Source organism: uncultured Solobacterium sp. (genome assembly GCF_963550625.1).
In the GTDB taxonomy this organism is placed as follows: Bacteria; Bacillota_I; Bacilli_A; order Erysipelotrichales; family Erysipelotrichaceae; genus Bulleidia.
Genome location: NZ_CAUVCV010000001.1, coordinates 57672 through 288357, shown reverse-complemented (window position 1 = coordinate 288357; position 230686 = coordinate 57672). Strand labels below are relative to the sequence as shown.

Below are 230686 nucleotides of genomic sequence, written 5' to 3'. Positions count from 1 at the left end.
GTTAAAGTCTTACCTTCACCTGTCTTCATTTCAGCAATATCGCCACCTTGCATAACAGCAGCACCCATGAGCTGTACAGGATATGGGAATTCTCCAATAACTCTTCGGCAAGCTTCACGTGCTGTCGCAAATGCCTCTACAAAAATATCATCTAGAGTAGCACCAGCAGCAAGCTTTTCTCTTAGGTACGGTGTCATTGCCTTGAGTTCATCATCGCTCTTGGCTTTATATTCTTCCTCCAGTTCTAAAACTGGTTTGATCTTTTTTTGAATCTGTTTTAACTTACGGGCGTCTTCGTTGAATAATCGACTTAAAAAATTTGCCATAATGCCTCCATATTTTTTATACTAAATAACTATTTTATTATATATTTTCGGCATGTAAAAGGCAATGAGACAAGCCTAGCCAATCCCTTAGGAATCTCTTTATTTTCCGAATATTTTACGCTTTTTCAGCCAAAGACGATTCACACTCACCACGTAAATTACAATCTTGCAGTCATAATCCTTTAAACAACGCAATGCCCCTAACATAGAAGCACCTGTCGTAATCGTATCATCCACCAACAAAATCTTCTTTGGCACAACGCAGTTTTTCTTTAGGACAATATTGTCTGACATCTTCATGCGCTCTTCTACACTACGATTTTTCTGATCAAAATCACTAGCTTTTTCAAAAATATCTAACTGTCGTAAAGGTAAGAGAGAAAACATCTTTTCAAGATGATGAAACCCACGTTTTGCGATTTTTTCTTTAGAACTTGGTAAGTAACAAACTGTATAACCAAAAAACCGTAATGTTAACCACCACCGAAAGGGATACAGAAATACTGATTTCAACGCTTCATCAAAACATTCCTTGTATTGAACTAGTAGCTTTGCAAAGGCATCATCGTAGAGATAACTAGTATATAGTTTATACCCATGAAACTGCATACGAAACTTAATCTTAGTTAGATGACTTCGACATGTATGGCACAAAGGATCATCATTCTCCAGTATATCGACGAAATCCCCCTCTCCTTTTTCCATTCCACACATTAAACAGCGCATATTTGATTCACCTGCTCTATCTTATTCTTACAAAGTTGCACTAGTTCTGTCTTTTCACTACACAAAAACAATACATCACCTTCTGGAGATGTAAAACTTCTTCCTGCTCTACCTGCCATTTGAATCAACCCAGCTTCATCAAAGACAGAATGATTCGCATGCCATACGCAGATATCTGCCTTAGGGATAGTCACACCTCTTTCTAGAACCGTTGTCGCTATTATCACACCCTTTGAGTTTTGTTTGAAATGATATATGATTTCATCCCTATCCTTGCTTTCACTTGTACAGACATAACATTTCATAAAAATATTGAGAACAAACCCAAATATCTTAGCTATTCTAATTGTTGGCACAAAGATAATTCTAGGATTGCATGCATGTTTGTTTATCCATCGTATGAGTATTAGGAATAATAGTATCGATGGATAAATAGATAATCTTGGAACTGGTAAATCGTGTCCATGTGGACGTTTGTTCAATTTGATATGATGCATCACCCCTTCTTTTACTTTACTTAACAGATACAAATCAGGTGTAGCAGTTAAGTATATTACATTTCCTATGCACGCATGTTTTGCAATACCATGTAACACTTCATCTCCACGATACGGAAAGGCATCCGGTTCATCTAAAATCAATAAAGAGAATTGACCTTGGTAACGATATAACTGATGTGTTGTACATATAATTAAATCACCATCAATATCATCTGTATGACCACCACATACCGCTACAATTTTCGCCTTTTTAAAATATGTCTTTAATCTTTCAGCCAGTTCTAATACAACCTGTCTTCTTGCAATCGCAAAACATACTTTACGCTTTTCATTTAATGCATCTGCTATACTAGCAAGCACCATTTCTGTTTTGCCAGCACCACATACACACTCCAACAATACATCTTTTGTACGAATGTATTGCTGGCACTCTTTGGATACTGCTTCTTGTAGTTTCGTTAGGGGATATTGCATGATATATTCACTACAATCATCGTGAATATCCTCAAGTTTAATATTTGTTTCCTCCTCTAATAACAACCTTCCAAAACCTATACATTTCCGACAATAATATCCATGACTCCCTTTATAAAAATATGATTTTTGTGTATTTCCACAACGTGGACATTTCATTTCTTCACCTCTAAACATGTATACGCAAAAGGTTATGAACTTCCATAAAAAAGGTTGATAGTTTAAACTATCAACCTAAAGTATTGCTTATTGTTTGTTAGACTTAAATCTCTTTACTACTGCAAATCCAAATCCTGCAAGAGCAGTAATCACTGCTCCAACATAGATTGGCAATTGAGAGTTATCACCTGTCTTTGGTGTAGCTGGATTCACAGTTTCAGGAGCAGCTAAGTACTTCAATGTAAATGTAATTTCATTGCTTGTTGGATTTGTTGAGTCAGCACCTGAAGGTAGCTGTTCAGCATCCCACTTCAATGCAAATGTTACTGCATTACCTGTTGCACCATCTGTAGCCTTCGCCATTAACAAGCCCGTCATGGAACCTGCTACTGTGTAGTTTGTATTTGGACGAGCTGTACTATTAAAGTGTACACCATCCACTACAACTTCCATTGTATCTTCCATTCCAAGTACTGCATCCTTAAGTTCAGCGAATGTAGTTACTGGAGCAGCAACTGTCATTTTGACTGCGATAGTATTACCATATATTGTTTGGGATACAATTCTATACTTACCATTGTCATGTAGTAAGGATACTGTTGGGTTTGTATCAAAATTCATTTCACTTGGAAGTGTCAACGAAGCTGTAAATGTTGCACTGTAATCTGTTAAAGCAATTGTAGTTGGATCTACATTAGCTCTATTAAATGCATTCTCAATTTCGCTCATCTTTGATTTAACAGAAGAAACATCTAAGGAACCTGTAAATGCAAGATTGGCATCTCTTGTTGTTTCGTACACTGCATTATGCTGTGTTTCATTTCCAACAAGAATATCACCAGGAAGTGTCATCACGTCTTCATAAATTCTTTCTAGTGGGGCAGCATAGTTTACAGTTAAAGCAATCGCACTAGGATTGTTTACACTTGCACCTGCAGTTGTCTGCTTGCCAACCCACTTCAAATCAAAGTTGATTGTACTTCCAGAAACGTTATTTGTAGCTGTAGCAGTTAAGTTACCATTTACAGTACCGATAACTTCATAGTTTCCTCCAGCCACAGATCTAGCATCAAATTTTGCGACTGGAACTTTAATCTTCATGTCATCAGCTACTGCATTTACTGCATTCTTTAAATCTGCAAAGTTTGTAATATTTGCTGCATTAACAAGTTCAAATGTTACCGTAGCACTCTGCATATTACCTGTCACATTGCTAATGACAAATGAACCATTTGCACCTTCTAAAGTTGTATTTGCTAATGAAGGTATATCTGCAAAACTCAAGCCAGTTGGCAATGTAATTGTTGCTGTGAAAGATGTATTTAAGTTTGCTAAGCTGATTTGATTTGCAGCTGCAGCGTAACTTGCTTCAATAGCAGCCATCTGATTTTTAATTGTCTTTGCGTGGAATACACCAACAAAGTTAAGGTCATCTGTCTTCTGCTTTGTTACTGCATTATTTGCAGTTTCGTTATCAATTAATAAGTCCGCATCAACATCTACTGTTACATTTGAGTTAGTATTTGTTGGCTGTTCAAATACATCACTAGTCGCAAAACTATCTGTTAATGAGATTGTAGCAGTATCAGCTTGGAATTCTGTTGGAATACGAATAAAACTACGACCTGTAATAAATCCAAAACTACCAGTACTAGTAATCTTTAAGTTTTGATCGATTGCGTTTGCAGCCAAGTATCCATTTGCGCTAATGCTATATGGAATTGTTAAAGTTACTTTTCTATTCTGTGTACCAGCATTCACGTCACTTTGATAAAGTGTATTGATACCAGCCCAGTTTTGTTGTGCTAGAGGTAAATCAAAAGTTACTACATTTCCTGAAATGGAATATGTAATTGTTGTTCCTGGGATAATTGCTGATGTACTAGCAGTCGTCGGAGTACCAAGTGTAACTTCCGCAGGGAATGTAACACTATATTTAATGCTAGCTACCTTGCCTGCTGTTCCATCGATATTCCATGGATAAGCAGCACCATACGTTGTCATAAATGGTGCTAATTCTGACATAACATCGGCAATTGGTACATCTGCCACCCATGTTCCGTTGTATGTACCGTCATTACTTCCAGTGACTCCACTTACAGTTCCAGAATTACTAATATATTGTGCAATTTGTAATGTGCTTGCCGCATTAACAACAGTTGCATTAGGTAATAATAAGCCAACTATAACCATTAATGTAGTAAGAAGTGTCATGATTTTAGTAAACCATTGGTTATGTGTTACGTTTCCTCTCATTTGCTATATACCTCCACTTTCTTTTGTTAAATAATATTTGTTATTAAACAAAATCTTACTTAGTCTACTTGAATAAATGCGTTAAATCAAGAACTTAACATACAGTTTTGTTGTTTTTTTATACATTAACTTAAATATGTCTGTTTTTTACATTTCGTAACTACTACAACTACCAATGATGATAAAACCATAATCATCGCATATAACAATACATTATTATTTTGATCACTTGTCTTTGGAGTTGAAACCTGTACTTTGTATACATTTGTAAATATCGCTTCATTTACAACTGTTCCATCAGCCTTTTCAACGCGTGTATTTGCTACAAGTTGTCCAGATACATCGCTTACTTCAAATGTAATTGTGTAATGAGTTGTATCATATGTGTAATTTGCAACACCATCATTAATCTCACTAATTACATACTGATATGTACCTGCCTGTGTAATTTCAAATGTGCCAAATTCTACTTCACCACTACCAATTACTTCAGTTTGTTTTACTCCATTCACACTTCCACTTGGCATTGGATCAGCTGGATTGACTGCTTTCATCTCAAAGTGGAATGTAGATGGACTACTTGGATTTCCTTCCACAACCTTTTTGACTGGTGGATCTACCAATACTGGTCTTGGTACATAAGTATTGATAATTTTTGTACCCTCATAATGTACTGTAAAGTCTCTGCCATCAATTGTAATTTTACTTCCTTCCTCTACAACATTACCATCGCCATCAAGTTCCTTCACCGTGTAAATGTTTGCGGCAGAAGTGATTGTGTCTGTCACGGCCAGGTTAGTAAATGTTGCAGTAAACTGATTGTTTTTATCAACAGTCACTTCTTGAACTTTAGTACCATTCTTATATAAAGCGATTGTTGTGGATAGTGTATCAATTTCGGGCTGTGTTAGATTAAACCACTCTTTTACAAATGTCTTTGTCGTTGTTGCTGGAATGAGTGGAGTTACTTCTAAAGACTTCTTGTTTGTGATTGTAAATCCTTGGTCTGCATCTCCAACTATAGTTGCAGTGTACCAAGCATTATCAATCTTTATCTTATTAGAACTATCTACACCTACTTCTTTCACAGTGTATTGATAGTTAGCACCAGTCGCCGGATTTACTATATCAATGTTTTCGAAGGATACTTCCCAGTTGTCTGCAGCTGTAATATTCTTCTTTTCAAAAACTGTTCCATCACGATATAACGCTACTTCTACTTCATTAACTGGAGCAGTCAGTACAGTACCATCATAGTTCTTCCACTCTTTTGTAACTTTAATGGAAGAAGTATGGTATGTCATTGCAGCAGGTTCAAGTGTCAATGTCGCACGGTTACCATTAATATCATAATCTAAGACAGGCGTAATCACATCCACCTTGTCGTTATATGACATTAATAGATTATTCTCTGCCTTATATGTCACTTCAATTCTTCCGCCATCCCCATCACTTACAGTTGTCTTTGCAACAAGCATAACCATATTAGCATCTGCAGGATCATTAACGATATCATAATCCGCAGGCTGTGGTGCGTGATTGAGTGCATAGGTCTTTCCTGGTTTTAACTTAATGTACTTCACTTCAAAGTTAGATGTTGCTTCTACTTTATCTAATTTGAGTGGTAATTGATTTGGCCCTTCTGGCATAAATGCCGGCCCAAAGTCTAAATTCTCATTCAGCAATGGAATAAATACATTTGCGTAATTGATTGGTTGTCCACTGTTATTTCTTAGTTTGATACGCATTGTTGTCGTATCACCCTTCTCTAACACAACTGTTGTATTTTCTTTTGTAGTTGCAGAAGTATTATCGTAAATAATCTCCCTACCTGTTTCTTGATCAATCAAGGAAGAATGTGCATTTACAGCTGCAGCCTGATTTACCTTTACACCCGTACGTTCGGATAAGGAAACCATTGTCTTGCCAGAGTTTACTGATGTGCCAAATACAGTTGTATATTTGTCAGTATTCCAATTGCTACGATCCCACTTCTCAGGTTTGATGACTGCTCCTATCGCATCAAAGTCTTTTGTCGTAATACCTAAGAAATCATTGATGTGGTAAGTTGCGACCTTAACTGTCTTATCCGCATGGACGTCGAACTTCACAGTCATATTCTTACTCGTAAAGTTTGGTTGATATTGACCTCTTGTTTCTTGACCAATATCGATAGAATACTTCCAAACCTTAATCTTTTCACCATCTTTTTCGAACTCACCCACATAAGTTGGAGCACTTAGTGTCCCCTCTGTAACTTGTAAATTCGAATATGTAAAGCCTTCCGGCATAATCACATATAACTCAGGTTCCTGTAATGGATTCCAATCCCAGTTCGCATCATCAATACGTCCTGAAATCGTAAAGGAATTGCCACCAAGAATTTGGGACTGGTTAATAGTACCAACACCATTTTTTACTTCAGGTACCTTTGGTTTACCTGTTAAGTGATACGTATCACCCACGGTAGGAGTCGTACCTGTTGTATAAAACTTTACAGTTGTCTTAACATCTTCATTTGTACCAACCTTCCAGCTTCCATATACACCATTTGGAATATAAGACCAACCGTAGAATTCACCATCAGAGATAAACTTATTATTTGGATTCCAAGTATCTAATAAGTCACGTTGTGGACGAATACCATCATACTGACCAGGAATTTGACCAATATCAACCTTGATAGATTTAATGGAATCATTAATATCTAGACCTAGTGCTGTATTTGTGATTAATGCAGATACATTTGATTTCTGTAAAATACTTGGATCAGCCACACCACTTGCGCCACTAGCAGATGTCCAATAGATATTTCCATATACCATATCCGTATGATATGGAATTGTAACACCACGAATAATAGCAGTATTTGTTTCATCAATTATCATCTCAATTGTCTTTGGTTTTGTTGGAGTGGATAGCTCATTCTTAATCAGCAATGAACCTAAACGTACGTTATAAGTATCATACTTTTTATATGCCCAGTTAACTGCTGTATCTGTTAAACCATGAGAAGTTACCTGTTCTGGATCAACACCTTCAATAATCTTTACTGTCATTGTAGATACATTACTTGAAGTACGATCTGCATTTGGCGTATCATCCCAAATTGTCTTTTTGAAATTCTTTAAAACAATATTGAATGTAGAACCACTTGCACGCGTAGAGTTTGCCGGAACCTTTACATGTGGCACAAATACTGGTGTGCCAGAATAAGAACCTGGTTCATCCCATTCTAATTTTGTAGTCTTAATACCACCACTTTCAGTCGTAGAAACAACTGTACCATTGCTATGATATAGCTGTGTTTCTTCAAGAGAAATAAACTCGATATCACTAGGATATTCAATTTCAATTGTTGTCTTACTATTAGCTTCTGTTAAGGACTTAGTACCTGTAATAGATGCCAATAATGTAGTAGTTGTATCACCTTTATTGACTATTTCTGATGATTGATCAGTCCAGAAATTATATCTAAGTTCATCTGTAGATTTCGCATTAAAAGAACGTGCATCTACCATTGGCGTATCATCTGTACTAAGACTAACACGAATTAGATTTGCAAGAATCTGGTTTGGATCTTGATTTAAGTACGCACTATCAATACTAAAACTTATTTCTCCAGCAGAAGCTACATTCGTCAAAGATGTCTTTGTCTTATATATGAGTTCACCATTTCTTGCCTGAGCAGAGCCAGCAGTTGGATACCCATATGGCGAAGTACCTGTACCAGTCGGAGTCTTTACCAGCTTTTCAAATCCAGTCGCAGTGATTGGACCTTCCGTAAATGTGGAACCAGGAAGTGTAGTGATATACGCTCCATTTCCAAGATTTAGATGAAAATAGGTATTTGAAAACTGCAAGGATGATGGAACAGAATACTCTACATCCAATGAGTAAATAACCCCTGTTTTAAGTTCAGGAATATCACCTGCCAACAAGTCAGCAACCTGTGCTCCAGTAGATGAGTCCTTTACAATAACTTTATTAAATTTAAAACCGGTTGTATCCTCAGCCTGAACAACTGCTTTTCCAGGAATAAAACCGGCGACTACAATTACAAGTGACAATAAAAATGTAAACACTCTCTGTAATCCCTTCATAAAATGATGATTGCTACACATAGATCTCTCCCTTTCATCAACTCCTGCAGCGTTTACTTTGGACGAATTCATTGCTAGGAATCGTGATGGCCACCGTCAACGCTACTTGGCAACGTGGGTACACTTGCTGTTTTTAACTGGTCTAACTTAGCAATTTTCGTATTCAAAGGATGTGTTTACAAACAAAACTAACTATTTTGTTGTTTATATCAATTTTAGTTTACATTGTCTAATAATCAAACAAAGAGTTGTTTAAATTTTCGGTAAACTTTTTGGCTTTTTCAATATTTGAAATCTCATACCTGAAATTATAAAAAGCAGGCACGTTGAAGTCTACCTTCTCAGAAACCTACCTTTTATGATTCTATCCCTTTCAATTATCAATTAGTCAATTACTGCACGGGCAGCTGCATCTTTATAATACTTAAATTCTGTAAATACTTCTCCCTTATATGGATTCTTCTTTGTCATCATACATTTACGGATAATATAGATAATTGCGATTAGGTTTACTATAAGTGCTAGTCCACTCACAATCGTCATCATTGTAGGATTTGCATTTGCACTTCCTCCTGCCACAATACCATTTAGTGTTCCGTCTGCGTATAAAGCTGGTAATGTAACCCATGGGAATGCCTTTGTACCATCTGCCAATGTCTCCTGGAACAGTGGAAATACCTGTGCAAACATGCACCAAATACATAAAGTATTTGCTCTATTTTGAATCCATCCACCCTTATTCCATAGTAATGCAGGAATTGTTGGTGATAATAGCAATGCTACACCACAGAACCATGTATGTGTTGGTAAGCAGTTATATGTATATGCAAAATTCCACACATCATAGATTAAGATATATACCCAAATCATATCTGGCCAAATCATATCTTTCTCATCCTTAGAAGAATATACAGCCCACCAACCTGTCATGCAGAAGATATTAATTAAACCCGCTAAACCATTAAATACATTATGCCATCCACCGTATAACCATACGCCTTCAGAAGACAACCACCATTTGTACCATCCGTTGATTGCGGACTCAAAATCACTCGCTACAGCAATCAAGATATTAATTGCGACAATTGCAAATGGGAATGCACGGAACCAACGTTGTTTTCCAATACCCCATTTGTACTTAATCATCATAAAACCAATACATCCAGTAAGTGATGCATAGAGTTTTGCATAATGGAACCAACCATTCATATATAGATATGTCTGGTTATGTAATGCCCACTCTGCGCCCATTCTAGCTGATACATAAATCGCGATAAAATAAACTGTCAAAATTAATGGTAAAACAAAAAACATCAAGATACCGCCAAACTTTGTTCTACGAGAAAACTCATTTAACAAAATCAAACTTGCAAGTACTCCTAGCATTGCGACCCATTGATATATGGCCGTATCTCCGCTAATGTGAAATAACATATTTTCCTCCCCTTTTTATGTTCCCACTTCATTCAATTATGCATGTATAAACATGTGATTAATTTCACTTATATTTTATAAAACATCAAAATGTTAGACAATGGCTAGATTAAAAATTCTTTTAGAATTTAGACAAATATAAAAAATTGGATAAATATAAACAAGAGTATCCTAGTCATTTCCAGTGTATGCATGTACCAAAAACAATATAAAAAGCGATTCTTTTAAACAATATCTCAGTTCAAAAGAGTCGCTCTATCATTTTTATTACACACAGTATTTTTTAATTACTGGTATATGATTTAGGACTGCAGATACACCCATTGATACACCAAACACAATAATTGATATTAACGGAACTGAAATCCATGCATTCATTGATAAGGTATCAAAGTGAAGAATAGCTGCCATACTTTCGATGATAAATGTATGAATTAAGTATGCACCAAATCCAAACTTCGATAATACTACCACTAATTGATTCATCTTTTCGTTCTGGAATGTATGATACTTAAAGAATGTATGAACCGCAATAACTTCTAATAAAACATTTACTTCAAAATTCCCATAATAATTAGAGTTCGCTACCTGTGTCTTAATAGACAACCCTGCGTCTGCAACAACAGTAAATATAAAACCTAATATACCTGCAACATAAATCATCACTCGCACATCTTTTTTAATCTCAATGCGATCTAAGTAATATCCTAGTATGAAATAGAAAGTATAACCCAACACCATACTCATACCCATATTCATTAGATTCGAATCAATAGTAGTAACCATCTTTTGAATCATACTATTATTAGACCCCACAAAATCATTTACAATTTTTAGCACCCATGGAATCAAAAACGCAAATATAAATGACAGTTTTAAGAAATACTTCATAACTGTTTCATCAGAAACGATCTTCTTCATAAACGGAATACACATATATAACCCAATAATCATTAGTACGAACCACATGTGATAATGTCCTGTCACTAATGTTCCTATATGTGATTTTAGACTATAGATTAATCCATGTTGGAATGTATCTGTTGTTAGTATTGCATAAAAAAGGCTCCAAGATACAAATGCAATTACCATACGAAGTACGTATTTTGAGTAAATATTCTTAATCGGAACATCTCTATTCAAGAAAAGTGCTCCACTAATCATCACAAAGATTGGAACTCCCCAGCGAACCAAGCTGTCATAAATATTAAAAACCTGCCACTGTATTCCATTTACATCTACATTTGACCAATTCGACGCTGCCACGTGTATAAACACTACGGCGAAGGTCGCAACCAAACGTAAATAGTCACAATATACTTTTCGTTTCATATGTTCTCCTTTACGGTGTTACACTATCTATTTTAATCTTTTTTATTATATCATATGTAACTAAATGCTTTTTCTTGAGCAGATATACTACCTCATATCTTCTGGAGTAGTAATTTTGTAGTTAGAATACTTCCCTTCAACTACAGCTACTCTTACATCAGAATACTTCTCTACCAAGGAAGTATCATCTGTTCCAATAAAGTTATCTTCTTTTGCTTTATGCATGCATGTAAGTAATAAATCTGTCTCAAATGCCTGTGGCGTCTGTGCACACTGTAATGTACTACGTTCATATGTCTCTACAACATATCCATCTTTCACATGCTTTACAGTATCCTTGCATGGAACACAAAGTAAAGCAGCCTTCTCTGTTTCCATCGTCTTTTTAAGTTTCTCTAATGACTCTTGATCTAAGAAAGGCCTAGCTCCATCATGCACGAAAACAATATCTGCTAATACTGCACGCAAGCCATTATAAACACTATCTTGACGTGTTGCACCACCACACGCAAATACGATTCTACCATCCTTTCTTCCTTGTTCTTTTTCAAAATGCTCTGCACAGTCTGTTACCAAAACAATTTGTATGCAATCACTATCATTTAGAAATACAGAAAGCGTCTTATCCAAAATAGTTGTTCCGTCTGACAGTTTAGCATAAACCTTATTAAATCCAAGCTTCATTCTTGTCCCACTACCTGCCGCAACAATTAGAGCACTGTATTGCATAACTTTCTCCCTCTTTTTTCATATATTAAAACACAATCAGATGTCATACGCATCAATAAAATGTATAATAATCAAAAAAAGGAGATAACATGCGCTATAACGGAATTATTTTTGATTTTAACGGTACATTATTCTTTGATACTGATTTACATATTCAAGCTTGGGATACCATTGCTATGAGAGTCATTGGTGAACATATGACAAAGGAAACACTTGTGCAAAAATATTGGGGTTTGGCAAATGTTGATCTAATTCAACGCATGACGAATAATACGCTACCTACAGATGAGTGTGAACGATTATCAGCCGAAAAAGAAGCTCTTTATCGACAATATGTCAAAAATGATCCTAGCGCAGCTCTAGCTCCGGGTGTCATTGAATTTTTTAACTACCTCAAACAAAACAACATTCCCTTTACAATTGCTTCTGCATCAATCAAAGAAAATATAGATTTCTATATATCTCAATTCCACTTAGACCAATGGATTGATCCAAGTACAATCGTCTACGATGATGGTACATACAACAGTAAATACGACATGTATATAGAAGCTATGAAGCGTCTTCACGTATCTGATCATGTTATCGTCTTTGAAGATTCTATCAACGGCGTTCTCGCCGCAAAAAAAGCTAATGCAAAAGTCATTGCGATTTCCAGTGATTCTCTTGAAGCCCATGATCTTCCATTCTTATCTGCGACAATCAAAGATTTTCAAGGTATTGTTGATCTACTTGAGAATCTTCCTGAATAATTTAGTATAGAAAAAAGTCTCATATTGAGACCTTATCCAAATACTGCACCTAATAATCCATAGGATACTAGTGTCATGATTACTGCAGCCATTGCAACTCCAATCAATATTGATAGAGTTGCTTTTTTTAAGTCCATTTCAAACAAAGCCGCAATCAAGCATCCAGTCCAAGCACCTGTACCAGGTAATGGGATTCCTACAAAAAGTGCCAATCCCCAGAAACCGTACTTATCAATTTTTGGTTTATTCTTGAGTGCTTTCTGTTCTAACCACTCCGCAATCTTTGATAAGTGATGTGTGGATAGCCAATGGATTAACTTTTTAATTCCAAATAAGATAAATGGAATTGGCAAAATATTACCAATAACACACCAGAATACCGCTTCCCACATAGGTACCCCTAGCATCTTGGCAAGTAACAAACCACCACGTTCTTCAATCAGTGGTAGTAAGCTAACTAAAAAGATTGATAATTTAGGTGATAAGAACTTCCCAACAGTTCCTGCCCACCAGATAATAAAACCTTCCATGCAAAACCTCCGCATATCCTTGCATACTTTACCATAGACCACTATCCATCGCAATTGCACTAACAGAAAATTATTTAAAACTGGCAAAAATTTTATCTGTACTAGTAGTTCCCCAGGTTTCCAAATTATTTTCCAAAAAATTGCAAAAATGTGTTGACACCATCTGGTGTGGTTGATATTATATTAAAGCATTCGATGAAGTTGGGCCTGTAGCTCAGGTGGCTAGAGCGCACCCCTGATAAGGGTGAGGTCGCTGGTTCAAGTCCATTCAGGCCCACCATTTTCGGAAAACTCATCGAATTGATATACATGGGGTTATAGCTCAGCTGGGAGAGCACCTGCTTTGCAAGCAGGGGGTCAGGAGTTCGATCCTCCTTAGCTCCACTCATCAAAATAATACCGTAAAATACGGTATTTTTTATTTACTGAGAAGAAATTGAGATTAATGAACTAAAAGCAGATTTCACGTGTGTGTATGAAATCTGCTAAATTTTTATTTCTCAGGTTTTGCAAGAACAAATAATGCGTTACGTTCATAGTCTTCATTTCCTTCTTCTGCGAAGAAATCATACATTGACCAGTTATAGTAGAAACGTTCAGCACCATATACAAAGTAGCCATCTTGATTATGATCAGTTGTATCATAAGGATCTGCCATAATCATAACGTCATCTTGTGTTGTCTCTGTTCCCATATCATCATAGCCAATTACTACTTGCCAGTGTCCGCCCCACTCAATCCAACAAACCATTACTGCATTGCCTGCTTGGATTTCTTCCTTAAAGCGTGACAGAGGGAAAACTTCGTGTGGATCTTCACCAATATGATCATAGTTAGATTCAATATTGAATCCACCAACACCTTTAAACATTTCTACTGCTTGTTTTACAGATGTAGGTCCAGGAGTTAAACCATTCGAACGTAGCTTCGCAATGTCTTCTTCACCTAGATTTCCTCTTTTTCCATAGAAATCCATAACCATTAAGGCAGAAGCCACACCGCAACTCCACTCACTAGATTGTTGAATTGTTTTAAACTTCGGCAAAATTGAAAGTGAGCCATTACTTGTCATATTGTAATAATCTAAAGATGTAAAATAAGGACTTCCTTTATGATCTCCTGCACGTTCAACGGAATCTGAACCAGTTTCTGGATCTAGATCTTCATTGTCCTCAATCTTCATTTCATCAGTGTAATTACCAGTATTGTTTGCGGCTGTTTCCTTTTCAGATACAGCTTTGGTTGTGCATGCTGTCATAAGCAATGCTAGTAAAATCAAATAAAACTTTTTCATTTTTCCCCTTCCCGGTCCCCAACAAAAAAGGCAGTATCAACCAATACCACCTGTATGTATTCTATTCGTCACACACTTATCTCTAAAAGACTACTACAGGCACAGAGTTGATTGCTCAATATGCGGGAAATCCCGATTAATCAGGCAGTCTTTCTGCCCTGCTGCATCCTCGATGCAGTCCCTGCTTCTTCAACAGGTCTTCGGCATTTGACCCGGCCGTCCGTGTAGCCTCAGCTTATAATAAGCGGTCAAGCGTGACATATTTATCACAGAAATAGTTTACAAAAAGGAATATATAAAAACAAGTACATTTTATGAAATTTTGTATCATGTATTAAAAAAGATTCACTACACTATTGTAGTAAATCTTTTCGTAATAACTTTTATAAAGCAGCCTTTACTTGTTCGTAAACGCCTTCGCCATCTAGCTTGTACTTAGCCATTAACTTATTAGCGTCTCCAGACTCAGCATAAGTATCTTGGATACCAATACGATGAATCTTCTTAGGGCACTTCTCTGCAGCAATTTCACAGATGAGTCCACCCAATCCACCGATTACGTTATGTTCTTCAGCAGTAAATACTACATCATATTTCGCTAGTAATTCAGCAATTTGTTCTTCATTGCATGGCTTGATAGCACATACGTCTACTACAGCTACTTCCTTACCTTCGGCACTTAATTTTTCAGCTGCCTTTAAAGCAGATTGAACCATCAAGCCACAAGCAAAGATAACAGCATCCTTACCTTCACGAACTACATGGACCTTACTAAAATCAAATACTGTATCTTCTGTATATACATCCTCAACAGAAGAACGACCAAGTCTTACATAACATGGTGTCTTTGTAGAAGCAACATGTCTAATAACTGCCTTTGTCTGTGCAGCATCACATGGTACATATACTTCCATACCTGGCACAACACGCATTAATGCGATATCTTCGATTGCTTGGTGAGATACACCATCTTCACCTACAGTAATACCTGCATGTGTACCACATACCTTAACGTTTAGGTGAGGATATGCAACACTATTACGAATCTGTTCCCAAGCTCTACCTGTGCAGAACATTGAGAAGGAAGATGCAAATGGAATAAATCCACTTGTCGCAAAACCAGCCGCATGACCAATCATATCGGATTCTGCAATACCCATATTGAAGAATCTTTCAGGTGCTACCTTTTTCGCATTTGCTGTCTTAGTACTTCCTGATAAGTCTGCATCTAACACTACAATCTTTTTATTTTCAGCGACTAATTCAGCTAACGCTTCGCCGTACGCTTCTCTTGTTGCCTTACCCATGACTACTCTGCCTCCAATTCTGCCATCGCTGCTTCAAATTGCTCTTGGTTAGGAGCCTTTCCATGCCATCCAGCATTGTTTTCCATAAAGGAAACACCCTTACCCTTAACAGTACGAGCGATAATCGCTGTTGGCTTGCCCTTTACTGTCTTTGCTTCAGCAAATGCAGCTTGTAATTCTTCCATATTATGTCCATCAACACAAATTACATGGAATCCAAATGCCGCAAACTTCTGATCTAATGGTTCAGGTCCAATAACATCAGATGTCTTACCATCGATCTGTAATCCATTTACGTCAACGATGGCACAAAGATTATCATTCTTATAATGAGCAGCAGCCATTGCAGCTTCCCAAATTTCTCCCTCTTCTGTTTCACCATCACCGATTAAGCAGTAGATACGATGATCATTGCCAGCTAATTTATTTGCCAATGCCATTCCATCAGCCACTGCAAAACCTTGACCTAATGAACCAGTAGACATATCGACTCCTGTCACATAGTTCATGTTTGGATGGCCCTGCAGTTTAGAGTCAATAGCACGGAAAGTCTTTAATTCTTCTTCTGCTAAAATACCCTTTTCAGCTAATACAGCATATAAGAGTGGTGATACATGTCCCTTCGATAATACGAAACGATCACGATCGATTCCACCAGCATTTTCCTTATTGATATCCATCACATCAAAATAAAGCACAGTAAGAATATCTGTAGCACCTAATGATCCTCCAGGGTGTCCAGATTGTGCAGTATACACTTGTCTTAAAATATTCTTACGAATATTCTTCGCGTGTAATTTTAAATCTTCAATTACCATTATACAGCCTCCTGTTTTATACTGTTTTTATATTAACATGTTCATAATAGATACAAAAGTTCTTTTCCCTAACATTTATCAAAAGGAAATGAAAGTATTCATTTATATGGAATATCGTTCATAAAATATTCCATTTCTCAATATTTTTTCTATACTATTTCTATGAAGGTGCTTATATGAAAAACAGTTTATTACAAGAAATCTCTATCCATGCATTCACAGAATTTAAACTAGGTAGTGCTGAATATCCAGAGTCAAATACTGGATGTACGGTTATCTTAAGTGAATCCGGATATCCTACCGGAATTGATATTCGTGGTGGTGCTCCTGCATCTAGAGAAAGTGGACTATTAAATCCACTCGCTTCTAATGATGGAGTGCATGCGATTATACTATCCGGAGGTAGTGCATTTGGTCTTGATACTGCTAGTGGCGTCATGAAGTTCTTAGCTGAGCGTAACATCGGATTTCCCACTGCTGCAGGTGTTGTACCTATTGTTTGTGCTTCCTGTTTGTTTGATTTAAACGGCAATCCAACACAGAAACACCCAGACGCAAACCTAGGCTATCAAGCATGTGAAAATGCATATCAAGGAATCTTTGAAGAAGGACGACATGGAGCCGGAACTGGTGCTACTATCGGAAAGATATATGGTCCAAAACAAGCCTCTCCTTCTGCTCTAGCAACTTATGCTGTACAACTAGGAGATTTAAAAGTAGGCGCTATCGTTGCAGTCAATGCAGTCGGCAATATCTATGATCCTACCTGCGGTAAGATACTCTCTGGTATTCGTAATCTGAAAGATGGTGGGTTTATTGATGCTGAAGAAGCACTATACACCGCAATCTTAGGTCGTGACCTATTTCATCAAAATACGACTATTGGTGCTATCATCACCAATGCAAAGCTGGATAAAACTGCACTTACAAAAATTACAGGCATGGCACACGATGGATATGCACGTGTCATCAAACCAGTACACACTACATTTGATGGAGATTCTATCTATGCAATGAGTTCTAGCACTATACCAGCAGACATCAATGTCGTAGGCACCATCGCTGCTTACGTTATGGAACAAGCAATTTTAAAAACTGTTAATTTTAGTGAATAGTCAGGAGCATATCACTCATGAATGAACGTTTACAAAAACAAATGGATTTCATCCTAGAGATCGATAAAGAAAAGAATATCTTCCGTCAGACTCATTTAACCAATCATGGACGAAATGAGAATGACGCAGAACATGCATGGCACATGGCTATCATGACCTATCTTTTAAAGGAACATGCAAATGAAAAGATTGATGTTGCTAAAACAATGATGATGTGTCTTATTCATGACATTGTTGAAATTGATGCAGGTGATACCTACGCATACGATACAGAAGGTCTAAAGACACAAAAGGCAAGAGAAGATCTCGCCAAAGAAAGAATCTATTCAATACTACCTGATGATCAAAAAGCAGAACTCATTGCTCTATTTGATGAGTTTGAAGCCAACGAAACTCCAGAAGCACGGTTTGCACATGCAATGGATAATTTCCAGCCCCTCTTACTAAACGACTCAAATAATGGTGGTGACTGGAAGGAACATCAGGTTACTGCAGAGAAGGTATATGGTCGTCAGTCTAAAACAAAACTTGGCTCAGAGGTCATCTACGAAGTGACAGATCAAATTCTTCAAAATCATATTAAAAAAGGTAATCTAAAATAACTTGCAAGCATGTAAAAAAGTCTCCTATACGAAGGCTTTTTTGCACATAATTTTTATTTGTTTCCAGTAATTTCTTTTTCAAGTTCCCTAGCAACTTCGAAGTCATCCTCATTATCAGTCTGTGTAAGTAAACTATCATAGTCAAAATTCATGTAATGATCATAGAGCTCTTTAAAGTAGTTTTTATAATTACTTTCGTTCAAGCGGCCAATATCTTTTTTCATTTGAGATAGCATCCAAGAATTTACCCATTCACCATAATGAGTATTATCTTTATAGTTATTTAGATTATCTGTAATATCAAAACGATTCCAACCAAATACATGGATATTTTTATGTTTAACTATTAGAGATAGCGCATACTCTTCAATTTCAATTTGTCGTTGAAGAATTCCATTCTCTTTCAGTTTCTTCCAGTAAAGTGCACTATATGGAGGTAGAAAATAATAGAACTGTGTATTTGGATATTGATCCGCAAGATTAGTAATATTTTGTTCAACTGTTCCACGAATCATCTCATCATCTATGACAGTGTAGTCAAACTCCCTCTCCTTAATCGATGTATTCAAAACAGCATCCCTACCAAATTTGTAAAAACTCATCCAATTTGAATAATCATCAAATGAAGTAATTCCAACTACACCTGTATTTTTTTTATCGTCATGCATTTTAAGAATTCGATTGTATAAAATATCCCTGTTAAGTAGATACTCAAAATCATTTAACGGATTATCATCATAAAGATACTCAGGATAATCACCCAAATCGTCACGCTTCTCATCTTTATCTACAAGGAAACCATATCTATCTAGCGAACGTATAACATATTTAATATTTGGATGTGTTTTTAAAGCAAGTTCAAGATTATCATTAACCTCTTTAAAGAAAGCTCCTGAAAAAGGCACCTTGATTGCATTACAATTAAAAATCTTATCCATCTCAGATGTTTTAAATGTCTCTGTCATAGAAGTTCCAGTAATAACTGCATCATACTCAAAATGCTTAATAATACCATTATTCTGACTGCGCTGGTTGTCTAGCACATAAAAGTATTTGTTTGTAAGAGGCTTATGGTAGTGCATATAAGGATCAACATAGATTGTCACAGAACTAATCGCAACAACACAAACAAGTACAACAACGGAAAATGTAAGTAACCACGTTTTATTTTTCATTGCGTATCACCTCCATTAGAAATTGAAATAAACAAATACAGACTCACTTCCAATGCAAGTCAAAGTGAAAACAAATAGAATTGCATAAAAGAAAGCCGTCACAATATTTTGCTTGTACTTTCTTCGATATGCGTTTTCAAATCCAAGGCATAAAATAAACCCTATCAAATAAAATATAAGCATCCAGAAACCTCTGATATTTCCTTCAAAGAAGTAAAGACGGAATACCTTGGTTATTATCTTTGTTTCGGGTACAACAAACACATTTAACAGCCCATCACTGATTGCTGTACTTTGGAATCTAAGCATTTGTGATAATGCATGTTTCCATTCTCCAATACTATTAGCCCGGAAGAGTAACCAAAGAACATTGATTGTAAAAAATGTAGCCAACCATTGTAATACCGGATGGATATTCTTTCTAAACTTTTCTACTAGACGGTCAAAAATACTAAAAACTCCATGTAGAATGCCCCATAGTATAAAAGTCCAGTTTGCACCATGCCAAATACCAGAAATTAGAAATACTATCATTGTATTTAAATATGTTCTAACTTCACCTTTTTTACTTCCGCCCAACGGAAAATAAATATATTCCGTCAAGAACTTTGTTAGTGAGATATGCCAGCGTTTCCAGAAGTCGCGAATAGAATAAGCTTTATATGGAGAATCAAAGTTTATTGGCAATTCAATATTTAACATTTTAGCAGAAGCTATCGCCATATCACTATATCCACTAAAGTCAAAATAGATTTGGAATGTATACGCAAGCATTACGAGGAATACATCCATTGATGTAATTTGCTTGAAGTCACCTACACTCCACGCCCATGCTACTGCCTTCGCAAATGTATCTGCTAAGATTACTTTCTTGAATAATCCAATGATAAACATTTGGATTCCATCAACCATATTTTGCGATGAAAAATTACGTTTGCTTTCATCATGAAATTGTGCGATTAGCGCACTTGGTGAAACAAGTGGTCCCATTAGAATCTTTGGAAAGAATGCGACATAATTTATGTAATCTAAAAACGAGTGTTCCTCCAATTTTCCACGATAGGAATCAACAATATATGCAATCTGCTGGAATGTAAAAAAACTAATACCAATTGGTAAGACCATCTTTGTCAGAGGAATATTCTTATGTAATAAATCATTTACTGTTAAAATTGCAAAGTTCGTATATTTAAAATAAAACAACAGTACAATATTAAAAACAATTCCCATCCAAAGTATCAGTTTGCTATGCATACGCTTCATCAACATCACTATGAGATAGTTAAATACAATACTGATTACAAGCCACTGAAATCCAGGTAATCCAGCGTATGCATAGAAGAATATAGATATAGCTGCTAAATATATCTTTGCAAAGAAATAACTGAATTTGTTAATTACAAAATATCCTAATATTGTAACTGGTAAAAACAGTAACATATATACATAAGTATTAAATTGCATATCCTTCTCCTCTTATGACGTACAACAGAATTTTCTAATAAATTGAAATAATGATGGCTCCAGTTAATATTAGACAAACACCAATAATCTTCTTAACTGTAATTGTTTCTTTTAAAATAAGGTAGGATAAAATCATTGTCCAGATATATGTTAGTGATGTCAGTGGTAAAATCACAGAGTAATCTAACACCTTTAATAACCATATATTTAATATCGCTGAAGATACATAAAGAAAACCACCTATATATAGATTGATATTCTTTATCATATCTATAAGACCTTTTGATGCCGATGCCTTTTTCAAGAATAATGATGCTACAGATCCAAACATCGTCATGATTAATAATACGATATAATATATCAGCATTATTCATCACCTCCTGCAATCATAATAACTCCACAGGTAATGATGATAACACCCATCACTTTATATATCGTTATTGCTTCATGAAGTACAAAAGCAGCTAATAAAATACTTAAAACATAATTTAAACTCAGCATTGGTTGTAATACAGATAGTTTTCCAAACTTATAGGCAATAATCATAATTAGTGCACCTGCACCATAAAATACAAAACCTGCTAGCATGAAAAGAAGGCCTTGCGTAGCAGATAATTTCCATAATAATTGTCCAACACATACACAGATAGAGGATACTAACATTAGTAGTATCCCTTTCTTATTCTTTTGAATCGATTCAATCATAATGTCACCTTATTGCGGGTTATACGCACCCTGCATGTTTTTAAATAAGATACGTAATAACTCTGAATTACCTTTAAAGAAACTAATCTTTGTAGGTGTCTTTCCTGTCTTTGGGTATGCCCGTGTAACAGGAATCTCACATGCCTTCATTCCTAACTGTGTTGCACGTACAGAAAGATACGCAAGTAATTCATATGTCATAAAGATATCACGTAAAGGTTGTACACGAATATCAGTCAAATATCTTCTTGAATACGCACGATATGCATTTGTTGTATCTGTAAACTTCTGTCGTGCGGTAAGAGAAATAACAGGTGCGTGAATGAAACGTACAGATACTGTACGAATAAATGGTGTATTGATTGCTTTACCACCTTCTATAAAACGTGACCCTTGTACCAAGTCATATCCTTCTTTTAATTTTTGAATAAAATTTGGAACGTCTTCAATACTATCTTTATTATTTCCATCAATGGTAATTACACCTTCATAACCTCTTTCAAGGGCCCATGAGATTCCCATACGTAATTGTGCACCCTGTTTTCCTTCATCACGCTTAATCAACAATGTATTTACATCAAGACTACGCAACGATACTTCATCAGTACATCCATCTGTTGAACCACCATCACAGATTACAATATCCGCATAATCAGAAATATGTTGTTCCTTTGCCCTAGTAAGTTCCTTTGTAATGCGGTCTCCTTCGTTAATAATTGGAATTAGCACTACATAATCTTTCGTTTTTTCAGCGTACTCAAAGCATTCATACTTTGGCACTCCAGGTCTTTTCTCAACAATCATAATTGCCATCCTTTCAAAAGAAACCGAATGAATTTTATCGTATTTGGATAAAATTTTCCATGTTATCATCCTCTTCGATAGTCTCTTCTACCGTAATGTAAACACCATCATCTTCAGGACTAATATTTGTAACGGTATATTCTTTGCCATGATAAATGACTTTCTTAGCATCGGCAGTATCATTTACATATCTAGCATACTTTTGAATAATAAATTGATTTTTCTCAACATTAGTAGAAAGAAGCGGGATATATCTCGATGATACGCCATAAATAGCATCACATTTTGCTTCATTCACGTTCAGAACCGTACTATGTGATGGTTGTGAGGTAATTGTAACTTCACCACGGCCATTTGAAATTTCAACCGGAATGTATTCCGCTGATATAGGTCGTAAATGATTATGATCATAGAATAGACCACCAACAGGGTAAAGTTTCCCAGTATTTTTCACTTCCAGCTCTCTTCGGAACATTACCTTAGAACTAAGATTACCTTTTTTTTCTACACGATAATCCACATATACATCTGCTATACCATTAACTGTAGAATCATTACATATCACTTCAATCTTTTGTGAAGTTGCACTTATTTCTGTCACTTTTAATGTAAAACCATCATGAATTGTAGTTGTTTCACCATCTGCATTTCTTTCCCAATAGGTCTCATAAGTATTTGCAAATACAGGATGCCAACTTTGATAAAGTTCGCGATAGAAGAACCAGTTTGCACGCTTCATCCAGAATGACCAGTCTGTATAATCATCGCGGATTGTTGCAGCATACTTGAATGTTCCATTCTTGAATGCATCTAAATACGCCTGACGTTGTTTATCACCTAATGCATGAATAATATAGTCTATTCCTGTTGGTTGGAACTTTCCTTCCATTAATTCCTGTGCAGTCGCGTATGTTGCAAAGAAGTCTTCACCATTCAAGAATGCATGAGCAGCATACAAGTCATTGTTTAGTGTTGTCATATAGCCACCCATCTGTGGTACATACAATCCACTTTGACCAAGAACTTTCATTGTCATAAGGTCTTTCATAGTAGAACTTACCCATGCAAGTGATAGTACTACAGACCCAACCACCAGATTACGTCGTAACCGTTGGCTTTCAAACAGTGAATTTAGAACATTAAACAATTCAACTGAAATTGTTAGAAGAAGTACAATAAAACTAACTTCATACAACTGACCATTACTAATCAATCTATACTCATTTACAACCGCAAAACACGACATATTGATAAAGGCTAAAATACCATATCGTTTACATGCTTCCGCTGTTCCTCTAGCATCAAATAATTTTTTCAAGTATAGCAGTACTAATAAGCCCTGAACTAACATGACAAAACTAAAATCTACGTCAAATAAATAATAGCTTCTATAATAATTGTTATTAAAGAACCAAGACTGATATCCTCCAGTACCAAATGTGAATGTTATCCATCCCTTAAAGTTACCAAAGGTAAGAATTTCCACAACCAGAAATAGGGATACAAATGAAACTAAGATGGATGATAATAACACCCCAATTGCAAAAGTAATTTTTCTTTCCCTCGATAGAGCAAGGAAAGCATTCATAAGGATTAAGCATAGCCAACTACCAATGCCATAATCATTACTCCAACAAAAGCTCATACCTGCTACAATTGCAATATAAAAATAAGGTAAATACTTTTTAAATTTAACTTCTTTTTTCTGAATCCACTTTGTATAGATTAAATATCCCAAATAAATTAATATACATGCATGTACTAAAATAGTACCTCTCATCATTCTTGCAGAATTACCTGGCAGTAATGAATAACGTAAAGCTTTTAAAAGACCATCACTATTTGCCAGAATATTTTCAAAGAAGATCGGTATAATTAAGATAATTGTTAAAACAGTAGTTGTGAGAATTACCGCCTTTTCTTTATTCCTTAAAACAGCCCAAGAAATAAGCATAATAAATAGTGCAAATCCAAAAAAAGTCAGAAACGTATAAGCATATAGCGAACTTTGATAAGTACCGCCAAAAAGAACTGTAAATAATGTTCCTAGGTAAAGATGCCCTAATCCAAGATAATCTGCATACTCTTTAAAAGGGACTTGCCCTGCAAGAAATCTTCTTACAGGATTATAATTCTGAAAAGTTCCATTAATCGGAACGAAATTTGCTAAACTAGCATCCTTAAAAGTATGAATTAGACAAATCAATAACATTAAAAGGGTCCCAAGAATAAACAGCTTATTTTCTAGAATCTTTTGCCAAATTATACCTTTCTTTTTCTTATCTGACTTTCTCATAAAACCTCCTGAAATAGTATCTAAACTGTCCTATTTCATATATTTATTTATCCTATTTTTCCTGAAACAATCTCGCAACATATTTCAATTTCTCATCTAAAATTGCAAGATTATCAACCTTTCCCATTTCAATGGATACATATCCCTGATACCCCTCTGAAAGAAGTACATTTCTTAAATCTATATGAAGTTTTCTTTCTTCAATTGGCTTTAAGTTTGGTTCACTGATATGAACATGATTAATATATTCAATATTTCCGATTAATTCACCAATAGACTCACCATTATAAATCATAGTTCCTACATCAAGATTCAACTTAAAACCTTCTGAGTTTACCTGCCGAATTAACTTTAGTGCAGATTCTGTATTATTAATAAAATTGGTGTTATAGATAGGTGGATTTGCTTCCATACCAATTACAGTATCCTTTGATAATGCATACTCACCCAATTCTCTAAAGAATTCTATTGCTATAGCCTGATCTTTATCTTCAGATAGCACTCTATTTCTTGGGCAGCCAAAAACTAGATTTTTACAACCAATTGCATGTGCAAAATCAATTGCTTTCTTCGTATAGTCTATTAATATTCGACGTTCTTCTTCTGTACCAAAGATTTTTTCTTGGCGACCATACCAAATTGACTGCATTGATGGAACAATGAATCCATATTCTCTGTGTAATTCTTTTGCCCAATCAATTGCTTCTTCTAATTTATCATATGGTAAAACAGGGAAAATCCTAGTTGGAGCTATCTCCAAACCTGAATATCCATACTTCTTCATCAGTTGATAAACTGCATTATCGTTATTTTCAGTCCATCCAATATTTGATATCGATAGCTTCATTACTCTTACCCCTCGCTCGATGATTGTTCACGACACTAGAAAATTGATCAAAAATAATATAAATACATACCTGAATAAAGCCAAAATACCACAGTACAAAATTTAGGAAAGTATGCACATAGGAATGTGACTTAGCAAGTACAATCCACGAAATGGAAGTAAGGAATGTGACAATATATAAAGCAACTTTAATTACATCCAATTTTCTATTGTGGAAGTCATATGCAAATATTCCTAATGGAATAATACAAATAACCTGAAATAGTTTGCCTGAAACTCCTACTACGATATCTGTGTCAAAATGAAAATATCGGCAAAGAACTTCCCAAATAGACGCATTCATAGAATCCCATAGGTTTGTAGAAAGTTGGTTCAAATCTGCACCCGAAGTTCTTCTTAATACATCACTTTTGAAAATGGTAATAATACCTTCAAGAAGATTTCCATTTCCTCTAAGAATTGCATGCATGCATATAGCAGTTGTAAAACCTAGTACTGCAACAATACCCATTACAAACGTTGTTCGGAAAATTAGAATGGATTTCTCTTTGTTTTTCGACAGCATTGCATTTACCAAGTCAACAAGCAGGAAAGTAATCAATCCCATCATCACAGTAGATATATATTCGTACCCACATAAGCACTTAATTAATATTGATACAAATGCAAGCATGTACGAAATACATCTTGCCTTGAAGTCATTTATATTTATTGAACAGTATAAACCAACTGCCATTGGTATAAACCAGGTAAATTCAACCCAATAAAGATTCTGCGCAAACATCGCTGTCCAAGGTGACAACCAGAAAGTGAGTAGAAAGCATCCTGCCAAGATTGCATTGTACTTTTTCTTGATTAATAGACTGATAACAATGAATACAAGAGCTGTCATCATACTACATGCAAGTTTTAGTAAATCTAGTGCAGTATCACCATTATGTAAAACTCTATAAACGAGTCTAAATACCTTCCCTTGTAAACCAAATTGTTGTTTATATGGGGAAAGGTATCCTCGAGGTAAATCACTTCCACTCGCATCGATGAACACCGCATAATCTAACGCACCTTGTTTAGCAACACTTAAGACAGGTCCATCTAAGTCAACACGATAATTATCGCCAATCTTTTTAATATCCTTAATGGCGTATGTATCTCCATTTTGAAATCTTATTTTTTTTGCAGTTTCGGATATTTTAATAATATAGGGACTATCATTTACTAAGATAGCTGACTCTGTATTTGAATAACCCTCCGTCCACTCATCATTATTTGTGTATGGATTTCTCATCCCATAATAGCTACCGTTAATACTTGAATAACGGCCTAGTCCATATTGATATGTATCATCGGCCACAAAGAAATCATTATATCTCTCTGCTTCTGCAATACCTGTATTCAAACTGTCATTATATGTTTGAAAAGATGTATTACTTGCAGTTTGACCATAAAGAGAACTGAATATGAAATTCCAGCTTAGTAAAGTAACAAGTATTCCAACGACACCTAGTAGTCGTATAGTTTTCTGCTTCTTTTCAGTGAATCGAGTAGATAGCAAGATAATCCAAAGAGAAATTATCATATTACATATCAAGATACGCGTTTCATGATTAAATGTTGCTTTCTTGTATGCAAAACTTAATAAAACTTCTCCTGATGGATTCTCTTCAGACATATATGATGTTGTAGCCTTCTGTAGAGTTATATTCCCATTTGTTCCAGTTGTAGAGATATGCAATGTATATTGACTTCCGATTTGATACTTTGCCTTTGTATAAAATTTATACCAAGTCTCTGACTTAACGTTGGCCACTTCTACTTCACTATGATCAATAATCTTGCCATTATTATCTTCAATTGTAAGTATGAGGCTTCCCTGTGTAGAATCTTGCTTTACTATATATACTTCCACACCTGTCATATGTTTTCTTGCAGGCACAAAAGTAGTCGTAAATTTGCCACCGTTAGTCAAATCATATTCACCGATTAAATCTTTACTTGCGATGGTATTAATATCCTCTTCATTTGCGAAATAGCCATGTTGAAAAGCGTTCAATGGTCCAATCATTACCAAGAGCGTTAATAAAAGCAATGACAACACTGCAAATACAATATTGTTTTTTGCTTGTTTCAACATTATCTAGCCTCCACAAACTGTTTGATATCAGCTAGTACAGTTTTCTTATCACAGATATATCCATTTTGACCATCATAAAGCGTGTCATGGATTGTCTTATAGTCATAGTTTGCAGGAGTTCCATTTAGTTCATTTACAAACTGTTCTCCTGTTAAGTATTCATATACTTCTCCTGCCGATACAGGTTCTGTTGCAGGATGCCACATATGAAGATTATTCTCTAATGCCACTTCAATATCACTCCATAATCTGCCAAGATTATAGAATTGATATACACTTCTACTATCTGTAAAGTTAAGTGCGGAGAATTGCAATGCCTTAAACTTACTCTTTAATCGTTCTCTATCTTCCTCATGACAATTTACTTTATAGAAACCATTGTCCTGCAATACATAATACTTCTCTAAAGAAGAATCTTTTTGAACCAACTCATCAAACTTCTCTTTCTTTAACATAAATGGAATTACGTTGATAAAGTCAAAGATAAAATTCTTCTTAATATTCTTTCCAAATAAACCAGGTAAACGAATAATCAACGCATCTGGATAATGCTCTTTCACCCAAATTTCTAGTTGATAGCGATTATACCCATATGCATGCAGGTTAACTGTATCAATTGTAGAATTTTCATCCACATTAACAGGCACCTTGAAAACATCAATTGTTGAAATGAGTACGAGTTTCTTAGGATTGATCTTTGTAATATTATCTTCTGCTTGAATAATTAGTGCCATATCTTGTTCTGGTGCACTATTTGCCAAATATTTTTCAGCGCGTAATCCAGCATATACTAATAAATCTGGATTAGTACCAAAAGCATCTTCAATATTTTTAGAATTATATACTGCATCGAAATCAGTAGCAGCGTAAATATTACTTCCAACAAAACCTGTATAACCAACGAGTGCCTTCTTCATAAAAATCTCCTACTTCGTTAACTTCTCAATATTTTCAAAACTATATTGTTTTCTCTTGAACACCAAATCAACTAATAACTGTAGATACTTGATGATAATAGTTAAAATTCCAAATAATCCAAAAAATGCGACGGATAAGAATAAAATGGTTGTTGTCCATCCAACAACTGGATTGGCTGTAAGATACACAACGACAGAATAAAGTACCATAAATACAGAAACAATCATCATAAATACTGTCATAAACTTCGCAAATCGATAACCAATCTCTGTAAATAATAGTAATGAGTTTGCCGCGAGATTTGAGCGATACTTCTTCTCACGCACATCCTCTTCTAACGCAACATTATTTACAACCTCATACTTGAGATTATCTGTCTTAAGACCGCAGTTTGCATATACAACCTTGCGATATGGGATTGTCTTATTCATTGAACTAACACGGTTAATGACACGTCTACTTAAAATTCTAAAACTTTCTGTTGTCATCTTATATGAATAGTCAGTAAATCGATCAAACACTTTATAGAATAAGCTTGATGTAAACTTTTCCTTACGATTTGGTGATGCACTAACAATATCGTATCCCTTCAAGGAACGATAATAGATTGTCATAATCATTTCTGGTTCAAAGTCTAATGTTGTATTATCAAATTCAAACACGAAGTCTCCAATAGACATATCAATACCTGCATCCATGGATAACTCTAAACCATGAAAGTAGCTCATATTGATTACAGATACACTAGTAGATTTTGCAATTTCACTTGTCTTCTTGATAATTTCTAACGACTTATCATCAGAAGCATCATTGACACAAATCACTTCAGAGTGTGCAAAGTTATCTTCCATTGTAGAAATAATAGTCTTCAAAAACTTCTCTAATCGATTTTCTGCGTTTCTTACGTAAACTACTGCTGACGCAAAATTCTTTTCCTTATTCTCCATCACTCAATACCTCATCTAAGTCATATACTGTATTAATTTTTCCTGAGAGTACCCCAACAAACGTTGGATTCTCAGAATATTTACGAATTACTGTAGGTCTAGAATCATCAATCTCCGAACTCATTAGAATTGGCTTCATGGAGAAGAGTGATCCTTTATACTCAAATCCATACTCGTCAAGCATGTATTTTCTGGCAAGATTTGCCATGTATGGGAAAGCTGTCTTAGGCTTTGCTGGACAGTCATTACAGTTACCTAAATGCGTTGGAGAACAGTAACCACCACTCTCCTTCTGACATTCAAATGTAGGTAAGCCATCATAACTTGTTGTATGCGGTGTAAATGTTACTGACGTAAGAGAATGCAGTCCTGTCTTACCAAATGGCATAATGGAGAAGAATGGTCCATCCATGACAGTAAAGCCAATATCTTTCAACTTCTCATTTACTTCACACAAGATAATTTCGCATAACTCATACTTGATACCAAACTTTTCAAATCCAACTTTTTCTAAAATTTGATTTGTACTAGCATAGGTCGCATTTAATACAAAGCCTGATTCATAGTCAATTCCTTCAGCCGTATGAATAATATAAGAATCGCTTGTCTTATCAATTGTCGTAATATTAACTCCATACTTAATGGTAACTTCAGTAGAGTATTTTTTAAGTTCTTCTAGAAAATAATCTAATAAAATCATTGCGTCATACGTGTATTCTCTTGTTCTAAATACACCATCACACATTCCTTGTTTGAAATAATTTTCTGGCACCAATTGTTCACATGGAATATCAGCTGCCTTACAGAAGTCTTTAAATTGTTTCCCATCAGACCAAGAATACTGGCTAGATGTAGCATAAATCTGATCAAACTCACGATTGATACAGAAATCATAGTCTTTATTAAAACGTTCAAAATAACCTGCAGACTTTAGTGCCGTGGAAATAGAGCGTGGATAATGATAACCTTGGTGAACTCTAGCTTGATTAATATATGTAGCTCTTCTAAATGGTGTAGGATCACATTCTAAGACAATAACTTTCTGACCTCTTTTCGCACAAAAGAGAGCTGAATATAGCCCATATAATCCAGCACCAATGATAATTTTGTCATATCTTTCCATACACCTTATCTCCATTTTTCACTCTTTCAAACATGAATTTTCGATATGAAGATGATACAAAATTCATGCATAAAAAACATAGAATCACACTATAAATAATATACCAACATTGTGTTTTCCTCAACCTGATTCAAACCGTTAATACGTTGATTAATATTGAAAAACATGCCTACCAAAGTTCTCTCTGCTTTCTTAATATAACAGCTTTTTATCACTATGATTTATGCATATATTTTTATTAGAAATGCACTTTCATTTTTAAATAAATCTATCGATTATAAAAATAGAATTAACCCATCTCAATTAAATCTATTTTGCTTTCTTTTTGAAATTGCAATTAAAAGACGATTTCATTTTATTAAATCTAAAATTAAACGATTATTAGTTCCTTTCTTTGCTGCAGGCTTTTTCTTCATGTTACCAATAAAGTTTCTTGGGGATTTCTATACTTTTAATGGAATGATTCAAGCTATTTTGTCCTATTGGCGAGGTGGTTTGGAGGCTGATGATGGACATTTATGGTTTCTTGCAGCTCTCTTTTGGTGCTTAATAATATTTGGAACTCTTATACAGTTACTAAAAAAAGTACATATTGAAAATGTATTTATACCGTTTATTATCTGTTTTATTATTGCTACACTTGCATCAAAATACCCTATTACTGATTTCATGGAAATCAATAATGGTCTAAAGTTCATTCATTGGTTAGTAGCTGGTTATGTATTTGAAAAATATCGTCGCTTTTACAAATTCTCATATATGCGCAGTTTTATAATTTGTATCATCTTCGTATGTTTTCATTTATGGAATCGTCAAGTACATTTCTATAACCACTATTTCCTAGTTATCTTTGGAATTATCTTTTCCATTGCATTTGCAAATGTATTGTCTCCTATTTTTAAATATTTAGATAAAAATTTCCACAAAGGATACCGAAAATTTATAGACAAACTTTTTGTTATCTATCTCTTCCATGATCCTCTTGAGTATTTAGTACTTAGAATCTTCTTTAATAGAAATTTATTATCTTCTAGTTTTGGTTGTTATGCGTATCTTTTTATGAGAACTGTTGGAGTTATTCTATTCAGTTTACTCATTAGTAGTATTATTGATTTTATCTTGGGACTATTAAAGTCAAGATTAGCAAAAGTAACTGTATAAATCTTTTTATCACTATAAGAAAGTAAAGAGTCAACTACAAACTCTGAACATAGAGTTTTGTAGTTGACTTCTTTTTAATCATATTTTGTTAAATTGTAGGTCTGTACTACTCTCATTGTATTTTGAACATATGTTGAACTTGTTGCATATCCCGCTTGTTTAATATATGTCAAATACTCTTCTGGAGTTGTAGCTGTCTTAATCTTCGCATAATTAGGGAACTTGGTGAATTCGAAATATCCACGTACACCTTCCTCTATGCTGTTATATGCTCTGAAGTTATCACGAATATTTGTGTAAGTTCCTGGAACATATTCTTCCTGTGTAGCCATATTAACAGACTTGCCCGTCCAATATGGTCCAGCCTTCAACCCAAAGTAGTTATGATACTTAGCAGATAGCGTTGATCTTCCCCAGTTACTTTCAAGAATAGCTTGAGCAAGAATTCCGCTATTCACCTTAATACCATACTGTGCTGAGTACTTACGAATGTAATATGCCATTACCTGAATGAACTCTTCATTTGTGTAATTTTCTCGCAATGTTTTTGGTGAAGCACTCTTTCCATATTCGAAGTATTCTTCTTCTCCATTTTCCATCTGTACCCAACCATTTGCAAAATATCCGTTAAGTGCATAAACGCCATTTACCCATCCGTTAGCATACTTGCCATCCTTATATACGCGCTGCTCTCCAGCATAAGTTTGTAAACCTTGCGCAAGTATTCCATTTAAATAAAGACGTTCATCACCGTTAGCATCAATTCCCTTACCAGTTAAACGTACACCGTCTTTATAGAATAAGTAGTATGTTCCATCTATTGGCTCTGCATGACGCACCCAGCCATTGGCAATATAACCACTTACATAATACTTACCATCTCTAAATCCTGTAACGAGATTTCCATCCTCATATAAGCGATATTCATCTTCATAATTTTGCATGCCTTGAGCTAAGATTCCGTTGATGAATAAATGTTCTCCATTTGCATCGGTTCCGATACCGGTTAAACGCACACCATCTTTATAGAATAGATAATATTTACCATCTATCGGCTTTTGATGGAACATCCAACCATTTGCCAGCACTCCATTGATATAGTACTTCTCATTATGCACATCGACCACATTACCATCCTTATAATACTGATATTGACCAGCATGATAATTATATCCCTGTGCTAATAAGCCATTGATAAACAAATGTTCTCCATTTGCATCTTTGCCAATGCCTGTTAAGCGTACACCATTTTCATAGAATAGATGATATGCACCATCTACTGGTTGTTGATGGAAGTACCATCCATTCATTACATCTCCATTAACAAAGAGACGTTTCTTACCATTGTATTCATACACACCTTGTGCAAGCAAACCATTAACGTAATAATGCTCTTCATTTTTAGCATCAATGCCCATGCCAGTTAGACGCTCACCATCTTTGTAGAAATAATAGTAATGGCCATCTACTGGTTTTTCATGGAACATCCAGCCATTGGCTTCATGCCCATTAACGTAGTATCTATTTCCAATAAGTCCTGTAAATCTATCACCATTCTTAAAATAAATCTGTTCTCCATCCTGGATATGTAGTCCTTCCGCAAGAAGACCATCTACATAATAGTGCTCTTCATTTTTAGCATCGATTCCTTTACCAGTGAGACGTACTCCATCTTTATAGAATAGATAATATTTACCATTAATTGGTTCTCTATGGAATACCCAGCCGTTTGCAATATAACCACTTACATAGTACTTGCCATTTCTATATCCTGTTACTGGATCACCTTTTTCATATAAAAGTTCCACTCCAGTAATATTTTGAAAACCTTCTGCAAGGACACCATTTACATAGTAGTGCTCTTCATTTTTAGCATCAATTCCCTTACCAGTTAAACGTACTCCATCTTTGTAGAATAGATAATGATAACCATCAATTGGCTCTTTATGATACATCCAACCATTAGCTATATAACCATTCACATAATATTTATCTGTAGCTTCACCAATAGGGTCACCATCTTTATACAAACGTGTTACGCCATCAAAAGTATTGTATCCTTGTGCAAGTAATCCATTATAGTAATAATGTTCCTCACCCTTCGCATCAATACCCTTACCAGTTAAACGTACTCCATCTTTGTAGAATAGATAATACTTGCCATCGATTGGCTCTTTGTGGAACATCCAGCCATTTGCGATATATCCACTTACATAGTACTTACCATTTCTAAATCCTGTTACTGGATCTCCCTTTTCATATAGAAGATCAGTACCTATTAAATTATGAATACCTTCTGCAAGGATACCATTTACATAATAGTGCTCTTCATTTTTAGCATCGATTCCCTTACCAGTTAAACGTACTCCATCTTTATAGAATAGATAATACTTACCATCAATTGGCTCTTTGTGGAACATCCAGCCATTAGCAATATAACCACTTACATAGTATTTGCCATTTCTAAATCCTGTTACTGGATCTCCCTTTTCATATAGAAGATCAGTACCTATTAAATTATGAATACCTTCTGCAAGGATACCATTTACATAATAGTGTTCTTCGTTTTTAGCATCGATTCCCTTACCAGTTAGACGTACTCCATCTTTATAGAACAGATAATACTTACCATCAATTGGCTGTTGGTGGAACATCCAGCCATTGGCAATATAACCACTTACATAGTATTTACCATTTCTAAATCCTGTTACTGGATTACCTTTCTCATAGAAAAGAATAACACCATTGATATTTTGTAAGCCTTCTGCTAGAACACCGTTTACGTAGTATTTACCAGAATCGATAGTAGTGATTGGGTCTCCATTTTTATAGAGACGAGTCACTCCATCAATAGTAACATTTCCTTCTGCAAGGATACCATTTACATAATAGTGCTCTTCGTTTTTAGCATCGATTCCCTTACCAGTTAAACGTACTCCATCTTTATAGAATAGATAATACTTACCATCAATTGGCTCTTTGTGGAACATCCAGCCATTAGCAATATAACCACTTACATAGTATTTGCCATTTCTAAATCCTGTTACTGGATCTCCCTTTTCATATAGAAGATCAGTACCTATTAAATTATGAATACCTTCTGCAAGGATACCATTTACATAATAGTGTTCTTCGTTTTTAGCATCGATTCCCTTACCAGTTAGACGTACTCCATCTTTATAGAACAGATAATACTTACCATCAATTGGCTGTTGGTGGAACATCCAGCCGTTAGCTATATAACCACTTACATAGTACTTGCCATTTCTAAATCCTGTGACTGGATTACCATTCTCATACAGAAGATCTATACCATTGTAACTCTGTATTCCTTGAGCAAGCACACCATTAATAAATAAATGTTCACCATCCGCATCGGTACCCATACCAGTTAAACGTACACCATCTTTATAGAATAAGTAGTAGTACCCATCTACTGGTTGTTCATGGAACACCCATCCATTAGCAAGAACATCACCAACATAGTATAGTGAACTTGTTTTTAATGCCCCTAATACTCCTTGCTGTCGGTTTGCATATTTTGCAACTTCAGATGCATGAACTTCATATAACTTTGCAGTTGATGAACAAAAAACTGATGCAATCATCAACTTAGCAAAAATACTCGCTGGTGTAGTCTTCCTCATTCTTTCTCTCCCTTACATTTAACGTATATATAGCACGCTTAGCGATAATGTGAACACATTGTATTATTAAAAAATCATAATTGTCAAATACTCTAAAATCATCACTACTCTTCTTTTTAGTTATTGATAGTTCCAATTTTATAAAAATATAGTTTTTAAGTAACCATGAAAAAAATCTAGAGTATAGAACATCTAGATTTTTGAGATATTGCCTTATTTAACTTATGCTTTGTAATAGGATTTAATTGCTTTTACAAAGAGATTATTATCTACTTCATCTCTAATTGCAACTCGTATAAATTGCTTATTTAGCCAGTTAATCTTTGGTGTTAAATCTTTAATAAATATATTCTTCTCAAGCATAGATATACACAATTCCTTTGAAGTACCTTCCAGAACTTCAATCGTTACATAGTTAGCTTCGCTAGGAATAACTCTAAATTCCTTTACGTCTTTAAGTTTATCAATAAATATCTTTCTTGCATGCTTAATATTTTTCAAAGCAACGGCATAATCTTTCTTATATTTTTCATAAATTTGGAGGTAAAACTCTCCAAATGAATTAATATTCCAAATTGAAACATCCTTTTTAATATGATTAATCAAATTAGTGTTGGAAGTGCATAACACTCCTAATCTCACACCAGGAACGCCATATGATTTTGAGATACTCTTTACAACAATAAACTTGTCATATAAATTCAAGTATTCCTCATTTATAAAGGATGAATCTTCTTCCTCAGCAAAATCCACAAAGCTTTCGTCAAGTATAAAAGTAATGTCTTTTTCTTTACACCAATTAAGTAGTTCAAGAACACTAGCTTTCTTTATGTAGTTTCCTGTTGGATTATCGGGATTAATTAATATCAATGACTTGATATCTTTATCTGAGTAGAACTGAATCAAATCATTTGCGTCATAACTAAAGTTATTGTTATTTGGAATATAAACGATTTCGTTCAATTTATCATATCTATTCGGATATTCTTCGAATGTTGGACGAATAAATCCAACATTTCCTTGAAGTGTTCCCATCACAGATTTGATGAGTTCAGCGGCACCATTACCAACAACAATCTTATCTACCGAAACACCAAATATTTTTGCACATAATGATGAATTCACTTTTAATCCTGAAGGGTATTGCTCCAAGAGAGTTTTAAAACTATATTGAAACTCATCAATCATCTTTTTAGGTGGGAAGTAAGGATTTACTAGATAACAAAAATCTAGTAGTTTTGGATATCTCCAGTACCCACCATATCTTTCTTGCATTTTAGCAAGTTTCTTCTCGCCTTCCGAAAAGATAGAACTTGCAATATCTAAATCTTGTTCATCATCAATCTCATACCATTTAACTGAATCCCCAATACATTTTGCTTGAATATGGTTCTTACCAAGTCCGATGATTATTTTTAAAACTGCTTCATAGTAATCATTCTTTCCATTGGTACTCATAAACGCTTCTAAAAATGGGAAATATGTATTCGTTGAAAAGTCCTTAGAGAACTTATAAATATTGATTGTTTTATAGTATTGATCAGCATCATGAAAGTTAAATTCTTTCCCTGATATAAAATCTAGAATTTCTTCTTTTTCATTAATTTTAAGACAAGTACCATCCATCCAAGGTTCATACTTTGCTACTAACGCAAGATTATCTCTAGTATCATTTAAAATTGTATCTATCATCTCGTCATTGAAGATAAGATCAGATTCTAATGTTATAGTATCTTCCTTTATCATTTCATCTTTAGCAAGATACATTGAGTAGATATTATTGGTTTTATCGTAAATATCATTATTGATAAATACAATTTCTGTAGATAGATTCAGACCATTTATATACTGGATAAAAAATTCACTTTTATATCCAGTAACCACAATGATTCTTGATAATTTTTTTGAATCTAAAATACGTAGCATTCTTTCAATTAAAGAAACACCATTTACTTCAACCATTGATTTAGTGTTGTTTTCAGTTAGTTTTTTTAATCTACTACCCATTCCAGCAGCTAATATTAATCCTTGCATATCATTATCCTTATCTATATTTATTAAAAATCAAAAATGATGGAAACTTTGGAACGAAACATGTTGACTTAGGAGGCAATATACATCCACTATCTGATAGTTCAGAAAATTCTTCTAAAGATAATGCTGTAACCTCTAATAGTACATCTTTACTATCTAAATTCTTTTTCTTATTCTCCAAATCATATTGCATCACATATTCGACATTAGAGAAATTTAAAATTCTAAATGCTGTTGAAATAATTTGTGTATTCAATCTATACACATCGTTATTCCAGAATAAATCTCCCTCTACAACTTTTAATTTTACTAAGAATGAATCATCTTGATATGTGATTCTAACATATCCTTTTGATAATTCTTCATCTGTTGAGATTCCTAGCATATTTACCATAAAATTCTTTGCTTTTTCAAAAGATGAAGCATCAACATTCTTAATTACTCTATTAATTGGCAGAATTTGAATTTCTGAAAATCCCAAAAAGCAAGTTAGAATATTTTTTTTGTTTCGTACCATTGATGTTGTATATAGTCTATGATGCCCATCAGCCACATACATTGTCTCAATATCATCATATTGTTCTAGAATCTTTTTTGCCTCATCACCAACAAACTCAAACAATGTGATGTTCTGATATTCATATTTATTTATATATTTCTCAGATGTAACAAACTTCTTTAAATCAATCTTTTTTTGATGTGTTACCAAAACAGGTGCAGTTTCAGAGTTATAAATATGAGAGTTAGCAATCATTCCCTGTACAGTATCAGGTAAAATTAGTTCATGACACTTAATTCTCTCATCAACATACTCTTGAATTGGAAGGGATGCAACCAAACCATAAGAACCGTTACACTCAAATATATAAATACATTCAAGGTTTTTCTTTATGGGTTGTTCATTCAACTTTTTCTTTTTACTTTCAGAAAGAAATAAAGTATTCTCATCAAAATTTATTTTTCCGTCTTTAATATTTGCTAAATTTATAAAATCTGAATCATAAATATTACCAGAGATATTTACATAACTTTCTTTTATTAAGTCTATTTTCATTTCTAATCTCCAAAAATTATTCGTTATGATTATACCATAAATGATTCTGTTTATTGAACTTCCAACAACTGATTTTATCAACACCAAACATGATGAGCTAAACCTAATTTTTCACAAATAGTATTATTGCAATTTAAAAGGGATGTCTGCGAATGTGTCTTCATTTATATGACATCCCGTATTACATTGTGTTTTGAATTAGCTATAGTTTTTTAAGTGTTTCTATTAAATGAATATATTACTTGCTCTTTTTCCACGTTCAGCAGATCCAAATTTGAGCTTTGTTGTCTCTAGAATTTTCTTCCATTCATGTATGACTTCCGGATTATCTAATACATACTTCAAAGCTTCATACAGGCTATTATCATCTAATTGACACACCATTCCACATTGACTATCATCAATGATTTCCTGAGCACCACTTACAGCTGTTGATATAACAGGTATACCTTGCAAAATGGCTTCTGCACACGCTGTACTATAACCCTCACTAAAAGAAGAGCATATAAATACATCGGCTTTAGAAGTGAATTTGTGTGGATTTGATTGAATCCCCAATAACTTAACAGTATCTTCTAATTGTTCGCTATTTACCTTATCTACTAGTTGTTGGTGTTCTACGCCATCACCAATAAGCCAAAGTGTAAAATTATAGCCATCTTTTTTTAATCGATTTGCAACATCAACAAGGCGTAGAAACCCCTTCTCGGGAGTTTGTCTACCCACTGCAACAAACACAGGTTTTCTTGAAGTAACCTCCGATATTTTTTCTTTAGATGCTTCCAAGATTTTACTTTCATCAATGATATTGTAGCAACATTCAACATTGACTGTACCATTCGATTCTTTACGTAACCGCTCTTCATTGAACTTAGATACGCAGAATACTTTATCAAACTTAGGATATTCATTTCTTAATGTTAGGCCTTCATCATAACCATGCATCCATGCATAATGTTTTGCATTGCGATTCGTTGAATTTGCTATCATTCTTGTCGCAAGTCCATATTGGAATGCAACTTCAATATCATAATTTCCACCTACTATTTTTTGATAAAGAAAGCGGATTGGCAATGCATTTACTATCTTATCTAGTCCCCTAAAATAAAATCCCAAAGTTTTCTGAATATGTATAGTAGGCTTTAAGAGTTTAATAAAATCTGGATCACATCGATAAATTGGAATAATCGTAATGTCAAATAAATTTTCATCCAAGAAATTACAGAGTTCAACTAATACCTTAGCTACTCCATCTGCGTATTGAAGATTATTTAATACAAAAACAATTCGCTTTTTCATTATTTACTCCGCATAGTCATATAAATATTCTGGTAGTTTTTTCGCAATTTCTTCAACTTCTTTTTGATATTCAGGATGACTAATCCATAATTTTGTATTCTTAATCGATTTCGCAGGATCAAATCCGGATTTCGGGGAAACATGTTGTTCCTTTGTTAAGCCCAGCCAATCCATAATTCTTGTTGTTGTCGCATCATACTTGTAAATCAAATCTTCAAATTGAACTAGAATTGCATACTTTGGATCATATACTTCTGTTTTTCTATGTTCACGAATATATGCAAACCATTTGCAAAATAAGTCTACACTCTCACATGGAACGACTGGATCTTTCCACATATATTTTGTAAGGATATATAAATCTCGTGGATCACGATCTACAACAATTACCTTAATATCATTAAAGTATCTAACAAATCTTTGAATATTTGATGGCGGTACAATTTGATCAACCATTAAATAAGGTTTGTGTTCCTTGTTTGCAATCGTCAATAACTCATCAATATATTCTTTTGTATAAGTTAAAAACTGTTCTTCCGTCGGATGCGAACAATAAGTAATTTCATTTGGTAGTGGGTTTGTAAATACAACGTCCTCTGGGCTACCATGTAACTTACTCATAATCTTTTCTGGAAAACGAGTCAGGTAATAATAGAATGTTCCCTTGTCATATAGGTCGTAAAACCAATATCCTTTAAATGTGAAATCTGTTAAACGATCAATATATTTGTAAGAAATTTTCTTATACTGATTATCAAAGAATGGTTCATATCTCTTATTAAACTTTGTACCTGCATTAAAGTCTGTCAATCGCTTAAATCTCTTTAATGCATGTCCAGAATTATGACGATTGTGATTTTCAACTAGATTATATTCTAAATCTGAAATTCCATCTGGATCTTGTACGAAACGAAATTCATAATTTGTCATTGAATAAACATTATCGAATTCGCTTAAAAAATCTGTAATAGCACTAGATCCCGTTCCATGGTAAGAAGCACAACTAATAACCTTCATATTTATTTTCTCCCTCTTCTCTTAATCATATTCACATATCCAACAAGTTCTTGTCTGGAATCAGGAATCATGTAGAGACATCCAAAATAAATCACAATACATAATACAATTGATATGTATACATTAATATATCCTGCTAAATAGTTACGACTGATAAACGCAAAGGCAACCATCACTACAGTAGATAAGATATAGTTTTTAAGTTCCAAGAAGATATCCTTAATGGAAATATAAGACATTCTTGAAGCGATAATTGTCTGCATGATAGGCAACTGTAAACGAACAATACAGCTAACGATTACCACTGCAGTAAATCCATACTGTGCCGCAAAATACAGCGAAGGTATTAAGATTGCCGCTTGCACCATATTGGAGAAGAAGATGAGCTTTGGTTGTCCCTTCGATAAAGTCACAACACCACTCATATCATTAAAGATTACACTTTCCGCAAGGACAAAGCCCCATAATGCGACTAAGAGATCTGCATCTGCCCACTTACTACCCAGTAAGATTCTACGCACAACATCTCCATACATTAAGATACCTGCACCAAGTGGAATCACTAAAATACCAATCATCTTCAAGAATTTGAAATACAAATTCTTGTATTCATCATAGTTATGTTGCACATGTGATAAACCAGCAAATAGTACACTGATAGTCGCACCAGAAATTAGTGAAGTAATCTGGGCCACCATAGTTGTACCTGTCTTATAAATACCTAAGTAGTACTGAGAGAACAATGTTCCAAGAACGAAAATACCAGAGTTTGTAACTAACCATGAAGAGATTGTTTCCATCAAACTCCACATACAGAAATGCAACATTTCCTTTAACTTATCAAAGCGATAAATCAAATGTGGTTTCCATGTTGAGAAATATGTTAGTAATAATGTATTACATAACTCACCTGCAATATTACCGATGATGAGTGCCCAATATGAGAACTTCATCAAGGCAAGAGGAACTGTTACAACTAATGGAATAAACTTTACAATAATACGGATAAAAGATAATTCCTTGTAGTTTAAGTTCTTTCTAAAAATAGCAGCCTGAATACTACTGAATGATGTCATCGGTAGGATTGCAGCACCGATGTAAATTACTCTACCAAGGCCAGGATTACCCACAGCTGTCGCAATCTGTTCTGCAAATAAGAATATAAACAACCACAATAATAACGAGATTGTAATATTTGTCCAGAATGCAACATTGATTGATAAATCTTCATCTTCTTTTGTTTTAAATTGATGCTGGACAACATATTTCTGAAAGCCTGCATCTGTAAAAATATCTGCAAACGAAACAATCATCGTTACCGTCGCAACAACGCCAAACTCTTCTGGCACTAAAATACGTGCCAAAATCATATTTGTGATTGGAGATATAATTTTTACAATAATTTCTGTGAAAATAGACCACTTTGCGGCACTACCAACACGTTCATTGATGTTACTCATAACCCTCCTTACTCAACTATCTTTGGTTTTCTATCTAGTTCTTGACTAATTTTCTTTAGTAACCAGAATACAAACACAAAGTAGAACAGGTAATTAAACATATCATATATACCTCTACGTGGCAGGGTAAACATTGCATATGTCATAGACATTTGTACATAATAGCGGAATGGTGATAATTTTTCTTTCGTACAGTTCAGGATATGTGCTGCTACAACTCCAATAATAAATATTGCAATTACACCAAACCATGCAAAGTTATGATATGCCTCTGCAGTCAAGCTATAACCAATACCGAAATTTGCCTTTACATACGCTGTTAACCATCCCTCAACAGACGCATTTGTAATCTCACGTAATAAACCACTTGGATCAATAAATGATGGTAAGAATCCAATGATAGATCCCAAATAGGAAAGTCCATACGTATATGGGATTGATTGTGGTGAGGCACCAACAACTACCATCATTGGGAAACAAGACCATCCAAGACTACCTATAAAGTTAACAAGTACATCAAGGATAGATTTTGAGCTAACTCCAACACCACCAGCCAAGCGAGCTTCAGCAAGGTAATTTGAAATACCCATTAAGCCCACTCCAAAAACAATAATGGCAAGAACCTTACTAAATTTTATCTTTTTTGCATTATTGAACTTCATTAACATCAATGTACCAGCAAGACCAATACTAAATGTACGTTGTCCAATAATTAGATACGCAAGCGTATGAATAATCATCAGTATCTCATAAATAACCTGCGTTTTTCTCTTATTGATATTTACAATCCAAAGCAGAATTAGTGATGGTATATAGAATATAGAGATACGATCAAAAATCCCTAATCTTGCTAGAAAAGCAGCAGTACTACCAACACGAAGTGCTTCATAACCATATCTTACAGTAACTAGTACTTGCACAGAGGTTATAATAAGCATTGCTGGAGCAGAAATCCAAAATAATAACTTTCCAACTCTCTTTAAATGATAGACATTCATTTCTTCAGTTAGAACAAACTGTTTTTCTTTTACGCCTACCATCACACCTGCAAGCATTAATGCTTGTATAGATAAAAGTGTAAACTGTGCTACTATTAACACTGCCTTTTCAGACGCAAACTTTGAATAAAACGGGTGTTGGAATACATAGTCATACTGTACACCTAACCCATACAAATAAAATTGACCAAATTGAAAGACACAAAAGGCCATAAAGAACAGTGAGAATGCCGTGAAGATTTTTTCATTAATCACAGCATATGTAATAAATAAAACAGTACTAACAAAAAGCCCATATGAACCCCAAAAACGAAGACTATCAATCTTCATTCCAAAGGTCATAAATAAGCTAATTGCGAGTAGTACGATGTTAAGATACACACCAACCACTCGGTACTTTGTTGTATGAATCTTAGGCATCATAGGTTCTTACCAAACTTTCTCTTATGATAGTAACGGATGAGTGCCTGTGGAACGAGTCCGTGAAGAATATGCTTGAATGCATAGTAGTTTTCACTGACAGGTAATCCTAATTTCTTTCTCCAATGAAGTGCTAGTTTACATGCGTCAACGCGGAATTGGAACTTACGCTTCTTCATTGAAGTTCTATTTTCACGATAGTTTAAAACAATCTCGTCTAGATTATACGCCTTCTTATTGGCATACATTAACTTGCACCAAAGATCATAATCCTCTGTACGACTTGTTAATGGTGAAACTGTATATCCACCCACTTCCACAAGATCTTTCTTGCGAATCATCACTGTTGGATGAACGATAGGATGATAGCGATAGATATTACGACTATTCAGTTCAACAGAACACTTTCTAATACCCCAGATACCATCTTCATCAAATAACTTGATATTGGCTGAAACAAGAGATACATCTGGATGAGCATCTAAATACGCAACTTCTTTTGCAAAACGTTCTGGTAATGAAACATCGTCATCGTCCATACGTGCAATATATTCACCACGTGTATATTCAATACAACGGTTTAAAGACGCAGCTAAACGCAAGTTCTTCTCATTATGAAGAACTTGGAATTTGTCTGGATACTTTTCTGCATATCCCTTTAGAATCTGATATGTGTTATCCGTTGAACAATCATCACAAACAACCAATTCCCAATCTTGGAATGTTTGGTCTAAAAGAGATTGAATCGCATCACTAATATATTTTTCGCCATTGTAACTGGCCATTATTACAGATACTTTATACTGACTCATTCAATCCTCCTTTACTTAATCTTTCTCGATTAATGAATAAATCTCCTTCATCTTCTCCATAACTGCTTCTAAAGAGAAGTTTTGAATAAATGTTTGATTGGACGCTTTGTAGCTAGCCCAATCGCCATCAAGTACCTTTTGAATTGCATGTAGGCAACTTTCTGTAGAGAATGGGTCAAACAATTCTCCACGACTTTCGTCGATTAAATCTGAATTTCCACGAATCTTACTAACAACACATGGTAGTCCCGTTGCCATCGCTTCCATTAAACTAACAGATAATCCCTCACGATAGGATGGGAATACAAAGATATCCGACATCGCATAGATTTCTGATACATCTCTACGATATCCCAGTATATGTACCCTATCTGCAACCTTTAACTCTTCTGCAAGTTTTTGGTTATAGCCATCTAAATGATCAATACCAACAATTGCATAATGTACATTCTTTGGAAGCTGTGTTAATGCATGGATAACACGTTGGTGATTCTTATTCTCATTGAGTTCACCAACGCTAAGTAGTAATGTACAATCCACAGGAATATTTAATTCTGCACGTTTCTTTTGTACATCGATTTCTGCTTTACCAAATTTATTTAAATCGATGCCTACACCAGGTATATACATCGTATGTTTTGCATGCATATGATTCTTTGCACGCATGTAATCTTCTTGATTGATTGTAATTAGGATATCCGTCATGAATGACGCATACCACTCTGCCGGATACAGTAATACCCAGTTTTTCTTTGGAGCACCTTTGAAGAAATGGAAACCATGTGCCGTATACATCACTTTTGTATGTGTACTACGTCCTACAAGTCTAGCGATTAAACTTGCAATTGGTGTGTGGCAGTGGATAAAGGAGAACTTCTCTTCTTTTACAATTTCCTTTAGCTGTTTATAGCACTGATAGTTTTTAGGATCTGTGATTCTACGTGAAAAAGGAATTTGGTAAAATACCACATTCTTTTCCGTTAGTTCCTTTTTAAAATCAGCAATCTCTTCATCAGAGATATTGTTTCCATCCACAAAATTACACGCAACCTGCACTTCATAGCCCATCTTTTGAAGTAAATCAATTAATGGCATACAGAAGTACTTAATCATTGATGCAATTGTAGTAACAATCAATACTTTTCTTTCCATTTAATCCTCAATTTATTTTGACTTATCTTTGAGAGTACCTGTACCACCCTCAACAACTCCATCATGTCTTGCGACACTAAAGATTGTCATAATAAAGCACTTACAGTCCATCATAAATCCCATTTTCTCAACATACTCACCATCGAGTTTTGCCTTAACGGGGATTTCTAATTCATCTCTACCATTTACCTGAGCCCAACCAGTTAGACCAGGAGTAATATCATTGGCACCATATTTATCACGTTCTTCAATCAAATCATATTGATTCCATAACGCTGGACGTGGTCCAATGATAGACATCTTACCAACGACAATCTGTAGAATCTGTGGTAGCTCATCTAAACTTGTTTGACGCAAGAATTTACCAATCTTTGTAATATACGCATCCGGTGAAGATAATAGATGCGTTGGCATATCCTTAGGAGCATCTGTACGCATTGTTCTAAACTTCCAGATATTAAAGTATGTCTTATTCTTACCAACACGCTTTTGTTTGAAGATAACTGGTCCTTTAGAATCTAGTTTTATCGCGATAATAATCGCAATTAATAATGGAGACAATACGATTAATCCGCATACAGACAGAACTAAATCTATCAATCTCTTTATTGGTAAATAACATTTCTGTTTGAATGTAAGTGTATGTTTTTGATTCATATTCCCTCCACTATCACTTATTCACTAATCTTTTGGTACGTATGTAGGCACTATATTTGAAACAATCTGTTTGATATTTGATGCTTCAGAATTGGCTGCCTTTTCTAGTTCTTCTAATTGTACCATGAACTCTTCATCGTCCATGGAGATTGGATGACCGATACTAATCATCTTATTTTCTGTTGTTTGCATACCTTCTTCATCCATCAAACGCTCTTCATAGAGTTTTTCACCTGGACGTAAACCTGTATACTTCACTTCAATATCAACATCTGGGATATAACCGGATAAACGAATGAGCTTTCTTGCCATATCGTCAATCTTCACAGGATCACCCATATCTAATACGAATACATCTCCATCATATTCTTGTGCGTAGTAAGCTGCTTGTAATACCAAGGCAACTGCTTCAGGAATTGTCATGAAATAACGGATAATATTCTTATCTGTAACTGTAACTGGACCACCAGCTTCAATCTGTTTCTTAAATAACGGAATAACAGATCCACTTGATCCAAGTACGTTACCAAATCGAACAGCAGAGAACTTCGTATACTGTGTTAAGCCCTTCTCTTGCGCTAGACGATGAGAACGACGGTTCATCATCTGAATAATCATTTCACATAGACGCTTAGAAGCACCCATGATATTTGTTGGGTTAACAGCCTTATCTGTACTAATCAATACAAACCACTTTACGTTATGACGGATTGCGGCATCCGCAACATTGTATGTACCCATAACGTTGTTTTTAATTGCTTCGTTAGGGCTATCTTCCATTAGTGGAACATGTTTATGAGCAGCCGCATGGAAGATAATGTCTGGCTTGTATTCATCCATGATGCTATCAAGACGAGACATGTTACGAACACTACCAATTAAAGTAATTAAGTTTAAGGAACTACCATACTTCTTCTTTAGCTCAAGTTGAATCCAATATGCATTTCCTTCAAAAATATCGAAGATAATCAAAGCTTTTGGCTGTTTCTCAGCAACCTGACGACATAACTCTGAACCGATACTTCCGCCACCACCAGTTACTAGTACAACCTTATCTTTGATAAAATTACCAATTTTAGATAAGTCTGTTTCAACTGTATCACGACCCAATAAGTCTTCTACATCAACATCTCTAAGATTCTTGATAGATACAGTACCATTTAATAATTGATATACACCAGGGATAGTCTGCACACGACAAGAAGTAGAAGAACATACCTCTAGGATTTCTTTCTGAACTTTCTTAGGAGCAGATGGAATCGCTAAAATAATCTTATTAATATCATATTTATTTGCTAAATCTGGGATATCTTCACGTGTTCCTTCAATTGGAACCCCGTTAATATACTTTTTAACCAAGCGTGCATCATCATCCACAACACAGAATACCTTAGCCTTCAAAGAAGTACTGTGCATGTATTCTTGAATAATTTCACGACCTGCAGCCCCGGCACCAACGACCATAACTCTTTCTACGATAGCATCATCAGATACACCATAGTCTTTGAATACACTAAGCGCACGATACATAAAGCGCACCATCGTAGTAAATCCAAAGGACATTAAACCACCGATGATATAGAAAGAAACAGGCATCTGAATACGAGTGATAAAATAAACAATTACTACACCAATCTGTGCAAATATCCATGCATACACAGAACGTAATAGTTCATACGCACCAGCAAACTTCCATACTGATTGGTATAGGTGAAACATATGTAGCATTATAACGTCAATGAGGATATACCAAATAATGACACTGGCATACCCTGTTGTGTAATAACGATCAATCCATGAATAATGGAAATCAAAGCGAATCATTAATGCGAAGAAATAACTCACCGCGATAATTGCCGCATCTAAAAGAGCCATCGCAATCGATACGTGTTGGATCTTATTTAGTATGCTTGATAGTAAACTATTTTTCTTCATACTATTCTTACGAGCCTCCTTAGTTATTCATCAGACTTTTTCTTTGGATACTGATGATCGAACAATGCTAAGGCAACTACGATTAAGAAAGATAATCCAAATCCTGCCATAAAGCCTTTTAGACCAAAACTCTTTAGTGAAACTGGTGTAACACGAACTTTACCAGGATGTGTAACAATCTTAACTGTTGCCTCCCCCTTCATTAATTGGGAAATTTTTTCAGGAGCTACCTTTGCGAGTTCTTTTATGACTCTTTCTGTAGTCTCTACATCAGGCATACTAATAACAACTTCAATAATTTGTGTTTGTGTTTTTACAGAAGGCTTCACACTGCTTCGTAAAGCTTGTGCTTCTTCGTCAGAAAGATTTGTATTCTGAATCACTTCATCTAAAATTTCGCCACTCTTAATTAATTCTCCAGCGGTATTTACTTTCAATAAAACGTCTGCGCTTTCATCCGGCATAATCTGATTTTCATCTTTTTCAGAAATTACATACATAGAGAAACCTGCTTCATATGTTGGTTTCTTCTTAATTTTTGCAAACGCGATACCAGCGACCATGCCTAAAATAGCAGCACCAATAATCCAGAATTTCTTCTTAAAAATATTGTGAATTAATGTGCGAAGATCTAGTTCCATATCCTCATCAAAGTCTAATATTGCCTTATTGTTCTGTTCCATAACACCCTCCGTACTGTTATTTTAGTTTTCTGTTTTCTCGATTGTTTCTTGGAAGTTATAGCAATCTACCAAATCAACTTGCTCATAAGTTAAATCACCGAACACCTTTGAAACAACACCTTTTTGTATATTCTTAATAAATATATTAAATAGTTTTGTAAACCAAATTTTTTTACCATGGATTCTCGCAATCGCTGCAACCATTTCTTTTGTATTTACATATTCCTTATTCTGTGGGAAGAAGATTCCTTCCATCTGGTTTGTGATAACCTGATGCACAAATTCAGATAAGTTATCTACAAATAACATACTTCTCTTATTTATATAGTTTGGGAAAATTGGTGATTTTAATGCAAACTTGCGTAAGCTCTGGTAATTTCCCTTGCAGCCCTTTCCATAGATCATAGGCGGTCTTAGAATTGCTACCTTGAAGTTTTCATCTACCAACTTAGCAATCAGATGATCAGCTTCTAACTTAGATTTGCCATATGCGTTCTGAGGATCTTCTTTTGTCTGTTTTGTAATATGACCAACTGTCTTACCATAAACTGACATTGTACTCAGCATAATGAATTGCTTTACACCTGCTGCTTTTGCACATTCTGCGATTTTAACTACTAAATCACGATTTACTACATAATAAAGCTGGCGATTTTCATCTGTCTCTTTAATATGTGCAATTCCAGCCACATTATATACAACATCATAACCTATAAAGTCTTCTTTTTTCGGTTCATAATTCTGTGTTGGAATTGTATCAATCTGATATCCATACTTTTCAGTTAGATAGGTCTTTGCCTTTTCACCGATGTAGGATCCAGCACCTGTAATTAAAATCCTAGTACTCATGTAATCCTCCGATTAATTGCTTGTAAATGTTAATAGTGTACCATTTTGGTCCGCAACCCATTGGTTGTCTTGAATGCAGTACCAAGTATATCCATCTGCTTGTTTCGTTTCTTTTACGTAGAACTTTTGTCCTCTTGCGGCAGTACCTACAACTGCACCATTAACACTTGGTGCACTTCTAATATTTAATGCATCTACCTTAATTGTAACTGTTCCAGTCGTAGTACCAGTTGTTTTGGAATCCGTAGTCGATTCTGTATTAGCTGGTGTATTCTCAGTTGGAATTGGTTGTCCACTCATCATGAGATTATATTGATACTGATATGCATTCTTCTCTGCTTGGTCTGGATAAACAACAGATAGCAGTTCATTTGGTGCAGAAGCTGTGTATTCCATACCATCTACACCACCAACATGTGCCGTAATAATCTCCCACTTAATTCCTTCATCAAGTGTTTGTGCAGCTAATTGATTAATCTTAGATACATCCACATTTGTTAAGAATGAACCAGCAAGTGAATCTAAGATACCTGCAAAATTTGGAATCATTGCTGGACTTGTTAGTTTTTCGATGATTGCTTTTAATACAATCTGTTGATGTGCATTACGTCCTAAATCACCATCTGGTAAGTTATATCTTTCACGCACATATTCGAGTGCCAATGTGGAATCCAATGTAATTTCACCCGCAGGGAAGTAATTACCTGTCCAATAGCCTGTAAATTCATTAGGGTTGTAAACCGTAACACCACCTAACTTATCAATAATATTCAAGAATGTTGAGAAGTTTACAATGAGATAATCTTCTGCGTTTGTACCATAGTAGTTATTAATTGTATCTACTGCGTTCTGTACACCCATAACACCCGCATGCGTTAACTTATCATAACCACCGAGTGCTACGTTAGGTACATATGAGTCACGTGCAAATGAACCAATTAAAATTTGACGTGTCTTTGGGTTAACAGTAACCATCATATTGACGTCGAAACGACCTTCTGGTAGTAACTCTCCATAATCATCGTTTCCACCAACAAACACCGTAAATGGAGCAGTATCAGCAGCCTTAGGCTTCTTTACGACTTCCGCTTCGATATCGATAGTCGCAAGAACTACTGTCTCATTTTCAAAATTACTGAACTTTTCATAATTCTTTAAAGCTGACTTATATGTTGTATTAATGAGGAGAGCTGAAACTTCATTATTATAAAGTGCCTCTACCGCATTAATGATTGTCTTTCTCTTATCAAATTTAAGTTTTGTTTCAAGGGTCTCATCAATCCAAGCAATCGCTCTTTCCTGATTCTTTTGATCAGAAGCAGATTGTGCTGCGATTGTTTTATCAAAGTAATCTTTAATTTTATCTGAAGTCGTTGTGTCCTGGAATACATCTTTGTGTTGTTCCTTATATTCCGATTTCAACGCAACAATTTCATAGTGTGTTGTATTAGAAGCGTTATTTGCATTTAAAACATTCATTAAACTACGGTTTGTATTGTAGATATAAACTGAAGAAATAGTAAATGCCACTGCTAAAATGGCATTAAGTGCCAATACAACATAATTCTTTCTGGATTTTTTCTTAACAATTCTTCCATCCTCTTTTTGAACCTTTCTATACTTAAAACGTAGTAAAGAAAGAATCAAAGCGAACATCGCAATCGCTAATGATCCAACAATAATCATCGCCCTCCAACGAAGTGGAAGGAATGCTAATCTAAAAACAACTGTATCAAAGAGAATACATCCAGCAAAGGCAATTAGCCAAGCAACCAAGGAAATATTCACTTTTTTCTTTTTCTTTTTATCTGACATATGTCTACTCCAGTTAAATTTTACCATAGTGATTATACAACACATCACTGTATAACAAAAATCACCTATTTATTTCACATTATCTCACAAATTTAAACTCTACATTCATTCAGTTAAGAGCCAGTATTTTGCTTAGGTTCATTTAGGTAGAATAGTGTTATCCATAATACCCAGAATAAGGCTTGACGATAGTTAACTAAAAACATGCTCTCCATCAATATTGTTATAAAGCAAACTAAACTTACCGCATTTAACCCCTTCAGTCTCTTCTTAAACCACCCCATCAATATTGCGAATGGTATAAGTCCGTAAGAGAAGAATAAGTTAATGAACGAGGAATGTATCTCATTAACTGGTTCCGGATAATAACGTTCATAATTCCCTTCTCCGGCACCATATATAAAGTATTCAGGGTAATTGATAATTTTCTCTGCTGCACGCTCACGTAATATATCTTTAATTCCATCTGCATAGATGATGTTATAGATTTTGTAGCGGATGCGATTTACAGTTGTATACTCAACATCTTCAATACGGAAATCTGAAGTTGGAATGAAATAATAAACAACCCCAGTTGTACTCAAAATTAACATCACACAAAGTATAACTTTATTAACCCGGAACTTTTCGCTAATAAATCGTAGTAAAGCTAGAGTATATAGAACTGCAAGCCCTAAGAAAGCAGCTAATGATTTACTCTGAATTATAAGAAATATACCCATTACACTTGTGATAGGAAACAAATACGTATCCACCTTCTCGTGCTTTGTCAAATATGCGAATAAAAGAACAATGAATATATAGAAACCAAATTGATTAGGGTCCGTAAAAGTTCCCATATATCTTGTGGCTCCTTCTTCCCAAAGTTCATAATATAGTCTACCTAGACCACTAGAATAAATCAGAAATTGAATCATTAAATTTCCATATAATATATATCGAATTTTATCTATTAATCCCTTATTAATCCCACTGTCATAGGAATAGACTACAACTCCCATATATACAAGATATAATGACGAGAATATAAACCTTGGATCCGGAACTACCTTATGGTAAAAACCATTTATCATTATTGCAAAGACCAAAAATATATAAAATAATTTATTCTTCTTTATGTTTGGTATTAAAACTTCTGTTTTGAAATCTCTATATGCTATGCAAAAAAAATAGAGCATGAGAAAACAATCTGCAGGCTGAACCTGCCCCGATGCCCTAATATAAAACGGACGTAGTAAAATAAATAAAAGTAATAGGATATTTGTCATAGTTCTCTCATTCTATCTTATAAATTTTAGACTATTCCTGATAAATGAGCAACCGTAAATCAACTAGACCAATCACCTTTTGAGCAATTCCATCTAGTAATCTTCAAGAAAATTTTTCTTCTTATAATTAATATACTAAACCAACACTTTATAACCAAAGAAAGCAATAAATATAGTATAACAAAACAGCCTTTTATATTATGTTTCCCTTTCAAAAATATGCCAATTTATAAAAAGCCTTTCATGCATGTAGAAAATGTAGTATATCTCAAATAACTATCGTTAGGTCCAACTCTCTAAAATTATTTAATAAACCAAAAAATTAGTAACTACTGTTCTTGAACAAGATACATAGTTTGATAGCTTATCCTATTTCATTTATCTTTCTAACAATTCAAAGAAAAAAAGATACAATCTTATTCCAAAGATGAAGCTAGAATAAGGTTGTATCTAATCAGTTATTTTTCTTTCTGCAAATATATTTTTTCAGTTGCCGATATAATTAGTGTTAACTTATCACCATCTAGTTCATAACTGATAGTTTGATCTCCACCGGTAATCTTTCCATCTTTCCATGTAAAAGGTAATCTATCATTTAACATCATAAATGTGCCTGTGCCATCTTCGTTGAAAATGATAAACCCTGTCACATCACTATTTTTAATTTCATCTTCTAGGATTGCGGTATTGTCTTTCTCTATTCTTGTTAAAATATAGCGACCAACTATATCTTTTCCCTTCGAATTATGATTACATCCTACAAGTAGTCCAACAAATAGGAACATTGATATAAGAATCTTTGTCATTTTATTTTTCATAAGACAATGTTAACCTATATAACTCAAGAATTCAAAAAACTATTTGAAAATTACAAGTTTACTTGCAATATAGTTGAATATAACCACAAACACATTTGAAATAAATTTTACAACCATTGCTGGGGAAAACAATATATCTACAAACACAAACATAATACCCAAATCAATTACTCCAGAAAGAAGTCTAGCTCCAAAAAATGTAGGAATCTCATGCGATAAAACTTGTTTATCAAAAGAACGACTTTCAAAGACCCATAACTTATTCGTAATATACGCAAATAATACAGATATCACCCAGGATAATATAGTAGAAACTACATTTGAAAGACTCAGAAAAGTATAAAATAGCCAATATGACGCAACATTAATTCCTGTTGTACATACGCCAAAAAATAAATACATTAAAACTGACTTATATTTTTCAAGTATACTTTTCATATTACCCTTTCTACTTAAATGCTTTATATTGAATTATTAGATTTCGGCCACTTCCACCTTAGGTTTATCTTTTTTAGGTATTAACTGATTCATAAAATGGCTTAAATCATACATTCCCATTGATCCAATCATAATAAATAACGGAACATAGGTGTAGAGATATCTGGCTCTAGCCTCAAACAACATCTCAAACAAGAATAGTCCTAACAAAGATAGATACAGAACACTATAGATATCATCTTCCTCATCACATTTTTTTATACGTATTGCCTTGATAACCATCAATATTAAACAGGATATCCATACAATTTGCTGAACTGTTTTTGTAATATGATAGTGATTACCCTCTTCAATTTCATAATCCCCATTGTATACAAAACTTCTCAAGAATAAGGAGAATGGATTATCCGTTGGAAATACCTCTCGATAGAAATTACCTTCAAATCCCCATGCAAATGTTCCATCATTGAATATACTGAGAGCCTTCTTGCGCATAATTTTAGCGACTCTCTTTGGACCATACTGGTGTATTCTTTCATTCAATCTAGTAATAATTGCTTCCTTTTTTTCTTCTACTCCGTAATACGAGAGTGTATATTTTACATCATAGACATAATACCCACCATTTTGGGCTTCATTAAATCCCATCATTAAGAAGTGATGCATTGGCATCTCTAAATTAGGGTTCAGTTTATACCCCATCCTTTCAGGTAGATTTTTGTATGTGGAAGAGGAAACAAATAATACTACTAGCACAAGTGAAAATACACCAAAATTATTCTTCACTTTCTTCCATTTCTCTGGTTTCAAGATAAAGTTAATACATGTAATCATTACAATCGCAATAAATACAATAAGAATCTGTGGTTTTATTCGATAGCCCCAGTAACCCAACAAAGCAATGGATGGCCAAACAATATATTTATTAAATTTATTTCTATTTTGATAAAACCATATAATCAATGTTGGAAAAATTAATCCCATTGCATCTGAATACACAATACCTGTCCAACCAGAGAAAATAATTAATACAACATACATCCCAAACCCAAACCACGCAGCAGTAAATGATTTTTTGAAATGATAGATAATACGGAATAGTAAATAAGCTGTTATTGTACATAAAATACTCTGAACAATTACCAGACCGAAAACTGCATCCGAATACTCTACAATACCCACAAACTTTTCCAACTTCATAACTGTTGCAAAAACATAAGTCAATAATATGTTATTTGGATATAGTGAATAGTAATACTGATTTAGTTGATCAATTTTCAAATCTCGTAGGAGATAGGAATCCGCCAAGATAATATTTGAATCCCATCCAGTCAAGAAAAACGTATTCTTAAGTAATATAATTTGAAATACAAAAAAAACAAAAAGTACTATTAAAAATAGTTTTTCATGATTCAAATGTATCACTGTTTTTCTGAATAATGCATGTGTTAAAGAAACGAGTATAATCAGTACAACAGTAGTCATAAGTACTGCTTTAGCTGATAAGTCAGTTGTTACTTTACAATAATACTCAAGATTACTGAAGAATGTATTATTAATGATAATAGATGCGAAAACAATGAGAAAGAATATAGCGATTAATCTTTTTAATATCTTCTCCATATTACTGATCGTTCTCCCATGTTCGTTCACTAATGATATAACGTGGTCTGTTTTTTACTTCTAAATATACTTTACCTACATATTCTCCAATCACACCTAAAGAAATAAGTTGTACTCCTCCTAAGAAGCACATAATCGCTAGTGTACTTGACCAACCGGGCATTGTTGTTCCTAAAAAACGAGATACAATTGCCCAAATAACACCTACAAAACTAATGAATGATACGATTAACCCAAAATATGTAATTAGACGGATTGGTTTGATACTCAAGCTAGTGATGCCGTCAAATGCCAAAGCAATCATCTTTGATAACGGATAATGTGATTCCCCTGCAATACGTGTGTGCCTTTCATAAAGAACAGATGTGCTCTTAAATCCAACAAGTGGAAACATACCGCGTAAGAATAAGTTTACTTCTTTAAAATTAGCAAACTCTTTTAAAACACGCGATGAAACCAATCTATAATCTGCATGATTATAAACAACGTCAGCACCCATATACCTTAAAAGTTTATAGAATGACTGTGCTGTAAATCGCTTGAAGAATGTATCTGTATCTCTTGAACTCCTAACACCATATACAATTTCACAGCCATCATGATACGCATCTACCATCTTTTCCATAGCTGTAATATCATCTTGTCCATCACAATCAATTGTGATTGTCATATCTGCTTTATCTTTCGCTTCCATTAACCCTGCTAATACAGCATTTTGATGTCCTCTATTTCTACTTTGTGAGATTCCAAGAAAATGCGGATCACTCTTTGATAAATTTTTAATAATCTGCCAAGTATTATCCTTACTTCCATCATTTACAAATAAAATTCGACTATCTTTGCTAATCTTATTCTTTTCAATTAATTTTAATAATTCTTCCAAAAATAATTTAGAAGTAATTGGTAATACTTCCTGCTCATTATAGCAAGGAATAATAATATATAATGTATCTTTCATCGTATTCTCTCAGCCCGTCCCTATCCCGTTATAAATAATAGCGTATACATTTAATTTCTTATTCTATTTTATAGGCTTTTTATCCTTTTGGAAAGCAACAATTCTAGTATTATAAAGTTTCATCTCTTCTATAAAGTTGTATTTATCAATATTATAAAAATGAAGGAAGTTTATACCTCCTTCATTTTATTTATGAAACTGTATCGACTACCATCTCTTCATACTGACGAGTATAAAGTTCATAGTAGTATCCCTTTTGTTTCATGAGTTCTGAATGTGTACCACGTTCAATAATCTTGCCATCACGAACAACTAAGATAACATCCGCATCTACAATTGTTGATAAACGGTGCGCAATCACAAAGGATGTTCTACCCTTAATCACTGTATCAATCGCATCTTGAATTGCCTTTTCCGTAAGCGTATCAATTGAAGCAGTCGCTTCATCTAACACTAAAATACGTGGGTCCGCTAAGATTGCACGTGCGAAGGATAAGAGTTGTTTTTCACCAGTGGATAACATTCCTCCACCTTCACCAACATCACTGTCTAAACCCTTCTCCATTTTCTCAATTACAAATGTAGCAGATACAAGCTCCAATGCACGCATGATTTCTTCATCTGTCGCATCTGGCTTACCATAACGCAAGTTATCTCTGACTGTTCCAGAGAATAAGTGTGGTGTTTGTAAAACATATCCAATATTGGAATGTAACCATAGTTGCGAACGCTCTCTCGCATCTCTTCCATCAATGAGAACTTGTCCCCTTGTTGGTTCAAAGAAACGACATACAAGGTTTACAAGTGTTGATTTTCCAGCACCTGTTTCTCCAACAATCGCAACGTTTGTTCCATGCGGCACTTTGAGATTAAAGTTTTCTAAGACCATCTCATCGCCATCTGGATACTTGAAATCAACATCTTTAAATTCAACGTCACCAATGAGTGGTTCCCAATTTTCCTTCTTTGGATTGAATGTATCTCCATATTTTGCAATTACTTCTGGTGAATCCGCAACATCTGATTCAGTATTTACTAGTCTATCAAAGCGTTCAATATTTACTTGAATTGATACAAGTGAAGATATTGTCGTAATGACGCTATGTAGTGGATCCATAATGCCTAGTGCATAGCTCATAAATACAGATAGTGTACCAATTAACATCATATTATTGACTGTTAAGTTACCACCCTGCCACATAACGATTGCTAGGGCGATAGAACTCATCATCGTAACTGTGGAATAGAAGAACGCCTGATAGCGTGCAGCTTGTACGGATACTTGGCGCATCTGTTCTGTATCCTTTTTAAATCCATCTCCAATAATGTTTTCGATTACCATTGTTTTGATGGATTTAGCCCCTGTAATACCTTCGTTAAAGTCACTCGTAATTTGGGAATTCAATTCACGCATATGGCGATTTAGTTTTACAAGTCTCTTCTGGAAGAATGCAATAATAAATATCGCAAATGGGACTAGCACAAATACCATGCTCGCAAGTCTCCAACTGATTCTTACCATGTTGATCATAACGAACAGGATATAAGAACCATTCCATACAACATCCATCATACGCCAAGACATGAGTTCGCCAATCTTACCACTATCACTCATAACTCTTGCATGAATATAACCAACATTGTTTTGGTTGAAGTACGCAAAGGATAATTCCTGTAAATGATTAAATGATGTATTTCTAAGATCACGATTTAAATCTAGTTCTGTCTTTGAAACCCAAAATACACTAATAAAGTTTAGTGTAACTTGAACTATTAATATCCCAATATAAAGCATGATAAATAGTCCAAGCGTATCTAAAGTTTTTTCACCAACATAGTGATTTAATGCATACTGGTTAAATAATGGATAACATGAATCCACTAAACTTGAAAATAATCCCATCAGAATCATCGCAATGATTCTCTTTTTATATTTCTTCGCAAATGGTAGAATCTTCGGAATGCCAAAGTATGGAAGTGATATATTTTTATTTTCTTCTTGCATACGCTACCTCCCTACTCACTCTGTTGTGATTGCATATCATAGATACGACGATAAATTCCCTGTTTCTCTAACAGTTCTTCATGTGTACCTTCTTCTACAACCTTACCCTTATCTAAAACAATAATATGATCGGCTGCCATTAGTGTTGTAATACGGTGTGAAATCAGGATGACAGTTGATTCAGAAATATTATCTTTAAGACCAGCTCTAATCTTTGCGTCTGTTTCCGCATCAACTGCAGAAAGAGAGTCATCAAAGATCATAATAGGCGGTTTACGAATTAACATTTGTGCAATCGCTGCACGCTGCTTTTGTCCACCAGAAAGTGTAACACCACGTTCTCCAACGTATGTGTTATATCCTTCTTTAAAGTGTGAGATAGCTTCATCTAATGATGCAATCTTTGCAGCTGTACGAATTTCCTTCATATCTGCAGACTGCTTTGCAATCTTGATATTCTCTGATAAGGAACGGGAGAAAAGATATGGTTCTTGTAATACCATACCAATATTCTCACGCACCCAATCCGCTTTCATATCTCTAATGTCTACACCACCAATTGTGATTTGACCATGGTCTTGTGGCAACTGATATAGACGGTCTAACAGATACATTAATGTAGACTTACCTGAACCTGTACCACCCAGAATTCCAAATGTTGTACCTGCCTTAATTTTAAAAGATACATTCTCTAATACTTCAGCTGTACCATTTTCATACTGATAAGATACATTCTTGAACTCGATATCTTGTAGTAAATCTGGTGTTACTGCATTTGGCTTATCCTCTTCCATTTCGGAATTCATAATGTAACGTAAACGGTCGATGGAAATACCAGCCTTTGACATATTCGCAATTGTTCTTCCTAAAGAACGTACAGGCCATAATAGTAATGAATTATATGCAATAAAGGCAATATAGTTACCTGCAGACATTCCACCATTTACGGTGATGATTGCACCGTATGAGATAACCACTAACATCTGTAAGTTAGAAATCATATCAGATGACATCCAGAACGCAGATAACAGTCTCATCAAATGCGTCCACATATTTGTGTAGTGTTCATTTTGTTTTTCGAAACGCTCACGTTCGTAAGCTTCACGTCCAAATGCACGTACAACACGTACACCTGTTAAGTTTTCCTGGGCAATCGAAGATAATTTACCTTCTTCTTCATCCGCTACTTCAAATGCATTTCCAATTTTTGCGTGGAAGAACAAACTATATCCCACAATAATTGGAATAAAAGCGGATGTAGCTAGTGCAAGATTTACATTAATAGAGAACATAAAGAACAACACCAACACAATCAAAATGACAATACGAACAAGATAAATTAACTGTTCAGACAAAAATCCTTTGATTGTATCTACATCTGATGTACATCTTTGGATGATATCACCAGTATGATTTTCACTATGCCACTTAAATGGTAAATGCATGATATGTGTAAATAAGTCATCACGCATTGTCTTTACCAATCTCTCAGAACCCATCGCTGTAAAGGATTGGAAGAAATAGCGACATGACACCGCAAGTAACGCAACAATCATGACGATGATTGCGATTACCCAAAGATTATGACGCAAAAATTCGATTCCACCAATCGCATCAATACAATTTTGAATTCCTTCTGGTAATACAACTTCTTTATGATCGATTACTGAGTCTACAGTAAACGCAATAATTCTTGGATTAATTAATTCTAATAACGAAACAAGACAGGCAAAGAGGATAGACAAACCAAAATATCCTTTGGAACCCCTTAAAAAATGCCATATCATGCTTAATTTCGATGGGAATTTCTCCTTCGACATATTCTTTCCCCCTTCTTCTGATAAATTCATATTTTATCAAATATAACATTAAATGGAAAGAAGGCTCGATCACCCTTTTTAGGAAACTAGAATAGAACCACCAATGAATTCACGAATAATAGAATTATTCGCAATCATACTATCGTCATCAATAGACACAAAGCAAGAAAGGAATTGTAACATCCTCTGCGCTTCTGCGTATTCTGCCTGATCTGGCTGTACTTTTTCTAATAGTGGTGTTGCGTATTTCTTTAATACTGCTAGTTCATAGACACATTGGCTATTAAAGAATACGTCAGCTTCCTTATTGAATGGGAAGATATATTTTTCTTCACCATGACGTACTGATGACCATGATGAAATCGTAACCGCGCCATCACGTCCACGAGTACGATTATCTCGAACCATTCTTCTTAACATGCGTGCATCTGTCGTTGGGATACGATGATGTGCATCAAGATTAATTTGTGTTAGAGGACTAATATAGATCTTAAATTTCTCACTATCATCAATCCCTTCAGTCAGTTGTGGATTGAGGCCATGAATACCCTCAATTACAATTGGTTGCGAAGCATCGATTGAAATAATTCTCTTACCAAATACCTTCTTACCAGTAATAAAATCAAATTCTGGTAAGTCCACTTTCTCTCCATGCAGTAACGCATTCATCTGTGTTTCAAATAGATTGAGGTCAACTGCTTCTAGTGCTTCAAAATCATATTTTCCATTTTCATCTGGAATCATTTCATCACGATTGACAAAGTAGTCATCTGTTCCAAGATACAATGGATTTAAGCCTATTACTTTTAATTGTATACATAAACGTTTCGCAAATGTGGTCTTTCCCGATGAGGATGGACCAGCAATTAAAATAATTCTCTTCTTTGCGCTTTGGATTTGTTCCGCAATCATCGCAATCTTCTTTTCATGTAAAGCCTCACTTAACATGATGAGATCCTTAGATTCTTTCTTTTCAATCATGCGATTTAAATCAGACGCAAAGCTTACCTTTAATAACTTCTCCCATTGTGTTTCCTCAGAGAAAGCATCATACAATAACTTCTGTTCCTCATATGGAGGAATTTGATCCGGGAAATTTGGATGTGGGAAGCGTAACAATAAACCATTACGATAACGACGTACTTCAAAGAAAGGTATATAACTTGTAGATGGTAATGCATGTACAAAAGTCATCATCTTTTCATCCGCAAGTGTAATTACATATACATTCTTTAAATCACTTGCGGTATTTAATAGGTCTACACTCTTCTTATCTTTTGCGTCCTTTAGAAGTTCGATAGCTGTATCATGGTCTACATATTCTTCTGTAATTTCTAGATTTTCTTCTACAAGTTCATGCATGCGTGTTTCAATTTCTTTCGCAAGATCATCCGTCACATTCCCAGCATGAATCACAGTAAATAATCCCTTGGATAATGAGTTAGCAATCGTAACTGTTACATTCTTGCCCATGACATCATGTATCGCCTTCAAATATAGAAGTGTCAATGTAGATTGATAACAAGTATTTCCATACGATGCACGTATATCTTGTAACTGTACAACATCCTGGTCATGTACACATTCACTAAAGTGAACATGCTTATGATTGATGAGTGCAGCGTAGATACGATGTTCTGTATTCACTTCTTGAAGTAATTCAGCAATCGTTGTATTTTTTGGCACTTCTAAAGTAAGTTCTTTTTCAGATGGAAGAATCACTTTAATTTGACATGGTTGTTGATTTAATTTCTTAACTTCTTCCATTTTAAAAGCAGTAATATGACAATACCCATTTGGATGCTTATCAAGATAATCCTGATGATATTCTTCCGCGGTATAAAAGTTCTTTAATGGCTCTAATTCTACAAAGAAACGGTCATATTTCATACGCTCATTTGTATATACCGGTTTAATATCATCCAAATCTTTTTCATCCACATAGTAAATACCAGCTTGGTATTGTGAACCTATATCATTTCCCTGACGATTGCGTTGTCGTGGATCAATGCATAAGAAAAATGCACGAATAATTATGGATAAGGAAACTACATTTGGTTGATAAACAACCTTTACTGCCTCCTTATAGCCTGTTTCATTACGGCAAACTTCTTCATATGTTGGATTGTCTGTGAAGCCGTTTGCGTATCCTACTGTTGTTTCCAAAACACCATCTAAAGCCTTGAATGCTTTCTCTACACCCCAAAAACATCCGCCCGCAAGGACAATCATCTTTTCATCTTGGTTAAATGTATCCTGTTCTAGTTGTTTTGGCTTATATGCATACACATATTCATCCTCTTCTTGTCCAAGTCTTTCATATCCATTGTGTTCTAAAACACGTATCGAATAGATATTATCCACATGACAATTCGCATGTATGCATGTTATGCCATAGTCTTCAATCAATTTTTTTGTCAGAAGATACACACTATTTTTAGCATATGTTTGATGGCGATATTTCTCGACAATCATATAGCCAATCGAAAGTTCTGATTCATGAATATCGTAAATCTCAATAATACCCTTTAATTGTTCGTCTTCCTTCCCAAAGATACCAAGAATGACTTCATCCTTATCATGATAAGACTTTTCATAATTCTCAATTGTCTTTTCTGCCTGACGTTTTGTCAGTCGTTCTTCATATACTTCCGAAAGATATTTTGCGTCTTCTTGTACAAATCGACGTAATACTATAAACCCATCTTCATACTGTGGGAATTGTTCAAATATTTTCATTTTAAACACCTCAATTCTGTATGTTTATTATACCCCTGAAAAGATAAAACAAAAATGGATATCACATTTCTGTTTTATCCATTTCTATGATTGTAATAATTGTTTTGTGACATAAGTCATTCCCTTTTCTGTTAGAAAATATAGCTGATGTATATCGTCACGCATAACATATGTCCGCTTAATTAATCTTTCGATACGTTCATCTGTTATTTTAGAAGCCCAATTTAAATGTTGATGAATGGTTTGATATCCAAGTTCAATTGTATTTCCTTGGTGACGATAGAGATGGACTAGTAATAAATCTTCACAGAACTTTTCATGATTCACAAAGGACTTTGCCCATTGTCTTAACATACCATGACGATGGAAAATAATGCCTAATAGTACTGTTACCATTCCTACCAAACTGCACATACCAGAAACCGATACATTCCACAAAATTGCGATATGATATCCCAGCCAAGAATTGATAATCGCAAAGAGAATGGATACTAGTATTGTTATCTTTAAATCTTTTGTAATCATGCATGCGGCAGCAGCTGGTGCTACAAAGTACGAAATAACTAGGATACCACCAACACTGTTAAATGCTACAACACAGGTAATCGATACCAGTATCATCAAAACACGATACATATACGTAACAGGAATACCTATTAATTGTGCATACTCAGGATCAAAGATTGCGACCTTTAGTTTCTGGTAATTGAATAATAAGAAGATCCCATTCATCGCAAGAATTACAAGCATTTCAAACATTGACTTCGGCATTCCAAATTGGCGAATAAATGGTGTAAAGAGCGGATTGCCCATTAATACCACTTCTACATCCAAATGGGTATTCCGAAAGAACTTTGTAATTAAGAGTACAGCTAATGAAAAGAATATCGGAAAGACAATTGCGAGTGCATCATCCCTCTCAACCAAACGATGACGAGATAATTCTTCAACCAGCCATACTGTAAATACACCAAAAATTGATGCACTGATAACTAGCCATATCGAACGTAAATCAGGCACAAAGAAGAAAGCTACTACAATACCTAATAATACCGAGTGAGATAAAGCATCTGCAGTCATCGCTAATTTTCTTAAAACTAAAATTGGTCCAAGGATTGCACATCCAATCGCTGTCACCATCATCGTTAACAACACTTCTGACATGATTTTGCATCCTTTCCAAGTCTTTTTTGTGCGACCAAACCATACTTACCAAATACCATGGATAACACTGTTAATATACCCATACAGATGATTACCATCGGACCTGTCGCAACACCACTATATGCAGTAGATAAAAAAGTACCTATAAAGGCAGATATACCAGCCATACTACCTGCAATAAATAATACTTGTTTCAGATTTCTAGAGTGTTGATTTGCGCATATACACGGCATCGTTAAAAATGATGAAATTAGAACTGCACCAATAGATTTTAGTCCAACAACAATAAACATCACCATCAGCAGTAATAACACCGTATTTACAATCGGCATTGAAATACCGATTGCACTTGCAAATTGTGGATCAAAAATACTAGCCACTAACTCTTTATAAAATAAAACCAATAATATTGTTGCGATGATTGCACATACCGCAATCATGATAATATCTTCTTTTACGATAAATGCTGCAGAGCCAAAGATATAGTTCTTTAAACCTGCTTGTGATGCACGCATGTATAAAGGGTTTCCTTGTAAATAACTCTTTAACACCATACCTAATCCAAAGAATCCAGTTAAAACAATTGCTAATGCCGCATCAAAATCAATCACACTATGCTTTCGTATCAATTGGATCGTTAGATATGCAAGAATACCAAATACCGCAGCTCCTAATGTCAATATGACGGAACTACGGATACTAAATAACATAAACGCAACCACAACTCCAGGATAGGACGCATGTCCTACAGCATCTGCCATCAAACTCTGCCCTTTATATACACTAAAACAACCTACAATCGCACTTGGAATCGCAAGTAAAACGGTACCTATCGCAACAACTAAGAAATCATAAGAGAACAGTATCTGTATTAGATTTTCCATCATGATACGTCTTTCTAATGTTTTCTTCTGTTAGTACATCTTCTGTTTTACCACTTGCCACAACATACTTGTTTATAAATACAACATGATCAAAATATTTTTTCAATGTATGTAAGTCATGGTGTACACAAACAATCGTCTTACCTGCCTTTTGCAATTCCTTTATTTTATCCATGATGATTTGTTCACTAGTTTGATCTACACCTGCTAGTGGTTCATCCATAATAATCAAATCCGCATCATGACATAATGCTCTTGCGATAAAAACACGTTGTTTTTGTCCTCCAGATAGTTGTGATATCTGTCGGTTTTCAAACTCTTCCATTCCCATCTCGCAAAGTGCTTGATGTGCTAATTCTTTATCCTTTTTACGTGGCCACTTTAGCCATCCTAGGCTTGCATATCGGCCCATTAGGACAACATCCTTTACACGGATAGGGAAATTCCAATTGACCGCAGAAACCTGCGGAATGTACGCTATTTCCTTTCGTACATCCGCAAGATCTTTGTCATGAATTTTTATTACTCCGGATATAGATTTTACAAATCCCAAAATACACTTTAGCAATGTTGACTTCCCTGCACCATTTGGCCCAACGATTGCAGTGATTGAGTTTTTCTCAATATCAACATCAACATCCCAGAGTACTGGACTTTCTCCATACGATACCGTCAAATCTTCGACGTGAATATAACTCATAAATACCTCCTTTATTTGAGGTTTGATACGATTAAATCAATATTATGTCGATACATATCAATATATGTATCACCTGCTTGTCCCTTAGGTGCTAGAGAGTCACTAAATAGTTCCTTTCCTTCACCAGCAACAACTGTCACATCAAACCCCTTCGCTTTACATGATTCCTTCAACTTTTCCATACGTGCAGGGTCTGTTGTTGTTTCCGCAAAGATAGCCTTTATCTGATGCTCAACAATATACGCTGCTGTTTCAGCCATATCACTATTTGATAATTCCGCATCTGTACTAACACCTTGTGGTGCTTTTACCGTAATATCATAGCGACGTGAGAAATAGTTAAACGCATCATGCGGTGTAATTAAGATTCTTCTATCTGCCGGAATCATATTGAGCTGTTCACGGTTATATGTATCTAGTTCATCAAGCTTCTTCAGATATGCTTGCAAGTTTTCTTCAATTTCATCTTTTAAATCAGGTAGTTTCTCTTGTAGAGCTTTTGCGGCTTCTTTTGTTGCTTGTTTATATAAATCAATATCAAACCAGAAGTGTGGATCGATGATTGTTTCTCCATCTTCTTCCATGCGACCTATCTTTGATTCATCAAAGTTCTGTGATACCGATACAGCATTAATCGCTTCTAATAATTCGATCATCTTACCTTCAAAATGTAGACCATGATATAACACTAAATCCGCATTCTGTAATTTGGTATTATCTTCTGGCTTCGCCTCATAAGTATGTGGATCTTCTCCAGCCGGGATAATGAGTTGTGTATCTACCTTATCACCTGCTAAAACATTTACCATATCCTCTAAAAATGAGGTTGTTACAACCACATTTAACTTCTTTGATTTTTCAGTTGGACCAGAAGTCATATTTCCAGCATTTCCTGCGCACGCAGTCATCATAGTGACAGCTATAATCATTAATAGTTTTCTAAACATAATTCCTCCATAAGTTAGTTCACGCTAACTAACTATATAACAGAATATACTGTTTGCTGGTTAGTGTCAACTAACTTGTTCATTTTATTTTTGAATTAAGAAAAGATGGATGTTCATTCACCCATCTTTCATTGCTTATTTTCCAAATCTTTCCTTAAGACGTGCTAATGCGTCGTCCATAGATACTTCTTTCTTCACTGGCTTGTTTTGTTTTGGTCTTTGATTGTTATGTTTCCCACTAGCAGCTTTACGATGACGATATGCCGCATCGCGCTGTTCTAATTGTTCTAGTGGTAGTAAGGATAACTGTACACGATTTCTAGCTTCATCGATTTGATATACCCAAACCTTCACAATATCGTTGACTGCCACACACTCAGATGGATGAGAAATTCTCTTCATCGACATATGAGATAAGTGAACTAAGCCATCTTCATGTAGACCGATATCCACGAAAGCACCAAAGTCTACAACATTTCTAACAGTACCAGATAATTGGTCACCTACATGTAAGTCAGAGATGTTCAGTACATCACTCTTGAGTAGTGCACCATCAAACTGGTCACGATAGTCACGTAGTGGTTGGCGAATTGCTTCTTCAATATCCTTGAGTGTGTATTCATCAATATCTAGCTCTGCTGTCTTTTCCTTAGGGAAAGAGATATCTGCTTCACCAAGCTTTGTAATGCCACATGCCTGCATGAGTTTACGAGCAGCTTCATAACTTTCTGGGTGGATAGAAGTCTGATCTAATGGTTCATCACCATCTGTGATACGCAAGAAACCTGCACACTGTGTAAATGCCTTTGGACCTAACTTCTTAACCTTCAGCAATTGTTTACGATTCGTAAAGCGTCCATTTTCATTACGATATTTTACGATTTCTTGTGCTGTACCACTATTTAAACCTGAGATATGTGTCAGTAACTCTAAGGAAGCTGTATTTAAATCTGCACCTGTACGGTTTACTGACTTCATTACAACTTCATCTAGTCTTTCTGTTAATGCCTTCTGTGGAAGGTCATGTTGATATTGACCTACACCGATTGATTGTGGATCAATCTTAATTAACTCTGCAAGTGGGTCAAGTAAACGTCTTCCAATTGATACTGCAGAACGTTCTTCAACTTCAATATCTGGGAATTCCTTACGTGCAGCTTCTTGTGCTGACCATACAGAAGCACCTGCTTCAGATACGATTGCGTAGGTAACATCTAACTTGTGCTCATGAATCAGTTCTGCAACTAACTTCTCACTTTCACGAGATGCTGTACCATTACCGATTGCGATAATCTGTACATGATACTTTTGAATGAGTGATAGTAACTTCTTCTTAGAAGTTTCAATATCTTCGCCCTTCTTTGAGAATGGGAAAATCTTACTTACTGTTAACATCTTACCAGTTTCATCGATGACTGCTAACTTACAACCATTGAAGAAACCAGGGTCAAATCCTAAGACAATTCTTCCCTTTAATGGAGCTTGCAAGAGTAACTTCTCTAAGTTCATTGAGAAGATTTCAATGGACTTGTTCTGTGCTCTTTCACTTAATTCAGAGCGAATTTCACGTTCGATAGATGGGAATAATAAACGGTCACAACCATCTACTACCGCTTCATACAAAGCATCTTCAACAATTGTTGTTTGGCCCTTGAGTAGTGTCTTTAATGCATTTTTCTTTAATTGTTCATCATCGAAGACAAAGGAAACTGTAATAACCTTTTCCTTTTCTGCACGGTCAATTGCCATGATACGGTGGTCAGCAAGCTGGGAAATCTTTTCACTACGGTCGTAGTACATCTCATAGACTTTATTTTCATCCACCGCATCCTTCTTTAACTTTGTCTGAAGAACACCTGCCTGCATGATTGTATCCTTAAATGCCCAACGCTGCTTTGCATTATCACTAACAACTTCAGCGATAATATCCTTTGCACCTTGAATCGCTTCCGCAACTGTTGGAACTGCCTCTGATAAGTACTTTTCTGCCTCTGCTTCTAAGGAACCTTCTGTAGGTAGAGCAAGCATCCAATCCGCAAGTGGTTGTAAACCATTCTTAATAGCAGTTGTCGCACGAGTCTTCTTCTTTTGTGCATATGGACGGTAGATATCTTCTACCTGAGATAACTTTGTACATTCGATAACAGACTGTTTGATTTCCTCTGTTAACTTACCCTGTTCTTCGATTAATTTTAGAACATTCTCTTTTCTCTCAGCCAATTTTTGTTGATATTCGTATTGTTTCTGGATATAGAAAATCTGTTCTTCATCTAAACCCTTTGTAGCTTCCTTACGGTAGCGGGCAATAAATGGAACTGTATTTCCTTCCGCTAATAAAGATAGTGTATTTTCGACCTGACTGAGTTGAACCTTCAACTCTGCCGCAATCGCCTGAATGATATTTTCGTTCATGATGTGACTCCCTTCATCCTTACTATTTTATCACTGATTCACTTTATTTTAAAACTCTAGTAGATAATCCCTTATCGTTCTAATACTTTTTAGATAAAAGTTATAAAATGTCTTGATAATATATTGACTTGTGGTCAAACTACGAGTACGATTATGTCATGGATAAAACGATTATCCGTCACCCATAAGGAGGGGATATTAAAATGGAACTCATTATTATTCCGGCTATTTTCTTTATTTTAGCAATCGCACTTGCAATATCATGTGCAAACATCGTTCCACAGGAAAACGCATATGTTATCGAACGTTTCGGTAGATATCGTACAACTTGGGATGCAGGTATTCACTTCAAAGTCCCATTTGTAGATCATGTTCGTCGTAGAGTTCTTCTAAAGGAACAGGTAGCTGACTTCGCACCACAGCCTGTTATTACAAAGGATAACGTAACAATGCAGATTGACTCCGTTGTATACTTCAAGGTTATGAACCCACATGATTATACATACGGTGTAGAAAATCCAATCATGGCGATGGAAAATCTAACTGCTACTACATTACGTAATATCATTGGTGATATGGAGTTAGACCAAACATTAACATCTCGTGAAGCAATCAACTCTCAAATGTTACAGACAGTCGACTTCGCAACAGACCCTTGGGGAATCAAAGTTACTCGTGTTGAGTTAAAGAACATCCAACCACCAACAGCGATTCGTGAATCCATGGAAAAGCAGATGAAGGCTGAACGTGAAAAGCGTGCTGCTATCTTAACTGCAGAAGGTCAAAAACAAGCAATGATCCTTGAAGCAGAAGGTAAGAAAGAATCTGCTGTGTTAAACGCTGAAGCTGAAAAGCAAGCTACAATCTTAGCTGCTGAAGCTGTTTGCGAAAAGGAAATTAAAGAAGCTGAAGGTCGTGCTGAAGCAATTCGCGCTATCCAAGAAGCTACTGCTGATGGTATCCGTGCTATCAAAGAAGCAGGTGCTGATGAAACAGTCATTCGCTTGAAGAGTTTAGAAGCTTTCGCTGCTGCTGCAGATGGTAAAGCAACAAAGATCATCATCCCTTCAGAAATTCAAAGTCTTGCGGGTCTTGCAAAAGGAATAACAGAAAGTATTAAAGAGTAACTACTATGTCAGATGGTTTCTTACCTTTAGCTCTTCTATTGACTGTTACATTCTCATTCTTAGCTATATTTTCCGCTAAGTTACAACAGGCAAACAACCAACAGAGAAAGACTTTCAACAATGACTATATTCCACCAAAGTCACCGCTAGATACACCTTTACGTACTACACCACGTCATATCCCAAGTATTATGGAGCCAAATCATACAGATGATATCAATGGTAAAAACATTATTCATCGTGAGGCACCAGAAAAAGGATATGTTGTTCTGAATGGTGTAAAACGTAGAATTCATGAGTGCAAGAATTTATAAAATATGAAAGCTAGTATGCATGCATACTAGCTTCTTTTATTGTAAAGATGGAATATATTTCTGAAGTGCCTTTGCAATACCATCATGATTATTATCATCAGTAATGTAATCTGCAACTGCTTTCACTTCTTCTTGTGCATTTGCCATTGCAACACCAACACCTGCAAACTGCAACATTGTAATATCATTACCTGCATCACCAAATGCTATACAGTCTTTTGCTTCAATGCCAAGTTTATCTAATGCACTCTTCAACGCTGCACCTTTATCAATTCCTTGCGAAGTCATCTCATAGAAGAAGTTTGCACTAAACATCATAGACAGTTTGCCTTCAAACGGAGCTGAGATTGCCTTACAATTCTCACGTAAATACTCAGGTTGTCCAACCACTAAAATTTTATTGAGCGGGAAATCTACATAACTTGCAAGATCACTTACCTCTTTGAGTAAATAATTGTTCATACGTGCTTCATACTGAAATCCATTAAATGTACGTCCTTTATCAGTAATTATGCAGTTATATACATCCTCAACCACCATATACTCATTTTCTACAATAATTGGATATACATTAAATTGTTTCAAATGTTGCAGTGTCTTCGTTACTAACTCCTGCTCCATCGTTGTATTTACTAGCACTTCCCCAGTTTGGCAATCAATTACCTTTGCACCATTGAAACAAAGGAATAAACCATGATGCTTATCCATTTCTAGCATCTTGCCATACTTTTCAATTCCCTTTGCAGGGCGGCCACTCGCTATCACCAAACGGATACCCTGTTCTTGCGCCTTCATTAAAATTCTTTTTGTCTCAGGCGTGATTTCCTTTTGATCATTTGTTAGTGTACCATCAATATCTAATAAAATAGCCTTCATCATTACCTCACTTAGCGTATTTCAGGGAATCCTTTTGTCACAAAATAAATCCAAACAAGCATCATAATAGGAACACCAATTTGGAATATTAAATGCTTTGTCTTATGACGGAAGATACGCATTCCTAAATATGCACCATAGGCACCACCAACTGCGGCTGCTCCTAGTAATGTCTTCTCAGGAATTCTCCACATGTTGTTCATTGCACGATATTTATCTAAGCCATATAGTCCAAATGTAATGACATTAATGACAACTAAATATGCTAAAACTGCTACTGACATCTTTATTACCTCACTTTTCGCATGGATATCATATAGTATCCTTTTATAAAATTGAAGTAAATTTTTTATTAACTTAGCTACATAGTGCTATGATTAACACAAGAATAGATTGGAGATTACAAATATGCCATGTACAACATTACTCGTCGGTAAAAAAGCTAGTTATGATGGTTCAACTTTAGTTGCACGAAACGAAGATTCAGGAGCTGGTGAATTTACTCCTAAAAAATTCATTGTTGTTCATCCTAGCGAACAACCAGAAGTATATAAATCTGTTTTATCTCACGTAGAAATCCCTCTGCCAAAGAATCCTATGCGTTATACCTGCATGCCAGATGCATTAAATGATAAAGGTATCTGGGGTGCCGCAGGTGTCAATGAATTAAATGTTTCTATGACAGCGACAGAGACAATCACTTCAAATGAACGTGTTCTTGCGGCAGACCCATTGGTAGAATACATCCCTGCACAAGGCAAAAAAGGTGATGAAGTTTATATCCCAGAAGTTGTTGGTGGTATTGGAGAAGAAGATATTGTTACACTAGTACTTCCTTATATCAAGAGTGCTCGTGAAGGTGTTCTTCGTCTTGGAGAAATCTTAGAGAAATATGGTACATACGAAATGAACGGTATTGCCTTCCAGGATGTTGATGAAATCTGGTGGCTAGAAACAATCGGTGGCCATCATTGGATTGCAAAGCGTGTCAAAGATGATGAATATGTTGTAATGCCTAACCAACAAGGTATTGATAGCTTTGATTTAAAGGATGCTTTCGGTAAGCAAAAAGAACACCTATGTTCTAGTGACTTAGTAGAATTTATCGAGAAGAATCATCTAAACCTTAACCAAGATAATAAGAAGTTTAATCCACGCTATGCCTTTGGTTCACATTCAGATGCAGACCATGTATACAACACACCACGCGCTTGGATTATTGGACGCTACTTTAACCCAACTTCCTATCGTTGGGATGGTCCTAAGGCAGATTATCGTCCTGATTCCGATAACATTCCTTGGAGCTTTGTGCCAGAACAGAAGATTTCAGTTGAGGATGTAAAGTACGTATTATCTCACCACTATCAAGGTACAGCATATGACCCATACGGAAAGCATGGTGATCCCTCACTACGTGGCTCCTTTAGACCGATTGGTATTAACCGCAATAACTTCCTAGCATGCGTGCAGATTCGTCCATACGCTCCTGAAGAAATTCGTTCTATCGAATGGATTGCCTATGGCTCTAATACATTCAATGCATTTGTACCATTCTATGTAAATATTGATGAAACACCTGTCTATACAGCAAATACAGATAAAACTGTTACAACAGATAACTTCTATTGGGCTAACCGTATTATCGGCGCTCTAGCGGATGCACATTACAGTGCTACAAGTTCTGCTATTGAGCGTTATCAAAATGCTGTACAAACAAAGGGTCATCAAATTATCAAGAAGTATGATTCTGCATTCAATCAGAATGTAGACCCTGTTATACTATGCCAAACAGCGAACCAAGAAATCGCAGATATGGCAAGACAACATACAAATGACCTATTAGATAAAGTACTCTACACTGCAAGCATGGGCATGAAGAATGGTTTCTCTAGATCAGATGCCTAATTTCTAAAAGATACGAGGCCTTTATCACCTACAACATATAAGTAAAAGGATGACGATTATTACCGTCATCCTTTTATTGTGTTTCTATTGAAACTTACTTTTCCTCTTCTTTCTTTCTGCGCTTCCAGAGGATAAAGAAGAATATTGCAAATCCAGAAAGAAGTGTAGCTAAAGTCCCAGCAAATACAGGTCTATTGTTTACAAAACGAACCCATAGATTTGTTGTAACGAAGAAGTTATCAATTTCTTCTTCAATTTTATTACCAGCTGCGTCAGTTAGAACAATCTTCACATTTCTAGCATAGTCGGCACTATCAATTTCTAATGCATAGTCTCCACCATTCTTGATGAGTTCTTCTATTTGTGCTTGATCTAAAGTCGCAACTAGTTTGCCATCTAGATAGATTTCAGCCTTAGAAAGAGCCAAGTTATCAGCTAACTTGATTTCTGCTTTATACTTTTCACCAACATATACCTTATTCTTGTCGATATTCTTGAATGTAACACTTGGTGTTGTCTTATCGACACCGAAACGTAGGTTCATCTTCTTTGTATCTAAAGTATTCTCAGATACATTACCAGCCTTGTCTTCAGAATAAAGTGTGATGGAATATACAGCGTCATCTGTAAATAGTGAACGATTAATTCTATATGTGTAGTGGTACCACTTTCCGTTTCCACCTTCAATTGTCACTTGATAATCCTTACCCTTTTCAAGAACAACTGTCTTATTATTCTTGAATAATGTAATCTTCACATTGTCTACTGGGTCAACATTTGTTTCATAGATGACAATATCACCAACTTCACGTACATACTTACCCGCAATTGCCTTTGTATTCTCATCAAATCCATATGTAGAACCAAAGCGGTTTACCGAGAATGTAATTTGCTTTTCTTCAGTATTGCCAGCCTTGTCAGTAATCTTCGCTGTTAATGTGTAAATATCATCTTCTTCTTTCACATTTGCGAAATCATAGTATGTATAAATTTGACCATTTTGAATTTCAGTATAGAAGCCCTTATTCTCAACACGACCTCTCATCGCACCTGTAAGTGTAATCTCAACAGTAGAAGGATCAAAGTTAGCGTCAGAATACTGAATTACAGGAGCAACTCTACCCTTATTTGCGGATTGATCCACAATATCTCTAATTTCTAATTGAGGTTTTGTTAAGTCGATGAAGAACTCATCTCTTGGATAGTCTGTAGCTGCGTTTCCAGCTCTATCTTGTACATCAATATCAAATTGATACTGTCCATCAGTAGAATATGTAATCGTAGCTGTATGAGAATCCCCATTATCAGTCCAAGCACTAAGAGCTGGTGCTCCATTTGTACCACTTACGTTTGCAATCGTTGCAGTTACTCTCTGTGGATCGAAGTTACGTTCAACAATAGTAATTGTCGCAGTTCTAGCTGCGTTATAGTAGTTGCCATTTCTAGCATTGTTGTTGTCATATGATACAGAAATTGTTGGACGTACTTGGTCAATTGTAAACTCTTCACTTGCGACTGTTCCATCAACATATGGATTGCCTTGGAATACATTACCTGCAGTATCTCTACCCTTGATAGAGAATGTATAATCATCATCTACAGTATAGTTGATGGTTGCTGTATGTTTAGCATCATCACCATTGCCTGTTCCTGCTGTATGTGTCCAATCAGAAATCTGGATTGCACTTCCAGCAAGAGCTTTCAGTTGCATCTCAATGTAATCCGCGTTAAAGTTACGCTCATATACAGTAACAGTAGCTGTACGTGGTGCATTGAAGTACTTACCATCACTAGCATTATTATTGTCATATGCAATACTGATAACTGGTGCAGTTGTATCAATCTGAATGGTTTGTTTCTTAACAGAAATATTCCCTGCATTATCTACAACTGTAACTTCAATTTCAACTTCGTTACTATTATTTAATTGGCTAGATACTACAAAATTAACATCCTTACTTGCAATCAAATCTCCAAGTTTCAATGTCTCTAATGTTTCAGCCTCAAATAATACACCATCATCTTGTCCTTGTGTTTGAGTTCCCATATTTCTTACAACATAACTAATCTTCTTTAAACCAGAATAAGAATTATTTGTAATAGGCTCAGATACATGTACATTTACTTTTACATCACCATTGTAAACTGTGTTTAGAGAAGCCTCCGGATTGATTGTGATAGAAGGAACTGTTGATTTAATTGAAGGTTTTTGTTCATCGACGATTAAACCAGATGAACTTACATAAGTTACGTTACCAGCCTTATCTACAGCCTTCACATATACAACGTATGTTCCTTCTTCTGTTAATTCAAAGGAATCACCTTCTTGCCAATCAGATACTCTTGCAAGTTCAGCCTCAGTTAAAATCTTTGAATTTGGTTCATCATTTGAATATTTTTTTGCATAGTAATAAATATTTGCAATAGCAGATGTTTCATCATTAGCACTTAGTTTGAAAGTTATATTTTTCTTTGCAAAATAACCTAAAGTCAACTCACTCTGTAATCCAGACCAACTCTCCTTTATGAAGGAACCATTATCTGCCTTAATATCAGAAGTGGCTTCAATTGTAGCAGTTGGCTTATTCTTATCTACTACGAAGGTAAATGCAGCCTTTTGTTCATCTGTGTTAATTGGCTCATTTTTATTACCTGCAGTATCTGTATATTCGAAATCAAATTTATAAACTGCATCACCTGTATATTTAATTTCAATTGTATGCTTATCTTCATCAGGTGTATCCCCTAGTGTTGTATTCCATTCACCAATTGTGTATTGTGGCTCAGTAATCACCTCACCCTTACCATCTACTTGACTAATTTGTATTTGATTTTTAGCGACATTCTTATTAAAGTGATCAGTACGCTCAGTTACAGTTAAAGTAGCTGTACGTTCCTTGTTGAAATACTTATCATTTTGTGCATTATTGTTGTCATATACAAGATTAACCTTTGGAGCTACAGTATCGATGTCGATATCCTTAGATACGATTGTGGACTTACCACTTAGGAATTCTGCTTTAACATATAGTTTTTTAGCCCCGTTATTTTTAACTGCATTTATAGTAAATGGGTAATCATTTGGTGCACTATTTTTTTCTTCATCCGTAAAACTTGTCGCATTTGTTTCAAATATAACATTTGCATCGCCATTTGGCTCTTCAGAATCAAACCAATAAGTAATACGCTTTAAACCTGACAGATCACCTTCCTTAGCATTATTAACTCTTGCAATTAGTTGGATATTTTCATTATAAGCCTTGTTACTATCAAGATTCCCTATATTTAAATCCGGTCTATTTCCTTCCTTCACAAGTTTAATTTGCTGACCAATATCGACCTTATACGCTATGCTATTCCTTTTTCTTGAACTCTTAGGCTCTAGATATAGTTTAATCTCTTTAATAGTTCCACCTTCAGTTAATTCAATGCTATTTGTGCCTTCAGAAGTATTATTATTCATATAATTATTATTCATATATATTACTTCAATGTATACATCCTTACCTTCTGGCAAATTTTGAATTTTATCTCTATTAACCTGGATTGTTACTGGCTGATTAGCAAAAATAATCTTATCTTCTTCAGTTGCGTAATCTTCCGGGGCAACAATTGTAATTGCGTTAAAAGGTAGTTTTGAAATAGGTGAAAACTCAGCATGAACTTCAATATTTCTATCAATATTTTCTATAGTCCATAAATAGACATTATTTGATAAGTCTTTAAAATTTGGATTATTATCTAAATCTAAATCATGTTTAGTGCCATCATCCTCTATATAGAAAATTTTATCTAGTTTATAATCTGAGTTCGGCTTGAACTTCACTGCCACTGAACTTTCATAATCAAAACTTGCATTCCCTTTTCCACCATTATCAAAGACAATCTTTCCGCCATCTGTCGGCTGTACTAAACTTACTGTATAATTATCTTTCTCATAAGTCACTTTCACTGTATATTGTTTATCAATATGTTCAATTAAGTATTCATTAGTAGCTGAAGGGGCCTGTGGAACATCATTGATAAGTACTTCTTTTATATGGTAGTGTGGGTTAGGTATAACTTTAAAAAGAACGTCTAAACCCAATGTAGTATGATATGTATATTTATGTGAATCACCAAAATCTAAATCTGTAGAATCAACCTGTATTTTACCATTCATACCACCATTGACCACAAAATCAACCGAAACATCACCTACTGGTGGTAACCCAATATTCGTTTCTTCTGCTGAAACTTGTATTGGAATCAATGTGATAAATAAAATTGCAGAAAATATTAAGCACTTTAATCTCTTAAAAAACATATTTCATTCCTCTTCCCTTTACTCAATAATGCCTTTTCCTTCAGAAAAGCCTATTTCGTACTCAACTCTAAACTCTTGTTTAATACTATTCTGTATATTGCTTTGGGTGTTATCTTGAATAACACTTTCTGTCAGTACTGTTGTTTCACTTCCAATATCATCTAGGGAACTTGTCTTCCCACTCTCTCTACTAGAAGAAGCTTCTGTTAAGACCGTCGTTTCTTCTGCATCGAGAGTTGGTATCATCTGAGTAACAATCTTTGCAGTCATATGCATACCAGAAGTATGCCTTCCCTCTTCACTATCACGTTGAATTCGTGCAATCTCTTTTCGAGAGTTAGCACCCGAAACCTCCGCAATTAAGAACGGAACTTTCCAGCGGATAAAGAGCAAGATAGCAATGAGTAGTAGAACGATACCAATAATGAACAAACTGACTGATATTGTACGTAAGAAATCAATATTCATCGTTCACCTCCACCGCTCTCATATGCTACTTTTACTGTTTGTCTAGTATCTTCAATCGACTGCATCGTTTGAATACGCATGTTCTCTGTTAATTCTGTAGTTGTTTTGATACTTGATACAAATTTCTGAATCAAATCTAAATCAGAATTTAGTTCTTTCTGTTCAATACCATCAACTTTTAATTTTGTTGCATACTGTTGAATTGTATTACGAACCATTTCAGCTAGTTCTAATCGAACAATTTCTGCTTCTGATTCATTTGGTACAACCTCTGTTAAAAGTGTATGCAAGCTTTCATAGAATGGCTTATATTTGCCAGTATCATTTGCTTCAGTAATCTGTGTAGCAATATCTCTATAGAACTCACCAATCTCGGCATATGTTTTTGCCATACCGATATTTTCATAATCCTCAGAAGCATGTTGAAGTACTTCTTTAAACCAAACAACCGCACTCTTTGCACGAGTTATCTGGTTATCTGCACCATTTCCGTAATCGAAGTAATACCAATAGAGTTTTCCTGCCTCAAAGCAGATATCTACATAGTTATCTGTCTTTTCAAGTTTTTCTCTATTCAAAGTAATCAACTTCTCAATTTCTTTTGCTTCCGCAACCGTAAATACCGAATCATTCATCTTATATGCTTGCATGATTTTGATATACGGTTCCTTTTTATCCTCATATCCGCTTACCTGTAAGGCAGATATGTAATCCTTAATCTTATCCGCATAGTCAGAACTTAAGTCTGCCTGGTTCATATATGATTGATAAACTGCTTCTGACTGTGACATTTCTAAGAATTTAGCAGCTCCTGCGGCAATAAACATCACAACTGCAAGTACTGCTGTTAGGATAAATACTCCTAACTTCTTTTTATATTGTTTATGTAAACCCTCATCTTGATCCTGATAGTGTTCAAGTGCATATGTCAACTCTGACGTGCTTTGATAACGTTTCGCAGGATCCTTTTCTGTACATTTGAGAATGATATCTTCCAATCCCTTTGATAGTTTTGGATTAATTTGTCTTATTGGAACCATCTCATATGGTGGTTCACTAGGATTTTTTCCAGTTATTACGTGATATAGTGTTGCGCCTAAGCAGTATATATCTGTTCTTGCATCAGTTTGCCCAATACCACCAAATTGCTCTGGTGCTGCATAGCCAACCGTACCAAGACAGGTTGTATCTGCTAAATTTTTTTCCTTGAACTCTCTTGCGGTACCAAAGTCAATTAGCGAAATCTTACCGTCTGGTTTTAACATAACGTTTGCCGGCTTCATATCACGGTAGATGATTGGAGGCTTACGTGTATGTAAATAACCCAATACATCACATAACTGTAGCGCCCAATTCACAACATTCTCTTGTGACTGAGCGCCAAATTCACTCAATATTTTGTCTAGATTATTGCCTTCAATATAATCCATTACAATAATCAAACTATCATCTGTATCAATTACATCGATGATGGATGGCAAACTCGGATGTTTTAAAACTTTTAAGATATCTGTCTCGCCAACTAGTCCCTGTCGTACAGCCTCAAAGTTGATAACACCATCCTTACGAACCTCTTTAATTGCCCATGTTTTATTGGCTCTTTCATTTAGCGCAAGCCAAACAACACTCATTCCACCTTGCCCGATTTTACGTAGGATACGATATTTCCCTTCGAGCAATTCATTCTCTTTTAACATACTAATCCCCTATCAAAATGTACGAATTGCCGCGCAAGTAATATTGTCCCTTTCCTGACGCTGCTTATTCAAATTGATTAACCCCTTAATATTTGCGGTCATATCTGCTGCATTAACCATCTTTGTTGGATTTAAAGCAGCGAAAATCTCATTTTCTTTTACAACATGACGGAAGCCGTCTGTACATAACATATAAACTGCATCTTTCACCACACTACCACTAAAGAACTGTGGATAAAGATGTGGTGTAACACCAATACCTTGCAAGAGCACTGCTCTTCTTGTATCAGCTTCTGCTTCTTCTTCCGTTATCTTTCCATCTCTAACTTCTTTTGCTACAAGTGTTTGATCATCTGTAAGTCTTACAATTTTATCAGTTAATTGATATGCACGTGTATCACCCACATTAACAATGTATAAACTATCCTGTGTCAATAACATCGCAGTTAGTGTGGTTCCAATTGCAAACCCTTGTTGCTTGCCAAATGCAGAAATCTTTTCATTTGATGCAATAATCAGATTCTCCCAATCCTCTCGAATTGTACGTTCACTGATCTTTTTTTCAGCAGTAATCATCGGTAATCTGTTGAATACCCATTGATTAAAATCATGTACGACGGTAGCACTTGCAAGCTCTCCCATGGAAAGTCCGCCCATACCATCACAAACAATTGCAAAGACCATCTTTCCCATAGGTGTAGAAATAACTTTAACGTTATAACTATCTTGATTTGTCTTTTTTACGTTACCGATATCCGTCGCTCCAGAAACGATAAAATCCATATTATCTTCCCTGGCCTATCTTGTCTTGAATGCAAACTTCTCATTCGCTAGACGAATAACATCTCCGTCTTTAATTTCAACTTTAATATTACTTGTAATCATTTCATCATTTACATATGTATGGTTTGTAGAATTCTTGTCCACAACATAGTAATGACCATTTTCTACGATAAAATCAGCATGACTTCTACTAATTGCAGTATTATCACCGATAAAGTAATCCACGTAGCTCTTCTCTTTTCCAAGACGTAAAGACTTCTTATCAAGACGGATAATATCGTTATTCTTGACACGAATCAAACGAGGATTAATCATCATTTCTTCCTGCATTGCTTGACTCAGTACTGTTGTTTCTCCGTTTGCTGCACCACCACCGATTGCATGCTGTAAGTCTACTGTTTCACCATGCATGTTTTGGTTAACAGCAACAGTATTAAAGGAAGGAACACCAGAAGCTACTTCAGTTTTTGCTACTGGAGCTACCGGTGTAGCAACTAGTTCTGCTGGTTTTTCATTTGGTGCCGCAAAACTTGTAGCATGTGAAGTGGCAGGTTTATCGATACCTGGAATATCAAATGCATAATTTTCTTTGGCAACTGGAGCTTCAGCCTTCTTTTCAGCTGGTGTAAAGAAATTGTTCTTTGTTTCTACTTCCTTTTTCTTAGGCTTGAAAATATCGAAGAAAGAACCCTTCTTTGCTGGCTTTTCTTGTTTCACTGCTTCAACTTCCTTCACTACAGGCTGAGCAACTGTATGTTGTACAGCAGGCTCTGTAATAGATGGTTGTTCATATAGATGATCTGCCTGTCCATTTGTATGTATATCAGATACCACCTTCTTATTGGAAACTTCTTGTTTACGTAGTGTATCAATTAACTCATCAAATGAACCTAAATTGAAATCAGCCTTTGCAAGATACTGCATAATTTCATAATAATATTGCTTATCTTCCTGCTCATCTAGTTGAACACGTAACATAATCTTCTGGAAGAAGTCATGTAAATTTGGCTTTTCATCATTTACGACTGGAAGATACATGAACTTAGCAGTACCTTCACTTACATCACAGAAGATATATTGTGTATTGAACACAAACTCATTTAATTCAAGCAAATATTCATTTGCAGATAATAATGTTTTTACCATGCATGAAAATATCGTCAATAATTTTTTACGGTAAATTGGACGTTCTAGCATGTCCTCTAAGGTTACCTGTGCTGAGATATTAAATACTAACTTACGGTCTAGATTAAACTGTGAGAAAGTAATTGGAACGATACCCTCAATATTGTTGTTTTGCAACATACCTAGACCAACACGATCCAGTTCCTCCTCCTTGAGCATTTTATAGTTCAAATAGGAAGCTGATGCATCATTTTCATAAGAAATTCTACTATCTAAGTTAAACATACTATCTACCCTCTCAATCATGATTTAGTCTAATCAACTGTAATAACTGCCAACGACCATTGTCGTTCTTTACAAAGCCGATTCCACTTTCGGAAATTAACCTTGCATCCGCGAAGGCACATGGAATGACAATTTTACCTGTCATATCAATATATCCCCATTTCCCATTTTTCTTAACTGCCGCAAGTCCACCGCTAAATGAACTTACTTCTTCAAAATCACCAAGATCAACTTCTTTTCCAGTAGGATCAATAAATATCCACTTCTTGCCCTTCTTAACAGCTGCAAGCGTTGTATCATTGAATCCCTTAGCATCTTCATAGACTTGATCTGATATTTGTTCGCCCTTCTTATTTACAAGGATGTAACGAAGATCCTTTTGAACAATTAGTGAATCATTTCTGCAAGGAACACCTCGCTCATCAACAACGATGGAATCAAACTTCTCATCAGTAATTGGATTTGCTTTACTATCTAACAGCGCCCAATAGCCACCATTTTTAGTTGCTCCACCAACACCATTTGTAATGATTGTTGCATCCTTATAGTTCTCACTAATCTTCTTATAAGATGTCGCATCGTAATATGCCCATTTTGATCCATCATATGCCAATATGACATTACCAATCTGCTCTTTAAATTGTGTAATTTTCTTCAAATCAGAATTAGCATCATATAAATATTCAGGAGTAAGAATTACATCACCCTTTGCATTGATGTACATTGGTTTATCATTTTTTACAACAGCTGCTATATCACTAAAGAACTCCTCAGCTTCTGTATACATGTTTGATATACCACTTGCATATCCGCTTTGATCAACATATGACCATGTTTCACCTTGCTTAACCGGTGCTAATTTCTGTTTATCAGAAAATGCCTTCACATCTTCAAAATTACCAATTAGTTTATACACATACTTAATCTCAGCCATGATTTTATCCACTGCTTCAGACTTTAAGTTTCTCTTTTGGAAAGACTCATACAAACTAAACGCGTCACCAAACTTCTTTTTCTCAATATATAGTTGTAAACCATATTCATACGCTTTTGGTTCTAATGGATAAGCAGAGATTACTTCTCTTTCGTACCATCTTTCGGCAGCACGCAAGTCATCATTTGCTTTATATGCATCGCAAATTTCCAACTGAATATCTAATGAAGGTTTGATATCCATGGCTTCTTTATATTCTTTTACAGCCTTCTTAATCGTACCGTTTTTACTAGCTTGTCTAGCAAGTGTTATATGTTGCTCATATTCTTGCTTAGTAGTTAAATTTGTATTCACTAGCGAGTAAATACTCGCAATAGAAATAAGTACGATTCCCAAAGGTATCAATATTTCTTTCTTCATTCTATACCCCCATTGAAATAGCGGAAATAATTAAACCAGCGAAAATAAACGGTGCTAAAGGTAACTCACTATCACGAGTTAACTTCTTTAAAAATAGTCCAATAACAGATACAAAGAAGATACATACCATACCTGTTATAACCATATGGAAACTATCATTTACACCTAAAACAATACCAATCACACTGAGTAACTTAACGTCACCCATTCCGATTGCATTCTTATTCATAAACCGACAAACTACGCCTATGAGCAAGAATGCCAATCCAGCAATCAACATATCTATAAGGAGAAACAGAGCAGATATTTCTTTTGCTGTAAAAATAGTTAATAGTACAACTATTACTTTAATACCAAGTAAAGTAATCAATGCTCGATTTGGAATAATGTGATACTTTAAATCGTAAAGAGTAATAACAAACAAAGCATTTACTAATACCATCGTATTTAAACTATCTAAAAATGTATTCTGGTAAAACAGTAATAACATGCATGCAATTACAATATCCAAGCAGAATTTCACAGATAATAGTTTAATATCAAATGAATCCGTGATTTTTGTAATAATCTGATTCATCTTATCTTCTACATACTTCTCGTTCTCATCATACTTTTCAGATTTTGATACATACAGAAATAGGAAACATAAACCTACTGACAAAATAATGAGGCCAATTACCTTAGTTATCATATCCATATTACTTACCCCCACACTTCTGTATAAGAAAAATTCACACAATCAATACCTTTTTTTATTTCTAGATTAAAGAACTTGAAAATTGGTAATTCAATTGTATATCTAACTACAATTAGAACTTTCCCACTATTACCTTCTTGATTACCATCGTTAATAATGCTAGACTTCGATGTATCCAAATTCTTAATATGATACATCTGCATGAATGTGTTCGCATCCATTTGATCTGTCTTCAAATTTAGTTTAATTAGTGCTGCAGACAATACATCTCCAAGATAATTTATTCCCGTTCCACTTATACTATCATGCTTTAAACTACCCAATAAGTCAGCAGCTTGTCCTGTCAACTTACCCAAAGTAGACTCATTTCCATTTAACGCTTTAGATATTTTTTTTAATCCATCCACAATAGTATCGTTTGATAAAAAGTTTGCTACCTTTGAAGAGCCACCGTCCTTACCACTAAACTTTCCTTCTATTCCTGTAGCATAGATAATGTGAGAATACTCAGAAATCTCTTTCGCGGAAATATCTGCAGCTATTGCGACTCTTTCTTGTGTATATGCTAAACGAATAACGGAAAGGATAGCATATATTGATAACATAAAAATCATAAGTGAAATACTTGCCTCAATAATCACCGTACCTCTTCTACTATCTTTTTTCATCATATTGCCATCCTTTCTGTAAATTAATAATTAAACCTAGTCATTTACTACTTTGAGTCCTAAACTATTCGCTACTTCTTCTGCCTTTGATCCCTTAGGTGTACGAATCTCGACATCTGGATTAGCACTTGCTGTAAAGTAAAATACATCCGTGATTTCTGTTACACTTGCAGGAATTTCTATATATTTAATTACTTTTGTATTTGCAAATACATTAATTCCAATTTCCTGCATTCCCTCTGGGAACTTAACGAATTCTAGGGAATTGCATCCGTTGAATGCATTATCACCTATACGTTCTAAAGAACTACCTAAATGGATAAATTTTAGATTTACATCAAGAGTAAATGCAGATTTAGAGATAACCCTAACTGTATCTGGTAATACGATTGCCTCGCAAGTTTGTTTATTTGCTAAGCCACGCTCTGCAATCGCAATGACTGGTTTTCCATTAATGGTTTTTGGTACATTGATAACTTTATCTTCTGAACTACAACCATAAATAGCATAACCTTCTTGCCATTCTTCATAAGTGAAGTACTTTTCATCTGTCTCTGGGAAATCTTTGAAATTCTTCTCAGTTACTTCAGAGTTGTTTGTTGTAGCTGTGTTATTTTCTGTTTCCTTTGTTTCGTTTGTGGACGTACTTGTTGTAGTGTCTTGTTTTGGTTCCTTAGGTCCACAACCTACTAAACCTACTAGCATTAGTCCAGCACATAATCCTGATAATAATTTCTTGTTCATAATATTTCTCCTTCTTATGAATAACCCTTTGTCTGCTTGATTTTAAATTTAGCCCATTCCGATGTTTTAATTACATCTTTTGCACTACGACCATTAGCATCAAAAGACTGAATTAGTGGTAGCGTTAACATTAATGGATCAACTTTAACTTCTCCCTCTAATTGGTAATATACTATACAATTATCAAGTTTCCAGTCTTTGCCTGTCTGCAATTTCATATTTCCTTCAACTAATTTACCTACTCTATTTAGCAGTGTTGTATAAGATGAATTTCCTAAAGCTTGTTTTACAAGGAAGGCGTACATATAGTCAGAATAATACAATCCATGTGGATCCTCTGGTTTATGGTCTTCTCCGTCATCTCCTTTAATGCTTCCGTTATCATTACCATTTAAATCAAGTGCAAACTTCCAACTATCGTATTTTAATTTATAGAATGTTACTGGTAATCCTTTTTTAATTACTTCCAAATCATTTGCACTTTCAATAGTTGCTAATGCTAATATCAAAATTGCTTTAGTAAGTGGTGCAGGAATAATACCCACAGTAGCTGCTTGTATTGCATCTGATATTGTTTCGATTGCAATTGCAGTTCCGTTTGCTTTATCTGTAATTCTCCAGAAATTAATAAAACCAGATAATGTATTACTTGCAAATCTTATTTTAAATATATCACCAAATGAAGCTTCTAAATTTTCTTTTAAAGTAGCCTTACCATACAGACAATATTCTACTTCTGCTAAGTATAATGCATTCTTCTCATTAGAAATCAATTGATTTGTTAGAGAAACATTATCTGTGTACTCAAATAGATTTAATTCCTTGAATGCACTTGAATATTTATCTTTTAATGCATCCCAATTATCTGCATGTAATAATGAACCATTGGCCTTTTCTTCGCGCTTATACCAAGCCTCATTACTATATGTTGCATGTGAGAACATATCCATAATATATTCTATTACAAATAACTTATCTCGAGCATCTGTAGCAACTTCAGTAATATCTCCATTAGCTACTTTCCCAATTAATTCAGCAAGTTCTTTTAACTGTGATAGCATACCTCCACTACTTCCAACAGCAGGAAGTGTTCCAGTTCCTGGATCAACTAAATAAGAGTCATATCTAAGAGCACTCTTCTTTTTTTCATCACCTTGTTTTGTAAATTCGTCATTCTGTTTCTTATATTGATCTACCTTTTGTTCTGTTGCTGTAGGATCACCGAAATGTTTTTTTAATGCAGCATAAAGTGGAGGGATATGATCAGTTGGATTGACATTGTCTAAATTTGGATCATTTCCATTTACCTTTCGACTAATATCTTTCTTCTTATATAATTCACCTTCGGAAGGTTTAACCAGCTGATCGTTATATGGATTTGCATATTCTTTACCAGATGAAATTGACATTGTTATCTTTTTGATATCATTAGCTACATATGATTTCGTCGTGCTAATTAACATTTCACCTGTAGAGACATCTGCTAGTTTTATATCACCAAACGTTTGTTTCTCTAATGCATTTTTTGCATTTTCAAGAAGAGAGCGTGTATTCTGCAATCTTTGCTTTAGCTCATTTAATGCTTCTATTGTAATACTCTTTTCAAGTGCAGCTATCTGTGCTTCCGGAGATTTTGGATCATTTTTTTCTTTATCTGCAATCCCTTCTATTTCTTTAACATCCTTTTGGCCATGTTCATTATTTGGAATTCCATGGGCTTTATTACTCCAATCATTCTTAGTGTTCACATATTTTTCAACTAGTTCTCTAAGTTTTTGAAGCTCTTTTAAATTCTTATATTTACCATCGATTGTTATATCTCCGCCATTGATTACAACAGTAAGATAATCAATCATTGTCGTTAGATTTGCAATTTCTTTAGAATAGCGTTCGCTAATCTCATGTGTAAATACATCTAATGTAACATCAGTACCCATGTATTCTGAAGTAAAGGTGTATAATCTTTTCTTTACTTTATTAACTGCATCTCGTCCACCTACAAGATTCATATATCTGGAAGTTAACGTTTGATATTCATCGTTGCCGTCAGTTAATGTCCGTAAGAACTGCTTTCCATTCTTTCTTCTCTTTTTAGCTTGCGTTTTCCAATCGCTTGGTAGAGTCTCACCTTCTTGTACTGTAAAATCTTGAATAACCTCCATTTTCTTCGTAACTTCAACCAAATCTTTAACCTGGGTTTCAAGATCTTCATCCAATGTTTTGCCACCAACTTGCAATGCTCTCTGAACTTCAATTGCATAGATAACTTCATTTACATCACTATCACTTGGCAACTGTTCATTAATTGGACGCATCTTATCACGAATTTGCTGAGCTGTTTGTGTAACTTTTTGATATGCTTCATCAAACTCTCTAATAAGATCATCGTAAATATCTTGGGTTAAATAATACTTCCCTTCTTCTTCCGACGCGATTGAATCCTTGACCTCTTTCTCCTCGTCAGTTTTCATTTCTAATTTTGTATTTGGTCTAAACTTTAACTCTTTAATATCATCTGCTGCAATATATCTTAATATTGCAAGTTCGTTTGCCTTCTTGTAGTCATTCCAGATTTTCTTAACATCAGACTCTAACGATTCAAAATGACTTGCAAGTTCATTCCCAGATATACCAAAGAAATTCTCATAATCCTTAACAACCTGCTGATATTTAAAGAGAACAAAATAAGTATTAAAGATTGCCTCCATTAACTCACCTTCAGCTTTTGCATACTCTTGTTTTGCATTTGCTGTCGGCTCATATTCCTCTGCCTTTTTAACCTCATTTGTTTGATTGCCAAAAACCTTAAATCGTTCTAGTAATTTTTGAACAATGACCGGAATTCCACGATACTTCATGAATTCTACAATTTGATCTTCGATTAGTACTGGATTGGTTAACTTTCCATTCTCAGCAGCTGAAATTGTCGGTTCTTCTTCAAACGACATCTTCAAAAAATTTGATGTTTTTCCTTGTTCGCCATTAATCAAATTTCTGACTGCATCTATAAAGAGTGCAGATTGAGCATCATCTACTCCACTTTGTTTAAGCATCCCTACAAAGTATTTCTCTGCTCGCTTCATAAATTCTTCCGGAGATTGAACAGACGACATCATTCCATAAAATTCTTTCAATTCTGGGTCGTAGTGAGCAAGTATAGTATTTAAGGATAGATCAGCAGCAGAAACAGCACGCGCTTTCGCAAGTTCTACTCTACTTAAGTCTGTGAATACACTAGCGAACACAAGACATGGCACCAAGATTACTGTCAAAAAGACTGTAATAGCACCTTTTCTTAATCCATCTTTTTTCTTTTTTCTAAATATTTTCATTGTACTCACCGTTTAATTTATAAACTTCCCTATTTTATCCGCTACATTACTAATCTTATCAGCAAATTCCATAACTTTTTGATTACGCTCTAACAAGTCAATGAACATTGACATGTTTCTAACAAACTCTGCCGGATCTCCTACAAGAATTGTATATTCATCATAATAATGAACTTTCAATGTTTTGTTTGAGAATGGATATTTAATTGGCATTGGAATGTTGTAATCATAGCTAACTTTGATTTGAGACATAATAATTGAATTTTCATATGCCACATCAGGATCAATTGCATCAGGAGCGATACTCTTGATAATGGAATATTCTTTGATATTACTAATTCTACTAATCAATAAGTCTTCCATCTCTTGTGCTACTTCGTTTCCATGTCCAGAAAGGATGTGTCTGTATGGCTTAATGGCTGCCTTATCTCCAATCTCTGATGGAATACCACCATCTTTAAGTATCTTTACCTGCATTGGATTTTCTGCAGCAGATGCTGCATCAATCGCAGCATGCACAATCTCAAACTGTATACGTGAATGAATGTAATATATATTTCCCAGCACTATCATCATAAAGACCACAATAAAGACAATAGGAAATACAATTGTAGCCTCTACAAGAGACATCGATCCCTTTTCGGATTTTAATGTTTTGTACATCGAAATTCCTCCTTCTAAGTGCTGCTAAACTCTATAGAAGCCCGCCTGTGTTTAGACGGGCATGTGTAAAGCAGTTTTACTGAACAGCTTCTTTAGCTTTTTCGTTCATTGTTTCGAATAAGCTATCTAACAATGCACCAATTTGTTTTCTAAATAACGCTGCTAATACCAGAGCGATTGCAATCAAAACAACGATTACAACTAAGTCAACAGCACCCTTCTCTTCTTTCATAAAAGAGTCAAATGCGTTTTTAGCTCTGATTAAAGTAACATTAATCAAATCCATCATGTCTTCCTTCTCCTTTCATTAGACTCACAATCCAATATTGCTGAAAATCGGTACCACTACCATTATTAATATTGCAATGAATATCAATAGCATTGGCAACAGCAATTTACTATTTGCAGCTTCGCCTTTACGGCGAAGATACTGCTGTTTTAATTTCCATTGTTCTTTACTCTGTTGGATTAACATCATCGTTAAATCTTTGTTACCTTTTGTTAAACCCTGAACAATGGTGGAGATAAACTTCTTTACCTCCTGTACCATGGAGCGTTGTCCGAACTCATATAAAGCATCTACTTCCGGTATGCCGTTATTCATGTTATCAACACTAATCTTCATTTCTCCGTAAAGGACACCCTCATTAGAGTTTGCTACCTTTTCCCAAGCTTCATGAAGCGTCATACCTGCGTTAACTAGTAACGCCAGCTTTGATATAACTTCGGTAAATTCATCCAGCATCTCATCTGAGCGCTTCTGGATTTTTTCTTTCATTACCGTTCCATAGTAGTAGAATGCTACACCGCCTATAACCATGCACAATAAGAACATGGATAAACTTCTAGTAAAGCAATATAGCGGCATCGCGAATGTCATTAGCGTCAACATCATTGTAAAACGCTGTGCATATGACACTCTCAAGTAGTAATCAATATATTTCTCGCCATATAAAATCGCGATCTGTTTTCTAGCTTCTCTATCTTCCTTGCGACGGAAGTCTAGCCCCAACATATTCACCAATGCATATCCCACAAAATACAATTCATGCATTGGATAATCTTCATCTCCTAAAGTTGCAAATAACGCTGCATCTTTCTTCCCCTTGAAATAAAGATATATATAGAACAGAAGAAATAGGATGCCTATCGCAATGACGACAATATCAGTTATTGTAAAAAACCCCATATTCCCTCCATCATTAAATCTTAATATCTACAATCTTCTTCGCCATCATGTACGCTACGATGACAATCGTAATTCCGACAATCTCTGATACAAGACCAGAAACAGAAGCGTAGTTATTTGCGAAATCTGTACTTGTAAGCTTCATAATAACAATCATTGCTAACGGAAGTACAAGCATCATATTCAACTCAATCTTTGTACCAGCATACATTGTGATAATATCTTCTCGAACCGTAATCTTGTCACTAATGACATCGTAAGTATTACGAATAACTTCCTTGATGTTACCACCCTTGCGGTAACAGATTTCAAATACATTCGTAAAGTCCGCAATATCATCAATACCACTTCGATCAGCGAAGTCTTTTAGTAATTCTTCTAATGTAATACCGTTAATCAGCCCTGTATTAATCACTTCTAATTCATTCATGATCATCGCACCAGATTCATACTGATTTCCCAAATCGGCATATGAACTCTTAAATGCATCCGTTACGTTTTTACCGGCATTTAGCGATGTTGTTAATGCTTCAAGCATATCTCTAAATTGTAATGTCAATTGACGCTTACGATTTTCACAGAGCTGCTTTGTACGAATTGGCAAGTAGAAACGTGCTGCCAATGTACCAAACACAACAAATAACAGAATATCAACAATCAATGTTAGTTTTGTTGCTACACCAAATTCATCTTTAAACTGGCCACCAAAGAAGGCATAGCCTGCAAGGCCACCTACTACAAACCCAAGTAATATATACAGAATCGTTTCCTTCTTTGTCATGTAATAAACTTTATAATTTAATGTCTGTATGTTTGTCTTTGAGCGATAGTACTGCGGTTCCTTCTCGACAGCAGGCTTCTTTACTTTTGCCTTTGGCTGTTCTTTTGGTTTTTCTTCTTTTTTCTTAAAGTTAAACAGCGGTTTCATCATCTACCTCCAATAAAGCAGGCAGTTTAATTCCGGCCAGCTGGAACTTCTTAGTCTTAACAAATTTATTCTTAGTACGTTTTAGTTCACCCACAACATGTTCTGCTGAAGTTCCTTCACCTTCTACGAACGTGAAGATTGGGTTTAACATATATTCCCCATTTGCATTTACACCTAAAACCTCTGTAATTTCCATTGTCTTACGAGAATGATCGCGTAAACGAGATAGGTGGATCACAATATCCAATGCACTACCAATCTGCTGGCGAATCGCCATTAATGGCAATCCTTCTGCACCTTGTAGCACCATGGTTTCCAAACGATTCATCATATCGAAAGTAGAGTTAGCGTGACCTGTAGATAAACTTCCATCATGTCCAGTATTCATCGCCTGTAACATATCTAGCGCTTCTCCACCACGGACCTCACCTACAATGATTCTATCTGGTCTCATACGCAAGCTTGACTTGATCAAGTCTCTGATATTTACTTCACCAGCACCAGATGAGTTAGCATTTCTTGTTTCTAGACTAACTAAGTTCTGTACACCTTCAATCTGCAATTCCGCAGAGTCTTCGATTGTAATAATACGTTCATCTTTTGGAATGAAGTTAGATAGAGCGTTCAAGAATGTTGTCTTACCTGAACCAGTACCACCACATACAAAGATGTTATAACGTGCTCGAATCAATAACTCTAATAAACTTGCAATCCCTTCGTTCAACGAACCATATTCAATCAATTTCTTCATTGTCATCGGTTCTTTTGAGAACTTACGAATTGTTACGATAGATCCATTTAATGAAATTGGAGGTAATACAACGTTTACACGTGAACCATTTGGTAAACGTGTATCGACGATAGGGTTCGCCTCTGTAACTTCACGACCTGCTTGTGCAACGATACGCTGAATAACGTCACGTAGTTTACGTTCACTTTCAAAGGTGCGTTCAATCTTTCTTACCTTACCTGCTTCTTCGACGAAAATATTCTTTGGCCCGTTAATCATGACTTCAGTAATGTTGTCATCTGTCATGATGGAATCCAACAAACCAAATCCACGGATAGAAGAATAAATTTGTTCAGCGATCGCTACTCGTTGTTCGATAGAAACATATACGTTCGCTAGTCTGATTTCTACTAGATTTTCAATCTTTTCGCGCAGTTCATTATCTGATAATTCCTTCAAAGGGAAATTATTCATTACTTCATTTTTTAATCGCTCGACAAACTGTTCAAGTTCTTCCGCTCTCATATTCCCGTTATCCCCCAATCATTGTTTATTGTTTATAGAATGTGATCGAATACATCTAACTTGGATACCCAAGAAACAACTTGTGCTCTATGATCACCTTTCACCTTGTTGATATAACCAATAACCTGTACATCATTCATCTCTGCAGCGTTAGACTGACTTCCAAACTTGGAGTAAAGAACCTTTGTCTTGCGCATGAGATGCTCAACTTTGTTATCACTGATATTTTGTAATTCAAATAACTTATTCTGTAGTTTATTTCTGCCGATTTCAGTTCCATCCGCAACCATCACTACACAATCAGCCAATTCAAATAATGTATCTCTAATTTCATCAGAGCATACATCTGTATCTACGATTACACGGTCATAATTCCCCGAATTACAAATGACGTGTAATAGTGTCTTAACATCTTCAGACTTCATTTCATTAAAATCCATGATTGTCTTAAATGGAGCGTAATACGCAACACCCTTATCATTGGATACATATGCCTCTAACTTTAGACTTAAATTTGCGCGATTACTCTTAATCGCATACAACACTTCTGAAAGTGTTGTGTTTGAATCCTGTGCAAGTACATCTTTTGTATAACCATTCTTCTCTAAATCTAAATAGAAAACTTTATGTCCCTGTTCAACCATGTGTAGCGCATATCCAATCGCAGCTGTGGAAGTACCTAAACCACCGCTCGCTCCATGGAATAAAATAATAGGACTTTGAGAACCCGACAAACTATATGAAACCTTTGTATCAAGTTCAGCACATAAGCTTTTAACTTCTTTGCAAATGAGATCGACACGTTGGTATTTACATACTGCAGGGAAACCATTCACCTCAGTAATATCTAATGATTCTGTCAAACACGCAACCTGTGTATTCTCTCTTCTTAAATCATCCCCTAAGAATTCTTCGTTTACTAAAACGACATCCATTCTTTGATTCTTGAAAATTTCAATAAATGCATCACGCTTCGAGAATGTGTATATCTCAATTTCATTTGGATACTTCTTATTAAACACAGAAGAGATTTTACTTAAATACTTCTCATCCGTATCAACCATTGCTAACTTGATCTTCATAAGTTTGCCTCCCTTATCTATCTATTTTAATGCAATTTAATATATGATTCAAAGTTAATTTTGATATCCTGTTGTACTTTTTTACATAAATTCAATTTGTTGTATTCTACATTTTTTTCGGCAGTTAAATTTCAGCCCATTAATACTAGCTTTTTGGCATCACCTAACTTTTTCAATCAGTTTTCATTTATTACAGTTTCCAAAACTAATTTTATTAATATTTTCTTAAGTACCCCCCAAGTAATGAATTTATACTCTAAAAATCATAATAGCAACACCATTTTTATGAAATTTTTTATTCACTCATATTTGCGAAGTTATAATATATTATTTGTGATTTTTAGTGACAGTTTCCAAATACTGAATCAAATTTATAAACTATGTACTCCCTAAATTATATTCTAATGATAATTCAGACATGTACACACATGCATCATCTTGTATACATGCAATCATATAATTGCTTATTCTTTCGTAAACAGCACTTCTTTACAAACTTTAAAGAAGTTTGGCTTATTACCATAGTTCAATGTGCCCCAACGGTAAATACGAATAGATAGTCTTGCAAATAAGTAAATAAATACCACTGTCAATAATGTTGAGCCAATCACTTCATATACTGCAACCGTTGTAATTGCATTACGTATCGGCATTACCATAACCGAGAAGAATGGAATCCATGAAGAAATCTTCAGAATAATTGAATCTCCACCTTGTAAAGCAGACATCGCAATCATATAACTTGTGATAAACAGGAACATAACTGGACTTATCGCACTGTTTACATCTTCCATTCGAGATACTACTGAGCCTAAAGCCGCAAAGATAAACATATACAGTAGTAAGCCAAGAATGAAGTAGAACACATACATCCCTAACATAGATAAATCCAGCATCTTCTTTGTCATCATCAAAATATCCATTGGATACATATTTCTGAAGATAAAATAGGATATCACAGCAGAACTTGCGATAACAAGCATCTGTATGACAGAAGCACATGTAATTGCTAATACCTTTCCGATAATCAGATTCTTTGGATTTGTCGTTGTAATCAACAATTCCATTGTTCGGCTATCTTTTTCTCTTGCGACTGCTGTAGCTACGATAGAACCGAACATTAAGATTACAGAGTATAGCGTGATAATATAAATAAACGCAAGTAGATATTGTGTTGATGTATCGCGGCCAAGCACCTCTTCCTCAGCATTAATTTCAACATTATTCATGGACTGATACTCGTTATAACTGATACCCTTCTCACTAAACTTTTGTGCGATTAAATGATCTCTTAATACAGAGTTTAGTGCTTGATCCATACCACTAACAAACCCTTTATCATGGAAGTAAGTCTTGTAGTGGTCATAATCATAGATTGCATAACCTTTTGTTTCTTTACCGCTCTTTACCGCTTCTTTTAAAGCATCTTCAGTTGGATATAAACTTGACTCTTCAATACGAAGTTCTTTAACGATTTCTTCGTTAGGAACATAATAACCACCCGGAACATATTCGTTCAGATATGAAGCACCCTCAGAACTTTCAAATTCCGCTTGCTTTTTAAATTGATTTAGAATCGCTGGAGCTGCTGCGCCACCAAAGGCAACTATCGCTAAGATAATTGTAGAAATAATCACAACTCTTTTTTTAATCTGTTGGAAAAATTCAAATTCGAATACAGTTCTAAAGTTACGCATTTGCTTCACCTCCTACTTTGTTTACGAAGATATCTTGTAAACTAGGGCGATATTGTCCGAATGAAATAATTTCATGTACATGATTTAGTAATTCTTGCAGAATTTCATTTGAAGTATGTTGGGCATCCTTTGTAATCAGATACTCATCATTAACTTTTTGGAAATCCAGCCCAAATTTATTTCGCAAAACATCTTCTACAGCAATAGAGTCTTCAGAATTAACGCGAAGTACTAACTTATCTTCACCTTCTTTTCTCTTAATCTCTTCTAAATCGCCACTAATGATGATATTACCCTGATCAATGAGAGTAATTTCGTCACACATTTCTTCTACATATGCCATTTGGTGAGATGAGAAGATAACGAGTTTACCTTTTGATACTGCTTCTTTAATCGCATCTTTGAAAATTTGTGCGTTAACAGGGTCTAACCCTGAGAATGGTTCATCTAGAATGATAATATCTGGATCATTGATAAACGCCTGCGCAATCTGAATCTTCTGTTGATTACCTTTTGATAATGTTTCTAACTTCTTATTTGTATAATCTTTTAGTCCAAAGTAATCAATCCAGTATTCAGCTTCTTCAGCAGCCTTTTTATTATCTGCCCCTTTTAGCTTCGCAAAGTATGCTAATTGATCTTTCAAAGATACCTTCGCATACATTCCACGTTCCTCTGGCAGATAACCAATATGGTTTTGGTTCACATCAAACGGTTTACCATCCAATAAGAACTCACCTTCTGTTTGTTTGAATACATTCATTAAACAACGGAATGTTGTTGTTTTACCTGCACCATTTCTCCCTAAAAAACCCATCGCCTTACCGCTTTGCACAGTAAAACTAATTCCATGGAGAATTTCCTTCTTATCGAAGGATTTTTTAATTCCTTTTACTTCTAATATCATAATTACCCCTTTCATTTCCAAGGAAATACAATAGTCAAAACAGGAATACTCGTACATTTACTATACGAGTGCCTTATTATAATCCGATTATATTCTTTATTTGACCGAAGGTCAATATTTATTATACAAACATTTATTTTTGTCTTGATTTAAGAATTCCTAAACCTAAGTGTATCTGATTGCCTTCCAACAAATATTGTTTTATAACACGCTGTAGAGCTGTTTCTTCTCTCAAATTATGAAAGTCACATTCTGTTATTTGATATACAAAATCTAAAATATCCTGAACACAGTCATATCCTTCAGAAACATCAAATAATTCATAAAACCGATAAATATTCGAATCCTTTGAAACGAGTTCATGAATCTCAGGGCTTAATAGCCATGAATCACAAACATATTGAAAGTTATCAATCTTGAAATAATCTTTAATCACATTCTTTGCGCGATGTATTGAATCTAACACTTCTGAAATTTCGAGTTTCTCATCAGATGGAATATGGATTCGCATTGTCTGTTGATCTACATATTCATATTGTAGTCGCCCAACTTCCACTATGCGTACATTGATAAAGTAAGTTCCCCAGATCATTTGTGTGATACGTATCGAGTCCAATTTTCTCGAGATAATGTCCTTTGTAAGTACTTCTTTCATTCTTGCTTTGTGAATGGATTGTTGTAGCGCATCAAAGTGGTGTTCTTCCATATTTCTTTGATGCAGTTGATATCCACATAATAGCGCAATGCAAGTCACATACGGATGTACAGGCTCATGGAATAAATCTTCAGTCGTTTTCATTGACCATAAATGATTTATTTTCTTTGTTTTATCATCATACAAAATATCTAGCAGTTCTTGAAATGTACGTTTTAAATTAACACTTTCATTAATATCATTCATGCATGCATAACAATTTTCGTGATACCAAGACTCTTTTATATCATAATAAGATAATGCACAATCAATCATTTCTTTATTCATATAAATCTACAATCTTCAATAAGTTATTCACAATCATTGTATCCTCATACAGCGCTGTAACTGGGGTATTCTCATCCAGGTATAAAATTCTTTTAATCCCTGCATTCTTGCCAGCTTCCTCATCCAACCTTCGATCACCTATATATGTACAATACTCTGGATTAAGTTTGAATTTATTTATAAGATACTGAATACCTTCTGGATCTGGTTTTTTTGCAAATCCATCATCACCTGTAATTGTGTAACTAATGTAATCTGCAATCCCCAAATTTTCTAATACATGCTGTGTTGTATGGTCTTTATGTGTATATACAAAATTTCGGACACCTTTTCGTTGTAGAAAAAATAGTGTTTCCTTTGCATTTTTGATTAGCTTTACTTTATCATTGCCCGCATCCTGTAAAGTTGTGTAATATTGATAAACCGTTTCAAACTGCAAACCTTCTCTCTGTGCAAATTCACGTAAGAATTGGTGCACAGAATGAAGGGTAACATACTTTTGAAGATATTCGCGGTCATATGTATGACCGTAATGTATCATTGTAGCTTGCAAACTATCCAAAATAACCTCATAAGAATCTAATAATGTTCCATCCAAATCCCATATACATGCATTGATTGGTTTGATTGGAATTCTTGTATATACTTCCTCTTCATCTTCATGATGAATATACGCACCGTTAGCGAGTTGTACATGCAAGGAGGCTGGATTATCTTTGTGAGAAGCCATATAGACTTCATCTTCTCGAATAACATCTTTTGCAATAGCTAGCAATAACGCAAGTCCTTTCTTCGCATAACCTTGATTTCTATATGCAGGTAAAATCCCATAACCAATATGTCCAGACCCATTTTTCAAACTCTCATTGAGATAATGTCTTAACTTATATACACCAACAATATGTTCGTCTTCCCACAGGAAATAGTATGTCTGTGGGACATATCCTGGTTTTAAGTTGATGCCATTTGCAATATCAATTAGTTTTGGCATTGTTTCATGCATGAATGTTTCTTTGTCAATTCCATAAAATGGATTCATAAATCCATTTTCATCTTTTGGCATTTCTTTTAACACTTGGTATATAGCATCCGCATCTTGCCAATTTAATTCTCGTATTTCTAACATATTTATTCCTCATTGATTACTTTTGCGATAGAGCCATGGCTTCCATGTAAATCTTTGGTTACGATAATTCCTTTATGGATACGCTCTTTTAGCTCTTTCACATGTGAAATAATACCTACTAAACGGTTTTCGCCAGATAAATTCATTAAAGTCTGTATCGCGTTGTTGAGTGAATCTTGGTCCAATGTGCCAAAGCCTTCATCAATAAACATCGTATCGATTTGGATACCACCTGCTTGGGGTTGTATTTCATCTGACATTCCTAACGCCAAGGCAAGAGATGCGATAAATGATTCACCACCCGACAAAGAGCTGACTGGGCGCACTGAACCATTCGTATAGTCAATGACATCTAAATCTAATGCTTCATGGCTTCTCTTATCTTTCACACCTGCACTACGTACAAGTTGGTATTGTTGGTTAGACATCGATAAATAACGCTCATTTGCCTTATGAATCATACGATCGAAGTAGGCAATCTGAACATATTCTTGTAAAGTAATTTTCTCTTTACTAGAACGACCATTCCCCATTGCGACATCCGCAAGTTCCTTCAAGCTGCTATAGCGAGATAATTTTGTTTGATATGTCTCATGTTCAAATTTGATTTTATGTTTCATGTCTTGTGCATCAGTTTCATACAACTGCGCATTGTGAATATTCTTGAGGTTTTCTTCCTGTTGAACTTGTAGATTTTCGATTTCAATTTGAAGTGATTTCAGTTGGTTTTGTTGAAGTGGAATCTCTTCAATGGATATAGATACCTTTTCCTTCAACATATCAATCTGTGCATTTACATACACTAATTCATCCGTTGCCTGTTTCGTTGCATTTGTTAACTGATTGATTTGTTGTTGGTAGTCTAAGATCTGTTTTGTGATCGTAGATACACGATTCTTCGCTTCTGTTTCAGAAGAATACTTCAACTTTCCAGTAATCTCTGCTACTTGTTTTTGAATCTGCTCATGTTCAACAGATAACTTTGCCTGTGTAATTTCATTCTGATTTACTTCGTCAGATACAACAGTTAATTTTTGTTGTAACTGTGGAATCAGTTGTAGTAATTCCTGATAACGTTTTGACTGCAATTGTAGTTGCTTAATATGTGTTGATATTTCTTCTTGTTCATTTTTTAGTTGTACTGTATGTTCATCAATAAACGTCTGTACATCTTCAATTGGAATAACTTGTTCCGTAACAGACTTCAACACTAAATCTAATTCATTTTTCAATGAACTCATCTTAAGATTTGTATCTACACATGCTTTACTAGCCAGTTGGTATTCTTTTTCTGCTTGATCCACTTTCTTTTTGTATCGATTAATTTCTTCTTGTGTAACAAGTTTGTGACTATGACTTGCAGGATGCGGATGTTCTAAAGACCCACATACAGGGCACGGTTCACCTTTGCTTAATCTTGAAGCCAGTAATCCTGCTTGATTTGCAAAATAGGATACTTGTGCATCATCATACTGCTTCTGAATCTCTGCTTTCACATCTGTATTCTTTTGCAGAGTTATTGTTTTTTCCTTTAAATCTTCTACTGCAATTTGATATTCTTTTTGTGTCATGCTTGCATGATAAAAAGCAGATATCTTCTTTTGCAGTTCGTCTTCCTTAATCGTAAGTTTATTCAAAGACACTTCACAATTTGTTAGTGTCTGTAACTCCTTTTGCTTCAAAGTGATATCTTCATCTAATTGTTTCTTCAAACTAGTTTTCGCTTCTAAATCCTTTTTTACAGAAGAAAGGTGTTTTTTGATTTCTGATAATTTTGTTATCAATTCCGTTAGGCGGACATATTCAGGTAGTTCATGTTCAATTTGAACCTGGTCCTTCTTTAGGACATCTATCTGAAGCTTATACTTTTCACCATCAACCTTTAACTTGTCTTCAAAGTAACTTACTTTTTCTTCTTTAGCAGGTTTTTCGCTTATCAGCTTCCCAAGCAAGAGAAGATCTTGTAGTTGTTTGGCTTTTTCTGCTTCTTCCTTGCGAGATTTCTGTAATTGTTTTTGAATTTGATCTTTTTGTCTTTGAAGGGTTATTATTTCTTCTTTTGCATTTGCGATAATCTTATCCAACAAATCATATACTGGCTGTATATCATCCATCGCAAATGTTTCTAGTATCTGTTCGTATTCTTCTTGTAAGATTACAGGAACACGAATATCACTGATAATTTGTTGCAAACGCAGTTTAGCCTCATTTAGCTTTGTAGTACCTTCCTTTGCCATTTGATTTAAACGATCCATGAGGATAGAGTACTTACTTGTCATGAATACTTTTTCAAATAGCTTTCCACGTTCTTTTGTGTCCGCATTTAAAATTTCTAGGAAGCTTCCCTGTGCAATCATTGCAATCTGACGGAATTGGTCTCTCTTCATGCCAAGTAGTTGTTCAACCTGCTTGGTAACTTCAGTCGGTTTTACGATACGTTCACCGTTTGGCAAAATAAGATATGCATCTGCTGATTTGCTACGCTGTTTTACTTCACCATTCTTTTGTACATGTGTATAGCTATACTCAGGACGTCGATAGATATGGTATTCCTCGCTATGATAAATAAAATCTAATTCTACATAGGTTTCAATCTCTTCATTTGCATATTCACTTCGCAATGTTTTTACATCACGAATATCTCCACTTGGCTTACCAAATAGAGCGAAAGTAATCGCATCAAAAATAGTAGTTTTACCCGCACCAGTATCACCAGTAATTAGATAAACTCCATTTTCACCTAACTTTGAAAGATCAAGTTCAATCTTGGATGCGTATGGCCCAAAGGCGGAGAGTACTAATTTGATTGGTCTCATTCTTCATCCCCCTCTTTCCATATTCTTGTTACAAGTTCATCTAAGATCTTTTCTTGTGTATCATCTAGCGCATGGCCTGTATATTGTGCGAAGAAGTCACCAAAGATTTCTTGTGGTGTTTGATTCTTTTGTTTTGTATAACTAATGCCTTGTTCGCTTTGTTCATACGCAGAATTTGGATACGATATTCCCAGGATATTCGGGTAGCGCAAACGCAGTGTATTCATTGCGTCAAATACCATGCGCTCATCTTGTAGTTGAAAGTATACATAGTCGTCATTCTCTGTATTCTTTCTTTGTAGAATATTCGCAAAGGTATCCTTAATGACAACGACATCACGTAGCGGTTTTAAATCAACCGTATAAACTGTTGTATTCCCTTTCTCTTTCATATCGATGACAGTAACTGATTTTGTTGTATTCGCTTCACCGATAGAGTATTTCAGAGGGGTTCCACAATATCGCATCGTATCACGCAAGATTGTCTGTGGACGATGGATATGTCCTAACGCAACATAATCAAAATCACGGAATACATTTCCATCCACATTATCTGTACCACCAACACTCACCTCTGAACCTTGTTCATCGGTTATAGTACCTGTAATAAATTGATGAGACAGAATTACATTACGTTCCTTTTGATTGAGTCTGACAGTTTGCAATGCATGTTTAACAGCTTCTGTATACCCTTCAACAGCCTCGGTCTCATCTAAATATTGATTAACATAGACTGGACGTATATATGGAAGGCTAAAGAAATGAATTGGTCCATATTCATCTTCAATCGTATCGCACGCAAGTTTACCAGTATACTTCCCAGTAATATGAATATTAGAATCCGCAAATATCTCAGCACCATAAGAAAGTCTTGTGCCATTATCATGGTTTCCAGCAATCATCATCACATGGATATCTAAGTTCTTTAACTCCAACAAAAACATACTTAAAAGAGCTACTGCTTCTGAACTAGGATTACCAGTATCGTAGATATCACCAGCCAGTAATACTGTAGTTACTTTTTCTTGTTTTAGAATGTCAATGATTTGTCGCAAAATGTACTTTTGATCTTCGATTAGCGAATATTCCTTGAGTCTTTTCCCTAAATGAAGGTCTGATAAATGTGCAATTTTCATATCAACCACTTCTTTCTTAGACGTGTGCTGTTTGATTCTGTAAGATTTTGTATAGAATCGCAATAATCCAAGCGTAATTTGAAATTGAATTTGGTGTGTAATACTCTAACAAAAGAATACAAGCATGTAACTCTTTAGCGTATTCAGAAAAAATACCATAACCCTTTTGGTATTTTAAGAAAGTAGTGACTTCCTTGTAATCTTCCTGTATCCGATCAAGTGAAATTCCTAAATTCGCTAAAATCGCATGTAGTACAAAGTAATGATAATTTAAAGCTCGGTCAATACTACTTGTACAAGACTGAATAAATTCCATCGCACGTCTTACTTTTGTGGTCGCTGTACCTTCACATAAAGCTAGGATATAAGATAATAATCTTGCATAGTCATTATCGAGACGATATTCATGAATTAATAAGTCATCCATGATAACCAGTTCATCAACCACATCATCTTTTAGATTTTGTGATAATGCTAAAAGTCCTGCATATACTACATCCGTATCACTCGTCAAAAAGCGATGCAATTCTTTCATCTGATTATAAATAGAAAGTGCTTTATAATATACACTCTTATAATCTAGATTTGGTATACTGGCAGCACTAAACGAGAGTAAACCAAGACCATTCGTATCCGTAAAACTACGGTTGAATTGTTCTTCGAATGCCTTGGCATGAGAAATAAATTCATCTGGTTCAATATCGGTTGCCGCAATCATCGCAGCATAGACCTTTGGCATACTAATACGATATGGCGATGTAAATGAGAATGACTTATTAATGATTCGTTCACAGATTTTGATTGCGTCATAGTTAAGATCTTTTTCAAAGTGTGTATAGATATAGGCTATCGCTACATTTTCCTGTTCTAACGAAAAGATATTTTTACGACCTAGTTCATTTCTATCATCTACAAATTTTGTACATTTTTCTAATAATAACTCATTCATTTCATTTACCTCTTCTGACTAATATTATAAGCAGAATATGCTTTTCCCTCAATCAATGTCATCAAAAACAAGTCCTTTGTAGGACTTGTTTATATATGTAGTAATCTTTGTCTTTGTTGTGCAAGAGCTTTTATTAACGCAATTGTATATAGAATCGCATTTGTCAGAGTATAAATAGAAGTATTATTTCCCACATAGTAGCTTAATAAAATCATACATGCATGTAAAGCTCTTTCTGGTTTGGAAAATAAACCATATTGTCTACTTGCCTTTAGGTACTTCATAACTTCTTCATAATCTTTTTGAATTGTGTAAAGAGGAATCGAAAGATTTGCAACTACTGCATGAAGAACATAGTAGATATAACCAACATGACGATTCCATCCACTTGTGATAGGCACGATGAAGTCCATTGCATTCTTTACTTTCTGGGTTGCAGTTCCATCACAGAAAGCCAGTGCATAGGAAAGTCTTCTTGAAAAATCCTTAGGCAGCTTATAGTCATGTACAAGTAAATCGTCCATGATGACTAGTTCATCCACAACATCCTCTTTGATGCTTGGAGCCATTGCTAGTATGCCTGCATACACTACGTCCAAGTCGTTTGTTAATGAGCGCTGTAAATCTTTCATCTGGTTATAAATTGCCAGTGCTTTATAGTAGATATTTTGATACTCAATTTGTGGCATTTCAGCAGCGCTAAACGCAAGTACTGCTAAACCAATCGTATCTTGGAAGGTACGATTGAAGAGTTCTTCAAAACTCATCACACGATTAATTACAATATTTGGTTCAATATTGGACACATCCATCATAGCCGCATACACTTTGGTTAAGAATTGGTACTGAAATGCACCAAAAGGAAATGACTGATGAATCAAATCTTCGCAGAATTCCAATCGTTCAAAGTCAATTTCTCTTTCATGAGACATGTAGATAAACGCAATATCTGCAATTCCTTCTGGGCTATATAAGAAATATTTACGACGTAACGCTCTTCGATTATCGAGGAAGGTATTACATTTTTCTAACAACAAATCATCCATCAAAATCACCTCTTATTTAATTATTGTATGCATAATTCTTGATTCAATCAATCTATTATCAAAAAAATAAGCCTTCCCTCCGGAAGACTTATCATTTATTAACGAAGTGTAAATACACCTTCTCCTTCATCCACGAAAGTAAGAGAGTAGAAATGTGACAACGCTTCTACAAGATACTCTGTATCCTTAGCACCTGCTGTTTCATAAGATGAATGCATTGCAAGTTGTGCTAGTCCGATATCAACGGAATTGAGTGATACATGAGCATTAGAGATATTACCTAATGTCGATCCACCTGCCATATCAGAGCGATTTGTAAATGTCTGTACAGGAACATTTACTGCCGCACATACTTCTTTGAATACTGCTGCAGATACTGCATCGGTTGTATACTTCTGGTTCGCATTGTACTTGATGACAATGCCTTTATTCATCTGTGGTCGATTGATAGGATCTGCCTTTTCCACATGGTTTGGATGTACTGCATGTGCATTATCTGCAGATACCATAAAGCTAGATGCGATTGCACGTTTTGCTTGTTCAGGATTCTTGCCACAAGCTAACGCAATTCTCTCTAATGTATCCTCAAGGAATGTAGAGTCTGCACCTTGTTTTGTGCCTGATCCAACTTCTTCATTATCAAAGATTGCCATAACAGGAACGCTTTCGCTATCATTAGCACCTAAGAATCCATATAGACAGCCAAATGCACACTGTAAGTCATCTAAATGACCTGCAGATATAAACTCATTTTGATAGCCCCAAATAGTACCTTTTTCACGTGTATAGAGATATAAGTCATGACTGAGAATATCCTCTACCTTTACACCGATTGATTCTGCTACCACTTCCATAAACTTACCCTTGGCATCTTCTGTACCAAATACTGGCAACATATCTACCTGCGCATTGTAGGAAACATTTGTATTCGCTTCACGATTCATATGAATCGCAAGATTAGGAATTACCAATAAATCCTTGTCTACACGCACTAGCTTTGTAACAAGCTTACCATTTTCCTTTACGATAACTCTTCCTGCTACAGATAATGGACGATCAAACCATGGAGCACATAACATACCACCATACTTTTCAACATTTAGTTTTACTACACCACTACCAACGATTTCCGGATTTTCTTTTACCTTAAACGTCGGAGAATCACTGTGTGCTGCACCAATCATATAACCCTTATATTCTGTTGTTGGAATACGGAAGGCAATAATACTGGATTGGTTTCTTACCACAAAATATCTTCCATCTACTTCTAGATTCCAACTTTCAGCCTCTGATAATTCACGATACCCTTGCTTGACTAATATTTCTTTCATTTCATCAATGGCATGAAAACAAGTTGGACTCTTGTGTAGAAAATCTAATAATTTTTCGTTGATATCTACCATAAAACTCTCCTTTATACAAAATTGCTTACTCTATTATAAACGAAAACCACCATAATTGGTGGTTTCTCTATCTAGATTACAAAATTACCATTTCTAAATACTGGCACAACTGTACCATCTTGTTGGATACCATCAATATTCATTTCCTTAGTACCAAACATGAAGTCTTCGTGTTGAGAAGATTCATTCGCACCTACAGCCTTAAGCTCCTCATCGCTCATGTTCGCACCACCCTTTACATTTTCAGGATATGGCATTCCTAACGCTAAATGACAAGCTGCGTTTTCATCAAACAATGTATTGAAGAATAAGATATTTGAGTTTGAGATTGGGGAATCATATGGCACTAACGCTACTTCACCTAAGTATCTAGAACCTTCATCAAAATCTAATAGACTCTTGAGTGTTTCCTCTTCTTGTTTTGCGCCAAAGTCTATAACCTTTCCGTTTTCAAAACGGAACCAGAAGCCATCAATCACTTTACCACTGTAACTTAAAGGTTTTGAAGCATACACAATACCATTAACACCTGTCTTCTTAGGCATTGTAAAACATTCTTCTGTTGGAATGTTTGGATCAAAGTAAACTCCCTTTGGTGTCTTATCTCCGCCACCAATCCATACATGATTATCTACAAGTTCTACTGTTAAATCTGTTCCAAGTTCACTTGTAAAATGTAACTGCTTGAAGTTTAATTCTGTTAACTTGCGTGCATGTTCTACTAGATTAGCATCGTGTATACGCCAATTTTCAAGTGGGTCACTATCCTCTGTAACACGGCTTGTCATAAAGATTGCGTCTTCTAATTTCTCAAAAGCTTCTTCCTCAGAAAGTTCTGGGAAAACAACCTTTGCCCATTCTACAGAAGGGATACCAATAACACACCACTGTCCCTCATTATTCATTGTGTACTTACGTAAGTCTTTCATCTTCTTACTGTAAGCCACTTGATATGCACGAACCTTAGATTGGTCTACATCTTTTAATGCGCCTGGCATATCAGAATTTATGCGTAAGTAACATGCACCTAGATCATGTTCACGCTTTACCATGTCATATTTCCAATCTGGAATATCAGTTAATGCCTCTTCACTTTGATATGTATAATTTAGTTTTCCTAATTCCGTATCTGTCCAGTTCATAATCACTTCTCTAGCACCTACGGCATACGCTTCTTTGGCAACCATGCGTACAAACTCATAGTCACGTACAGATGCGGTAATTACTAGTGGTTGATTTGGTTGTACATTCACACCGCGTACAACTGCTAATTTTGCTAACTTTTGATACATTGCTTTACTTGCACTCATAATAAGTCCCCCTTTAATCTTTAAATAATTCGTCATAACCAGGAACCTCCTGAATATGACGCATAAACTCTTTTGTTATAATGAATGACCTTGGCCCAAATGGATTGATAACAATTGAATCATATTTTGCTGGAACCAAGTGAAAACATTCTTTCATATTACGTACTTCCAATTGAAGCTCGCCTTCTTCTAGTATATTGCTATAACGTAGAAGTGCATCCCAATCCGTAAACAGTACAAGCACAGATTTACTTGGGTCGACATTAAGTCGAACTGACATAAATCGCTCATCCTCTTCATTTTCTGCCGTGTATTTTATGAGATAGTACTCACTCATACAGATTTCGTATACCAGTGTACCAATATATTCTTGATCCTCAAAAAATTTACCGTACTCACGAAGCACTCCACTTAAGCCTGGATTTTCGATAATTGTTGGATTTGCATCATATTGAATACTACTGATGATACTATACTTCTGTAAGAAACCTTTACAGGAGTGATCAAGCTTTATTGTAACTGTCTGATTTCTTGCGGAAGTTACTGATTTATCATTACAAATTATCTCTACGATCTTTGCGTCGATATCTCCCTTATCACTACAGTGAAGACGAATCGCATCATTTACCTTCATTTCACCATAGACAAAACCCGTACAGATTGTATCTTGATTCGTTTCAATCACCATCATCGTATAACGGCGCTCACCATTTAAAATGGCGATCTTTTCATATTGTCTTAATTCTCTTTGATGTTTAATTTTTGTATATTGTTGTCGCACAAAGATGACAACTGCAATTCCGATTGCGACCATTGTAAGATACAACTGCATCATCTCCTTACTGGAAAGAACACTTGATTGTCCACCAATGAGACGGCTAGTAATGATTAGACGCACAATTAATACAGCAACAATACCAATAAAACATAAATTTTTAGACCAAATAATTCGCTTGAGTCGAAAATGTGGTTCATTACGAAATCTTTGACGGTATACAAATTCTGCCATTACAAATGTTAGTAATGCCATGATTCCCCACGCAAGTGGAAACATCCCCCTCAATATTAACCAAGGAGTAATTGTAATCTCACGGAATATAAAATTGAGATTATGAAAGAAGCCATATAGTCCTGCTACATAACCAATCGTTGCAATAAACATTACTAGTAACAACAAATATTTCTTCATCGACTTCCTCCAATAGAACAAGTTTATCATAAACCCCAAATGACGCTATCAAAATAACCACAAAAAACCAATAAAAAAGCTATTGCAAGAAACGGTCCAAACGCAATATACTTCTTCTCTTGAAAACACATCCATAAAATTGCAAAAAAAGATGCTATAGATAATACCAACCACAGCTTTTGAAAGGAAATAAATAAGCTCATACATGATACAAGTTTTACATCTCCACCACCGATACATTCTTTACCAAATACTTTTTCACTCATTACAATAGTTAGAAATCCGCAACCAAAAATTGTAGCCATACGTATCCACGGCTGTATATCCATCTTTTTTATCATACATGCATGTATGATATATAAAACTATCATACTAAGATGTATTAAATCAGGTATCTCCATGATTTGATAGTCGATATAAAAGACTACCCATAACAGTAGGAATAGAATCATTCTAACAATCATTTCCCACTCAATAACATGAATATCCCAAAGAACTAACACACATAGTATCCCTGTTACTATCTCCGCAACGATATATTCTTTTGAAAGTTTCCTACCACAATATCGACATCTTCCTTTTAAAAAGATATAACTCAATATTGGAATTAAATCATTCCAACATAGTACATGATGACATCCATCACAACAGCTTCGTAATGTATATTTTTTTTGAAGATAACCATGACACATACATAATAAAAAGCTTCCTAAATGGAAGCCAAATATACCAATCCAAATCCGATACATTTTATCACCCCATAAAATATACCAAACAGATTTCTGTCATCCTTATAATTTCTCAAGAATCTTATCTTTATTAAATAAGATAACCACAACAGAAACAACTTGAATCGCAACTGCAATCGCAGATACAACATAGTTTCCTTCTGCTAAGAAGTGACCCGAGATACAGCTTAATAGAATCTGTATCCAGCTTGAGCAGAAGATTGCTAACGAGAAATCTTTTAGACTAATCTTTGCGTGTGCTGCAACATAAGGAATAATACCGTTCGGAATTCCCGGCAACATACATGACACCGCCACAACAAAGATTGGTTTTCCTTCATTGATTTTCTTCATTAGCCAGTTTTCTTTTGGTGTTGTTTTCTTCATCGCAATACGAATGGATTTACCTACTCCACGTAGTATTGCAAACACCAATATATTACCAGCAGTAAAACCAAGCCAGCATAACAGGAAAGCTCTCCACCAACCAAATAAGAAGGCACCCGCAAACTGGATAATCACACCTGGTAAAATGACACTGACCACCTGAAGCACACTAATCATAAATAGTGCGATATAGGCACCATAATGTCCCTGTTCCTGGATATAATTTGCTAAATCTGACTGATTTCCTGACTGCAATATCTGCCATACTTCTAGGACCACAGGTCCAAAGGCACGGTATACTAACCAACCAATGATTGCAATAATCACAAAGATTAATAGTATAATTGCAGGCTTTTTTATTCGCTTGATTTTTCTAACCATGTTCCCCCTGTAATGAAATACAATTTAACAGGATAACACATTTAAAATATCGTGCAACCTAAATTTTCTTTAAATAGTCTGACTTAACACTATGTTTCTTTAGGAAATCTCTAACTTCATCAAACTGATCTTCTTCGAAGAATAATGCTGTTGTTATCTTATTCTTCATGAAATAAATGCTATTATCAGAACGTGAAAGTGTTACTTGCCCAGCTTTATGAAATTTAATCAGAGAACCCATCATCACGATACCCTCATCTGACAAACCAGACTTCATGAAGTAATACATGATTCCTAATATAATTGGAACAATAAACTGTACAATACGGAAAATACCTTCATAACGTACAAAACCAATCACTGCTATCGCAAGAAATAAAACTGGAATCATCCACTTCATTTTATTTCCAACTTTTGTCTCTATCTTTACGGTATTTGAGACCATCAACATTCTCGCAAAGGCAACTAACATCACTACATCAAATATATACAAAATCAAAGTCTGAATATCCATAAAATCCTCCGTGTTCTTTATTCTATCATAAAAGGTTCTGCGCTTGCAGAACCCTATTTCTTCTACTTTAGCCAGACAACAGTCTTACCATCTGTAGTTGTTTGAACAACATTGGTAATATTAAATCCAGCATCCTGTAAAATCTTTGTCATCTTATCTACCGCAACTTCACCTGTTGCCTTAACAACAACCTCAGAGCCACGGTCTGTATGATATACAGCAATATTTTCTACGTTGGCATTCTCTTGTGCAAATAACTTCGTTACTTGCGCAAATACACCAGGTTTATCATCAATCAACATGACAAATCTTGTACCTTGACGTTTTAAACCCATCAAGTCAACGAATGTTAAGAAGATATCCTTTTCTGTAATAATACCTACTACATGATTTTCTTCATCCACGACCGGTAACACATTGACAGTATTTTCTAACATAACTTCCGCAGCTTCTTCCAAGAAAACCATTGGGGAAATCGTATGTACATCACGAATCATGATGTCCTTTGCCTGTGTACGAGATAACAGGTAATTCAATTCATATATGGATAAGGAAGTTGCGTTCTTTCCAGATGTATCATTTACCAAACCCTCTGTAATCAAACCAATGAGCTTTTGATTTTCATCCACAACTGGTAAGCGGTGGAAATGATTCTTACCCATAATTTCTAGTGCTTTAGATAACGGTGTATCCGCAGTAATCGTAACAGGATTTACCGTCATATGATCTTTAACGTACATTACTTTATCCTCCTAGATAAACTTTCTGAACTTGCTCGCTAGCAGCCAACTCATGGCCACTACCCTCTAATGTTATTTTACCTGTTTCTAATACATATGCACGATCAGCTATCGCTAATGCCATCTTTGCATTTTGTTCTACTAATAGTATTGTAGTACCTTGTTTGTTAATTTCTTCAATAATTCTGAATATTTCTTTTACAAGTAATGGTGAAAGACCCATAGATGGCTCATCCAATAATAGAATCTTTGGTCTAGCCATTAAGGCCCTACCCATCGCAAGCATCTGCTGTTCACCACCAGATAAGGTACCGGCCAATTGTTTTTTACGTTCCTTTAAACGTGGAAATAACGTATAAACACGCTCTAAGTCTTGGGCAATTCCATCTTTATCTTTTCTTGTAAAGGCACCAAGATCAAGATTTTCTTCAACGGTTTGTGAAGCGAATACTCTTCTACGTTCAGGAATCTGTGCAAGTCCCATCGTTACAATCTTATGGGCTGGGATCTTTGTAATATCAACCCCATCCAGTAAGATAGCACCCTCTGCTGGTTTTAATAAACCGGAGATTGTATGCATGGTTGTTGTCTTACCTGCACCATTTGCACCGATTAGAGTAACGATTTCACCATCATTGACTTCAAAGGAGATACCTTTGATAGCTTCAATCATTCCGTAACGTACAACTAAATTTTCTACTTTCAGCATATCATCACTCTCCTAAGTATGCCTTTACAACATCTGGATTTGTACGGATTTCCTCTGGTGTTCCTTCCGCCAGCAACATACCATAATTCAATACAGAAATCTTCTCACAGATACCCATGACAAGCTTCATATCATGTTCAATTAATAAGATAGCGATATTGAAACGATCGCGTACCAGACGAATTGTTTCCATGAGGTTCTTTGTTTCCTGTGGATTCATACCTGCTGCAGGCTCATCCAACAATAATAATTTTGGATGTGCACCTAAGGCACGAATAATTTCTAGCTCACGCTGTTTACCATACGGTAAATTCTTCGCAAGTTTATCCGCATCCTTTTCCAAATGGAATACTTCTAATAAGGACATGGCTTCTTTATCCATATCTTTTTCCTGTTTTAAGGAATTTGGTAACTTAAACATACCTGAGAATAATCCATAACTTGCTTGTGTATCCAAAGCGGCTAAGACATTCTCTTTTACAGTCATATCTTTAAACAAACGAATATTTTGGAATGTACGTGCAATTCCTAAACGAGTAATCGCGTATGGTTTCATACCATTAATCTTCTTACCCTCTAGTTTTACTGTACCATCCGTAGGTGTATACACACCTGTTAACATATTAAATACAGTTGTTTTACCAGCTCCATTTGGTCCAATTAAACCATATAGCTGACCTTCTTCAATCTTCATTGAGAAGTTATTTACAGCACGTAAACCACCAAAGTTAATACCGAGTTCATCAACTTCTAGAATATATTTCTTCTCACTCATGAATGAACCTCCTTATTCCTTTTAAAACGATGGAAAAATGACTGTAATTGTGGCGCATGTTTCACTAGCATCATCAAAATTAACACAATCGAATATACGAGCATACGATAATCACTTACACTACGTAATACTTCTGGTAATAATGTTAGAACACTTGCGGAAACGATAGAGCCAAAGATATTACCCATACCACCTAATACAACCATTACCAAAATTTCAATGGACTTATCTAATGTAAATACACTAGGTTGCAAGAATCCCATGTAATGAGCGTATAAAGCACCACCTACACCCGCAAAGAATGCAGAATATAAGAATGTAATAATCTTATATTTCTGGGTATTAATACCAGAAGATTCAGCCGCAATCTCATCCTCACGAATCGCAATGATAGATCTACCATGTCGAGAATGAATCAGAGATAACGACAAGAACACCGTAATCGCAGCTAAAGCGAATGCCCATGTAAATGTAGTGTTCTTTGCGATTGCAGAATAACCACCAGCACCACCCAATACTTTCAAGTTAATCAGTACATTACGTACAATTTCACCAAAGGCTAATGTAATGATTGCGAGATAGTCTCCACGTAAACGTAGGGTTGGTAAACAAACAAGAAGACCTAGAATCATCGCAACGATACCACCGATGATAATCGCAATTGGAAATTCGATAACAGGTAATAGACGCATCGACTTTGTGAATACTGCAGAAGCGTAAGCACCAGCAGCCATAAAAGCCGCATGCCCTAACGCAAGTTCACCAAGGAAACCTGCTGTCATATTTAAAGAGACCGTCAAGATTACATTGATACAGATTGTAATCAAGATACCTTGCCAATAACTCTTTAGCACACCAATACGCATTAGTACAACAAGCAAGATATATCCTAGTGCAGTAATGCCAAATTCGAGTAGGAGTCTGTTTTTTAAATTGAGTTTCTTCATCACTTACACCTTCTCCTTTACATTCTTGCCTAGAATACCAGCCGGTTTAAATACCAACATCAAAATCAAAATCGCAAATACAATCGTATCTGTTAACTGAGATGAAATATATGCCTTAGTCATAGCTTCCACCATACCAAGAATAAACGCACCAATTACCGCACCTGGGATTGAACCAATTCCACCAAGTACCGCCGCAATAAATGCCTTAATACCAGGTAAGGAACCAAGGGTTGGATTAATCATTGGATAACAATTTGCATAAAGAATACCCGCGATAGCCGCAAGAGCACAACCAATCGCAAACGTTAAACTGATGGTAGTATCAACGTTAATTCCCATTAGCTTGGCTGCACCCTCATCTTCCGATACAGCACGCATGGCCTTACCCATTGTTGTCTTATTCACAAACAGCGTTAATAAGATCATGAGAACTACAGATACACTAAATGTAATATAGTAGTTTGCTTGAATTGAAATACCACCAAGATTTAACGCTGGCAACGTAATAAACGCATGATATGGCTGTGGATTTGCGCCAAAAATTAATTGGAATGCATTTTGTAGGAGGTAACTAATACCAATTGCAGTAATCAATAATGAAATACGACTTGCATTACGTAAAGGCTTATACGCAACCTTCTCCATCACGACGCCTAAAACAGCACATGCGACGATAGAGATAATGACCGCAAGCCACCATGGTAACCCAAACTTCATACTGATAAAACTAATATACGCACCGACCATGATGACATCACCATGCGCAAAGTTAATTAACTTCGCGATACCGTATACCATCGTATATCCAAGCGCAATCAGTGCATAAATTGAGCCGATGTTTAATCCATTGATAAATTGCATAAAAAACTGATTCATGCATGTTCCTCCTTACCACAAATAACGAAATAGGGAGTATTGCCTCCCTATCTCAAAGTTCTACTTCTTATAAGTTGTATATTGACCGTTCTTAATTTGAACGAATACTGGTTCCTTAATTGGATCACCATTACTATCAAAGGAGATACTTCCTAAGATTCCCTTGTAGTCTGTAGATGCAATGCCTTTTACAATATCACTAGCCTTAAGAGAACCAACCTTTTCGATTGTCTGTAATAGTAACATTGTTGAGTCATATGCATTGATACCGAATGAGTTAATATCTGTACCGAACTTTTCCTTGTACTTCTTCATAATATCCTGAACACTCTCCATATCTGGTGAGTATTGGTTGATGAAGATAACATCTTCGATTGCAGAAACATCGTTACCAGCTACACTTGTCGCACCATCCCAACCATCAGCACCAACAATCTGTGCCTTAATGCCAAGATTTCTTGCCTGCTTTGCAATTTGTACATCCTTTTCATAATAGTTTGGAACAAATAATACATCGATATCAGAAGCCGCAATCTTTGTTAACTGGGAACTGAAGTCCTGGTCAGCAGTTGAGAATGCTTCAGAAAGAACAACCTTTCCACCCTTACTTTCAAACTCAGCCTTGAAAGCTTCCGCTACACCTGTTGAGTAATCATCATCGCTGTTATAAATGATAGCAGCCTTCTTTAAACCTAATGTTTCATATGTAAAGTCAGCTACTTGCTTTGCCTGCTGAGGGTCTGTATAGCATGCACGGAATACGTTCGCGCCACCTTCATCAGTAATATTTGCAGCAGTACCACTAGGTGTAATCATTGGAATGCCAGTATCCTTACTCTGCACAGCAATCGCATAAGATTCACCTGAAACTGTACCACCAATAATACCTGCAACCTTTGTATCTGTTACAAACTTATTATAGATATTGATCGCCTGTGTTTGATCACCTTGAGAATCCTGCACATCTACTTTAATATTTGTACCATTTGCAGCGTTGTAATCTTCTACCGCAAGTTTAACCGCATTTGTAACAGCTAAACCATATACTGCATAGTCACCTGTAGTTGGTCCTAATGTACCAATCGTATATGACTTCAAATCTCCAGCCGCAACATAATCAGAAGTTGTTTCTGTTGATGTAGAATTACTAGATCCTTCGGACGCTTCACAAGCCGCTAGTGATAGAGCCATCAGTGCCGCTAGTCCGCCTTTAACTAATTTATTGAAACTCATCATTTCCACCCTCGTTTCTAATCTCTTTTATTTAAGATGTTCTTATTATATTGATGTCAAAATCATAAATCAACCATTATAAACAAATTTTTACACATTTCTTTCACATTTGATGTAAATTTCTTTCAAAGTAATAGATTAATTTTTCAATGTATAAAATTTATTCAAATTCACAAACCAATTATTTGTGTATATTTACCGCAAAACATACACTACATGTAGGAGGATGACGCGATGCACGACACATGGAATCCATGGCATGGATGTAAGAAGATTAGTGAAGGATATGCAAACTGCTATATGTATTTTCTCGATCAAATACGCGCGCAAGATGGTGCACTCATCCGCTTGACAAACAATATGAAAAAACCTTTGGCGAAAAATCGCAAGGGTGAATATAAAATCAAGAGCGGTGAACTCATACGTGTATGCATGACATCAGATTTCTTCCTAGAAGAAGCAGACACTGGGCGTACACAAGCTTGGGATATCATGCGTATTCGCAGCGATGTAAAGTTCTTCCTACTAACCAAACGTCCAGAACGTATACTTTCCTGTTTACCATCTGATTGGAAAGATGGATGGGAAAACATCATGATCAATGTCACAGCCGAAAATCAAAAGCGCGCTGATGAACGCATCCCTATCTTATTAGATTTACCCTTCAAACATAAAGGAATCATGTGTGCTCCACTCTTATCAGAAATACATATTGAACAATACTTATCCGACAAAATCGAACAAATCATCGTCGGTGGAGAAAACTATAACGGCAGTAGACCTTGCCATTACGAGTGGGTTAAAAGTCTCTATCAACAAGCCACCAAACACGATATTACATTTGCATTTATCAAAACAGGCACAACCTTTGTAAAAGATGGCAAAACATATCACATTCCATCGAAAACTGTTCAATCAAATCAAGCCTTCCGATCCGGTTTGCAACACCAAGGAAGAAAACACAAATACATACTCACCGACCAATTTAACAACTACATTCCAGAGAAGCAGAGATACCAACGTCAATTTGATATTGACTGTACAGAATGCGGTTCTAAACTCATATGTAATGGAATTGAGTTAGGATAATGTACGAATTCTACTCAAAAATACAAATATAATCACACTTACAACAAATAGAATACTAGCTACCAGATACATTGCAAAATAAAGATTCATGGATAAGATTGTCGAAAGTAGTATAGGTAAACCAACCATAAACAAACTAACCAACATCGTTAAACCAACTTGCAAATTTTGCTTAATTGGAACAACTTCATTGTCCCAACTATAATTAGCGAATCGATAGTCTAGCGCAAATCCCAAAATTGCAGTAAAGATAGAATATGCTAATGGAATAAGTAACACCGAAACCACCTGTTCAACTGATAGCGAAAATCGCAAGAATACAGCAATGATTGCGCAAACATATCCTATTAAATGTAAAGACAATGTCACCGATATCTTACTGAATATAATATCTAACATCTTGACAGGAGCAGTCTGAATAATCCATAGATTCTTCCCCTCTAATGATAAGGAAGAAGCCGAAGGGAATGTGAACGCCAGCATCCCTGCAATCACAAGTGGAATATAGTCCACCACATTTACAGGAATCTGCGAAACTTTCAATATGGAAAACAGTACTGTTGGTGGTACAAGCACCAACAAAATACTCCCTATCACTAGCATAATAATACCAAACCCCTGATTAATTACCGCTAAATATGAGCCAAAGAAACGTTTCATTTCTTTTTGGTATAACGCATGTAATACTGAATGATGCTTGAAAGTTGCATCATGATATATAACTCTATGTTTTGTAGAAAGCTTATGCAGAACTTCATATTTCCAAGTAAGCATATAGAAGATTAGCACAGAAACAATAAATGACATGCATGCATATAATAGGTTTGACTTTAAAAATATTAAAGATGGCGGATATATCTGTAACATTTGTAATCCCACCACAGTAGATAAACTGACTATATCTTGAAGAAAATAAATTCCTATCATTAAACCAATAAACAATAGAACAGATAATAGTATTTTTAATACTGTTGTATGTTTAGCAAAAGACGCTACATACAGAATGCCCACACCAAAGATGATTGCAATTCCTATCGGTATTACCGGAACAAACACAAGGGAAACAATGCCAAATACAAACTGTATGTATGCATGTGTACTAAGTACATGCACCACCATACCTGGTAACATCATTCCACAGGTGAAACAAAACGCAAAGATATAAACAATCAACAGTTTACTTGCGATAATATCTCTTTTAGAAACAGGTAGTGACTGCAACATTTCATAATCATTGCCTTCAAACAATAATGCATTCAACGTAAACAATAATAATGTTATTAAAGCGATACTCGTTAGCGACAACAAGCTTGCATACACATATTCAATAAGTCCTGCATGTATCAAGTTCATTGTTGTTGTGACAGAAAATGCTCCAATATTTATTGCCATATAGATAATAACAACAATGAATAATACAGCTATATTACGCTTTTGTTTATTGTTTCCGCAAAGATCATTGATAGGCAGTGTATTTAAGAGTTTAGCTTTTGATAAATGAATGATTTGATTCATTACGCATCCACCTCCATAAAGAACTCTTCTAATGACTTTGTTCCCTTTACGGTATCCGTATTACCACATGTAACAAGTTTTCCTTTATGGATAATCGCAATTTTATTACAGAGTTTCTCTGCTACATCTAAAACATGAGTCGAGAAGAAAATTGTACATCCTTTCTGTGTCATTTCTTTCATAATATTCTTGAGTTCAAATGTAGCTTTTGGATCCAACCCTACAAATGGTTCATCTAAAATCAATATCTTCGGCTCATGTATAAGAGCCGCAATAATTGCAGTACGCTGTTTCATACCATGTGAATATGACGAAATCATATTTCCCAGGGAATCTGTCATTTCGAAAAGATTTGCATATGTTTGTATGCTATTTTTTCTATCTTCAGAAGACACATGATACAAATCGGCGATAAAGTTAATGAATTGATACCCCGTTAAATGCTCATATAAATCAGGATTATCCGGTATATATGCCAATTGTTGTTTACATAAGATTGGCTCACTTTGAATAGAATGACCATTGATTAAAATATCACCTTCATCAAAGCCATGAATACCAACGATTGCTTTAATAGTAGAAGTTTTCCCTGCACCATTAGCTCCAATAAAACCATAGATATCTCCATCAGAAATAGATAAAGATAAGTGTTCTACAGCTACTTTTCCGTCATACTTCTTCGTTAAATTTTTAATTTCAATCATAAGTCTTCCTCTCGTAAGGTTTCTACACAGAACCCTTTTTTATTACAACATGGACATGTCAGTTTTCTTGTACGATACGTATGCCTTGCCCAAAAAACCTCTTTTCCATTTGGTCTGAAAACGGTGTGACATTCAGGACAGATATAGGCAACAATATTCATATATTTTTTGAATAAAATCGATCCAAAGATAATTATCAATACCTCAATAACAAAATATATCCACCACTTTCCACTAAATAGCGAATACACAAAAGATGCACCCTGTACGATTCCAACTATGATCCCAATAATGAAAAGCTGTATCCGGTAATGTTTCAATCGTTCTTTCCGTTTCAAAATATAGGCAATATTTGGCATTGAAGCCGGTGTTATCACTGGTATCGCTTTTAATTGTTCACGAAAAGATTTTGCATCTTGAAGTTTTATTTTTTGTTCCTCAACTTCTTTCTCTATCGCAAATATACGTTCATCAATTAAAGCCTTTATTATATTCTCGCCATTATCTTGCTGATAAATCCTGGCAATATCATCAATGGATAATCCTAGAGAGCGCAAATAAATTAATAATCTTAATTTTTCTACATCTTCGGAAGTATACATACGTCTACCACCTTCACTTAGTTCAGTAGGAATTAGCAATCCACGTTGATCATAATACTGAACAGTACGAACTGTGATACCACATAATTTTGCAATCTCGCCTGTCGAATACATTTTTTTCTTAGTTCTTTCGATAGTATCGCTCATATCACTTACCTCATAGTTATAATAGTTTATCACGCAACGTCACAAGCAAGTTATTTTTGAATTTTTCTGTAAAATTATAAAAAAATTCGAACAAAAGACAGAAATTTGTCTTAAAAACCTCTTGCAAAGATAAAATTTAAATTATATAATCATAAAGCATTAAGCGAGATGGTTTCTTAGCTCAGTTGGTAGAGCAACTGACTCTTAATCAGTGGGTCGAGGGTTCGAGCCCCTCAGAGACCACCATAAATAAAAGGGAAGTTCCGAAAGGTTCTTCCCTTTTTGTTATATATAATCGTATCAATTTTATTTCATCAATATATCAGCGTTAACTTCATTGTGAATCTGTTCCGAGATATCACGCATCGTGATAATCGTTACTGGTATTAGATAAAGTACCGCACCAAGCCATGCACTTTGATCAGCCCACGTAATCGCATTGAATCCAAAGTCCGCCACCAAGAATACACAGACTGCTGTTCGACAAATCATCTCAACTACACCACAATAGATTGCACGCATCGCATATCCCAATCCCTGAATACTCATACGGACAACATTCAAAATACCTAATAACCACCAAGCATATCCCATTCTTCTTAGATATAAATCTGCTGCAGATAGTACTGATTCATCACCTGTAATAAATAACGTACTAAGCACTTTGCCAAATAGAATCATCAAAATTCCTGCTAGTACACCATACGTAACACCAACATAGGTACCCTTGCGCAAACCTTCTTTGATACGGTCTTCCTTCTTTGCGCCATAGTTTTGTGAGACAAAAGTAGAAACCGCAGTAGCCAAGGCATCAAATGGACACAACAAGAACTGCTTAATCTTGACACCAGCAGTAAATGCAGAAACATACACCGTTCCTAGAGAGTTATTGGCTGATTGCATAATCATTGAACCGATGGCTGTGATTGAATATTGTAAACCCATCGGAATTCCCATTACTAACAATCGTTTTGATAATTCAGAATCAAACTTTCTTTCTTCTGAATGAATATGCAAGATTGGAAATTTCATCATAATTAAAATCAAGCATAAAACAGCTGATACCGCTTGTGAGAATACAGTCGCAATCGCTGCACCAGCAACTCCCCACTTCAAGTTAATGATACAGAAGATATCCAAGAAGATATTCAGTACAGCCGAAATTGCTAAGAAGATAAATGGTGTTTTAGAGTCACCGATTGCACGTAGGATACTCGATAAGTAGTTATATAAAAGTGTAAAAGGTATGCCAATAAAAATCACAATAATATAGTTATATGTATCCTGATAGATTTCAGATGGAACACGCAATAAATCTAAGATTAACGGACAGAAGAAACAGGTTGCAGCAGTTAAAATCATCGCAATAATAAATGTCCAAACACAACCTTGGAATTCAAATCTCTGCATCCCCTTTGGGTCATTTGCACCAAAGCGCTGAGCAACCGGTACCCCAAACCCTGCCATTGTACCAATACAAAATCCCAATACCAAAAACTGGACACTACTAGTCGCACCGACAGCCGCCAACGCTGCAGGCCCTAGTGTTTGCCCTACAATTGCGGCATCTGCCACATTATATGTTTGTTGGAAAAGATTTCCTAATAAGAGTGGGATTGCAAATTGTAATATCAGTTTTAAAGGGTTTCCCTCTACCATACTTTTTCTCATTGTATTGTTCCTCCCTTCAAAGAATATTGTACATTATATATCAATTCATCTAAAAAAGAAGAGTAGATCTTGAATTTCTACTCTTCTGTTTCTGCTTCAACTTCTTTGATGACGCATTCATCACCTTTTACAAGGTACGTCTCTTCACTACCGCAGTATGGACATATTCTTCCATGTTTTACTGTCCCGTATTCTTGTTTACAAGATTCACAAAATGTTACTGCAGGAATTGTCTCTAGTTTTAATTCACACTCTAATAACAGAGGATATTTAACCTTGAAATAATTCCAGCAATCTACGAAGTAATCCGTCATAATACCCGATACTTCGCCAACCTCTAGGGTTACTGAACCATATTTTATGACCTTATTTTCTTCTGCCATTTCACTTAGAGATTTTGCAAGGTGTGTAACAATTCCCATCTCATGCATGGTTTGCACTCTTCTTCTTGAATAAAATCTTTAGTTTACGTTTTGCGGCATAAGGAAGAACCGCCTTGATCTTATCTTCGCAACGATACATTCTAGATGCATCTGGTAAATCTCTTTGTAGATGAATCGCATCAAATTCACAACGTGTTGTACATAGGCCACAACCGATACACTTATTAAGGTCAACAAAAGTTGCTCCACAGCCTAAACAACGCTTTGCTTCTGTACGAACTTGTTCATCTGTAAATGCTAAACGCATATCATTAAATATAGTCTTTGGATTTCCTTGTTTATGTCCAGGAACTTGACGCTTAGCTGTATCAAATTCTTCTAACACAACATCATCCTTATTTAATTCAATAAAGTGACGTAGATCACGGTTAATTGTCATCGATTGTCCTGGGTGAACGAAACGATTAATGGAATCTTCTACAATTCTACCAGCCGCAATCGCATCAATCGCAAATCTTGGACCTGTATATACATCACCACCCACAAAGATATCTGGGTCAGCAGTCTGTAATGTGACTGGGTCAGCTTTAGCAGTATTGTTACGGTTAAGTTCAACCTTTGTGCCTTCTAATAGTTTGCCCCATTCAATGGATTGTCCAATGGAGAGTAATACATTCTTGCATGGAACTGTGATAGTTTCATTTTCATCATATTGAGGATTAAACTTACCATCCGCATCCTTCACAGATAAGCACTTCTTAAATACGACACCAGTGACATTTCCATTTTCAGTTAGGATTTCCTTAGGACCCCAACCATTCATAACAGAAATATCTTCTTCCTTAGCTTCTAGTACTTCATCTCTAGCTGCAGGCATTTCCTTTTCACCTTCAAGACATAACATTGTGACTTTGCCTTCTGTTAAACGAACAGCAGTACGTGCTACGTCAACCGCAACATTACCACCACCGATAACAACTACATCACCTTCTAATGCATGTCTTAAAGCTTCATTATTTGCCTTGCGCAAGAACTCTACACCTGTTTGAACACCAATTGCGTCTTCACCAGGTACACCTGTCTTGCGTCCACCTTGGGCACCAATCGCAATGTAGAATGCTTTGTAGCCTTCACTACGTAACGATGGAATTGTTGTGTCCTTACCAATTTCAATATTGTATTTAAACTCAACCCCCATTTGACGTAGAACATCAATTTCAGCTTCGATAATATCTTTCTCTAAACGGAAAGATGGAATACCATTCAGTAACATACCACCTGCACGACTTTCCTTTTCAAATACTGTAACAGGATATCCATGCATGCGGAGATAATAGGCTGCCGAAAGTCCAGCAGGACCTGCACCGATAATCGCAATCTTATAGTCATCAGACCACATTCCACCATCATCCTTTTCGCACAAAGGAACAAAACGTGTCTCTGCATTTAATTCTTGCGCCGCAATGTACTTCTTGATTTCATCAATTGCGATAGGCTGATCAACTTTACCACGAGTACATGCGTCTTCACAACGACGGTTACAGATTGCACCACATACCGCAGGGAATGGATTATCCTGCTTGATTAGTCTAAGTGCATCCATAAATCTTCCTTCAGAAGCCATCTTTACATATCCTTGTACTGCTAAGTGAGCAGGACAAGCTGTCTTACATGGTGCTGTACCAGTGTCATAACAGTTAATCTTAGAAGTTTCACGATAGTCTGGATTCCAATGATCTTCGCCCCATTCTGTCTCATCAGGCAGTAATGTTGTTGGATATTTGATTGCGCCTAAACTTGTACATAACTTCTGACCAAGCTTCGCAGCTCCAACTGGGCAAACTTCTACGCACTTACCACAGGCAACACACTTTTCTTTCTCAACATGTGCTCGATATGCGGAACGTGATAGGTTTGGTGTATTGTACAACTGTGATGTACGTAACGCATTACATACACCAGGTGCACAGTTACAGATACCTACAATCTTACCTTCACCATCAATATTTGTAATTTGGTGTACAAAACCATGACGTTCACCACGTTTTAAGATTTCTAAGACTTCGTCATAGGAAACATAATGTGCTCTACCACGGTCCACCTGATATTCAGCCATGTCTCCAACACCAATACAGAATTCACCGTTGATTTCACCAGAGCCTTCACCACGCATCTCCTGTTGGCGACGGCATGTACATTGACTGATTGCATACTTATCATACTTATCTAACCAATGACTCAAGTGTTCTACAGATACGGATTGGTTTACATGCTCAATTGCCTTTTCTACAGGAATAACATGCATACCAATTCCGCCACCACCAAGTGGAACCATTGGTGTTACAGGTTCTAGCGGCATCTGTGTCATTAAGTTAAAGAATGTTGCAAGGTTTGGATGAGCTTCTGTTAGTTCATCATTCATCATCATAAACTCAGCAGAACCTGGAACGAAAATAGGTACATTATACTGTTTCTCGTTCTCTGGATTTTCACGGTTCATCTCAATCAAACCAATCCAGCATAGATGATCAATCATCTTCTGTGTTTCTTCTAGCGTCATATTATTTTTCTTCGCTAGAACTTCTGGTTTGTATCCAACACGTGTTTTCTTGAACGATAGCATGAACTTCACTTCTTCTTTTGTAAGTAGTTCATCTAACATCCAATATTCAGGATCTTCTGTTTTTACAGAGTGTGTTAATTTCGCCTTGATACGGTTGGTAATCATGCATGCAAGGTCTAGTAGTAGTTTTTCCTTTTCTGGATCTGCAGCTACATAATTTGGATCTGGAACGAAATCACGTTCATTTGTCATTCTCTTTTTTGGGGCAGTTGTCATAATTATCTTGTCACCTTCCACTCAACTGTTTCTTCTTGTAGCCAGTCGAGCCACTCTTTCATACCCTCTTTGGTTTTAGCACTTAGAGGGAAAATCTTAATTTTTGGGTTCAAACGCTTTACACGTTTGATACATGTTTCTAAATCAAAAACAAAATATGGTAATGCATCGATCTTACTGATGATTAGGACATCACTCTTTTCAAACATCAATGGATATTTGAGAGGTTTATCATCACCTTCTGTCACGCTTAGAATCATGACATTATACATAGCGCCAGTATCATATTCCGCAGGACAAATTAGATTTCCAACATTCTCTAAGAATGCTAGGTCAATGTCGTGTCCCTTCATCGCATCAATACCGGTCTTTGTCATCCCTGCATCCATATGACACATACCATCTGTATGTACCTGTACCGCAACAGCACCTAACTGCTCAATTCTTTCCGCATCAACTGCAGATTCAATATCCGCTTCAAGAACCGCTATCTTAAATTTTTCCAACATTTGGATTGTTGAACTTAGAAGTGTGGTTTTACCAGAGCCAGGAGAACTCATTAGGTTGATGAGTAGCGTTCCCTGAAATTTCATTTGCATGCGTAATGCATTGGCATCTTTTTCATTTGATGCGGTTATACTCTTATGGAGTTCTATGACTTTCATTTCGCATTCCTCCACGCTTCGATACGCTTGCGTATCGCATTCATCATGTCATCAAATCCTTCCCCAGTCTTTGCGCTGATTGGATAGAATTCCATATCTGGATTCAGTTTACGAACATGTGCTTTACAGCGTTCTTCATCAAAATCAAAGATGGCTTTTGTATCAATCTTATTAAAAAGTAAGATATCACCCACCTGAAACATCAATGGATATTTCAGGGGCTTATCATCACCCTCTGGAATACTTAAGATTACTAGCTTTAAATTCGCACCAGTATCAAACTCAGCTGGACATACCAAGTTACCGATATTCTCTAAAATCACAACATCTAAATCTTCAATGTTGAGTCTTTCCATTCCACGGGCAGTCATATCCGCTGTCATATGACAGCTACCACCTGTATGTAGTTGGATTACCTTAACACCTAACTTAGAAATTGTCTTTGCGTCCACATCAGAATCGACATCCGCTTCCATCACACCTACACGGTAATCCTTCTTTAACTCCTCAATCATTCTCACAAGTGTTGTTGTCTTACCCGCACCTGGCGAAGCCATCAAATTGATTAGATATACATGGTGTTCTCTCAATGTATTACGTACTTTTTGGGCTTCCAAGGTATTATCTGCACTCAATCGTTCTTTTGTCTCAAAAATCTCGTACATGTTTACTCCTTGTTGTTTAATTTTATACATTTTAATATTTAATTAGTTTTTTCACAAGATAACGTAGTACTACAAAATCACGTGAAAGTATAAAAAAGAATTCCATTTTTTGGGATTCTTTTCTTGTATGCATGGTTTGACAAAACTAACTAAAAAGAAATCGATGAATATCACCGATATCTAGTTATTATTCAATTCCTGTAACTGTATAATCCTCTGCTTCTACAGCTTTACGTAACTCTTCATTTGATACTTCTTTATTAAGTGTTACGACAGCCTGCTTAGTAACATGTGATACTTCAGCAGATGATACACCATCAATCTTTTCTAATGCATTCTTGACCGCCTTTTCACAATGACCACACATCATACCTTCAATCATAATCTTCTTTTCCATTTGTTTTTCCTCTTTTCTTTCAATTTGTTTTTGTTCAATATCTTCATCAATCTTAAATAGATTTAATCTTAAAGCATTCATGCATACTGTAACACTTGATAATGCCATCGCTGCTGCACCGAACATTGGATTCATTGATAAGCCAAATAAACCAGCTGCTAATGGAATACAAATCAAGTTATAGAAGAATGCCCAGAATAGATTCTCTTTGACATTACGCAGTGTTGCTCGACTCAGTCTAACAGCTCTAACAACATCTGTTAATGTAGAGTTAGACAATACGATATCTGCGGAATCAATTGCGACATCAGTACCTGCGCCAATCGCAATACCAATATCTGCTTTTGTCAGTGCTGGGGCATCATTGATACCATCACCAACCATCGCAACTTTGCCTTGTTTTTGAAGCTCAGTGATGACAGCTTCTTTTCCATCCGGTTTAACACCAGCCACAACACGATCAACACCTGCAATCTTGGCAATCGCACTAGCAGTACGCTCATTATCACCTGTTAACATCACTACCTGCATACCCAACTTCTTTAATTTTGTGATTGCGTTGTATGAATCTTCTTTGATTGTATCTGCAGCGGTAATCATACCAATGAGTTTTCCATCTTGTGCAAAAAACAGCGGTGTTTTTCCTTCACTTGCATACTCATCTGCTTTTGTTTGAATATCTGATGAGATTTCTGCGATTGTACGGATATAATTCATCGAACCCGCTTGCATCAAATGATTGTTGAGAGTCGCTTCAATTCCACTACCAACAACATTCTTAAACTGTTCTGTTGGTATTGCTTGAATATTCTCTTGTTGGGCTTTTTCAACGATTGCTTTCGCAAATGGATGTTCTGATTTCTGCTCTATAGAATAAGCGATTTGTAATAAATCGTTTTCATTAACATCTCCAATTGGATGAATATCTTTTACTGTTGGTTGACCTGTTGTAATCGTCCCTGTCTTATCTAGAGCGATGATGTTCATCTTGCCCATTTCTTCTAATGCTTCAGATGTTTTAAATAAGATACCATGTTGGAATCCTAAACCGTTTCCAACCATGATAGCTACTGGTGTCGCAAGTCCTAATGCACATGGACAGGAAATAACTAATACAGAGATTGCACGTTCAAGTGCATATACAAAGCTAGCTCCTGCAAATAACCAACCAATCATCACGATGATGGAAATGACAATGACTGCAGGCACAAATACTGCTGAGATTTGATCAGCTATCTTAGCAATCGGAGCCTTTGTGGCAGCCGCATCACTTACCATCTGAATAATCTTAGAAAGTGTCGTATCTTTACCTACATGTGTAGCCTTAGCCTGTAAATACCCAGAGATATTTAAGGTGCCTGCACTAATCGTATCATTAACACTCTTATCAACCGGTACTGACTCACCCGTCAAAGCTGATTCATTAATAGAACTATCTCCAGAGATAATCACACCATCTACCGGAATACTTTCGCCAGGCTTTACAACAAAGATATCGTCTAACTTCACTTCATCGATATTGATGATTGTCTCAACACCATCACGAATGATAGTTACCTTCTTTGGCGCTAACTTCATTAGACTCTTTAGTGCATCTGTTGTCTTACCTTTGGATTTGGCTTCTAACATCTTACCAATTGTAATGAATACCAGTATCATTGCGGCAGATTCAAAATACAACTGGTTATGATAAAGTGGCATTAGTTCCATATTCGCAACACCATTTGTTATCTGCACTGTCATTACATACAATACATAGACTGACCATACAAAAGATACCGAAGAACCCAGCGCAACTAATGTGTCCATGTTTGGAGAACCATGCATGAATGACTTAAAGCCACTGATAAAGAATTTCTTGTTGATAACCATCACTATCAACGTCAGAAACATCTGTGTTAATCCTAATCCAATGTGATTGTGATTTAAGAAGGATGGTACTGGTAAATCTAACATTCCATGACCCATTGTGATATACATCAAGATTACTAAGTAACCTAGTGAATACCATAAGCGCTTCTTTAACTTCGGTGTCTCATGGTCCTCTAAAGCTTCCTCTTCTGCAGAAACACTTTCCGTATTCACTTTTTGTGTATTTGTTTCTGACTGTAAAGTTGCGCTATAACCAGCATCTTTAACTGCCTTCATAATCGCTTTTGGATCTGCACTACCTTCAACACCCATCGAATTTGTTAGTAGACTGACTGCACAGGACTGTACACCATCTACCTTGGATACCGCCTTTTCAACTCTGGCTTGGCAGGCTGCACAAGTCATACCTTCTACAATATATTTTTCCATAAAACCTCATTTCTAATCACTTCATTAACTTCTGAAGTACTGTTACGAGTTCATCTATCGACTCATCTTTTCCTTGTCGTATATCTGTTGCGACACAACCACGAATGTGGCATGCCAATAACTCTTTATTAAAACTATTTAGTGCACTTGTGACAGCGGATACCTGAACTAAGATATCTGGACAATATAAATCATCTTCCACCATCTTCTGTATTCCACGTACCTGACCTTCAATACGCTTTAATCTAGTCACAAGTTTCTTCTGCTCATCTGCAGTTCTTTTTTTATGTCTTACTTCACATTGATGCATCTCACACCTCCGTTTTACATATCTGTTATATACCCCCATAGGGTATAAGTCAAGTAATACTATCCCAAGAAAAAAACGTAGATTTCTCTACGTTTAGAATTTTGCATTAAATCTTCCCATATAGGCATGGTAATCATTAATCACTTGGTCACACCATAAGTCAAACTCAGGATCTTCAATTCTTGATTCACTATGTTCCCAAATATATTGTGTATAAAGTTCAATTCCCTTATCTAAATTGATGAGACATTTAAAATCAGGAATGAGTGTATCTCTTACGATATCTGTATATAAATTAGAGAATTGTTTATCCCCTGCAATCTGTTCGGAAAGAGGATACTTTGTACTCATCGCAAGCGTTTCAGATGCGATATGTACTTTCTGTACTTTACGATTCAATGCCTTTCCTAAGGAATCGTAAATCATATCCCAGGTTACAATCTCTGGATTAACAAGGTTAATCGAACGATTGATTGCATTCATATTTCCAATCAACTGGATAAAGTTATACGCAAAGTCATAACTATGCATCATGTGCCAGATAGATTGACCATCTCCATGGATAATGACTGGCTTATCACTCAGAATTCTCGATACAACACTCCAGCAATTCTTACCCTTTACACTAAGTGGGAAACGGTCAAAGCCATAAGTCTGTGAAGGTCTAACAATGGTGATTGGAAAGCCCTTCTTCGCAGCTTGGTTAAATACATCCTCACATGCTGCTTTATCTCTTCCATACTTTGATAAGCGATTCTTCTGCACAGAATCTTCATTGAGGATGAAGTTATTTTCATGGTTGAATACAACGACTGTGGAGATGAAGATATATTGTCTTGTATGGTTTTGGAATAGATATACGCGGTCTCTTGCTTGATCGGGTGTATAGACTACAAAGTCAATGACCGCATCAAATACTGTATTACCAATAATCTGCTGCATCTTTGCTGTATCATTGGCATCACAGATAATATGGTTTGCCATTACAGGTAATGGACGATGTCCACGATTGATAACATATAGTTCTGTATCACGACTCTTCGCTAGCATTCCTAGTACAGCTGAAGAAATGACACCAGTACCTCCGATAATTAAAATCTTGCGTCCGCTCATCCTTACCTCCCCACTATCTAAAACTAGATACACTCATTATATAAGAAAACCCCGTAAAGTTGTTATCTAACATTACAGGGTTTGTTTTAATTTGTTGGTGATAGCCAAGGGTTACTTGGATCTGGATCGGTTGGATCCCATCCACGATTTGGATTTGTAACATCAATCTTTGTCTGCTCAGGTAAGCCTAGTGGTCCAGGATTTTCTGTATCATCATAGATTTCAACTGTTACACCTAATGGGCAGTAATCATAAATCCACTTTACATCCTTCACCGATAGGCGAACACAACCTAGTGAAGCTGATGTTCCTAGCTTATTAAACTCCTCGTACTCTAAATCACTTGGATTTTGTGTAAAGTATGGAACTGAGTGGAATAAAATATCATTTACGATATCTGTTACATATTGACCATAAACATCACCATACAATGGACGCCAACGACTACGATTAAAGGTATGGAATACCCCTGCTGGTGTTTCTGGTCCCACAGAACATAACATTGCCTTAACAGGAATTGTACAACTACCTGTTGTTTGATCATATGCATAAATCGTTACCGTATTGAATACACGATTGACACGAATCATATACGGTGTACTGATTGAAGGATCTACAACTGTCACATATGAAGTAGCACTTGTTTCTAAGCCATTCTTATCCTTTGCAGTGACAGTTACAGGGTATGTTCCCATCGTGTTTGTATCTACTGTTCCACTAATTGTATAGCTGCCATTTGATAGTTCGGTGCTATACGACAAACTCCCATCAACAGGATCACTCACAGCGCGCACAACTGATGAAGCCCGAAAGCTCTCACCACGATTTATTGCAACTGCAGTATCCACAAGTGTAATACTTGGAGCTGTATGGTCTTCTACCGTAACAGTATATTTAAATTCCTTTTGAACATCTTTATCTTTTAAGCGGTAAACAATCGAATAACTACCTGCCTGATTTGTATTTACTGTACCTTCGACTTCCAAATCCCCAACAGAGTCCAAAATAATCTCTTTCGGATCAAATGTTGAACCATATTCCACATTTAGCTTTGATTCATCAATTGATAAAGTGATCCCTGTAGTCATTCTACGGAATGCGTCATAGACGAAAGATAATCCATATAATAAGACACTACCCACTGCCACAAACAACATCACAGCAGCGACTAGCACTAATATTAATCGTTTAAAGTCTACTTTCCTCTTTTTCATACCAAGTATTGTAACATCTATCGTTTTATTTCGCATCGTCAGCGATTTCTCTCACATTTTTTCACAAAAAAAGCCAAGAACATTCTTGGCTTATATACTACTTGTCATATTTATCAACAAACTTCTGAATTGCCTCAAAACCGATGAGTTGTTCAATTTCATTTCCATGATGAACTAACATCGTTGGCGCAATCATAATGCCTAAATTTCTACATAGCTTCATATTCTTCTCTGCTTCTAAAACTTCATACACAAAGTTTCTTTGCGCCATGTATTCTTTGATGAGTTTACACTTTGGACAATTTTTTGTCGTGATTAATTGTGGTAGTTTACTCATCGTTCGTTAACAGCCTCTTGATAGAGATATCCTTCAATTGGATAATCACGATTGCATGTATTTAACGTAATATATGGAATTGTATAGTTTTCCATAATACGTTCTAAAAGTACCGCAATCCCTTTTGCCTCATACTCATTTTTCGCAAGGCGTACATTGAAGATAGTTCCACCAGTATAGATTTCCTGCATACGATTTTGTATATCTAAGCGCGTAAATAGATCTACATTTCCATCAATTGGCAGTTCTGTACTACCTGTATAGTATGGTGTATCACCCTGCATCGCAATAATCATATCAGGATATTCCTTTTGATCCTTTAGCGCAAAGCGATGAGAGATATCTCCAGCAGCCACTGCCTCAATACTAAAGAGTTCATGATGGTCTGCTTGATATTCCTTGAGACGCTTACGCACATGCATGAGCACATTCTCTGCAAAATTCTGTGCTTCCTCTGTATCTAATCCTTTTTGAATCCATTTTGCATTCATGCATGCTTCATTCATTCCCACAATTCCAATCGAAGAGAAATGATTATCAAAGCTACCAAGATAATGTTTTGTATAAGGATATAGTCCTGCCTCTAAAAGACTTGCAAGTACTTGACGCTTTGTACTTAACGAACGAGCAGAGATATCTAATACCTTATCTAGATGCTTTAAGAAATCTTCTTCATCTTTTGCAAGATAGGCAAGTCTAGCCATATTGATAGATACAGTTCCTATTGTTCCTGTATTCTCCCCATACGCAAATAAACCACCTGTTTTCTTAAATAGTTTCTTTGCGTTAAAATGTGTGCCACTAAAGATACTACGTGCATTCTTTTGCTTTAAATCTCCGTTTATAAAATTTGCAAAGTATGGAAGCCCTGTCTTTACAGTTACATCTAGTAATAACTTAGCATTCGCATCATTCCAATCAAATTTCTTTGTAATCGCATATGTTGGAATCGGGAAAGAGAATATATTTCCTTCCGCATCACCTTCTAAGATAACTTCAAGGAAGGCACGGTTAATGAGTGCCATTTCATCCTGACAATCACCATAGGTAAAATCTTGTTCAACGCCACCAACAATTGCTGGTCGCTTTGCGAGATCTTCAGGAACAGTCCAGTCAAAGCAGATATTCGCAAACGGAGAAATTGTTCCCCAACGGGATGGTGTATTTAAACCATAAATTAATGTCTGCATGTTTTGCTTCACTTCATCAAATGACAAATGATCCATACGTACAAATGGAGCTAAGTATGTATCAAAAGATGAGAATGATTGCGCTCCTGCCCATTCATTTTGCATAATTCCAAAGAAGTTTACAATCTGATTACATATTGTAATGAGATGCTTTGCAGGAGCGGAAGAAGTCTGCTTCGCTACTCCACCCAAACCTTGTTGAATTAACTCTTTTAAAGACCAGCCTGCATTACAACCTGTTAACATATTCAAATCATGAATATGAATATCACCATCACGATGTGCATTGGCAACCTCTTCATCATATACTTCGCTCAACCAATAATTGGTGGTGATAGAGGCAGAGTTTGACAAAATCAAACCACCAACAGAGTAAGTTGTATTCCCTTTGTTGTGTTGATTCCCTGTATTGATATAATTGTCCACAACAGAATGATAATCAAATGTTGTGTTTGTAATATTACGTACATTCTCACGCTGTTTACGATAGAGAATATATGCCTTAGATACATCTGCATATCCAGATTCACTTAATACTTTTTCTGCACTATCCTGAATCTTTTCTACATCAATTAAACTATTCTGGATTTTAGGTTCAAAATCACTTGTGATACGTAGTGCAATTAAATCAATTACGCTATCGGTGTATTCACGATCACATGCATCGAACGCTTTGCGAATCGCACTTGCGACCTTCTTGATGTTAAACGCTGCAGTACTGCCATCTCTTTTCTTTACACGATACATCACTTACACCTCCTTCGCTAATCTTAATTCTACGGTCTTCACATATGGTTCAACTGCTTTCTTCATTTCTTCCATCTTCTCTGCAGTATATGCATGCAGGTCAGGCTGAATGACTGTATCTGAAGAAACAAATTGTTGTAATACATAAGGTGCATCACTACCAATAAACTTTGCAATCTTTATCAAATCCTCAACTGTGTGGAATTCTTTGACAACAGTTGTTTTAAATTCATGTTCCACTTTATACTCTTGCAGTAAGCTTACGCTTTCTGTAATAGGATGCTTGTATTCTACATCTGATTTTAGACCACAGGTTAATGGATACTTCTCGGCACTATTCTTCATATCAAGTGACACAAAATCCAACAAGCCTTCTTCCAATAATATTCCTAACTTCTCGTTGTTTGTGCCATTTGTATCTAACTTCACTGCATAGCCAAGTTCTTTAATCTGACGAATAAATGGAATGAGCTCCTCTTGTAATAAAGGCTCACCACCACTGATAACCACACCATCCAATAAACCACTACGCTCGTTGAGGTATGCAAGAATTTCTTCCGGTGCGATATAGCGATATTTCTCGGGAATAAACACAAGATCTTTCTGGTTACAGAATGGACACTTCATATTACATCCAGCCGTATAGATTGTCGCTGCGACTTTTCCCGGGTAATCCGTAATTGTTGTCTTTTTTAGAGCACCAATTTTTAGCGTATGGAACGCATCGGGTTCACTAGATAAAATAGTACGAGAGTTCTCACAGGCAACGTTTAGCATCTCTTCAAACTGGTCGAAATCAACACCACTCGCTAGTGCTGCACGACATTGATTACGGAAATCATATACAGCCGTCATCATTGCGGAGGCTTTATCTGTCGTATGTAAATGCTTCATACGGTGGTCTTTTTCATCTTGTATTGCACTTACATACCCTTGTTCAATAAGACGTTGAATACTCTTTGTTGTGGTACCCTTATCCACCTCACTGATACGTGTAACATCCTGCATTGTAATACCTTCATTCTCATTGATAATCAATAAAAATGTTAATTGGCCGGAACCAATATCATATGGCGCCAGCATCTTATCAAAATATTTTTGTGTATTGCGAAACAATACCGATAAATTCAAAATAAAATTACTCGTATCACTCATTCCGGATGGGAGCTCCTTATAGTTAGTATTTTATCATATTATTCTCTATTCAAAACCTTGTTCAAATGAAAAGTTCCGAAACATTTACTGTTCTTCGGAACTTGATTCCACATTTGGTATAAAGTGTTCAAAAATAAAGTAATCAAAGTACTTACGATTATCTTCCAGCTCCTGCTTAGAACAAATTGTCCAAGCAATCGCTGGATTTTTAAATAAGCGATGACATAACATGCGTGAAAGATTATGGCGGTTGTGATGGTTATATGCAATAAAGTTTGGTCGCGTGATAAAGTTTGTTAAAAGATACTGCATAATTTTCATTGCGGCAAACATCTTTCCTTTTGCTTGTGTGTTAGGATGTTCCGCAAGCTGTCCACGAATAATCTCTGGACGATTCTTACGATACCAGTTTACACAAGCTGGATGAAATGACTCTACGCAATATAAACCACGATATTTTTGTAACAACTGATCTGCCTTACTACATAATGCATTTATATCCGTCGATGGATTCGCTACCTTGAGTTCTACAATCAAAGGAACTTTCCCATCTACTGACTTTAATACATCTTCAAATAGAGGGATTTGTTCTTTGCTTGTTAGTAAGTGGTATCTCTGCAATTCTTCTAGTGTGAGTTCTGTTAGTATTTTATTAACAACCGCACCTTTTTCATCACGTAATAATCTACCTGTCTTTACATCGTGAAAGATAACAGGTATACCATCTTTGGTTAGTTGAACATCTAGTTCTATTCCATATCCATTCTCTACTGCTTTTAAAAAAGCAGCCATTGAATTTTCAGGAATATTACTTTGTGCATCATGTAAACCTCGATGGGCATAGTAATGATGGCGAAAACCATTCCACTTTTCAGCTTTGAGATTTTGAGGATGAATCATCCATAAATAGACTAAGCAAATACCTGTCGCGATAACAACAATGATCATTTTAACTTACTCCTGACTTACAAATACAAAATGCGTATCATCAGAGAGTTCCTCTGCGTAGCGATAATGTTCACTAAATTTCTTGATGTCCTCTGGATGCGTGATATGATTTTGTGCCATATACCAAATCATATCACCACGTGCCATCTTTGCCTTAGTTGCCTTTGTGATAAGTTTTCCGTTCTTAAACTCACCAAAGACAATATGAATCATTCGATCATTTTCTTGAAGATAGTCTTTGATACAACGTGAATATTCTTCTGCGGCAAGATTGATAATCACATTATCATTAAGTTCACGATAGAGTGCATCATTCCAATAGTCATATAAGTTACTGCCATCAGGAAACACCGATAACATTTCCAAACGGTATGGTGTAATACCATCCATTGGCTTTAGCACACCATAGAAACCAGAAAGAATACGGAAGTGTTCTTGTAGATAATCTAGCTCATCTTGGCATAGAGAAGTCGCAGATAAATGTTGAAACGCAAGACCACTATAACTGAATAATGCAGGCGAAAGATTCTCATACAAGTTCATCGTTTCAATACGTCTGATATTTTCAGTCAAGATCTTATCATTACAACGATACATATGTTGTAGTTGTTCAGCACTCATACCACGCAGTTTTTCTAGCAATATTTCTGTCTTTGAAAGAAAAACTGGTGTTGTTTTTGGAGCTAAATCTTCATCTTGAATCATCTTTTTTGTTGGTGAGAATATTATTTTCATGTTCCTATTATATAATAAATGCAGAAATGGTGAGGATTACATGCAAAAATTTAATTCAGTAACAGATACAACTGTAGATACAAAACTAGAAAACCTACTCTTACAGCGTAAAGCACCTCTTAGTGAAGAGGGTATGAAAAAGGTATTAGAAGAGTTAACACTTTATATGGCTGGTGATCGTCGATTCTATATTGCCTTCTATCCAAAGGAAGACGTCATTCCAAACGATTATATTCAAGCATCTGATATCGACCGCGTTGATTTAATGCAGGCAACCGATGATGAAAAGTATCTCCCTGTATTTTCTACATTAGAAGGTCTACAAGAGTTTAAACCAACATTACAGAAAGATGAGCATATCTACATCGTCACTAAACAAGATTTATTAGATTTCTTAAATATAAACACAAAGGTTGCGGCAGCTGTACTCAATCCACTTGTGGATGATCTCCTATTATATCGCATGCAGCTTCAGAATCTGATTCAAGTACAAGCAGAACAACTTTAAAAGCCCAGGATAAATATCCCGGGCTTTCTTTCAATATTTACTTTTTATATCCATGTATGCATGAAAATCACGGAATACATCTTCCTGAAATGATTCATCGTCTTGACTGATTTCATCTTGTCTTGCAAAGAAATTTTGTTGCGCATATTGAAATACTTTCTGCTCAAGACGTATGACTTCTTTGGAAACCTGTACATTTGGACATCTTGTATCAAACATATGGAAACAGCCTTCATACTCTTTCAACATAATTGTAACACCTGCTTTATACAGATGTTTCATATAGGTTACTGTTTCTTCATGGAATGGTCCTAGTGTTCCTACAACTGTAAATGTTGGTGGAAGATTTCGAAAATCCTTTAATCGTGCTGGTGCACAATACACAGGTACATCTTGTAGATTACGTTTATATAACTGCCAGTGGAAATACTTTTGTGAAGTAGTCCACGCTAATGTCTCTTGTTTATTTTGACTGGATGGACGATCATCAATCATTGGATATAGAGGCATCTGGAATGCAATCTTTACTTCATTCATATCACGTGCATATGCAGATAACGCAGCCACTAGACCACCACCTGCACTTTCACCACCTACAAATAGTTGATGGGGATTAACATGTAACTTGCATGCATGTTTCTTCATCCACTTAAGTGTTAAGTATGCATCTTCTAAAGCAGCAGGATATGGTGCTTCATAACTCTTGCGATAATCCGGTAACACCATGACTACGTTTCCGCTTATTAGGAAACGCTCCGCATATGGATAACACTCTTCCGGTAATGTTGTTCCATATCCACCACCATGAAGCCATAAAAGCCCCGTGCATTCTTCTCCACTTAAATGATTTGGATAAACAATACAGATACGCAAAGAAGATCCATCATTTCTTAGGATCTCTTTTTCTTTCATATGGGTATTTTTACCAAACCACTTCCCATAAAACTTACGTTTTAAAGTTCTATCACGTTCCCTAATTGCAGTAATAGAATTGAGTGACACTTGGTTATTCAACACCGTGCTTGCATATTTGCGTAAATCACGATGTATCATATCTGTTGTTATTTTCATCATTCCCCCGATAGCGTATTTATTTTATCATAAATCACTATCCCAAATGATGTCATTCTCCTTGTCTTAAAAACATCTTTAATTCTTCAAGTCTCTTCATTGCTGTTTTACGACCTTCCTCGTAAACTGCACGAATACGCTTACGGTCATGTTCGATTCTTCCGATATCTAGCTTAGCTTCTGGTTGAATGACAAACACGTTATTCTTTGCAACCTCATCTTTGATATACGCAATCGTTTCATTATATTTTTCATGACGTAACTCTAAATCACGAACCATATTTGGATATTTATGATACTTCGCACGAATTGCCTTCATCATACTCTGCGGTTTTTTTACGTAGTTTTCTGGTTGTGTTAACACCACAACATTCTTTTCATAACCCATCTCTTGAAACTTCTTAATTGGAATGGAATCAGAAATACCACCATCAAGATAAACATGCCCATTGATATGTACTGGACTTGCAAATATTGGCATTGACGCAGATGCACGTACAAAGTCTAATGATTCATCATTAATATCTTTTGCATCGTAATAATAAGGCTCCCCACTTTCAATATCAGTTGCGACCAAGTAGAACTTCATTGGATTTCGAGAGTATGTTACAGCATCCATTGGATCTAACTTTTCAGGCAATATATGATAGCAGAATTCCGCATTAAAAAAGTCTCCAGTTTTAATCCAGGATTGAACACTTGCGTATCTTGGATCTTTTGCATATTTCATGTTATATCGGAATGCACGACCAATTTGTTTACTCTTGATATTTACACCAAAGCATGCACCAGCAGATACTCCAATTGCACCATCAAACGTAATATTATTCTCCATCAAGACATCGAGAACGCCTGTCGTGAAAATACCACGCATCGCTCCACCTTCAAGCACTAGTCCTTTTTTCATACTTCATCACCTCAATGCGATTAGTTTAGCATATTTTATTTAAAATATTGTTTAAAATAATATTCACAAAAAAACTTTATGGTTATTGTTTCTCCATAAAGTTCTTTATTAATTCACGATATTCTTCAATGATTTCTTTCATCTCACGAAGTGAAGAGATAGAAGATAAACGATTCTTATACTCTGATGCATGTGGTAATCCAGCAATATACCAACCTGCCATACCACGCATCATACTAATACCATTTCTTTCACCCTCATATTCGCAAAGCTTCTCAGCATAATGATATGCAAGATCTAACTTCTCATTATAATCAGGTTCTACATAAGTACCACCATTTAGATATGCATCTACTTCCTGCAAGAAGAATGGTCTTCCTAAAAGTCCTCGACCAATCATGATTGCATCACAACCTGTTTCTTCTATCATACGTTTAGCATCTTCCGGTGTACGAATATCACCGTTACCAATGACAGGGATATTCACCGCATCCTTTACTGCTTTGATATATGCATTGTTAGAGTGTCCTGTGTACTGTTGTCCTCGTGTACGACCATGTACTGCTACAGCACTAACACCAGCCTTCTCTGCAAGCTTTGCGATTTCAACACAGTTAATATGGTCACTATCCCAGCCTGCACGCATCTTCACTGTCACAGGACGATCTGTATGTGTTACTACTGCACGCATGACCTCATATGCTAGCTCTGGTGTCTGCATCAAATAACTGCCAGAATGTGCCTTTACAACCTTCTGTACAGGACAGCCCATATTGATATCAATCATATCGCAATTTGTATTCTTAGTTAGATATTCTGCAGCCTCAGCCATTGTCACAGGGTCACTTCCAAATAACTGTAAAGCTACTGGATGTTCACCCTCACTGATACGGCACATATCCTGTGTCTTTGCATTTTGATAGTGCAATGCTTTATCACTGATCATCTCACTTACAACAAGCCCTGCACCATAATCATGCATGATTTCACGATAGACAGGATTAGAGATTCCAGCTAAAGGTGCTGCGACAATTTGATTCCGTAATTCTATATTTCCAATCTTAACCACGCTGCTTTAACTCCAATACTTCTTTTAATTCTTCTGGTGTAAATTGATACTCTTTATTACAGTATTGGCAATGAATATCTGCACCCTTACCGTCATCAATCATTTCTTGTAAGTCATGGTCAGAAAGTGTTGCGAGCGCTTCCTTATAGTGTTCATGTGAACAACCACAATACCAACGAACATCCTTATGCTCTAAGATATTCGCATCTTTGAAGTACATATAAATGATGTCTTCAATCGACACTCCCTCACTGATTAATGTAGATACAGGTCTCATCTTTACGGCAACCGCTTCACATGCACTGATGACTTCCTCTGTTGCATTTGGTAGTAACTGTAAAATAAATCCACCTGCAGCCAAAATACTACCATCAGGATTTACCAACACACCTACATTTACAACAGAAGGTGTCTGTTCAGAGATTGCATAGTAATACGCAAAATCATCACCAACTTCACCCGTCTGAATATTTACCATACCAGAGAAAGGATCTTTCAGACCCATATCACGGGTTACTGTTAATGTACCATTTGTACCAATGGCTTTACCAACATCCAAATGTCCATCCTCACGTACAAGATAGATTGCAGGATCTCCAATAAAGCCCTTCACATTTCCACTACCATCCGCTTGCGCAAGAACAGTACCAGCTGGACCATGTCCATTGAAAATACACGTTACTTTTTCATAGGAGTTCTTTAAATCACTACCCATGATGGCTGTAACCGTTAATGTTCTACCTAAAGCTGCTGCAGAAGTAGCCATACAATGATGTAGTTTTCTAGCTTCTTCCACGATATCTGTTGTATCTACTGCGTGGATTCTAACACTACCGCCCAACGCATCTGCGATTACAATTTGATTTCTCATTTCTTTAACCTCCTCATGCATCGTTGGTTAAGATTTCGAATTCTCTTCTCATCTAACTTCACGATTTCACGGTCCGCCGTCATAATACCATTACACTCATCTTCCACATCCGTTAACTGCGTAAATACACAAGCAGTTAATCCCTTGGGAATATTACGAATGATACTATCTTCATACAACTTTCGAATCGCCGTGTTTAAGTTTAACTTATCTGTGAATTTTTTGTAACCATAAAGCTTTTGGGCGAGACTATGTCCTGGAATTAAATAGGAATAACCACCAAACTCAGATAAGATTGACATTCTCTTTTCATGATTCTGTGGATTTGTATAGGTATGGAAATACACATGACGACTGTAGAAATCTCCAGCACCTTGATCATGCCAACCACTAGCACTATCCACAAAACGTGTTAAGTCCATTAACTGAATATGCTTGGTTACCTTAGCACTATCAAACTGTCCCCAGCCTTCATTGAAAGGTACCCATGCAAAGATAGACACAACATTATACAAGTTATGAATCATCGCATTTAATTCATCATAGTATGCTTTCTTACCCCATTCATCACCTCTACCAAGGTGTTTTTGTTTCTGGTCATTCATACGTGTGATATTTAAATGCGGCAAGTATAAAGTAGTTAATTTGCTTGGCTGACCACCATTAGGCATATCTTGCATGACAAGCATCCCTAAACGATCGGCATGATAATACCAACGACGAGATTCCACTTTGACATGCTTGCGTATCATATTAAACCCTAACTCTTTTACCTTCTGAATATCATAAATCATCATCTCATCATCAGGATACGTTAAATTTCCCTCTGGTGTATAGCCTTGATCTAATACACCACTTAAGAATACTGGTTCATGATTTAAACAGAAACGAGGATAGCCTTGCTCATCCTTTTCGCAGGTGAAACAGCGCATACCAAAATAACTCTTAACGATGTCATCCTCAGTTTCTATATATAAGTCATACAAGAAAGGATCTTCCAATGTCCATGGATGCATGTCTTCAATATAGATTTCATTACGCATCTCAGCAGTCATCTCATGATAAATCATCTTCCCTGCTGCACTGATGGTAATTGTTGCATGATTAAAATCACCTTCCATCTCCAGATAAACAGTTTGTCTATCATAGTTCGGTGTAATCTTTAATGCATGTACCCCATGTAGAGGAATGTCTTCTAGCCAAACAGTCTGCCAGATACCTGACATTGGTGTATACCACATACCACCATGTTGAATTTTCTGCTTTCCATATGCATACTCACCTGTATCACTTGGGTCCGTACACTTCACGAGTAATGCATTCTGATATTTGATATAACTAGATACATCTAAACTAAACGGCTCATATCCACCTACGTGTCTACCAACTTCGATACCATTTAAGTAGACAATACATTGTTGATCAACTGCTTCAAAGTTTAAATGTGTATGATATTCTCCTGGTTTATAAGAGAATTGTTTTTTATACCACAGTACTTTCCCAGGTAATAAAATCTCATCACTACCTGAAAGCTGTGAGCCCAAAGGAAAAGGAACATTGATTGGCTTCCAGAGATTTGCTTGCGGAACTTGATCAGTATCTGTAATCTGATATTCCCAACGACCATTTAAGTTCGTATAACTACCACGCTGCAACTGCATACGAGGATATTCCTGTAGAGGGCTCTTTAAGTTCACATTCTTGCCCCAACGACTCATTACTTTCACGCCAACCTTCCTTTCTAGTTATTGTTTCTTTAATCGATAGCCAATACACGCTGTAATTACAGCCGCCAAGCCATGTACCTTTAGAATATATACCAAGATAATTTGGAACATCTTCATTGGCTCTGTATACTGTGCAACACTATTTGCGACTGTCCATCCATAGATTAAAGACAGTACAAATGAAACTCCAATCATCCCTAAGGATATCACTGTTGTTGGAATCTCATAGTTTCTTAAAATAGACCATAGCTGTGGTAATGTCACTAGCAGAACTAAACCTATGATTCCATTGACAGATAATATTTTAAAGTTACATAGAATCATCACAAATGAGGTTACTACCATCATCACGATACCAGATACAAGTGTAATTAATACTTTTAAAATAATACTTTTACGTAGTTCTTCCATATTTTCTCCTGCCACTCATTATAGCATAGTCGCCACTATCCCTCACTTTTCATCAATACATAGAAAAAAGAATATCCCCAGTCTTCCAAGGATATTCTTATAGTTCTAAAATAATTGAATTAGTTAAGCTTAGAAGCAGCAGCGATAGCTGTTACAGTAACCTTCTGTAGAGAATCAACACCCATTGTGCATCCTGTCATAAGGTCCTTATCAGCTGTTACAGTCTTACCAGCTTCGTTAGTAGTAACTTCCATACCACTGATTTCTTTGCTAGTCTTACCAACTGTCCACTCATCGAAAGCCTGATTCTGTTCGAACCATTCCTTACCAATCGCAGAAGCCTTCTTCATGCCGTATTCATCCTTCTTTTCGCCCTTTGTAGGTACAGCCATTGCTTCACCATCTAAAGCACCAGCTGTTGTGAACTTCACTGCATTCTGTGCTATGTCAGTCTGTGTGAATACAACCTTACCATCCTTGTCTAAAGCAACTACACCATATGTAGAGTTAGCCTTAGCTTCACCACTCTTTTCAGCAGTAGCGTCCTTACCAGAAACCTCAGTCAAGATTGCGGAGCCTACAGAAGCTACATCCTTTACTTCAACAGCATTCTTAACAGCCTTATCTAAAGCCTGTTGGAAACCAGTAACACCGATTGTGCATCCTGTCATAAGATCCTTATCAGCAGGAACTGTGTGCTTTTCATCCTTTTGTGTTGTAGGCATATTTAATACTTCTTCAACTGTCTTACCAACAGCCCACTTCTCTAAAGCCTCAACCTGTTCGAACCACTCCTTCTTGATTGAAGATTTGTCCTTCATTCCATAGTTATCTCCTAAATCCTTCTTGGACATAGAAGTTGTGTTATCAGAAGTAACGTGACCAGTTGCATCATAAGTAACCTTATCCTGAGCTACATCATAGTATACATACTTGATTATATTACCTTCTAATACAACTGACGCAAATGTTGTATCAAACTGTGCTGTTGTATCAGCACCTTCCTTCACTTTGTTTGCGACATTAGTAACAGAACCTGTGCCAACCATTACAGTAGCAGCTGTTTCTTCCTTTGTAGAAGTTGTATTTGTGGAAGACTTCTTGGATCCTCCAGCTGTGCAACCTGCCAGCATTGCAACAGCGCATAAAGTTGTTAGAATCTTTTTCATTTTTCTAAATTTCCCTCCATCTAACTTGAGTCTGCTTATTGATAATAACTATCAATATCAAGTTAGTCAATACGAAAATGATAATTTTTTCACAAAAACACAAAATTGTATAGTATCTTTATCTATTTAACCAATTTCATTAGAAAACCGGTAGACTCTTCTGCCGGCATGCATGTGAAATATCATCGTTTATCACAAGTAAATTCAGTTGTTTTAATCGATTTATAGTAACGCTGTCGCAATAGGATAACCAATCAGCGTAGAGATTACTACAGCTATAAACATAATAATGAATCCATATACCATCATCTGCTTCGTATTTGTCCAACCACTCGACACCGCTATCGCTACACAAGGCATCGCTGGAGGTGTCGCAAAAGCAAATGCAGATATCATTCCAATGTTTACAATCAGTGCTGCTACGTTCACTGTTGTCATATTTGCAGTTACCGCTAAAGCAGCGGCAGACACAACTGTAGCAGTTACCATATTGCTAGATAAATTTGTTTGAATTGCAGCCCAAAGGATAAAAATGAATACCATAATCATCACTGGTAAGTGAGATGTAATCGGAGATAATCCTGCGGATATCCATGCAGTTACACCAATATCACTATTGGTAATCGCTGCACCAAGCACAGTTGTACCAGCACACATAATAAGTGATGGCCAAGATACACCCTTGCTCATTGCTTCACCTATATTTAATAAAGGCTTTCCTTCATCTGTCAAAACAGATAATAGAACGATGCCAACTAATGGTGGAAATGCTGTTCCAAGCTTATCTAAATACTTTAAACCAATATAGATAGGACCTTCCTTAATAATATGCATGCATAGATTTGGTAATACCCACATACATACAACAAGAATAAATACCGCAAGCACAAGATTTTCAGCTCGTGTTGGTTTCTGTTGATCTACGTTAATCTTCTTTTTCTCATAATTTGCAAACGATGAAGTATCTGGATTAATCACAAATCGGAATACTAGTAGTGTCACTAGTGCAGTTAAAATACCTACGGGAATTGCTGCTAGCATATAACTACCATAATGAATCACACTGCCATACAGTTCAGTATATGCATTCATCGCAATTACAGGGAATACATGTGCAATTGGTGTCATCCCTGATGAGATACCGCACATAATCACAGTTCCCATCATTAAGATAGACGCAAGCTTATCACCCTTCTTCAGTTCTAGTAAAACGTAAATCTCTTCTAAAATTGGAAGATAAACAAAGAATAGTACCGTAGGTGAAATAAAACTACCCACTACAAGAATACTTGCAAAGTACAATGTGATAAACATCCACGGCCCCTTCATCGCTAGCTTAGAATGAATAAACAATAATGCAATTCTCTTGATATAGGATGTCTTTGACAGTGCGTATGTTACCACGAAGGTAAACATCAAGAATACAAAGATTGTTCCACCATAAGCACCAGCTAAGATTGTACCAATCTTTAATTCTGGCACAAATGCAAGTGCACCAATCAGAAGAATAGAAGGCCAATCTATCGCAATCGTTAGCCATAATAATAAAGTTCCTGCAAAGATTCCCAATACCTGCATACCAGATGCGGATAAACCAGGTAATGCAGGCACAAAACGCATACCAAACATCAATAACATAGAAATGATAATGATTATGTTTCTTTTGTTATGACTCTTATTCATAGAGTTAAATTCTCCCCTGTAATTTATTACACCAAATAGTATAACGCAAAATATGAATTTTGATGTATTGAATAGCACAGAAAAAAGGTACTCATATGAGTACCTTTTACAAGTAATTAAATTACTTAACGATTTCTGTGATAGAACCAGAACCTACTGTACGTCCACCTTCACGGATAGAGAACTTAGTTCCTTGTTCTACAGCGATAGGAGCTAATAGAGTTACATCCATAACTACGTTATCGCCAGGCATGCATAATTCTGTGCCTTCTGGTAACTGGATAACACCAGTAACGTCTGTTGTACGGAAGTAGAACTGTGGACGGTAGTTAGATACGAATGGTGTATGACGTCCGCCTTCTTCCTTAGTTAATACGTAAACCTGAGCCTTGAACTGTGTGTGTGGAGTAACTGAACCTGGCTTAGCTAATACCTGTCCACGTTCGATTTCTTCACGGTTAACACCACGGAGCAATGCACCGATGTTGTCACCAGCCTGAGCGAAGTCAAGAGTCTTACGGAACATTTCAATTCCTGTAACAACTGTCTTACGAGTAGGCTTGATACCAACTACTTCTACTTCATCGTTTAAGTTTAACTTACCACGTTCAACACGTCCAGTAGCTACTGTACCACGACCTGTGATTGTGAATACGTCTTCAACTGCCATTAAGAATGGCTTGTCAAATTCATGAACTGGAGCTGGGATATAAGCATCTACAGCATCTAATAGTTCCTTGATTGCTGGTTCCCACTTTGGATCGCCTTCCAAAGCCTTTAATGCAGAACCACGGATTACTGGAGCGTTGTCTCCATCAAATCCATACTCAGTAAGAAGTTCACGAACTTCCATCTCTACTAAGTCGATTAATTCAGGGTCGTCAACCATGTCGCACTTGTTTAAGAATACAACAATCTTAGGTACGCCTACCTGACGAGATAATAAGATGTGTTCACGTGTCTGTGGCATTGGTCCATCAGTAGCAGCTACTACTAAGATAGCACCATCCATCTGAGCAGCACCAGTGATCATGTTCTTAACATAGTCAGCGTGGCCTGGGCAGTCTACGTGAGCGTAGTGACGTGTATTTGTTTGGTATTCAACGTGTGCTGTGTTGATTGTAATACCACGCTCCTTCTCTTCTGGAGCTCCGTCAATCTGATCGTAAGCTTCGAATTTAGCCTTACCATCTTCTGGGTGTGTTGATAAATACTTTGTGATTGCCGCTGTTAATGTTGTCTTACCGTGGTCAACGTGACCGATAGTACCAATGTTAACGTGTTCGAGCGACCGGTCGAAATGTTCCTTAGCCATAATATTTTTTCCTCCTGGTTTTTTTCTACCTTTATAAGCTGTTTCCATTTTATTAGAAACAGTACTTATTTACAATCATTTTTACTACTTAGTTGCGTTTTTCTCAATAATTTCCTTAGCAATATTCTTAGGTACTTCTTCGTAGTGGTCCATTTGCATAGAATAGATACCACGACCCTGTGTAAATGAACGTAAGTCTGTTACGTATCCAAACATTTCTGCTAATGGTACGAATGCACGTACCTTAATTGCATTACCTGTTTCTTCCTGTTCACGAATTTGTCCACGACGCTTTGTGATATCACCCATTACAGAGCCTAAGTAATCAGCTGGTGCTGTTACGTCAACTGCCATGATAGGTTCAAGAATTGCAGGATCGCACTTCTTAGCTGCTTCTCTTAACGCAAGAGATGCCGCAATCTTATAAGCCTGTTCAGATGAGTCGACATCATGGTAACTACCGTCGAATAAGACAGCCTTGATGTCTACGATTGGATAACCAGCAACTAAACCATTGTTTAAGGATTCTTCCAAACCTTGTTGTGTAGGCTTGATAAATTCCTTAGGTACTGAACCGCCGACTGTTTCATCAACGAATTCAAATCCCTTACCTGGGTTAGGACTAAATCTAATCCAAACGTCACCATACTGACCGTGACCACCAGACTGACGTACGAATTTACCTTGTACTTCAGCTTCCTTACGGATTGTTTCACGGTAAGCTACCTGTGGTGCACCTGATGTAGCTTCAACCTTAAATTCACGTCTCATACGGTCCATGATGATATCTAACTGCAATTCACCTACACCGGCGATAATTGTTTGTCCAGTTTCTTCATCTGTATAAGTTCTGAATGTTGGGTCTTCTTCAGCAAGCTTAGCTAATGCTTCATCCATCTTCTGTGAGTCACCCTTTGTCTTAGGTTCTACAGACATCTGGATAACTGGTTCTGGGAATACCATGGATTCAAGAATGATTGGATGTTCTTCATCACATAATGTATCACCTGTAGTTGTGTTCTTAAGACCAACTGCACCAGCGATGTCACCAGCATAAACTTCTTCAATATCCGCACGGTGGTTTGCATGCATGCGAACCAAACGTCCGAAACGTTCACGCTTTTCCTTAGAAGCATTTAATACATAACTACCAGCCTTCGCGATACCAGAGTATACACGGAAGTATGTTAGACGACCTACGAATGGGTCTGTAGCTACCTTAAATGCTAAGGCACTAAATGGTTCATCATCAGAAGGATGACGTTCACTTGGTGTGCCATCTTCTAATGTACCCTTAATTGCTTCAATATCTGTAGGTGCAGGTAGGTAGTCTACAACTGCATCTAGTAATAGCTGAACGCCCTTGTTCTTATATGCGGAACCACACATAACAGGGAAGAATTCAGAAGTCATAACACCCTTACGGATAGCAGCCTTCACTTCTTCAACGGATGGTTCTTCACCATCAAGAACCTTCATCATCAATTCATCGTCATAGTCTGCAACTGCTTCTAGCATTGTTAAATGCATTTCTTCAGCCTTAGCCTTGAATTGTTCATCAATTTCAGTAACTTGAATATCTGTACCGTTATCGTTAGTGTACATGTGCTGCTTCATTGTTACTAAGTCGATGATTCCACGGAATGATGATTCAGCACCGATAGGCATCTGAATAGCAGCTGCCTTAGCACCTAAACGATTTCCAATAGAAGCAACACTCATATCAAAGTCAGCACCAGTCGCATCCATCTTGTTTGAGAATACGATACGTGGTACACGGTATTCTGTAGCCTGGCGCCAAACTGTTTCAGTCTGTGGTTCTACACCAGCCTTAGAGTCTAATACTGTAACTGCTCCATCCAATACACGTAAGGAACGTTCAACTTCAGCTGTGAAGTCTACGTGACCTGGTGTATCGATAATGTTGATCTGACAATCTTGCCAGTGGCAAGTTGTAGCAGCGGAAGTGATTGTAATACCACGTTCCTGTTCCTGAGCCATCCAGTCCATCTGAGACGCACCTTCGTGTGTTTCACCAATCTTATGAATCTTACCTGTGTAGAAAAGGATACGTTCAGTTGTTGTAGTTTTACCAGCATCGATGTGAGCCATGATACCGATATTACGAATCTTATTAAGCGGGAATTCTCTAGCCATTGATTGCTCCTTCCCCGATTAGAAACGGTAGTGAGCGAATGCTTTGTTCGCTTCTGCCATCTTATGTGTATCTTCTTTCTTCTTTACAGATGCACCTGTTCCATTTGCAGCATCCATAATTTCATTGGCAAGACGCATTTCCATTGTGTTTTCATGGCGAAGTCTTGCGTAGTTAACGATCCAACGTAAAGATAATGTCAACTTACGTTCAGCAGATACTTCTACTGGTACCTGTAAGTTTGCACCACCTACACGACGAACCTTCAATTCTAATTGAGGCATTACATTGCCGAGAGCCTTCTCGAATACTTCCATTGGGTTCTCGCCTGTCTTCTTCTCAATCTGAGCGAATGCATCGTATAAAATTGTTTGAGCTGTACCACGCTTACCATCAATCATAATTTTGTTGATCAACTTAGTGATTAACTTTGAATTATAAATTGGATCAGGAAGTACATCACGCTTTGCTATATAACCTTTTCTTGGCATGTTCTATTCTCCCTTCTCTTATTTAGCAGCCTTTGGCTTCTTTGCACCGTATAATGAACGGCTTTGATTACGGTTTGCTACACCGGCACAGTCTAATGTACCGCGGATGATGTGGTAACGTACACCAGGTAAGTCCTTAACACGTCCGCCACGGATCATAACAACGCTATGCTCCTGTAGGTTATGTCCAATTCCTGGAATGTATGCTGTTACTTCTAATCCATTGGATAGACGAACACGGGCATACTTACGTAAAGCTGAGTTAGGCTTCTTAGGTGTCATTGTACCAACACGAGTACATACACCTCTCTTCTGTGGACTGCTGAGTTTTGTTACACGCTTCTTAAGTGAGTTTACGCCTCTGTTTAATGCAGGGGACTTTGACTTGTAAACTTTATCAGTACGACCTTTGCGTACCAACTGGTTTATTGTAGGCATTTCAGTTTCTCCTTTCATTTTATGCACACATTTCCAAGTGTGCCAAACCTTAGTCTAAATATAAGCCTTACTTTCGTAAAGCCAGTTTTTTCGCTAAGCGTAATAATGATACCTTTTAACATCCATAAAGTCAATATATTTTAGATGATGTTTTGCATTATTTTTCATAGCTTTTCTCTCCGTATAATTCCTACACAAAAAGTTCATTCTTATAGCATGGAATATCATTGCTATATGTATTATAGTAATAGAAAGTCCAACTAGTATTTTTTATATTGTCTTTTTATTAAAGGAGGTCCCAATGGCTAACAAAGTATGTGATTTCTGCCTAAGTGAAGGAAAAGGTCTTTTTAACCAACCTAAGAAAATAGAAGATGGTCATTATATCTGTAAAGACTGTCGTTCCATATTAACTTCTTACAATCTCCCTCTCAAACATGATATCTTCCAGATACTCGTAACAGCACAAGAGAATATGCGTGACATGATTATGGATTCTTACATCAAGAATCACGATATTAATGAGGTGATGGCAAAGTTCTTCCCTGTTGATGATATGCCACTACACCCTGGAGAACATTGCATCTCTAAAGTTAAGGCATTCCAAACAGTTTCTAAGGATTCTATTCCTTATACACGTGCTGTTGATAAAATTGCAGAGATTTCAAAGCCTTCCATTCACAATATCATCGACTCTACAACACGCTCCAACTCTCATAAAGTCGAAGGCATTCTTTACGAGACGGATGTAGCGTTCTACTTCTTATCTCCAAACTATGTTAACTGTCATCGTTTGGGATATGCATTACGCAATCGGAGCGATACAGATCGTATTAATATTGTTACCCCAACTGCACGCTATACATATATGCTAGAAAATTCCGATTTAATTTTCATGCGTGAACGTTTTTACCAGAAATTAAACGCAGCTAGAAACAATAAGGATACTCACTTAATCTATATGTCAGATGATAATCTAATTCGTATTACACCTGGTGTATACGATATCCCAAAGAGCTTGCGTCCTGGCAAATATGTTGTTACTGCGATTCGCAATGCAGGTCTTCACATGAAAGATTCACTAGGTAGAGTGAAAGACTACTACGAAAACGAAGAAGTAATTGACCTCAGCGATGGTGGAGTACTAGAGTGTACTGGTGAATACGAATTAAAATGGATTAGTCATAAATAAAGGATGTACTTGAAGTACATCCTTTTCTTGTTACCAATTTAGTTCATACATGCATATAACATGCATGTATGAATATAAATTTTATTAACGTAATTGTTTCTTGTAACCTGCAGCCACTAACATTAATGCCACAGAAACTGCTAGCATGCCAAACATGAGCATCATATTTGTTGTGCTATCACCTGTCTTAGGACTTGCAGGTGTTACTGGAGCAACTGGTACTACAGGAGTTTCATACTTGTTTGTAAATTCAAGATCAGTAACTACTTCTGTACCCTTCTTGATTTCATAAGTAGAAACCAATTTATTATCTGCATCTGTTGTTACATCAACAGTAACTGTATATTCTGTTTGATCGTATGTATAGTTTGCCAAATTTGTATTTACTTCTACAACCTTATAAACATACTTACCTACAGCTTCATACTTAATCTTGCCAAATTCAACTTCACCAGCTCCATTTACAGACACTTCCTTCTTATCTGCATTAGACCCAGCAGGCATTGGCACTTCAGCTACATTTGCTGTTGTACTTACTGCTGTTAATTCAAACTTGAATTCACCAGCATTTGTTGGTGTATCACCTGTGAGAGTCTTCTTCACTTTGAAGTTTGCATATGTATAGTTAAATACATTCTTAAAGCTTGGTTCACTATCAACTTCAGCCTTTAATTCGCCATTTGCCTTTGTAACTGTAATTGTTACTGTCTTTTCAGAAGTATCGTAAGTTACACCTTCAAGTGGATTTGTTACATCTTCCTTCACGCTGAACTTGAATGTTCCAGGTTTTGTGAACTTAATTTCTTCAAATTCGAAGAATCCTTTTCCACTTGGAGAAACCTGAATATCAGTTGTTAATGAAGTTGGCATTGTTACACCATCATAGTTTTCACCAGGTAACTGTGCTAGAACTGTCTTAAATGTATTTTCAGGAATTGAAATTTCATTTTCATCTTGATCTACATATTCCTTAGAACCTGTAATCTTCTTAGATACAGATAGATAGTTAGGAACAATAGTTGCAAAACCAGGTTGTGTTGCACTTGTAATGCTAAACTCACCTGTTGTAGCTCCTAATGTACCTGCAGTACCGTAAGCAGTATTAGGCTTAAATTCTTTGTTGTTAAATGTGTAATCACCTTGGCTGCTTACTTGTACTAAACGATAATCTCCAATTGATAAACCAGAGAATGTAGCGATACCACTTGCATTTGTTGTAGCGCTAGCCTTACGTCCTCTAATGAAGTAATCAACCCATGTATTGTTAATCTTTCTTTGAATCTTGAATTCAGCATTCGGAATCAATGTTGTGTTATCATTTCCATCAACAAGCTTCACAATAACTGTACCAGCTGCTACAGATGCTGTACCATTTGCCTTATCAATTGTATAAGATACAGAAGCTGTATCTGATCCTTGATCAGACTTCACTTCACCTGTATTTGTAACATTCTCTAGACCTGTGATACTTGGATAATGTGTATCAAACTCAGCAAAGAATGTAACAACATTACCGTTTGATGGACCATTTACACCATAGATATCTTTAATCTTAGCGATACCTGCTAAGTTTGGTTCTAAATCTGTATACTTCAATGAATCGTTAGACATATTTGCGATGAATGTATCGCCACCAGTTGCTGGATCTCTGAAGATACCGTAGCTTAACTTCTGTGCCTTAACTTTTGCATAGAAAGAATCATATGTATCTGAACCAGACTGATAAATCTGTGTAAAATACTGTTTTACAGGAATCCAGTTACTTCCAGATTCAATTGGCATTACTGTACCTGGAGTTGCTTGAGCATAGTGCGCATTTCCAGCAGTAGGAACTTCCATCCAGTTATAACGCACTGCAGTGAATTTTACTGTACTTTCATCAATAACACCATCATGAGGAATCTTATCCACAACCATTAAGTTTGTTTGTTCTGTATATGTACCAAATGAACTATCAATCGTGTTATAAGTGTTGAATAAGCGTAATGAGCTAATTTGGTTTGAAATTAACTTAATATAGGCTGTATCATAGCCAGAAGTCCAACCCTGCTTTTCAAGCATACGATTGTTAATAGTTCTAGCACTTGGATCTGGAGTACCTCCGCCAGTACCTGTACTTGGTGCTGGATTTGGAACATTAAATGTTACGTTTGTGTTGCTATCTTCAATTGTTAATTGCTTTGTTACTGGAGCACCTACTGCTGCTCCATTCTGTAAAGCCTTTAAACGACCACCAGTATATACACTTCCTGAGAAGAAGTTTTTATCTGTTGGGAATTCTGAAATAACAGTTAATTTAATTTCTGTTTCAGTGATTGTTGCTGTCGCAATCTGCTCTCCATTTGGCGAAAGCAATGGTAAATCTGTAATTGGAAGATTACCAAACATTGAGCCAATGTTTGTAGACAGTGTTACTGTATCTCCCACCTTCATTGCATTCTGTGCCAAAGTATAGACACTAAAGTCAAACTTTAGAGATGCAAGTGCACCAACATTCACCGGATTAGGTGAAACTGCTACATTTGAGATTGTAATGTTATAGCCGTCCTTTTGTGTGTCAGCATGAACATTATAATTTGTTGAGAATAACCCTAACATGAATGTTAGAGCTACTAGTAATGCAAAAAATCTTTTGATAATTTTCATTCGCTTCCTCCCAGTTTGCACAAATTCGGTTAACCACAATAAAAAGTCCGATACTTTGGCATCCTGTCCATAAGGTATCGGATTTTACATATTTACTCAACTAACATATTTGCATCTTAAGTATTTCTTAATCAATTCTTAATAATTGATTATTGTAATTAATATTATGTACTTTACAAGCATATTATCCTTATATTTTTTACTTTAAAACCTATCCATCACGAATTACTTTTAGAGACGAAAAAAGGTATCCACTATGAATGCAGATACCTTTACTTAGCAAATCTAAGAACCACTGCTCTTGCTTTAGTACCCTCAAATTTTGTCCAATCTTCATCCACTTCTGATTGTACAGACGTCATATCTTTTGCATCTAAATATAGTAAGATATCTCCAGAAACTAAATCTTTGTCTTGTATTAGTTTATATGAAATTTTTCGATCATCCACACTATCTAATGATAACAAAAACTGGATGTGCTTCTCATGCTCGTTACCTGCATTATAATAAATATCAATATCCCTTTCTGAAATCGACAGGTTCAATATATCGTTATCGTCAATCTCAAAAACATAACTTTCTTTTTCGATAAGCACCCCATTTTCGCATTCTGCATATAATATCTCTATGCTCTTTAAATTTGCTTCACTAGAATATTTAAAAGTATATGTATCAACCTCATTTAATAAAGAATACTCTATTCTGCCTACATGCTTTACTGAAGTTCTAGATTCAGTTGCACTATTACAAGCAGATAGAAAAAAACATAACATTATAATAATTAATTTATTCAATATCCATGTTCCAGCCACAATAAATTGTTTGATATATTTCCTATGTCCCATAACCTCATCACCCTCTTTATTCTCATATTGGCTTTTTCTATAAAATAAGTTCTAAACCATGTTATACCTATGTTATTTAGGTTCACTTGATAGAAATTTTTGTCCACTTCGTTGGATAATGATCTACATAATCAAACTGCTCTTCCTCTGGGGAGACAAGTGCTTTGTAATACAAAACATCATCTTTTTCGTAAAATACAAGCACAATACTTCTGCCATTCACATTAGTAACTGATTCTGTATAATATTTAACATTATCAATGCTTGTATTATCTGTGGAGGCTGTTTTGCAACCAGTTGTTAATGTACAGAAAAGAGCCAAAACAGTCATCAATATTTTTTTCATTTCTTCCTCCTTTATATCCTTTCAATTTTAAAATTATAGATGATGCTAGAAAATAAAGTCCTTAAATACAAGTTGTATACTTTCTTGCACATAGATGATAAATATTATACTTTTTCATACAATGCGATCTACCGCATTCCTTTTATAGTTTCATCATATAAACTTCATCGTAGAATACAAGTCTATTATTGGTACAAAAAAAGAGTTACAATAAATATATTGAACTTCTAATTCATTTATGTCGAAATATTACTTTTTCGACATTTTTATATTCCGTACGAAACGCTTTCGTATATCCTCACTCGTTTTGTCTGCTACCATTCATTTCTTCTTTCGATTTCGAACTTTATCTATAAAACATAAAAAGAGGTATCTACAATATGTAAATACCTCTTCTATATATGGCGCCTTAAACAGGGCTCGAACCTGTGACCTAGCGGTTAACAGCCGCTCGCTCTGCCGACTGAGCTATTAAGGCACGTGACTATATTACCATTTCTATATAATCATCGCAACACCTTTTTTCATTATTTGCAGAAAAGTTATTCTAAAATATTTTAAATTCATTATTGACTGACGGTCAAACAGATGTTAGTATATGATTGTACAGTCAGAAGACTATAAGGAGGAACTTATATGGGTCTCATTTCTACTGCTTTATTATCCGCTAGTTCAACACTTAGCGATTCTTGGAAAGAGTATTTCTATTGTGATGCTATTCCAGCTGATGTATTTGTTGTAAAAGGTGTTAAGAGAAACTCTGGGGGATTCTTCAGTGGCAATAACGGAAGCGACAACATTATTACTGACGGTTCAATTATTGCGGTTGCTGATGGCCAAGCAATGATTATCGTTGAACAAGGACAAATCGTTGATATTTGTGCTGAACCTGGTGAATTCAAATATGACTCATCTACACAACCATCTGTATTTACAGGCAGCCTTGGTGAAGGCGTTAAGAGAATGTTTGCAGAATTTGGTCGCCGCTTCACATTCGGTGGAACTCCTGCTACAGATCAACGTATCTACTATGTAAATACAAAGGAATTAGTTGGCGTGAAGTATGGCACTCCTGCCCCAATTCCATTCAGAGTTGTTGATGCTCGTGCAGGTATCGATATCGATGTTTCCATGAAGTGCTTTGGTGAATACAGCTTACATGTATGCGATCCAGTATTATTCTATACAAATGTTTGTGGAAACGTATCTGATAGCTATAAATTAAGTGATCTTAATGATCAGCTACGTACAGAGTTACTCACTGCTTTACAACCAGCATTTGGTAAGCTAAGCGAACAAGGTATCCGTTACTCTCAGATTCCAGCTCATACAACCGAGTTAGCTGCTGCTCTTAATGAAGAACTCAGCAGTAAGTGGAGAGAAAAGCGCGGTATCGAAATCGTAAACTTCGGTGTATCCTCTATCAAGGCTGATGAAGCTGATGAAGAGATGCTCAAGCAAATGCAACGTAACGCTGCATACACAGACGCAAACTTAGCGGCTGCTACACTTGTTGGTGCACAAGCACAAGCAATGCAAGATGCTGCCAAGAATGCTAATGGTGCTGCTATGGGCTTCATGGGAATGAATGCTGCACAAAGTGCTGGTGGTATAAATGCTAATGCACTATACCAAGCAGGTCAGGCTCAGAAGGCTGCTAATAGCGGTGATAAGTGGTTCTGCCCAGATTGCGGCAACGAAAACCACTCAAACTTCTGTTCTAACTGTGGAACAAAGAAACCTGAATAAACAATCAAAACGATAAGAACCCGTTCTATCGGGTTCTTTTTCTCAATTGAAAGGGGAATATTATGGCAAATAACGCATTAACAAATTTCCAGTGTCCAAATTGTAATGGTCCTCTTACCTTTGACCCAGGGCTACAAAAACTAAAATGTGGTAACTGCGGAAGTACTTTTGCTCCTGCCGAGATTGAAGAACACTACGACAAACAAGTAGCTCTTTCTATTGAAGAAGGACAAAAAGAATATAGTGCCGAAGATACACTACAATGGAGTGAAGAAGATGCGCAAAACTTGCGTGCATACAACTGTCCTTCTTGCGGAGCACAGTTAATCGCAGATAAAAATACCGCTGCAACAAGTTGCCCATATTGTGGTAATCCTACAATTGTTCCAGCACAGTTTAGCGGCGCGCTAAAACCAGACTACGTGATTCCGTTCAAGATGAATAAGGATGAGGCAATCAAGAAGTTATCAGACTTCTATGGTGGTAAGCCATTATTACCAAACGCATTCAAGGAACGTAATCATATTGAGGAAATCAAAGGTGTTTATGTTCCATTCTGGCTCTATGATGGAACAGCAGATGCAGACATGGCCTTCCGTGGCACAATTTCACATTCCCATCGCGAAGGTGACTATACAGTAACTGTAACAGAAAACTATTCTATCTTGCGTCAAGGAACTGTAGAGTTTAATCGTGTTCCTGCCGATGGCTCTAGTAAAATGCCAGATGAATTCATGGATGCAATTGAACCATACAACTATAAAGATATGATTCCATTCGAAATGGGTTATATGACAGGCTATCTCGCAGATAGATACGATGTGACTGCAGAACAAGATCGTGGACGCGTTAATTTACGTATGCGTACATCTGCAGCCGATAAGATTCGTGAAACTGTTAGAGGTTATCATACCCTACTCCCACGTCGTTCAAATATTTATATTCGAGAAGATAAAGTTCACTATGCATTCCTTCCTGTTTGGATGCTTACTACAAAATGGCAAGGCAAAACTTACATGTTCGCCATGAATGGTCAAACAGGAAAGATGATTGGTGATGACTTACCGATTGATAGTGCAAAATCTGTTCTTTACTTCTTCGGCATACTACTCATCAGTATGATATTGATTGGTATCCTACTGTTTGTAGCATTTTAGGAGGTAGGCATTATGAAGAAAAAATTACTAGCACTCGTTGCAGCATTTACTTTCTTGTTATGCATGTTACCAAGTTTCTTGCTACCAACAAGAGCTGATGCAAATGATTACATTGTCGATGAATATGGTTTATTAACCAGTGCCGAAGTACAAGCACTCAACAACATCGCAAAAGAATATAGTGAAAAGTATAATATCGGCTTCTATATCCGTATTATGAATTCTCATGGAGAGTTGACTATCGAGCAATACTCAGAAAGCATCTTCAACTCAGAAGGTCTTGGAATTGGTGATGAAAAAGAGGGCATTATGCTAACTCTAACAATGGATGATCGTAAATTCGATATAACCGTACACGGTCCAAAATCGAATAAAATTTTTGATGCCAACGCTAGAGAAAAAATTGCTAGTGCAGTTGTCTATGATCACCTACAATACAATGAATACGGGGAAGGCGCAAAAGTATTCCTAGATGAATGCTCTAGTACAATCCTTACACCATACGTGATTAAGGGTAGTATTACCGTAATTATTCCATTGATTATTTCTATCGTTACAATTATTTTCTTTAGAAGTAAACACAAGACTAAAGGAATTTCACGCGAAGCGTATGCATACATACCTCAAGGTGGTCTAAGACTTCAAAGATCACAAGATATGTACTTGTATCGTTCTGAAACACGTACTTATAACCCACCTGCTAAGAGTAGCGGTGGAGGTGGCGGTTTCCACTCAAGTAGCGGTGGTGGCTTTGGTCACACAAGCGGACACTTCTAATATAAATACAGGCTTATCCATTGGATAAGCCTTTTATTTTACAACTGCAATTGCGATGCCATCCCCCACTTCAAGATGGAAGGTTGTTTCAAAACGTGAATCTGTTTTTAGATATTCACGAAACTTTAAAATCTTGCGTGTCATTTGTACAGTAGAACGATTTTGTGATAACTCAGGACAATCCACAATGCCATGAAACTGCAAGTTATCAAAGAAAAATACAGTACCCTTTCTCGCATTTTTAAAGAAGTGTTCCATATACTTACGATATTGCGACTTTGCGGCATCGATAAATATTAAATCGTATATCTTCTTTGTTTCAAATTGATAAGCATCTTGTAAGTATGCATGCACTCTATCCCGCAGACCTGCATGCATGATATTATCTACAGCTTGATGATACATTTTAGGATTAATCTCAACGGTATCGATTGTCATATCCCAACGTAGATTTGCCATCTGAATAGCCGAGTAACCAACTGCTGTTCCAATCTCCAAAATATCGCGTATCCCTTCATGGCTACGTATATATTCCAGCAAGAATTCCATACCATCATCCAACATGATTGGCACATGTTCCTTACGGGCTTTATCGTGTATTTCCTGTAATCTAACTTCATCCATATAGACAGTATAATATATTATTTCAATACGGTACATGTTAGAATGAAAGGATAAAGAAATGGAGGGGAGTATGTTAACACTTGAGTTTGTACGCGCCTTTATAGGTGAAAAAATGTATGCCAGAGGTATGCAGGAGTATACTGAAGCAAATGTCTTTAATATGGAAATCACTGAAAATGATGAACATTACAAATTGATTACAGCCAATGTTCAAGGTGAAGAGTATTATAGTGTCCATACTGTTAACATTGAACTCAGTCCACAAAATGAATGGATTACAAAGATGTCGTGTGACTGCGAGTATTTTGATTACCGTCATACCCCTTGTAAACATATCGCAGCTGTACTAATTGCCTATGTAAAACGAGATGACGTACAACCTGAACCTTCTTTACGTAAAAAACATACAGATAAATCGTTTAAAGAATTCTTATCTAGTTATCAAGCGCACATAAATACTTTCACAGAAAGACCTCTAAATATCATTTTAGAACCTGAAATATCCCCAAAGTTTCGTTCAGATACTCTTGAAGTAGGATTTAAGATTGGTTTATTAAATGAACATCTCTATTCCATTCAGAACATTTCGGAATTTGTTGAGAATATGGATGGTGAAAAGAGTAAAAAATATGGTAAATCCTTAGAGTTCACTCACACACTGCAGGCTTTCCATCCACGATATCGCCCCCTTGTACAATATTTGGTTGATTATGTACATGATGAGACTTCCTATTCCCTTTATCAAAGTATGCCAGGATATCGGATGATGCATGCATCAGATTTACCACGTCGCACAATAACAGTAAAATCTTATGCAATCGATATCTTTTGGGATACAATCAAGGATCTTCCATTCAACATCAAAGAACATTACGGCATCTTACAAGCCTATACTCTAGTCGATGGGCAACCCTCTATGAATGCTTCTATCGAAAAAGTTGAAGATGGATATCAATTTAATACAACCGTATTACCATATATCACAGGCAAAAAACATACATATTTCTTTGATGAAAATCGGCAGATAATTTATCGTGACGAAAGAGCCTCACAAGCCTTCCGTAAGTTAATCGATTATTTCCATAATGGTAAGTCAGAAAATATCTTTATTGCGGAAGATGATATCGCAACCTTTGCAAAAAATGTGTTCCCAATCTTACAAAAGAATTTAACTGTACAAACAGAAGGCTTCAATCCTATACAATATCTTCCAGAAGTTCCTACTTTTGAGATATATCTGGACATGCCACAAGATAACCTAATTACAGGTGAACTCTACGCAATATATTCTCATGGTAAATACAATGTATTCATACCAAATGAAAATGCAGGCAATCGAGACTTATTACTTGAAAAGAATATGGATCATTTCTTCTCACCTTGGTTTAGTGCCTATGACACATCTAATCATCGTATGGCACTTACAGATGATGACGATAAAGTATATCGCTTCGTTAAATTTGGCATCTTAGAAATGCAAGCTAAGGCGGATGTATTTATCTCTGAATCCCTCAAGAAACTAAAGATTCATAGTCAAACACGTATTTCAATTGGCGTTTCTGTCAATCATGACTTATTACAGCTAAACCTAGTTAGTGATCAAATCAATCTCAAACAACTGAACGAGATTCTCAGTAAATATGACCCAAAGAAGAAATACTATCGTCTAAAGAGTGGTGAGTTTGTCGATGTTGACGAGAATATTCAAGCTCTTGCAAGCTTTAAAGATGCAATGAATATTAATAGTACTCAATTTACCCGTGGTACGATTGATATTCCTGCTTACCGAGCAACCTACCTCGATCAATTATCAAAGACTTCTATCTTGGATATCCAAGCAGAGGAAAACTTCAGACGTCTCATCCGCAATATGAAAGATATCGAAGATATTGAATACACTATTCCCCAGGAAATTGAACCAATTTTACGACCATATCAGAAAAAAGGTTTCCGTTGGCTCTATGCACTCAAAGAAAATCATCTAGGTGGCCTACTAGCAGATGAAATGGGTCTAGGTAAATCTATCCAAATTATTTCTTTACTCGCAGCTTGGAAGGACCGCAAACGTGCGCTCATTGTATGTCCATCTTCTCTTGTGTATAACTGGGCCAATGAAATCAATAAATTCACGCCAAATATGCACTATACAATGATTTCAGGCTTTGCCAATATCCGTAAGGAGTTAATCCGTACTTCCCTGGAAAATGATATCCTAATTACATCATATGATGCTTTAAAACGCGATATTGATGTGTATCGTACAATGGAATTCTCTTGTCAGGTAATTGATGAAGCGCAATATATCAAAAATGCATCTACATTAGCTGCACAATCCGTAAAGGCAATCAATAGTCGCTTCCGTATCAGCTTAACAGGTACCCCTATTGAAAATAGATTAAGTGAACTTTGGTCTATCTTTGATTTCATCCTTCCTGGATTCTTTGGTTCTTATCAGAAGTTCCGCACAAATTATGAACTTCCTATTGTTCGTGACCAAGATGAATTCTTAGAAGCAGAACTACAAAAGATGGTAACACCATTTATCCTACGTAGACGTAAAAAGGATGTATTGCACGATTTACCAGACAAAATTGAAGATGTATATTTTGGTCAGCTTGAAGATGAGCAAAAAAATCTCTATGAAGCTCGTGTTCAGCGCCTTAAGTTGATGTTGCAGAAACAGAGTGATGAAGAATTCAAGGAGAACAAGATTGCAGTCTTAGCTGAGTTAACACGCTTACGTCAATTATGTTGTGATCCGCACTTAATTTACGATAACTACAAAGGTAACTCTGCTAAGAAAGAACTCTGTTTAGATATCGTAGAAAACGCAATTGAAGAAGGACATAAGATTCTACTCTTCTCCCAATTCACTTCTATGCTAGATACCCTAACGCAAGAGTTTGATAAGAAAGGCATTCGTTATCATAAGCTCGTCGGTTCTACCCCACAGAAAGAGCGTGCTGAAATGGTAGAATCCTTCCAGAAAGATGATGTTCCTGTCTTCTGTATCTCGTTAAAGGCTGGTGGTACTGGTTTAAATCTCACAGCAGCAGATATCGTTATCCATTATGACCCTTGGTGGAATACTGCTGTAGAGAATCAAGCAAGTGATCGTGCACATCGTATTGGCCAAACAAATGTAGTAAACGTCTTCCGTTTAATCATCAAGGATACAATTGAAGAGAGAATCATTCAGCTTCAAAAAGAGAAATCTAATCTAGCGGACCGTATTCTATCTGGTGAAGGTGTATCTAGTGCTACACTGTCCAGACAAGATTTGTTGGAACTACTTTAACCAAGCAAAAGAGACCTTTCGGTCTCTTTTGTTATTTACGATATGTTAAGAACTGATTGTTCTTATCTGCAAGCCACTTATTTTCACCAATTTGATACCAAGTATAATCACTTGTCTGTTCAACGGATAGTACTGTAAACTTCTCTCCACGTTTTGCTGAGCCAACTACATCAAAGTTTGTACCTGCACCACCACGGATATTCAAGGAATCGATGACAACTTCAACTTCTCCCAATGTTTCTGGAGTTGGTTCTGGTGTTGCTGGTGTAGCAGTAGGTTCTGGTGTTGCATCAGAGTTAACAACTACACTTGTTTGGTCATTCTTTGAGCCAAAGAGTGATTTAAAATCAAACTTTCCACCCATTGAATCATATACAATCCAACCAAGTCCTGCTATTAACATTAATGTTAGAATCGCAATCAAGAATTTTACGAAGAAACTTCCACCCTTAGATTCCTCTTCCTCAAGGTCTTCTACAGCCTCATCATTTTCATCAAATAATTCTTTCTTGATGACTTGTGTTGCGGAAGAACGGATTTCTTGTTCATGAGAAATTGGAGCTGGTTCTTCCTTTACTGTTGGTAGTGATAATGTATCCTCAATTTCATCAGATACTGTTGGCATCTGCATTGTATTTTCATCTGAGCCTGATGTAGATGGTAAGTCTGGGAATTGTACCTTACTCTCTTCTGTTGGAAGAGATGGTGTTTCTACTGGCTTAACTGTTTCCTCTGGTTGTGCAAATACACCACTGAGGATATCATCCTCTGCTGATTGTAGCGCAAGATCATCTTGCATCTTAAGGACCATTGCACGGTCTGATACTGGATTTAACTTATCCATTAATACGATGAGTGTTCCTAAATTGAATCCACTGCTCATTAGTGTATCCTTGGCTTCTGTCAACCAACTCATCACAGACTGTGGAGTACTCATTAAGAGCTTTGCACTTTCTTCAACAGATAAACCATCATATAAGTGGAGTGCTAAAGCAGCTCTAGCTCCTGTGCTGAGTTTATCCATCATCTCTAATACTTGGTACTTCTTACCTTCAGATGTTTCCGGTAAAACTGCCATATAATTAGGGATTTCATCAGCTTCTGTATACATATTGCTATTAGTTGTTGACTCTTCTAAAGGCAATACATGCGCAATCGCTTCCTTACGAACCTTTTCAGCCGCCCAGCACTCAAACCACTCAGGATTTGTTACTTCCTTTAAACTTGAAAATACTTTCTTTAGTCCCGCTTGTTCTACTTTTTTGGCTTGCTCATGATCTGCTACAAATAATCTAGTGATAAAGTACATCTTATCTGAGATACGTCTTAGTATTTCTTTCGCAGATTCAATATCACGTTGTTTTGCTTTTTCTAATAATTCCTTTATTGTCTGATTTTCTGACATAATTCCCCTCCAGTATTAATTCTTCAAACTATGTATCGGGGCAGGAATTCTTCCACCACGATTGATTAGTTTATCTGCTTTCGTCATCTTAACTGGCATGATTGGGCCCTCTCCTAAAAGACCTCCAAACACCAATTTATCCCCTGCATCCATACCAATTGCTGGTATTAATCTGCATGCGGTTGTCTTATTGTTGATCATACCGATAGCAGCCTCATCTGCAATTATAGCAGATAGTGTCTCTGCTGTCGTATCACCAGGTACAATAATCATATCTAAACCAACGGAACATACCGCTGTCATCGCTTCTAACTTTTCGATTGTTAGGATACCCTGTTCTGCTGCCGAAATCATTCCAGCATCCTCTGATACAGGAATAAATGCTCCAGACAAACCCCCTACACTTGAGGAAGCCATAACACCACCCTTTTTCACCGCATCATTTAACATCGCAAGTGCTGCAGTTGTACCTGGTCCACCACAAACTTCTAAACCAATTTCTTCTAATATTTGTGCAACAGAGTCACCTACCGCTGGTGTTGGGGCTAGTGATAAATCAACGATACCAAACGGAACATTTAAACGTTGTGAAGCTTCACGACCAACCAATTGTCCCATACGTGTAATCTTAAATGCAGTTTGCTTAATGCAAGCCGCAACATCATCCATGCTCGCATGTTCTCCTAATTTTTGTAAAGCAGCTCGTACAACTCCAGGTCCTGATACACCAACATTGATGACACAATCTGGTTCAGATACACCATGGAAGGCACCTGCCATAAATGGATTGTCCTCTACAGCATTGCAGAATACAACAAGTTTTGCTGCACCAAAACAATTATTATCTTTTGTAACCTCAGCACATTCACGGACTATCTGTCCCATTACCTTTACTGCATCCATGTTAATTCCAGCTTTTGTAGAACCAATATTCACGCTGGAACAAACAATATCTGTCTCTTTCAAAGCTTGTGGGATGGACATAATCAGTTCACGGTCACCTTGGGTCATTCCCTTTTGCACTAATGCGGAATATCCACCGATAAAGTTAATACCTATCTCTTTACCAGCCTTATCAAGTGTCTTTGCATACTTTACACAATCACCACCAGAGACACTCTGTAGCAGTGCTATTGGTGTTACAGATACACGTTGGTTGATAATAGGAATACCATATTCACGAGAGATATCTTTTGCGACCTTTACTAAATCTTTCGCTTTTGTTGTAATTTTTTCATAAATCTTTTCACATGAACGGTCAATGTCTTTATCCGCACAATCTAATAATGAGATACCCATTGTGATTGTACGAATATCTAGACAATCTTCTTCTATCATGTGAATCGTTTCTAGGATATTATCACTTTCAATACGCATAGATTCACCTAAATTGTATGCATGCTGTTGAAGATATCTTCATGCATGACATGCACCTTGAGATGTTGTTCATCTCCTGCACTTTCTAAATCATCGGCTACCTTGCGGAAATTTTCTTCGTTGCTAGGTACTTCTACAATCATAATCATTGTAAATAGATCCTGTAATACCTTCTGTGTTACATCGACGATATTAATTTCTCTTTCCGCACATTTCGTAGCAATATATGCTAGAATGCCTGGCTTATCTTTGCCAACAACTGTAATGACCGCTCTCATATATTCTCCTCTATTCGGCTTGTAGTTTCTCTAGTGATAAACCACAATAGTATAATTCCATCTGTAGGAATAATTTTGTTTTCTTAATAAACTCAACTGTGCTTTCTTCACAGATCGATGTTTGACTATTATTTACAAAGTCATACTGACATGCACCTAAACTTCCGTTATCACCTTTCCAACTGTATACATAGGTGATAGAACGATTGCTATAAGTGAATGTCTTGTTCGCAAAATCAATACGGTAGCTTTCATTCTCATTGAATTTATTACTGTAGACATCTTCAGATTCTTTTGTGTAATTAAGACGTGAAACCAGTCTCTTTTTGAAGGTTGCTGTAACTGTATCTTCAGGTGAATCATCATCTGTTGTTACTGTTTGAATTGAACTTGTATCTATGTCTTTATAATAAACATATGCACTTTCAGCTTGCTTTGTTTCATCACTAATAGATACTGTTGTTTCACCAAATTTTAGATAGTTAATTTCACTTTCATATTTGATATTTACTGACTGTCCATTTGTCGTGATTGTAGTATTGAATACTGCTGTTTCTTTAATATAGTGCTGATTGTCATCAAATGAAACATGAATTTCATTGCTTGTGACATCAAATGAATCAAAATTTTTTAAGCCATATGAATCATATCGATTTAAGAAAATTTCTTTCGCACGTTCTACTTGGAGTTGTATCGTATACTCATTTTTATCTTTCTTGATAGATGCGATATCTCCTGCTTCAAATACATATGGATCAAGTGGTACTAGCATCGTCTTTTTCAGATTACTAAAATCCATATCCTCATAGTAATTGACTGAGTTATATGTGTTATACAATCTGCCACCATAGTAATTCCCATTAAGTTCTGATAACATTCCATCCGCATTGATATGTTGCTCATAATGGGCAGTATCACCATCTGTTTCTAATACTCCATCCATAAAATATGTATCTAGTGTTTTATCACTATAAGTCATCGTATATTTGGACTGTACACTTACTGTCCACGAAGATTCTATCTTACGATTTTTTAATGCTGTAGTATATTCTCCTAGTGTAGAATCATCCACCTGAACCGTTGGTTCTACATTTGATTGTTGTATAGTGTGCTGACTACATCCTGACAATAATAGTGCAGTCATACATAATATTTTTATCATTTTCATATGTAATTATTATATCAATCTTTAAACTCTTATACGATAGAAAGCCATCAAATCTTAAGATAAAAAAAGACCATATATCATTGATATACGGTCTATCTTTTTGATTAAACTAATTCGATATAAGCCATTGGAGCAGCATCGCCACGACGAACACCTGTCTTAACAACACGTGTATATCCGCCCTTACGATCAGCATACTTAGGAGCTACTTCTTCAAATAACTTCTTTAATACTGTCTGTCCCGTCTTTTCATCAGCTACAACATTTCTTACGAAAGCAGCAGCCTGACGACGAGCAGCTAAATCACCCTTCTTACCTAAAGTGATTAACTCGTCAACTACAGATCTCATATCTTTAGCTTTAGCTTCTGTTGTTTCTACCTTGCCATACATGATGACAGAAGTAGCCAAGTTTCTCAACATAGCTTTGCGGTGATCAGCATTTCTGCCAAATTTACGATTCCACATAAACGTTCCTCCTGTTAATCAAAGGATTTGAAGCCCAAACCAAGTTCAATGAGCTTATCCTTAACCTCTTTTAATGATTTCTTACCGAGGTTACGGACTCTCATCATTTCATCCTCGGTCTTTTGTGTCAGTTCATCAACTGTCTGAATTCCGGCACGTTTTAAGCAGTTGTAAGAACGTACAGATAAGTCAAGATCTTCAATCATCATCTGCTGTCCCTTGCTTGGCTGCTCTGTATTACCTTCCTTAAGTACTTCATCCATTTGTAGTACTTCATCGTTAATACCAGCTACGATATCTAAGTGATCCATTAAAATCTTAGCTGCCATTGCAATCGCCTTCTGTGGATTGATGGAACCATCAGTCCAAACTTCGAGTGTAACAGCATCATATTTAACATCTTCACCTACACGGGTTGGTTCAACGTTGTAAGCAACTTTTTCAACTGGTGTGTAAATAGAGTCGGTAAATACTGTACCAATTCCTTGAGAGGAACCTTGGTTTAGTTGCTTGTTTAAATCAGCACTAATATAACCACGGCCATTCTTAGCCTTTAATTCCATCTCTAATGTTACATCTTTTTCTAGGTGCGCAATCTCCAAGTCTTTGTTAATAACTTCAACTTGAGCTGGGCAAATAATATCACCAGCAGTGATTGTGCATGGTCCCTTCGCAGAGATCTGTAATGTATAGACCTCATCGTCCTCAATCTTCATGACTAACTGCTTTAACTGCAAGATAATCATGGAAACGTCTTCTCTCACACCTGGGATAGATGTAAATTCGTGGTATACGCCATCAACCTTGATGGAGAATACTGCGGCTCCCGGTAGAGATGAAAGTAGGACCCTGCGAAGCGCATTCCCGATTGTTGTACCAAATCCTCTCTCTAATGGAGAAAGGACAAACTTACCATAATTTTCAGATTCTACGTATTCCTGTACTTCGAAATCGGCGCGTTCAAATTTTTGCATGCTTCAATCCTCCTGTTCTAATGATTAACCACGCGGTCTCTTTGGCGGACGGCATCCGTTATGAGGGATTGGTGTTACATCATTAATAACGGTAATCTCTAAACCTGCTGTCTGTAAAGAACGAACTGCTGATTCACGACCAGCACCTGGTCCCTTAACATTTACTTCTACACTCTTCATACCCTGTTGAACAGCTGCTTTACCAGCTGCTTCAGCGCATAACTGTGCAACATAAGGAGTTGACTTACGTGAACCCTTATAACCTAAAGCACCAGCTGAGCTCCAAGAAATAACGTTACCTGCTTCATCAGAAATTGTAACGATTGTGTTGTTGAATGTTGAATGAATATGAGCAATACCTTTTGCTACATTGCGGCGGGCCTTCTTCTTACGAATCACAGCGCCTTTTTTCTTTGTGTTAGCTGCCATTATACCCTCCTATTACTTCTTCTTATTAGCGACAGTACGACGTGGACCTTTTCTTGTACGAGCGTTTGTACGTGTACGTTGTCCGCGAACTGGTAATCCTTTTCTGTGACGGATTCCACGGTATGAACCGATTTCCATTAGTCGCTTGATATCTAATGCTCTATCACGGCGGAGGTCACCCTCAGTCTTAATAGCATCAATCTTTTCACGGATTGCAGTTTCCTGTGCATCCGTTAAGTCGTTTGTACGTGTGTTTTCGTCGATTCCACAAGCAGCAAGGATATTCTTAGCTGTTGTAGGGCCGATTCCATAAATGTATGTCAATGATACGCCGATAACTTTGTTACGCGGAATATCGACACCAGCAAAACGTGGCATATTTAGTTATCCTCCCTTTAATTAACCCTGTCTCTGCTTATGCTTAGGGTTTTCGCAGATGACCATAACAACGCCCTTGCGCTTGATCACTCTGCACTTATCACAAATTGGTTTTACAGATGGTCTTACTTTCATTTTTATTTGCCTCCTGGACAATTCTACCAAAAACTTTTACTTATGTCTGTAGGTAATTCGCCCACGTGTTAAATCATATGGTGAAATCTCAACGGTGACCCGGTCTCCCGGTAAAATGCGAATGTAATTCATACGGATTTTACCAGCAACGTGGGCACGGATCTCGTGACCATTTTGAAGCTTCACCAGGAAATTTGCATTTGGAAGTGTTTCTTCCACAATGCCATCAATTTCAATAACGTCCTGTTTGCTCATCTTACTCACTTTCTTTATATGAGTTCTGGAAAGGGAAATCAATCCCTTTCCAACTCAATATTTTTAAGCATTCTTCTCAAGAGCTTTTTTAATATCTTCAAATACTTTTTCCGGTGCTTGTGCAGCATCGATATGTGTTACTACACCCTTTTGATCATAATAATCAATAACCGGTTTTGTACTTGATTCATAACCTTCCATACGAACCTTTAACTGTTCAACTGTATCATCTTTACGCTGTTGAAGTTCGCTTCCGCAAACATCACATACGCCTTCAACTTTACTTGGATGATTATGAATATGATAAATTGCCCCGCACTTTGGACAGATGCGACGTCCTGTAATTCTTTCTTCAAGAATTTCGAACTTCACCTGTAAGTCGATAACTGCATCAACTTCTTTTCCAATCTTCTCAGCAATCTTGTCGAAGACTTCAGCCTGTACTAATGTACGTGGGAAGCCATCTAAGAGATAACCATTTACGCAGTCTGGTTGTTGAATACGTTCTTCAACCATTGCGTTAATCAAATCATCTGGTACAAGTTTACCTTGATTCATATAACTTTGAGCCTCAAGGCCTAAAGCTGTGCTGTTACGCACATTCTCTCTTAGCATATCGCCAGTAGAGATGTGTGCGATATTGTATTCCTTTAGGATTAGGTCAGACATTGTGCCTTTTCCTGCTCCGGCAGGACCCATGATCAGAATATTCATATCTTATTGCCTCTTTCCAAACTTATCTCAAGAATCCCTTGTATGACTTCTGTGTTAACTGACCCTTCAATTGTTTAACAGTTTCCATTGCGACACCGACAACAATGATGATACCAGTTCCACCTACAGCAGTTGCTTGGGATAGTGGAGTAAACATGGTTAGTAAATAAGGAACTACAGCAATTAGTGTCAATCCAATTGCGCCAAGTACTGTAATTCGGTTCAATACCTTATGCAGATATGTCTTAGTCTCATTACCTGGACGAATACCAGGGATATAAGCACCAGACTTACCAAGGTTTTCAGCAACCTTTTCTGGATCTACCTGCAAGTCAGTATAGAAGAATGTGAACAGGATTGTTAATAATGCATAGAGCCCAAGACCGGTTGGTGTACTCAATGAGAGCCACTGGCTTAGTTTATTATACAGGTCAGTATTAATAAAACTAATTACGATCTGTGGAGCCATCATAATACTCTGTGCAAAAATGACAGGAATTACGGATGCACTATTAATTTTGAGTGGTAAGAATGTAATATCGCTACCACTACGTGCTGCGGAACTGTTTGTATACTGGATAGGAATCTTACGTACTGCTGTTTCCATAATAATTACGAAGACAACAACCGCTAGATATAGGACACAATACAATGCGAACTGTAGAATTCCATTGAATAGTTCACCTTGTGTTGTTCCACCAGCAAGAATCTGATATACCTGCATGAACGCTGCTGGCATATTAGAAACAATACCCGCGAAGATGATAATGGATAAACCATTACCGATACCCTTCATTGAAATACGGTCACCAATCCAGATGAGGAACATGGACCCCGCAGTCATGACGGTTGCAGTATATAGATATCCTGAAAGATTTGCATTTGTCAGGACTCCATACTGCTTATCGAATCCATATACCAAGGAATATGCTTGAACAAATGCCAATACAACTCCTAGGTATCTAGTAATTCGTTCAATTTTCATTCGACCTGTCTGTCCAGATTTTGTCATTTCCGTTAATGACGGAATAACATCCATGGATAACAACTGAATGATGATACTTGCTGTGATATATGGTGTGACACCCATCGCAAAGATGGATAATCTTTCAAGTGCACCACCACCCAGCATATTCATAATGCTGAGTAGTGAGTTATTTGCAAGTGATTGAGCTAGCGATTCCGTGTTAACACCCGGAACAGGTAGAGCAGCTCCGACGCGATAGATCAGCAGCATTGCTAAAGTAAAGAATATTCTATTGCGAGTTTCCTTATTCTTAAACAAGCTGACGAACGTATGCATCATATTAGAGAACCTCTACTTTTCCGCCTGCTGCTTCAATAGCACTCTGTGCTGTCTTTGAGAACTTCTCAGCCTTAACAGTGAGTTTCTTCTCAAGCTTACCGCAACCAAGTACCTTAACACCATCGAGGTGCTTCTTAACAAGGCCTGCAGCCTTAAGAGCTTCGTAATCAACTGTTACGCCATCTTCGAACTTGTTTAAGTCCTCAACGTTAACAATTGCATACTCCTTACGAGTATAGTTTGTGAAACCTCTCTTAGGCATTCTCTTGAAGAATGGTGTCTGTCCACCTTCAAATCCAATCGCAACACCACCGCCGCTACGAGCGTTCTGACCTTTGTTACCCTTTCCGGAAGTCTTACCTGTACCGGAACCTTGGCCACGACCGATTCTCTTTCTGTTAGAGCGGGAACCTTCTGTATATGTTAATTCATTTAGTTTCATCAGGACCCTCCTTATCGAATCTCAGCGACTTTCTTATCGCGAGTCTTAGCAATTTCATCTACTGTACGCATACCCTTTAATGCTTCTAATGTTGCGTAAACAACATTGACAGGTGTACGTGAACCGATAACCTTAGAAAGGACATCTGATACACCAGCAAGCTCTAATACGGAACGTACTTCACCACCGGCGATAACACCAGTACCAGGTGCAGCTGGAGCTAAGAATACAGTTGTTGAACTGTGCTTGCTCTTAATTGCATGTGGAACTGTACGGTAGTTATCAACGAGGTTAACGCTGAATACATTCTTTGTAGCTGCTTCTGTAGCCTTCTTGATAGCATCTGGAACTTCGGCTGCTTTACCCATACCGAAACCGATTCTACCCTTCTTATCACCAACAACAACTAGTGCTGCAAAGCGCATTCTACGTCCACCCTTTACAGTCTTGCTGACACGGTTAATGGAGACTACTACTTCTTCGAACTCTTTTGGTTCGCGTTTCTTGAAACTCTTCTTATCGTTCTGCATTTCGTACTCTCCTTCCTTAGAACTTCAAGCCAGCTTCTCTAGCTGCATCAGCTAAAGCCTGGACTCTTCCGTGATATACATAACCGCCACGGTCGAAACGTACTGCTTCGATCTTAGCTTCTTTGCACTTGTTAGCGATAGCTGCGCCAACCTTCTTAGCTGCTTCGATGTTTCCACCGTTCTCAAGCTTTAATTCAAGAGAACTTACAGCACATAGAGTTGTACCTGTTGTATCATCAATTACCTGTGCATAGATGTTTGCATTGGAACGGAATACATTTAGTCTTGGGCACTCAGGAGTACCGTTTACGACGTTACGTACACGCTTATGACGACGAATACGTTCTGCATTTTTATTTGCTAATTTAATCATTACTTAGTCTCTCCTTTCCCTTACTTCTTGGCAGCTGCAGTCTTACCTTCCTTACGGCGAACAACTTCGTCAACATAACGAATACCCTTTCCACCGTATGGTTCTGGCTTCTTAGTAGCTCTAACTACTGCTGCGAACTGACCTACAATTTGCTTATCGATACCACTTACGTTAATGGATGCAGGATCTGGAACTTCAACCTTAACATCTGATGGTACTTCAAATTCTACTGGGTGTGAGAAACCAACGTTAAGAGTTAGTTTATTACCTGATAAAGCTGCACGGTAACCAATACCTACAATCTTCATCTTCTTAACAAAGCCTGTGTGAACACCTTCAACCATGGAAGCTAACAAGGCACGAGTTGTACCATGTAACTGCTTTGTATGTTTCTCTTCATTTGGACGTTTAACTGTAGCGATACCTTCGTCCACACTGATCTCCATTAATGGAGAGAACTTCTTAGTCAGTGTTCCCTTAGGGCCTTTTACAGTCACCTCATTACCTGCACCGATAGTAATTTCTACGCCAGCAGGAACGGTAATCGCTTTATTTCCGATACGTGACATTTTTTATTTCCTTTCTCTAATTACCACACGTAGGCGATAACTTCACCGCCGATGTGTAATTTACGTGCTTGTTTGTCTGTCATCATTCCATTTGATGTGGAAATGATAGCAATGCCTAATCCATTTAATACCTTAGGAATTTCCTCACCCTTAGCATAAACGCGAAGACCTGGCTTAGATATTCTCTTGATGCCGCTGATTACGCGACCATCTTTGAGAGTAACAACGATCTTCTTTTCAATTCCTTCGCCTGTTACAGCGTAGTTGTCAATGTAACCTTCGCTCTTTAAGATCTTAGCAATTTCAACCTTAACCTTTGAAGCTGGAGCTACGTCAACTGTTGTCATGCGTGCTTGAACTCCATTACGGATTCTTGTAAGCATGTCAGCAATAGGGTCTGTCATATTCATCTCGTGCTACCTCCTTACCAGCTTGCCTTCTTAACTCCAGGAATCTGGCCCTTGTAAGCCAATTCACGGAAGCAGATACGGCATAATTTGTACTTTCTTAATACTGAATGTGGACGTCCACATCTCTCGCAACGTGTGTACTCGCGTGTGGAGAACTTAGCAGGACGTGACTGCTTAACTTTTAAACTTGTTTTTGCCATTCTCAGCTCTCCTCTTTCTACTTAGCAAATGGCATGCCCATTCCCTTGAGCAATGCATATGCTTCTTGATTTGATTGCGCAGTTGTTACGATAACGATATCCATACCACGAACCTTGTTAACCTTATCGAAGTTGATTTCAGGGAAGATTAACTGTTCCTTAACACCTAATGTGTAGTTACCACGACCATCAAATGCTGTAGCACTTACACCACGGAAGTCACGTACACGTGGAAGAGAAATGTTGAATAACTTATCTAAGAATTCATACATTCTTTCGCCACGTAATGTAACCTTACATCCGATAGGCATATCTTCACGAAGCTTGAAGTTCGCAATGGACTTCTTAGCCTTTGTGATTACTGGCTTTTGACCAGCGATTAATGTTAATTCTTCAACAGCTTCGTCGAGAAGTTTTGAATTAGCAATTGCATCACCAACACCCATGTTGATAACAACCTTAACGATCTTTGGTGCCTGCATTGTACTTGTATAGTTGAATTCCTTCATTAAAGAAGGCTTAACTGTTTCCGTGTACTTTTCTAATAAACGGTTCATTATTTCTTGCCTCCTTTAACTTCTGCTCCGGACTTCTTGTAAACGCGAATCTTGTTACCATTGTCATCTACCTTAATAGATACACGGCTAGCTGCCTTCGCCTTCTTGTCATAGAGCATTACATTAGAAGCGTCAATAGCTGCTTCCTTTTCAACAACGCCACCTTCTGGGTTCTGCTGAGTTGGCTTCAAAGTCTTCTTAACAACGTTAACGCCTTCAACGATAACCTTGTTTGTCTTTGGATTAACTGCCTTAACTTCAGCAACTGTTCCCTTATAGTGACCGCTGATTACCTTGACTGTATCGCCTGTCTTGATTTTCATCGATTCGGCCTCCCTTATAACACTTCCGGTGCAAGGGAAACAATCTTCATGAATCCCTTATCACGGAGTTCCTTAGCAACCGGACCGAAGATACGTGTTCCGACCGGTGTGTTGTCATCCTTGATGATGACAGCCGCATTGTCGTCAAACTTAATGTAACTGCCGTTTTCGCGACTGATACCGTAAACTGTACGAGCGATTACACACTTAACAACCTGACCTTCCTTAACGGATCCGTTAGGTGAAGCTTTCTTAACTGCACATACAACGATATCGCCGATGTTAGCGCGCTTGCGCTTACTGCCGCCTAAACATCTGATAACCAATACTTCTTTGGCACCGGTGTTGTCAGCAACGTTTAATCTGCTTTCATTCTGAATCATATTTTCTCCTCCTGTGCCTTAAAGAATTACTGCTTTTTCAACAATCTTCACTAAGCGGAAATGCTTGTCCTTACTTAATGGTCTTGTTTCCATTACTTCTACAACGTCACCAATACGTGCTTCGTTGTTCTCGTCATGAGCCTTGAAAGTATTGGAATACTTAACACGTCTGCCATATAAAGGATGGCTCTTTGTAGTAGCGATTTCAACGACAATTGTCTTGTCCATCTTATCGGAAATAACTGTTCCGCGAAGGACTTTACGTCTATTTCTTTCTTCCATTTTTAGCCCCTCCTTTATTTAGCCTGCGCACTAGCGCGTTCTGTTAATACTGTCTTAATACGAGCGATAGTCTTCTTGATATCTCTCATTCGAGCAGGATTCTCGAGGTTTCCTGTAGCCTGTGCAAAGCGCAGAGTATACAGTTCTTCCTTCAAAGATGTGACTTCCTTCTCGAGTTCTTCATTACTTAGATCTCTGATTTCCTTCACATTCATGATGTTTATTTAGCCTCCTCTGCTGTCTTCTTTATAAAGCGTGTCTTTACACAGAGCTTGTTTGCTGCAAGACGTAATGCCTCACGAGCAACTTCTTCGCTTACACCAGCAATTTCAAATAGGATTCTTCCCTTTTGAACTACTGCTACCCAATGGTCTGGTGAACCTTTACCGGAACCCATACGTACTTCCAAAGGCTTCTTTGTCTTTGCAAGCTGTGGGAACACCTTAATCCAAACCTTACCACCACGGTTCATATAACGTGTCATAGCGATACGTGCAGCTTCCAACTGGTTACTGCTTACATAAGCACCTTCGTCAGCTACTAATCCGAATTCACCAAATGCTAACTTTGTGCCAGCCTTTGACTTTCCTTCATAGCTTAAACGGTGAGGTCTTCTGTATTTTGTTCTATTTGGCATTAACATATTTATTCTTGACCTCCTTTAGCTTCTTCTGCTACAGGAGCAGCTTCTACTTGAGCAGGACGTGCAGCGCGATTGCCTGTTGGCTTTCTGTCATTACGGCCACGTCTGTTATTGTTTCTGCGGTCATTTCTTGCTGGACGGTTAGGAGCTTCTGGTTCCTTAACCATTTGTCCTGGAAGAACTTCACCACGGCAGATCCAAACCTTAACGCCTAACTTACCATAAGTTGTAGTTGCTTCTTCAGCAGCGTAGTCAATATCACTTCTGAGTGTATGAAGAGGAACAACACCTCTTGCATAACCTTCCTGACGAGCGATTTCTGCACCGCCTAAACGACCCTTAGCCAATGTCTTGATGCCCTTAGCACCTGAGCGCATTGTCTGTTGGATTGCCTTCTTCTGTGCAATACGGAAGGACTGACGTGCTTCCAACTGTTCACAGATACGACGTGCAACAAGACGAGCATCTAAGTCAGGGTTTGCTACAGCAATTACGTCAACCTTAACGTTCTTGCCACCTGTTAACTTAGATAACTTCTTCTTAAGAACTTCCATCTTATCCTTGTCGCCATCTTTTCCAAGCATAGCACCTGGACGAGCGCAACGAACGATAACCTTAACGTCCTTCTTGCCTGTACGTTCAATCTCTACGCGAGAGATATATGCGTCCTTCAATTCCTTTTCTAGGAACTTACGAACCTTGACATCTTCGTTCAGAAGATCTCCGAAATCAGCTTTATTTGCGTACCATCTAGAATCCCAGTCACGGATTACGCCGACGCGCATGCCGATTGGGCTAACTTTCTGTCCCATGTTCTGACCTTCCTCCCTTACTTCTCATCTGAAACCACAACTGTGATGTGGCTTGTTCTCTTTAAAATCTGTGCTGCATTACCCTTAGCTCTAGGCATGAAACGCTTGAGGACTACACCTTCATTAGCATAGCAAGCCTTGATATATAGGTTTTCTGCATTTAATTGATTGTTGTTTGTTGCGTTGGCAGCTGCACTCTTTACAACCTTAGCTACTGCTGTAGCTGCGTGGTTAGGAGTGAACTTTAAGATTGCCAATGCTTCTTCAACGCTTCTTCCACGTACCATGTCTAAGACAAGACGAACTTTACGAGGAGTGAAACGAACTGTCTTTGCTGTTGCTCTTACATCCATGTTATTTTTCCTCCTTACGCCTTCTTGTCGTCGCCATGACCGCCGAACTTACGTGTTGGCACGAATTCACCAAGCTTGTGTCCAACCATATCTTCTGTTACATAAACTGGAACGTGTTCCTTACCGTTATGAACAGCGAATGTGTGCTCAACGAAGCTAGGGAAAATCGTTGAACGGCGAGACCATGTCTTAATTACTTCATTCTTATGTGCTTCATTCTGTGCTTCAACCTTCTTTAATAGGCTAGCATCACAGAATGGGCCTTTTTTCAAACTTCTGGACATTTTTTATGTTCTCCTTTCAACTATTTTCCATTACGTCTTCTGACGATGTACTGGTTACTCTTATTCTTTGGCTTACGAGTCTTAACACCCATAGCCTTCTTGCCCCATGGTGTCATAGGTGACTTACGTCCAACTGGCGCTCTACCTTCACCACCACCGTGTGGGTGATCAACTGGGTTCATTGCAGAACCACGTACTGTAGGACGGATACCCATCCATCTGGAACGACCAGCTTTACCTAAGTTGATTAAGTTATAATCACCGTTACCAACTGCACCAACTGTAGCGCGGCAGTTGCTATGAACACGGCGAACTTCGCCAGATGATAAACGAATTGTTACGAAGTTTCCTTCAGAACCAAGGATCTGAGCAGAACATCCAGCAGCACGTGCCATCTGTCCACCCTTACCAGCTGTAAGTTCAATGTTATGAACTACAGTTCCGTCAGGAATGTTCTTCAATTCCATTGCGTTACCAACCTTAATATCAACTGCTTCACCGGAGATAACTGTATCACCAACGTGTAAGTCAGCTGGACAGATGATATAACGCTTTTCACCATCTAAATAGTGTAATAATGCGATATTTGCATTTCTGTTTGGATCGTATTCGATTCCAGCAACTTTAGCAGGAACGTTGTCCTTATTTCTTCTAAAGTCGATAATTCTATACTTTTGCTTAACGCCTCCACCCTGATGACGAGTAGTGATGCGTCCTGTGTTGTTGCGTCCACCCTTCTTGTTTAGTGGAGCAAGCAGGCTCTTCTCTGGAGTTGACTTTGTAATACGGTCATTGCTCAGAGTGGACATATTTCTACGTCCGGCACTGGTAGGCTTGTATTTTACGATTGCCATTTTCTTTCACTTTTCCTTTCGCAATTTTCCGGAGATAGCGAATTCCTCCGATAGTTAATTCTCTTATTTCTCGCTATTGAAGATATCGATTGAAGCACCCTCAGGTAATGTAACAATTGCCTTCTTATAAGCAGATGTTGTACCTTCGTAGCGGCCCATTCTCTTCTTCTTAGGATGAACGTTAACGATGTTAACGCGTTCTACTTTAATGTTGTAGATTTCCTTGATTGCCTGAGCAACAGAAACTTTGTTTGCGTTCTTAGCAACTTCAAATGTTACCTTATTGAAGCTATCTTGAAGCTTCATTGTCTTTTCTGTTACGAGTGGTCTAACAATAATGTCACGTGCGCTCATTATGCAAATACCTCCCCAGCCTTTTCAGCAGCCTTTTCTGTGAAGACTACCTTATCAGCATTTACAATGTCATATACGTTTAAGCTTGACACTGTTACAACTAATGCATTTGGAATATTTCTCATTGAAACATATGCATTATCGAAGTCTTCATCAGCCTCAGCCACGAATAATGTCTTACGGTCGAAACCGAAAGCATTCATTAAAGCTACAGCCTTCTTTGTCTTGATCTCATCAAATGATAAGTTCTCAAGAACAGTTAATGAACTTTCTTGAAGCTTTTCACTCAATGCAGAACGTAAAGCTAACTGACGAACCTTACGGTTTAGCTTGAAATCATACTTACGTGGTTGTGGTCCGAATGCGATACCACCGTGTCTCCACTGTGTAGCGCGTGTAGAACCCTGACGAGCACGACCAGTACCCTTTTGACGGAATGGCTTCTTACCTGTTCCAGATACTTCAGCTCTAGTTAATGTTGCATGTGTTCCCTGTCTTAAACCAGCTTGGTAGACGAGGATCGCATCATACATTGCTTGCTGATTTGGTTCGATGCCAAATACAGCATCAGATAGCTCGATGGACTTAACAGCCTTAGCTTCCTGATTGAATACATCAATTTTAGCCATTGATCAAATCCTCTACTTTCCTTCAGCTTCAGTAACTGCTGTAGCAGCTAATTCAGCTTCGATTGTTTCAGAAACCTTTTCTAGTTCCTCTGCAACAGAAACGCCTTCATAAGAAATTAATTCAGGAACTGAAACTTCCTTAACTGGCTTAACTGTTGTCTTGATAACAACCAATCCCTTACGTGGTCCTGGAACATTACCCTTAACAAGGATATATCCTTCTTCAGCGTCAACCTTAACGATTGTTAAGTTCTGATTAGTTGTTGTGTAAACACCTTCTTGACCAGGCATTACTGTGCCCTTGTTAACCACGCCGTTGTTACGACCGTTAGTTGCAAGAGAACCGATATGTCTGTGGTGGCCTGAACCATGTGACATTGGTCCACGGGAAGCATTGTTACGAACGATAGTTCCGCTGTAACCCTTACCCTTGCTTGTTCCCTGTACGTCTACAACGTCACCAGCCTTGAACAAGTCAGCCTTAACTTCAGCACCTACTTCAAGGTTCATCATTTCATCAGCTCTGAGTTCCTTGATGTAATGCTTAGGAGCTGTATTAGCTTTCTTAGCATGTCCGATAGCAGGCTTGTTGGAACGGTGTTCTTTAACATCCTCATAACCTAACTGAACAGCTTCGTAGCCATCAACTTCCTTTGTTTTCTTTTGTAGTACAACGTTCGGTTTTACATCGATCACTGTTACAGGAATCAGAGTTCCTTCGATCGTGAATACCTGGGTCATACCAAGCTTACGTCCTAAAATACCCTTCATTTGTATTTACCTCTGTTCCTTTCTACAACTTGATTTCGATATCAACTCCAGAAGGCAAATCCAATCTGCTTAATGCATCGATTGTTTCTGCGGATGGGCCGATAATTTCGATCAATCTCTTGTGTGTACGGATTTCGAATTGCTCACGAGCATCCTTGTACTTGTGGACAGCGCGAAGTACTGTAATAACTTCACGCTCAGTAGGCAGCGGAACAGGTCCGACGATCTTCTTTGCGCCGTGGCTTGTAGCTGTCTTAACGATCTTTTCGCTAGCAGCATCTAAGCTTCTGTTCTCGTAAGCCTTCAGACGAATTCTTACTGAGTTCTTTGCCATGAATTTTTCCTCCTTATATTCACTCCGCTATCTTGTAGCGGATCGCTCCGTGGAAGTTCCCTGGTTATCACACCATACTGTGACAACGCACATCGGCGTGCCAGCAATCTTCCACATCTACACGAGTGCTTCAATATAGTAACACTACTAAAACCCTTTTGCAATCACTTTTTTTGATATTTTTACTCTTTTTATTTCCATGTATTTTTTGACCGTTTTTCAACTAAAACATACTACAATTCATGTGAAAGCCTTCTCATTTCATTTTTATTTCAGTATGTTATTCAAACTAATTTTTATTTATATATATTATATTGTTAGAAAAAGACCCTATATTTAGGGTCTATTCACTATATATTTTCGTATTATTTACTGGTTCCAATCTGTATTTATAAGAAACATATCACGAATTTCATCATAGTTGCTTACTTGTTTCACGTCATATAGAGAGACGCCACGATGCTCATAGCAATACCAAATCGGTAACATTCCGGCTCTTACAGCACCTACGATATCTGTCGCAAATGTATCTCCTATAAAGGCAATCTCATCACATTTTAGTCCTAGATCATCGGCAGCTTTCTGATAAATTGACACATCTGGTTTATGGACACCAAATGCTCCACTAATAACTACGGTATCAAAATACTTTCGCATATCTAGATAATCAATCTTTACAGCCTGTGAATTCTCGTTGCCATTTGTAATAATACCAATTTTGTATTTCTCTTTTAACTCTCCAAGCACTTCATAAGAGTGTGGCATCTCAACCTGGAATTCATGGAATGTTGCATACCACTTGTCCTTCCATGCCTCCACATCTAAATCAGGTACATAATGTTTTTTCAACATTTCTAGGACATGAGTCTTGTTGATTGTCCCATATTCGTCCCATAACATACAACGTTGTACAATCCTTTCAAACTCTATATCATGAACATCCATTTCCGGTAACATCTCATGTACCATCCAACGATACATAAAGTATGCCGACTCAACTCGGTTACTAAGAGTACCGTCAAAATCAAATAATATCCCTTTGATCATCCTTTTCTCCCCTCCGGTTGCATTTGAAGAATTGTAATATCATCTGTTGTTAAATAACGATATTTCTGAATATATTTTTCAAATACAATATCATTTATATCAATACCACTCATTAAAATAGATTTATCCTGTAATACAGCGGACATTCCATCACTATAAAGATAGATATTTTCTATTTCACCTCTTTTAACACTTCCTTGCTTTCCATGCATACACCCAACACCATCTAGAGATCCAATCCAATATCCTTCTGGATGGTTTTTATCATTCAATAACATTCTCGTCTCACGATGCAACGCAGTTTTATCTGACACTTCTTTCTGATTTCTCTTGTTGATTCTATCAAAAGATTCATCACGATATATTTTGCCATGCATGTATATCTCACAATCACCCAATGCATACCATTCAATATTCGTATTATTCACTCTAGCAATTGTAATTGCAAAAGTAGGTAGTTTGTATTTCTCGATCAAATTATAACCGGAAATTGTATGAAGATATTCTGATTCAACATCTTTGCATGCATGATATAACATATCTGCCAATGGTTGCTTATCATCAACATGTCTTTTTAGTGCTTCTGATATCTTCTGCATTGTTTTTTGTACATCGTTACCACCGAGTAAATCATCTCCAAAAAGAGGTGTTGCACCATCGATAACCCACATCATATTATCTTGCCAACCATAGATATCTTGGTTTACATGTTTTGTGCCTTCCTGTGTAAATACTTTTATCATAGTTTCTCCAATATCAGAACTAGCTCATTTGTATTTTTGTACTGATATATCTATTATATCCTCTAAAAATGCAAATTCATTAACAATTAATTCATATACCCTGCTGTATAATTTTATTAGGAGGATTTTATCATGAGAGAACATCCATTAAAACATATTGTTCGTTTGCAAAAACAAGGCAAAGCTGTCGGCATCTATTCTGCTTGCACTGCAAATGAATTGGTATTACGTGCATGTATGCAACGTGCTAAAGAAACAAACTCTGTACTCTTAATCGAAGCTACAGCAAACCAGGTTGATCAGTATGGTGGCTATACAGGTATGAAGCCAAAAGATTTCATGAAGTTTGTTGAGGAACTTGCTGAAATCGAAGGCTTATCTATGGACCGTATCATTTTAGGTGGTGACCACTTAGGTCCACTAACATTTGTACAATACGAAGAAGAAAAGGCTATGCAAGAAGCTTCTGAACTAATTCGTCAGTTTGTGCTTGCTGGCTTTACAAAAATTCATATCGATACATCAATGAAAGTTGCAAGTGACGATCCAAACATTCGCTTAAGCGATGAAATTATTGCTAGACGTGGTGCTGAACTTGCTGTTGTTGCGGAAGAAGCATACCAACAACTTCTTAAAGAAAACCCAGATGCATTACACCCTGTTTACATCGTAGGTTCCGAAGTGCCTATTCCAGGCGGTTCACAAGATGCAGTAGAAACCGGTCTACAAGTGACGAAAGTTTCCGACTTTAAGCAGACTGTTGCAGCATTTGATAAAGCATTCCATGATCATCAATTAGATGAAGCTTGGAAACATGTTATCGGTGTTGTCGTACAGCCAGGTGTCGAGGAGAAGGATGCCGGTTGCACACCATACGATCGCTCTAAAGCAGTTGATTTAATGGCATCAATCAAAGAATATAATAATCTTGTCTTTGAAGGTCATTCTACTGACTACCAAACAAAAATCAGTCTTCGTGAGCTTGTAGAAGATGGCGTTGGTATCTTAAAGGTTGGTCCTGGCCTTACATTTATGATGCGTGAAGCCTTATTTGCATTAGCATATGCTGAAAAGGAACTATTAAAAGATCACCCAGAAAAACAGAGCCACTTTATTGAAGTACTTGATGAAGCGATGCTCAAGAATCCAAAATATTTCATCAAGCATTATCACGGTACTCCTGAAGAGATTGCATATAAGCGTAAGTTCTCCTTCAGTGATCGTTCTCGTTACTATATGCCTGTTGCAGAAGTTGTTGCAGCACAGAAAGTGTTGTTTGAAAACTTTAAGGATGGTGTACCTCTTGGTTTATTAAGCCAGTTTATGCCTATCGCATATACAAAGGTTCGTGAAGGCAAATTACATAATGATCCAGTATCTCTAGTTAAAGACCGTGTTATTTATACTGTGGATGAGTATATGTACGGTTCTCATCAAGAGGAAATTACATTTTAATGAAGCTTAGGTATACCCTAAGCTTTTTATAATAATAAAACTGTGCATCTCTTGAACTCATTTATCAAGAGATTACACAGTTTATTTTTTATGAAACAATTTTAACAGTAATTACACCTGCATCATCTTTAGAGATTGCATTATAGTAATATCTTCCAGGGAAATATTCACTAAAGATATTTGTAATATAACGATTGTTCTTCAATAACTCCTCAACAGCATATTGGAAAGAAGCTTGATCACCAATCTGGAATGAAATCTCTTGGTATGGATTTTCATATAACTTCTGTAGTACGTAGTTTCTAATTGCATAGTAGTCATATGTTTCAAAATAAGCTCCATTTTGAACATAGTAAGATAATGAATTATCTGTACATTGAGGGAATGTAAATGCGTCAATCTTGTCATATGGCCCTACTGGAACTTGACCATTTAGAGAAATATGAGTACGGAATAACAGTTCATCTGTCACCATAAAGTAGTAGTAAACTAGTTTTTGACTTCCATCATCAGTGGTAGGGTCTCCCCAAGTAACATCAACCCAATAATACTGGCCATTCAATTCAACTAGATTCCATGCATGTGATTCATTTGTTTGTCCACGAACTGTTGTACACTTTAGCCCAGCCTTCTTACATAAATACTGGAAGGCTCTTGCATATCCTGCACAGATACTCTTCTTTAAGAGGAATACACCTGTGTAGTCTTGATCACATTCATTTTCTTGGTATTCCGTCCAGTTGATAATCCACTCATAGAAATATTTCAGTTTATTGTAGTCACTTTCATTTGCGACAGCTGCCACAACATTATCTGCAATTGCATCAACCTGTGCCCACTTTGTTTCTAAATCTTCTGGAACAGGAAATTCAAGCTCAACTACCTTTTTATTAGCATCTATGCGATAACGATAATTCCACATCCAATAGGATTCTGGAAAGTCATACATAAATGCATATATCGCTGGTGAAAGATCTTCCAATTTCACTGGCTTCTTCAACTCATAAAGTGAAGTAGGCTTCTTCATGAAATCATATAGTTCTTCGTAAATCACCTTCTGAACAGATGTTAACTGTTCGTAATAAAATAAATAGAGTGATTGTAATTCTTTTTTCTTGCTGTTATCAACTAATTCAAAACCATTCTTTGTCTGATTTTTATTGTTCTTATTGTCTGAATTTTTTACTGTGAATCCTTCTTTTGTTTGTGTTTGGTTTTCTGTATTTGTATTTGTTTCTTTGTAATCATAATTATATGTATTAAGTGTTTGGTTTTGCGTATCCTCTGCTACGAAATCTAGTACCGTACAGCCAGATAAACAAAACACCAATAGTATAGAAATAAACTTTTTCATAATTCTCCTTGCTTTAGCGTAATATGTTTCTCGCTAATTGTGATTAATATACTTGGATACCTATAATTCCCGTATCATTCCAATAGTAATAATAGTATCTAAATCCATATCCAAAATATTCTTGTAGAATGCCTGTCATATATAGATAGTTATCTGAGAACAAATAATCTAACGCTTGTTGGTATGATGCTATATCACCAATTTGGAACTCAAAATATTGGTATGGATTCTCATTTAACTTCTGTAAGACATAACTTCTGATTCCGTAATAATCGTATGTTGGGAAATATGATCCCGTCTGTACATAGTAAGATAGTGAGTTATCTGTACATTGTGGAAATTTAAATACATCAATTGAATCATAACTATTTAATAACACTTTACCATCTAAAGTATAATGTGTACGGAATAATACTTCATCAGTAGTCATAAAGTAATGGTAGTTTAATGTTTGTGTTCCATCATCATATACTGGATCTCCCCAAGTTACATCTACCCAATAATATTTACCATTTAACTCTACTAAATTCCATGCATGTGGCTCATCAGTGTCTCCAGGAACGTATGTACATTTGATTCCTGCTTTCTTACATAAATACTGGAATGTTCTTGAATATCCAGCACATACACTCTGCTTTAAGAGGAATACACTTGTAAAGTCTTGGTCACACTCATTGCTTTGATATATCGTCCAGTTAATGATCCACTCATAGAAATACTTTAATTTGTTATAAGTACTTTCATTTGCGACTGCTGCTACAACATTATTTGCAATAGCATCTACTTGTGCCATTTTTGTTTCCAGATCTTCTGGTATAGAAACAGTTATACTTGTGACTCTTTTTTGATTATCCGAGTAATATTGATAACCTTCCAGCCAGTATGATTCTGGAAAATCATACCTAAATGCTGTCATTGCCGTAAAGAAATCTTCAGTTTTTGCAGGTTTTTTTAAATAGTACATTGAACTAGGCTTCTGTAGAAAAGCATACAAGTCTTCGTAAACCGCCTTCTGAGTAGATGATAATTGATCATAATAGAATAAGTATAAGGATTTTAATTGCTTATTTTCCTTTTCAGCAAGTTGAAATCCATTTTTTGTTTGGTTATTATCTGTTTCATTCTTATTCTTTGATTCATTTGAATTTTTTACAGTGAAACCATTTTTTGCTTGATTTTGATTCTCTTCAGTAGTAGTTGTTTCCTTGTAGTTGTATTCATTTTTATATGTATCATTTGTTTGGTATTCATTATTTGCATCGATTAAATCTAAAGCCGTACAACCAGATAAACATAATACCAATAGTATAGATATGATTTTTTTCATAATTTAACCCACCTTCATAACCAAAAACTGACCAACGTTCAGTTACATTTATATAATACCATATCTTAAAATTTATTTTTTAAGATATGTTTAATTTTTATTGATAAACCTGTATACCAATCACACCTACTGTATCTATCTGGTAGTAATCAAGCTTATAGTCAGACCCAAAGTAGTCCTTTAAAATACTATAAATTTGATTAGATTCTTGCGTAACTAATAGCTGTAAAGCCTGTTTATAAGATTTTATATCACCAATCTGAAATTCAATATATTGATATGGATCTTCTTTTATTTTCTTTAAAATATATTTTTTGATAGCATCGTAGTCATATGTCTCAAAATATGCTCCATTTTGAACATAGTAGGATAAAGAGTTATCCGTGCATTTTGGGAACTTAAACACATCAACTTCATTCAATGTACCTACCGGCACTTTCCCATTTAAAGAAAGATGTGTGCGAAATAGAATTTTGTCTGGCACCATAAAATAATGGTAGTTTAAAACTGTATTTCCTTCACTATCAAATGAATCACCCCAAGTAGCGTCTATCCAGTAATATTTATCGTCGAGTTCAACTAAGTTCCATGCATGCAATTGATCTGTCATACCAAGTACATATGTACATTTAATTCCCGCTTTTTTACAAAGATATTGAAAGGCTTTTGAATACCCTCCACATACACTTTGTCTTAAAAGGAATACACCAGTTATATCTTGTTCGCATTGATTTCTTTGATATACGGTCCAGTTAATAATCCATTCATAAAAGTACTTAATCTTTTCGTAATCACTGGCACCCTTTACATCATTTACAACTTTATCTACGACTTGATTAACCTGCGCCATTGTAGTGGATAAGTCAGCTGGCACATTAAACTGTAATCTCGTAATTTTATCTTCACCATTCGATAGATAATGATAATTCCACATCCAGAATGCTTCTGGAAAATCATATTCAAATGCATAAAAAGCGATATTAAAATCTTTTATACTTGTTGGTGTTTTCAGTTCGTATATTGCATTCTGATTTTGCAGTGCTTGATATAAGTCTAGATATGCCTCTTTCTGTGTTTGTGTCAGTTGCTCGTAATAATATAAATAGAATTTCTGGTCGATATTATCTGGATATACTGTTCCAATTTCTTTTTTTGAATCAGCAGTTATTTCAGTATTATCTTGCGTAGAATTCATTGAGTGGTTATTTTTATTGCCTGTAAAGACATCTAATATAGTACATCCAGAAAGACATAGTGCTAGCACTATTGATATAACCTTTTTCAAAATTCCACCTACTTTCTTATAAATAATGAGCATGACCCTAATTTTGTCATGCTCATTATCATATCACATATTAAATTTTATATTTTAATACATCATTATATTTCTTTGTTTGAATCAACTTTTGTATTTCCTGGAAATATGTTGTATCCTTCAACTTCTTAGCCGCATGATTGAGTGCGCGCTCTGTACGGTCTTTATCATCCTTTAAGCAATAGGATTGTGCAGCTCTAAGATAACATACACCAGCAGGTACTGGATCTGTAATTGTATCTCCACGGTCCATTAATTCTGAAGCATACTTACCATCACGCAGAACATGAATTGTATATGGATATTCAACTTCTCTTAATATCTTAGTATATTTCTCTTTCTGCTTATCTGTTAACTTATCATAAGCTTTGTGAATTGCGTCATAGGATTCTACTGCCTTTTCATTTTCTTCCTGTGCAATACGGAATAATAATTCTTTCTGTAATACTAGTACACGGTCAGAAGATCTGAGCTTATAGGCTGCTGCTCTTTCAAAGAGTTTATTAAGTTGTTCTTTATCACCCTTGATGAGATTTGCATCAATTGCCATTAAAGTACGTAACTTCTTATTAAAGAATAAACGACTGGATAATGAATCTAACTCTTCTAGATAACGATCCGCATCACCTTGGCGATATAGTAATAAAGACATATACATAACTTGTCTTTGCGCAAAGAACATCCATGCAACATATAGGACAAGCCCAATGATCAATAGAACACCAAATACCAATAAACGATTTCCCATAAACAACCTCCGTATTTCAAGAATATCATGAAAAACACTGTTATAATAGAACCATAAGGAGTTAATGCATACTTATGTCTATATCCGCAACACTCATTGCCTTATTCATATTTATCGCAGTCATCATCAGTTATGTAATACATAACAAGAAACGCAACCCTGAGGAGAAACTCCCTCTTAGTGATGACGTACAAAGAATGTATTACGATAAATATGAACAAGAATTAAAGAATCAAGACAATCAATAATCTTCATTTAGAACAAAAGGGACAACCGATAAGGTGTCCCTTTCGTTATGCATGATTACTTATGCCAAATAATGAATGAACTTAGAATTTGTGGAACCTTGTAGTCTCCAGCCCAAATTCCGAATACACATCCAACGATACCGATAACGAGTAAGAGCATAATGCACTTAGTTGGTGACCAGTTCTTCTTCTTAATTAATGTGTAGCACATTAATGTTAATCCTAATGGGATAAGAGCAGGTAAGATACCATCTAATAATTCTTGAATATTGATGAAAACATCTTTTAACTGTTCAACTTCTTTTTCGACTATATTGCCATTCTCGATAACAAGCTGCTTAACTTTTTCAGCTGTTTGCCCGTTAGGAATCATGATGCCAAGAGATGTTGCACCATAGTTACATGTCAATGCACCAACTACGAATACACCAAGCATAGAAGCAGCGTGTGTGAATTCACGAGCGTTAGCAGTCAATACTTCGATAGCTTTTGTACCCATGTCATATGACCAGTACATTAACCAGTAACGAAGAGCCATCTGTACACCGAATGTAATGATGAAGTACAAGATTGGTCCTACTAAGTTTCCACCAATTGCTAAGTTAGCTGTAATACCAGCTGTGATAGGAACCAATGTAAACCAGAACAATGCGTCACCAATACCACCTAAAGGACCCATAGCTGCTACACGAACAGCACGGATTGAGTTGATATCAGCCTTCTGTTGTTCCATGGATAATACAATACCCATAACGAATGTTACTAAGAATGGGTGAGTATTGAAGAACTCAAGATTGTGAGTCATGGATGTGGATAAGTCATCCTTATTTGTGTGGATAGCTTCCAAACCAGGTAAGATTCCCCATAACCAACCAGCAGCCTGCATTCTTTCGAAGTTAAAGGAAGCCTGTAAGTTTAGAGAACGCCAAACCATCTTATTTAAAACTGCTTTTGTAAGTGGTTTAGCAGGAGCAGTGTCCTTATATGCTAAATTGAAATTAGATTCCATCTCCAGCACCTCCGTTATTAGATGTTAATTGTTTGATCTTAACATTTGTATTGTAGTCGTACATTGCAATTGCAAAGCCGATAAATGCTACAAGAATTAATGTCGCACCAGATGTTGCCTTGATGTTTCCAAGAACAGCAGCAGCTGTGAAACCTGCGAAGTAGATACCCCACATATCGTTTGCAAGCATGATCTTTAGTAATACTGCGAAACCTACGTAACGCATCATCTTACCAGCAGCACCTAAGCCACCCATTAACCATGAAGCATTTTCAGAGAAACTCTTTAATGTTGCACTAGCAGCATCTCCACCGAAGAACGCAACAAGTGCTAGAACTGCGAAGAGACCACCTAAGATGCACATTGATAGAATGTTTACACCAGTGATTCCAGCTGGATCTGCATTTTCAGCAGCCTGATCAGCCTTAGCCATGATGTATGACATAAATGTGAATGTGAATGTAACTACGTACTGTCCAAATACAGAGAATACAACTGCTAGACCTAAAGCCTGGTCAACAGGTAATCCTGACTTAACAGCGAAGATCATTGCTACAATAGAACCTAATACAGCGTTTGGTGGCTGTGCTCCACCGACTGGCATATTACCAACCATCATCAGTTCATATGTACCACCGATGACAAGGCCAGTTTTTACATCACCTAAGATCACGCCGATAATTGGGCAAGCGATAATAGGACGATATAAAAGCTCAGTCAGTGAGAATTGGTCAATTGCAAAGATGAATGTTGCTACAGCAAGTAATAATGCTTGTAATACCATTTGATTCAATCCTCCTTAAAATAGAATTTCTGTAGTGAAACGGCTGTAATGATTTTTACCCAAAGAGCTTGCTGATGTCTTCAGCGTGTTCCTGCGGCACTCTGCGGATTTCTAACTCAACACCGAGTTCCTGTAACTTCTTGAATGCTGCTACATCTACATCATCAACAGCAACGCTAGTAGCGACCTGACGTTTTCCTTCAGCCATGTGCATGTTACCAATGTTTACCTTCTTAATTGGAACACCGCCTTCAACTAAACGTAATACGTCAGTAGGTGTCTCACAGACGATAAAGATGTGCTGTGATGGAGAAGCCTTGTGGATAGTTGTAATTGTTTTTTCAATTGTCCAGTAACGTGTCTGTGCATATGAAGGTGCAGCCATATCCATCAACCCTTGACGGAATGTGTTTGCAGCTACATCATCATTTGCTACCAAGATTAAGTTAGCACCAATTGAACCGGACCATTGTGTTGCCACCTGTCCATGAATTAGACGATTGTCAATTCTAGTTAGTACAATATCTGGCATTTCCTTACTCCTTTCTCTTTGAGTATATGCGCTATTGCCAAAAATGGAAAGCGCTCTCATGTGTATATCTTAACATTAAGTGTCACATAATATTTACATTTTTGTTCAAAACTAGTGTACTTTTCGGTAACGAAAAATTTTCTTTTGTTGATTTTTCATTTCTTTCAACCTTAAAATATGCTATTTTACAGGTAAGGAGATGGTGAAATATGATTAGTAAAACCACTAGTTCTAATTTCGTTAAATTTGGCACAATTGTCCAAAATATTCCAGATGAGGATTTTATAGTTGAAGAGTTTACAATCTCGACAAAAGAAATCCACGATATTTATTCTTATAATCAAGCTATTTACTTAGAATCTTTTGAAGGAATGGCCATGCTTGGTGTTGTTCGTGTTCCTGAGGTAGATTCCATCGAGAGCTTCGCTTTACATCGTCGTGTGCGTATTGAACCTGATGTTTATTTCAATCTCACTTCAATGAGTGAACACATTGTTTATCGCTTGTACATCCCTAAACATGCGACAAAAACAACCTACACATTACCAAAACCATTTGTATATGAGAGTATTTCCCCAAAGATTCGTATCTCTGAAATCATTGCTTATTATTATGTTGTAAAACGTCCAGCATACTCCTTTTTAGGAGAGACACATAATTACTATGAATTAACTTTCGTTGATCAAGGGTCCTTAGATACAACAGTTGATGGTAAGTCCTATACAATTGGTATGAATGAATGCATGTTATATGTGCCTGGACAATTCCATGACCAAAAAGTATCTTCTGATAATCCATGTTCCTACTTAACAGTTATCTTTGCGGCAGATGGTGTTCATGCAGATATAGTTTCAAATCGTGTGATTAGTTGTACACGTGAAATGCAGGATGATATCAATCGCTTTGTTTCTACTTCCGATCAAGGAAATCCATTTAAGTATGATGGAATGATTTCCTGTTTAGAGCAGATTCTCATCTCTTTCCACATGTATGCAAATGCAAAAAAGATGCCTAAACCTATCACACCGGTTAACCAACACTTCGAAGATCGTCTTGTAGAAGAAATTCTCGAGTACATTCACAAACATATTTTAGAACCACTACCAATCGAACAAATTTGTGATCGCTTTGCTATTTCACGAAGTACATTACAAAACTTATTTAAAAACAATCTCCAAGTACCACCAAAACAATATATCAATACTGCAAAGTTAAATCAGAGTCGATTACTCATTCGTAAAGGTGATTTCACAATTACGGAGATTGCGTCTATGTTAAGTTTTAATTCTATTCACTACTTCTCTCGTAAGTTCACACAGAGTTATGGTATTACTCCTAGTGAGTATGCTCGTAAGATTTACGACCAGATTGATTAGCTTCTTTAGGTCATATCCAGTATGTAGGGATATGACTTTTCTTATTTTCTTGTAATACTATCTTTTGCTTACCTTCATCATCACAACAGGTATATACTAATACCACATAGGAGATGACTTTATGAATGCACATGATATTTTAAATAACCCTTTCTTAAATAAAGGTACAGCCTTTACGATGGAAGAACGTAGTAAGCTTGGTCTGATTGGTCTTTTACCACCATATGTTCAAACAATTGAAGAACAGGCACAACAGACTTATGCACAAATGCAGTCAAAAACAACCAATCTAGAAAAACGTTTGTTTTTGATGCAGATTTTTAATACAAATCGTACGCTTTTCTACTATATGTTCTCTCAACATCTAGCTGAATTTAATCCTATTGTTTACGACCCAACGATTGCGGATACAATTGAAAACTACAGTAATCTATTTATAGACCCACAATACGCTGCGTATTTGGATATTAACCATCCAGAAAATATTGAAGCCGCATTAAAGAATGCGGCTGGTGACCACGAGATTCGTTTGATTGTTGTTACAGATGCGGAAGGAATCTTAGGTATTGGTGACTGGGGTACAAATGGCGTGGATATCTCCGTTGGTAAGCTAATGGTATATACAGCTGCGGCTGGTATCGACCCATCTATGGTATTACCACTTGTTATCGATGCGGGTACTAATCGTAAAGAACTTCTTGAAAATCCTAATTATCTAGGTAACCGTCATGAACGTGTTCGGGGTGATCGTTATTACTACTTTGTAGATCAGTTTGTACAAACTGCTGAACGTTTGTTCCCTAAACTATATCTACACTGGGAAGACTTTGGACGTTCTAACGCCGCAAATATACTTGAAAAGTATCGTAAACAAATCCCAACATTCAACGATGATATTCAAGGAACAGGCATTGTAACACTTGGTGGTATCTTTGGTTCTCTTGCAATCACTGGTGAAAAGCTATCTGATCAGACATATCTTTGTTTTGGTGGTGGTACTGCTGGTGCAGGTATCGCTTCTCGTGTGCTACGCGAGATGGTATCCGAAGGTATTTCTGAAGAAGAAGTGTATAAGCATTTCTTTATGGTTGATAAGCAAGGTCTTCTCTTTGATGACATGGATGATTTAACCCCTCAACAAAGACCATTTGCTAAGAAGCGCTCAGACTATCCTAACGCAGATAAGTTAACTGACTTATTAGAAGTTGTTAAGACCGTTAAACCAACAATTTTAGTTGGTACTTCAACACAACCAAATACATTCACAAAGGAAATTGTGGAAGAGATGTGCAAGATTACAGAACGCCCGATGATTTTCCCATTATCAAATCCAACGGTATTAGCTGAAGCTAGCGCAAAAGACCTTATTACTTGGTCAGATGGAAAAGCATTTGTCGCAACTGGTATTCCTGCAGATACGGTTTCTTATAAGGGAGTTGACTACGTCATTGGTCAAGCAAATAATGCTTTAATTTATCCTGGTCTTGGGCTTGGCATGCTTGCATCTGAAGCTAGTCTTTTAACAGATGAAATGATTGGTGCCGCCGCACACTCTTTAAGTGGTATCATTGATCAAACTCAACCAGGTGCACCTGTATTACCACCATTCAAGTATGTCGCAGATGTTTCTATCAAGGTTGCGGAGGCGGTTGCTAAAACCGCACAGCAGCAGGGGCTTGCACGCACAAAAGAAACTGATATGGTAAAGGCTGTTCGCAATTTAAAGTGGTATCCAGAGTATCGTTAAATGAATATTAAAAACCTTCTTTCAATACTTAGGAAGAAGGTTTTCATTTTATTCAATGTTTCTAATATATCTCTTTAACATCGTTAACATCTTTTCATCAAGTGAAAGTAGGAATACTTCCCCTTTGTTTAGATATAACGCGACTTTATGACTTCCATCAGAGTAATCTTTACCCTTTTCATTATCCGCATTCAACTTGATAGATTGAACATCTTTTACATTGCATCTAGCAAGTGCTTTACGTGCTTCTTTGTGAAAAATTGCATCGATGGTCAATTCATCATTAACTAGGATATATTCGTATTCTTCATATAGACGTAATCGTAAATATACATAGAAGAATAGCAGCGTAATAGCTGAGCCAATCCAATAGAGTGGTTTTGTAAATCCAGCAATCAAAAATACTAAACATGCAAGCAAGTCAATCACTACATATAAAACATATTTTAGTTCTGGTCTATTTCTTTTTACCGCTAATTCATAGTATGCATCATTCATACGCTATATTACCTAATTACCTGTTCTGTTTCTTTATCAAAGAGATGCGCCTTATTCATATCTAATGCAAACTTTGCAACATCACCTTTTGTTAATGCTGTATTTGGATTTACTCTTGCAATCATCTGTTTTCCTTCCACATCGAAATACAAGAAGATTTCTGCACCGAGTAATTCATATACTTTAATTTCTGCTTCAATTGTATTATCGTAATCGTCTAATTGATATAACTTTGAATCATAAACATTCTCTGGACGAATACCTAATACGATTGTCTTACCAACATAACCCTTTTGACGCAATAGTTCTCCTCTTTGTGCAGGTAAGCGAAGATTCTTCTTTCCAACCCGTAATTGAATCGTATCTCCTTCTTCAACTACAACTGCATCCAAGAAGTTCATCTGTGGAGAACCAATAAAGCTTGCGACGAATAGATTATTTGGTTTTTCATATAGATTCTTTGGTGAATCCACTTGTTGTACAAGGCCATCCTTCATAACAACAATACGTGTTCCTAATGTCATCGCTTCTGTCTGGTCGTGTGTAACATAGATAATTGTAGCACCTAATCTTTCGTGTAGCTTTGCGATTTCAATACGCATCTGTACGCGTAACTTCGCATCCAAGTTAGAAAGAGGTTCATCCATCAAGAATACTTTTGGATTTCTAACGATTGCTCTACCCATCGCTACACGTTGTCTTTGTCCACCAGACAATGCCTTTGGCTTACGATCTAATAGCTTCTCCAAGTCAAGAATCTTTGCAGCCTCCATAACAAGACGCTTAATTTCATCTTTTGGGACCTTATGCAATTTAAGACCAAATGCCATATTTTCATAAACCGTCATGTGTGGATATAATGCGTAGCTTTGAAAGACCATCGCAATATCTCTATCCTTAGGTTCAACATCATTAACAACTTTTCCATCGATTTCAAGGGTTCCAGATGTAATTTCTTCAAGGCCTGCGACCATACGTAATGTTGTAGACTTACCACAGCCAGATGGTCCCACAAAGATAACAAACTCTTTGTCCTGAATTTCGAGATCAAAATCTTTGACCGCATGGACTCCATTGTCATATACCTTATTAATATTTTTCAATGATAGACTTGCCATTCTTATTTCTCACTTTCTTGCCAACTTGCATCTAAATCCACTTCAAACATACGTTTCCATGGCATCTTTACATCCTTGATTCTTATTTCTGATTTAATTGAAGATAAATATTGTCCAGCAAATTCTTGTAGTTGTTCACTTACCATTTGACTCACAACACCATCTTTTTCTTTCACATTGAAGTAGTTCATGCCTGCAGGTAAGTTATTCTTGACCTGTGTTCTAACTTTTGCACAATATCCTGCATCTTCAAGATATCTTTGTATGATAAAATCCATTTGATTTTGTGATTGTCCATAGTATAGGTAGTTTACTGCTTCTGCAATTGCTGTTCCAATTGTATTTGCAGAAGTATTCCAACCTGCATAACCACTGACTTTTAGAAGCAATCCATTGCTATTTAGTAGTTGTATAAGGGAAAGATCTGCACCATTGGCGTATGCATTATCTGCGATTGTTACAACCTTACCTTCCGCTAATCTCATCTTAATAAAACGTAAGAATTCAGCTAAGTTACGATCAATTGAATAACTTGTATGAATGGAAGGTTGATATTCGGCCTCTTCCATATTTTCAGATGGAGCACTGAGAGCTAGAATAATATCGGCTTGTTCAAAACTGAATGTCTGTTGACAACCTGCAGATAGAATATGATAAGAGACTGTAGAATCTAACGGGAACCCTTCATATAGTGGAACAATCTGCTTAGACTTTTCGCATGCATATTTCACATATACTTTTGGGCATTCGCCTTTGATTGTATTTAACATGCGTGCAAATAGAGTTAATTCAACTTCATCAGCACCTGGATAGATTAGTACTCTATCAATTAATCCTAGTTCTTGAATTTTCTCACGTATTACTTTTTGATCCATTGCTGGATACCCATATGTTGTGGAATCATCCTGCGGAATGACTAAACTATCTAAATAACCTTCCTGTAATAAATCAATGACATTCATGTTCATCTGACGATTGATTTCTCTACGTGAAATAAAGTCTTCGATATATTCTCCTGGAATTTCTTTTGTTAGTTCACTGATTCGTTGGCCTTGTGATATTCCAACCTGATGCATGTTCACTGCTTCACCTAAATCATGAATTTGCTTTCCATAGTATTCGTAATAATCAGGCTCTTCATCCGAACTAGAATAACTTGGACAGCGCATAATACATTGGAATGCAAAGATTTTTAAGTTGGGATTTTCCTTCTTTAGTTCTTTGATTGTTTCCAACTTTTTTATTAGGCTTTCTTCATCTTGGTGATGAATACGTGATGGAATTAGTCCTCCATACAACAGCATATCCATGGAGATGATCAAACCATAGGCATCCTTGCATTCTTTACATAAGAAGTCTTTGATGATGTTATAGTCTGCCCCATCTTTTTTATAACCTAATATTTGAGGCTCAATAATCTTTATTTCTTTATTTTCAAATAAGCGCTTTGGGAACTTATAGTTACATGGTCTTTCATCCATGGGTAATAAAACAATCTTCTTCATAACATCATCCCTTTACAGCACCACTCACTGCTTCAATATAGTTCTTCTGACATAAGATAAATACAACAAGTACTGGGATAATAGAGATGATTGTACCCGCTGCAACATATCCAAACTTATAACTGAACGAACCATTTAGATATTGTAATTCAGTTGCGAGTGGATATTTATCTGGATCTTGTAAGACGATGATTGGCCATAAGAATGCATTCCAGTAACCAATAAAATCAAAGATTACAATTGTGGAGATACTTGGCATAATACCTGGTAACATAATCTTCCACCAAATTCTAAATTCACTTGCGCCATCAATTCTGGCTGCTTCGATAAGTTCTCTTGGGACACCAAGATATGCTTGACGCATCAAGATGATACTGAATGTTTTCACTGAACTTGGTAAGATAACACCTAGTAGTGTATTCAATAGTTTTAGTTTGGTAATTGTTAAATAGTTAATAATCATACCAGCTGCAGCTGGAATAATCATTGTTGAAACTAAGATTCCAAAGATAATCTTCTTTCCCTTGAAATTCATCGTTGCGAGTGGATATGCGCACATGGATGAAAGTAAAACATCCAAGAAAATACCACCCAATGTGATAATCAAGGTGTTATGTACATACTTTCCAAGATTCATATATTGAATTACACCAATATAGTTTGAGAAAGTAAAATCTTCTAACTTGAAATGTAAATCATAAATATTTGCGCCTGTGCGTAGGGAAGATAGCAATAGCCAAATAAATGGGCCAGCACATAATATCGCAATTGCAATTAAACAGATATAAGTAAATATCAAATTGACAATATCTTTCTGCCGTAATTTCTTTTTATTCATTATTTGACATGCCTCCTTTCTTGCCATACACAAATACTGCAATACTTAACGTACTTGTGATAATTGCCTGTAAAGCACCGATTGCGGCTGCATATCCAAATTGGAAGTCACCGAAGGCCTTTACGTAGGAATAGTAGTTGATAACCATTGTTGCGTTATTTGGTCCACCTTTGGTTAATACGAATACGACATCGAATACACCAATTGCGGAAATAACTGAATTTAAAGTACATAACCAAATATATGGTTTCAATAATGGAATTTTGACTTTTACAATTGTTTCAAAGTTTGTTGCGCCATCGATTTTCGCTGCTTCAATGAGTTCCTGAGGAATACCTTGAAGACCTGCCAGATACATCATCATGTAGTATCCTAATCCTTGCCATAATGTTATAAACATTAAGCATGGCATTGCCGCATACTTATCACTTAAAAAGCCAAATGGTTGTGTAATCCAGCCTAGGTCCATCAGTAAGGTATTGATAATACCATGTGGGTCAAAGATGAATCCCCAAATGATAGATACAGCTACCATGGAAGTAACAACTGGAATATAGAAGAGTGTACGGAATAAACTAATTCCTGGTATTTTTCGATTTACAAATAATGCGATTAGAATCGATAGAATCTGGATGATTGGTACAATGACTACAAACACAATTGAATTCTTTACTGCTATCAAAAACTCTCTATCTTGAAAGGCACTGATAAAGTTTTGAAAACCCACAAACTTTGTTTCTCCTAAAACAGAATAGTTATAAAACATCAAAATCAAACTTCCAATGATAGGTATAATTGTAAAGACTGTAATAATAATCAAAGCTGGTGTCATGAAGGCATACGCCGTTCTTGTTTCTCTTCTTTTTCTTCGAGATACCATTTTATTTGCGAGACTCATGCATATCCTCCTATTGTATAAATATGTTTCCCCGAGCTAGATTGTGCTCGGGGAAACATCAATCGTTACTTCGCTTCGCTGATAATCTTGTTTACATCTTCTTCTGCTTGCTTGAGTGAGGCACGGATATCTTCACCGTTGATAATGCTTGCTTCATATGCCTTGTTGATGGCTGTAGCGATAGCATCTTGGCTAGCGATACCTAGTGAGAAGTCCTGTGAAGTTAAGCTTGCCTTTGCAGACATAGCACTTGCTTCTCCTTCTAAAGTAGTTGTATTAGATGTGAAGAATGGATCTTCAGATGCCTTTGTTGTAGATGGGAAAATAGATACAAGTTTGCAGAAAGCAAGTTGATTTTCATCATTTGTTACGTAGTTAGCGAACTTGATAGCTGCTTCATGATTCTTACTTGCTGTTGGAACAACCAAGTTCATTAATGGGTTTCTGCTTAAACCATTAGAACCTGTTAATGGTGTAGATACATTGATAAGTTTGTATACATCTGGTGCTTCGTCCTTGATTCTGCCTAAAGAAGAACCTGATGAACTTACGATGGCTAATTTACTGGATTCGAATAACTTCAATGCTTCATCCCATGAACCCCAGTTTGTCTTTGGAAGAACACCCTTGTCTGTTAATGCCTTATACTGTTCAAGTAATGCAATTGTCTGTTCTGTGTTGAAAGCTGCTTTCTTACCATCCTTAGATAAGATATCGATATTTTCGGATACTAACATGTTAAAGAATCCTTCAGGTAAGAATAGGTATGCGCCTGTCTTATTGTAGAAGTCTTCTGCTTCTTTCAATGCTTCTGCGTATGTGTGTGGTTCTGTGATGCCACCCTTCTCCATTAGTGCTTTATTGCTAAACATGATATCTGGTGAAGCATACCATGGGAATGCATATACTGAATCACCAATCTTAGCTGAATTCCATAAGCCTTCATTATAAATTGCTTTTTGTTCTGCTGTAGCTTCCTTGTTTAAATCAACAAGCGCACCCTTACCAGCTAGTGTTAATGCGAATTGTGTATTGAGATTTACTACATCCGGTGCTGTTCCACCAGCTACTGCTGCTACTAATTTAGACTGCATGTCTGCGTAAGGAATATCTGTCCAGTTAACCTTAACATCTGGGTTTTCCTTTTCATAGTTTGCAATCATTGTGTCAAAATAATCTTGGAAATTTGCCTTTAAATCGATTGTCCAGAATTCGATCGTTGTCTTGTCTGTACTTGCCTCTGATGCTTTCTTGCCACAGCCTACTAAACTACTTACAGCTAACGTGGCCGCAAATACTGCACTTAATAATTTTTTCTTCATGTCTTTCCTCCTGTGAATTATTTAAGTGGTTGTGATGCCTCACAGTTTTGATGTTGAGACGATATGTGACCATAGATTATAATTCAGTCTTTCTATCGAGCTGTCATCAAAATAGTGAAAATCTAAATGTTCTTCTTCTAGTTCGTCTATTCTTGTAACCTCTCCTTTCTGATATGCCAGTAATTGTTCACGTACATCGATGACTCTCTGCCTCAATCCACCTAGGCGAACAGTTTGCACTTCAAATCCTTGATTGTGATTTTCTAGATACCACTGCTTCTTGAATGCATTGTAGAAAGTTTCGATACGTTTGATTAACTCTGGAAGTATTTGATTAACAATCTTATTCAAAGCTTGTAAATCGTTTTGTTTGTATGCATGATAGATTTCATTCCCTAAGTTTAGTTTTATTTCCAATACTTCTATCAGTGCCTTTACCGTATCGAAGTAGTAATATAAATCACTTGTTGTATTCGATACGTTAGAAATCTTTGACTGAACAGATTGAATTTCATCAATCATTTCTGCTTTTGCGACGGAGTCGAATATTCCCTGCAGCAAATCGTTATATAAGAAGTACTTACTTGCATTGTTATGTGATAGTCCATCTTTGATACATGGATTAACTTCATCGATTGCCAAGAATGTTTCAATTGGTATTCCCGTTAGCACTTCAAAGCACTTGTTACTCATGTGATTACCATACACTTCATTCGCATTTACAAATAGTGTTGGTAAGACTGCGAAGATCGATGATTCTGCGCCATCATCTCCCCAACATGCAAACGTAATCTCATTGATCCGATGTTCTACACATGCTTGAATTGCCGCCTTGCATGCATGAATGCTATAGCGATTATGTGGGATAAAACCTGTCCACTTCCAAGCACCACCTACAAACGAAATATTTGGTGATAGGTTTTTATGTAGTTTTAGATTATCTGAATAATGCTGTACATCTGTAGAGTAGTAATCCCAATATGCCAGATTTACTTCTTCTGGAACTTTAATTTTCTGAATCTGTTCTTGACTTAGATTGTAGTAGCTACCATTTGCTGCAAGTCTAAAGAACATATCACTCCACATCTGTAGTTCAAAGTTATATTTACTAGCAATCTCTCTTACTGTTTGTAAGTGTTGATTCATGATTTCCAAACGGTTTTGATAACCATGCCCAGTTAGATATTTCCCCAGTCCTAGCATGAACGCTTCATCCATTCCAATATTCACTCTTCTTGAATGGAATGCTTTGTCTAATGTTCTAAATAGATTCTCTAGATATGTATGTGTACGACTTGATCCAACAAGTAGAATATCATCCACATCAATCATCTTTTGATATTCTTCATAGCGAACAATTTGATTCAGATGGGCTAATGTTTGTACGTATGGTCGTATCTCGATTCCGTACTGTTGTGCATAAGTATCTAACTCTTGAATATCTTTTACAGTGTATGCTCCTCTTTGATAACCAATATATGGCTCACCATCAATCTTTAATGTATCCTCCATGTACAATCCTAAGAATGTATATCCCATAAAGGATAAATAGCGTATAAGCTTCTTTAGTGTCATTACCTTCGGTACTGCGTTTCTAGAACAATCCACCATCACCCCAAGGTCTTTTACAACACTAATTTCAACATCGTCATGCATAGTAGTTGTTAACGCAAGTAATGCCCGATTTCTTTGTGAGATAGACGAATACACAATTTCGATTCCATCATCACAAAAGTGAATTTGATAGCCGTTAATAGGCTCTTGTTTACAAATTATCTTTTTTTGATTGAGAAGTGTTTGTAACCAATTATTTTCCTCTAAGAGGCATTTTAGATTCGTTTTATCTATCATATCTTCCATAATTTCATTATAATTATGATATGTTGAAAGCGCTTTCTTTCATGCTAGGTTTGATGAAAGTACTTTCTAAATAGACTTCTATAAAAATTTTTCGTGTAATATAGTGTTATGAATTTATTGTCCAAACTTACATTTCTACCACCATGCAATCAGGTAAATCATCATTATCAATTTCAGTGGTCTGCCTCGGGCTTTCAGTTTGCATTTTTTGGTAAGTCAATAACATTGCAGATAAGCAGTCATCATACACTGTATGGTCCTGTCATTTTAGCAGTATTTATTGATAATGAATTGTATCAGAACATTGACTTAAAAGAAGGAAGTCATACATATTCCCTCTCATTTACAAAAACTGAATCCATGCATGTCAAAATTATTCAGGTTACAGAGCTACAGTACGGTTTCTTTGAATTAGAAGAGATACAAACTGATGGAGAAATCTCTAAGTTAGATAAGCCAAGTGAATCTATTCTTTGGGTAGGTGATTCTTTATCTGCAGGTTATGGTTTAGAAGCAGATACTACCCCACTTGTATTCAATACACACTTTGAAGATTGTACGCATGCATATCCATATTTGGTTTCAAATGCATTAAACACTCTACCAATTATCATTGCATATAGTGGTAATGGTATCCTCTCTCGTTGGATTCCAGAAACCGAAGAAAAGCCAAATACCGAAGATATTCTGCCTAGTATCTTTCCTTATGATTTAAGTGAAAACCCTTCTTGGGTGATTCTCAATCTTGGTACAAATGACGCTTCCTATACAAGAGGAATTCCAGAACGCGAGCAACGCTTCCAAGAACTATATATTGATTTCATCCTAAAACTAAAGACAAAATTTCCTAATGCAAAGTTCTTATTATGTTATGGATTGATGGAAAAATCGCTTCTTTCTTCCGTTCAAAAAGTTGCCTTAGAAACTTCTAGTCTGTTTATAAGATTTGATACCGCAACAGAAAAAGATGGCCTCTGTTTTGCAAGCCATCCTAATAAAACATCACATCTAAATGCAGCACATACTCTCATCAATTTCATTCGTACATATAACGAGGAAAGCCTATGATTCGAAACATCCGATTAAATACAAAAACCAAGCAGATCATTCAAAGTGTTTACCCTACAATGTCCTCTTTACAACAAAGTATTGCGGATTATTTCCTGGAAAATACTGAACTTTTAGATTTCTCATCAAAGCGTATCAGCAAGATACTCTATGTCTCTGAACCTACACTTTCAAGATTTGCACAAAAATGTAACTTTAAAGGCTATCGTGAGTTCATATATGAATATAGTAATGATCTGCAAAATTGTGAAGCAGATTCATCAGATGAAAACCAGTACATTAAAGAAAATATCCAGACACAGTACTTTGATTCTCTTAAAAATAAGTGTATTGAGATTGCCGATCAAGATTTTGATCACCTGCAAGAGATTTTTGACCAGTCTGGAAAGATTTACATCTATGGAGAGGGTTTTGCCGCTACAATCGCAAACACATTTCAATATCGCTTAATCAATCTTGGTTATGATATTTCCATCATCCCAAATGTAGACTTTCTACAATTGCGATCACATCTTATCCAACATAACGACCTATTCATCTATATCTCTATGCAGGATGAACCAACGATTGATTCAGTTTCCTTCACGCATCTACTGACACATGAGCCTTACGCTATTTATATCGGACAATCAAATACAAAACTAGATAAAAAACCTACATTTACAGAGTTTTATCAAGTTCCAAATGTAAAAGATACAGTTTGTAGCCCACTTATTCCATTTATTGTCTTTATTGATTTATTAGCAAATTATATTCAATTTAAATCTCAAAAATAAAATCGACATAGCATAGATACGCTATATCGATTTTTTTATTTTTAGATACCGTCTTCAGATTCAACTTCTTCGTGCTGAACAAGTTCGAAACGCATTACTTGTGTCTTACCTGTCTCAATTGTCTGAGCAGCTAAGGAATCAATATCACTTGCGAAGCCTCTTGTTAGATTTGCCTCTACGAGCATACCTAAGTTTGAACCAGATAATACAACAATCTTGTATTGATCTTGTAACTTCATTGCAAGTTCCACAGAAACCTTGAATGGTGAACCACCAACTAAGTCTGTGAATACGAGGATTCCGTCTGTGCAATCCTTTAAGGCAGCGAAAGCTGCTTCTAATTTCTTTTCAAGATCATCTGTAGAATCTTCTTGAACGAAGTCTACTGCATGATAATGTTCTGGCTTACCACCGATGAGTTCTACTGAACTTGTAAGACCACTGGCAAAATGACCATGTCCTGTAACAACAATACCAATCATATTATTCCTCCTATTTAGAATATGGATATAAGATTACACCTTTAACAACGCGGTTAACCTCGCCTGTTGGACATGGGTTATCCGGTGTGAAGTGATTGCGAATTGACGCAAAGAGTGCCATCAATTGTGCAACTACGATAAAATCTAGACCTACAAAGATATTATCCTTCGCTGGTGTATCGAAACAATAATAATAGTTTGCAAGAGATTTGGCTAGTTCACATGGTGTATTACATACAACCATAATGCGATTTTCTTTACGCTGACCTGACATTTCTTTTAATAAATCCAGTTCATATTGTCTTTGGTATTCACCATCAGAAAGATAAAGAACTGTTAATGTTGTGTTATCAATGATGGACTTTGGACCATGGCGGAAGCCTAATGGTGTATCATACATTGTTACAATCTTACCAGCATTTAATTCCAACATCTTTAATGCGGATTCCTGAGCGATACCCTTTAGAGTATTTGTACCTAAGTAAACAATTCTTCCGTAGTCAAATGCTCCATCAAATTCCTTGATTATGGACCAATCTTCTTCAACAAGTTGTTTTGCGGCTCCAATCACATCATTTACAGCAGCAACTGTCTCGTCATAGTGGTCTAAGCTAAAGCATAGTAATGTTGCTAGATACATGTTTGTAAAGCTTGATGTCATCGCAAAACTCTTATCCAATGTTTCAGGTGTTAAATTAATTGCGAGGCAACGATCACCTTCTGTATTTGCACGTTTGCTTAAAGCACCATCCTTATTACATGTAATGAATAAATGATATAGGTTATCATTCACTGCTTCAACAGATTGAATTGCGCCAATCGATTCAGGGGAATCACCTGAGCGACCATAGCTGATTAATAAAGTAGGCTTATGTGCAGATACATAATTCTCTGGTGTAGCTGTTAAGTCTGTTGTAGCGTAACTCTTCACCTTGTAGTTTAACTTGCGATTTAAATAGGAATATAATGCATTCCCCACAAACTCACTTGTTCCTGCACCTGTTAAAATTACGTCATAATCGTCTTGGTCAATTACCTTAGCGATAAAAGCCTTAATTTCTTCTGCACGAGAGCGTACTTGTTCAATTGTCTTCTCCCAAGTAGAAGGTTGTTGGTAAATTTCTGTGGCTGTAAATGTTGCCTTTAATGATGCTAATTCTTCATTTGTATAATTAAATATGGACATTGTTACCTCCTTTTGTACTTGTCTTATCTAATTTGTATTATAGCAACCACTTTTTACGATTAGAATAAATTAACTGAAAGATGTCAAATCATTATCGAAAAGTATAAGTGTCAAAAGAGATAAATAAAATCAATAGTGCTATGATAAACATAGAAAGTTATTCATGAGGGAATAAAATATGTTTATTAAAAGTAATCGTGTATGGATAGCCGGTGACTTTATCCCAGCTATCATTGAAATTTCTGAAGGAAAGATCAAAGGTATTTATCCTGCTGAGAATCATACTTCAGATGTTGATTATGGTAATCGTCGTATTGTGCCAGGATTTATTGATATCCACTGTCATGGTGCGTATGGCTATGATACAAACTACGCTGAACCTGAAGGACTTAAGAAATGGGCAAAAGGAATTCCAAGTGAAGGTGTTACAGGTTTTCTTTCCACAACAATCACTGAATTAAACCCAGTACTAACAAAAGCCGTTAAGAATGTTGCGGCTGTTAAGCGTGAACACGTAGCCGGTAGAGATGGCGCAGATATCATCGGTATTCATTTTGAAGGTCCATACCTTGATATGAAATACAAAGGAGCACAACCACCAGAAGCTATCGTGCCCCCACACGTAGATGAATTTATCCAATACCAAAAGGACGCAGAAGGACTCATCAAAGTAATTACGTTAGCGCCTGAACATGATCCAGAACTTGCACTTACAAAATACTGCAGTGCACATAACGTTGCGGTATCAATCGGTCACTCTGGTGCAACCTTCCAAGAAGGTATTATCGCTGTCGCAAATGGTGCAAAATCTATTACACATACATACAATGGACAATCTCCATTCAACCACCGCGCAAATGGTGTGACTGGTTTAGCTCTACGTATTCGTGATATGTATAGCGAAGTCATCTGTGACTGTAACCACTCAACACCTGAAGCACTCAATATCTTCTTCAATGCGAAAGGCAAAGACCATGCAATCATGATCTCTGATGCGCTAATGGCAAAGGGATTCGAACCAGGCTCTAAGTTTATGTTTGGTGGACATGAAATCGAAATCTATCCAGATGGAAGTGCACACTTAACCGAAAGTGGAAGTCTAGCAGGTTCTACAATGCGTATGAACGAAGGACTTAGAAACCTAGTTGAAAAAGCTGGTGTCCCATTTGACTCTGCACTTAACGCAGCAACAATCAATCCTGCAACATTATTAAACATGCATGATCATATCGGTAAACTATGTACAGGATATGATGCAGATATCGTCGTATTAAACGATGACTATAGTGTCGAAGAAACATACTGCAAGGGTATTGCACAGATTCATTAAAAGGTAACAATATGCCAACAAATCCAAACAAGAAAAAACCATCTATTTTTGATGACGGTAGCCAACAAAAGCGTGGAGCGATTGCAGGAAGAAATATATACATTGATGATAAAGGTCAAACCATCATGTATATCTCTCGCACACAAACAGGCTATATCCTAAAGGAAAAAGATGCGAAGAACTTCAATCTTTACCACAATCGTATCGCCATTGGCATCGCAGTAGCGATGTTACTAATGAGCTTTACAAATGATTGGAGAATCTCCATCATTGCTGGTATCATACTATTTGCCGTACTACAATATCGCTTTGTAAAAGCTTGGTTACCAACATTGCCACAGATTCCAAATTTCAAGCCAAAACAGAAAAAGTCCTTTATTGAAGGACTTGTAGAAACAAATAATAAAGGTCGTTGTGTTCTACTTGCTGTATTGTATGCGATGTTAGGTATCTTACTTGTAGTAAATGGAATCATTATTAAGAGTGATATCATTATCATTGTCTTTGAAGTAGCTACTATGCTTGCATGTTTATACATGAGTACACAGTACGTTATCGCAATTTCAAAAATGAAATAGTAAAAAATGGGTTGAGGTCATCCTCAACTCATTTTTCATTCGTATCTTTGTGAATTCCTTCAATATAATACTTCTTGGAGTGCTTGGTATAGGGTAGTCATTGCCTGTATGTCTTCTTGCGTACTACCTGCAAAAATACTACTTTCAAATACATTCTTTTTAACTCTTGCGATGAAAATTAACTTATGATGATCTAGATTGATTTCTAATACTGTTTTCATCTTATTTTGATTGAGTGTAACAGAGTGTACTTCCCCTTGATATTTTCTACCACCAATTGCATCAATCAAAATGGTCTTTTCACTAACCTGTACTGTATATTTGCGGATACAATATCGTTTGACTAAACTCATGATTAAAAAGCCAATGATTACACCCAATATTCCAACCCAACCAAATCCTGTTAATGATTTTGATAAGGGGTGATAGTCAGGTATGAAATACCACATAATAGCCCCCAAAATAGATGTCGGTAACATGAGTGCAGCAGGAAAACAAATTCCCATTATCATTTCATCATATGGTTCACTTGCATAAAATTGATATTCTCTCATACATTCAGAATACTCTTATCATTATTTTTTTCAATATCATTATCACAATATCGTACTTACATCGCTATCTTATGTACTCTCCTTACCCAACGATAAAGAACCGAACTGAATCGGTTCTTTCTATGCTTACTTTGTAAAGTATTCAACTGCTGCCTTAAATAATAACTGCTGATTTTCGATATCTGGTACGTTTTTATAAAGGTTTTCACCATTACGTTCAGAATGTCCCATCTTACCAAGGATACGTCCATCTGGTGACGTAATTCCCTCAATCGCATAGACTGAATCATTTGGATTGAAATGGATATCGGATGTTGGTTGCCCTTCAAAGTCAACATACTGTGTCGCAATTTGACCATTATCAATCAAGGTTTGGATGACATTATCTTTTGCGACAAATCTTCCTTCACCATGGCTAATTGCGATAGTATGAATATCTCCAACATTCATGTATTTCATCCAAGGTGATTGATTACATGCAACTCTCGTCTTAACAAGCTTAGATTGGTGTCTTCCGATTGTATTGAATGTCAGTGTTGGACGGAATTCATCTGGTTCCATAATCTTGCCGTATGGCACAAGCCCAAGTTTTACAAGAGCTTGGAATCCGTTACAGATACCAATCATCAAACCTTCTCTATGGTTAAGTAAGTCTTCAATAGCTTCTTTTACCTTTGGATTACGGAAGAAGGAAACGATAAACTTTGCAGAACCATCTGGTTCATCACCACCTGAGAAACCACCTGGAAGTGCGATAATTTGGCTACGACCAATCGCATCTACAAATCGTTCTACACTATCTTCAATATCTTGTGCAGTTAGATTCTTGATTACAAAGATTTCGGTTTCAGCACCCTCTCGCTTAAATGCACGTGCAGTATCATATTCACAGTTCGTACCTGGGAATACAGGAATTAATACATGTGGAGTTTCAACTGTATAACTTGCATGCATATCAAACCTACGCTCTACAGATACAGGTTTGATTTCCTTTTCGCTCTGCTTGATATTGCAAGGATATACTGGTTCTAGTTTAGCTTCATAGCGTGTTTGTAATTCATCTAAGGAGATTATTTCATCCTTTGTACGTAATTCAAACTCACCAATTGTCTTACCGAGTAGTTCAAGGTCTTCAATCTCTTTATCTGTCTCTAATAAGAATCCTCCATAACACTTCCTAAAGAGTCGATTGATATTTACATCTTCTTCCAATACAAAACCAATACGATTACCTAGACTACACTTGAGAAGTGCTTCTGCTGTGCCACCATGCTCAAGTGCACAAGCAGACTTCACACAACCTAAGTTGATTAATGAATACACCTTATCAAATACTTCACGTACACTTGTAAAGTCTACAATTCCATTCTCATCATATTCTGGCATCACTGCATAGATGTAATGATCTTTTGCCTTCCACTCATTTGTGATAATTCGAGAAGCTTTCGCAGTGGATACCGCAAAGGCAATGAGTGTAGGTGGAACATCGATATCTTCAAATGTTCCTGACATGGAATCTTTGCCACCGATAGCCGCTACTTCTAATTCTGCTTGGGCTTTGAGTGCACCAAGAAGTGCCGCAAATGGCTTACCCCACTTCTCTGGATTATCTCCAGTACGTCCAAAGTATTCTTGGAATGATAACCATGCATGTTTAGGATCAATACCAGCCGCAACAAGTTTTGACATCGCCTCAATGACTGCAGCCATCGCACCCTTATATGGTGATAAGGACGATAACTCTGGATCATAACCATATGCCATGAGTGATGCAGTATCTGTTTCACCATCTAATACTGGAATCTTAGCAACCATCACTTGGCTTGGTGTCATTTGATATTTACCACCAAATGGCATACATACAGTACCACTACCAATCGTTGCGTCAAAGCGTTCAGCCAATCCCTTTTGACTACAGATATTTAAATCTTCTACAAGCTTATCCATACCTGCACGAAGACTTTCTATTTGAACCTCTTCTTCTGGTTGGTCTTCACCAACCACAACAGATGTATGTCTACTTGCACCGTTTGTGTTTAAGAACTCACGAGAGATATTTACAATTTCTTCTCCCTGCAAGGTCATAATCATACGTGGTTCTTCAGTAACTTCTGCAACGATAGTTGTTTCAAGATTTTCCATGCTTGCAAGTTCTTGGAACTTTTCAGCATCTTCTTTTCTTACTACAACAGCCATACGTTCTTGTGATTCACTGATTGCTAGTTCTGTACCATTTAAACCTTCGTATTTCTTTGGAACTTTATTTAAATCAATCACCAATCCATCTGCCAGTTCACCAATGGCTACCGCTACACCACCTGCACCAAAGTCATTACAACGTTTGATGAGTTTGGCAGCTTCTGGATTACGGAATAATCTTTGTAGCTTACGCTCTTCTGGCGCATTACCCTTTTGAACTTCAGCCCCACAACTTTCTAACGATTCAATGTTGTGTGATTTGGAAGAACCTGTTGCGCCTCCACAACCATCACGGCCTGTACGTCCACCTAATAAAATAACTACATCCTCAGGTTCCGGTCTTAAACGGACAACGTTTTCCTCTGGTGCAGCTGCGATGACAGCACCAACTTCCATACGCTTTGCAACATATCCTGGATGATATATCTCACGTACTAGTCCTGTTGCTAAACCAATCTGATTACCGTAGGAACTATAGCCCGCAGCCGCAGTCGTCACAATTTTACGCTGTGGCAGTTTACCCTTCATTGTTTCGTTAATTGGTTTTAACGGATCAGCAGCACCTGTTACACGCATTGCTTGATATACATAACTACGTCCTGAAAGTGGATCACGAATTGCACCACCAAGGCAGGTCGCTGCTCCACCAAACGGCTCAATTTCTGTAGGATGGTTATGCGTTTCATTTTTAAACATCAATAACCAATCCTCATCCTCACCATTTACGTCAACTTTAATCTTGACGGAACATGCATTAATTTCTTCCGACTCATCTAAATCCGTTAACTTACCATATTTCTTCAATGCCTTGGCTCCAATGGTACCTAAGTCCATTAAGCATACTGGCTTTGGTGTACGACCTTCATAAATATGACTACGTAAGTCTAAGTAGTTTAAATACGTGTCTTTTACATATTCAGGGTGAATCTCTACATCATCGATAACAGTATGGAATGTTGTATGACGACAATGATCTGACCAATATGTATCGATGACGCGAACTTCTGTAATTGTTGGATTTCTACATTCAATTTTCTGAAAGTATTCCTGCATGAACTTGAGGTCTTCTAAATCCATCGCAAGTCCATGTTCCTTTAGAAATTTCTTTAAGCCTTCTTCATCAAGTTCAATAAAACCATCAATCACCGGTGGAAGTTCTGGAGTTTCAAAAGTCATGATAATTGTCTCTGGCTTCTCTAAACTTGCGATACGAGCTTCCACTGGATTGATAAGAGTTTCTTCAATTAACTTCTTTTCATCATCTGTAAGCTTGCCCTTGATGTAATAAAGACGCGCTGTTTTTACAGTAGGTTTTTGTTTCATGGAACTAAGTTGAATACATTGTGCACATGAGTCTGCACGCTGATCAAACTGTCCAGGTAAGTATTCTATCGCAAGAATATATTCATCATAATCTGGTGTAGGTGCTTCTTCTTCATAGAAGAAATCTACTTGAGGTTCCGAAAGAATCGTATACTTTGCGGCAATGTAATCTTCTTCATCTACATTTTCTAAGTCATAGCGGTTTAAAACACGTACAGCCTCAACATTCTGGTTGCGTAATGCAACGTGTAAATCATTTAATATGGATTTCGCTTCTACTGCATATGCAGGTTTCTTTTCCACAAAACAACGGAATACTGTCATTGTTTTACCACCTTTCTGCCGATATCTGTACGATAATGCATATCTGTAAACTGTATTTCTTTAATCTTTTGATATGCGAGTTGAAGTGCTTGTTCTAGTGTATCGCTGACTGCACTAACACCTAGTACACGTCCACCATTTGTATAGTATTTACCATCTCTCCACATTGTACCTGCATGATAAATCGTTACACCTTCAAGTTGTCCATAGTCATCTAAACCGCTAATTTCATATCCTTTATGATATTTCTGTGGATATCCTCCACTTGCAAGAATGACACAAGCACATGCTTTATCTTCCCATTCAATTGTAACTTCTGATAATTTCTCATCATGTACTGCTCGCATGATGGTTAATAAGTCTGTCTTTAGTAGAGGTAGTACAACTTGTGTCTCTGGATCTCCAAAACGGCAATTATATTCCACAACTCTTGGACCTTCTGGTGTTAACATCAAGCCAAAGTATAGACAGCCCTTAAATAGTCTTCCTTCCTGTTTCATCGCTTCAACAGTTGGTAAGAAGATTGTCTTCATGCATGTTTCCGCAATCTCTTTTGTATAGAATGGGGATGGTGCTATGGTACCCATACCACCAGTATTTAAGCCTTCGTCATTATCTAGTGCACGTTTATGATCCATAGAAGAAACCATTGGTACTACAACATGTCCATCTGTAAATGCTAGTACAGACACTTCTGGACCTGTCATAAATTCTTCTATAACAATTTGTTTTCCAGCTTGCCCAAAAGCTTGATCAACCATTAATTCATTGACTGCTTTAACGGCTTCCTCTTCTGTCTGTGCAATCAATACACCTTTACCAAGAGCTAAGCCATCAGCCTTTAATACCGTTGGATAACGGTTCTGTGTGCGAATATAGTTTATCGCTTCTTGGGCATCAGAGAATACTGCATAACCAGCAGTTGGTATCTGATACTTTTTCATTAAGTTTTTCGCAAATACTTTTGATGATTCAATAATTGCCGCATTTGCGTTTGGTCCAAAACAAGGAATTCCTTCCATTTCAAGAATATCAACCATCCCCATCGCAAGAGGATCATCTGGTGTTACCACACAGAAATCAACCTTCTCATTTTTAGCAAGTTCTACCATGTTGGCTAAATCAATCGCACTGACATTAATGCACTTGGCATCTGCCGCAATACCACCATTGCCAGGTGCACAGATAATTTCTTCAATCGTAGGATTCTCTTTTAGTTTACGTATGATCGCATGTTCGCGACCACCGGAACCAATTACCAAAACCTTCATAGACTACCTCCTCTTAATGATGGAATAAACGTACTCCATTACATACCATGACAATATCGTACTTATCACAAGTATCAATTACATGGTCATCACGAATGGAACCGCCTGGTTGTACTACATATTTCACACCACTCTTGTGCGCTCTTTCAATATTATCTCCAAATGGGAAGAACGCATCAGATCCTAGTGCTACATCACTCTGCTGTTTAATCCATTCCTTCTTTTCTTCTCTTGTAAATACAGATGGTTGTTCTGTGAAGAACTGCTGCCAAGCTCCATCTTGTAATACATCTTCATAATCTTCCGAAAGATAAATATCGATTGTATTATCGCGGTCTGCTCTACGAATATCTTCTTTAAATGGTAGATTCAGGACCTTCTCATGTTGACGCAGCCACCAGTTATCTGCTTTACTTCCTGCAAGTCTTGTGCAGTGAATACGGGATTGTTGTCCTGCACCAACACCGATGACTTGTCCATCTTTTGCATATACAACAGAGTTGGATTGTGTATACTTCAGTGTAATCATAGCAATCAATAGGTCTAGTTTTGCTTGTTCTGTGAGTTCTTTATTTTTCGTCACAAAATTTGTAAGTAATGATTCATCGATATGTACATCATTTCTACCTTGTTCAAAGTAGATCCCAAACACTTGTTTTCTTTCGATCTCTTCCGGAACATAAGTTGGATCGATTTGAATGACTGCGTAATTACCTTTTTTCTTTTCTTTCAAGATTTCTAGCGCTTCTTCTGTGTATCCCGGTGCGATAACACCATCAGATACTTCTTTCTTTAATAGTAATGCTGTATCTTTATCACAAATATCAGATAATGCCGCAAAATCACCATAAGAACTCATACGATCTGCGCCACGCGCTCTTACATACGCACATGCAAGCATAGATAATTCTTCATCACCTGTAAAATAGATTTTTCTTTCCACTTCGCTAAGTGGTGTGCCAATTGCGGCACCTGCAGGACTAACATGCTTGAAGCTTGCGGCACTTGGATATCCTGTCGCTTCTTTAAGTTCCTTAACAAGTTGCCAACTATTTAAGGCATCTAGGAAATTGATATATCCAGGCTTACCATTCAAAACAGTTACTGGTAACTCTTGATCATTTATTAAAATGCGTGCCGGTTTCTGATTTGGATTACAGCCGTACTTTAATGCGATTTCTTTTGTCATAAATGCCTCTCCTATTGGTTCTTATTAAAAATGATTGTTTTTACTTCATCACTGCCCGGTTCAATCTGTGTTACATATAGTGAAATCTTATTATCTTCATTCAAACTTTCCCACATATGTTGCGCATATGTTTCAAAAGATTCTTTAACTAACTTAACGAGTACTGGTTCACCTTCAAATGAAGGAAGTGGGTTTTCATCATTTTGATATGTATGAATAATACGTCCATATCCCGGTATCTCATCTGTATAGTCAAAGAAGTAACGACGCGTACTATCCGGATTACCTTCTGCACTCTTTAAGATTGACATCTGATAGTTAAATCCATTTATCACTGCGGAAATACGTGGTGTATAGTTTGGTTCATCTGGCTCAAATGTACGTAGACGTAAAGCTTCCTCAAAAGTTTTACCTGCCTGCATGTTTTCATAGATTGTATCTGTTTGATCACCATTTGTGACAATCAATGTATTTTCTAATTTTCTAACTGGAGAATAGATAATCAAAGAAGGGTCTACTAATTTTGTAATATCATACGCTTCTGTACGAATACCATCCTCTGTTTCCGTAAAGATTCGATTTCTGCTATTCTCACTACGTCCCATAATGAAGTATGCGATACGCATCTTTCTGCCACATGGTGTACGTGCGATTACAATTCCTCTTCCAGGATAGCTTTTACTTCCTAGGTATTCATTTAAGTCTTTTGCCTGCATGTTATTTCCCTTCTATCTCTTTCGCAATCATTTCCGTAGCTTGTGGTAATAATACCCACTCAGCTTCTTCCATGACCCTTTGTTGTAGTGTTTCTGGTGTATCATATGGCAAGATATCTACTGCTTTTTGGAGTAGGATCTTTCCACCATCTGGTATTTCATTAACGAGGTGTACAGTAGCACCTGTAACCTTTACACCATAGTGAAGCGCTGCTTCATGTACTTTTAATCCATAATATCCTTTCCCACAGAAGGAAGGAATCAAAGATGGATGAATATTGATAATACGATTTGGATATGCACGAATAATTGTCTCATCCAAAATCGAAAGATATCCTGCTAGTACAATCATATCAATTTGATATGATTGCAATTGTTGTAATATTGCATTCGAAAATTCTTCTTGTGTTACATAATCACGCTTTGCGATAACACAGTGTTCTATTCCTGCTTGTTCAGCACGTTGTAATGCATACACATCTGGTTTTGATGAAATGACTAGTTTTATCTTACCATGTTGTAATACTTTTCCTTGTGCATCAATCAGTGCTTGTAGGTTTGTTCCTCCACCTGAGACAAGTACTGCAATATTGATCATCCGTGAATAACGACCGAATGGTCGCCCTCTTCCATGACTCCAATCTGATATGCGTCTACACCACTTTCTTTCAAGATAGATATTGTCTTTTCAACATCTTCTGGGGATACGATCATTGCCATACCAATTCCCATGTTAAAGGTATTGAACATATCATGTTCAGGAATATCTCCTTTTTCTTGTAATAAGTTAAAGATTGGCAAGATTGGCCAACTGCCCTTTGTGATACTTGCATTGAGTGTTTCATTATATGCACGTGGTAAGTTTTCATAGAAACCTCCACCTGTGATATGTGCGATAGATTTAACATTTACTTCTTTTAATACATGCAGTACAGGTTTTACATACAGTCTTGTTGGTGTTAGTAGTGTTTCACCTAGAGGTTTTCCTAATACATCTGCGTAGTCTTGTAATGTAGTACCTGCATCAATATCAAATACTTTACGTACAAGTGAGAAGCCATTGGAATGTACTCCACTAGAAGCTAGACCAACAATTACATCTCCAACTTTAACGTTGTTTTTATCAATAATCTTTTCTTCATCTACAATACCAACGGTAAAGCCAGCTAAATCATATTCATCTTCTGGATAGAAGCCTGGCATTTCTGCAGTTTCTCCACCGATCAGTGCGCAGCCACTTTCTACACAGCCATCCGCAACACCCTTTACAATATCCGCAATCTTTTCAGGATTATTTTTTCCACACGCAATATAGTCCAAGAAGAAGAGTGGTTGTGCACCTGCACAAACAACATCATTGACACACATCGCAACACAATCGATACCAACTGTATCATGCTTATCTAATAACATCGCAAGCTTTAGCTTTGTGCCAACACCATCTGTACCAGATACAAGTACTGGCTTCTTCATGCCCGTCATATCTGGTGCAAATAAGCCACCAAAACCGCCGATAGAATCTAATACACCTGATGTAGTAGTACGAGATACATGTTTCTTCATCAGTTCTACTGCTTGATATCCAGCAGTTACATCAACACCTGCAGCCTTATAAGCATCGCTATAACTCTTCGCCATGTTTGCTCTCCTTCTTTTCGATTTTCATTTCAAATTTTGATTTTTCAGAATGCTTAGGGATTGGTGCAGGATACTTCTCTGTAAAACATCCTGTACAGAAATCACAATCCGCATCCGATGCCATCTTCTTTACACCATCGACGCTTAGATATCCTAAGGAATCTGCACCGATAGATTTACATATTTCTTCTAAATTCATCTGACATGCAATCAAGTTCTGTTTGGAATCAATATCTGTTCCAAAATAACATGGTGAAATAAATGGTGGTGCAGATACACGTACATGTACTTCTGTAGCACCTCCATCACGCAATAGTTTTACAATACGCGCACTTGTCGTTCCACGCACAATGGAATCATCCACCATGATGACACGCTTGCCCTTTACAACAGAGGAAACAACATGAAGCTTCATATTGACTGCGTTTTCACGTTGCCCTTGTGTTGGTTGAATAAATGTACGTGCAATATAACGATTCTTGATAAATCCCATACCATAAGGAATCCCTGACTCCTCCGCATAACCTTGTGCAGCATCCAACCCAGAATCAGGCACACCAATGACAACATCTGCTTCTACTGGATGTTCTTTAGCCAGGATACGACCTGCATTACGTCTAGCCTCATGTACTGGCTGATGTTGGAGAATCGAATCACTACGTGCAAAATACACATATTCAAATACACACATATGAGGCTTTTCCTTACAGTGTGTCCGGATAGAATGCTCGATACCATCATGATCGATTACAACAATTTCTCCCGCATCAAGATCACGAACATAATCCACACCTACAGCCGCAAATGCGCATGTCTCAGATGCAAATACGATTCTTCCGTCTTTGTCTTTTCCCATCACCAATGGACGGAATCCCTTTTTATCTCTTACTGCAATTAGCTTTTCAGGCGACATCACAACAAGACTATAGGCACCTTCAATGCGATTCATTGCATTCTCAATTGCCTTTTCAATCGAAGAGGTCTTTAATCTTTCTTGAATGATGATATAACAAATAATTTCAGAGTCATTTGTTGTATGGAAGATTGCGCCTTTGCGCTCTAACTCTTCACGTAACTCAGCAGCGTTGGTTAAGTTTCCATTATGTGCAATTGCTAGTTGTCCTTTAATATGGCGGACCAGTAAAGGTTGTGCATTCGTATGATTAACCGTACCAAATGTTGAATATCTGGTATGACCAATCGCCATCTGACCTTTTCCTAATTTATCTAATTCATGTTGATCAAAGACTTCACGAACTAAACCCACATCTTTATGTGCTGTGATAACCCCACGGTCATTGACCGCAATACCACAACTTTCTTGTCCACGATGTTGCAAGGCAAATAAACCATAGTAAGTATCGGATACTACATCACTCACCATATTTTTGTCGTAAATGCCGAAAACACCACACTCCTCATGAATCATATCCTGCATGTTCTCTCTCCTATATTTATAATGCCTGTACTTTTTCTTGAAGTTCTTGGTCTTTCACTAATACTGCTGCGCTTTGTTTCTGACGATTCTCTAATACTTTCTTTGCAAGTTCTTCATCACCGATAGCCAAGATTTGTGCTGCTAGATACGCTGCATTCTTGGAACCATCAATCGCAACTGTCGCAACTGGGATACCACTAGGCATCATAACTGTAGATAATAGTGCATCTACACCTTCTAATGCATTGGACTTCAGAGGAACTCCGATAACTGGTAGCGTTGTATGTCCTGCCACTACACCTGCTAAGGCAGCTGCCATTCCAGCACCTGCAATAATGACACCAAAGCCATTATCCTTTGCATTTGAGGCAAACTCCGCAACCTTTTCTGGTGTACGATGCGCAGAATATACATGTACTTCTACTGGAATTTCGAATTCCTTTAGCACTGAAACTGCCTTTGACATCACACCGAAGTCACTGTCACTACCCATTAAAATCGCTACTTTTTTCATCTTTTCTTCCTCCGTTTTCTGTTAAAACAAAAAATCTGTGGAGACTCCTCCACAGACTGTATTCAAAAAGTATTCTTTCCACATTTTTGGGCGCAGAAAACCGCCATCAGAAATGTATTTGTCGAAGCATCGACAATATATTCTATTGTTCGGAGAGTCACAACACCTAAAGCCATAGCTCCATCCTTCCTGTCCTAAAGACATCCGTTACCAAACTATAAAACACGTTACTATCATAACAAATAGGAACTAGAAGTAAAGACGAAAAACAGAATAAAACAAGAATTGTTGTAAAACTCCTCCACTACTCTATGCTTTTTGTAAAAAGTTACGGTAAGTAATTGAAATAAAGATTGCGCCAAGTGGGGCTGTCACCAGGATTGCGGTAACTGCAGCCGTCAGAATTAACTCCCCACTAGCGAGCCCTGCCTCTAACGCAAGTCCTCCAATTGCAGCTTGTACCGTAGCCTTTGGAAGATAGGCAATCATCGTAAATATCTTCTCTTTCAGACTGAACTTTGTTTTCATTACACTTAGATATACACCAAGCATACGAAATAGTAGTGCTAAAATAATTACCACCAAAACAACTGGACCAAAGGACAATGCATAATCAATTCTTACGCTCGCACCTACTAAGGCAAATAAGAAGATTTCAGCTGGCTGCCATAACTTTGCAAGTACAGCAGAATATTTATCCGCCATCTCTGGCTTGATATGTCGTATCGCTGCCGTCATTGCCATAATTGCAAGTAACCCAGAGAATCCCACAACACCTGTCATCATCCTTTCGATTGTAATGAGTACCATTCCAATCGCAAACATGCTTGCAAGTTCAATCCCTGTAGATAACTTCAACAATCGATATAACTTACAAAGCACATAGCCCAATACAATACCAGATATAATTCCAAATAAGATTGATGTTGGAATACGTAATAAGGATAATGCATTAAATTCTCCACTCTTAGCAAGTGTTAGTAATGAGGTAAATAACACAATCACATACACATCATCCATCGAAGCACCAGCCATAATAAGTTGCGGAATTCCTTCTCTTGTGCCATACCCTTCATCCATCAACTTTAGCATAAGTGGCACAACAACAGCTGGCGATACCGCAGCTAATACAGTTCCAAGTATTGCGGCATTCAACAGATCTAAATGTAAAAAGATTGGTGCTAAAATCATCAGTCCCAAAATCTCAAAACTAGCTGGCACAAAACACATTAGTAAAGCAGATGGTCCAACCTTCTTCAAATCCGATATCTTTAAGTTCAACCCTGCACGCATCAAGATAATCATTAGCGCAATCTGTCGAATGTCAGATGAAATCTGAAAGGTTGTCGTATCAATCACATTGAACACAAATGGTCCTAATATGATTCCGGCTAGTAGATAGCCCAACAAATTTGGTAAACCTAACTTACGCATAATCATCGCAAAAACTACGCCAACTAAAATAATCATCGCAAAACTAAATAACATCACTCTATCTCCTTATATAAAAATGCTGATACCCGTAACAAAAAGAAGTTACAGGAGTTATCAGCACTTATCGCGGTTTAGATTTATAATCTTGGAAAACCCCATTTCCGTCAGAAATTATAGTTCTGATTCATTCCTTTGTCAAAAAGAAATCCCTGCTAGTTGTAGGGGGATTCTAGCAGGGATAACATATTACTTATTGATTATAGTAATGCCTGGTTTAACATCCAGATTGTCTTAGCATAAGATGCGATAAATTCATCCATCTTCGCAGATACAAGGTAGTTATTCTCAGCATCTGCAGCTTCCTTGATTTCTGTAACACTCTTTAATAAGTACTGATAGTCAGGTAATAATTCAGTATATAAAGTCTTCACACTTGTTACGTATGCATCTGTACCTTCTGATAGCTTTGCATTCGCAAGGAATTCCTTAAGTGTTGAAACTGGCTTTCCACCATTCATTAGAATTAATTCACCAACTGTATCTACCTGTGGTAATACAGCATTATATAAATTCTCGAGTTCTGGGTGAATCTGGAAGAATGACTGTCCACTTACATACCAGTGCTTATTTTGTAACTTGTGATAGAAAACGACTAAGTCGGATAATAATACATTTAATTTGTTGTTCATAATTTATAATCTCCTTTTCAATATTTTCTACAGCTGTATCAGCTGACATTGATAGTATATAATCATTTATATATGTATAATAGTATTATTTAGTCATAAAATAGTATAATATTATCAATATAAGGAGAATGCATATGATGAACTTTGAACTTCCACTCATCATTGAAGATGAGGAATATAATGTACAATCTCAAGATGAGCTATCACACTGGCATAATTCATTTGAGTTGATTGAAGTTGTAGAAGGTAAATTCTACTGTACTGTGGATGGATCCCAATTCCTAATCGGTCAGGGTGATATCTGTATTATCAACCGCAACAAAATGCATCACATCTGCAATGAAAAGAAAACAAATCTTAAATGTAGAAAACGCACAATTATCTTCAATCCAGATTATTACATTAAAGACCAACATATCTATGAGAAATATATTTGTCCACTATTAGAAAAAGATGCCTTCGCACATATTCAATTCCACATGGATAAAGGTATTGGTCTAGATGTTTATACACTTATGAAAGAACTTGAAATTCTACAGCGTGAAAAACCGGTAGGCTATGAAATGGAAGAGTATGCCTTAATTTATCGCATCCTTCGTTGTTTATATATGGCATATGAGTACGGCCGTCAAACGATACCTTCTACTTATGACACAAATATACAAATCCAACGAAATATGACTAGTTATATCCATGAACACTATGGTTCAAAGATAGGTTTAGAAGATATTGCGGATGCTGGACAAGTTAGTAAGAGTACCTGTATTCGTTTGTTTCATAAGTATACCGGTAAATCCCCAATCGACTTCTTAAATAGTTATCGTCTACAGATGAGTGCTGAAAAGTTAATCACAACTTCCGAACAAATCACAGAGATTGCTTACGCTTGTGGCTTTGGACAACCTAGTTACTTCAATCGCCTATTCTTAAAAGAATATAATATGACACCAAACCAATATCGCAAAACACATGCACGCATGAAGAGTTAAATGGTATATCTGGTTATATGATTTTCTATTCATCTGGTAATTTTCTCTTTTCTAGTATCTTCTATAATGAAAGTTATAGACTAGGAGATTTCTCATGAAGAAAATTGTGACAATGCAAGATATATCCTGTGTAGGAAAATGCTCATTAACAGTTGCTTTACCAGTACTATCTGCGATGGGTATTGAAACTGCTGTAATTCCAACTGCTGTACTTTCAACACATACCATGTTTCAAGGTTTCACCTTCCATGATTTAACCAGTGAAGTAAATCCAATACTCGCTCACTGGCAAAAAGAAGGTTTTACATTCGATGGAATCTACACAGGATATCTTGGTTCCTTCGAACAAATTGATCTTGCAAAAAAGATATTTGAAGAGTTTGGAACCCATGCCCTACGAATTGTAGATCCATGCATGGCAGATAATGGAAAACTATACACAGGTTTCGACATTCCATTTACTAAGAAGATGCGTGATTTGTGTGCCATCGCAGACATCATTGTACCAAACCTCACAGAAGCTTCCTTCTTATTAGATATTCCATATCAGGAAAACTATGATGAAGACTATATCAAACATGTATTACGTCAATTAACAGACCTTGGTTGTCATACCGCAATTATCACAGGTGTAACATTTGAACTAGGCCGTATCGGTGCGTATGCATATGAAAAGGATACAGATACATATACAACATACTTCAATAAGGAAGAACCACAACACTTCCACGGTACAGGTGATATTTGGGCAAGTACCTTCAGCGGGGGTCTTTTACAAGGTTTATCCCTACTACAAGCAATGACACTTGCCTGTGACTATGTTAAGGAATCTATCCACAAAACATTGGAAGAAGAAAATCATAATATCTATGGTGTTAACTTTGAACAAGCAATGCCATTCTTAATCACATCATTACAGGAATACAAAAAGGAACACTAGTTCCTTTTTTCTATGCAAGCATGTTATTTACGCATCTTCTTTCGTACGCGATTGATATGTCTTTCAAAACTTCCATTCTGTATTAACTCTGCAACGATATACTGCATTAATGTTGAAACCGTATTGGAGCGAAAAGAGATTCTGTCTTGAAACTCCTTTAGGTTCTTCTTTGGTAATATCATATATCCTATACGAACAGATGGTGCGATGGTATTGGAAAAAGTATTTAGATAGATTACTTGTTCATCATCTAAAGCATATAGTGTTTCTCTACCATTCATCCCTAAGGTATATTCAGAATCATAATCATCTTCTACTATCCATGCATGATTTTCCTTTGCCCAGTGGATATATTGTTTTCTTTTGTTGATATCTGTTGTACTACCTGAAGGATAACTATGATATGGCGTCACATGTAATACATCCGCATGATTCTTTTGTAGTTCTGAATTTAGGATACCATTCTTGCCAAGCTTCATACGTATGAGTTTTACATTCTCTGCTTCATACATGAGTGAAATTTTTTCGTATGATGGATTTTCAATCGCATATACTTTATCACGCCCAATCATACTCACTAGAATTCCATAAAAGTATTCTGAACCAGAACCAATAATTATCTGTTCTGGATCCACATAGATTCCACGAACACGTGCTAAGTATGACGCGATTGTTTTACGAAGATACAACAAACCATTCCATGGTGACTTTGTCAGTAATACATCTTGTCGCATACTTAATACTTTGCGTGCAGCCATCGCAAATACATTGGAAGAAAATAACTTTTCATTGGTAATCTGCATCTCTGGTAAAATCTCGATATTGCTATCTTCTTTAGCACTAAAAAAATCTTTTTCAAGATAACTTACGAAGTATCCACTTCTCATGCGAGATGTAATATATCCTTCTGAAGTTAATAGTTCATATGCATGTGCAACAGTAATCACACTGACATTTTCCTTATCTGCTAGAATACGTTTTGAAGGCAGCTTATCCCCTGTTTGATATATTCCATGAATAATATCATTACGAATCTTTAGGTAGAGATCCATGTATGCTTTGGTTTTATTGTTCATATATCATTCCAATCTGGTCATATAAATTATAACATTTCTGGGTATATACAGATAACCAGAATCTATTTAAAATATACGCATATTTGGAGGTTTTATGAATATTTCAGTAAAAAGATTTACTTTAATCGCAATGTTACTAGCGATGACGATAGTTTTATCTTCATTCAGTATCCCGGTACCAGGTGGACATCTATACTTTAATGACTTAGTTATTGTGACTGCCGCTCTCATGTTAAATCCTGTTGAGGCTTTCCTCGTTGGTGGTCTTGGTTCATTCCTTGGTGACTTGTTCTTCTATCCAACACCAATGTTTGTATCACTTGTTACTCATGGTCTACAGGCAGTTGTAATTTCACTATTAATATCTAAGAAGGAGAATCCTACTTTAAAGGACTTTATTCTTGCGGTAACTGTAGGTGCAATCATCATGGTTGTTGGATATACAATAGGACGTGCATTCATCTATGCAAATCCACAAACCGCAATGCTCAAGCTACCATTCCAGATTATTCAAGCTAGCTTTGGTGCAATCATGGCAGTGATTTTGCATATACGATTACCACTCAAAAGATTTCTAAAGTAAAGGGCGTTGAGCCCTTTTTTCATATCTGCTAAGATAAACTTATGAGGTAAAAGTATGACACTATTAGATGAAAAACGCTTAGAAATTAACGACATTGATACGCAGCTTGTCCAATTATTTGAGCAGCGTATGCACGCTGTAGAAAGTATCATTCAATACAAACTAGAGAACCAACTTCCAATTCTAGACACAGGCCGTGAGGAACAAAATATTCTACGCACAAAAGCACTGTTACAGGATGCTTGTCTTTCTGATTATTTTGAATCTTGGTATCGCTATACTATGCAAGTTTCAAAAGAGTATCAGAAAGAAATCAAAGAGAAACACAATCAGAAATAACTTGCATTACATGCACGCACAAAAAAGCTATGCCAATTGACATAGCTATTTTTTCTCTTCAAGAATCTTATAAAGTGCTTTATATAAGTCCTGTGATTCATCCTGGTTGAGACATACACAAGAGCGAACTTTTGCAGGAATATCTGCACATTGTTTCTTCATGTTCTTGCCTTCTTTTGTTAACTTGATCATTACCACACGCTCATCTAATTTAGAACGTGTTCTTGTTAACCAATTCTTATCTTCCATCTTCTTGAGTAATGGAGTGATTGTTCCACTATCTAGATATAATCGTTCACACAACTCACCTACAGAAATATCATCCTTCTCCCATAACACCAAGAATACAATATATTGTGTATACGTCATCTCAAGTGGTTTTAAGAGAGGAGTATACGCTGCTGTAATCTTTCTAGCAGCCGCGTAGAGTGGGAAACATAATTGATTCTCTAATTTTAATGTATCGATTTTCTGTCCTATCATAATAATCACCTACTGCTTCTTTCTCTTTAGTTCATCAACATACGCTACCGCAGATAATGCTGCGACATTTCCCTGTCCAGCCGCTTTGATATATTGGTATGGCTGTCCTGTGATATCACCTGCCGCAAATAGACCTGCTAGATTTGTCTTCATCTGTAGATCAACCTTAACCGCATTACCTGCAATTTCAAGACCTGGTACTAGAGAGCCTGGGAATTGCGTTGGTCGTAAGATAAATACACAGTCTACTGTATATTCACTTTGATCTGTCTTCAGTGTATTTGCCTTCATCATACCCGAAATTTCAACAGGCTTTTCATGATGAATTTCAATGTTCTTACTATTTAGCTGTGGTTCATCCTTATATTGTGGGAAGTAATATACCTTTTCACATACTTCACCAAGGAAGTCAGCTTCAGCTTCCTCTTCCTTACTTCCTGCCACAACCGCAACTACCTTTCCTTTATATAAAGGTGCATCGCAAGTTGCACAATAGCTAACGCCACGACCTAAGAAGTTTTCCTCTCCAGTATATGGCTTACCAGCCACAACACCGATTGCTAGGATGACGGAAGTTGCCTCAACAACCTCACTATTATTTAACTGTAATGCGAAGTAATCACCCATCGCATATACATTCGAAACCTTCTCTTCTGTAATAGAGATTCCAAGTTCATCCAACTGTTGTTGGAATACATTAGCCATCTCTACACCTGTCTTAGATGGTAATCCTAGATAGTTTAGAATTGGGTGTTTTACAACCTGTAACTTCTGTGTTAAATCCTTTGTACCAAATAAGATAATGTTTTTATTACGTACCTTTGCGGTAATGGCTGCCTCAAGTCCTGCTGGGCCAGTACCGATAATTGCTATATCATAACGTGTCATCATAATACTCCTTAACCGTTTTATATTGTATGAAAGATAATTGGTTTTTTCAAGGAATATACACATATCTGTCATGTATGCATGGAATTTATGTGTAGAATACCTATGATATTGCTTGATTTCTCTCTATCTTAAGTCATTCATTCTATGTTAAAATAAAACGCACTATGAGGTGATGTTATGCAATTAGTACTACCAAAAGACTATGATCCTATTCTTGATGTACGACAAACACAAGAAGCTATCAAATATATTCGTGATACTTTCCAAAAAGAATTTGGAAAAGAGATGCACTTATCTAGAATTTCAGCCCCTTTATTCGTACCAAAAAGTACAGGTTTGAATGATAACCTGAATGGTGTAGAGCGCCCTGTATCTTTTGATATCGCAGAGATGCCAAATGAAACAATTGAAGTTGTACAATCTCTTGCCAAGTGGAAGCGTTTCGCACTGAAGAAGTATAACTTCGAAGTTCATGATGGTCTCTATACAAATATGAATGCGATTCGTCGTGATGAAGAACTCGACAACCTACACTCTGTTTACGTTGATCAATGGGACTGGGAAAAAGTCATCACGAAAGAAGAACGTACAGAAGAAATGTTAGAGGAAACGGTACGTACAATCTTCAAAGTAATCAAACACATGGAACATGAGATCTGGTACAAATATCCACACGCTGTGTGTCATCTAGCTAATGATGTATTCTTTATCGATTCCCAAGAGTTAGAAGATATGTATCCTGATCTTTCTCCAAAGGAACGTGAAGACGCAATCACAAAAGAAAAGAAATGTGTCTTTATTAAACGTATTGGTCATTCGTTAAAACGTAGTGGACAACCACATGACGGACGTGCACCTGACTATGATGACTGGAATTTAAATGGTGACCTATTTTTCTGGTTACCATCCCTAGAACGTGCATTAGAAATCTCCAGTATGGGTATCCGTGTTGATGAAAACTCCATCGTAGAACAGTGCCGTATTCGCAATGCGGAAGAACGTCTACAGTATCCATATCACCAAATGATTCAAAACTGTGAACTTCCATATACAATCGGTGGCGGTATTGGCCAATCTAGATTATGTATGTTACTGCTGAATAAAGCACATGTAGGTGAAGTTCAGGCTTCTATCTGGCCACAAGATATGGTCGATGAATGCGAAGCCCACAAAATACATTTACTCTAATATACTCCAAGTGGAGTATATTTTTTTACATACTATATTGTATTACATAATAGTATGTGTTATATTCTACTTGCAAGGAGGAAAAACAATGGATGCACAATTTAAAAAAGGTGTTTTAGAATTATGCGTTCTTTCGAGGTTAGTAAAAGATGATAAGTACGGATACGAACTAACTGAAGATATTTCCCAAGAAATGTCCGTTACTGCCGGTACATTATATTTAATTTTAAAAAGACTAAAAGATAATGGTTATCTTGAGACCTATCTTATCGAGTCGTCCGGTGGCCCAGCCAGAAAATACTATCATTTAACAGAAGAAGGAAAACTTTACCAACAACAACAGAAAGAAGAATGGATTACATTCATTCAAAAGGTGGAAAAACTGATATGACAAAAAATGAATATTTAGCAGCTTTAAATCAAGCACTCGCAAACTACTCACCAAGTTTTAAAAAAGATATTCTCGATGCCTTTGAAGCACACTTTCAAGAAGGAATTAACGAAGGCAGAAGCGAAGAAGAAATCATGAATGATCTCGGTACAATCGATGATGTAATCGAGAATATCCACATGATGGGTGGAGAAAAAGAAACTGTTCATAAAGAACAGAAAAACAAAGATTACGAAAACTTAAAAGAAGGATTATCTACAGCCTTCCATGCGTTTACACGTATCGCAGATGAAGCACTTGGTCATGCAAAAAACTTTACAGCTAATATGGACCGTAAGAAGAATACAGCGCAGTACTATTCAGATCCTCAGACTGAAACACTTCCAGATTCTATCGCTCACTTAGTGATTCATAGCGAGACATTACTGTCATCCTTAGATATAACTCTAGAAAAAGGAAATGAACTCTGCTATGAATTTACACAATCACAAAGCATCTTTAGAAATCCTACAACTGATGGAATTCATTGTGAAATAAATGATACAACTGCTACGATTTTTGTGTCTGGCAGTGGTGACTTGACTGTAAAAATCCCATCTAATGTTTCAACAATCACAATGGAAGCACCTGCTGGGGATGTAGATATCAACGATATCAAACTTGATGAATTCAACTGTCACAACAAATCTGGAGATGTTTCTATTAGCCGTGTTGAAATGAAACGTGCCGACTTTACGATGTTGGCAGGTGACTTAGATGTCTCTGATTCCAACTTCGATGAAATTAGCATGAAGCTATCCGCTGGTGATCTAGACTTAACAAATACAACAGGTAATCTTTATGCCAATATCGCTGCTGGTGATATTGATATTCAAAAACACGCTGCAAATGTCATTCAACTTTCCGCAGCTGCTGGTGATATCGATATGGAAGTATCCTCCCCTATCATCGAAGTTAAGACAACTGCTGGTGATATTGATTTAAATGTTCGTGGAGAAATTCAAAACATCCAAGTCACATCTACTGCAGGCGATATCGATATGACAACAAAAACAAAAGACTACCGTGCATGTCTCTCCACAAACTTCGGGGATATTGACTTTGACGATGATTTACCATACCAAAAGCTCCGTCATAAAAAATATATTGTTGGTGATGGAAAAGGTGAAATTCTCATCAAAACAAATGCTGGCGATATAAGCTTCCAATAACAGCCTACATTAGGCTGTTTTTATATATTTTATTGATAAGTTGATGAATGCAGCACTATTAATTTTACTTAAAAAAATCTTAATGAATACTTTAATATTATCCAAATTTATTTCGGTATATAATTCATTCGTGCATGGCAAATTTACACACTGTAGCAATCACGATTGATTCGCATGTTATATCAATCCTTTCAGTAAATAATTGCAAGTACGCCATGATATCAAAACATAAATGAAAGGAAGTTTTATATATGAAAAAAAGGAATTATCTAGCTGTCCTGTTGTCATTATTCATGACACTCACAGCACTCATTGGTTGGTCTAAGACAAACGTTATCGCTGAGGATGGACCAAAACAAGTGGATGCGACAATCACAAACTTTAGATTTATGAATCTCTCTAGAACAAATGTTGGAGATATCTACTATACTGATAACTTCTACTTTGATTTAGACTGGGCTGCCAATACAACAGGCGCAACATTAAAAGAAGGCGACTACTTTACAATCGACCTTCCAGATACAGTTATGTTCTCGGCTGATTCTAGTCCTATCGACTTTGATATCTATGATGCTGATGGAACAGGCGCCGTAATTGCGAAAGCACATATCACCGCAGGTACAAATGGCGCAACCGCAAAAGTTGTATTTACGAATTGGGTAGAAAATCGCTATAACGTAAATGGTAACATTCAACTCTCTGCTAG

The 230686-nt window shown here is 36.5% G+C and carries 215 protein-coding genes, 4 tRNA genes and 1 riboswitch (2 of these 220 only partly in view); of the genes, 33 read left to right on the top strand and 186 right to left on the bottom strand.

Annotated elements, in window-relative coordinates; translation table 11 throughout:
- The 8 genes from secA to ispD form a co-directional block, all read right to left on the bottom strand.
- Positions 1 to 326, bottom strand: the start of a protein-coding gene (gene secA / locus RYK16_RS01365; RefSeq protein ID WP_314850270.1) for a preprotein translocase subunit SecA. The gene continues 2026 nt to the left of window position 1, outside the view; only the first 326 of its 2352 coding nucleotides appear in the window; the start codon lies at positions 324 to 326; its stop codon lies beyond the left edge, outside the window.
- A gap of 99 nt (positions 327 to 425) precedes the next feature.
- A complete protein-coding gene (locus tag RYK16_RS01360; RefSeq protein WP_314850269.1) occupies positions 426 to 1052 on the bottom strand; it encodes a phosphoribosyltransferase family protein in 627 nt (208 codons plus the stop codon).
- Complete coding sequence (locus RYK16_RS01355) at positions 1040 to 2092, bottom strand: helicase-related protein (protein ID WP_314850268.1); 1053 nt, start codon at positions 2090 to 2092, stop codon at positions 1040 to 1042. The genes RYK16_RS01360 and RYK16_RS01355 overlap by 13 nt, the downstream gene beginning before the upstream one ends.
- A gap of 180 nt (positions 2093 to 2272) precedes the next feature.
- Entirely contained in the window at positions 2273 to 4441 is a 2169-nt protein-coding gene (locus tag RYK16_RS01350) for an LPXTG cell wall anchor domain-containing protein (RefSeq protein WP_314850267.1), read from the bottom strand.
- Between the two features lie 125 nt (positions 4442 to 4566).
- On the bottom strand, positions 4567 to 8565 hold the full coding sequence (locus RYK16_RS01345) for a Cna B-type domain-containing protein (protein ID WP_314850266.1): 3999 nt from the start codon (positions 8563 to 8565) through the stop codon (positions 4567 to 4569).
- 363 nt (positions 8566 to 8928) lie between these two features.
- Positions 8929 to 9978 (bottom strand): DUF5692 family protein, encoded by a 1050-nt coding sequence (locus RYK16_RS01340; protein ID WP_314850265.1) that lies wholly within the window; start codon positions 9976 to 9978, stop codon positions 8929 to 8931.
- A 267-nt stretch (positions 9979 to 10245) separates the two neighbouring features.
- A complete protein-coding gene (locus RYK16_RS01335) occupies positions 10246 to 11310 on the bottom strand; it encodes an acyltransferase family protein (protein ID WP_314850264.1) in 1065 nt (354 codons plus the stop codon).
- An 87-nt stretch (positions 11311 to 11397) separates the two neighbouring features.
- The gene (ispD, locus tag RYK16_RS01330; RefSeq protein ID WP_314850263.1) at positions 11398 to 12039 is read right to left on the bottom strand and encodes a 2-C-methyl-D-erythritol 4-phosphate cytidylyltransferase; all 642 of its coding nucleotides are present in this window, start codon (positions 12037 to 12039) and stop codon (positions 11398 to 11400) included.
- An 89-nt stretch (positions 12040 to 12128) separates the two neighbouring features.
- Between ispD and RYK16_RS01325 the strand changes: the two genes are divergently transcribed.
- Positions 12129 to 12791, top strand: a complete 663-nt coding sequence (locus tag RYK16_RS01325) for an HAD family phosphatase (RefSeq protein WP_314850262.1) — start codon at positions 12129 to 12131, stop codon at positions 12789 to 12791.
- Between the two features lie 32 nt (positions 12792 to 12823).
- On the opposite strand, the gene RYK16_RS01320 is transcribed toward RYK16_RS01325, so the two are convergent.
- Entirely contained in the window at positions 12824 to 13321 is a 498-nt protein-coding gene (locus RYK16_RS01320; RefSeq protein ID WP_314850261.1) for a small multi-drug export protein, read from the bottom strand.
- A gap of 203 nt (positions 13322 to 13524) precedes the next feature.
- On the opposite strand from RYK16_RS01320, the gene RYK16_RS01315 reads away from it, so the two are divergent.
- Positions 13525 to 13601: transfer RNA gene (locus tag RYK16_RS01315), tRNA-Ile, on the top strand.
- Between the two features lie 31 nt (positions 13602 to 13632).
- Positions 13633 to 13705 (top strand) — tRNA-Ala (locus RYK16_RS01310).
- A 109-nt stretch (positions 13706 to 13814) separates the two neighbouring features.
- Here RYK16_RS01310 and RYK16_RS01305 read toward each other — a convergent pair.
- From RYK16_RS01305 to RYK16_RS01295, 3 genes are all read right to left on the bottom strand, one after another.
- Complete coding sequence (locus tag RYK16_RS01305; RefSeq protein WP_314850260.1) at positions 13815 to 14615, bottom strand: papain-like cysteine protease family protein; 801 nt, start codon at positions 14613 to 14615, stop codon at positions 13815 to 13817.
- A 383-nt stretch (positions 14616 to 14998) separates the two neighbouring features.
- Positions 14999 to 15922, bottom strand: coding sequence for a transketolase C-terminal domain-containing protein (locus RYK16_RS01300; protein ID WP_314850259.1), 924 nt, complete (start codon positions 15920 to 15922; stop codon positions 14999 to 15001).
- Between the two features lie 2 nt (positions 15923 to 15924).
- Entirely contained in the window at positions 15925 to 16740 is an 816-nt protein-coding gene (locus RYK16_RS01295) for a transketolase (protein ID WP_314850258.1), read from the bottom strand.
- Positions 16741 to 16916: 176 nt separating this feature from the next.
- Between RYK16_RS01295 and RYK16_RS01290 the strand changes: the two genes are divergently transcribed.
- Positions 16917 to 17855: a P1 family peptidase gene (locus tag RYK16_RS01290; RefSeq protein WP_314850257.1), complete on the top strand. Its 939-nt coding sequence runs from the start codon at positions 16917 to 16919 to the stop codon at positions 17853 to 17855.
- A 17-nt stretch (positions 17856 to 17872) separates the two neighbouring features.
- Complete coding sequence (locus tag RYK16_RS01285; RefSeq protein WP_314850256.1) at positions 17873 to 18457, top strand: HD domain-containing protein; 585 nt, start codon at positions 17873 to 17875, stop codon at positions 18455 to 18457.
- Between the two features lie 53 nt (positions 18458 to 18510).
- Here the strand turns inward: RYK16_RS01285 and RYK16_RS01280 are convergent, their stop codons facing one another.
- Genes RYK16_RS01280 through RYK16_RS01230 form a run of 11 tightly spaced genes read right to left on the bottom strand, consistent with a single transcriptional unit; the run spans position 18511 to position 30870 of the window.
- Positions 18511 to 19632, bottom strand: a complete 1122-nt coding sequence (locus tag RYK16_RS01280; protein ID WP_314850255.1) for a hypothetical protein — start codon at positions 19630 to 19632, stop codon at positions 18511 to 18513.
- 15 nt (positions 19633 to 19647) lie between these two features.
- Complete coding sequence (locus RYK16_RS01275) at positions 19648 to 21096, bottom strand: MBOAT family O-acyltransferase (protein ID WP_314850254.1); 1449 nt, start codon at positions 21094 to 21096, stop codon at positions 19648 to 19650.
- A 34-nt stretch (positions 21097 to 21130) separates the two neighbouring features.
- Entirely contained in the window at positions 21131 to 21463 is a 333-nt protein-coding gene (locus RYK16_RS01270; RefSeq protein WP_314850253.1) for an EamA family transporter, read from the bottom strand.
- Positions 21463 to 21801, bottom strand: coding sequence for an EamA family transporter (locus RYK16_RS01265; RefSeq protein WP_314850252.1), 339 nt, complete (start codon positions 21799 to 21801; stop codon positions 21463 to 21465). Before RYK16_RS01265 ends, RYK16_RS01270 begins: the two co-directional genes overlap by 1 nt.
- A 9-nt stretch (positions 21802 to 21810) precedes the next feature.
- Complete coding sequence (locus RYK16_RS01260) at positions 21811 to 22605, bottom strand: glycosyltransferase family 2 protein (RefSeq protein WP_314850251.1); 795 nt, start codon at positions 22603 to 22605, stop codon at positions 21811 to 21813.
- A 34-nt stretch (positions 22606 to 22639) separates the two neighbouring features.
- Positions 22640 to 24901 (bottom strand): hypothetical protein, encoded by a 2262-nt coding sequence (locus RYK16_RS01255; RefSeq protein ID WP_314850250.1) that lies wholly within the window; start codon positions 24899 to 24901, stop codon positions 22640 to 22642.
- Between the two features lie 52 nt (positions 24902 to 24953).
- Positions 24954 to 25748 (bottom strand): sugar phosphate isomerase/epimerase family protein, encoded by a 795-nt coding sequence (locus RYK16_RS01250; RefSeq protein ID WP_314850249.1) that lies wholly within the window; start codon positions 25746 to 25748, stop codon positions 24954 to 24956.
- Entirely contained in the window at positions 25714 to 27882 is a 2169-nt protein-coding gene (locus RYK16_RS01245) for a hypothetical protein (RefSeq protein WP_314850248.1), read from the bottom strand. The genes RYK16_RS01250 and RYK16_RS01245 overlap by 35 nt, the downstream gene beginning before the upstream one ends.
- Entirely contained in the window at positions 27882 to 28799 is a 918-nt protein-coding gene (locus RYK16_RS01240; RefSeq protein WP_314850247.1) for an NAD(P)-dependent oxidoreductase, read from the bottom strand. Before RYK16_RS01240 ends, RYK16_RS01245 begins: the two co-directional genes overlap by 1 nt.
- A gap of 9 nt (positions 28800 to 28808) precedes the next feature.
- Positions 28809 to 29747, bottom strand: a complete 939-nt coding sequence (locus tag RYK16_RS01235; RefSeq protein WP_314850246.1) for a glycosyltransferase — start codon at positions 29745 to 29747, stop codon at positions 28809 to 28811.
- The gene (locus tag RYK16_RS01230) at positions 29737 to 30870 is read right to left on the bottom strand and encodes an FAD-dependent oxidoreductase (RefSeq protein ID WP_314850245.1); all 1134 of its coding nucleotides are present in this window, start codon (positions 30868 to 30870) and stop codon (positions 29737 to 29739) included. Before RYK16_RS01230 ends, RYK16_RS01235 begins: the two co-directional genes overlap by 11 nt.
- A gap of 216 nt (positions 30871 to 31086) precedes the next feature.
- Between RYK16_RS01230 and RYK16_RS01225 the strand changes: the two genes are divergently transcribed.
- On the top strand, positions 31087 to 32031 hold the full coding sequence (locus tag RYK16_RS01225; protein WP_314850244.1) for an acyltransferase family protein: 945 nt from the start codon (positions 31087 to 31089) through the stop codon (positions 32029 to 32031).
- Between the two features lie 74 nt (positions 32032 to 32105).
- Here the strand turns inward: RYK16_RS01225 and RYK16_RS01220 are convergent, their stop codons facing one another.
- From RYK16_RS01220 to RYK16_RS01090, 27 genes are all read right to left on the bottom strand, one after another.
- Positions 32106 to 35678 (bottom strand): glucosaminidase domain-containing protein, encoded by a 3573-nt coding sequence (locus RYK16_RS01220; RefSeq protein WP_314850243.1) that lies wholly within the window; start codon positions 35676 to 35678, stop codon positions 32106 to 32108.
- A gap of 222 nt (positions 35679 to 35900) precedes the next feature.
- Positions 35901 to 37712, bottom strand: a complete 1812-nt coding sequence (locus RYK16_RS01215) for an aminotransferase class I/II-fold pyridoxal phosphate-dependent enzyme (protein ID WP_314850242.1) — start codon at positions 37710 to 37712, stop codon at positions 35901 to 35903.
- Positions 37713 to 37722: 10 nt separating this feature from the next.
- Positions 37723 to 38766, bottom strand: a complete 1044-nt coding sequence (locus RYK16_RS01210; RefSeq protein WP_314850241.1) for a DUF1015 family protein — start codon at positions 38764 to 38766, stop codon at positions 37723 to 37725.
- A gap of 225 nt (positions 38767 to 38991) precedes the next feature.
- Positions 38992 to 40065, bottom strand: coding sequence for a glycosyltransferase (locus RYK16_RS01205; RefSeq protein WP_314850240.1), 1074 nt, complete (start codon positions 40063 to 40065; stop codon positions 38992 to 38994).
- Positions 40066 to 40068: 3 nt separating this feature from the next.
- A complete protein-coding gene (locus tag RYK16_RS01200) occupies positions 40069 to 41082 on the bottom strand; it encodes a sulfotransferase (RefSeq protein ID WP_314850239.1) in 1014 nt (337 codons plus the stop codon).
- A 2-nt stretch (positions 41083 to 41084) separates the two neighbouring features.
- On the bottom strand, positions 41085 to 42542 hold the full coding sequence (locus RYK16_RS01195) for a lipopolysaccharide biosynthesis protein (RefSeq protein WP_314850238.1): 1458 nt from the start codon (positions 42540 to 42542) through the stop codon (positions 41085 to 41087).
- Positions 42543 to 42550: 8 nt separating this feature from the next.
- Complete coding sequence (gene wzy / locus RYK16_RS01190) at positions 42551 to 43960, bottom strand: O-antigen polysaccharide polymerase Wzy (protein WP_314850237.1); 1410 nt, start codon at positions 43958 to 43960, stop codon at positions 42551 to 42553.
- Positions 43960 to 44772 carry a glycosyltransferase gene (locus tag RYK16_RS01185; protein WP_314850236.1) on the bottom strand — a complete coding sequence of 271 codons (813 nt, stop codon included), beginning with the start codon at positions 44770 to 44772 and terminating at the stop codon, positions 43960 to 43962. The genes wzy and RYK16_RS01185 overlap by 1 nt, the downstream gene beginning before the upstream one ends.
- Positions 44773 to 44787: 15 nt before the next feature.
- Positions 44788 to 45924, bottom strand: a complete 1137-nt coding sequence (locus RYK16_RS01180; RefSeq protein WP_314850235.1) for a glycosyltransferase family 4 protein — start codon at positions 45922 to 45924, stop codon at positions 44788 to 44790.
- A gap of 12 nt (positions 45925 to 45936) precedes the next feature.
- A complete protein-coding gene (locus RYK16_RS01175; RefSeq protein ID WP_314850234.1) occupies positions 45937 to 46581 on the bottom strand; it encodes a sugar transferase in 645 nt (214 codons plus the stop codon).
- A gap of 24 nt (positions 46582 to 46605) precedes the next feature.
- The gene (locus RYK16_RS01170) at positions 46606 to 48516 is read right to left on the bottom strand and encodes a nucleoside-diphosphate sugar epimerase/dehydratase (protein WP_314850233.1); all 1911 of its coding nucleotides are present in this window, start codon (positions 48514 to 48516) and stop codon (positions 46606 to 46608) included.
- A 23-nt stretch (positions 48517 to 48539) separates the two neighbouring features.
- Positions 48540 to 49199 (bottom strand): Wzz/FepE/Etk N-terminal domain-containing protein, encoded by a 660-nt coding sequence (locus RYK16_RS01165; protein ID WP_314850232.1) that lies wholly within the window; start codon positions 49197 to 49199, stop codon positions 48540 to 48542.
- A 21-nt stretch (positions 49200 to 49220) separates the two neighbouring features.
- On the bottom strand, positions 49221 to 50048 hold the full coding sequence (locus tag RYK16_RS01160) for an NAD-dependent epimerase/dehydratase family protein (protein WP_314850231.1): 828 nt from the start codon (positions 50046 to 50048) through the stop codon (positions 49221 to 49223).
- Between the two features lie 12 nt (positions 50049 to 50060).
- The gene (locus RYK16_RS01155; protein WP_314850230.1) at positions 50061 to 51863 is read right to left on the bottom strand and encodes an LCP family protein; all 1803 of its coding nucleotides are present in this window, start codon (positions 51861 to 51863) and stop codon (positions 50061 to 50063) included.
- A gap of 113 nt (positions 51864 to 51976) precedes the next feature.
- Positions 51977 to 52780, bottom strand: a complete 804-nt coding sequence (locus RYK16_RS01150) for a hypothetical protein (protein ID WP_314850229.1) — start codon at positions 52778 to 52780, stop codon at positions 51977 to 51979.
- Between the two features lie 809 nt (positions 52781 to 53589).
- Positions 53590 to 53949 (bottom strand): hypothetical protein, encoded by a 360-nt coding sequence (locus RYK16_RS01145; RefSeq protein WP_298663734.1) that lies wholly within the window; start codon positions 53947 to 53949, stop codon positions 53590 to 53592.
- Positions 53950 to 53988: 39 nt separating this feature from the next.
- Positions 53989 to 54387, bottom strand: a complete 399-nt coding sequence (locus RYK16_RS01140; RefSeq protein ID WP_314850228.1) for a GtrA family protein — start codon at positions 54385 to 54387, stop codon at positions 53989 to 53991.
- Between the two features lie 36 nt (positions 54388 to 54423).
- Positions 54424 to 56010 (bottom strand): hypothetical protein, encoded by a 1587-nt coding sequence (locus tag RYK16_RS01135; RefSeq protein ID WP_314850227.1) that lies wholly within the window; start codon positions 56008 to 56010, stop codon positions 54424 to 54426.
- Position 56011: 1 nt separating this feature from the next.
- Positions 56012 to 56968: a glycosyltransferase family 2 protein gene (locus tag RYK16_RS01130; protein WP_314850226.1), complete on the bottom strand. Its 957-nt coding sequence runs from the start codon at positions 56966 to 56968 to the stop codon at positions 56012 to 56014.
- 190 nt (positions 56969 to 57158) lie between these two features.
- Complete coding sequence (locus tag RYK16_RS01125) at positions 57159 to 58973, bottom strand: ABC transporter ATP-binding protein (RefSeq protein ID WP_314850225.1); 1815 nt, start codon at positions 58971 to 58973, stop codon at positions 57159 to 57161.
- A gap of 11 nt (positions 58974 to 58984) precedes the next feature.
- Positions 58985 to 60793 (bottom strand): ABC transporter ATP-binding protein, encoded by a 1809-nt coding sequence (locus tag RYK16_RS01120; RefSeq protein WP_314850224.1) that lies wholly within the window; start codon positions 60791 to 60793, stop codon positions 58985 to 58987.
- A gap of 78 nt (positions 60794 to 60871) precedes the next feature.
- Positions 60872 to 63532 (bottom strand): peptide-methionine (S)-S-oxide reductase MsrA, encoded by a 2661-nt coding sequence (gene msrA / locus RYK16_RS01115; RefSeq protein WP_314850223.1) that lies wholly within the window; start codon positions 63530 to 63532, stop codon positions 60872 to 60874.
- An 84-nt stretch (positions 63533 to 63616) separates the two neighbouring features.
- Complete coding sequence (locus RYK16_RS01110) at positions 63617 to 64696, bottom strand: metal ABC transporter permease (RefSeq protein WP_314850222.1); 1080 nt, start codon at positions 64694 to 64696, stop codon at positions 63617 to 63619.
- The gene (locus RYK16_RS01105) at positions 64678 to 65583 is read right to left on the bottom strand and encodes a metal ABC transporter permease (protein WP_314850221.1); all 906 of its coding nucleotides are present in this window, start codon (positions 65581 to 65583) and stop codon (positions 64678 to 64680) included. The genes RYK16_RS01110 and RYK16_RS01105 overlap by 19 nt, the downstream gene beginning before the upstream one ends.
- Positions 65546 to 66280, bottom strand: a complete 735-nt coding sequence (locus RYK16_RS01100) for a metal ABC transporter ATP-binding protein (protein WP_314112970.1) — start codon at positions 66278 to 66280, stop codon at positions 65546 to 65548. The genes RYK16_RS01105 and RYK16_RS01100 overlap by 38 nt, the downstream gene beginning before the upstream one ends.
- Before the next feature lie 11 nt (positions 66281 to 66291).
- Positions 66292 to 67227: a metal ABC transporter solute-binding protein, Zn/Mn family gene (locus RYK16_RS01095; RefSeq protein ID WP_314850220.1), complete on the bottom strand. Its 936-nt coding sequence runs from the start codon at positions 67225 to 67227 to the stop codon at positions 66292 to 66294.
- 135 nt (positions 67228 to 67362) lie between these two features.
- Positions 67363 to 69639, bottom strand: a complete 2277-nt coding sequence (locus tag RYK16_RS01090; RefSeq protein ID WP_314850219.1) for a Tex family protein — start codon at positions 69637 to 69639, stop codon at positions 67363 to 67365.
- A 203-nt stretch (positions 69640 to 69842) separates the two neighbouring features.
- Here RYK16_RS01090 and RYK16_RS01085 point away from each other — a divergent pair, with 203 nt between their 5' ends.
- Positions 69843 to 70766 (top strand): SPFH domain-containing protein, encoded by a 924-nt coding sequence (locus tag RYK16_RS01085; RefSeq protein ID WP_314850218.1) that lies wholly within the window; start codon positions 69843 to 69845, stop codon positions 70764 to 70766.
- A gap of 5 nt (positions 70767 to 70771) precedes the next feature.
- Positions 70772 to 71080, top strand: a complete 309-nt coding sequence (locus RYK16_RS01080; protein ID WP_314850217.1) for a hypothetical protein — start codon at positions 70772 to 70774, stop codon at positions 71078 to 71080.
- Between the two features lie 36 nt (positions 71081 to 71116).
- Here the strand turns inward: RYK16_RS01080 and RYK16_RS01075 are convergent, their stop codons facing one another.
- Positions 71117 to 71956: a Cof-type HAD-IIB family hydrolase gene (locus RYK16_RS01075; protein ID WP_314850216.1), complete on the bottom strand. Its 840-nt coding sequence runs from the start codon at positions 71954 to 71956 to the stop codon at positions 71117 to 71119.
- Positions 71957 to 71967: 11 nt separating this feature from the next.
- Positions 71968 to 72240: a DUF1294 domain-containing protein gene (locus tag RYK16_RS01070; RefSeq protein WP_314850215.1), complete on the bottom strand. Its 273-nt coding sequence runs from the start codon at positions 72238 to 72240 to the stop codon at positions 71968 to 71970.
- Positions 72241 to 72364: 124 nt separating this feature from the next.
- On the opposite strand from RYK16_RS01070, the gene RYK16_RS01065 reads away from it, so the two are divergent.
- Positions 72365 to 73861, top strand: coding sequence for a C69 family dipeptidase (locus tag RYK16_RS01065; protein ID WP_314850214.1), 1497 nt, complete (start codon positions 72365 to 72367; stop codon positions 73859 to 73861).
- A gap of 94 nt (positions 73862 to 73955) precedes the next feature.
- On the opposite strand, the gene RYK16_RS01060 is transcribed toward RYK16_RS01065, so the two are convergent.
- The 36 genes from RYK16_RS01060 to RYK16_RS00885 all read right to left on the bottom strand — a co-directional run bounded on the left by RYK16_RS01060 (position 73956) and on the right by RYK16_RS00885 (position 116291).
- Positions 73956 to 78167 (bottom strand): Ig-like domain repeat protein, encoded by a 4212-nt coding sequence (locus RYK16_RS01060; protein ID WP_314850213.1) that lies wholly within the window; start codon positions 78165 to 78167, stop codon positions 73956 to 73958.
- An 18-nt stretch (positions 78168 to 78185) separates the two neighbouring features.
- Positions 78186 to 78635 (bottom strand): hypothetical protein, encoded by a 450-nt coding sequence (locus RYK16_RS01055; protein WP_314850212.1) that lies wholly within the window; start codon positions 78633 to 78635, stop codon positions 78186 to 78188.
- Positions 78632 to 80332, bottom strand: a complete 1701-nt coding sequence (locus tag RYK16_RS01050; RefSeq protein WP_298663767.1) for a serine/threonine-protein kinase — start codon at positions 80330 to 80332, stop codon at positions 78632 to 78634. The genes RYK16_RS01055 and RYK16_RS01050 overlap by 4 nt, the downstream gene beginning before the upstream one ends.
- Positions 80333 to 80344: 12 nt before the next feature.
- The gene (locus RYK16_RS01045; RefSeq protein ID WP_314850211.1) at positions 80345 to 81115 is read right to left on the bottom strand and encodes a protein phosphatase 2C domain-containing protein; all 771 of its coding nucleotides are present in this window, start codon (positions 81113 to 81115) and stop codon (positions 80345 to 80347) included.
- A gap of 15 nt (positions 81116 to 81130) precedes the next feature.
- Positions 81131 to 82525, bottom strand: coding sequence for a DUF6382 domain-containing protein (locus RYK16_RS01040; RefSeq protein WP_314850210.1), 1395 nt, complete (start codon positions 82523 to 82525; stop codon positions 81131 to 81133).
- 13 nt (positions 82526 to 82538) lie between these two features.
- Positions 82539 to 83879: a WG repeat-containing protein gene (locus RYK16_RS01035; RefSeq protein ID WP_314850209.1), complete on the bottom strand. Its 1341-nt coding sequence runs from the start codon at positions 83877 to 83879 to the stop codon at positions 82539 to 82541.
- 1 nt (position 83880) lies between these two features.
- The gene (locus RYK16_RS01030) at positions 83881 to 84576 is read right to left on the bottom strand and encodes an A24 family peptidase (RefSeq protein WP_314850208.1); all 696 of its coding nucleotides are present in this window, start codon (positions 84574 to 84576) and stop codon (positions 83881 to 83883) included.
- Positions 84577 to 84581: 5 nt separating this feature from the next.
- Positions 84582 to 85244: a hypothetical protein gene (locus tag RYK16_RS01025; RefSeq protein ID WP_314850207.1), complete on the bottom strand. Its 663-nt coding sequence runs from the start codon at positions 85242 to 85244 to the stop codon at positions 84582 to 84584.
- A gap of 36 nt (positions 85245 to 85280) precedes the next feature.
- A complete protein-coding gene (locus RYK16_RS01020; protein WP_314850206.1) occupies positions 85281 to 85988 on the bottom strand; it encodes a leucine-rich repeat domain-containing protein in 708 nt (235 codons plus the stop codon).
- Positions 85989 to 86002: 14 nt separating this feature from the next.
- Complete coding sequence (locus RYK16_RS01015; protein WP_314850205.1) at positions 86003 to 89320, bottom strand: DUF5702 domain-containing protein; 3318 nt, start codon at positions 89318 to 89320, stop codon at positions 86003 to 86005.
- Between the two features lie 12 nt (positions 89321 to 89332).
- On the bottom strand, positions 89333 to 89983 hold the full coding sequence (locus RYK16_RS01010; RefSeq protein ID WP_314850204.1) for a pilus assembly protein: 651 nt from the start codon (positions 89981 to 89983) through the stop codon (positions 89333 to 89335).
- A 76-nt stretch (positions 89984 to 90059) separates the two neighbouring features.
- A complete protein-coding gene (locus tag RYK16_RS01005; protein ID WP_314850203.1) occupies positions 90060 to 90272 on the bottom strand; it encodes a Flp1 family type IVb pilin in 213 nt (70 codons plus the stop codon).
- Positions 90273 to 90296: 24 nt separating this feature from the next.
- Complete coding sequence (locus tag RYK16_RS01000; protein WP_314850202.1) at positions 90297 to 91172, bottom strand: type II secretion system F family protein; 876 nt, start codon at positions 91170 to 91172, stop codon at positions 90297 to 90299.
- Positions 91173 to 91185: 13 nt separating this feature from the next.
- The gene (locus tag RYK16_RS00995) at positions 91186 to 92103 is read right to left on the bottom strand and encodes a type II secretion system F family protein (protein ID WP_314850201.1); all 918 of its coding nucleotides are present in this window, start codon (positions 92101 to 92103) and stop codon (positions 91186 to 91188) included.
- A complete protein-coding gene (locus tag RYK16_RS00990) occupies positions 92084 to 93355 on the bottom strand; it encodes a CpaF family protein (protein ID WP_298663790.1) in 1272 nt (423 codons plus the stop codon). The genes RYK16_RS00995 and RYK16_RS00990 overlap by 20 nt, the downstream gene beginning before the upstream one ends.
- A 32-nt stretch (positions 93356 to 93387) precedes the next feature.
- A complete protein-coding gene (locus RYK16_RS00985; protein WP_314850200.1) occupies positions 93388 to 94437 on the bottom strand; it encodes a hypothetical protein in 1050 nt (349 codons plus the stop codon).
- A gap of 464 nt (positions 94438 to 94901) precedes the next feature.
- Positions 94902 to 96134: an ABC transporter permease gene (locus RYK16_RS00980; protein ID WP_314850199.1), complete on the bottom strand. Its 1233-nt coding sequence runs from the start codon at positions 96132 to 96134 to the stop codon at positions 94902 to 94904.
- On the bottom strand, positions 96127 to 97041 hold the full coding sequence (locus RYK16_RS00975; RefSeq protein WP_314850198.1) for an ATP-binding cassette domain-containing protein: 915 nt from the start codon (positions 97039 to 97041) through the stop codon (positions 96127 to 96129). Before RYK16_RS00975 ends, RYK16_RS00980 begins: the two co-directional genes overlap by 8 nt.
- 133 nt (positions 97042 to 97174) lie before the next feature.
- Complete coding sequence (locus RYK16_RS00970; protein ID WP_314850197.1) at positions 97175 to 98023, bottom strand: hypothetical protein; 849 nt, start codon at positions 98021 to 98023, stop codon at positions 97175 to 97177.
- Positions 98016 to 99149 (bottom strand): HAD-IA family hydrolase, encoded by a 1134-nt coding sequence (locus tag RYK16_RS00965; RefSeq protein ID WP_314850196.1) that lies wholly within the window; start codon positions 99147 to 99149, stop codon positions 98016 to 98018. Before RYK16_RS00965 ends, RYK16_RS00970 begins: the two co-directional genes overlap by 8 nt.
- Positions 99150 to 99151: 2 nt before the next feature.
- Complete coding sequence (locus RYK16_RS00960) at positions 99152 to 101965, bottom strand: SMC family ATPase (RefSeq protein ID WP_314850195.1); 2814 nt, start codon at positions 101963 to 101965, stop codon at positions 99152 to 99154.
- On the bottom strand, positions 101962 to 103101 hold the full coding sequence (locus tag RYK16_RS00955; protein WP_314850194.1) for an exonuclease SbcCD subunit D: 1140 nt from the start codon (positions 103099 to 103101) through the stop codon (positions 101962 to 101964). The genes RYK16_RS00960 and RYK16_RS00955 overlap by 4 nt, the downstream gene beginning before the upstream one ends.
- Positions 103102 to 103117: 16 nt before the next feature.
- Positions 103118 to 104050: a DUF4003 family protein gene (locus tag RYK16_RS00950; RefSeq protein ID WP_314850193.1), complete on the bottom strand. Its 933-nt coding sequence runs from the start codon at positions 104048 to 104050 to the stop codon at positions 103118 to 103120.
- Positions 104051 to 104139: 89 nt separating this feature from the next.
- Positions 104140 to 105096: a DUF4003 family protein gene (locus tag RYK16_RS00945; RefSeq protein ID WP_314850192.1), complete on the bottom strand. Its 957-nt coding sequence runs from the start codon at positions 105094 to 105096 to the stop codon at positions 104140 to 104142.
- A gap of 98 nt (positions 105097 to 105194) precedes the next feature.
- Complete coding sequence (locus RYK16_RS00940; protein ID WP_314850191.1) at positions 105195 to 106499, bottom strand: M18 family aminopeptidase; 1305 nt, start codon at positions 106497 to 106499, stop codon at positions 105195 to 105197.
- Between the two features lie 71 nt (positions 106500 to 106570).
- Positions 106571 to 107845: an aminopeptidase gene (locus RYK16_RS00935; RefSeq protein ID WP_314850190.1), complete on the bottom strand. Its 1275-nt coding sequence runs from the start codon at positions 107843 to 107845 to the stop codon at positions 106571 to 106573.
- Positions 107823 to 108998 carry an SseB family protein gene (locus RYK16_RS00930; RefSeq protein ID WP_314850189.1) on the bottom strand — a complete coding sequence of 392 codons (1176 nt, stop codon included), beginning with the start codon at positions 108996 to 108998 and terminating at the stop codon, positions 107823 to 107825. The genes RYK16_RS00935 and RYK16_RS00930 overlap by 23 nt, the downstream gene beginning before the upstream one ends.
- A 26-nt stretch (positions 108999 to 109024) precedes the next feature.
- Positions 109025 to 109747, bottom strand: coding sequence for a prepilin peptidase (locus RYK16_RS08350; RefSeq protein WP_399554515.1), 723 nt, complete (start codon positions 109745 to 109747; stop codon positions 109025 to 109027).
- A 42-nt stretch (positions 109748 to 109789) separates the two neighbouring features.
- Positions 109790 to 110494 carry a VTT domain-containing protein gene (locus RYK16_RS00920; RefSeq protein WP_314850188.1) on the bottom strand — a complete coding sequence of 235 codons (705 nt, stop codon included), beginning with the start codon at positions 110492 to 110494 and terminating at the stop codon, positions 109790 to 109792.
- 58 nt (positions 110495 to 110552) lie between these two features.
- Positions 110553 to 111008 carry a hypothetical protein gene (locus RYK16_RS00915; RefSeq protein ID WP_294206638.1) on the bottom strand — a complete coding sequence of 152 codons (456 nt, stop codon included), beginning with the start codon at positions 111006 to 111008 and terminating at the stop codon, positions 110553 to 110555.
- A 62-nt stretch (positions 111009 to 111070) separates the two neighbouring features.
- Entirely contained in the window at positions 111071 to 111748 is a 678-nt protein-coding gene (locus tag RYK16_RS00910; RefSeq protein WP_314850187.1) for a CBS domain-containing protein, read from the bottom strand.
- A gap of 4 nt (positions 111749 to 111752) precedes the next feature.
- Complete coding sequence (locus tag RYK16_RS00905) at positions 111753 to 112457, bottom strand: ABC transporter ATP-binding protein (RefSeq protein WP_314850186.1); 705 nt, start codon at positions 112455 to 112457, stop codon at positions 111753 to 111755.
- A 4-nt stretch (positions 112458 to 112461) separates the two neighbouring features.
- Positions 112462 to 113232, bottom strand: a complete 771-nt coding sequence (locus RYK16_RS00900; RefSeq protein WP_314850185.1) for an ABC transporter ATP-binding protein — start codon at positions 113230 to 113232, stop codon at positions 112462 to 112464.
- Positions 113229 to 114179 (bottom strand): branched-chain amino acid ABC transporter permease, encoded by a 951-nt coding sequence (locus RYK16_RS00895; RefSeq protein ID WP_314850184.1) that lies wholly within the window; start codon positions 114177 to 114179, stop codon positions 113229 to 113231. The genes RYK16_RS00900 and RYK16_RS00895 overlap by 4 nt, the downstream gene beginning before the upstream one ends.
- 3 nt (positions 114180 to 114182) lie before the next feature.
- Positions 114183 to 115058 (bottom strand): branched-chain amino acid ABC transporter permease, encoded by an 876-nt coding sequence (locus RYK16_RS00890; RefSeq protein ID WP_314850183.1) that lies wholly within the window; start codon positions 115056 to 115058, stop codon positions 114183 to 114185.
- 60 nt (positions 115059 to 115118) lie between these two features.
- On the bottom strand, positions 115119 to 116291 hold the full coding sequence (locus tag RYK16_RS00885; RefSeq protein WP_314850182.1) for an ABC transporter substrate-binding protein: 1173 nt from the start codon (positions 116289 to 116291) through the stop codon (positions 115119 to 115121).
- 234 nt (positions 116292 to 116525) lie between these two features.
- Between RYK16_RS00885 and RYK16_RS00880 the strand changes: the two genes are divergently transcribed.
- On the top strand, positions 116526 to 117380 hold the full coding sequence (locus tag RYK16_RS00880) for a DUF5131 family protein (RefSeq protein ID WP_314850181.1): 855 nt from the start codon (positions 116526 to 116528) through the stop codon (positions 117378 to 117380).
- Here the strand turns inward: RYK16_RS00880 and RYK16_RS00875 are convergent.
- The 3 genes from RYK16_RS00875 to RYK16_RS00865 are packed head-to-tail and all read right to left on the bottom strand — an operon-like array spanning position 117372 to position 120348.
- Positions 117372 to 118895, bottom strand: a complete 1524-nt coding sequence (locus RYK16_RS00875; RefSeq protein WP_314850180.1) for a hypothetical protein — start codon at positions 118893 to 118895, stop codon at positions 117372 to 117374. The genes RYK16_RS00880 and RYK16_RS00875 overlap by 9 nt on opposite strands.
- Positions 118895 to 119599 carry an ABC transporter ATP-binding protein gene (locus tag RYK16_RS00870; protein ID WP_314850179.1) on the bottom strand — a complete coding sequence of 235 codons (705 nt, stop codon included), beginning with the start codon at positions 119597 to 119599 and terminating at the stop codon, positions 118895 to 118897. The genes RYK16_RS00875 and RYK16_RS00870 overlap by 1 nt, the downstream gene beginning before the upstream one ends.
- Positions 119596 to 120348, bottom strand: a complete 753-nt coding sequence (locus tag RYK16_RS00865) for a MerR family transcriptional regulator (RefSeq protein ID WP_314850178.1) — start codon at positions 120346 to 120348, stop codon at positions 119596 to 119598. Before RYK16_RS00865 ends, RYK16_RS00870 begins: the two co-directional genes overlap by 4 nt.
- 170 nt (positions 120349 to 120518) lie before the next feature.
- Here RYK16_RS00865 and RYK16_RS00860 point away from each other — a divergent pair.
- Positions 120519 to 120594, top strand: a tRNA-Lys gene (locus tag RYK16_RS00860).
- Positions 120595 to 120654: 60 nt separating this feature from the next.
- Here RYK16_RS00860 and RYK16_RS00855 read toward each other — a convergent pair.
- The 14 genes from RYK16_RS00855 to yaaA all read right to left on the bottom strand — a co-directional run bounded on the left by RYK16_RS00855 (position 120655) and on the right by yaaA (position 137018).
- Positions 120655 to 122019: an MATE family efflux transporter gene (locus RYK16_RS00855; RefSeq protein WP_314850177.1), complete on the bottom strand. Its 1365-nt coding sequence runs from the start codon at positions 122017 to 122019 to the stop codon at positions 120655 to 120657.
- A 77-nt stretch (positions 122020 to 122096) separates the two neighbouring features.
- Positions 122097 to 122450 carry a hydrogenase maturation nickel metallochaperone HypA gene (locus RYK16_RS00850; protein WP_314850176.1) on the bottom strand — a complete coding sequence of 118 codons (354 nt, stop codon included), beginning with the start codon at positions 122448 to 122450 and terminating at the stop codon, positions 122097 to 122099.
- Positions 122443 to 125241, bottom strand: a complete 2799-nt coding sequence (locus RYK16_RS00845) for an FAD-dependent oxidoreductase (protein ID WP_314850175.1) — start codon at positions 125239 to 125241, stop codon at positions 122443 to 122445. Before RYK16_RS00845 ends, RYK16_RS00850 begins: the two co-directional genes overlap by 8 nt.
- 2 nt (positions 125242 to 125243) lie before the next feature.
- Positions 125244 to 125906, bottom strand: a complete 663-nt coding sequence (gene hypB / locus RYK16_RS00840; RefSeq protein ID WP_314850174.1) for a hydrogenase nickel incorporation protein HypB — start codon at positions 125904 to 125906, stop codon at positions 125244 to 125246.
- Positions 125903 to 126571 (bottom strand): hydrogenase nickel incorporation protein HypB, encoded by a 669-nt coding sequence (gene hypB / locus RYK16_RS00835; RefSeq protein WP_314850173.1) that lies wholly within the window; start codon positions 126569 to 126571, stop codon positions 125903 to 125905. Before hypB (RYK16_RS00835) ends, hypB (RYK16_RS00840) begins: the two co-directional genes overlap by 4 nt.
- Positions 126572 to 126758: 187 nt before the next feature.
- Positions 126759 to 129269 (bottom strand): heavy metal translocating P-type ATPase, encoded by a 2511-nt coding sequence (locus RYK16_RS00830; protein ID WP_314850172.1) that lies wholly within the window; start codon positions 129267 to 129269, stop codon positions 126759 to 126761.
- 16 nt (positions 129270 to 129285) lie between these two features.
- Entirely contained in the window at positions 129286 to 129579 is a 294-nt protein-coding gene (locus tag RYK16_RS00825) for a metal-sensing transcriptional repressor (protein WP_314111275.1), read from the bottom strand.
- Between the two features lie 93 nt (positions 129580 to 129672).
- Positions 129673 to 130692, bottom strand: coding sequence for an NAD-dependent epimerase/dehydratase family protein (locus RYK16_RS00820; protein WP_314850171.1), 1020 nt, complete (start codon positions 130690 to 130692; stop codon positions 129673 to 129675).
- Positions 130693 to 130778: 86 nt separating this feature from the next.
- Positions 130779 to 131906, bottom strand: a complete 1128-nt coding sequence (locus RYK16_RS00815; RefSeq protein ID WP_314850170.1) for a L,D-transpeptidase family protein — start codon at positions 131904 to 131906, stop codon at positions 130779 to 130781.
- Between the two features lie 97 nt (positions 131907 to 132003).
- Positions 132004 to 132243: a hypothetical protein gene (locus tag RYK16_RS00810; protein ID WP_294206599.1), complete on the bottom strand. Its 240-nt coding sequence runs from the start codon at positions 132241 to 132243 to the stop codon at positions 132004 to 132006.
- A complete protein-coding gene (locus tag RYK16_RS00805) occupies positions 132240 to 134180 on the bottom strand; it encodes a ribonucleoside triphosphate reductase (protein ID WP_314850169.1) in 1941 nt (646 codons plus the stop codon). Before RYK16_RS00805 ends, RYK16_RS00810 begins: the two co-directional genes overlap by 4 nt.
- Positions 134181 to 134183: 3 nt before the next feature.
- Positions 134184 to 135335, bottom strand: coding sequence for an anaerobic ribonucleoside-triphosphate reductase activating protein (locus tag RYK16_RS00800; RefSeq protein ID WP_314850168.1), 1152 nt, complete (start codon positions 135333 to 135335; stop codon positions 134184 to 134186).
- A gap of 84 nt (positions 135336 to 135419) precedes the next feature.
- Positions 135420 to 136283, bottom strand: coding sequence for a glycerophosphodiester phosphodiesterase family protein (locus RYK16_RS00795; RefSeq protein WP_314850167.1), 864 nt, complete (start codon positions 136281 to 136283; stop codon positions 135420 to 135422).
- A gap of 6 nt (positions 136284 to 136289) precedes the next feature.
- Positions 136290 to 137018, bottom strand: coding sequence for a peroxide stress protein YaaA (yaaA, locus tag RYK16_RS00790; protein ID WP_314850166.1), 729 nt, complete (start codon positions 137016 to 137018; stop codon positions 136290 to 136292).
- A 40-nt stretch (positions 137019 to 137058) separates the two neighbouring features.
- Here yaaA and RYK16_RS00785 point away from each other — a divergent pair, with 40 nt between their 5' ends.
- A complete protein-coding gene (locus RYK16_RS00785) occupies positions 137059 to 137526 on the top strand; it encodes an SseB family protein (RefSeq protein WP_314850165.1) in 468 nt (155 codons plus the stop codon).
- A 30-nt stretch (positions 137527 to 137556) separates the two neighbouring features.
- On the opposite strand, the gene RYK16_RS00780 is transcribed toward RYK16_RS00785, so the two are convergent.
- The 12 genes from RYK16_RS00780 to rpsL form a co-directional block, all read right to left on the bottom strand.
- Complete coding sequence (locus RYK16_RS00780) at positions 137557 to 138597, bottom strand: alpha/beta hydrolase (RefSeq protein WP_314850164.1); 1041 nt, start codon at positions 138595 to 138597, stop codon at positions 137557 to 137559.
- A 52-nt stretch (positions 138598 to 138649) separates the two neighbouring features.
- The gene (locus RYK16_RS00775; protein WP_314850163.1) at positions 138650 to 139504 is read right to left on the bottom strand and encodes a patatin family protein; all 855 of its coding nucleotides are present in this window, start codon (positions 139502 to 139504) and stop codon (positions 138650 to 138652) included.
- A gap of 82 nt (positions 139505 to 139586) precedes the next feature.
- The gene (dusB, locus tag RYK16_RS00770; protein ID WP_314850162.1) at positions 139587 to 140573 is read right to left on the bottom strand and encodes a tRNA dihydrouridine synthase DusB; all 987 of its coding nucleotides are present in this window, start codon (positions 140571 to 140573) and stop codon (positions 139587 to 139589) included.
- On the bottom strand, positions 140566 to 141444 hold the full coding sequence (gene hslO, locus RYK16_RS00765; protein WP_314850161.1) for an Hsp33 family molecular chaperone HslO: 879 nt from the start codon (positions 141442 to 141444) through the stop codon (positions 140566 to 140568). The genes dusB and hslO overlap by 8 nt, the downstream gene beginning before the upstream one ends.
- Positions 141441 to 143162: a sugar-binding domain-containing protein gene (locus RYK16_RS00760; RefSeq protein WP_314850312.1), complete on the bottom strand. Its 1722-nt coding sequence runs from the start codon at positions 143160 to 143162 to the stop codon at positions 141441 to 141443. The genes hslO and RYK16_RS00760 overlap by 4 nt, the downstream gene beginning before the upstream one ends.
- 27 nt (positions 143163 to 143189) lie before the next feature.
- Positions 143190 to 143582 carry a hypothetical protein gene (locus RYK16_RS00755; protein ID WP_294206565.1) on the bottom strand — a complete coding sequence of 131 codons (393 nt, stop codon included), beginning with the start codon at positions 143580 to 143582 and terminating at the stop codon, positions 143190 to 143192.
- 119 nt (positions 143583 to 143701) lie between these two features.
- The gene (locus RYK16_RS00750; protein ID WP_314850160.1) at positions 143702 to 144751 is read right to left on the bottom strand and encodes a lipoprotein; all 1050 of its coding nucleotides are present in this window, start codon (positions 144749 to 144751) and stop codon (positions 143702 to 143704) included.
- Between the two features lie 222 nt (positions 144752 to 144973).
- Complete coding sequence (locus RYK16_RS00745; protein WP_314850159.1) at positions 144974 to 146434, bottom strand: SLC13 family permease; 1461 nt, start codon at positions 146432 to 146434, stop codon at positions 144974 to 144976.
- Between the two features lie 121 nt (positions 146435 to 146555).
- On the bottom strand, positions 146556 to 147749 hold the full coding sequence (tuf, locus tag RYK16_RS00740; RefSeq protein ID WP_294020234.1) for an elongation factor Tu: 1194 nt from the start codon (positions 147747 to 147749) through the stop codon (positions 146556 to 146558).
- An 84-nt stretch (positions 147750 to 147833) separates the two neighbouring features.
- Positions 147834 to 149906 carry an elongation factor G gene (fusA, locus tag RYK16_RS00735; RefSeq protein WP_314850158.1) on the bottom strand — a complete coding sequence of 691 codons (2073 nt, stop codon included), beginning with the start codon at positions 149904 to 149906 and terminating at the stop codon, positions 147834 to 147836.
- A gap of 18 nt (positions 149907 to 149924) precedes the next feature.
- Positions 149925 to 150395 carry a 30S ribosomal protein S7 gene (gene rpsG, locus RYK16_RS00730; RefSeq protein ID WP_006526017.1) on the bottom strand — a complete coding sequence of 157 codons (471 nt, stop codon included), beginning with the start codon at positions 150393 to 150395 and terminating at the stop codon, positions 149925 to 149927.
- 18 nt (positions 150396 to 150413) lie between these two features.
- Entirely contained in the window at positions 150414 to 150833 is a 420-nt protein-coding gene (gene rpsL / locus RYK16_RS00725; RefSeq protein WP_028078655.1) for a 30S ribosomal protein S12, read from the bottom strand.
- A gap of 301 nt (positions 150834 to 151134) precedes the next feature.
- Here rpsL and RYK16_RS00720 point away from each other — a divergent pair, with 301 nt between their 5' ends.
- A complete protein-coding gene (locus tag RYK16_RS00720; protein ID WP_314850157.1) occupies positions 151135 to 152025 on the top strand; it encodes a hypothetical protein in 891 nt (296 codons plus the stop codon).
- An 84-nt stretch (positions 152026 to 152109) separates the two neighbouring features.
- On the opposite strand, the gene RYK16_RS00715 is transcribed toward RYK16_RS00720, so the two are convergent.
- The 4 genes from RYK16_RS00715 to RYK16_RS00700 all read right to left on the bottom strand — a co-directional run bounded on the left by RYK16_RS00715 (position 152110) and on the right by RYK16_RS00700 (position 156340).
- The gene (locus RYK16_RS00715; protein ID WP_314850156.1) at positions 152110 to 154671 is read right to left on the bottom strand and encodes a Spy0128 family protein; all 2562 of its coding nucleotides are present in this window, start codon (positions 154669 to 154671) and stop codon (positions 152110 to 152112) included.
- 272 nt (positions 154672 to 154943) lie between these two features.
- Complete coding sequence (locus RYK16_RS00710; RefSeq protein ID WP_314850155.1) at positions 154944 to 155516, bottom strand: hypothetical protein; 573 nt, start codon at positions 155514 to 155516, stop codon at positions 154944 to 154946.
- Between the two features lie 82 nt (positions 155517 to 155598).
- Positions 155599 to 155862 (bottom strand): hypothetical protein, encoded by a 264-nt coding sequence (locus RYK16_RS00705; RefSeq protein ID WP_314850154.1) that lies wholly within the window; start codon positions 155860 to 155862, stop codon positions 155599 to 155601.
- A gap of 402 nt (positions 155863 to 156264) precedes the next feature.
- Positions 156265 to 156340, bottom strand: a tRNA-Asn gene (locus tag RYK16_RS00700).
- 158 nt (positions 156341 to 156498) lie between these two features.
- On the opposite strand from RYK16_RS00700, the gene RYK16_RS00695 reads away from it, so the two are divergent.
- The 3 genes from RYK16_RS00695 to RYK16_RS00685 all read left to right on the top strand — a co-directional run bounded on the left by RYK16_RS00695 (position 156499) and on the right by RYK16_RS00685 (position 159545).
- A complete protein-coding gene (locus tag RYK16_RS00695; protein WP_314850153.1) occupies positions 156499 to 157611 on the top strand; it encodes an SPFH domain-containing protein in 1113 nt (370 codons plus the stop codon).
- A 62-nt stretch (positions 157612 to 157673) separates the two neighbouring features.
- Entirely contained in the window at positions 157674 to 158768 is a 1095-nt protein-coding gene (locus tag RYK16_RS00690; protein WP_314850152.1) for a hypothetical protein, read from the top strand.
- 12 nt (positions 158769 to 158780) lie between these two features.
- A complete protein-coding gene (locus RYK16_RS00685; RefSeq protein WP_314850151.1) occupies positions 158781 to 159545 on the top strand; it encodes a TPM domain-containing protein in 765 nt (254 codons plus the stop codon).
- A 33-nt stretch (positions 159546 to 159578) separates the two neighbouring features.
- Here RYK16_RS00685 and RYK16_RS00680 read toward each other — a convergent pair whose 3' ends face one another.
- On the bottom strand, positions 159579 to 160169 hold the full coding sequence (locus RYK16_RS00680; RefSeq protein WP_314850150.1) for a class I SAM-dependent methyltransferase: 591 nt from the start codon (positions 160167 to 160169) through the stop codon (positions 159579 to 159581).
- A 70-nt stretch (positions 160170 to 160239) separates the two neighbouring features.
- Here RYK16_RS00680 and RYK16_RS00675 point away from each other — a divergent pair, with 70 nt between their 5' ends.
- Complete coding sequence (locus RYK16_RS00675; RefSeq protein ID WP_314850149.1) at positions 160240 to 163467, top strand: DEAD/DEAH box helicase; 3228 nt, start codon at positions 160240 to 160242, stop codon at positions 163465 to 163467.
- Positions 163468 to 163498: 31 nt separating this feature from the next.
- On the opposite strand, the gene RYK16_RS00670 is transcribed toward RYK16_RS00675, so the two are convergent.
- From RYK16_RS00670 to RYK16_RS00505, 34 genes are all read right to left on the bottom strand, one after another.
- Entirely contained in the window at positions 163499 to 164872 is a 1374-nt protein-coding gene (locus RYK16_RS00670) for an SH3 domain-containing protein (protein ID WP_314850148.1), read from the bottom strand.
- 15 nt (positions 164873 to 164887) lie between these two features.
- Positions 164888 to 166249, bottom strand: coding sequence for a PFL family protein (locus RYK16_RS00665; protein ID WP_314850147.1), 1362 nt, complete (start codon positions 166247 to 166249; stop codon positions 164888 to 164890).
- Positions 166250 to 166257: 8 nt separating this feature from the next.
- On the bottom strand, positions 166258 to 166527 hold the full coding sequence (locus RYK16_RS00660; protein WP_298663898.1) for an ACT domain-containing protein: 270 nt from the start codon (positions 166525 to 166527) through the stop codon (positions 166258 to 166260).
- Positions 166528 to 166537: 10 nt separating this feature from the next.
- Positions 166538 to 167671, bottom strand: a complete 1134-nt coding sequence (locus tag RYK16_RS00655) for a hypothetical protein (RefSeq protein WP_314850146.1) — start codon at positions 167669 to 167671, stop codon at positions 166538 to 166540.
- Between the two features lie 128 nt (positions 167672 to 167799).
- Positions 167800 to 168162, bottom strand: coding sequence for a 50S ribosomal protein L17 (gene rplQ / locus RYK16_RS00650; protein ID WP_006525031.1), 363 nt, complete (start codon positions 168160 to 168162; stop codon positions 167800 to 167802).
- Positions 168163 to 168176: 14 nt separating this feature from the next.
- Positions 168177 to 169136 (bottom strand): DNA-directed RNA polymerase subunit alpha, encoded by a 960-nt coding sequence (locus RYK16_RS00645; protein WP_006525030.1) that lies wholly within the window; start codon positions 169134 to 169136, stop codon positions 168177 to 168179.
- 24 nt (positions 169137 to 169160) lie between these two features.
- Complete coding sequence (rpsK, locus tag RYK16_RS00640; RefSeq protein WP_006525029.1) at positions 169161 to 169565, bottom strand: 30S ribosomal protein S11; 405 nt, start codon at positions 169563 to 169565, stop codon at positions 169161 to 169163.
- 12 nt (positions 169566 to 169577) lie between these two features.
- Positions 169578 to 169943: a 30S ribosomal protein S13 gene (gene rpsM, locus RYK16_RS00635; RefSeq protein WP_294208181.1), complete on the bottom strand. Its 366-nt coding sequence runs from the start codon at positions 169941 to 169943 to the stop codon at positions 169578 to 169580.
- Positions 169944 to 169964: 21 nt separating this feature from the next.
- Positions 169965 to 170078, bottom strand: coding sequence for a 50S ribosomal protein L36 (gene rpmJ, locus RYK16_RS00630; RefSeq protein WP_006525027.1), 114 nt, complete (start codon positions 170076 to 170078; stop codon positions 169965 to 169967).
- Positions 170079 to 170114: 36 nt separating this feature from the next.
- Positions 170115 to 170333 (bottom strand): translation initiation factor IF-1, encoded by a 219-nt coding sequence (infA, locus tag RYK16_RS00625; RefSeq protein ID WP_006525026.1) that lies wholly within the window; start codon positions 170331 to 170333, stop codon positions 170115 to 170117.
- A gap of 63 nt (positions 170334 to 170396) precedes the next feature.
- A complete protein-coding gene (locus tag RYK16_RS00620; protein ID WP_314850145.1) occupies positions 170397 to 171047 on the bottom strand; it encodes an adenylate kinase in 651 nt (216 codons plus the stop codon).
- A 22-nt stretch (positions 171048 to 171069) separates the two neighbouring features.
- Positions 171070 to 172353, bottom strand: coding sequence for a preprotein translocase subunit SecY (gene secY, locus RYK16_RS00615; protein WP_314850144.1), 1284 nt, complete (start codon positions 172351 to 172353; stop codon positions 171070 to 171072).
- A gap of 1 nt (position 172354) precedes the next feature.
- Positions 172355 to 172795, bottom strand: coding sequence for a 50S ribosomal protein L15 (gene rplO, locus RYK16_RS00610; RefSeq protein ID WP_294021441.1), 441 nt, complete (start codon positions 172793 to 172795; stop codon positions 172355 to 172357).
- Positions 172796 to 172806: 11 nt separating this feature from the next.
- On the bottom strand, positions 172807 to 173325 hold the full coding sequence (gene rpsE / locus RYK16_RS00605; protein ID WP_294021442.1) for a 30S ribosomal protein S5: 519 nt from the start codon (positions 173323 to 173325) through the stop codon (positions 172807 to 172809).
- 16 nt (positions 173326 to 173341) lie between these two features.
- On the bottom strand, positions 173342 to 173698 hold the full coding sequence (gene rplR / locus RYK16_RS00600; RefSeq protein ID WP_294208192.1) for a 50S ribosomal protein L18: 357 nt from the start codon (positions 173696 to 173698) through the stop codon (positions 173342 to 173344).
- Between the two features lie 20 nt (positions 173699 to 173718).
- Entirely contained in the window at positions 173719 to 174267 is a 549-nt protein-coding gene (gene rplF / locus RYK16_RS00595) for a 50S ribosomal protein L6 (RefSeq protein ID WP_294024568.1), read from the bottom strand.
- Between the two features lie 20 nt (positions 174268 to 174287).
- The gene (rpsH, locus tag RYK16_RS00590; RefSeq protein WP_314850143.1) at positions 174288 to 174677 is read right to left on the bottom strand and encodes a 30S ribosomal protein S8; all 390 of its coding nucleotides are present in this window, start codon (positions 174675 to 174677) and stop codon (positions 174288 to 174290) included.
- Positions 174678 to 174691: 14 nt separating this feature from the next.
- Entirely contained in the window at positions 174692 to 174877 is a 186-nt protein-coding gene (locus RYK16_RS00585) for a type Z 30S ribosomal protein S14 (protein WP_006525017.1), read from the bottom strand.
- Positions 174878 to 174894: 17 nt separating this feature from the next.
- Positions 174895 to 175434 carry a 50S ribosomal protein L5 gene (rplE, locus tag RYK16_RS00580; protein ID WP_006525016.1) on the bottom strand — a complete coding sequence of 180 codons (540 nt, stop codon included), beginning with the start codon at positions 175432 to 175434 and terminating at the stop codon, positions 174895 to 174897.
- Positions 175434 to 175757: a 50S ribosomal protein L24 gene (gene rplX, locus RYK16_RS00575; protein WP_314850142.1), complete on the bottom strand. Its 324-nt coding sequence runs from the start codon at positions 175755 to 175757 to the stop codon at positions 175434 to 175436. The genes rplE and rplX overlap by 1 nt, the downstream gene beginning before the upstream one ends.
- Before the next feature lie 14 nt (positions 175758 to 175771).
- Positions 175772 to 176140 carry a 50S ribosomal protein L14 gene (gene rplN / locus RYK16_RS00570; protein WP_294021447.1) on the bottom strand — a complete coding sequence of 123 codons (369 nt, stop codon included), beginning with the start codon at positions 176138 to 176140 and terminating at the stop codon, positions 175772 to 175774.
- Positions 176141 to 176158: 18 nt separating this feature from the next.
- Positions 176159 to 176422 carry a 30S ribosomal protein S17 gene (gene rpsQ, locus RYK16_RS00565; RefSeq protein ID WP_294208200.1) on the bottom strand — a complete coding sequence of 88 codons (264 nt, stop codon included), beginning with the start codon at positions 176420 to 176422 and terminating at the stop codon, positions 176159 to 176161.
- Between the two features lie 14 nt (positions 176423 to 176436).
- Positions 176437 to 176637, bottom strand: a complete 201-nt coding sequence (gene rpmC, locus RYK16_RS00560; RefSeq protein WP_006525012.1) for a 50S ribosomal protein L29 — start codon at positions 176635 to 176637, stop codon at positions 176437 to 176439.
- 5 nt (positions 176638 to 176642) lie between these two features.
- Positions 176643 to 177065 carry a 50S ribosomal protein L16 gene (rplP, locus tag RYK16_RS00555; RefSeq protein ID WP_006525011.1) on the bottom strand — a complete coding sequence of 141 codons (423 nt, stop codon included), beginning with the start codon at positions 177063 to 177065 and terminating at the stop codon, positions 176643 to 176645.
- Positions 177066 to 177067: 2 nt separating this feature from the next.
- The gene (gene rpsC / locus RYK16_RS00550) at positions 177068 to 177877 is read right to left on the bottom strand and encodes a 30S ribosomal protein S3 (protein WP_314850141.1); all 810 of its coding nucleotides are present in this window, start codon (positions 177875 to 177877) and stop codon (positions 177068 to 177070) included.
- Between the two features lie 17 nt (positions 177878 to 177894).
- On the bottom strand, positions 177895 to 178230 hold the full coding sequence (gene rplV / locus RYK16_RS00545; protein ID WP_006525009.1) for a 50S ribosomal protein L22: 336 nt from the start codon (positions 178228 to 178230) through the stop codon (positions 177895 to 177897).
- A 14-nt stretch (positions 178231 to 178244) separates the two neighbouring features.
- On the bottom strand, positions 178245 to 178514 hold the full coding sequence (rpsS, locus tag RYK16_RS00540; RefSeq protein ID WP_006525008.1) for a 30S ribosomal protein S19: 270 nt from the start codon (positions 178512 to 178514) through the stop codon (positions 178245 to 178247).
- A 20-nt stretch (positions 178515 to 178534) separates the two neighbouring features.
- Entirely contained in the window at positions 178535 to 179368 is an 834-nt protein-coding gene (gene rplB, locus RYK16_RS00535) for a 50S ribosomal protein L2 (protein ID WP_314850140.1), read from the bottom strand.
- A gap of 63 nt (positions 179369 to 179431) precedes the next feature.
- Entirely contained in the window at positions 179432 to 179722 is a 291-nt protein-coding gene (gene rplW / locus RYK16_RS00530; protein ID WP_314850139.1) for a 50S ribosomal protein L23, read from the bottom strand.
- Entirely contained in the window at positions 179722 to 180351 is a 630-nt protein-coding gene (gene rplD / locus RYK16_RS00525) for a 50S ribosomal protein L4 (RefSeq protein WP_006525005.1), read from the bottom strand. Before rplD ends, rplW begins: the two co-directional genes overlap by 1 nt.
- Before the next feature lie 12 nt (positions 180352 to 180363).
- Complete coding sequence (rplC, locus tag RYK16_RS00520; RefSeq protein ID WP_314850138.1) at positions 180364 to 181122, bottom strand: 50S ribosomal protein L3; 759 nt, start codon at positions 181120 to 181122, stop codon at positions 180364 to 180366.
- Between the two features lie 22 nt (positions 181123 to 181144).
- Positions 181145 to 181456: a 30S ribosomal protein S10 gene (gene rpsJ, locus RYK16_RS00515; RefSeq protein WP_028077828.1), complete on the bottom strand. Its 312-nt coding sequence runs from the start codon at positions 181454 to 181456 to the stop codon at positions 181145 to 181147.
- Positions 181457 to 181825: 369 nt separating this feature from the next.
- Complete coding sequence (locus RYK16_RS00510; protein ID WP_314850137.1) at positions 181826 to 182503, bottom strand: HAD family hydrolase; 678 nt, start codon at positions 182501 to 182503, stop codon at positions 181826 to 181828.
- Positions 182500 to 183246: a hypothetical protein gene (locus tag RYK16_RS00505; protein WP_314850136.1), complete on the bottom strand. Its 747-nt coding sequence runs from the start codon at positions 183244 to 183246 to the stop codon at positions 182500 to 182502. The genes RYK16_RS00510 and RYK16_RS00505 overlap by 4 nt, the downstream gene beginning before the upstream one ends.
- A gap of 132 nt (positions 183247 to 183378) precedes the next feature.
- On the opposite strand from RYK16_RS00505, the gene RYK16_RS00500 reads away from it, so the two are divergent.
- Complete coding sequence (locus RYK16_RS00500; protein ID WP_314850135.1) at positions 183379 to 184701, top strand: class II D-tagatose-bisphosphate aldolase, non-catalytic subunit; 1323 nt, start codon at positions 183379 to 183381, stop codon at positions 184699 to 184701.
- An 88-nt stretch (positions 184702 to 184789) separates the two neighbouring features.
- On the opposite strand, the gene RYK16_RS00495 is transcribed toward RYK16_RS00500, so the two are convergent.
- The 4 genes from RYK16_RS00495 to RYK16_RS00480 form a co-directional block, all read right to left on the bottom strand.
- Positions 184790 to 186055: a transglutaminase domain-containing protein gene (locus RYK16_RS00495; protein ID WP_314850134.1), complete on the bottom strand. Its 1266-nt coding sequence runs from the start codon at positions 186053 to 186055 to the stop codon at positions 184790 to 184792.
- Between the two features lie 43 nt (positions 186056 to 186098).
- The gene (locus RYK16_RS00490) at positions 186099 to 187382 is read right to left on the bottom strand and encodes a transglutaminase domain-containing protein (protein ID WP_314850133.1); all 1284 of its coding nucleotides are present in this window, start codon (positions 187380 to 187382) and stop codon (positions 186099 to 186101) included.
- Positions 187383 to 187479: 97 nt separating this feature from the next.
- Entirely contained in the window at positions 187480 to 188667 is a 1188-nt protein-coding gene (locus RYK16_RS00485) for a transglutaminase domain-containing protein (RefSeq protein WP_314850132.1), read from the bottom strand.
- A 70-nt stretch (positions 188668 to 188737) separates the two neighbouring features.
- Positions 188738 to 189445 (bottom strand): hypothetical protein, encoded by a 708-nt coding sequence (locus RYK16_RS00480; protein ID WP_314850131.1) that lies wholly within the window; start codon positions 189443 to 189445, stop codon positions 188738 to 188740.
- A gap of 74 nt (positions 189446 to 189519) precedes the next feature.
- On the opposite strand from RYK16_RS00480, the gene RYK16_RS00475 reads away from it, so the two are divergent.
- The gene (locus RYK16_RS00475; protein WP_314850130.1) at positions 189520 to 189693 is read left to right on the top strand and encodes a hypothetical protein; all 174 of its coding nucleotides are present in this window, start codon (positions 189520 to 189522) and stop codon (positions 189691 to 189693) included.
- Positions 189694 to 189748: 55 nt separating this feature from the next.
- On the opposite strand, the gene RYK16_RS00470 is transcribed toward RYK16_RS00475, so the two are convergent.
- Genes RYK16_RS00470 through agaV form a run of 3 tightly spaced genes read right to left on the bottom strand, consistent with a single transcriptional unit; the run spans position 189749 to position 192018 of the window.
- On the bottom strand, positions 189749 to 190702 hold the full coding sequence (locus RYK16_RS00470) for a PTS system mannose/fructose/sorbose family transporter subunit IID (RefSeq protein WP_314850129.1): 954 nt from the start codon (positions 190700 to 190702) through the stop codon (positions 189749 to 189751).
- Complete coding sequence (locus RYK16_RS00465) at positions 190692 to 191486, bottom strand: PTS sugar transporter subunit IIC (RefSeq protein WP_314850128.1); 795 nt, start codon at positions 191484 to 191486, stop codon at positions 190692 to 190694. The genes RYK16_RS00470 and RYK16_RS00465 overlap by 11 nt, the downstream gene beginning before the upstream one ends.
- 55 nt (positions 191487 to 191541) lie before the next feature.
- Complete coding sequence (gene agaV, locus RYK16_RS00460; RefSeq protein WP_040627132.1) at positions 191542 to 192018, bottom strand: PTS N-acetylgalactosamine transporter subunit IIB; 477 nt, start codon at positions 192016 to 192018, stop codon at positions 191542 to 191544.
- Positions 192019 to 192227: 209 nt separating this feature from the next.
- Here agaV and RYK16_RS00455 point away from each other — a divergent pair, with 209 nt between their 5' ends.
- Both RYK16_RS00455 and RYK16_RS00450 read left to right on the top strand, forming a co-directional pair.
- Positions 192228 to 193394, top strand: coding sequence for an AraC family transcriptional regulator (locus RYK16_RS00455; RefSeq protein WP_314850127.1), 1167 nt, complete (start codon positions 192228 to 192230; stop codon positions 193392 to 193394).
- A gap of 121 nt (positions 193395 to 193515) precedes the next feature.
- The gene (locus tag RYK16_RS00450) at positions 193516 to 195141 is read left to right on the top strand and encodes a malolactic enzyme (protein WP_314850126.1); all 1626 of its coding nucleotides are present in this window, start codon (positions 193516 to 193518) and stop codon (positions 195139 to 195141) included.
- A gap of 48 nt (positions 195142 to 195189) precedes the next feature.
- On the opposite strand, the gene RYK16_RS00445 is transcribed toward RYK16_RS00450, so the two are convergent.
- From RYK16_RS00445 to RYK16_RS00415, 7 genes are all read right to left on the bottom strand, one after another.
- The gene (locus tag RYK16_RS00445) at positions 195190 to 195639 is read right to left on the bottom strand and encodes a hypothetical protein (RefSeq protein WP_314850125.1); all 450 of its coding nucleotides are present in this window, start codon (positions 195637 to 195639) and stop codon (positions 195190 to 195192) included.
- An 8-nt stretch (positions 195640 to 195647) separates the two neighbouring features.
- Entirely contained in the window at positions 195648 to 196757 is a 1110-nt protein-coding gene (locus tag RYK16_RS00440) for a sn-glycerol-3-phosphate ABC transporter ATP-binding protein UgpC (RefSeq protein WP_314850124.1), read from the bottom strand.
- Positions 196758 to 196759: 2 nt separating this feature from the next.
- The gene (locus RYK16_RS00435) at positions 196760 to 198262 is read right to left on the bottom strand and encodes a DUF4127 family protein (RefSeq protein WP_314850123.1); all 1503 of its coding nucleotides are present in this window, start codon (positions 198260 to 198262) and stop codon (positions 196760 to 196762) included.
- A gap of 4 nt (positions 198263 to 198266) precedes the next feature.
- Entirely contained in the window at positions 198267 to 199100 is an 834-nt protein-coding gene (locus tag RYK16_RS00430; protein ID WP_314850122.1) for a carbohydrate ABC transporter permease, read from the bottom strand.
- Positions 199093 to 199998, bottom strand: a complete 906-nt coding sequence (locus tag RYK16_RS00425) for a sugar ABC transporter permease (RefSeq protein WP_314850121.1) — start codon at positions 199996 to 199998, stop codon at positions 199093 to 199095. Before RYK16_RS00425 ends, RYK16_RS00430 begins: the two co-directional genes overlap by 8 nt.
- Positions 199999 to 200063: 65 nt before the next feature.
- On the bottom strand, positions 200064 to 201320 hold the full coding sequence (locus RYK16_RS00420; protein WP_314850120.1) for a sugar ABC transporter substrate-binding protein: 1257 nt from the start codon (positions 201318 to 201320) through the stop codon (positions 200064 to 200066).
- A 39-nt stretch (positions 201321 to 201359) separates the two neighbouring features.
- Positions 201360 to 203171, bottom strand: coding sequence for a beta-N-acetylhexosaminidase (locus RYK16_RS00415; RefSeq protein ID WP_314850119.1), 1812 nt, complete (start codon positions 203169 to 203171; stop codon positions 201360 to 201362).
- Positions 203172 to 203288: 117 nt separating this feature from the next.
- Between RYK16_RS00415 and RYK16_RS00410 the strand changes: the two genes are divergently transcribed.
- Both RYK16_RS00410 and RYK16_RS00405 read left to right on the top strand, forming a co-directional pair.
- Complete coding sequence (locus tag RYK16_RS00410; RefSeq protein ID WP_314850118.1) at positions 203289 to 204248, top strand: GDSL-type esterase/lipase family protein; 960 nt, start codon at positions 203289 to 203291, stop codon at positions 204246 to 204248.
- Positions 204245 to 205024 carry a MurR/RpiR family transcriptional regulator gene (locus tag RYK16_RS00405; protein WP_314850117.1) on the top strand — a complete coding sequence of 260 codons (780 nt, stop codon included), beginning with the start codon at positions 204245 to 204247 and terminating at the stop codon, positions 205022 to 205024. Before RYK16_RS00410 ends, RYK16_RS00405 begins: the two co-directional genes overlap by 4 nt.
- Before the next feature lie 41 nt (positions 205025 to 205065).
- On the opposite strand, the gene RYK16_RS00400 is transcribed toward RYK16_RS00405, so the two are convergent.
- Entirely contained in the window at positions 205066 to 205506 is a 441-nt protein-coding gene (locus tag RYK16_RS00400; RefSeq protein ID WP_314850116.1) for a PTS sugar transporter subunit IIA, read from the bottom strand.
- 10 nt (positions 205507 to 205516) lie between these two features.
- The gene (locus tag RYK16_RS00395; RefSeq protein WP_314850115.1) at positions 205517 to 206692 is read right to left on the bottom strand and encodes an SIS domain-containing protein; all 1176 of its coding nucleotides are present in this window, start codon (positions 206690 to 206692) and stop codon (positions 205517 to 205519) included.
- A 178-nt stretch (positions 206693 to 206870) separates the two neighbouring features.
- Between RYK16_RS00395 and nagA the strand changes: the two genes are divergently transcribed.
- Both nagA and RYK16_RS00385 read left to right on the top strand, forming a co-directional pair.
- A complete protein-coding gene (gene nagA / locus RYK16_RS00390; protein WP_314850114.1) occupies positions 206871 to 208022 on the top strand; it encodes an N-acetylglucosamine-6-phosphate deacetylase in 1152 nt (383 codons plus the stop codon).
- Between the two features lie 11 nt (positions 208023 to 208033).
- Positions 208034 to 208600: a hypothetical protein gene (locus RYK16_RS00385; protein WP_314850113.1), complete on the top strand. Its 567-nt coding sequence runs from the start codon at positions 208034 to 208036 to the stop codon at positions 208598 to 208600.
- 59 nt (positions 208601 to 208659) lie between these two features.
- Here RYK16_RS00385 and RYK16_RS00380 read toward each other — a convergent pair whose 3' ends face one another.
- The 11 genes from RYK16_RS00380 to RYK16_RS00330 form a co-directional block, all read right to left on the bottom strand.
- Positions 208660 to 209049 (bottom strand): hypothetical protein, encoded by a 390-nt coding sequence (locus tag RYK16_RS00380; protein WP_314850112.1) that lies wholly within the window; start codon positions 209047 to 209049, stop codon positions 208660 to 208662.
- A gap of 231 nt (positions 209050 to 209280) precedes the next feature.
- Positions 209281 to 213000 carry a phosphoribosylformylglycinamidine synthase gene (locus RYK16_RS00375; protein WP_314850111.1) on the bottom strand — a complete coding sequence of 1240 codons (3720 nt, stop codon included), beginning with the start codon at positions 212998 to 213000 and terminating at the stop codon, positions 209281 to 209283.
- On the bottom strand, positions 212997 to 214271 hold the full coding sequence (purD, locus tag RYK16_RS00370; RefSeq protein WP_314850110.1) for a phosphoribosylamine--glycine ligase: 1275 nt from the start codon (positions 214269 to 214271) through the stop codon (positions 212997 to 212999). The genes RYK16_RS00375 and purD overlap by 4 nt, the downstream gene beginning before the upstream one ends.
- A gap of 13 nt (positions 214272 to 214284) precedes the next feature.
- Positions 214285 to 215460, bottom strand: coding sequence for a phosphoribosylaminoimidazolecarboxamide formyltransferase (locus tag RYK16_RS00365; RefSeq protein WP_314850109.1), 1176 nt, complete (start codon positions 215458 to 215460; stop codon positions 214285 to 214287).
- A gap of 11 nt (positions 215461 to 215471) precedes the next feature.
- Positions 215472 to 216176: an IMP cyclohydrolase gene (locus tag RYK16_RS00360; protein WP_314850108.1), complete on the bottom strand. Its 705-nt coding sequence runs from the start codon at positions 216174 to 216176 to the stop codon at positions 215472 to 215474.
- 1 nt (position 216177) lies between these two features.
- Complete coding sequence (gene purN, locus RYK16_RS00355) at positions 216178 to 216774, bottom strand: phosphoribosylglycinamide formyltransferase (RefSeq protein ID WP_314850107.1); 597 nt, start codon at positions 216772 to 216774, stop codon at positions 216178 to 216180.
- Positions 216771 to 217814: a phosphoribosylformylglycinamidine cyclo-ligase gene (gene purM / locus RYK16_RS00350; protein ID WP_314850106.1), complete on the bottom strand. Its 1044-nt coding sequence runs from the start codon at positions 217812 to 217814 to the stop codon at positions 216771 to 216773. The genes purN and purM overlap by 4 nt, the downstream gene beginning before the upstream one ends.
- Positions 217798 to 219252, bottom strand: coding sequence for an amidophosphoribosyltransferase (gene purF, locus RYK16_RS00345; RefSeq protein WP_314850105.1), 1455 nt, complete (start codon positions 219250 to 219252; stop codon positions 217798 to 217800). The genes purM and purF overlap by 17 nt, the downstream gene beginning before the upstream one ends.
- A 16-nt stretch (positions 219253 to 219268) precedes the next feature.
- A complete protein-coding gene (gene purE / locus RYK16_RS00340) occupies positions 219269 to 219766 on the bottom strand; it encodes a 5-(carboxyamino)imidazole ribonucleotide mutase (protein WP_314850104.1) in 498 nt (165 codons plus the stop codon).
- A gap of 309 nt (positions 219767 to 220075) precedes the next feature.
- A complete protein-coding gene (locus RYK16_RS00335; RefSeq protein ID WP_314850103.1) occupies positions 220076 to 221254 on the bottom strand; it encodes a cation:proton antiporter in 1179 nt (392 codons plus the stop codon).
- A gap of 44 nt (positions 221255 to 221298) precedes the next feature.
- A riboswitch (Fluoride riboswitch) is annotated at positions 221299 to 221372 on the bottom strand.
- An 85-nt stretch (positions 221373 to 221457) separates the two neighbouring features.
- Entirely contained in the window at positions 221458 to 221889 is a 432-nt protein-coding gene (locus RYK16_RS00330) for a DNA starvation/stationary phase protection protein (RefSeq protein ID WP_314850102.1), read from the bottom strand.
- A gap of 134 nt (positions 221890 to 222023) precedes the next feature.
- Here RYK16_RS00330 and RYK16_RS00325 point away from each other — a divergent pair, with 134 nt between their 5' ends.
- Entirely contained in the window at positions 222024 to 222878 is an 855-nt protein-coding gene (locus RYK16_RS00325; RefSeq protein WP_314850101.1) for an AraC family transcriptional regulator, read from the top strand.
- Between the two features lie 94 nt (positions 222879 to 222972).
- Positions 222973 to 223818 (top strand): pyridoxamine kinase, encoded by an 846-nt coding sequence (locus tag RYK16_RS00320; RefSeq protein ID WP_314850100.1) that lies wholly within the window; start codon positions 222973 to 222975, stop codon positions 223816 to 223818.
- A 23-nt stretch (positions 223819 to 223841) separates the two neighbouring features.
- Here RYK16_RS00320 and RYK16_RS00315 read toward each other — a convergent pair whose 3' ends face one another.
- On the bottom strand, positions 223842 to 224894 hold the full coding sequence (locus RYK16_RS00315; RefSeq protein WP_314850099.1) for a PLP-dependent aminotransferase family protein: 1053 nt from the start codon (positions 224892 to 224894) through the stop codon (positions 223842 to 223844).
- Between the two features lie 94 nt (positions 224895 to 224988).
- On the opposite strand from RYK16_RS00315, the gene RYK16_RS00310 reads away from it, so the two are divergent.
- Together RYK16_RS00310 and RYK16_RS00305 are read left to right on the top strand one after the other, a co-directional pair.
- Entirely contained in the window at positions 224989 to 225477 is a 489-nt protein-coding gene (locus RYK16_RS00310; protein ID WP_314850098.1) for an ECF transporter S component, read from the top strand.
- A 54-nt stretch (positions 225478 to 225531) separates the two neighbouring features.
- Complete coding sequence (locus RYK16_RS00305) at positions 225532 to 225816, top strand: chorismate mutase (RefSeq protein WP_294020363.1); 285 nt, start codon at positions 225532 to 225534, stop codon at positions 225814 to 225816.
- 45 nt (positions 225817 to 225861) lie between these two features.
- On the opposite strand, the gene RYK16_RS00300 is transcribed toward RYK16_RS00305, so the two are convergent.
- Positions 225862 to 226299 (bottom strand): MarR family winged helix-turn-helix transcriptional regulator, encoded by a 438-nt coding sequence (locus RYK16_RS00300; protein ID WP_294209113.1) that lies wholly within the window; start codon positions 226297 to 226299, stop codon positions 225862 to 225864.
- A gap of 9 nt (positions 226300 to 226308) precedes the next feature.
- Positions 226309 to 227187: an NAD(P)/FAD-dependent oxidoreductase gene (locus RYK16_RS00295; RefSeq protein ID WP_314850097.1), complete on the bottom strand. Its 879-nt coding sequence runs from the start codon at positions 227185 to 227187 to the stop codon at positions 226309 to 226311.
- A gap of 180 nt (positions 227188 to 227367) precedes the next feature.
- Here RYK16_RS00295 and asnA point away from each other — a divergent pair, with 180 nt between their 5' ends.
- The 4 genes from asnA to RYK16_RS00275 all read left to right on the top strand — a co-directional run.
- A complete protein-coding gene (gene asnA / locus RYK16_RS00290) occupies positions 227368 to 228378 on the top strand; it encodes an aspartate--ammonia ligase (RefSeq protein WP_314850096.1) in 1011 nt (336 codons plus the stop codon).
- Positions 228379 to 228466: 88 nt separating this feature from the next.
- Positions 228467 to 228769: a PadR family transcriptional regulator gene (locus RYK16_RS00285; protein ID WP_314850095.1), complete on the top strand. Its 303-nt coding sequence runs from the start codon at positions 228467 to 228469 to the stop codon at positions 228767 to 228769.
- Positions 228766 to 229980, top strand: coding sequence for a DUF4097 family beta strand repeat-containing protein (locus RYK16_RS00280; RefSeq protein WP_314850094.1), 1215 nt, complete (start codon positions 228766 to 228768; stop codon positions 229978 to 229980). The genes RYK16_RS00285 and RYK16_RS00280 overlap by 4 nt, the downstream gene beginning before the upstream one ends.
- 251 nt (positions 229981 to 230231) lie before the next feature.
- Positions 230232 to 230686: the beginning of an Ig-like domain-containing protein gene (locus RYK16_RS00275; RefSeq protein ID WP_314850093.1), read on the top strand. The gene runs 1243 nt beyond the window's last position; 455 of the gene's 1698 nt are visible here — the first part of the coding sequence; it begins with the start codon at positions 230232 to 230234; its stop codon lies off the right edge, out of view.

Bases quoted from the DNA above. Each gene is read 5' to 3' on its own strand.
- RYK16_RS01360 (WP_314850269.1), bottom strand. From the start codon at position 1,052: ATGCGCTGTTTAATGTGTGGAATGGAAAAAGGAGAGGGGGATTTCGTC.
- RYK16_RS01350 (WP_314850267.1), bottom strand. From the start codon at position 4,441: ATGAGAGGAAACGTAACACATAACCAATGGTTTACTAAAATCATGACA.
- RYK16_RS01345 (WP_314850266.1), bottom strand. From the start codon at position 8,565: ATGTGTAGCAATCATCATTTTATGAAGGGATTACAGAGAGTGTTTACA.
- RYK16_RS01340 (WP_314850265.1), bottom strand. From the start codon at position 9,978: ATGTTATTTCACATTAGCGGAGATACGGCCATATATCAATGGGTCGCA.
- RYK16_RS01335 (WP_314850264.1), bottom strand. From the start codon at position 11,310: ATGAAACGAAAAGTATATTGTGACTATTTACGTTTGGTTGCGACCTTC.
- ispD (WP_314850263.1), bottom strand. From the start codon at position 12,039: ATGCAATACAGTGCTCTAATTGTTGCGGCAGGTAGTGGGACAAGAATG.
- RYK16_RS01325 (WP_314850262.1), top strand. From the start codon at position 12,129: ATGCGCTATAACGGAATTATTTTTGATTTTAACGGTACATTATTCTTT.
- RYK16_RS01320 (WP_314850261.1), bottom strand. From the start codon at position 13,321: ATGGAAGGTTTTATTATCTGGTGGGCAGGAACTGTTGGGAAGTTCTTA.
- RYK16_RS01305 (WP_314850260.1), bottom strand. From the start codon at position 14,615: ATGAAAAAGTTTTATTTGATTTTACTAGCATTGCTTATGACAGCATGC.
- RYK16_RS01300 (WP_314850259.1), bottom strand. From the start codon at position 15,922: ATGGGTAAGGCAACAAGAGAAGCGTACGGCGAAGCGTTAGCTGAATTA.
- RYK16_RS01295 (WP_314850258.1), bottom strand. From the start codon at position 16,740: ATGGTAATTGAAGATTTAAAATTACACGCGAAGAATATTCGTAAGAAT.
- RYK16_RS01290 (WP_314850257.1), top strand. From the start codon at position 16,917: ATGAAAAACAGTTTATTACAAGAAATCTCTATCCATGCATTCACAGAA.
- RYK16_RS01285 (WP_314850256.1), top strand. From the start codon at position 17,873: ATGAATGAACGTTTACAAAAACAAATGGATTTCATCCTAGAGATCGAT.
- RYK16_RS01280 (WP_314850255.1), bottom strand. From the start codon at position 19,632: ATGAAAAATAAAACGTGGTTACTTACATTTTCCGTTGTTGTACTTGTT.
- RYK16_RS01275 (WP_314850254.1), bottom strand. From the start codon at position 21,096: ATGCAATTTAATACTTATGTATATATGTTACTGTTTTTACCAGTTACA.
- RYK16_RS01270 (WP_314850253.1), bottom strand. From the start codon at position 21,463: ATGCTGATATATTATATCGTATTATTAATCATGACGATGTTTGGATCT.
- RYK16_RS01265 (WP_314850252.1), bottom strand. From the start codon at position 21,801: ATGATTGAATCGATTCAAAAGAATAAGAAAGGGATACTACTAATGTTA.
- RYK16_RS01260 (WP_314850251.1), bottom strand. From the start codon at position 22,605: ATGATTGTTGAGAAAAGACCTGGAGTGCCAAAGTATGAATGCTTTGAG.
- RYK16_RS01255 (WP_314850250.1), bottom strand. From the start codon at position 24,901: ATGAGAAAGTCAGATAAGAAAAAGAAAGGTATAATTTGGCAAAAGATT.
- RYK16_RS01250 (WP_314850249.1), bottom strand. From the start codon at position 25,748: ATGAAGCTATCGATATCAAATATTGGATGGACTGAAAATAACGATAAT.
- RYK16_RS01245 (WP_314850248.1), bottom strand. From the start codon at position 27,882: ATGTTGAAACAAGCAAAAAACAATATTGTATTTGCAGTGTTGTCATTG.
- RYK16_RS01240 (WP_314850247.1), bottom strand. From the start codon at position 28,799: ATGAAGAAGGCACTCGTTGGTTATACAGGTTTTGTTGGAAGTAATATT.
- RYK16_RS01235 (WP_314850246.1), bottom strand. From the start codon at position 29,747: ATGGAGAATAAGGAAAAGAATTTTGCGTCAGCAGTAGTTTACGTAAGA.
- RYK16_RS01230 (WP_314850245.1), bottom strand. From the start codon at position 30,870: ATGGAAAGATATGACAAAATTATCATTGGTGCTGGATTATATGGGCTA.
- RYK16_RS01225 (WP_314850244.1), top strand. From the start codon at position 31,087: ATGATTTATGCATATATTTTTATTAGAAATGCACTTTCATTTTTAAAT.
- RYK16_RS01220 (WP_314850243.1), bottom strand. From the start codon at position 35,678: ATGAGGAAGACTACACCAGCGAGTATTTTTGCTAAGTTGATGATTGCA.
- RYK16_RS01215 (WP_314850242.1), bottom strand. From the start codon at position 37,712: ATGCAAGGATTAATATTAGCTGCTGGAATGGGTAGTAGATTAAAAAAA.
- RYK16_RS01210 (WP_314850241.1), bottom strand. From the start codon at position 38,766: ATGAAAATAGACTTAATAAAAGAAAGTTATGTAAATATCTCTGGTAAT.
- RYK16_RS01205 (WP_314850240.1), bottom strand. From the start codon at position 40,065: ATGAAAAAGCGAATTGTTTTTGTATTAAATAATCTTCAATACGCAGAT.
- RYK16_RS01200 (WP_314850239.1), bottom strand. From the start codon at position 41,082: ATGAAGGTTATTAGTTGTGCTTCTTACCATGGAACGGGATCTAGTGCT.
- RYK16_RS01195 (WP_314850238.1), bottom strand. From the start codon at position 42,542: ATGAGTAACATCAATGAACGTGTTGGTAGTGCCGCAAAGTGGTCTATT.
- wzy (WP_314850237.1), bottom strand. From the start codon at position 43,960: ATGCCTAAGATTCATACAACAAAGTACCGAGTGGTTGGTGTGTATCTT.
- RYK16_RS01185 (WP_314850236.1), bottom strand. From the start codon at position 44,772: ATGAGTCAGTATAAAGTATCTGTAATAATGGCCAGTTACAATGGCGAA.
- RYK16_RS01180 (WP_314850235.1), bottom strand. From the start codon at position 45,924: ATGGAAAGAAAAGTATTGATTGTTACTACAATTGCATCAATGATTAAG.
- RYK16_RS01175 (WP_314850234.1), bottom strand. From the start codon at position 46,581: ATGAATCAAAAACATACACTTACATTCAAACAGAAATGTTATTTACCA.
- RYK16_RS01170 (WP_314850233.1), bottom strand. From the start codon at position 48,516: ATGAAGAAAAATAGTTTACTATCAAGCATACTAAATAAGATCCAACAC.
- RYK16_RS01165 (WP_314850232.1), bottom strand. From the start codon at position 49,199: ATGGAACAGAACAATAAGGCAATATTAGACTTTGATGAGGATATGGAA.
- RYK16_RS01160 (WP_314850231.1), bottom strand. From the start codon at position 50,048: ATGAGTACTAGGATTTTAATTACAGGTGCTGGATCCTACATCGGTGAA.
- RYK16_RS01155 (WP_314850230.1), bottom strand. From the start codon at position 51,863: ATGTCAGATAAAAAGAAAAAGAAAAAAGTGAATATTTCCTTGGTTGCT.
- RYK16_RS01150 (WP_314850229.1), bottom strand. From the start codon at position 52,780: ATGATTCAATTTCTGATTTATTCTAGTGGTCTAGGTAGACTATATTAT.
- RYK16_RS01145 (WP_298663734.1), bottom strand. From the start codon at position 53,949: ATGAAAAATAAAATGACAAAGATTCTTATATCAATGTTCCTATTTGTT.
- RYK16_RS01140 (WP_314850228.1), bottom strand. From the start codon at position 54,387: ATGAAAAGTATACTTGAAAAATATAAGTCAGTTTTAATGTATTTATTT.
- RYK16_RS01135 (WP_314850227.1), bottom strand. From the start codon at position 56,010: ATGGAGAAGATATTAAAAAGATTAATCGCTATATTCTTTCTCATTGTT.
- RYK16_RS01130 (WP_314850226.1), bottom strand. From the start codon at position 56,968: ATGAAAGATACATTATATATTATTATTCCTTGCTATAATGAGCAGGAA.
- RYK16_RS01125 (WP_314850225.1), bottom strand. From the start codon at position 58,973: ATGCAAGAAGAAAATAAAAATATATCACTTCCATACTTTGGCATTCCG.
- RYK16_RS01120 (WP_314850224.1), bottom strand. From the start codon at position 60,793: ATGTCGAAGGAGAAATTCCCATCGAAATTAAGCATGATATGGCATTTT.
- msrA (WP_314850223.1), bottom strand. From the start codon at position 63,532: ATGAAAATATTTGAACAATTCCCACAGTATGAAGATGGGTTTATAGTA.
- RYK16_RS01110 (WP_314850222.1), bottom strand. From the start codon at position 64,696: ATGTCAGAAGTGTTGTTAACGATGATGGTGACAGCGATTGGATGTGCA.
- RYK16_RS01105 (WP_314850221.1), bottom strand. From the start codon at position 65,583: ATGATGGAAAATCTAATACAGATACTGTTCTCTTATGATTTCTTAGTT.
- RYK16_RS01100 (WP_314112970.1), bottom strand. From the start codon at position 66,280: ATGAGTTATATTCACGTCGAAGATTTGACGGTATCGTATGGAGAAAGT.
- RYK16_RS01095 (WP_314850220.1), bottom strand. From the start codon at position 67,227: ATGTTTAGAAAACTATTAATGATTATAGCTGTCACTATGATGACTGCG.
- RYK16_RS01090 (WP_314850219.1), bottom strand. From the start codon at position 69,639: ATGAACGAAAATATCATTCAGGCGATTGCGGCAGAGTTGAAGGTTCAA.
- RYK16_RS01085 (WP_314850218.1), top strand. From the start codon at position 69,843: ATGGAACTCATTATTATTCCGGCTATTTTCTTTATTTTAGCAATCGCA.
- RYK16_RS01080 (WP_314850217.1), top strand. From the start codon at position 70,772: ATGTCAGATGGTTTCTTACCTTTAGCTCTTCTATTGACTGTTACATTC.
- RYK16_RS01075 (WP_314850216.1), bottom strand. From the start codon at position 71,956: ATGAAGGCTATTTTATTAGATATTGATGGTACACTAACAAATGATCAA.
- RYK16_RS01070 (WP_314850215.1), bottom strand. From the start codon at position 72,240: ATGTCAGTAGCAGTTTTAGCATATTTAGTTGTCATTAATGTCATTACA.
- RYK16_RS01065 (WP_314850214.1), top strand. From the start codon at position 72,365: ATGCCATGTACAACATTACTCGTCGGTAAAAAAGCTAGTTATGATGGT.
- RYK16_RS01060 (WP_314850213.1), bottom strand. From the start codon at position 78,167: ATGTTTTTTAAGAGATTAAAGTGCTTAATATTTTCTGCAATTTTATTT.
- RYK16_RS01055 (WP_314850212.1), bottom strand. From the start codon at position 78,635: ATGAATATTGATTTCTTACGTACAATATCAGTCAGTTTGTTCATTATT.
- RYK16_RS01050 (WP_298663767.1), bottom strand. From the start codon at position 80,332: ATGTTAAAAGAGAATGAATTGCTCGAAGGGAAATATCGTATCCTACGT.
- RYK16_RS01045 (WP_314850211.1), bottom strand. From the start codon at position 81,115: ATGGATTTTATCGTTTCTGGAGCGACGGATATCGGTAACGTAAAAAAG.
- RYK16_RS01040 (WP_314850210.1), bottom strand. From the start codon at position 82,525: ATGTTTAACTTAGATAGTAGAATTTCTTATGAAAATGATGCATCAGCT.
- RYK16_RS01035 (WP_314850209.1), bottom strand. From the start codon at position 83,879: ATGAAGAAAGAAATATTGATACCTTTGGGAATCGTACTTATTTCTATT.
- RYK16_RS01030 (WP_314850208.1), bottom strand. From the start codon at position 84,576: ATGGATATGATAACTAAGGTAATTGGCCTCATTATTTTGTCAGTAGGT.
- RYK16_RS01025 (WP_314850207.1), bottom strand. From the start codon at position 85,244: ATGAAAAAAGATAGTAGAAGAGGTACGGTGATTATTGAGGCAAGTATT.
- RYK16_RS01020 (WP_314850206.1), bottom strand. From the start codon at position 85,988: ATGAACAAGAAATTATTATCAGGATTATGTGCTGGACTAATGCTAGTA.
- RYK16_RS01015 (WP_314850205.1), bottom strand. From the start codon at position 89,320: ATGAAAATATTTAGAAAAAAGAAAAAAGATGGATTAAGAAAAGGTGCT.
- RYK16_RS01010 (WP_314850204.1), bottom strand. From the start codon at position 89,983: ATGTACAAAACATTAAAATCCGAAAAGGGATCGATGTCTCTTGTAGAG.
- RYK16_RS01005 (WP_314850203.1), bottom strand. From the start codon at position 90,272: ATGATGGATTTGATTAATGTTACTTTAATCAGAGCTAAAAACGCATTT.
- RYK16_RS01000 (WP_314850202.1), bottom strand. From the start codon at position 91,172: ATGGGGTTTTTTACAATAACTGATATTGTCGTCATTGCGATAGGCATC.
- RYK16_RS00995 (WP_314850201.1), bottom strand. From the start codon at position 92,103: ATGATGAAACCGCTGTTTAACTTTAAGAAAAAAGAAGAAAAACCAAAA.
- RYK16_RS00990 (WP_298663790.1), bottom strand. From the start codon at position 93,355: ATGAGAGCGGAAGAACTTGAACAGTTTGTCGAGCGATTAAAAAATGAA.
- RYK16_RS00985 (WP_314850200.1), bottom strand. From the start codon at position 94,437: ATGAAGATCAAGTTAGCAATGGTTGATACGGATGAGAAGTATTTAAGT.
- RYK16_RS00980 (WP_314850199.1), bottom strand. From the start codon at position 96,134: ATGCGTAACTTTAGAACTGTATTCGAATTTGAATTTTTCCAACAGATT.
- RYK16_RS00975 (WP_314850198.1), bottom strand. From the start codon at position 97,041: ATGATATTAGAAGTAAAAGGAATTAAAAAATCCTTCGATAAGAAGGAA.
- RYK16_RS00970 (WP_314850197.1), bottom strand. From the start codon at position 98,023: ATGAATAAAGAAATGATTGATTGTGCATTATCTTATTATGATATAAAA.
- RYK16_RS00965 (WP_314850196.1), bottom strand. From the start codon at position 99,149: ATGTTAGAAATACGAGAATTAAATTGGCAAGATGCGGATGCTATATAC.
- RYK16_RS00960 (WP_314850195.1), bottom strand. From the start codon at position 101,965: ATGAGACCAATCAAATTAGTACTCTCCGCCTTTGGGCCATACGCATCC.
- RYK16_RS00955 (WP_314850194.1), bottom strand. From the start codon at position 103,101: ATGAAAATTGCACATTTATCAGACCTTCATTTAGGGAAAAGACTCAAG.
- RYK16_RS00950 (WP_314850193.1), bottom strand. From the start codon at position 104,050: ATGAATGAGTTATTATTAGAAAAATGTACAAAATTTGTAGATGATAGA.
- RYK16_RS00945 (WP_314850192.1), bottom strand. From the start codon at position 105,096: ATGGATGATTTGTTGTTAGAAAAATGTAATACCTTCCTCGATAATCGA.
- RYK16_RS00940 (WP_314850191.1), bottom strand. From the start codon at position 106,499: ATGGTAGATATCAACGAAAAATTATTAGATTTTCTACACAAGAGTCCA.
- RYK16_RS00935 (WP_314850190.1), bottom strand. From the start codon at position 107,845: ATGACGAATTATTTAAAGATTAAAGGGGGACTTATTATGAGTGCAAGT.
- RYK16_RS00930 (WP_314850189.1), bottom strand. From the start codon at position 108,998: ATGAAGAAATATTTGTTGTTACTAGTAATGTTTATTGCAACGATTGGT.
- RYK16_RS08350 (WP_399554515.1), bottom strand. From the start codon at position 109,747: ATGTATCGGATTTGGATTGGTATATTTGGCTTCCATTTAGGAAGCTTT.
- RYK16_RS00920 (WP_314850188.1), bottom strand. From the start codon at position 110,494: ATGGTTAGAAAAATCAAGCGAATAAAAAAGCCTGCAATTATACTATTA.
- RYK16_RS00915 (WP_294206638.1), bottom strand. From the start codon at position 111,008: ATGGATATTCAGACTTTGATTTTGTATATATTTGATGTAGTGATGTTA.
- RYK16_RS00910 (WP_314850187.1), bottom strand. From the start codon at position 111,748: ATGTACGTTAAAGATCATATGACGGTAAATCCTGTTACGATTACTGCG.
- RYK16_RS00905 (WP_314850186.1), bottom strand. From the start codon at position 112,457: ATGCTGAAAGTAGAAAATTTAGTTGTACGTTACGGAATGATTGAAGCT.
- RYK16_RS00900 (WP_314850185.1), bottom strand. From the start codon at position 113,232: ATGAGTGAGAAGAAATATATTCTAGAAGTTGATGAACTCGGTATTAAC.
- RYK16_RS00895 (WP_314850184.1), bottom strand. From the start codon at position 114,179: ATGAAGAAACTCAATTTAAAAAACAGACTCCTACTCGAATTTGGCATT.
- RYK16_RS00890 (WP_314850183.1), bottom strand. From the start codon at position 115,058: ATGAATCAGTTTTTTATGCAATTTATCAATGGATTAAACATCGGCTCA.
- RYK16_RS00885 (WP_314850182.1), bottom strand. From the start codon at position 116,291: ATGAGTTTCAATAAATTAGTTAAAGGCGGACTAGCGGCACTGATGGCT.
- RYK16_RS00880 (WP_314850181.1), top strand. From the start codon at position 116,526: ATGCACGACACATGGAATCCATGGCATGGATGTAAGAAGATTAGTGAA.
- RYK16_RS00875 (WP_314850180.1), bottom strand. From the start codon at position 118,895: ATGAATCAAATCATTCATTTATCAAAAGCTAAACTCTTAAATACACTG.
- RYK16_RS00870 (WP_314850179.1), bottom strand. From the start codon at position 119,599: ATGATTGAAATTAAAAATTTAACGAAGAAGTATGACGGAAAAGTAGCT.
- RYK16_RS00865 (WP_314850178.1), bottom strand. From the start codon at position 120,348: ATGAGCGATACTATCGAAAGAACTAAGAAAAAAATGTATTCGACAGGC.
- RYK16_RS00855 (WP_314850177.1), bottom strand. From the start codon at position 122,019: ATGAGAAAAAGTATGGTAGAGGGAAACCCTTTAAAACTGATATTACAA.
- RYK16_RS00850 (WP_314850176.1), bottom strand. From the start codon at position 122,450: ATGCATGAGATGGGAATTGTTACACACCTTGCAAAATCTCTAAGTGAA.
- RYK16_RS00845 (WP_314850175.1), bottom strand. From the start codon at position 125,241: ATGACAACTGCCCCAAAAAAGAGAATGACAAATGAACGTGATTTCGTT.
- hypB (WP_314850174.1), bottom strand. From the start codon at position 125,906: ATGAAAGTCATAGAACTCCATAAGAGTATAACCGCATCAAATGAAAAA.
- hypB (WP_314850173.1), bottom strand. From the start codon at position 126,571: ATGTACGAGATTTTTGAGACAAAAGAACGATTGAGTGCAGATAATACC.
- RYK16_RS00830 (WP_314850172.1), bottom strand. From the start codon at position 129,269: ATGGAAAAATATATTGTAGAAGGTATGACTTGTGCAGCCTGCCAAGCC.
- RYK16_RS00825 (WP_314111275.1), bottom strand. From the start codon at position 129,579: ATGCATCAATGTGAAGTAAGACATAAAAAAAGAACTGCAGATGAGCAG.
- RYK16_RS00820 (WP_314850171.1), bottom strand. From the start codon at position 130,692: ATGAGCGGACGCAAGATTTTAATTATCGGAGGTACTGGTGTCATTTCT.
- RYK16_RS00815 (WP_314850170.1), bottom strand. From the start codon at position 131,906: ATGAAAAAGAGGAAAGTAGACTTTAAACGATTAATATTAGTGCTAGTC.
- RYK16_RS00810 (WP_294206599.1), bottom strand. From the start codon at position 132,243: ATGAGTAAACTACCACAATTAATCACGACAAAAAATTGTCCAAAGTGT.
- RYK16_RS00805 (WP_314850169.1), bottom strand. From the start codon at position 134,180: ATGTATCGTGTAAAGAAAAGAGATGGCAGTACTGCAGCGTTTAACATC.
- RYK16_RS00800 (WP_314850168.1), bottom strand. From the start codon at position 135,335: ATGAGTGATACGAGTAATTTTATTTTGAATTTATCGGTATTGTTTCGC.
- RYK16_RS00795 (WP_314850167.1), bottom strand. From the start codon at position 136,283: ATGATCATTGTTGTTATCGCGACAGGTATTTGCTTAGTCTATTTATGG.
- yaaA (WP_314850166.1), bottom strand. From the start codon at position 137,018: ATGAAAATAATATTCTCACCAACAAAAAAGATGATTCAAGATGAAGAT.
- RYK16_RS00785 (WP_314850165.1), top strand. From the start codon at position 137,059: ATGCAAAAATTTAATTCAGTAACAGATACAACTGTAGATACAAAACTA.
- RYK16_RS00780 (WP_314850164.1), bottom strand. From the start codon at position 138,597: ATGAAAATAACAACAGATATGATACATCGTGATTTACGCAAATATGCA.
- RYK16_RS00775 (WP_314850163.1), bottom strand. From the start codon at position 139,504: ATGAAAAAAGGACTAGTGCTTGAAGGTGGAGCGATGCGTGGTATTTTC.
- hslO (WP_314850161.1), bottom strand. From the start codon at position 141,444: ATGAGAAATCAAATTGTAATCGCAGATGCGTTGGGCGGTAGTGTTAGA.
- RYK16_RS00760 (WP_314850312.1), bottom strand. From the start codon at position 143,162: ATGAGTCGTTGGGGCAAGAATGTGAACTTAAAGAGCCCTCTACAGGAA.
- RYK16_RS00755 (WP_294206565.1), bottom strand. From the start codon at position 143,582: ATGGAAGAACTACGTAAAAGTATTATTTTAAAAGTATTAATTACACTT.
- RYK16_RS00750 (WP_314850160.1), bottom strand. From the start codon at position 144,751: ATGAAAAAGATTCTAACAACTTTATGCGCTGTTGCAATGCTGGCAGGT.
- RYK16_RS00745 (WP_314850159.1), bottom strand. From the start codon at position 146,434: ATGAATAAGAGTCATAACAAAAGAAACATAATCATTATCATTTCTATG.
- tuf (WP_294020234.1), bottom strand. From the start codon at position 147,749: ATGGCTAAGGAACATTTCGACCGGTCGCTCGAACACGTTAACATTGGT.
- fusA (WP_314850158.1), bottom strand. From the start codon at position 149,906: ATGGCTAGAGAATTCCCGCTTAATAAGATTCGTAATATCGGTATCATG.
- rpsG (WP_006526017.1), bottom strand. From the start codon at position 150,395: ATGCCAAGAAAAGGTTATATAGCAAAGCGTGATGTACTTCCTGATCCA.
- rpsL (WP_028078655.1), bottom strand. From the start codon at position 150,833: ATGCCTACAATAAACCAGTTGGTACGCAAAGGTCGTACTGATAAAGTT.
- RYK16_RS00720 (WP_314850157.1), top strand. From the start codon at position 151,135: ATGGCTAACAAAGTATGTGATTTCTGCCTAAGTGAAGGAAAAGGTCTT.
- RYK16_RS00715 (WP_314850156.1), bottom strand. From the start codon at position 154,671: ATGAAAATTATCAAAAGATTTTTTGCATTACTAGTAGCTCTAACATTC.
- RYK16_RS00710 (WP_314850155.1), bottom strand. From the start codon at position 155,516: ATGGGACATAGGAAATATATCAAACAATTTATTGTGGCTGGAACATGG.
- RYK16_RS00705 (WP_314850154.1), bottom strand. From the start codon at position 155,862: ATGAAAAAAATATTGATGACTGTTTTGGCTCTTTTCTGTACATTAACA.
- RYK16_RS00695 (WP_314850153.1), top strand. From the start codon at position 156,499: ATGGGTCTCATTTCTACTGCTTTATTATCCGCTAGTTCAACACTTAGC.
- RYK16_RS00690 (WP_314850152.1), top strand. From the start codon at position 157,674: ATGGCAAATAACGCATTAACAAATTTCCAGTGTCCAAATTGTAATGGT.
- RYK16_RS00685 (WP_314850151.1), top strand. From the start codon at position 158,781: ATGAAGAAAAAATTACTAGCACTCGTTGCAGCATTTACTTTCTTGTTA.
- RYK16_RS00680 (WP_314850150.1), bottom strand. From the start codon at position 160,169: ATGGATGAAGTTAGATTACAGGAAATACACGATAAAGCCCGTAAGGAA.
- RYK16_RS00675 (WP_314850149.1), top strand. From the start codon at position 160,240: ATGTTAACACTTGAGTTTGTACGCGCCTTTATAGGTGAAAAAATGTAT.
- RYK16_RS00670 (WP_314850148.1), bottom strand. From the start codon at position 164,872: ATGTCAGAAAATCAGACAATAAAGGAATTATTAGAAAAAGCAAAACAA.
- RYK16_RS00665 (WP_314850147.1), bottom strand. From the start codon at position 166,249: ATGCGTATTGAAAGTGATAATATCCTAGAAACGATTCACATGATAGAA.
- RYK16_RS00660 (WP_298663898.1), bottom strand. From the start codon at position 166,527: ATGAGAGCGGTCATTACAGTTGTTGGCAAAGATAAGCCAGGCATTCTA.
- RYK16_RS00655 (WP_314850146.1), bottom strand. From the start codon at position 167,671: ATGACTGCACTATTATTGTCAGGATGTAGTCAGCACACTATACAACAA.
- rplQ (WP_006525031.1), bottom strand. From the start codon at position 168,162: ATGTGGAATCGTAAATTTGGCAGAAATGCTGATCACCGCAAAGCTATG.
- RYK16_RS00645 (WP_006525030.1), bottom strand. From the start codon at position 169,136: ATGCAAAAATTTGAACGCGCCGATTTCGAAGTACAGGAATACGTAGAA.
- rpsK (WP_006525029.1), bottom strand. From the start codon at position 169,565: ATGGCAGCTAACACAAAGAAAAAAGGCGCTGTGATTCGTAAGAAGAAG.
- rpsM (WP_294208181.1), bottom strand. From the start codon at position 169,943: ATGCCACGTTTTGCTGGTGTCGATATTCCGCGTAACAAAGTTATCGGC.
- rpmJ (WP_006525027.1), bottom strand. From the start codon at position 170,078: ATGAAAGTAAGACCATCTGTAAAACCAATTTGTGATAAGTGCAGAGTG.
- infA (WP_006525026.1), bottom strand. From the start codon at position 170,333: ATGAGCAAACAGGACGTTATTGAAATTGATGGCATTGTGGAAGAAACA.
- RYK16_RS00620 (WP_314850145.1), bottom strand. From the start codon at position 171,047: ATGAATATTCTGATCATGGGTCCTGCCGGAGCAGGAAAAGGCACAATG.
- secY (WP_314850144.1), bottom strand. From the start codon at position 172,353: ATGATGCATACGTTCGTCAGCTTGTTTAAGAATAAGGAAACTCGCAAT.
- rplO (WP_294021441.1), bottom strand. From the start codon at position 172,795: ATGAAACTAAATGAATTAACATATACAGAAGGTTCCCGCTCTAACAGA.
- rpsE (WP_294021442.1), bottom strand. From the start codon at position 173,325: ATGCAGAACGATAAGAAGAGTTTCAAGAAACGCGAACCAAAAGAGTTC.
- rplR (WP_294208192.1), bottom strand. From the start codon at position 173,698: ATGATTAAATTAGCAAATAAAAATGCAGAACGTATTCGTCGTCATAAG.
- rplF (WP_294024568.1), bottom strand. From the start codon at position 174,267: ATGTCACGTATCGGAAATAAAGCGATTACCGTTCCTGCTGGCGTAGAA.
- rpsH (WP_314850143.1), bottom strand. From the start codon at position 174,677: ATGAATATGACAGACCCTATTGCTGACATGCTTACAAGAATCCGTAAT.
- RYK16_RS00585 (WP_006525017.1), bottom strand. From the start codon at position 174,877: ATGGCAAAAACAAGTTTAAAAGTTAAGCAGTCACGTCCTGCTAAGTTC.
- rplE (WP_006525016.1), bottom strand. From the start codon at position 175,434: ATGAACCGTTTATTAGAAAAGTACACGGAAACAGTTAAGCCTTCTTTA.
- rplX (WP_314850142.1), bottom strand. From the start codon at position 175,757: ATGAAAATCAAGACAGGCGATACAGTCAAGGTAATCAGCGGTCACTAT.
- rplN (WP_294021447.1), bottom strand. From the start codon at position 176,140: ATGATTCAGAATGAAAGCAGATTAAACGTTGCTGACAACACCGGTGCC.
- rpsQ (WP_294208200.1), bottom strand. From the start codon at position 176,422: ATGGAAGAAAGAAATAGACGTAAAGTCCTTCGCGGAACAGTTATTTCC.
- rpmC (WP_006525012.1), bottom strand. From the start codon at position 176,637: ATGAATGTGAAGGAAATCAGAGATCTAAGTAATGAAGAACTCGAGAAG.
- rplP (WP_006525011.1), bottom strand. From the start codon at position 177,065: ATGTTAATGCCAAATAGAACAAAATACAGAAGACCTCACCGTTTAAGC.
- rpsC (WP_314850141.1), bottom strand. From the start codon at position 177,877: ATGGGACAGAAAGTTAGCCCAATCGGCATGCGCGTCGGCGTAATCCGT.
- rplV (WP_006525009.1), bottom strand. From the start codon at position 178,230: ATGGATGTAAGAGCAACAGCAAAGACAGTTCGTTTCACTCCTCGTAAA.
- rpsS (WP_006525008.1), bottom strand. From the start codon at position 178,514: ATGTCCAGAAGTTTGAAAAAAGGCCCATTCTGTGATGCTAGCCTATTA.
- rplB (WP_314850140.1), bottom strand. From the start codon at position 179,368: ATGGCAATCGTAAAATACAAGCCTACCAGTGCCGGACGTAGAAATATG.
- rplW (WP_314850139.1), bottom strand. From the start codon at position 179,722: ATGAGCGCACGTGACATTATTGTTAGACCACTCGTAACAGAAAAGACA.
- rplD (WP_006525005.1), bottom strand. From the start codon at position 180,351: ATGGCTAAAATTGATGTATTCAATCAGGAAGCTAAGGCTGTTAAGTCC.
- rplC (WP_314850138.1), bottom strand. From the start codon at position 181,122: ATGAAGGGTATTTTAGGACGTAAGCTTGGTATGACCCAGGTATTCACG.
- rpsJ (WP_028077828.1), bottom strand. From the start codon at position 181,456: ATGGCAAAGAACTCAGTAAGAATTCGTCTGAAGGCTTACGAGAACAGA.
- RYK16_RS00510 (WP_314850137.1), bottom strand. From the start codon at position 182,503: ATGATCAAAGGGATATTATTTGATTTTGACGGTACTCTTAGTAACCGA.
- RYK16_RS00505 (WP_314850136.1), bottom strand. From the start codon at position 183,246: ATGATAAAAGTATTTACACAGGAAGGCACAAAACATGTAAACCAAGAT.
- RYK16_RS00500 (WP_314850135.1), top strand. From the start codon at position 183,379: ATGAGAGAACATCCATTAAAACATATTGTTCGTTTGCAAAAACAAGGC.
- RYK16_RS00495 (WP_314850134.1), bottom strand. From the start codon at position 186,055: ATGAAAAAGTTTATTTCTATACTATTGGTGTTTTGTTTATCTGGCTGT.
- RYK16_RS00490 (WP_314850133.1), bottom strand. From the start codon at position 187,382: ATGAAAAAAATCATATCTATACTATTGGTATTATGTTTATCTGGTTGT.
- RYK16_RS00480 (WP_314850131.1), bottom strand. From the start codon at position 189,445: ATGGGAAATCGTTTATTGGTATTTGGTGTTCTATTGATCATTGGGCTT.
- RYK16_RS00475 (WP_314850130.1), top strand. From the start codon at position 189,520: ATGTCTATATCCGCAACACTCATTGCCTTATTCATATTTATCGCAGTC.
- RYK16_RS00470 (WP_314850129.1), bottom strand. From the start codon at position 190,702: ATGGAATCTAATTTCAATTTAGCATATAAGGACACTGCTCCTGCTAAA.
- RYK16_RS00465 (WP_314850128.1), bottom strand. From the start codon at position 191,486: ATGGTATTACAAGCATTATTACTTGCTGTAGCAACATTCATCTTTGCA.
- agaV (WP_040627132.1), bottom strand. From the start codon at position 192,018: ATGCCAGATATTGTACTAACTAGAATTGACAATCGTCTAATTCATGGA.
- RYK16_RS00455 (WP_314850127.1), top strand. From the start codon at position 192,228: ATGATTAGTAAAACCACTAGTTCTAATTTCGTTAAATTTGGCACAATT.
- RYK16_RS00450 (WP_314850126.1), top strand. From the start codon at position 193,516: ATGAATGCACATGATATTTTAAATAACCCTTTCTTAAATAAAGGTACA.
- RYK16_RS00445 (WP_314850125.1), bottom strand. From the start codon at position 195,639: ATGAATGATGCATACTATGAATTAGCGGTAAAAAGAAATAGACCAGAA.
- RYK16_RS00440 (WP_314850124.1), bottom strand. From the start codon at position 196,757: ATGGCAAGTCTATCATTGAAAAATATTAATAAGGTATATGACAATGGA.
- RYK16_RS00435 (WP_314850123.1), bottom strand. From the start codon at position 198,262: ATGAAGAAGATTGTTTTATTACCCATGGATGAAAGACCATGTAACTAT.
- RYK16_RS00430 (WP_314850122.1), bottom strand. From the start codon at position 199,100: ATGAATAAAAAGAAATTACGGCAGAAAGATATTGTCAATTTGATATTT.
- RYK16_RS00425 (WP_314850121.1), bottom strand. From the start codon at position 199,998: ATGAGTCTCGCAAATAAAATGGTATCTCGAAGAAAAAGAAGAGAAACA.
- RYK16_RS00420 (WP_314850120.1), bottom strand. From the start codon at position 201,320: ATGAAGAAAAAATTATTAAGTGCAGTATTTGCGGCCACGTTAGCTGTA.
- RYK16_RS00415 (WP_314850119.1), bottom strand. From the start codon at position 203,171: ATGATAGATAAAACGAATCTAAAATGCCTCTTAGAGGAAAATAATTGG.
- RYK16_RS00410 (WP_314850118.1), top strand. From the start codon at position 203,289: ATGAATTTATTGTCCAAACTTACATTTCTACCACCATGCAATCAGGTA.
- RYK16_RS00405 (WP_314850117.1), top strand. From the start codon at position 204,245: ATGATTCGAAACATCCGATTAAATACAAAAACCAAGCAGATCATTCAA.
- RYK16_RS00400 (WP_314850116.1), bottom strand. From the start codon at position 205,506: ATGATTGGTATTGTTGTTACAGGACATGGTCATTTTGCCAGTGGTCTT.
- RYK16_RS00395 (WP_314850115.1), bottom strand. From the start codon at position 206,692: ATGTCCATATTTAATTATACAAATGAAGAATTAGCATCATTAAAGGCA.
- nagA (WP_314850114.1), top strand. From the start codon at position 206,871: ATGTTTATTAAAAGTAATCGTGTATGGATAGCCGGTGACTTTATCCCA.
- RYK16_RS00385 (WP_314850113.1), top strand. From the start codon at position 208,034: ATGCCAACAAATCCAAACAAGAAAAAACCATCTATTTTTGATGACGGT.
- RYK16_RS00380 (WP_314850112.1), bottom strand. From the start codon at position 209,049: ATGTGGTATTTCATACCTGACTATCACCCCTTATCAAAATCATTAACA.
- RYK16_RS00375 (WP_314850111.1), bottom strand. From the start codon at position 213,000: ATGACAGTATTCCGTTGTTTTGTGGAAAAGAAACCTGCATATGCAGTA.
- purD (WP_314850110.1), bottom strand. From the start codon at position 214,271: ATGAAGGTTTTGGTAATTGGTTCCGGTGGTCGCGAACATGCGATCATA.
- RYK16_RS00365 (WP_314850109.1), bottom strand. From the start codon at position 215,460: ATGACAAAAGAAATCGCATTAAAGTACGGCTGTAATCCAAATCAGAAA.
- RYK16_RS00360 (WP_314850108.1), bottom strand. From the start codon at position 216,176: ATGCAGGCAAAAGACTTAAATGAATACCTAGGAAGTAAAAGCTATCCT.
- purN (WP_314850107.1), bottom strand. From the start codon at position 216,774: ATGATCAATATTGCAGTACTTGTCTCAGGTGGAGGAACAAACCTACAA.
- purM (WP_314850106.1), bottom strand. From the start codon at position 217,814: ATGGCGAAGAGTTATAGCGATGCTTATAAGGCTGCAGGTGTTGATGTA.
- purF (WP_314850105.1), bottom strand. From the start codon at position 219,252: ATGCAGGATATGATTCATGAGGAGTGTGGTGTTTTCGGCATTTACGAC.
- purE (WP_314850104.1), bottom strand. From the start codon at position 219,766: ATGAAAAAAGTAGCGATTTTAATGGGTAGTGACAGTGACTTCGGTGTG.
- RYK16_RS00335 (WP_314850103.1), bottom strand. From the start codon at position 221,254: ATGTTATTTAGTTTTGCGATGATTATTTTAGTTGGCGTAGTTTTTGCG.
- RYK16_RS00330 (WP_314850102.1), bottom strand. From the start codon at position 221,889: ATGAACAACAAATTAAATGTATTATTATCCGACTTAGTCGTTTTCTAT.
- RYK16_RS00325 (WP_314850101.1), top strand. From the start codon at position 222,024: ATGATGAACTTTGAACTTCCACTCATCATTGAAGATGAGGAATATAAT.
- RYK16_RS00320 (WP_314850100.1), top strand. From the start codon at position 222,973: ATGAAGAAAATTGTGACAATGCAAGATATATCCTGTGTAGGAAAATGC.
- RYK16_RS00315 (WP_314850099.1), bottom strand. From the start codon at position 224,894: ATGAACAATAAAACCAAAGCATACATGGATCTCTACCTAAAGATTCGT.
- RYK16_RS00310 (WP_314850098.1), top strand. From the start codon at position 224,989: ATGAATATTTCAGTAAAAAGATTTACTTTAATCGCAATGTTACTAGCG.
- RYK16_RS00305 (WP_294020363.1), top strand. From the start codon at position 225,532: ATGACACTATTAGATGAAAAACGCTTAGAAATTAACGACATTGATACG.
- RYK16_RS00300 (WP_294209113.1), bottom strand. From the start codon at position 226,299: ATGATAGGACAGAAAATCGATACATTAAAATTAGAGAATCAATTATGT.
- RYK16_RS00295 (WP_314850097.1), bottom strand. From the start codon at position 227,187: ATGACACGTTATGATATAGCAATTATCGGTACTGGCCCAGCAGGACTT.
- asnA (WP_314850096.1), top strand. From the start codon at position 227,368: ATGCAATTAGTACTACCAAAAGACTATGATCCTATTCTTGATGTACGA.
- RYK16_RS00285 (WP_314850095.1), top strand. From the start codon at position 228,467: ATGGATGCACAATTTAAAAAAGGTGTTTTAGAATTATGCGTTCTTTCG.
- RYK16_RS00280 (WP_314850094.1), top strand. From the start codon at position 228,766: ATGACAAAAAATGAATATTTAGCAGCTTTAAATCAAGCACTCGCAAAC.